Source organism: Leisingera sp. (genome assembly GCF_982940295.1).
In genome coordinates, this window is the sequence record NZ_CEYXRG010000008.1 from 1 (window position 1) to 165,803 (window position 165,803).

The 165,803-nt window shown below is 63.4% G+C and carries 163 protein-coding genes, 3 tRNA genes and 1 riboswitch; of the genes, 53 read left to right on the plus strand and 113 right to left on the minus strand.

Features of this window, described 5'->3' with window-relative positions:
- Positions 1 to 276: 276 nt before the first annotated feature.
- Positions 277 to 1,038, plus strand: coding sequence for an MlaA family lipoprotein (locus tag AC4HIX_RS09270; RefSeq protein ID WP_475049500.1), 762 nt, complete (start codon positions 277 to 279; stop codon positions 1,036 to 1,038).
- Positions 1,039 to 1,040: 2 nt separating this feature from the next.
- Positions 1,041 to 1,628, plus strand: a complete 588-nt coding sequence (locus AC4HIX_RS09275) for an MlaC/ttg2D family ABC transporter substrate-binding protein (RefSeq protein ID WP_490398781.1) — start codon at positions 1,041 to 1,043, stop codon at positions 1,626 to 1,628.
- Between the two features lie 261 nt (positions 1,629 to 1,889).
- Here the strand turns inward: AC4HIX_RS09275 and AC4HIX_RS09280 are convergent, their stop codons facing one another.
- A complete protein-coding gene (locus tag AC4HIX_RS09280) occupies positions 1,890 to 4,103 on the minus strand; it encodes a transglycosylase domain-containing protein (RefSeq protein WP_490398782.1) in 2,214 nt (737 codons plus the stop codon).
- Positions 4,104 to 4,371: 268 nt separating this feature from the next.
- Between AC4HIX_RS09280 and AC4HIX_RS09285 the strand changes: the two genes are divergently transcribed.
- The gene (locus AC4HIX_RS09285) at positions 4,372 to 4,710 is read left to right on the plus strand and encodes a P-II family nitrogen regulator (RefSeq protein WP_475049495.1); all 339 of its coding nucleotides are present in this window, start codon (positions 4,372 to 4,374) and stop codon (positions 4,708 to 4,710) included.
- 26 nt (positions 4,711 to 4,736) lie between these two features.
- Positions 4,737 to 6,071 (plus strand): ammonium transporter, encoded by a 1,335-nt coding sequence (locus AC4HIX_RS09290; protein ID WP_475049492.1) that lies wholly within the window; start codon positions 4,737 to 4,739, stop codon positions 6,069 to 6,071.
- A 396-nt stretch (positions 6,072 to 6,467) separates the two neighbouring features.
- Here AC4HIX_RS09290 and AC4HIX_RS09295 read toward each other — a convergent pair whose 3' ends face one another.
- The gene (locus AC4HIX_RS09295) at positions 6,468 to 7,652 is read right to left on the minus strand and encodes an amino acid aminotransferase (protein ID WP_490398783.1); all 1,185 of its coding nucleotides are present in this window, start codon (positions 7,650 to 7,652) and stop codon (positions 6,468 to 6,470) included.
- Positions 7,652 to 8,506: a 3-mercaptopyruvate sulfurtransferase gene (gene sseA, locus AC4HIX_RS09300; RefSeq protein ID WP_490398784.1), complete on the minus strand. Its 855-nt coding sequence runs from the start codon at positions 8,504 to 8,506 to the stop codon at positions 7,652 to 7,654. The genes AC4HIX_RS09295 and sseA overlap by 1 nt, the downstream gene beginning before the upstream one ends.
- Before the next feature lie 283 nt (positions 8,507 to 8,789).
- On the opposite strand from sseA, the gene AC4HIX_RS09305 reads away from it, so the two are divergent.
- Entirely contained in the window at positions 8,790 to 9,881 is a 1,092-nt protein-coding gene (locus AC4HIX_RS09305) for a leucine-rich repeat domain-containing protein (RefSeq protein ID WP_490398785.1), read from the plus strand.
- Between the two features lie 73 nt (positions 9,882 to 9,954).
- On the opposite strand, the gene AC4HIX_RS09310 is transcribed toward AC4HIX_RS09305, so the two are convergent.
- The 4 genes from AC4HIX_RS09310 to AC4HIX_RS09325 all read right to left on the minus strand — a co-directional run bounded on the left by AC4HIX_RS09310 (position 9,955) and on the right by AC4HIX_RS09325 (position 12,672).
- Positions 9,955 to 10,437, minus strand: coding sequence for a hypothetical protein (locus tag AC4HIX_RS09310; RefSeq protein WP_490398786.1), 483 nt, complete (start codon positions 10,435 to 10,437; stop codon positions 9,955 to 9,957).
- A gap of 213 nt (positions 10,438 to 10,650) precedes the next feature.
- The gene (gene smpB / locus AC4HIX_RS09315; protein ID WP_475049480.1) at positions 10,651 to 11,133 is read right to left on the minus strand and encodes an SsrA-binding protein SmpB; all 483 of its coding nucleotides are present in this window, start codon (positions 11,131 to 11,133) and stop codon (positions 10,651 to 10,653) included.
- Between the two features lie 45 nt (positions 11,134 to 11,178).
- Positions 11,179 to 12,033, minus strand: a complete 855-nt coding sequence (locus AC4HIX_RS09320; RefSeq protein WP_490398787.1) for a DMT family transporter — start codon at positions 12,031 to 12,033, stop codon at positions 11,179 to 11,181.
- Between the two features lie 78 nt (positions 12,034 to 12,111).
- Positions 12,112 to 12,672, minus strand: coding sequence for a helix-turn-helix domain-containing protein (locus AC4HIX_RS09325; RefSeq protein WP_490398788.1), 561 nt, complete (start codon positions 12,670 to 12,672; stop codon positions 12,112 to 12,114).
- A gap of 105 nt (positions 12,673 to 12,777) precedes the next feature.
- On the opposite strand from AC4HIX_RS09325, the gene AC4HIX_RS09330 reads away from it, so the two are divergent.
- Together AC4HIX_RS09330 and ilvD are read left to right on the plus strand one after the other, a co-directional pair.
- A complete protein-coding gene (locus AC4HIX_RS09330; RefSeq protein WP_490398789.1) occupies positions 12,778 to 13,956 on the plus strand; it encodes a benzoate/H(+) symporter BenE family transporter in 1,179 nt (392 codons plus the stop codon).
- A gap of 134 nt (positions 13,957 to 14,090) precedes the next feature.
- Positions 14,091 to 15,935: a dihydroxy-acid dehydratase gene (ilvD, locus tag AC4HIX_RS09335; protein ID WP_490398790.1), complete on the plus strand. Its 1,845-nt coding sequence runs from the start codon at positions 14,091 to 14,093 to the stop codon at positions 15,933 to 15,935.
- 452 nt (positions 15,936 to 16,387) lie between these two features.
- Here the strand turns inward: ilvD and AC4HIX_RS09340 are convergent, their stop codons facing one another.
- Entirely contained in the window at positions 16,388 to 17,206 is an 819-nt protein-coding gene (locus AC4HIX_RS09340; protein ID WP_490398791.1) for a sulfotransferase family protein, read from the minus strand.
- Positions 17,207 to 17,345: 139 nt separating this feature from the next.
- Between AC4HIX_RS09340 and AC4HIX_RS09345 the strand changes: the two genes are divergently transcribed.
- Together AC4HIX_RS09345 and AC4HIX_RS09350 are read left to right on the plus strand one after the other, a co-directional pair.
- Positions 17,346 to 18,923 carry a DUF5928 domain-containing protein gene (locus tag AC4HIX_RS09345; protein WP_490398792.1) on the plus strand — a complete coding sequence of 526 codons (1,578 nt, stop codon included), beginning with the start codon at positions 17,346 to 17,348 and terminating at the stop codon, positions 18,921 to 18,923.
- A gap of 142 nt (positions 18,924 to 19,065) precedes the next feature.
- The gene (locus AC4HIX_RS09350; protein ID WP_490398793.1) at positions 19,066 to 20,469 is read left to right on the plus strand and encodes an MATE family efflux transporter; all 1,404 of its coding nucleotides are present in this window, start codon (positions 19,066 to 19,068) and stop codon (positions 20,467 to 20,469) included.
- A gap of 5 nt (positions 20,470 to 20,474) precedes the next feature.
- On the opposite strand, the gene AC4HIX_RS09355 is transcribed toward AC4HIX_RS09350, so the two are convergent.
- Positions 20,475 to 21,407 (minus strand): LysR family transcriptional regulator, encoded by a 933-nt coding sequence (locus AC4HIX_RS09355; protein ID WP_490398794.1) that lies wholly within the window; start codon positions 21,405 to 21,407, stop codon positions 20,475 to 20,477.
- A 119-nt stretch (positions 21,408 to 21,526) separates the two neighbouring features.
- On the opposite strand from AC4HIX_RS09355, the gene AC4HIX_RS09360 reads away from it, so the two are divergent.
- A complete protein-coding gene (locus AC4HIX_RS09360; RefSeq protein ID WP_490398795.1) occupies positions 21,527 to 23,185 on the plus strand; it encodes a BCCT family transporter in 1,659 nt (552 codons plus the stop codon).
- A gap of 112 nt (positions 23,186 to 23,297) precedes the next feature.
- Complete coding sequence (locus tag AC4HIX_RS09365; protein WP_490398796.1) at positions 23,298 to 24,950, plus strand: ABC transporter substrate-binding protein; 1,653 nt, start codon at positions 23,298 to 23,300, stop codon at positions 24,948 to 24,950.
- Between the two features lie 58 nt (positions 24,951 to 25,008).
- On the opposite strand, the gene AC4HIX_RS09370 is transcribed toward AC4HIX_RS09365, so the two are convergent.
- Both AC4HIX_RS09370 and AC4HIX_RS09375 read right to left on the minus strand, forming a co-directional pair.
- Positions 25,009 to 26,094, minus strand: a complete 1,086-nt coding sequence (locus AC4HIX_RS09370; RefSeq protein ID WP_490398797.1) for an FAD-binding oxidoreductase — start codon at positions 26,092 to 26,094, stop codon at positions 25,009 to 25,011.
- A 4-nt stretch (positions 26,095 to 26,098) separates the two neighbouring features.
- Positions 26,099 to 27,334 carry an aromatic ring-hydroxylating oxygenase subunit alpha gene (locus tag AC4HIX_RS09375; RefSeq protein WP_490398798.1) on the minus strand — a complete coding sequence of 412 codons (1,236 nt, stop codon included), beginning with the start codon at positions 27,332 to 27,334 and terminating at the stop codon, positions 26,099 to 26,101.
- A gap of 106 nt (positions 27,335 to 27,440) precedes the next feature.
- Positions 27,441 to 27,641, minus strand: a riboswitch (cobalamin riboswitch).
- Between the two features lie 319 nt (positions 27,642 to 27,960).
- Here AC4HIX_RS09375 and AC4HIX_RS09380 point away from each other — a divergent pair.
- Complete coding sequence (locus tag AC4HIX_RS09380; protein WP_490398799.1) at positions 27,961 to 29,067, plus strand: alcohol dehydrogenase family protein; 1,107 nt, start codon at positions 27,961 to 27,963, stop codon at positions 29,065 to 29,067.
- A 54-nt stretch (positions 29,068 to 29,121) separates the two neighbouring features.
- Here AC4HIX_RS09380 and AC4HIX_RS09385 read toward each other — a convergent pair whose 3' ends face one another.
- The 12 genes from AC4HIX_RS09385 to AC4HIX_RS09440 all read right to left on the minus strand — a co-directional run bounded on the left by AC4HIX_RS09385 (position 29,122) and on the right by AC4HIX_RS09440 (position 41,178).
- On the minus strand, positions 29,122 to 29,766 hold the full coding sequence (locus tag AC4HIX_RS09385) for a DUF1523 family protein (protein ID WP_490398800.1): 645 nt from the start codon (positions 29,764 to 29,766) through the stop codon (positions 29,122 to 29,124).
- Between the two features lie 11 nt (positions 29,767 to 29,777).
- Positions 29,778 to 30,044: a hypothetical protein gene (locus tag AC4HIX_RS09390; RefSeq protein WP_490398801.1), complete on the minus strand. Its 267-nt coding sequence runs from the start codon at positions 30,042 to 30,044 to the stop codon at positions 29,778 to 29,780.
- A 2-nt stretch (positions 30,045 to 30,046) separates the two neighbouring features.
- Positions 30,047 to 31,408, minus strand: a complete 1,362-nt coding sequence (locus AC4HIX_RS09395; RefSeq protein WP_490398802.1) for a DUF6638 family protein — start codon at positions 31,406 to 31,408, stop codon at positions 30,047 to 30,049.
- Positions 31,405 to 32,199: a hypothetical protein gene (locus tag AC4HIX_RS09400; protein ID WP_490398803.1), complete on the minus strand. Its 795-nt coding sequence runs from the start codon at positions 32,197 to 32,199 to the stop codon at positions 31,405 to 31,407. Before AC4HIX_RS09400 ends, AC4HIX_RS09395 begins: the two co-directional genes overlap by 4 nt.
- Positions 32,200 to 32,467: 268 nt before the next feature.
- Positions 32,468 to 34,405, minus strand: coding sequence for an AAA family ATPase (locus AC4HIX_RS09405; RefSeq protein ID WP_490398804.1), 1,938 nt, complete (start codon positions 34,403 to 34,405; stop codon positions 32,468 to 32,470).
- 104 nt (positions 34,406 to 34,509) lie between these two features.
- Positions 34,510 to 35,631, minus strand: a complete 1,122-nt coding sequence (locus AC4HIX_RS09410) for a hypothetical protein (RefSeq protein WP_490398805.1) — start codon at positions 35,629 to 35,631, stop codon at positions 34,510 to 34,512.
- 108 nt (positions 35,632 to 35,739) lie between these two features.
- Positions 35,740 to 36,042 (minus strand): hypothetical protein, encoded by a 303-nt coding sequence (locus tag AC4HIX_RS09415; protein WP_490398806.1) that lies wholly within the window; start codon positions 36,040 to 36,042, stop codon positions 35,740 to 35,742.
- Complete coding sequence (locus tag AC4HIX_RS09420; RefSeq protein WP_490398807.1) at positions 36,032 to 37,114, minus strand: hypothetical protein; 1,083 nt, start codon at positions 37,112 to 37,114, stop codon at positions 36,032 to 36,034. Before AC4HIX_RS09420 ends, AC4HIX_RS09415 begins: the two co-directional genes overlap by 11 nt.
- 171 nt (positions 37,115 to 37,285) lie before the next feature.
- Positions 37,286 to 37,909, minus strand: a complete 624-nt coding sequence (locus AC4HIX_RS09425) for a class I SAM-dependent methyltransferase (RefSeq protein WP_490398808.1) — start codon at positions 37,907 to 37,909, stop codon at positions 37,286 to 37,288.
- Positions 37,910 to 37,936: 27 nt separating this feature from the next.
- The gene (gene pssA, locus AC4HIX_RS09430; RefSeq protein ID WP_490398809.1) at positions 37,937 to 38,677 is read right to left on the minus strand and encodes a CDP-diacylglycerol--serine O-phosphatidyltransferase; all 741 of its coding nucleotides are present in this window, start codon (positions 38,675 to 38,677) and stop codon (positions 37,937 to 37,939) included.
- A 315-nt stretch (positions 38,678 to 38,992) separates the two neighbouring features.
- The gene (locus tag AC4HIX_RS09435; RefSeq protein WP_490398810.1) at positions 38,993 to 40,201 is read right to left on the minus strand and encodes an aminopeptidase P family protein; all 1,209 of its coding nucleotides are present in this window, start codon (positions 40,199 to 40,201) and stop codon (positions 38,993 to 38,995) included.
- A 191-nt stretch (positions 40,202 to 40,392) separates the two neighbouring features.
- Complete coding sequence (locus tag AC4HIX_RS09440) at positions 40,393 to 41,178, minus strand: alpha/beta hydrolase (protein WP_490398811.1); 786 nt, start codon at positions 41,176 to 41,178, stop codon at positions 40,393 to 40,395.
- A gap of 199 nt (positions 41,179 to 41,377) precedes the next feature.
- On the opposite strand from AC4HIX_RS09440, the gene AC4HIX_RS09445 reads away from it, so the two are divergent.
- Complete coding sequence (locus AC4HIX_RS09445) at positions 41,378 to 42,850, plus strand: NAD-dependent succinate-semialdehyde dehydrogenase (RefSeq protein WP_490398812.1); 1,473 nt, start codon at positions 41,378 to 41,380, stop codon at positions 42,848 to 42,850.
- A gap of 8 nt (positions 42,851 to 42,858) precedes the next feature.
- Here the strand turns inward: AC4HIX_RS09445 and AC4HIX_RS09450 are convergent, their stop codons facing one another.
- From AC4HIX_RS09450 to AC4HIX_RS09480, 7 genes are all read right to left on the minus strand, one after another.
- Positions 42,859 to 43,251, minus strand: a complete 393-nt coding sequence (locus AC4HIX_RS09450) for a globin domain-containing protein (protein WP_490398813.1) — start codon at positions 43,249 to 43,251, stop codon at positions 42,859 to 42,861.
- Between the two features lie 235 nt (positions 43,252 to 43,486).
- Complete coding sequence (locus tag AC4HIX_RS09455; protein WP_475049422.1) at positions 43,487 to 43,951, minus strand: Hsp20 family protein; 465 nt, start codon at positions 43,949 to 43,951, stop codon at positions 43,487 to 43,489.
- Positions 43,952 to 44,083: 132 nt separating this feature from the next.
- The gene (locus tag AC4HIX_RS09460) at positions 44,084 to 44,899 is read right to left on the minus strand and encodes a trypsin-like serine peptidase (RefSeq protein ID WP_490398814.1); all 816 of its coding nucleotides are present in this window, start codon (positions 44,897 to 44,899) and stop codon (positions 44,084 to 44,086) included.
- Positions 44,896 to 45,654, minus strand: a complete 759-nt coding sequence (locus AC4HIX_RS09465; RefSeq protein ID WP_490398873.1) for a trypsin-like serine peptidase — start codon at positions 45,652 to 45,654, stop codon at positions 44,896 to 44,898. The genes AC4HIX_RS09460 and AC4HIX_RS09465 overlap by 4 nt, the downstream gene beginning before the upstream one ends.
- Positions 45,655 to 45,806: 152 nt before the next feature.
- The gene (gene glcF, locus AC4HIX_RS09470) at positions 45,807 to 47,129 is read right to left on the minus strand and encodes a glycolate oxidase subunit GlcF (RefSeq protein WP_490398815.1); all 1,323 of its coding nucleotides are present in this window, start codon (positions 47,127 to 47,129) and stop codon (positions 45,807 to 45,809) included.
- 3 nt (positions 47,130 to 47,132) lie between these two features.
- Positions 47,133 to 48,230 carry an FAD-binding protein gene (locus AC4HIX_RS09475; RefSeq protein WP_490398874.1) on the minus strand — a complete coding sequence of 366 codons (1,098 nt, stop codon included), beginning with the start codon at positions 48,228 to 48,230 and terminating at the stop codon, positions 47,133 to 47,135.
- A gap of 50 nt (positions 48,231 to 48,280) precedes the next feature.
- On the minus strand, positions 48,281 to 49,729 hold the full coding sequence (locus AC4HIX_RS09480) for an FAD-linked oxidase C-terminal domain-containing protein (protein ID WP_490398816.1): 1,449 nt from the start codon (positions 49,727 to 49,729) through the stop codon (positions 48,281 to 48,283).
- Positions 49,730 to 49,809: 80 nt separating this feature from the next.
- Between AC4HIX_RS09480 and AC4HIX_RS09485 the strand changes: the two genes are divergently transcribed.
- Together AC4HIX_RS09485 and AC4HIX_RS09490 are read left to right on the plus strand one after the other, a co-directional pair.
- Positions 49,810 to 50,532: a DUF599 domain-containing protein gene (locus tag AC4HIX_RS09485; protein ID WP_490398817.1), complete on the plus strand. Its 723-nt coding sequence runs from the start codon at positions 49,810 to 49,812 to the stop codon at positions 50,530 to 50,532.
- Positions 50,533 to 50,567: 35 nt separating this feature from the next.
- Positions 50,568 to 50,924 (plus strand): hypothetical protein, encoded by a 357-nt coding sequence (locus tag AC4HIX_RS09490; RefSeq protein WP_490398818.1) that lies wholly within the window; start codon positions 50,568 to 50,570, stop codon positions 50,922 to 50,924.
- A gap of 52 nt (positions 50,925 to 50,976) precedes the next feature.
- Here the strand turns inward: AC4HIX_RS09490 and rlmH are convergent, their stop codons facing one another.
- The 3 genes from rlmH to AC4HIX_RS09505 all read right to left on the minus strand — a co-directional run bounded on the left by rlmH (position 50,977) and on the right by AC4HIX_RS09505 (position 53,469).
- Entirely contained in the window at positions 50,977 to 51,447 is a 471-nt protein-coding gene (gene rlmH, locus AC4HIX_RS09495) for a 23S rRNA (pseudouridine(1915)-N(3))-methyltransferase RlmH (protein WP_421055848.1), read from the minus strand.
- A gap of 106 nt (positions 51,448 to 51,553) precedes the next feature.
- The gene (rsfS, locus tag AC4HIX_RS09500) at positions 51,554 to 51,925 is read right to left on the minus strand and encodes a ribosome silencing factor (protein WP_475049409.1); all 372 of its coding nucleotides are present in this window, start codon (positions 51,923 to 51,925) and stop codon (positions 51,554 to 51,556) included.
- Positions 51,926 to 52,092: 167 nt separating this feature from the next.
- Positions 52,093 to 53,469, minus strand: coding sequence for a mechanosensitive ion channel family protein (locus AC4HIX_RS09505; protein ID WP_490398819.1), 1,377 nt, complete (start codon positions 53,467 to 53,469; stop codon positions 52,093 to 52,095).
- 168 nt (positions 53,470 to 53,637) lie between these two features.
- On the opposite strand from AC4HIX_RS09505, the gene AC4HIX_RS09510 reads away from it, so the two are divergent.
- From AC4HIX_RS09510 to AC4HIX_RS09540, 7 genes are all read left to right on the plus strand, one after another.
- Positions 53,638 to 53,736 carry an isopropylmalate isomerase gene (locus AC4HIX_RS09510; protein ID WP_226429013.1) on the plus strand — a complete coding sequence of 33 codons (99 nt, stop codon included), beginning with the start codon at positions 53,638 to 53,640 and terminating at the stop codon, positions 53,734 to 53,736.
- A 53-nt stretch (positions 53,737 to 53,789) separates the two neighbouring features.
- Complete coding sequence (gene leuC, locus AC4HIX_RS09515; protein ID WP_475049405.1) at positions 53,790 to 55,193, plus strand: 3-isopropylmalate dehydratase large subunit; 1,404 nt, start codon at positions 53,790 to 53,792, stop codon at positions 55,191 to 55,193.
- A 12-nt stretch (positions 55,194 to 55,205) separates the two neighbouring features.
- Positions 55,206 to 55,811 carry a 3-isopropylmalate dehydratase small subunit gene (leuD, locus tag AC4HIX_RS09520; RefSeq protein ID WP_490398820.1) on the plus strand — a complete coding sequence of 202 codons (606 nt, stop codon included), beginning with the start codon at positions 55,206 to 55,208 and terminating at the stop codon, positions 55,809 to 55,811.
- Positions 55,812 to 56,195: 384 nt separating this feature from the next.
- Positions 56,196 to 57,032 (plus strand): hypothetical protein, encoded by an 837-nt coding sequence (locus AC4HIX_RS09525; RefSeq protein ID WP_490398821.1) that lies wholly within the window; start codon positions 56,196 to 56,198, stop codon positions 57,030 to 57,032.
- Positions 57,029 to 58,072, plus strand: coding sequence for an endonuclease/exonuclease/phosphatase family protein (locus AC4HIX_RS09530; protein ID WP_490398822.1), 1,044 nt, complete (start codon positions 57,029 to 57,031; stop codon positions 58,070 to 58,072). The genes AC4HIX_RS09525 and AC4HIX_RS09530 overlap by 4 nt, the downstream gene beginning before the upstream one ends.
- Before the next feature lie 126 nt (positions 58,073 to 58,198).
- Positions 58,199 to 59,302: a 3-isopropylmalate dehydrogenase gene (gene leuB / locus AC4HIX_RS09535; protein WP_260029386.1), complete on the plus strand. Its 1,104-nt coding sequence runs from the start codon at positions 58,199 to 58,201 to the stop codon at positions 59,300 to 59,302.
- A gap of 174 nt (positions 59,303 to 59,476) precedes the next feature.
- Positions 59,477 to 59,553 (plus strand) — tRNA-Pro (locus tag AC4HIX_RS09540).
- Positions 59,554 to 59,643: 90 nt separating this feature from the next.
- Here the strand turns inward: AC4HIX_RS09540 and AC4HIX_RS09545 are convergent.
- The 7 genes from AC4HIX_RS09545 to AC4HIX_RS09575 all read right to left on the minus strand — a co-directional run bounded on the left by AC4HIX_RS09545 (position 59,644) and on the right by AC4HIX_RS09575 (position 67,795).
- Entirely contained in the window at positions 59,644 to 60,564 is a 921-nt protein-coding gene (locus AC4HIX_RS09545; protein WP_475049398.1) for a LysR family transcriptional regulator, read from the minus strand.
- Between the two features lie 13 nt (positions 60,565 to 60,577).
- Entirely contained in the window at positions 60,578 to 61,621 is a 1,044-nt protein-coding gene (locus AC4HIX_RS09550) for an ABC transporter ATP-binding protein (protein ID WP_490398823.1), read from the minus strand.
- Complete coding sequence (locus AC4HIX_RS09555) at positions 61,618 to 62,613, minus strand: ABC transporter ATP-binding protein (RefSeq protein WP_475049395.1); 996 nt, start codon at positions 62,611 to 62,613, stop codon at positions 61,618 to 61,620. Before AC4HIX_RS09555 ends, AC4HIX_RS09550 begins: the two co-directional genes overlap by 4 nt.
- 4 nt (positions 62,614 to 62,617) lie before the next feature.
- Positions 62,618 to 63,568: an ABC transporter permease gene (locus AC4HIX_RS09560; protein ID WP_475049394.1), complete on the minus strand. Its 951-nt coding sequence runs from the start codon at positions 63,566 to 63,568 to the stop codon at positions 62,618 to 62,620.
- A complete protein-coding gene (locus AC4HIX_RS09565; protein ID WP_490398824.1) occupies positions 63,565 to 64,545 on the minus strand; it encodes an ABC transporter permease in 981 nt (326 codons plus the stop codon). Before AC4HIX_RS09565 ends, AC4HIX_RS09560 begins: the two co-directional genes overlap by 4 nt.
- 146 nt (positions 64,546 to 64,691) lie before the next feature.
- The gene (locus AC4HIX_RS09570; RefSeq protein WP_475049390.1) at positions 64,692 to 66,254 is read right to left on the minus strand and encodes an ABC transporter substrate-binding protein; all 1,563 of its coding nucleotides are present in this window, start codon (positions 66,252 to 66,254) and stop codon (positions 64,692 to 64,694) included.
- 275 nt (positions 66,255 to 66,529) lie between these two features.
- Positions 66,530 to 67,795 carry a 2-methylserine hydroxymethyltransferase gene (locus tag AC4HIX_RS09575; RefSeq protein ID WP_490398825.1) on the minus strand — a complete coding sequence of 422 codons (1,266 nt, stop codon included), beginning with the start codon at positions 67,793 to 67,795 and terminating at the stop codon, positions 66,530 to 66,532.
- 112 nt (positions 67,796 to 67,907) lie between these two features.
- On the opposite strand from AC4HIX_RS09575, the gene AC4HIX_RS09580 reads away from it, so the two are divergent.
- The gene (locus tag AC4HIX_RS09580) at positions 67,908 to 68,801 is read left to right on the plus strand and encodes a LysR substrate-binding domain-containing protein (RefSeq protein WP_490398826.1); all 894 of its coding nucleotides are present in this window, start codon (positions 67,908 to 67,910) and stop codon (positions 68,799 to 68,801) included.
- Between the two features lie 33 nt (positions 68,802 to 68,834).
- On the opposite strand, the gene AC4HIX_RS09585 is transcribed toward AC4HIX_RS09580, so the two are convergent.
- The gene (locus tag AC4HIX_RS09585) at positions 68,835 to 70,028 is read right to left on the minus strand and encodes an MFS transporter (RefSeq protein ID WP_490398827.1); all 1,194 of its coding nucleotides are present in this window, start codon (positions 70,026 to 70,028) and stop codon (positions 68,835 to 68,837) included.
- Positions 70,029 to 70,116: 88 nt separating this feature from the next.
- Between AC4HIX_RS09585 and AC4HIX_RS09590 the strand changes: the two genes are divergently transcribed.
- A complete protein-coding gene (locus tag AC4HIX_RS09590; RefSeq protein ID WP_490398828.1) occupies positions 70,117 to 71,454 on the plus strand; it encodes an aminotransferase-like domain-containing protein in 1,338 nt (445 codons plus the stop codon).
- A gap of 232 nt (positions 71,455 to 71,686) precedes the next feature.
- Positions 71,687 to 73,255 carry an SGNH/GDSL hydrolase family protein gene (locus tag AC4HIX_RS09595; RefSeq protein WP_490398829.1) on the plus strand — a complete coding sequence of 523 codons (1,569 nt, stop codon included), beginning with the start codon at positions 71,687 to 71,689 and terminating at the stop codon, positions 73,253 to 73,255.
- Between the two features lie 117 nt (positions 73,256 to 73,372).
- Here AC4HIX_RS09595 and AC4HIX_RS09600 read toward each other — a convergent pair whose 3' ends face one another.
- The 5 genes from AC4HIX_RS09600 to AC4HIX_RS09620 form a co-directional block, all read right to left on the minus strand.
- Positions 73,373 to 73,597, minus strand: a complete 225-nt coding sequence (locus AC4HIX_RS09600) for a hypothetical protein (RefSeq protein ID WP_490398830.1) — start codon at positions 73,595 to 73,597, stop codon at positions 73,373 to 73,375.
- Between the two features lie 96 nt (positions 73,598 to 73,693).
- A tRNA-Arg gene (locus tag AC4HIX_RS09605) sits at positions 73,694 to 73,770 on the minus strand.
- A gap of 99 nt (positions 73,771 to 73,869) precedes the next feature.
- Positions 73,870 to 75,255, minus strand: coding sequence for a sensor histidine kinase (locus tag AC4HIX_RS09610; RefSeq protein WP_475049379.1), 1,386 nt, complete (start codon positions 75,253 to 75,255; stop codon positions 73,870 to 73,872).
- 15 nt (positions 75,256 to 75,270) lie between these two features.
- Positions 75,271 to 76,689 (minus strand): dihydrolipoyl dehydrogenase family protein, encoded by a 1,419-nt coding sequence (locus AC4HIX_RS09615; RefSeq protein WP_490398831.1) that lies wholly within the window; start codon positions 76,687 to 76,689, stop codon positions 75,271 to 75,273.
- Positions 76,690 to 76,691: 2 nt separating this feature from the next.
- Positions 76,692 to 77,465 (minus strand): TVP38/TMEM64 family protein, encoded by a 774-nt coding sequence (locus AC4HIX_RS09620; protein WP_490398832.1) that lies wholly within the window; start codon positions 77,463 to 77,465, stop codon positions 76,692 to 76,694.
- 323 nt (positions 77,466 to 77,788) lie between these two features.
- Between AC4HIX_RS09620 and rpmH the strand changes: the two genes are divergently transcribed.
- From rpmH to yidD, 3 genes are all read left to right on the plus strand, one after another.
- A complete protein-coding gene (gene rpmH, locus AC4HIX_RS09625) occupies positions 77,789 to 77,923 on the plus strand; it encodes a 50S ribosomal protein L34 (protein ID WP_008554144.1) in 135 nt (44 codons plus the stop codon).
- 23 nt (positions 77,924 to 77,946) lie between these two features.
- Complete coding sequence (gene rnpA, locus AC4HIX_RS09630; RefSeq protein WP_490398833.1) at positions 77,947 to 78,372, plus strand: ribonuclease P protein component; 426 nt, start codon at positions 77,947 to 77,949, stop codon at positions 78,370 to 78,372.
- 105 nt (positions 78,373 to 78,477) lie between these two features.
- The gene (gene yidD / locus AC4HIX_RS09635; RefSeq protein ID WP_490398834.1) at positions 78,478 to 78,708 is read left to right on the plus strand and encodes a membrane protein insertion efficiency factor YidD; all 231 of its coding nucleotides are present in this window, start codon (positions 78,478 to 78,480) and stop codon (positions 78,706 to 78,708) included.
- Between the two features lie 2 nt (positions 78,709 to 78,710).
- On the opposite strand, the gene AC4HIX_RS09640 is transcribed toward yidD, so the two are convergent.
- Positions 78,711 to 79,247 (minus strand): hypothetical protein, encoded by a 537-nt coding sequence (locus AC4HIX_RS09640; protein WP_490398835.1) that lies wholly within the window; start codon positions 79,245 to 79,247, stop codon positions 78,711 to 78,713.
- 120 nt (positions 79,248 to 79,367) lie between these two features.
- On the opposite strand from AC4HIX_RS09640, the gene ttcA reads away from it, so the two are divergent.
- From ttcA to AC4HIX_RS09675, 7 genes are all read left to right on the plus strand, one after another.
- Positions 79,368 to 80,255, plus strand: coding sequence for a tRNA 2-thiocytidine(32) synthetase TtcA (ttcA, locus tag AC4HIX_RS09645; protein WP_490398836.1), 888 nt, complete (start codon positions 79,368 to 79,370; stop codon positions 80,253 to 80,255).
- 66 nt (positions 80,256 to 80,321) lie between these two features.
- On the plus strand, positions 80,322 to 81,866 hold the full coding sequence (locus AC4HIX_RS09650) for a putative bifunctional diguanylate cyclase/phosphodiesterase (RefSeq protein WP_490398837.1): 1,545 nt from the start codon (positions 80,322 to 80,324) through the stop codon (positions 81,864 to 81,866).
- 134 nt (positions 81,867 to 82,000) lie between these two features.
- A complete protein-coding gene (gene yidC / locus AC4HIX_RS09655) occupies positions 82,001 to 83,806 on the plus strand; it encodes a membrane protein insertase YidC (protein WP_490398838.1) in 1,806 nt (601 codons plus the stop codon).
- Complete coding sequence (locus AC4HIX_RS09660) at positions 83,803 to 84,555, plus strand: MOSC domain-containing protein (protein ID WP_490398839.1); 753 nt, start codon at positions 83,803 to 83,805, stop codon at positions 84,553 to 84,555. The genes yidC and AC4HIX_RS09660 overlap by 4 nt, the downstream gene beginning before the upstream one ends.
- A complete protein-coding gene (yihA, locus tag AC4HIX_RS09665; protein ID WP_039151083.1) occupies positions 84,555 to 85,202 on the plus strand; it encodes a ribosome biogenesis GTP-binding protein YihA/YsxC in 648 nt (215 codons plus the stop codon). Before AC4HIX_RS09660 ends, yihA begins: the two co-directional genes overlap by 1 nt.
- A gap of 5 nt (positions 85,203 to 85,207) precedes the next feature.
- On the plus strand, positions 85,208 to 85,573 hold the full coding sequence (locus AC4HIX_RS09670; protein ID WP_490398840.1) for a DUF2946 family protein: 366 nt from the start codon (positions 85,208 to 85,210) through the stop codon (positions 85,571 to 85,573).
- 71 nt (positions 85,574 to 85,644) lie between these two features.
- Entirely contained in the window at positions 85,645 to 87,042 is a 1,398-nt protein-coding gene (locus tag AC4HIX_RS09675) for a PepSY-associated TM helix domain-containing protein (protein ID WP_490398841.1), read from the plus strand.
- Positions 87,043 to 87,152: 110 nt separating this feature from the next.
- Here AC4HIX_RS09675 and AC4HIX_RS09680 read toward each other — a convergent pair whose 3' ends face one another.
- Positions 87,153 to 87,881: an SDR family NAD(P)-dependent oxidoreductase gene (locus AC4HIX_RS09680; RefSeq protein ID WP_027235503.1), complete on the minus strand. Its 729-nt coding sequence runs from the start codon at positions 87,879 to 87,881 to the stop codon at positions 87,153 to 87,155.
- 134 nt (positions 87,882 to 88,015) lie between these two features.
- Here AC4HIX_RS09680 and argB point away from each other — a divergent pair, with 134 nt between their 5' ends.
- From argB to AC4HIX_RS09705, 5 genes are all read left to right on the plus strand, one after another.
- Positions 88,016 to 88,876, plus strand: a complete 861-nt coding sequence (gene argB / locus AC4HIX_RS09685) for an acetylglutamate kinase (protein WP_475049355.1) — start codon at positions 88,016 to 88,018, stop codon at positions 88,874 to 88,876.
- 162 nt (positions 88,877 to 89,038) lie between these two features.
- On the plus strand, positions 89,039 to 89,833 hold the full coding sequence (locus AC4HIX_RS09690; RefSeq protein WP_490398875.1) for a sterol desaturase family protein: 795 nt from the start codon (positions 89,039 to 89,041) through the stop codon (positions 89,831 to 89,833).
- A gap of 107 nt (positions 89,834 to 89,940) precedes the next feature.
- Positions 89,941 to 90,642: a ferredoxin gene (locus tag AC4HIX_RS09695; protein ID WP_490398842.1), complete on the plus strand. Its 702-nt coding sequence runs from the start codon at positions 89,941 to 89,943 to the stop codon at positions 90,640 to 90,642.
- The gene (locus AC4HIX_RS09700) at positions 90,639 to 91,136 is read left to right on the plus strand and encodes a SixA phosphatase family protein (protein ID WP_475049351.1); all 498 of its coding nucleotides are present in this window, start codon (positions 90,639 to 90,641) and stop codon (positions 91,134 to 91,136) included. Before AC4HIX_RS09695 ends, AC4HIX_RS09700 begins: the two co-directional genes overlap by 4 nt.
- 108 nt (positions 91,137 to 91,244) lie before the next feature.
- Positions 91,245 to 91,697, plus strand: a complete 453-nt coding sequence (locus AC4HIX_RS09705; protein WP_490398843.1) for a DUF411 domain-containing protein — start codon at positions 91,245 to 91,247, stop codon at positions 91,695 to 91,697.
- A gap of 88 nt (positions 91,698 to 91,785) precedes the next feature.
- Here AC4HIX_RS09705 and AC4HIX_RS09710 read toward each other — a convergent pair whose 3' ends face one another.
- From AC4HIX_RS09710 to crcB, 8 genes are all read right to left on the minus strand, one after another.
- Complete coding sequence (locus AC4HIX_RS09710; RefSeq protein ID WP_475049347.1) at positions 91,786 to 92,577, minus strand: amino acid ABC transporter ATP-binding protein; 792 nt, start codon at positions 92,575 to 92,577, stop codon at positions 91,786 to 91,788.
- A 12-nt stretch (positions 92,578 to 92,589) separates the two neighbouring features.
- Positions 92,590 to 93,888 carry an amino acid ABC transporter permease gene (locus tag AC4HIX_RS09715; RefSeq protein ID WP_490398844.1) on the minus strand — a complete coding sequence of 433 codons (1,299 nt, stop codon included), beginning with the start codon at positions 93,886 to 93,888 and terminating at the stop codon, positions 92,590 to 92,592.
- A 3-nt stretch (positions 93,889 to 93,891) separates the two neighbouring features.
- Entirely contained in the window at positions 93,892 to 95,124 is a 1,233-nt protein-coding gene (locus AC4HIX_RS09720) for an amino acid ABC transporter permease (protein WP_475049344.1), read from the minus strand.
- 127 nt (positions 95,125 to 95,251) lie between these two features.
- Complete coding sequence (locus AC4HIX_RS09725; protein WP_475049341.1) at positions 95,252 to 96,268, minus strand: amino acid ABC transporter substrate-binding protein; 1,017 nt, start codon at positions 96,266 to 96,268, stop codon at positions 95,252 to 95,254.
- 231 nt (positions 96,269 to 96,499) lie between these two features.
- Entirely contained in the window at positions 96,500 to 97,204 is a 705-nt protein-coding gene (locus AC4HIX_RS09730) for an ATP12 family chaperone protein (RefSeq protein WP_490398845.1), read from the minus strand.
- Between the two features lie 3 nt (positions 97,205 to 97,207).
- Entirely contained in the window at positions 97,208 to 97,876 is a 669-nt protein-coding gene (locus AC4HIX_RS09735; protein ID WP_490398846.1) for an HAD-IA family hydrolase, read from the minus strand.
- Complete coding sequence (locus AC4HIX_RS09740; RefSeq protein ID WP_490398847.1) at positions 97,873 to 98,919, minus strand: RluA family pseudouridine synthase; 1,047 nt, start codon at positions 98,917 to 98,919, stop codon at positions 97,873 to 97,875. Before AC4HIX_RS09740 ends, AC4HIX_RS09735 begins: the two co-directional genes overlap by 4 nt.
- Positions 98,916 to 99,296 carry a fluoride efflux transporter CrcB gene (gene crcB, locus AC4HIX_RS09745; RefSeq protein ID WP_475049334.1) on the minus strand — a complete coding sequence of 127 codons (381 nt, stop codon included), beginning with the start codon at positions 99,294 to 99,296 and terminating at the stop codon, positions 98,916 to 98,918. The genes AC4HIX_RS09740 and crcB overlap by 4 nt, the downstream gene beginning before the upstream one ends.
- Positions 99,297 to 99,415: 119 nt before the next feature.
- On the opposite strand from crcB, the gene AC4HIX_RS09750 reads away from it, so the two are divergent.
- Positions 99,416 to 100,456 (plus strand): serine hydrolase domain-containing protein, encoded by a 1,041-nt coding sequence (locus AC4HIX_RS09750; RefSeq protein ID WP_490398848.1) that lies wholly within the window; start codon positions 99,416 to 99,418, stop codon positions 100,454 to 100,456.
- Positions 100,457 to 100,525: 69 nt separating this feature from the next.
- Here AC4HIX_RS09750 and AC4HIX_RS09755 read toward each other — a convergent pair whose 3' ends face one another.
- The 27 genes from AC4HIX_RS09755 to AC4HIX_RS09885 form a co-directional block, all read right to left on the minus strand.
- Positions 100,526 to 101,848 carry a replication-associated recombination protein A gene (locus AC4HIX_RS09755; protein ID WP_490398849.1) on the minus strand — a complete coding sequence of 441 codons (1,323 nt, stop codon included), beginning with the start codon at positions 101,846 to 101,848 and terminating at the stop codon, positions 100,526 to 100,528.
- Entirely contained in the window at positions 101,848 to 103,239 is a 1,392-nt protein-coding gene (locus AC4HIX_RS09760) for a trypsin-like peptidase domain-containing protein (protein WP_490398850.1), read from the minus strand. Before AC4HIX_RS09760 ends, AC4HIX_RS09755 begins: the two co-directional genes overlap by 1 nt.
- Before the next feature lie 274 nt (positions 103,240 to 103,513).
- A complete protein-coding gene (locus AC4HIX_RS09765) occupies positions 103,514 to 104,593 on the minus strand; it encodes a 3-deoxy-7-phosphoheptulonate synthase (protein WP_490398851.1) in 1,080 nt (359 codons plus the stop codon).
- Between the two features lie 280 nt (positions 104,594 to 104,873).
- A complete protein-coding gene (locus AC4HIX_RS09770; protein ID WP_490398852.1) occupies positions 104,874 to 107,282 on the minus strand; it encodes a CHASE3 domain-containing protein in 2,409 nt (802 codons plus the stop codon).
- Between the two features lie 173 nt (positions 107,283 to 107,455).
- Positions 107,456 to 107,884 carry a 50S ribosomal protein L17 gene (rplQ, locus tag AC4HIX_RS09775; RefSeq protein WP_065268162.1) on the minus strand — a complete coding sequence of 143 codons (429 nt, stop codon included), beginning with the start codon at positions 107,882 to 107,884 and terminating at the stop codon, positions 107,456 to 107,458.
- A gap of 136 nt (positions 107,885 to 108,020) precedes the next feature.
- Positions 108,021 to 109,037, minus strand: coding sequence for a DNA-directed RNA polymerase subunit alpha (locus AC4HIX_RS09780; protein ID WP_475049322.1), 1,017 nt, complete (start codon positions 109,035 to 109,037; stop codon positions 108,021 to 108,023).
- Between the two features lie 113 nt (positions 109,038 to 109,150).
- Positions 109,151 to 109,540 carry a 30S ribosomal protein S11 gene (gene rpsK / locus AC4HIX_RS09785; protein ID WP_027235523.1) on the minus strand — a complete coding sequence of 130 codons (390 nt, stop codon included), beginning with the start codon at positions 109,538 to 109,540 and terminating at the stop codon, positions 109,151 to 109,153.
- A 14-nt stretch (positions 109,541 to 109,554) separates the two neighbouring features.
- Positions 109,555 to 109,923, minus strand: coding sequence for a 30S ribosomal protein S13 (gene rpsM, locus AC4HIX_RS09790; protein WP_008557298.1), 369 nt, complete (start codon positions 109,921 to 109,923; stop codon positions 109,555 to 109,557).
- Between the two features lie 293 nt (positions 109,924 to 110,216).
- Positions 110,217 to 110,864: an adenylate kinase gene (locus AC4HIX_RS09795; RefSeq protein ID WP_421056217.1), complete on the minus strand. Its 648-nt coding sequence runs from the start codon at positions 110,862 to 110,864 to the stop codon at positions 110,217 to 110,219.
- Positions 110,861 to 112,225 carry a preprotein translocase subunit SecY gene (gene secY, locus AC4HIX_RS09800; protein WP_475049318.1) on the minus strand — a complete coding sequence of 455 codons (1,365 nt, stop codon included), beginning with the start codon at positions 112,223 to 112,225 and terminating at the stop codon, positions 110,861 to 110,863. The genes AC4HIX_RS09795 and secY overlap by 4 nt, the downstream gene beginning before the upstream one ends.
- 110 nt (positions 112,226 to 112,335) lie before the next feature.
- Positions 112,336 to 112,806 carry a 50S ribosomal protein L15 gene (gene rplO, locus AC4HIX_RS09805; protein ID WP_475049316.1) on the minus strand — a complete coding sequence of 157 codons (471 nt, stop codon included), beginning with the start codon at positions 112,804 to 112,806 and terminating at the stop codon, positions 112,336 to 112,338.
- Positions 112,807 to 113,383: 577 nt separating this feature from the next.
- The gene (locus AC4HIX_RS09810) at positions 113,384 to 113,599 is read right to left on the minus strand and encodes a DUF1127 domain-containing protein (RefSeq protein ID WP_475049311.1); all 216 of its coding nucleotides are present in this window, start codon (positions 113,597 to 113,599) and stop codon (positions 113,384 to 113,386) included.
- 261 nt (positions 113,600 to 113,860) lie between these two features.
- Positions 113,861 to 114,073 (minus strand): DUF1127 domain-containing protein, encoded by a 213-nt coding sequence (locus AC4HIX_RS09815; protein WP_475049310.1) that lies wholly within the window; start codon positions 114,071 to 114,073, stop codon positions 113,861 to 113,863.
- Positions 114,074 to 114,339: 266 nt separating this feature from the next.
- The gene (locus AC4HIX_RS09820; protein ID WP_490398853.1) at positions 114,340 to 115,266 is read right to left on the minus strand and encodes a hypothetical protein; all 927 of its coding nucleotides are present in this window, start codon (positions 115,264 to 115,266) and stop codon (positions 114,340 to 114,342) included.
- Between the two features lie 178 nt (positions 115,267 to 115,444).
- Entirely contained in the window at positions 115,445 to 115,633 is a 189-nt protein-coding gene (gene rpmD, locus AC4HIX_RS09825) for a 50S ribosomal protein L30 (RefSeq protein ID WP_019298002.1), read from the minus strand.
- Positions 115,634 to 115,646: 13 nt separating this feature from the next.
- Positions 115,647 to 116,216, minus strand: a complete 570-nt coding sequence (gene rpsE / locus AC4HIX_RS09830) for a 30S ribosomal protein S5 (protein ID WP_027235532.1) — start codon at positions 116,214 to 116,216, stop codon at positions 115,647 to 115,649.
- A gap of 115 nt (positions 116,217 to 116,331) precedes the next feature.
- Entirely contained in the window at positions 116,332 to 116,691 is a 360-nt protein-coding gene (gene rplR / locus AC4HIX_RS09835; protein ID WP_027235533.1) for a 50S ribosomal protein L18, read from the minus strand.
- Positions 116,692 to 116,702: 11 nt separating this feature from the next.
- The gene (gene rplF, locus AC4HIX_RS09840; protein ID WP_475049305.1) at positions 116,703 to 117,236 is read right to left on the minus strand and encodes a 50S ribosomal protein L6; all 534 of its coding nucleotides are present in this window, start codon (positions 117,234 to 117,236) and stop codon (positions 116,703 to 116,705) included.
- A gap of 12 nt (positions 117,237 to 117,248) precedes the next feature.
- Complete coding sequence (gene rpsH, locus AC4HIX_RS09845) at positions 117,249 to 117,641, minus strand: 30S ribosomal protein S8 (RefSeq protein WP_008554600.1); 393 nt, start codon at positions 117,639 to 117,641, stop codon at positions 117,249 to 117,251.
- A gap of 13 nt (positions 117,642 to 117,654) precedes the next feature.
- Positions 117,655 to 117,960 carry a 30S ribosomal protein S14 gene (gene rpsN / locus AC4HIX_RS09850; protein WP_027235536.1) on the minus strand — a complete coding sequence of 102 codons (306 nt, stop codon included), beginning with the start codon at positions 117,958 to 117,960 and terminating at the stop codon, positions 117,655 to 117,657.
- Between the two features lie 19 nt (positions 117,961 to 117,979).
- A complete protein-coding gene (gene rplE, locus AC4HIX_RS09855) occupies positions 117,980 to 118,543 on the minus strand; it encodes a 50S ribosomal protein L5 (protein ID WP_036797266.1) in 564 nt (187 codons plus the stop codon).
- Positions 118,543 to 118,848, minus strand: coding sequence for a 50S ribosomal protein L24 (rplX, locus tag AC4HIX_RS09860; protein ID WP_027235538.1), 306 nt, complete (start codon positions 118,846 to 118,848; stop codon positions 118,543 to 118,545). Before rplX ends, rplE begins: the two co-directional genes overlap by 1 nt.
- Before the next feature lie 2 nt (positions 118,849 to 118,850).
- The gene (gene rplN / locus AC4HIX_RS09865; RefSeq protein WP_005621870.1) at positions 118,851 to 119,219 is read right to left on the minus strand and encodes a 50S ribosomal protein L14; all 369 of its coding nucleotides are present in this window, start codon (positions 119,217 to 119,219) and stop codon (positions 118,851 to 118,853) included.
- Between the two features lie 99 nt (positions 119,220 to 119,318).
- Entirely contained in the window at positions 119,319 to 119,549 is a 231-nt protein-coding gene (gene rpsQ, locus AC4HIX_RS09870; RefSeq protein WP_475049303.1) for a 30S ribosomal protein S17, read from the minus strand.
- A gap of 11 nt (positions 119,550 to 119,560) precedes the next feature.
- Positions 119,561 to 119,761 (minus strand): 50S ribosomal protein L29, encoded by a 201-nt coding sequence (gene rpmC / locus AC4HIX_RS09875; RefSeq protein WP_008554543.1) that lies wholly within the window; start codon positions 119,759 to 119,761, stop codon positions 119,561 to 119,563.
- Between the two features lie 217 nt (positions 119,762 to 119,978).
- Entirely contained in the window at positions 119,979 to 120,773 is a 795-nt protein-coding gene (locus AC4HIX_RS09880; protein ID WP_490398854.1) for an FkbM family methyltransferase, read from the minus strand.
- A 58-nt stretch (positions 120,774 to 120,831) separates the two neighbouring features.
- Positions 120,832 to 121,452, minus strand: coding sequence for a 2OG-Fe(II) oxygenase family protein (locus AC4HIX_RS09885; protein ID WP_490398855.1), 621 nt, complete (start codon positions 121,450 to 121,452; stop codon positions 120,832 to 120,834).
- A gap of 211 nt (positions 121,453 to 121,663) precedes the next feature.
- On the opposite strand from AC4HIX_RS09885, the gene AC4HIX_RS09890 reads away from it, so the two are divergent.
- On the plus strand, positions 121,664 to 123,829 hold the full coding sequence (locus AC4HIX_RS09890) for a methyl-accepting chemotaxis protein (protein WP_490398856.1): 2,166 nt from the start codon (positions 121,664 to 121,666) through the stop codon (positions 123,827 to 123,829).
- 255 nt (positions 123,830 to 124,084) lie between these two features.
- Here the strand turns inward: AC4HIX_RS09890 and AC4HIX_RS09895 are convergent, their stop codons facing one another.
- The 11 genes from AC4HIX_RS09895 to rpsJ all read right to left on the minus strand — a co-directional run bounded on the left by AC4HIX_RS09895 (position 124,085) and on the right by rpsJ (position 131,123).
- Complete coding sequence (locus tag AC4HIX_RS09895; protein WP_490398857.1) at positions 124,085 to 124,417, minus strand: hypothetical protein; 333 nt, start codon at positions 124,415 to 124,417, stop codon at positions 124,085 to 124,087.
- Between the two features lie 283 nt (positions 124,418 to 124,700).
- Positions 124,701 to 125,114, minus strand: coding sequence for a 50S ribosomal protein L16 (gene rplP / locus AC4HIX_RS09900; RefSeq protein ID WP_039125980.1), 414 nt, complete (start codon positions 125,112 to 125,114; stop codon positions 124,701 to 124,703).
- A 12-nt stretch (positions 125,115 to 125,126) separates the two neighbouring features.
- Positions 125,127 to 125,837: a 30S ribosomal protein S3 gene (gene rpsC / locus AC4HIX_RS09905; RefSeq protein ID WP_058285585.1), complete on the minus strand. Its 711-nt coding sequence runs from the start codon at positions 125,835 to 125,837 to the stop codon at positions 125,127 to 125,129.
- Complete coding sequence (rplV, locus tag AC4HIX_RS09910) at positions 125,837 to 126,217, minus strand: 50S ribosomal protein L22 (protein WP_008557868.1); 381 nt, start codon at positions 126,215 to 126,217, stop codon at positions 125,837 to 125,839. The genes rpsC and rplV overlap by 1 nt, the downstream gene beginning before the upstream one ends.
- Positions 126,218 to 126,220: 3 nt before the next feature.
- Positions 126,221 to 126,499: a 30S ribosomal protein S19 gene (gene rpsS / locus AC4HIX_RS09915; protein ID WP_008554066.1), complete on the minus strand. Its 279-nt coding sequence runs from the start codon at positions 126,497 to 126,499 to the stop codon at positions 126,221 to 126,223.
- Positions 126,500 to 126,502: 3 nt separating this feature from the next.
- Positions 126,503 to 127,345, minus strand: a complete 843-nt coding sequence (rplB, locus tag AC4HIX_RS09920; protein WP_024088538.1) for a 50S ribosomal protein L2 — start codon at positions 127,343 to 127,345, stop codon at positions 126,503 to 126,505.
- Between the two features lie 240 nt (positions 127,346 to 127,585).
- A complete protein-coding gene (locus AC4HIX_RS09925; protein ID WP_490398858.1) occupies positions 127,586 to 127,987 on the minus strand; it encodes a hypothetical protein in 402 nt (133 codons plus the stop codon).
- A 1,191-nt stretch (positions 127,988 to 129,178) separates the two neighbouring features.
- Complete coding sequence (locus AC4HIX_RS09930; protein WP_420676236.1) at positions 129,179 to 129,475, minus strand: 50S ribosomal protein L23; 297 nt, start codon at positions 129,473 to 129,475, stop codon at positions 129,179 to 129,181.
- On the minus strand, positions 129,472 to 130,089 hold the full coding sequence (gene rplD, locus AC4HIX_RS09935) for a 50S ribosomal protein L4 (protein ID WP_475049289.1): 618 nt from the start codon (positions 130,087 to 130,089) through the stop codon (positions 129,472 to 129,474). The genes AC4HIX_RS09930 and rplD overlap by 4 nt, the downstream gene beginning before the upstream one ends.
- Positions 130,086 to 130,790, minus strand: coding sequence for a 50S ribosomal protein L3 (gene rplC / locus AC4HIX_RS09940; RefSeq protein WP_475049287.1), 705 nt, complete (start codon positions 130,788 to 130,790; stop codon positions 130,086 to 130,088). The genes rplD and rplC overlap by 4 nt, the downstream gene beginning before the upstream one ends.
- 18 nt (positions 130,791 to 130,808) lie before the next feature.
- Positions 130,809 to 131,123, minus strand: coding sequence for a 30S ribosomal protein S10 (gene rpsJ / locus AC4HIX_RS09945; protein WP_019298501.1), 315 nt, complete (start codon positions 131,121 to 131,123; stop codon positions 130,809 to 130,811).
- Between the two features lie 190 nt (positions 131,124 to 131,313).
- On the opposite strand from rpsJ, the gene AC4HIX_RS09950 reads away from it, so the two are divergent.
- Positions 131,314 to 131,550, plus strand: coding sequence for a hypothetical protein (locus AC4HIX_RS09950; RefSeq protein WP_490398859.1), 237 nt, complete (start codon positions 131,314 to 131,316; stop codon positions 131,548 to 131,550).
- On the opposite strand, the gene tuf (AC4HIX_RS09955) is transcribed toward AC4HIX_RS09950, so the two are convergent.
- From tuf (AC4HIX_RS09955) to rpsL, 4 genes are all read right to left on the minus strand, one after another.
- Entirely contained in the window at positions 131,551 to 132,726 is a 1,176-nt protein-coding gene (tuf, locus tag AC4HIX_RS09955; protein ID WP_475049259.1) for an elongation factor Tu, read from the minus strand.
- A 63-nt stretch (positions 132,727 to 132,789) separates the two neighbouring features.
- A complete protein-coding gene (fusA, locus tag AC4HIX_RS09960; RefSeq protein WP_490398860.1) occupies positions 132,790 to 134,907 on the minus strand; it encodes an elongation factor G in 2,118 nt (705 codons plus the stop codon).
- Between the two features lie 18 nt (positions 134,908 to 134,925).
- Positions 134,926 to 135,396, minus strand: a complete 471-nt coding sequence (gene rpsG / locus AC4HIX_RS09965) for a 30S ribosomal protein S7 (protein ID WP_421056997.1) — start codon at positions 135,394 to 135,396, stop codon at positions 134,926 to 134,928.
- A gap of 15 nt (positions 135,397 to 135,411) precedes the next feature.
- A complete protein-coding gene (gene rpsL, locus AC4HIX_RS09970) occupies positions 135,412 to 135,783 on the minus strand; it encodes a 30S ribosomal protein S12 (RefSeq protein ID WP_005621086.1) in 372 nt (123 codons plus the stop codon).
- A 365-nt stretch (positions 135,784 to 136,148) separates the two neighbouring features.
- Here rpsL and AC4HIX_RS09975 point away from each other — a divergent pair, with 365 nt between their 5' ends.
- Entirely contained in the window at positions 136,149 to 136,955 is an 807-nt protein-coding gene (locus tag AC4HIX_RS09975; protein ID WP_490398861.1) for a putative rhamnosyl transferase, read from the plus strand.
- A gap of 5 nt (positions 136,956 to 136,960) precedes the next feature.
- Here AC4HIX_RS09975 and AC4HIX_RS09980 read toward each other — a convergent pair whose 3' ends face one another.
- The 10 genes from AC4HIX_RS09980 to secE all read right to left on the minus strand — a co-directional run bounded on the left by AC4HIX_RS09980 (position 136,961) and on the right by secE (position 151,345).
- On the minus strand, positions 136,961 to 137,836 hold the full coding sequence (locus AC4HIX_RS09980; RefSeq protein WP_490398862.1) for a DMT family transporter: 876 nt from the start codon (positions 137,834 to 137,836) through the stop codon (positions 136,961 to 136,963).
- A gap of 141 nt (positions 137,837 to 137,977) precedes the next feature.
- The gene (gene rpoC, locus AC4HIX_RS09985; RefSeq protein ID WP_490398863.1) at positions 137,978 to 142,222 is read right to left on the minus strand and encodes a DNA-directed RNA polymerase subunit beta'; all 4,245 of its coding nucleotides are present in this window, start codon (positions 142,220 to 142,222) and stop codon (positions 137,978 to 137,980) included.
- A 53-nt stretch (positions 142,223 to 142,275) separates the two neighbouring features.
- The gene (gene rpoB / locus AC4HIX_RS09990; RefSeq protein ID WP_475049273.1) at positions 142,276 to 146,412 is read right to left on the minus strand and encodes a DNA-directed RNA polymerase subunit beta; all 4,137 of its coding nucleotides are present in this window, start codon (positions 146,410 to 146,412) and stop codon (positions 142,276 to 142,278) included.
- 249 nt (positions 146,413 to 146,661) lie between these two features.
- On the minus strand, positions 146,662 to 147,036 hold the full coding sequence (rplL, locus tag AC4HIX_RS09995) for a 50S ribosomal protein L7/L12 (RefSeq protein ID WP_027236232.1): 375 nt from the start codon (positions 147,034 to 147,036) through the stop codon (positions 146,662 to 146,664).
- Between the two features lie 81 nt (positions 147,037 to 147,117).
- A complete protein-coding gene (gene rplJ, locus AC4HIX_RS10000) occupies positions 147,118 to 147,636 on the minus strand; it encodes a 50S ribosomal protein L10 (RefSeq protein ID WP_039165542.1) in 519 nt (172 codons plus the stop codon).
- A gap of 368 nt (positions 147,637 to 148,004) precedes the next feature.
- A complete protein-coding gene (rplA, locus tag AC4HIX_RS10005) occupies positions 148,005 to 148,703 on the minus strand; it encodes a 50S ribosomal protein L1 (RefSeq protein WP_475049270.1) in 699 nt (232 codons plus the stop codon).
- A gap of 1 nt (position 148,704) precedes the next feature.
- A complete protein-coding gene (gene rplK / locus AC4HIX_RS10010; RefSeq protein ID WP_019298608.1) occupies positions 148,705 to 149,130 on the minus strand; it encodes a 50S ribosomal protein L11 in 426 nt (141 codons plus the stop codon).
- Positions 149,131 to 149,366: 236 nt separating this feature from the next.
- On the minus strand, positions 149,367 to 150,185 hold the full coding sequence (locus tag AC4HIX_RS10015; RefSeq protein WP_490398864.1) for a DUF2189 domain-containing protein: 819 nt from the start codon (positions 150,183 to 150,185) through the stop codon (positions 149,367 to 149,369).
- A gap of 213 nt (positions 150,186 to 150,398) precedes the next feature.
- The gene (nusG, locus tag AC4HIX_RS10020) at positions 150,399 to 150,932 is read right to left on the minus strand and encodes a transcription termination/antitermination protein NusG (protein ID WP_475049266.1); all 534 of its coding nucleotides are present in this window, start codon (positions 150,930 to 150,932) and stop codon (positions 150,399 to 150,401) included.
- 215 nt (positions 150,933 to 151,147) lie between these two features.
- Complete coding sequence (gene secE, locus AC4HIX_RS10025; protein ID WP_008554326.1) at positions 151,148 to 151,345, minus strand: preprotein translocase subunit SecE; 198 nt, start codon at positions 151,343 to 151,345, stop codon at positions 151,148 to 151,150.
- A 204-nt stretch (positions 151,346 to 151,549) separates the two neighbouring features.
- Between secE and AC4HIX_RS10030 the strand changes: the two genes are divergently transcribed.
- Complete coding sequence (locus AC4HIX_RS10030; protein WP_490398865.1) at positions 151,550 to 153,694, plus strand: O-linked N-acetylglucosamine transferase, SPINDLY family protein; 2,145 nt, start codon at positions 151,550 to 151,552, stop codon at positions 153,692 to 153,694.
- 57 nt (positions 153,695 to 153,751) lie between these two features.
- On the opposite strand, the gene AC4HIX_RS10035 is transcribed toward AC4HIX_RS10030, so the two are convergent.
- Positions 153,752 to 153,827: transfer RNA gene (locus AC4HIX_RS10035), tRNA-Trp, on the minus strand.
- A 176-nt stretch (positions 153,828 to 154,003) separates the two neighbouring features.
- Between AC4HIX_RS10035 and AC4HIX_RS10040 the strand changes: the two genes are divergently transcribed.
- A complete protein-coding gene (locus AC4HIX_RS10040; RefSeq protein ID WP_490398866.1) occupies positions 154,004 to 154,714 on the plus strand; it encodes a lysophospholipid acyltransferase family protein in 711 nt (236 codons plus the stop codon).
- 136 nt (positions 154,715 to 154,850) lie between these two features.
- Here the strand turns inward: AC4HIX_RS10040 and tuf (AC4HIX_RS10045) are convergent, their stop codons facing one another.
- From tuf (AC4HIX_RS10045) to AC4HIX_RS10055, 3 genes are all read right to left on the minus strand, one after another.
- Positions 154,851 to 156,026, minus strand: a complete 1,176-nt coding sequence (gene tuf / locus AC4HIX_RS10045) for an elongation factor Tu (RefSeq protein WP_475049259.1) — start codon at positions 156,024 to 156,026, stop codon at positions 154,851 to 154,853.
- A gap of 123 nt (positions 156,027 to 156,149) precedes the next feature.
- On the minus strand, positions 156,150 to 156,749 hold the full coding sequence (locus tag AC4HIX_RS10050; RefSeq protein WP_475049257.1) for a hypothetical protein: 600 nt from the start codon (positions 156,747 to 156,749) through the stop codon (positions 156,150 to 156,152).
- 127 nt (positions 156,750 to 156,876) lie between these two features.
- Entirely contained in the window at positions 156,877 to 159,225 is a 2,349-nt protein-coding gene (locus AC4HIX_RS10055; RefSeq protein WP_490398867.1) for a DNA topoisomerase IV subunit A, read from the minus strand.
- Between the two features lie 270 nt (positions 159,226 to 159,495).
- Here AC4HIX_RS10055 and AC4HIX_RS10060 point away from each other — a divergent pair, with 270 nt between their 5' ends.
- From AC4HIX_RS10060 to AC4HIX_RS10085, 6 genes are all read left to right on the plus strand, one after another.
- Entirely contained in the window at positions 159,496 to 160,119 is a 624-nt protein-coding gene (locus AC4HIX_RS10060; RefSeq protein WP_490398876.1) for an SH3 domain-containing protein, read from the plus strand.
- A 36-nt stretch (positions 160,120 to 160,155) separates the two neighbouring features.
- Positions 160,156 to 160,986, plus strand: coding sequence for an SDR family NAD(P)-dependent oxidoreductase (locus tag AC4HIX_RS10065; protein WP_490398868.1), 831 nt, complete (start codon positions 160,156 to 160,158; stop codon positions 160,984 to 160,986).
- A 73-nt stretch (positions 160,987 to 161,059) separates the two neighbouring features.
- Positions 161,060 to 161,263, plus strand: coding sequence for a twin transmembrane helix small protein (locus tag AC4HIX_RS10070; RefSeq protein WP_421056242.1), 204 nt, complete (start codon positions 161,060 to 161,062; stop codon positions 161,261 to 161,263).
- A gap of 6 nt (positions 161,264 to 161,269) precedes the next feature.
- Positions 161,270 to 161,842 carry a cob(I)yrinic acid a,c-diamide adenosyltransferase gene (locus tag AC4HIX_RS10075; RefSeq protein WP_490398869.1) on the plus strand — a complete coding sequence of 191 codons (573 nt, stop codon included), beginning with the start codon at positions 161,270 to 161,272 and terminating at the stop codon, positions 161,840 to 161,842.
- 285 nt (positions 161,843 to 162,127) lie between these two features.
- Positions 162,128 to 162,886, plus strand: a complete 759-nt coding sequence (locus AC4HIX_RS10080; RefSeq protein ID WP_490398870.1) for an electron transfer flavoprotein subunit beta/FixA family protein — start codon at positions 162,128 to 162,130, stop codon at positions 162,884 to 162,886.
- A complete protein-coding gene (locus tag AC4HIX_RS10085) occupies positions 162,886 to 163,815 on the plus strand; it encodes an electron transfer flavoprotein subunit alpha/FixB family protein (protein ID WP_490398871.1) in 930 nt (309 codons plus the stop codon). The genes AC4HIX_RS10080 and AC4HIX_RS10085 overlap by 1 nt, the downstream gene beginning before the upstream one ends.
- A gap of 72 nt (positions 163,816 to 163,887) precedes the next feature.
- On the opposite strand, the gene AC4HIX_RS10090 is transcribed toward AC4HIX_RS10085, so the two are convergent.
- Complete coding sequence (locus AC4HIX_RS10090) at positions 163,888 to 164,712, minus strand: DUF6473 family protein (RefSeq protein ID WP_490398872.1); 825 nt, start codon at positions 164,710 to 164,712, stop codon at positions 163,888 to 163,890.
- Positions 164,713 to 164,865: 153 nt separating this feature from the next.
- Between AC4HIX_RS10090 and AC4HIX_RS10095 the strand changes: the two genes are divergently transcribed.
- A complete protein-coding gene (locus tag AC4HIX_RS10095) occupies positions 164,866 to 165,741 on the plus strand; it encodes a 3-hydroxybutyryl-CoA dehydrogenase (RefSeq protein ID WP_475049244.1) in 876 nt (291 codons plus the stop codon).
- Positions 165,742 to 165,803 lie beyond the last annotated feature (62 nt).

Genomic DNA, 165,803 nt, shown 5'->3' on the forward strand with positions numbered 1-165,803 from the left:
AGAAGCTGAAGATCCCGGTAAACCAGTAAAGGCCACGGCTCTGCCGCCGCACGGCACGCAGTTCCTCATAGCCATTTTTATAAACACTTTTATTCATGGGCAGACTGCACTAGTGGTTCCTTGGCTTCGGGTCAGGGCTGGGTTGCATCATGGTCTGGGTTGTATCAGTTGTGACACAAGCAGGTAAAAAAATGCAATCAGACTGGAAAACGGCGGGAGAATCCTTATTTGCCCTCCGACGCGCCGGCGCCAGTATCAATTTGGACACTTAACCGAATGCCCTATATGTTGCGACCGCATAAATTTCTGTTTGCGCTGATTTTCGCCGCCTTCGCTGCTGGCTGTGCCACCCAGGATCCTGTCGCGCGGGCCTCCGGCGAGGTGTTCGACCCCTACGAGAAAACCAACCGCACGGTTCACGCCTTTAACCGCGGGGTCGACCGGCTGGCGTTCCGGCCTGCTTCCAAGGGTTATGTGGCAATTGTTCCCCCGCCGATGGTGACCAGCTTCTCCCACTTTGCCGAGAACCTGTCGATGCCGGGGCAAATGATCAACGCGCTGCTGCAGGGCGATCTGAAGATGGCCGGCAACGCGTTTTCGCGCTTCGTGATCAACTCCACAGTGGGCTTTGCGGGCCTGGCTGACCCCGCCAGCGAGTTCAACGTGCCGCCAGTCGATACCGACTTCGGCGAGACGCTGCACGTTTGGGGCGTTGGCGAAGGCGCCTACGTCGAGCTGCCGTTTTTTGGCCCCTCCACCTCCCGCGATGCCGCCGGGATTGCGGTGGATTTCTTCACCAACCCGCTGGGATATGTCGAGCAGAATACTGCCGACAACATCAGCATCTATGCGGAAATCGTGCGCCGCATGGGCGATCGTGGCAACTATTCCGACACGATCGATTCGATTCTCTACGAGAGCGCCGACAGCTATGCGCAATCGCGCCTGATCTATCTGCAGAACCGCCGGTTCGAGCTGGGCGATGGCGAAGAGATCAAGGAAATCGACCCGTTCGAACTGGACACCGAAGGATTCTGACGATGGACCGCCGCAAATTTCTGATGGGTGCCGGCGCCGTGCTGGCCACCGCGCCGCAAGCCCTGTGGGCGCTGAACGAAGCCAGCGCCAGCACGCTGATCAACAGCCTGGTCACCGACATCAACCGTGTGATCGCCTCCGGCAAGGGCGAGAGCGCGATGTACCGCGACTTCGAGCGGATCTTCCAGCGCTACAGCGACACCTCCTATATCGCCGCCTATGCGCTGGGTTCGGACGGGCGCCGGGCGTCCTCCGCACAGAAGCAGGCGTTCTCCCAGGCCTTCCAGGGCTATATCTCGCGCAAGTATGGCAAGCGCTTCCGTGAGTTCATCGGCGGCAAGCTGGAGGTGACTGGCGTCAAGAAGGTGAAAAAGTGGTATGAGGTGAGCACCATAGCCTACCTCAAGGGCCAGTCCCCCTTCGAGGTGACATTCCTTGTGTCGGATCGCTCCGGCCGGGATCTGTTCTTCAACATGTTCATTGAAGGCGTCAATCTCCTCCTGACCGAACGCACCGAGATCGGCGCGATCCTGGACAGCAAGCGGGGCGACATTGACGCGCTGATTGCAGAGCTGAAGCGGCTGAGCTGAAGCACCCCGTCACTGGATTAGAAATAGGCTCCCCGCGGGGAGCCTTTTTTGTTCTGCTGACGGTATTGGCCCGCATGCAGCGGGGCACTCCCGCCCGTCGCTGCAGCATCAGTGATGCCTTGCTCCCGTTGGGTCTGGCGCCCTGCCCCGCGGGCAGGGCGCACGCCGCACCCTCTGGGTGCGGCGCCGGGCCCAACTGCCGAAGGGCTCCGCAAGGCGGCCTGAGACAGGCGGGAGAGCTCCCGCCAGCCCCGACGCCGGTCAGTTGCCCAGGATATCGCGCAGGATGTTGTCGACCGCGCGGCCCAGCTCCTGGCCAAGGTTCGGTCCCTGACGGCGGCGGCGCTCGCGGCGCGGTTCCTGCGGCGGCGGCGCTATCGGCGCTGGTTCCAGCATCGGCAGCGGCTTGGGCTCCAGCCCTTCATGCACCCGCACCATGGTTTCCTTCCAGATCTCGGCCGGCAGGCCGCCGCCAGTCACACCGGACAGCGGCGTGTTGTCGTCATAGCCCATCCAGACGCCCGCCACATAATCGGCAGTGAAGCCGATGAACCAGGCATCCTTGGCCGCCGAAGTGGTGCCGGACTTGCCCGCCGCCTGCCAGCCCGGGATCTGCGCCCGCTGGCCCGTGCCGCCGGCAATCACCTTCTCCATCATCCAGACCAGCTGCTGCGCCGCCTCAGTGCGGATCACCCGTTCGCCGATACCGCCGCTGGCGCCCATCAGCGCGTTGCTGTCCTCGACCAGCTTCAGCTCGGTCACCCCGTAAGGCGTCACTGAGGAGCCGCCGTTGAGGATGCCAGCGTAGGCCCCGGTCATTTCCAGCAGGCTGCTTTCGGAGGCGCCCAAGGCCAGCGCGGGCCCTGCCGCCAGGTCGCTGTCGATGCCGAAATCCCGGGCCACCCGGCTAACCTTGTCGCGGCCCACCGCCTCGGAGATCTTCACCGCCGGCACGTTGAGCGAATCCCGCAGCGCCCGCGCCAGTGTCACCTCGCCATAAAACTTGCGTGTATAGTTGTCCGGGCACCACTGGCCCGACCCCGGAATGTTCAGGCAGTATTTCGCGTCCAGCACCCGGTCATAGGGCGAATAGCCAAGCTCCAGCGCGGTGGCGTAGACAAACGGCTTGAAAGCCGAGCCAGTCTGCCGCTTGGCCTGTGTGGCGCGGTTGAACACGCCCGACACCTTCGTCTTGCGGCCGCCGACCATGGCGCGCACGGCTCCGTCGGCGCTCATCACTACAATCGCCGCCTGCGCCTTGGAGCCTTCACGGACCTTGTTCTCGAACACGTATTTCAGCGCTTCTTCAGCCGCCGTCTGCAGGCGCTGATCCAAGGTCGAGCGGATTACGACATCCTCGGTGGTCTGATCGCCCAGGAAGTCCGGGATGGTATCCATAACCCAGTCGGCAAAATAACCGCCAGCCCGCGCCGCGGCGGCCTCGCTCAGCACGGCAGGGTTATCCTGGTTGCGCTTCATCTCCGCGGTGGTGAGATAACCCTGTTCCTGCATCAGCCGCAGCACGGTCGCGGCGCGGTCCTGCGAACGCTTCAGGCTGTTGGTCGGCGCCAGAGTTGACGGCGCAGTCAGCAGACCGGCCAGCATTGCGCCTTCTGCCGGAGACAGCTGGTTGGCGGATTTGCCGAAATACCGCTGCGCAGCCGCCTCGGCGCCATAGGCGCCTCCGCCCATATAGGCGCGGTTCATGTAGATCGAGAGGATCTCGTCTTTGGTGTATTTGGTCTCCATCGCCAGGGCAAATACCGCCTCGGTCGCCTTGCGCCACAGCGAGCTCTTACGGCAGTCAGCCTCATAGGCGCTTTCGCTCTTCCACTCAGAGGGGTCATAGACGCGCCCCAGGCACAAGAGCTTGGCGGTCTGCTGGGTGATGGTAGAGCCGCCATGGCCCGACAACGGCCCGCGGCCCTCGCTGAGGTTGATGCGCACGGCGCTGGCGATGCCGCGCGGCGAGATGCCGAAATGGCGGTAGAACCGCTTGTCCTCAGTCGCGACGATCGCATTCTTCAGATGCGGCGAGACGGTATCCGCCGTCACCACGCCGCCGAACTGGTCGCCACGCCAGGCAAAGACCTCGCCCTCGCGGTCCAGCAAAGTGACCGAACCGCGCGCGCGTCCGTCGAGGTAGGCAGAGACTTCCGGCAGCCTGGCATACTGGAAAGCCACCGCCAGGCCGATCAGCCCGCAGACCACCATGCCAATACGCCAGGTGAATCCCCAGACCAGCCGGAACGCCCAGGCAAAGGGCGCCAGCAAAAGGCCGATAAGGCCGCGCTTCTTAGGCGCGGGCCTGGCGCGCGTCTTCTTGCGGAACAACAGACCGAAGAGCCCGGCCTTCTTTGCCTTGCGCGCGGGCTTCCTGCGCACGGGCTTTTTCGCGGCAGAGGCCCTGCCCTTGCCGCCTGCGGAATAGCGTTTTTCTGCCACCAGAGGCTTGCGCCCGGATCCTTGAGCCATCGTCATTTCCTGCCCGGTTTGCCCGTTTGCCGCGACAATACTCTGCCTGCCGCGGTTTGTAGAGGGGCAGAATCCGGACCTTTCCCCTTTTGCCAGATGGCCGGTTTTTAAGCGAACCGGGCAAAAGGCGCAAAATTATTGTGCGCTCGCAGAAAGACGCGCGGAAACTTGCTGGCCGTTTCTTTGCACGACTCGGGCGGCCCGTTTTGCTGCAAGTGCGAAATGCATCGGCATGGGGCCGGCGTAATCAAATGCAGGGGATGCTGAGATGAAACTGATCATAGCTGCCATCAAGCCCTTCAAGCTGGACGAGGTCCGCGAAGCGCTGACCTCGCTGGGTGTCAGCGGGCTGATGGTCACCGAAATCAAGGGCTTCGGCGCGCAGGCCGGGCACACGGAAATCTACCGGGGCGCCGAGTACGAAGTGAACTTCGTGCCGAAGCTGAAGCTGGAACTGGTGGTGCCCGCCGATCAGGCCGAGGCCGCCGTCAGCGCCATCTCTGAGACCGCCCGCACCGGCAAGATCGGTGACGGCAAGATTTTTGTTCTGGATGTGGAACAGGCCGTGCGGGTGCGCACCGGCGAAACCAATCTCGAGGCGCTCTGAGCGCGCCCGGCATGGAGGAAAGACATATGAAGCAACTGAAACTCCCCTTGGCCGCGCTGGCGCTGACGGCGCTGCCGGGCCTGGCCCTTGCCCAGGACGGCCCGGCCCCGGGCGTGAACCCGGCAACCGACACCGTGTTCATCCTGAACTCGCTCCTGTTCCTGATCGGCGGCTGCCTGGTGTTCTGGATGGCGGCGGGCTTTGCCATGCTGGAGGCGGGGCTGGTGCGCTCCAAGAACGTCACTATGCAGCTGACCAAGAACATGGCCCTGTTCTCGCTGGCGGCGGTGTTCTACTGGCTGATTGGCTATAACCTGATGTATCCGCTGGGCAATTGGGCGGTTGACGGTGTCTTGTCCGGTGTCTTTGGCCCCGGCGTTCTGGAAGCCGTGGGGATCACCGCAGAAGGCGCGGATGATTACTCCTATGCCTCCACCGGCTCTGACTTTTTCTTTCAGCTGATGTTCTGCGCCGCCACCGCTTCGATCGTGTCGGGCACCCTGGCCGAACGCATCAAGCTGTGGCCCTTCCTGATCTTCACCATCGTGCTGACCTCGGTGATCTACCCGTTCCAGGCCAGCTGGAAGTGGGGCGGCGGCTTCCTGGAAGAGATGGGCTTCCTGGACTTCGCAGGCTCGACCGTTGTGCACTCCGTTGGCGGCTGGGCCGCACTGACCGGCGCGCTGATCCTGGGCCCGCGCATCGGCAAGTACAAGGACGGCAAGACCATCCCGATGCCCGGCTCCAACCTGGCGCTGGCGACGCTTGGCTGCTTCATCCTGTGGATGGGCTGGTTCGGCTTCAACGGCGGCTCGCAGCTGGCGATGGGCTCCATCGGCGACGTGGCTGATATCTCGCGTATCTTCGCCAACACCAACGCTGCTGCCGCAGGCGGCGCCGTGGCGGCGCTGGTGCTGACCCAGCTTTTGTTCCGCAAGCCTGACCTGACCATGATCCTGAACGGCGCGCTGGCGGGCCTGGTGGCAATCACCGCCGAGCCGCTGACCCCGGGCCTGGGCCTGGCCACCCTGATCGGTGCCATCGGCGGCGTGATCGTGGTCTTTGCGGTGCCGTTCCTGGACAAGCTGCAGATCGACGACGTGGTCGGCGCCATTCCGGTGCACCTGATCTGCGGCATCTGGGGCACCGTGGCCGTGGTTCTGTCGAACCCCGAAGCCAACCTGCTGACCCAGCTGACCGGCATCGCCGTGGTGGGTGTCTTCACCGTCGCAGCCTCTGCCGTTGTCTGGATCATCCTGCGTGCCACCATGGGCATCCGGGTCGAGGAAGAGGACGAGGTCAACGGGCTCGACATGGCGGAGCTGGGCATGGAGGCCTACCCGGAGTTCTCGCCGAGCTGACTTTACAGCCCTTGAAAGAAAAGCGCGGCGCCTGCTTCAGGCGCCGCGTTTCGATTTGGGCGGGGCACTCCCGCCAGGCGCGGGATCATCACAGGTGATCCCCCCTGTTGGGCCAAGCGCCGCTGCCTCGGCGCAGCCGGAGGGACCCGGATTCGTTCCTCCTCTGCACCGCGCCAGCGGTGCCACGCCCAAGCCTGCAAGGGTCTTGGCGCAGCCAAGGCACGCTTACAGGCGCGGGAGCCCCGCCCTTGCCAAGCCCGTTACCAGAATCGAAACGGGCAACAGATTTTTGAAAACTTTTGACAAGACCTTTCACAACAAGTCTTGCGCGGCCTCGAGCCAATAGAAAAACGCGCCCGTTTCGCGGGCGCGTTTTCACCTTAACACAAATAACGCTCAGACGCCTGCGTCGACGATCGCCTTGGCCAGAACCGGCACGGTCTGCGCGTTGAGGCCCGCGATGTTCAGGCGGCTGTCGCCCACCATGTAGATGCCGTTGTCGACCCGCATCTTCTCGACCAGCTCCGGCGTGGTGCCCAGGAGAGAGAACATGCCGCGGTGCTGGGCGATGAAGCTGAACCGGTCAGAGCCGGTCAGCCGCTGCAGTTCATCCGCGAGGCTCTGACGCAGGCCCAGCATACCGAGGCGCACCTCTTCCAGCTCTGCCGCCCAATCGGCACGCAGGGCATCGTCGTTCAGGATCATTGTCACCAGCCGCGCGCCATGATCCGGCGGGAAGGAGTAGTTCTGCCGGTTCAGGAACGCCAGGGTGCCTTGGTTCAGCGCCTGCGCAGAGGCATCGTTGGAAACCGCCATCAGCAGGCCGGTGCGCTCGCGGTAGATTCCGAAGTTCTTGGAGCAGCTGGCCGCGATCAGCGTCTCGGGGCAGCTGGAGGCGACCAGGCGCACGCCCAGCGCATCCTCTTCCAGACCATCGCCAAAGCCCTGATAGGCGATGTCGATCATCGGGATCAGGCCGCGTTCGTTCAGCAGCGCGATGACCTCTTTCCACTGCACCTCGTTGAGGTTGGCGCCGGTCGGGTTGTGGCAGCAGCCGTGCAGCAGCACCACGTCGCCCTTCTCAGCGCCCTTCAGGTCTTCCATCATCCCGTCGAAGTTCACACCACGGGTGTCGCGGTCGAAGTAGCGGTAGACGACGGTTTCGATGCCGACGTAGTTCAGGATCGACACGTGGTTCGGCCAGGTCGGATCCGACACGAAAACGCGGGCCTTGGGGTTGGCCATCTGGATCAGCTCAAACGCCTGCCGCACCGCGCCGGTGCCGCCGGGGGTGGCTGCGGCAGCGATGTTTTCGCGGGCAACGGCATCGCCGAGGATCAGCTTGATCATCGCGTCTGAGTAGGCCGGATCGCCCGCCAGGCCGACATAGGCCTTGGTGGTCTGCTCTTCCCACAGCTTGTGCTCCGCCGCCTTGATCGCGCGCATCACCGGGGTGACGCCCTCCGCGTTCTTGTAGACGCCGACACCAAGGTCGATCTTATCCGCGCGCGGGTCGTCGCGGTACATTTGCATCAGCGCCAGGATCTTGTCGGCGGGCTGGGGTTTCAGGGTCTCGAACATCAGTTCTCTCCGGTAGCAACGGGAAGGGTCGGGAAGGCACCCCATTCCACCCAGGACCCGTCATAAAGCGCGTGATCGGTTTTGCCGGTCCGCTCCAGGGCGAGGCTGAGGATGGCGGCGGTGACGCCCGATCCGCAGGAAGTAATCGCAGGTTTGCTCAGATCGACGCCAGCAGCTTCAAAGGCGGCACGCAGCCCTTCGGCATCCTTCATGGTGCCGTCGTCATTCAGCACCTGGCCGAAGGGGACGTTTTTGGAGCCCGGTATATGGCCCGCACGAAGTCCCTCGCGCGGCTCCGGCGCGTCGCCGCGGAAGCGCTCGGCAGAGCGGGCGTCGATGATTTCATGGTCTCCCAGCTTGGCGGCGGCAGAGACCTGAGTCACATCGCGCACCATGTGGTTCTGCACCCGCACGGTCATATGGCGGTCGCGGATCACCGGCGGCAGATCCTCGACCGGATGGCCTTCAGCCTGCCACTTGGGGAAACCGCCGTCGAGAACCGCAACATTGGTCTGGCCCATCAGCCGGAACAGCCACCAGACACGGGCGGCGGAAAACAGGCCGGCGCCGTCATAGATCACCACCTGGTGACCGTCGCCGACGCCCATGGCGCGCAGCTTGGACATGAATTTCTCGACCGGCGGCACCATATGCGGCAGGTCGGACCGGTTGTCGGAAATATCGTCGATATCGAAGAACCGCGCGCCAGGAATGTGGGCGGCCTCATACTCCGCCTTGGCGTCCCGGCCCTGCTGCGGCAGATACCAGGAGGCGTCCAGCACCCGCAGATCCGGGTCCTTAAGATGGGCGGCCAGCCAGTCCGTGGAAACCAGCGTCTTCGGATCGTCCTGCATCAAAGCGTCTCCCTGTCTGCACTTAGCGCCATGGGTACATCCGGCAGCACAGCGGCGCAAGCTATCCCGGCCGTCTGCCTGCGGTTACAAATTTCTTGCGGCGTTTTAACGTGCCGGTAATAACCGCAGACACAATTTGAGCTTATTATTGCAGAGGTCTATTGCCATGCCCGTTTTTCGACGCATCATTCCAGTCCTCCTCGTTTTTCTTTGTCTGGCCAGCCCCCAGGCGCTGCGTGCAAGCTGCGTGGAGATCGGGAAAACTTGCATTAATGACAATGACTTGAAGGCGCAGATCCGGATCGGTCGCCACACTCCGGACTTGCAGGGACTGGAACGGTTCAGCCATCTGAAAGAACTGACACTGATGGCTGACCTGCGCTTTGACGCGCCAGTCGACCTCTCGCCGCTGGCGGCGTTGCCGGGGCTGGAACGGCTGGCGCTGGTCGGCATCACCGCACCCGACATAACCCCCCTCACCCGCCTGCCGGAACTGAAGCGGCTGAGCCTTGATTCTGTCCGCGCGCCGGACTTCACTCCGCTGGCCGGCGTGACCGCGCTTGAGCATCTTTCGGTCTGGGGCATCAAGGACGTCACCGACCTGTCCTTTGTGCGCGGCCTGACCCGGCTGCAGAGCCTGAATATCGCCGATTCCGGCGTTACCGACCTGAGCCCGCTCGAGGGCCTTAAGGAACTGGAGGTCTTTCTGGCCTTCAACACGCAGGTTTCCGATCTGAGCCCGCTGGCCGCCGCAAATCTGCGGGTGGCCTGGATTTCCAACTGCCCGGTGGAAAGCGTTGCCGCGCTGGCCGCCTCGGACCGGCTGGAGATGCTGCGGGCGGATGGCACCCGGCTGCTAAGCCTTGAGGGGCTGCAGAACAAGCTGGCGCTGCAAACCCTGATCCTGTCGGACACGCAGGTGGCGGAGCTGGCCCCGATTGCGGATGCGGCAAACCTGAATGAACTGGCGCTGGATGGCACAAATGTCAGTGATATTTCTCCGCTGGCCGGGCTGAACGCGTTGCGCAAGCTGACCCTGAAAGGCACCGCGGTTAGCAGCCTGAAACCGCTCGCAGGCAAGAACCTGCGGGAACTCTCGGTGACCAACACTGCCGTTGCGGACCTGGAGGGGGTTCAGGGGATGGGAGAGCTTTGGGAGCTCAGCATTTCGGGGACCGGCATTCGCGACCTGACGCCGCTGAGCGGATTGAAGAAGCTCTCCATCCTGCGGGTGATCGGCGTGCCCGCCGCGGCGCTGCAACCGCTTCTGGAGATCGACAGCCTGCGGATCGTCTTTGCCGGCCCCGCCTTGAAGTCCCACAAGCGCCTGCTGGGCCGGGAGAAGATCACGGAATACATCACCAGCGTGCAATAAGGCTGGCGGCTCTTGCCTGCCGGCACCGCGCCGGTATCAGCGCCAAACGGGCGCGCCTGCCTTCCCAGGGGTTTCAAGCCACCACCCGCAATCGCGGCGCTTCCGGCCGGGCTGCTGCGTGGCCCGCGGAAAACCGGTGCGCAAAGGCAAGGCCGGCCCGGATCACATGCGGATCCATCTGCCCGCCGGTGACGTCGGCGACGGCTTCACGCGCGCCCGGCGTCTGGTCCCGGCGCATGTGATGCAGCATCCGCAGCAGCGCGGCCTCTTCCGGCGTCACGGTCCCGCGCAGTTCCAGGTCAAAAGGATCCATGAAGGCAAACTGCCCGTCCCGGCAGTCCAGCACCGCCCGCAGCAGTTTCATCAGCGCCTGCGCCGCGGGCAGCCCGACGGCCTCGCCCCAGCGTTCCGCCGCCACCATATAGGCCCGCTGCCAGGCCTGGCTGTCCGGCGTCTCATAGCTCATCAGAAAGTGCCGCAGCACCGGCAGCAGCCCGGTCTCGAATTCGTCAAATCCATGCGCCGCCAGCCCGGCCTCATGCGAAACTCTACTCATTGGCTTGTCCCTTACGATGGTCCCGACAGCAGGCGCGCTGTCCTCTTCGTCCGGGCTGGATCCTTAGGCGGATTTGCTGGGAACCACATATCTGACTTATTTTGTCGGATATTGCAACAGCAGACGGCTGCAGAACAGCGCCTTGCGGCGCCGGCCTGCGGCGCGAGTATTTTCAGAAAGATGAAAGGGAGCGGCGCGCTCTCGCCAAGGGCCTTAGCGGGCGTCCTTCAGCAGCCGCTGCTTCTGGCGGCCCCAGTCGCGCTTGGCCTGGGTTTCGCGCTTGTCATGCAGCTTCTTGCCCTTGGCGATGCCCAGTTTGATCTTGGCACGGCCCTTGTGGTTGAAATAGATCACCAGCGGCACCAGGGTCATCCCCTTGCGCTGGGTCAGGTTCCAAAGGTCGGCCAGTTCCTTGCGCGAGACCAGCAGCTTGCGGCGGCGGCGCTCTTCATGCTTGAACACCTTTGCCTGCTCGTAGGGCGGGATATAGGAGTTCACCAGCCACAGCTCGCCGTTTTCCACTGCGGCGTAGGAATCGGCAATATTGGTGCCGTTGCCGCGCAGCGCCTTGACCTCGGACCCTTCCAGCACGATGCCGCATTCGATATCGCTTTCGATCGCGTAATCGAAGCGTGCCCGCCGGTTCTCGGCGATCACCTTGTAATTCGGGTCTGATGTCTGCTTTTTCTTGGCCATGGGCGGCAGATGTAAGGCCGCGCGGCGGCGGGCGCAAGATGGCGCTCACACCTTGCCGCTGCGCAGCAGCGTGAAAACACCACTGCCGACGATGACGGCGCTGCCGATCAGGGTCAGCGCATCGGGGCGTTCGCCAAAGACCAGCACCCCCAGCACCATGGCAAATACCAAGCGGGTATAGCGGAACGGCGCAATGACAGAGATCTCGCCCGCCCGCATGGCGCCAGACAAGGCGTTATAGGCAATCACCCCGATCACCGTGGCTGCCGCGATATCCAACCAGTTGCGCGGGGCCGGCCAGACAGCGCCGCCGGTCCAGCCCAGCGCAAGTGCACCAGCCACCACCAGCATCGCAAAGCCCAGGAACCCCAGCTGGTTGTTGCTCATGTCCTTGGGTGCCGCGCGGGTGGCCAGATCACGGCCCGCAAAGCCCAGCGTGCCAGCCACCGCAAACAGCGAGGCAGGCTCAAAGCCGCTGAGGCCCGGCCGCAGGATCAGCAGCACCCCGGCAAAGCCCAGCCCAATGGCCAGCCAGCGCCGCCAGCCGACGGTCTCTCCAAAGAATACCACCGCGCCCGCGGCAACCACCAAGGGCGTCGCTTGCAGAATGGCCGAGGCCGAAGACAGCGGTGTCAGCGCAATCGCCAAGGTATAACACAAGCGCCCCGCGACTTCAGACAGGGACCGCAACAGCATCGGGCGCGTGCCAAAACCCGGGTGCCAGGGGGTGTGACCTTGCGCACGCGCTAGGCCTGCAAAAACCGCCATGCCGCCGAGACCGAACAGGATCAGGATCTGCCCCACCGGGAGGCTGGCGGCGGCGGATTTGATGAACATGTCCTCCAGCGCAAAGGCCGCCATGGCCAGCACCATCAGAAGGCTTCCGCGCAGCGTGTCCATCCCTGGCTCCAGTACCTGCAACATCAATCACTTGCGCAATTGGTAGGCAGCCCGGGGAAAATACACAAGTGAAGCACCTTAATCCCGCTGCGTCAGAGCCGCCTGCCGGTAGTGATGCATGTTGAGAAAGGCTGCGCCGGTTTCCAGGCTGCGGTAGCCGTGCGGCTGATCGGCAGCAAAGCGCAGGCCCTGGCCTGCTTCCAGCGGCACCCATTCCCCGTCTTTCAGCACCTCCATGGAGCCATGCAGCACAAAGACCTCCTCCGTCACCCCGGTGTCATGCGGCTGCGACTGGTGGCTTTGGCCCGGCTTCAGCGTCACCTGAAAGGTCTCGGCGCCCAGAAGCGGGTCAAAGGGAAACACGATCTTGACCCCGATGCTGCCGGGGAACTGCACGGTCTCATAAACCCCGGCGGCCTCCCCCACCGGCCGGGTTGCTTCGCCGATCAGGGCGGTCAGCGGCAGGTGGAATCCCTTGGCGATCTTCCACAGCGTCGCAATCGTCGGGCTTGATTCGCCGCGCTCGATCTGCCCCAGCATCGCCTTGCTGACCCCGGTGGCCTCTGCCGCCTTTGACAGGCTAAGTCCCGCCGCTGCCCGGATTTCCCGCAGGTTCAAGGTGATGCCGTCGTCGCTCATTGTCTCCGCCCGTCAAAAAAGCCTTGTGCGCTATAACGCACGGGATGTAATGTGCGCTATAACGCACAAAACCCCTACCCGATCCGGCGCCAGAGGAAAACCCGCATGCTCAAGGATGTGAAGCTGTCGCATATTGTCTCCGGCGCGGTCGCGGTGCTGGTCGGCTATACCGGCTCGGTCGCGATCATCTTCCAGGCGATCGAGGCGGTGGGCGCGACACAGTCCCAGGCCAACAGTTGGATGCTGGTGCTGGGTCTCGGCATGGGGCTCACCAGCCTGATCCTGTCGCTGATCTACCGGAAGCCGGTCCTGACCGCCTGGTCGACGCCGGGCGCGGCGCTGCTGGCGGTCAGCCTCAATGGCGTGCCGCTGGCAGAGGCGGTGGGCGCCTTTCTCCTTTGCGCGGTCCTGCTGACCCTCACCGGCGTCACCGGCTGGTTCGCCGCCCTCTCCCGCCTGATCCCGGACAGCCTGGCCAGCGCGATGCTGGCGGGCATCCTGTTCCAGTTCGGGCTTTCCGCCTTCACCTCGCTGCAGACCGACACCGCGCTGGTCGCCGTTATGGGCCTCACCTTCCTCGCGGGCCGCAAGCTGTTTCCACGCTATACTATCCCCGCGGTGCTGGCAGCGGGCGTGGCCTGGTGCGCAGGCACCGGTGCCTTTGGCAGCCTGGAGGCGCTGGACCTGACCCTGGCGCGGCCGGAGTTCGTCATCCCCGCCTTCTCGCTGCCGGTGCTGATCGGCATCGGCCTGCCGCTGTATGTCGTCACCATGTCCTCGCAGAACATGCCGGGCGTGGTGGCGCTGAGGGCCTGCGGCTATGAACCGCCGGTGTCCGCCAGCCTCACCGTCACTGGCCTGGCGTCGCTGCTGCTCGCCCCCTTCGGCGGCTTTGCCTTCAACCTCGCCGCCATCACCGCCGCCATTTGCGCGGGCCCGGAGGCGGATGAGAACCCGGACACCCGCTATCTGGCGGGCGTGATGACGGGCCTTGTCTACATCCTGGTGGGGCTTGGCGGCGCCACCGTGATCAGCCTGTTCCTGATCGCACCCAAGGCGCTGGTCGCCACCGTGGCGGGCCTGGCGCTGCTGGCGACCATCGGCAACAGCCTGTCTGCCGCGCTGGCGGAACCGCAGGGGCGCGAGGCGGCGCTGATTACCTTCATGACCACGGTCTCCGGCATCAGTTTCCTGGGAATCGGCGCGCCTTTCTGGGCGCTGGTATTGGGGCTGACGGTGAATCACTGGCTGAAGCCCCCCGACCCCGCCCCGCTGCGCGCCTGAAGACACACCGCCAGAGACATTACGCCACTGAAATCCGGCGCAATCTGCGCCAATATTACCGAAGAGAGCCCCGCCCGGTTGCCTTTATTGCGCAAATCGTGTCCCTGAGGGCAAAGACTAAGGGAACCAGCCTGATGCCAAAGTACCGATCCAGAACCTCCACCCATGGCCGCAACATGGCGGGCGCGCGCGGATTGTGGCGCGCCACCGGCATGAAGGACGATGATTTCGGCAAACCGATCATCGCCATCGTCAACTCCTTCACCCAGTTCGTGCCCGGCCACGTGCACCTCAAGGACCTGGGCCAGATGGTCGCTCGCGAGGTCGAGGCGGCCGGCGGCGTCGCCAAGGAGTTCAACACCATCGCGGTGGATGACGGCATCGCCATGGGCCATGACGGCATGCTCTACTCGCTGCCCTCGCGCGAGGTGATTGCCGACAGCGTCGAATACATGGTCAATGCGCACTGTGCGGACGCCATGGTCTGCATCTCCAACTGCGACAAGATCACGCCCGGCATGCTGATGGCGGCCATGCGCCTCAACATCCCGGCGATCTTCGTCTCCGGCGGCCCGATGGAAGCGGGCAAGATCGACATCGCCGATCTCGACATGAAGAAGATCGACTTGGTGGACGCCATGGTCGCGGCGGCAGATGACAAGTTCACCGACGAGCAGGTGAAGCACATCGAGGAAAACGCCTGCCCGACCTGCGGGTCGTGCTCCGGCATGTTCACCGCCAACTCGATGAACTGCCTGGCCGAGGCCCTTGGCCTGGCGCTGCCGGGCAACGGCTCGACGCTGGCCACCCACGCCGACCGCAAAGAACTGTTCCTGGAGGCCGGCCGCAAGATCGTCGAGATCACCAAGCGCCATTACCAGGACGAGGAAAAGGGCCTGCTGCCGCGCGAAATCGCCACGTTCGAGGCGTTTGAAAACGCGATGAGCCTTGATATCGCCATGGGCGGCTCCACCAACACCGTGCTGCACCTGCTGGCAATCGCCAATGAGGGCGAGGTGGACTTCACCATGTCCGACATGGACCGCCTCAGCCGCCGGGTGCCCTGCCTCTGCAAGGTGGCCCCCAACATCCACAACGTCCACATGGAGGACGTGCACCGCGCCGGCGGCATCTTCTCGATCCTGGGCGAGCTGAGCCGCGCAGGGCTCCTGCACGAGGACTGCCACACCGTGCATACCGCATCCATGGGCGAGGCGATTGCCAAGTGGGACATCAAGGTTGCCAACAACCCGGAGGCCGAACAGCTGTTCAAGGCCGCCCCCGGCGGCGTCCGCACCACCCAGGCGTTCTCCCAAGCCAACCGCTACAAGGAACTGGACACCGACCGCGAGCGCGGCGTGATCCGCGCCAAGGAGCACGCCTTCAGCCAGGACGGCGGGCTGGCGGTGCTGTTCGGCAATATCGCGCGGGACGGCTGCATCGTGAAAACCGCAGGCGTCGATGAGCACATCCTGAAGTTCACCGGCTCGGCCTATGTCTGCGAAAGCCAGGACCAGGCGGTGAACGACATCCTGACCGGCAAGGTCAAGGAAGGCGACGTGGTTGTGATCCGCTACGAGGGCCCGCGCGGCGGTCCGGGCATGCAGGAGATGCTGTATCCCACCTCTTACCTGAAGTCGAAGGGCCTCGGCAAAGCCTGCGCGCTCCTGACCGACGGCCGCTTCTCCGGCGGCACCTCCGGCCTGTCGATCGGCCATGTCTCGCCCGAGGCAGCCGAAGGCGGCACCATCGGCCTGGTGCGCCAAGGCGACAAGATCGAGATCGACATCCCCAACCGCACCATCCACCTCGCGGTCTCCGACGAGGAACTGGCGGTGCGGCGCGAGGAGCAGGACGCCAAGGGCTGGAAACCGGCCGAGCCGCGCAAGCGCAAGGTCTCCAAGGCGCTGAAGGCCTATGCGCTGCTGGCCACCTCCGCCGCCAAAGGCGCTGTGCGCGCGCTGCCTGACGAGGATTGAGGCCATTCAATATCGAAGCAAAGCAAAACCCGCCGCCTCAAAACGGCGGGTTTTCTTCTGCTCTCCGCGCCGGGGGCCGGGTCAAGGGCCGCGCAAGGCGCGGTGGCGCAGCCGCTTGCCCTTGAGGCGGTTTCAGGCGCAAAACAATGGGCCAGGCGCGTTCAGGGCAGACCTGCCCCTGAACCGCCTCTCAGCAAATTTCTTTCATCCGCAAAGCTCTCCCGCCGCCGCTATGGCCCGCTGGCTGCCGCCAGCACGCCAAGCCGCGTTGGGCCACGCGCCGTGCTGGCGCACGGCGCGCCTCCGGCGGGAGTATTTGGGCAAAGGTGAAGCCATATGGCCGATTGCACCACCCGCCCGCGCCGCGTCAGCGGCGCCGGGCCCAAGGCTTTGAGCTGCATCTTTGATGCAGCGGCAAAGGCGCGGGAGCTCCCGCTTGCGGCCCTGTCTGCCTACTCCCCCAGTTTGGCGTGCACCTCGTCCAGGTCGATCTCGCCCACCGGCATCTTGTTGGCCGGGTTCTCGAAATCGTATTTGAACAGCTCGAAATCGCGCTTGTAGATCTCGTAGACCAGATGCATCGACAGGTCGTCGAAGTAATCCTCCACCGGATGCGCGCGCTTGGGGCCGTGGCCTTCGCTCTCGTTGAAGCGCGGGATTGCGGCCAGGTCCACCGGATGCGGCGTCTCGATCGCGTCCAGCACCTGCTGCATGCCCTCGTTGAAGGCCTCGGTCCAGAAGATCTGGTTGTAACGCCCGCCGTTCAGGATGAAGGTCGAAACATGCCCCGACATTGCCGACCAGTGGATGTCCGGGTCCATCGGGCGGCGCCAGCGGATGGTGTCGCGGGCGAACAGCAGGAACCGGCGGAAGCTGGCGATCTGGTCGAACTCCTGCTTGCCGTCCTCGCCGCCGACTTCGATCCCGTACTCATAGGCCAGCTTGGGCACCAGGTTGCCGCGGTAGCGGCGGCCGTTGCGCTGGATGCCGCAGATCTTGTCGAAGAAGGAGCTGAGGATGCGGGTATAGGGGTTCCTCACACATGTGAAGGCATAGGACCGCTGCCCCTGCACATTGCGGGTGATCGGACCCTGGCTGTGCTCCTGTGCCCATTTGTGCAGCCCCTCCTTGGCGTCGTGAATGTCGCCGTCGAAGAATGTGCCGTGATCGGAGTAGTAGAGGATCTGCCCGATCGTCGAGCAGGCGCATTTCGGCACCACCCGGTAGACCACACTTTCACTTTCCGTCATCCAGGTGCCGGGGAACCCCATCCGCTGCCCTCATCTTGTTCACGCCATTCCCAGCTTCATCGCATATGTTTACCGAAACGGAAACTATCTGGTTTATTCGTGCCTTCAGCCCGCCTATCAAGGGAAACAATCAGGCAAGTCGAGGCGCTCCGTCCACCCTATGGCGAAAATCGCATATATCCTGCTCTGCCATAAAGACCCCGAGGCGATCATCCAGCAGGCTGAGCGGCTGACTGCGGCTGGCGATTACATGTCCATCCACTTCGACGGGCGGGCGGCGCCGGAAGACTACCGGATGATCCGGACGGCGCTGGCGGACAACCCGAATGTGGCCTTCGCGGGAAAGCGGATCAAATGCGGCTGGGGGGAGTGGTCGCTGGTGCAGGCCACCCTGCACGCGCTGAACAGCGCGGTGGAGGAGTTTCCGCGCGCAACCCATTTCTACATGCTGTCCGGCGACTGCATGGCGGTGAAGACGGCGGAATACGCCCACCGGTTCCTGGACGCGCACGACAAGGACTTTATCGAAAGCTTCGACTTCTTTGAAAGCGACTGGATCAAGACCGGAATGAAGGAAGGCCGACTGATCTACCGGCACTTCTTCAACGAGCGCAAGCACAAGCAGCTGTTCTACTGGAGCCACGAGCTGCAGAAACGGCTGGGGCTGCAGCGCGAAATACCTTCAGACATTCAGGTGCAGATCGGCAGCCAGTGGTGGTGCCTGCGGCGGCGCACGGTGGAGTGGATCCTGGACTTCATCCGCAAACGCCGCGATGTGATGCGATTCTTCCGCTCCACCTGGATCCCGGATGAGACCTTCTTTCAGACCCTGGTGCGCCACCTGATTCCCGAACAGGAGATCGAAAGCCGCACCCTCACCTTCCTGATGTTCACCGACTACGGCATGCCGGTGAGCTTCCACAATGATCACTATGATCTGCTGCTCAGTCAGGATTTCCTGTTTGCCCGCAAGATCAGCCCTGAGGCCAAGGAGCTGAAATCCCGCCTGGGGCGGCTCTATGCGGCGCAGGGCGTGGATTTCCAGATCTCCAACGAGGGGCGAAGCCTGTACCGGTTCCTGGCCCAGCGCGGCCGCATCGGGCGCCGCTTTGCGCCGCGGTTCTGGGAAACCGAAAGCACCCTGGGGCGCGAGCGCGAGCTGCTGATTGTGGTGTGCAAGAAATGGCATGTGGCCAAGCGGCTGCTGGAGCAGATCCGCCAGGTGACCAACATCCCCGCCATTGAGTACCTGTTCAACGAGGAAAACACCCCGCTGCCGGACCTGGGCGGCATCCAGACGGCCCTGATGAAGCGCACCCGCCACCGCCGGGCGCTGATGCGGATGCTGTTCGAATACTACGAGACCGATCAGCTGATCATCTGCCTGGACCCCGGCGCCATCGACCTGATGAATGACTTCCATTCCGACCGCTCCTCGACCCGCTTCCTGCACATCGAATGCGAGTTCAGCGATGATTACCTGGTCGGCCACGCCCACCGGGTCGGCCTCGCGGGCGAGCGCACGCCGCAGCTCGCCCTGGACCGGCTGCTGCCGACAATCCGGAACGATATCCTGCACGAGGGCGACCGCATCCGCGATGCCGGGTTCAACCAGCTGTTCCACGTGCGCGAGAGTGCAAGCGCCGAGGAAAACGCGGGCCAGCTCAGCGGCTTCCTGTCTCTGTCAGGCGACAAGGCGATGGAGCTTGCCGCAACCCGCCACCTGTTTGCTGATTGAGCTGGCTGCCAGACACGCCGCGGCGCAGGTTGACAACCCGGTACCGGTGGCTTCGTCATATGCAGATGCGCGGAACTGTCCGGGACAGCCTGGCGTTTGCCCGTCACGGGCGCAGGTGCTCGAACGCTGAAAGGGGCAATGGATGGCAGACCAGGCGGAACCCAAGGCGGTCTTCCTCACCGGCAGCCTGATGCGGCATGTGACGCGCATGTCGCTGACAGCCAGTATCGGGCTGATGGCGATGTTCGCGGTCGATTTTGTCGACATGGCCTTTATCGCCATGCTGGGCAATGACGCGCTGGCCGCCGCCGTTGGCTATGCAGGCACCCTGCTGTTCTTCACCAACTCGATCAATATCGGCCTGTCGATTGCCGCAGGCTCGCTGGTGGCGCGGGAGCTGGGCGCGGGCCGGCCGGACCAAGCCCGCCATTACGCCACCAGCGTCGCCGCCATCGGCGTCCTGACCGGGCTGCTGATGCCCGTTCTTGTGCTCGCCTATCTGGAGCAGATCCTGACGCTGCTAGGCGCGGAGGGCGAGGTGCTGCGGCTGGCGATGCGCTATGTCTGGATCATCCTGCCGACGATGTGGGTGATGGCGCTGGCGATGACCGGCATGGCCGTGCTGCGCGCCCATGGCGATGCCCGCCGCTCGATGGTGGCGACGCTCTACGGCGGCGGCCTGAACGCGGTGCTGGATCCGCTGCTGATCTTTGGCCTGGGACTGGGGCTGGACGGGGCGGCCATTGCCTCGGTGCTGGCCCGGGCCTGTATGCTGGTGGCCGCTTTCTGGCCTGCGATCCGGGTGCACCAGGGCTTTATGCGGCCAGCGCCGGCGCAGGTTGCAGGCGATCTGCGGGCGATCCGGGCGATTGCTTTGCCGGCGGTTCTGACCAACGTCGCCACCCCGGTCGGCAACGCCATTGTTTTGCGCGAGATTGCCCAGTTCGGCACCGAAGCGGTGGCCGGCATGGCGGTGATCGGCCGCCTGATGCCGGTGGCCTTCTCGGTGATCTTCGCACTGTCGGGCGCCATCGGCCCGATCATCGGGCAGAACTTCGGCGCCGGGCAGTTCGCCCGCGTCCGCCAGGCCTTTATGGCTGGCATCACTTTCACCGCGGTCTACGTGCTGCTGATGGCGGCAGTGCTGTTTGCTCTAAGAGTGCCCATCGCGGACTTGTTCTCCGCCACCGGTGAGACCCGCGCGCTGATCTACCTGTTTTGCGGGCCGCTGGCGCTGGCCTACTTTTTCAATGGCGTAATCTTTGTCGAGAACGCCAGCTTCAACAACCTGGGCCGCCCCGTCTATTCCACCTGGATCAACTGGGGCCGCCACACCCTGGGCACCTGGCCGCTGGCGGTGCTGGGCGGCCACCTGGCCGGCGCGCCGGGGGTGCTGCTGGGCCAGGCCGCTGGCGGGATGATCTTTGCCGCACTCGGCGCGCTCTTGGTGCACCGGGTGCTGCAGGACCTCACCCGGCCCGCTCCGGTCGATGCTTTTGCGCCGCAGAACCGGCTGCACGCCCTGCTGGGCCGCCGCGGCTGGTAGAGCCTTTACCGCCTGACCTGCCCCGCCAAGTGCTCGGCGATCCAGTCGAACACCAAACTCGGCCCTTGCAGGCGGCTGGAGTAGTCGCGCGACATCACATAGCCCGCATCACTCACCACCACATCGGGCACCGCCTGCACCAGCGCGCCGCTCTGCAGCAGCCGGTCGATCAGCCCCAGCCAGCCCAGCGCAATGCCGTCGCCGGACACCGCCGACTGCACCACCATGTCGTAGTTGTTGAAGCTGATGTAGTGCTTCGACCGCTCCCCGGCGATGCCCAGCCGGTCGAACCACCCCTGCCAGGTCTGCCACTCGGCCGAGGCCGGTTTCGACAGGCTGAGCAACTGGCAGTCCAGCAGGCCGGCGGCCGAGGGCACCGGGCCATGCTTCTCCAGATAAGCCGGGCTGCACACTGCGCCGACCCGCTCCTGCAGCAGCATCACATCGCCGTCCCCCATACTGCTGCGCGGGCCGACGTGGATCTTGATATCGCAATCCTCGCCATAGTCGTCCGGCGGCACCTGGCTGGCCAGGATCTGGATCTCGATCTCATCACCCAGCTCCGCCCGCAGATGCGACAGCCGCGGCAAGAGCCAGAAGCTGGAAAACGCAAAATCCGCTGAAACCCGCACCCTGGGCCGCGACTTGCGTTCCAGCAGAGATGACACGGAATTGCCCATTTGCGTCATCGCCGGGCGCACAACATTGAGCAGCCGCACCCCCTCGTTGGTCAGCGACACCCCGCGGTGCCCGCGGCGGAACAGGGCAATGCCCAATTCGGTCTCAAGCCCCTTGATTTTCTGCGAAACCGCCGACTGCGTCAGCCCCAGCGCCTCTGCCGCGCCGGTGAAATTGCCATGCCGCGCCACCAGGTCGAAGGTGTGCAGCGCGACCAGGTTGTAGCTCAGCTTCCTATTAATGCTGCTAATGTCATCCATAAATAATTGCCTACTGCAAAAGGCAGAATTTTTGTAACAGAAAATGCCCTGCGTAAGTTCTGCTAAGGCCGCAGCCCCGGCGGCATCAACCGGCAGAGCAAGGGAAACAGGGATACTCTATGTCAATCAAACCTCCTTTGACGGATCTGCCGATCGGCACATCCGACCGCGGCTTTTACCGGGGCTTCAGCCAGATCGTCACCATCTCCTCCAAGCTGATGATCGGCGGGCTGGTGGTCTGGGCCATCGCTTTCCCGGAACAGTCGGGCGCGGTGCTGAATTCGATCAACGGCTTCATCCTCGCCTCCTTCGGGGCCTGGTACATCTGGACCGTGGCGCTGTTCGTGCTGTGCTGCGCAGCACTTGCAATCTGGCCCACCGCCGGACGCCTCAAGCTGGGGCAGCACGGCGACCAGCCCGAATTCTCCAACTTCTCCTGGTTCTCGATGATGTTCGGCGCAGGCATCGGGGTCGGCATGCTGACCTGGGCGGTGGCAGAGCCGATCTATCACTGGAACAACAACCCGGAAGTCATCCAGGGCCTCACCAACGGCGGCACCGCGGACAATATCCGCATGGCCTACAAGTGGTCCTTCCTGCACTGGGGACTTGGCGCCTGGGCCTGTTATGCCATTGCCGGGCTGGCGCTTGGCTTCTTCAGCTACCGCCGCGGCCTGCCGCTGACCATGCGCTCCTCGCTGACACCGCTGTTCGGCGCGCGGCTCTCCGGCTCCATCGGCCATACCGTCGATATCGTCGCCGTGGTCGCCACCATCCTCGGCGTCGCACAAACGCTGGGGTTCGGGGTTGAACAGTTTGTCTCCGGCCTCACCCGCATCGGTATCGGCGGGCTGACCAACGAGGGCGGCACCGCCAACACCACCGGCGTCATCGTGGCGATTCTGGTGATCATGCTGGCCTCCACTGCCTCGGCGTTGTCGGGTGTGGGCAAGGGCATCAAGTGGCTCTCCAACATCAACATGGTGCTCAGCATTGCGCTTTTGAGTTTCTTCCTGCTGTTCGGCTCCACCTTCTTTGGCCTGCAGGCGCTGCTGGTCGGCCTGTGGGACTACCTGGTCGCCATGCCCGACATGCTGTTCCGGGTTTGGACCGGCGACGGCAACCCGGACAGCGTCGCCTCCAAGCTCGAAGGCTGGCAGGGCGGCTGGTCGGTGTTCTATTGGGCCTGGTGGATTGCCTTCGCGCCCTTCGTCGGCCTGTTCCTCGCCCGCATCTCCAAGGGCCGCACCATCCGCGAGTTCGTGCTGGGCGCGATGATCGTGCCGTCGCTGATGTGCTTTGTCTGGTTCACCTGGGCCGGCGGCACCGCCATCGACCTGGAGCTGCACGGCGGCGCAGGCGGCCGGATCAGCTCAGCCCCCGATGGCGACAAGATCTTTGCCATGGTGCAGTACATGCTGTCGCCCTGGCTGGGCTGGGCGATGTCGGTGATGATCGTGATCCTGCTGATGACCTACCTGGTGACCACGGCGGACAGCGCGGTGCTGATCGTCAACACCATCAATGCCGCCGGCGACGAAGGCCCCAAGGCCCGCCCGCACATCGTCTTCTGGGGCGTGGCGCTGGGTGCAGTGGTGACGGCGCTGTTGCTGGTCGGCGGCCTCAAGGCGATCCAGACCGCGATGGTGATCGGCGCCCTGCCGTTTTCACTGGTGATGGTGCTGCAATGCGCCGCTCTGGTGAAGGCGATTTACAACGACGGCCGCCGCGAGCAGGCAGGCCTGGCCACCACCGTCACCCAGGAACCGGCGGAATAAGGATCTCCCCGGGCGGATGGCTGCGGACGGGCAGCGCAGCCATTCGCCACTTTACAAGCTCCGCCGCTCCTTCATGCTAGGGGCGGACGCCTTCAACCAAAGGACCATAAAAATGACCAAATACTACAACAGGGACTCTCTCCACCCCGCGGTGCGGATGCATGCGGAGGAAGTTGCACAACACAAGCTGGACCGGCGCGAGTTCCTGAGCCGCGCAACCGCGCTGGGGGTGACCGCCTCTGCCGCCTACGGCATGATCGGCCTCAGCCAGCCGGTGCAAGCGGCGGCCAATGCCCAGGAAGGCGGCACCATCCGCATCCAGCAGGTTGTGCGCGCGCTGCTCGACCCGCCACTGTTCAACTGGCCGCAGCTGGGCAACCTGGTGCGCGGCTACATGGAATACCTGGTGCAGTACAACGCCGACGGCACCTTTGAACCCCGCCTGCTGGAAAGCTGGGAGGTCAACGAGGACGCCACCGAATACCTGCTGCACATCCGCCCCGGGGTGCACTGGAACGACGGCCGCGGCACCCTGACGGCCAAGGACGTGGCCTACAACTTTGCCCGCTGGTGCGACGGCAAATGGGAAGGCAACTCGATGGCCGCCCGCATGGGATCGCTGCAGAACGAGGCCGGCGACGGCCCCGCCGAGGGCGCGCTGGAGGTGGTGGACGAGCTGACCCTCAAGGTGAAGCTCACCCGCCCCGATATCACCATCATCCCGGCGGTGACCGAATACCCCGCCGCCATCGTGCCGGACGGCTGGTCCGGCGATCCGGGCGCCGACCCGATCGGCACCGGCCCCTACAGGCTGGTCGAATACGAGGTCGGTGTTAAGGCGGTGCTGGAAAAGGACCCGGATCACCAGTGGTGGGGCGAAGGCGCCCATCTCGACCGGATCGAGTTCATTGACTTCGGCACCGACGGCGCCACCCACCTGTCGGCAGCGGAATCCGAAGAAATCGACATGACCTACGAAACCGTGGGCGAATACGTCGACATCTTCACCTCCATCGGCTGGAACGTCAGCGAGTCGGTCTCGGCCAACACCCTGGTCCTGCGCACCAACCGCGACGCCGAGGTGGACGGGATGCAACCTTATGCCGACGCCCGCGTCCGCCGCGCCCTGGCACTGGCCTGCGACAACGCGGTGCTGCTGGAACTCGGCTATGACGGCCGCGGCACCCTGGCGGAAAACCACCATGTCTGCCCGATCCACCCGGAATACGCCGACATCGGCGCGCCGGTGCGCGATGCAGAGGCCGCGCGCCAGCTGATGGAAGAGGCCGGGATGCTCGACTTCGAGCATGAACTGATTTCCATCGACGACGACTGGCGCCGCAACACCACGGATGCGCTGGCGGCGCAGATGCGGGACGCGGGGCTGAAGGTCAAACGCACCGTGCTGCCCGGCAACACCTTCTGGAACGACTGGGACAAGTACCCGTTCAGCTCCACCGACTGGGGCCACCGCCCGCTGGGCGTGCAGGTGCTGACGCTGGCCTACAAGACCGGCGTCGCCTGGAATGAAACCGGGCTGGCCAGCGCTGAGTTCGATTCCATGCTGGAAACCGCCTCAGCCATTGCCGACGCCGACACCCGCCGCGGGCACATGGAAGGCATCGAAAAATTCATGCGCGAGGATGGCACCATCATCCAGCCCTACTGGCGTTCGCTTTACCGCCACGCCCGCCCGGGTGTGATCGGCGCCGAAAGCCACCCGATCAACGAAATCCACGTGCACAAGCTGGCGCTGGAAGCCTGATCAGGGGCTGAAAGAAGAAAAGGGCGCGCGCCACACCGGCACGCGCCCTTCTTTATGGTCAAATCTCGACCTCAACCCGGCCAATCGGGTTGGAGCAGCAGGCCAGGATGTACCCCGCCTCCACGTCTTCCTCCGAGATGCCGCCGTTGTGGACCATATGCACCTCGCCCGCGGTCTTCTTGACCTTGCAGGTGCCGCAGATGCCGAAGGTGCAGCCCGACGGGATGTTGAGGCCCGACGCCTTGGCCACAGCCAGCACCGTATCGGTCTCGGTGCAGTTTGCAGTGACGCCCGACGCGGCAAAGGTGATCTCGGCGGCGGCGGTTTCCTCGGGAACCACATCGTCCAGCTCCGGCGCATCGGCCTCGGTCTCCACCGGCGCGCCAAAGCTTTCTTGGTTGTAGTTCTCCATGTCAAAGCCCAAGCCGTTCAGCATGTCGCGCACGGCTTGCATGAACGGATCCGGCCCGCAGCAGTAGACCTCGCGCTCCAGGTAGTCGCCGGCGATGATCCCCAGCATGATCTGGTTCAGCTGGCCGCGGTAGCCGGTCCAGACCTGATAGGGATCGTCCTCTTCCACCACGAAATGCAGCTTGATGCCGGGCACCCGCGCCGCCATGCCTTCCAGCTGGCGCCGCGCGATGATCTCGCTGGGCCGCTTGGCGCAGTTGATGAAGCAGACGTCGGGCGATTGGCCGCGGTCGAACAGGTACTGTGTCATCGACAGGCTGGGCGTGATGCCGGAGCCTGCGGAGATGAACAGGAACTTGCCGTTCGGCCGTTTCGGCAGAGTGAACACCCCCGCAGGGCCAGAGGCCTTGAGGAACATGCCCGGACGCAGGTTGTCCAGCATCCAGCGGGTGCCGATGCTGTCGGCCTGCGCCTTGACTGTGACCGAAATCGACAGCGGCCGCGACGGCGAGGAGCTGATGGTGTAGGTTCGCCAGACGGTTTCGCCCGGCACCGGCAGCTCCAGCGTCAGGAACTGGCCCGGCTGGTATTTGAACCACGCGCCGGACGGCGCGCGGAAGCTGAAGGTGGCGGTGTTCGGCGCCTCCGGTACCACAGAGACGCATTCCAGCATCTCGTCGTCCTTCCACGCCAGGGTCTCGTCCAGCGTCTCGAAGTTTGCCTGCAGTCCCATGCCGTTACTCCGCCGCGATCAGGTGGCGGCCGGTCAGCGCGCGGGTCAGGTGCTCGGCATACCAGTTGGAGAACTGGATGACGCCGCTTTCCTGCACTTCCGAGTACGGGCCGGGCTCATAAGCGGGCGAGTTGATGCCCTGCTGATTGTCCTCCACCACGATACGGTCTTCGTCATTGGTCGCGACCCAGACCTCGGTCAGCCGCTTCAGGTCATAGTCCTGGCCCTCGACCGCATCCTTGTGCACCAGCCATTTGGTGGTGACTTCGGTCTCGGTCGGGCTGATCGGGGTCACCCGGAACACGATGGAATGATCCGGCAGGAAGTGGTTCCAGGTGGTCGGATAGTGGAATTTCAACAGCGTGCCCGCATCGGCAAAGGGCACCCGGCCCAGTTTCTTGGCCACAGCCGCCTTGCCGTCCATGGTATAGCTCTCGGCGCCCTCGTTCAGCGGCATCCGCGCCACGCGGTACTGGCCGCGCGCGTCGATCTGGAACTGCGACGGCACGCCCGCCGCCTCGATCCGGTCGAAATGCTTCTGCAGGTGCGGCGGGTTCTCGCCGCCTTCAATACCGGTCACCGACGGATCCTCCGGGAAGGTCCGGCACAGCGACGGGTGGTTGCCGCCGCAGTGATAGCACTCGCGGTTGTTCTCCCAGACCAGCTTCCAGTTGCCCTTCTCGATGATCGAGCTTTCATAGGCGACCTTGGCATTGGCCAGGTCATGCGGCTCCAGATAGGGACGCGCCACCTCAGCAAAAGCATCGAAATCCGGCGCTTCATCCGCCAGGCAGATGTAAATCAAACCCGCCAGATCGCGGCAGTGCACCGGCTTCAGCCCGTGCTTGGAGGCATCGAAATCCGGCCCCATGTCGCGCGCCCACAACAGCGAGCCGTCCAGCTCATAGGTCCACTGGTGGTAGGGGCAGACCAGTTTGGGCGAATTGCCTTTCTTCGCCTTGCAGACGACCGAGCCGCGGTGGCGGCAGGCATTGTGGAAGGCGCGCACCTGGCCATCGGTGCCGCGCACGATGATGACGTTGTAGGCGCCGACCTGATGGGTCACGAAATTGCCCGCCTTCGGGATCTCGCAGGCGGGAATGGCAAACAGCCACTCGCGATAGAAGATCTGCCGCATGTCCAGATCCAGAACGCCCGGATCGGTATAGAACGCCTGTTCCAGGGAATAGTTTTTCTGACGGGCCACCAGTTTGGCCAGAATCTCGCTGTCCTGAAGCATCTGCTTCTCTCCTTTGCCGCATCCCCGCGGCAGGTTGGCTTGGCTGCGGGCATGGAGAGAGAGATTGCAGGCCACGCGCCCGCAACCGCCCCGCCGCCGCCCGCGGTTGACGTTTTTTGGCAAGGCTGGTTTCCGGACTGTCCCGGGGCCATTCGGCGGCGGGGCCTGGCACCTTCCCGAAGCCATTGGCTTCAGTGGTTTTTTGCCATGCCTTGCCCGGGGTCACCGTTGCGGGGGCAGTGCCGGAGTTTCACCAGCTTCCCAATTCTCTGCCCCGAAAGGCGGCACCTTGCTGAGGCGGAAATTGCCCTAATCCCGGCCCGCAAGCGGAGACAAATCCGACCCGCCGAAACCGGAAAAAGACATGCATGTTTGGGGGGGCCGGCGGGACAGGGATGTCCAGAATCTCAAACCGGCATCCGCCAGCCTGTTTGCGGCAAGGCGCTGATCTTTGGTGTATTTCCCCTCGACCCAGACACAAGGACCGATTCGCGGGGCGGTGGCCAGCAGGCAGGCCGGGCTGCGCCGCCGGATTCCGCCCTTGCCGCCGCCCCCGCCCTGCGGGCAATAATTGCGCCAAATTCCAAGACCTTTCACCAACCCCGCGTGATCAGAAAAGGCCGCCCATGCCCGGACCCAAAACAGACAGCAGCGTTAAAACCATGATGGCCGTCGTGACCACCGGAAACGGCGGCTATGACAAGCTTGAATACAAAGCCGTGCCGATCCCGGAGCCCGCAGAGGGGGAGCTTTTGCTGCGGGTCCTCGCAGCCGGGGTAAACAACACCGAAATCAACACCCGGCTCGGGTGGTATTCCTCCAGCGTGACAACGGACACCGCCGCGGCCGCCGGCCATCAGGAGACCCATGCCGAGCAAAAGGCCGACGGCGGCTGGAACAAGGCAACCCCCTTCCCCCTGATCCAGGGCACCGATTGCTGCGGCGAGGTTGTCGCCGCCGGCCCAGGCGCCAGCCAGACCCTGACCGGCAAGCGGGTTCTGGTGCGGCCCTGCATGCGCCCCAATGGCTACGGTGTGATGGACAACGTCTGGATGGCCTCGGACTTCGACGGCGCCTTTGCCCAGTACGTCAAAGTCCCCGCCTCCGAGGTGTTCCCCGTGGACTGCGCCTGGTCGGACGAAGAGCTGGCAACGATCCCATGCGCCTACGGCACGTCCGAGAACATGCTGCACCGCGCAGACGTCCGCGCAGGCGAACTGGTGCTTGTGACCGGTGCCTCCGGCGGTGTCGGCTCCGCCACAGTGCAGCTGGCCAAACGCCGCGGCGCCCGGGTGGCGGCAATCACCAGCCAGGGCAAGATGGATCAGCTGCGGGAGCTAGGTGCGGATATCGTTCTGGACCGCGGCAGCAATCTGCTGGCGGAGCTGGGCGGGGAAAGCGTGGACGTGGTCGTCGACAACGTCGCGGGGGCCGGCTTCCCGCAGATGATCAAGCTGCTGAAACGCGGCGGCCGCCTTGTGTCCAGCGGCGCCATCGCCGGGCCGGTTGTCGATCTGGACATGCGGGACATGTATTTGAAGGACGTCACCCTGATCGGCTGCACCGCCTGGGACGAGCCGGTGTTTCCGAACCTGATCTCATACATCGAGCGCGGCGAGATCCGGCCGCTGCTCGCCAAGGTCTTCCCGCTCAAGGACATCGCCAGGGCACAGCAGGAGTTCCTGGAGAAAACCCATTTCGGCAACTTCGTTCTGGTGCCGCCGCAGGCCTGACGGCCGACAGGCCTTCAAGACCAATGAAAAGGCCGCCTGGGGGGCGGCCTCTCCTCACTTCGATTTCCAGCTGTCCAGCCAGCGGCGGAACCGGCCCTGCCGCTCTGAAATCGCATCGCCCGCGGCATAAAGACTGTCCTCGGCGCTTTCGAGCATCGGGTCGATCCGCGCCCGCCGAAACCGGCGCCAGCGCACATAGATGGCCCACATGACCGCGGCCAGCAGCACCAGGAAGATGATGCTGAACCAATTGGTTGGCTTGTCCTCCGGCCCCGCCACCGGCTTGATCGACACCGCGTTGGGGAAGATCGACAGGAACTCGTTGCGCCAGCCGTAATGCATCACCGCCACCCACTCCGGGTTGGCCCTGGTCGAGATACTGTCATTGGCGTCAGTGTACAGGTTGGCGGTGTCGAACTTGAAATAGGGCGGCCAGCTCCAGCCGGTGTCTTCGTTGCGATAGACGATGGCCCGGCCGCTGGGGCGCACCCCTTGGATAAACTGCACATCCCGGTTGATCAGCTGCGCCGACTGGTCGTCGGGTTTGGACCAGAAGATGCGGGTCCAGTCGTTCAGCTCCTGCCGCTCCTCGTACGTGTTGACGATGCGCACCACGTCGTACTGCGGCAGCGTGTAATGCAGGAAGGCGCCGAACAGCACCCAGAAGGTGATCAGAAAGGCCCATTTGATGAAACGCACGGGGCAGCTCCTCACATGAAGTTAATGACATAGACCAGAAGCGCGATGGCTCCCAGTGGAACGATATAGACCAGGAGGATCAGCTTGCGCCGGAACGAGCGGTCATACTGCCTCAGCCCCCGCTGGATGAAGGCCGCGCGGTCGCCGGTCAACCCCTTGTCTTTCCAGCGCCGTTTCAGCTTCGCCCGCCGCACCTCCCGCGAATAGAGCGACACCGCGCCATAGACCACGGTCAGCCCCACCAAAAGGATCAGGACCAGGCGGATAAAGCCGAACATCTCTATCGCCCCCTCACCCGGTTCACCGCACCCCAGGGGCCTACCCGCTCCACCACGTTCTCGCTCCGGCTGCGCGGCAGCTTCGGCATCCGCCCCTCCATATCCGGCTCATGCCCGAACAGCGCCTCCCGCGCGCCGGCCTTGTCCACCGCATACTCCCGCGCCAGGAATTCCGCCGCATAGGCCTTTTTCGTTTCCGGCCAGCCGCGGTACTGGCGGTAGAATTCCTCCTTGTGGCAGATGAACAGCTGCCGGAAGTCATGCGGGCACAGCTCCGCCAGCAGCATGTTGACCAGATCGCGGTCCGGCGTATCCGACGCCCGCAGGGAATAGAAATAGGCCGGATGGCCCGAGGAAATCCGCGGCCATTTACCGCCCCCCTCGGCCCAGCGCACCAGCGCCGCCAGCCCCTCGAACTCCGCCGGCAGCTCATCCGCATGGCGCGCCGCCATCCGCCTCAGATCAGACCGCGACAAGCCCGACAGGTCCCGCCCCTTCTCCGTCAGCACCGACACGGCAAGGAACCCCATCTTCTGCCGCAGGATCGCCGCGCCATCGACGCCGCGCGCCCGGATCACCGGCTCCGCCAGGCCGTTCAGCTCCAGGAACCGGGCAATCGCATTGCGCTCGCTTAAGCTATACACATGGCGCAGCGGCACCCCCTCGGGCTTCGCCCCGCTGGCAATCACCGCCGGGTGCTCCACCCCCTGAAACACATACAGCCCGCCGAAATGCGCGGTCCAGAAGTTCGACTGCTCAAAGACCTCATGCTCCAGATGCACCGGATTGCGGGTCACATCGCCGGTCCTCTCAGCCGTCGCAATCATCTCCCCGATCAGCGCATCGTCAAACCAGGCATCCTCGCCGGTTTTGAACCGCTCCACCAGCTCCGCCAGGCGGTCCGCATGGCGCAACGTGCCCTTGGTGGTATCCGCTTCGATCCGCACCTGGCGGATGTCGAACAGCTTCGCGGGCGAGGACACCTCAAACACCGAATTCACCAGCTCGCCGGCAACGGCATCGGTCGCCGTCAGCGCAAACAGCTGGCGTTCATTGACGTCGATGAACCGGCGCAGGATGTCCCGGCTGGTGGAGAATTTCACGTGAAGCAGCGGGCAGCGCTTCTGCTCGGTCGACAGCAGAATGAACTGCCGGTTCACCCCCGCATGGTTCAGATAGTGATCATCCCCCAGTTCATCTCCGATTTCGGGCGAAAAGCCCGAGATATCGACGTGGAAATCCGTCAGAGCCGTGGTCTTGCCGGTGAGATGCTTCAGCGCGCGGTTATAGCGCTCCACCAGCGCGGGCGAGGCCACATGGAAGAGATTGCCGAACATCAGGCCATGCTGGATGAGGCGTTTCATTTCTTGCCCTCCTCCGCTTTGGTAAGAACTGTAACGATCTCTCTTAACAACATCGCAGAGTGTTCCAGTTTCATATCGCTCTGACGCATTTTCCCGGCAAGCGAAAGGCTACCTTTATTCTTTGCCATACCTTCCATGTACCAAAGAGCCTCTAAGACTTGGACCCTCTCGCCGCCAAACCCTCTATTGATACTCTCTTCTATATCTAGCCGACCTTCGTTTTGCCTGTTCACGGCCTTGCTCAGGCACTTATTCAGAGCTTGGTAAAACTCAACGACTCCCAGACTGTTTCCTCGAGGGGAAATCCGTCCTTCAACATGGGAATAGGGTTGTCCAGCAGGGTGCGCTAAATAGCTTACAGTCTTGTCATCTAATGATTGAAGGCGGCGTTTTATACCTATCAAAACAGCTTCTTGGTTCACGTCTTCTTGTTGGCTATGCGCAAGTTTTAGCTGAGAATTTTGAGCAGCAGCCATCTTAGCGTACTCATTCCTCGCTTGCTTGAGTTCCTTTCTTTGCATGAAAGTTGCTGCAATCACCCAGACTAAAACAGGGATACCTGCCAATCCGGCCAAGGTATCGCCCATTTCATTTGGAGGTGATCCCCAAAATAGATCCAGAGCGGTTGGCCCGGAAAAACTCCAAATCTGAAACGTTGGTCTGGCAGCAAGAATGAAGATGGCAGCAAACCACACTATTGTTAAAGCTAAAGCAACTACCACTGGCCCTGATGGCCGCACATCTAGCCAAGCTACTGTCTTCGATAGATTTTTTTGGACGAACGATCTCACAGCCCTCTCCCGATAGAGCAGTGGTCGAAATCACTCCGGCGGCCAAATTTTGGGCCTGTAGGAGTACCTAGTTCCCTACAATCTTCCCAACAACGAAGCCCGTTCCCCAGATCAGCGGGCAATAGCGGTAAAACCTCCCCGCCCGAGACGCTTGCGGCTTGGGCAGCGCCCGTCCGCCCCGTCAAACCGCAGGTTTGCCTCCGGCAAAACGGGCGGGCACTTCGCTTCCGCCCGCGGACAGGCTCTGCCCTTCTGTTGCGCGAAACAGTCACCCCTTCCCCTCCAGATACCGCCGCTTGGCCTCTTCCTGCCGCCCGAAATCGCGCACCATGGCCTCAATCGCCGCCTCATCCGACTTGTCGGCATAGCGGAACTCGCTGTCGGCGTAGCGGTTGATCTCCTGCACCACCATGTCGACCGTGATGGGCACCCGCAGCTCGGCAATCATCGCGGATTTGGTCTCGTAATCCTTGAACAGGAACAGCTCCGGGTTCTCCATCCATTCATCCGGCAGCTCGAAATCCATCGCCCGGACCTTAACCGCATCGGTGATGTTCTTGATGGCGCGGCCGGTAAACCGCTCATCCGCCTGCTGGATCGCCTTCAGGTACGTGCCAAGCTTGGCCAGGTCATCCAGTTCGCCGATCTGGTCGTGCACCCGGCCAAAAACCTCCATCAGCCCCGGCTCCTGCGGGCGGTTGTGCGCCTCAAACGAGCGCGCGACGGCCTTCTTGATCTCCTGCGCGCCATAAAGATCGTGCTCGCCCAGCGGGATCGCATGGTTCTTGCCCATCAAGAGCGTCAGGATGTCGATGTAATCCTCCCGCGTCTGCGGCCCGTCCACCAGGAACCGCGCGCCGGCCCGCTGGCGCAACGCGTCGTCCACATTCTCCGGGTAGTTGGAGAACATGCCAAAGGTGCAGTTGCCGCGCACCACGGTATTGGCGCCGGCAAAGGCCTCCATGAACACGGCTGTCACCTCCTGCTGGCCCGCGCTGGACTGCCGGTCGCCGCGTTTCCCTGCGATCTGGTCGATGTCGTCGATGGTGCCAAAGCCGATCACGCCCGGATCAATCACATTCTGGATGAACGACTTGGCGTTCTGCCCCGACTTGCCCTGATAGCTGTCAATATTATCGATGCCGAAATTTTGATAGCGGAAGGCATAGCCCGCGTTCTGGCAATAGTCGTGGATCAGCCCGGCCATCATCTGGATCAGCGTCGTCTTGCCGGTCCCCGGCTTACCGTCCCCCATGAAGGTAAATATAAAGCCGCCCATCTCGGCAAAGGGGTTCAGGCGGCGGTCGAAATCATAAGCCATCAGCATCTTGGCCAGCCGCATCGCCTGGTACTTGGCGATATGGTTGCCGACCACCTCATGCGGCTTCTTGAACGCCATCGTCAGGGTGGTGGATTTTGCCTTGGCCGCCGGCTCAAAGCCGCTGATGGTCAGATCATCCGCCTCCACGCGCCAGGCGGCGGCGGTGAAGGCCTCCAGCCGCGACGCGTTTTGCGCCCGCAAGGCCGCCTTCTCCATCAGCTGTTCAGCGTAAGCCGCCGCAGCCGCAATCAGATGCGCATCATCCGGCGCATGCAGCGCCAGCTTCTGGTCCAGCTCCCACAGCGCCCCGTGCAGCGCCAGCGGCGCGTTATCCGTCAGCAGCTCCTCCGCCTCGCCCACCTCGGCCTGCGTCTCGGACCCGTGCGGCGCCAGCAGATAGGCGGTGGCATTGGCAAACACATGCGCCGCAATCAGCGCCTCCGCCGCCAGCAGTTCGGTAAACTCGCCCTTGCGCGCCGCATCCAGCGATCCAGCCAGGTTGGCCCGCTTCAGATCACCAAGGCCGGAGACATCCGCATAAGCTTCCGCCATCGCCAGCGAGACCGCCAGCGCCCGGCGCAACGCGTGCTGCAAGGTCGCCTGCAACGGAGAGGTCAGCGGATCCTCCCCATCCGCCGCCTCGATGCGGGCAATCAGATGCACCCCTTCGGGGCGCGCGGTGGAGCGTGTCACCAGCCCCGGCGTGGTCGAGCGGAAGCGGCGGTTGCGGGCAATCCCGGGCGAGCGCTCCGGCGCCTGTGCGGCGGCCTGTGGCTTGGCAATGCGCGGGGTGTGGTCGAACCCCTCCAGCATCGCCGCCGCAGCAGCGTAATGCTTGCGGATATCCTCTTCCCGCAGCTCCATCTGATTGCCTGAAATGCTCATCTCACCCTCTCAATCCGCACCTTGCGGGCAAAAAATCCACCCGCACTTCTTCTGGCTCAAAATATCCCCGCCGGAGGCTCCCGCGCTCTCGGAAGGTACGCCGCTCAATAGCGCAGAACCTGCCCCGCCTCGCTCACCACAAACTTCTGCACGTCCGCAAACCCCGGCGGATCCAGCTCTGCCAGCACCTGGAACGGGCGCTGCGGCAGGATGATAGCGCGCCGGGTCCGGGTCGCCCCGGTATCCGCCCCGCGCCCGCCAAAGGGGTCGAGCGCAAAGATCTCCCGCTGCACGGTGCCGAACCAGCCCGCGCGCTCCTCGCGCACCTCCTCGCTTTCCAGCTCCTCCAGCGTCCAGGCTAAGGCCCAGTCCTGGCCCTCGGGCGCTTCGGCCTCCTCCAGCACCCGGTGCAGCGGCCCGGACTGCTCGGTATAGGCGGAGGAATACATCGGCCCCACGTGGTAGCGGCGCAGATGCTTGGGGTGGAGGTCGTCGAAATCCTCGTCGAAGCCCTTGGCAATGGTCACCAGCTTCAGCCCGGCCAAGGCCTGCGCCATCAGATGCGCCTGAACCTCGGGCCAGCGGCGTTCATCCTTGGGCAGCGCCACCTTGCCGCTGTCCTCCAGCTCCATCAGGTAGATCACCGGCAGGTTCACCTGGCTGTCGTAGGCCGCCCAATGCAGCAGAAACCGCCGCCGCCGCTCACCGATGTTTTCCAGCCATTCGCATTCCGGGTCGTTCTGGGTCCAGAACAGCTGCCCCTTCAGCAGCTCCTGATAATACAGCCGCTGCGACAGGGCGAATTGCAGTTTCGAGGGCACCGTACGGTCGGAGATGATGGTGCGCACCATATCGTCCTTCAGCTGCGTCTCGCTCGCCATATTGGCCAGATGCCGCTCCGCCTGCTGGGCGTCATTCGCCATGGTCATCAGCTCGGCGGCGACCGGAAAACCGCTGTCGCGCTTGTCCATCGCCAGGCTGCCGAAAAACCTGCCTGTGTCGCGCCCCGCCATCAGGTATTTCATCGACAGCGCACGGAAGGTGAAGTTCAGCCGCATCAGATAGGCGGTCAGCACCTTCACGTCAGATTTCGACAGCCGCCCCTCCGCCTGCATCGCCGCCGCCACCCGCGTGAGATGCCGGATGATGGTCTCAAACTTCTTGAAATACCGGCGCGAGGCAAAGGTATCGCTGAGGCCTGCGTGGCCGTGGGAGGGATCGGTCATACCAAACCTCCGGGGTGCGCAGCAGCCCGGATCGCGCCCGACCCGCCCCCCAGGGCGGGCGCGAACGCCCACCCTCGGGCCGGGCGCGATCCTCTGTTCCAAACCAATTCAGCTCTGGCTGTTTCCATCGAACATTTCTTTCTTGCACCAAGTGACCAGCCCCATCGCAAGAGCCGTAAAGAAGATGGCAAAAAAGCCGACCATACTGAAGCGGTGCAGCCAATACTGCCAAGCCGCAACAGCTTGCCAATTCTGCTGAGGATCACGGAAAAGCAGCTCATACCCTTCTGCTGTCTCCCGGTGATCCAGCACCACGCCTCCAACAAGGTAACCTGCCAGAACGAATGCGCCCAGTATGGCCCAGACACGCAGAAAGCCCCACGGGCCGCCTTCGCGGTCGTTACCCACCATACAGGTTCTTGTCGTGCTTCTCGACAATCGCGGCGAACCGGCGGGCAAAGCGTTCATCCGCCTTGGCCTTCTTCTCCAGCACGTCGCGGGCGAACACCATGTTGCCCTCATGCGCTTCCAGCATGTCGGCCATTTTCTGATTGGTCGCGGTGCCGATCGCCGCCATTGCGGTCTGGGCTTCCTTGTCTGTCTGCACGCCGATCTCGTTGATCCGGTGCGCCACATCCTGCTGCTGCGCGGTCTTCAGCGACTTGGTCAGCGCATCATACAGCACCACCCGCTGCTGGGTGTCCGTCTGCAGCTTGTTGATCAGCACCATCTGCGTCGCCGCCTGGTTCTGCAGGCTGTCGACCCAGGTCTTGCCCTTCTCGATATAGCGCTCCAGCGTCTGGGACTTGGCAAGCTTCACCTGCTCCTCCTGCACCAGCGCATTGTACTTGGTGTTCAGCTCCGCCAGCTCAGTTTCCAGCTTGGTGCGCGCGGCGGCGTCCTGCTCGACCGAAATCTTGTTCTCCAGCTCGATGATCTGCGGGTCCAGCCCGACAATCTCAGCCCGCACCGCCTCAAGCTCCTGCACGGTGAACTCACGGTCGTCCAGCGTGGCGGTCAGGTTCACCTGCACTTTTTCCCGCTGCTCTTCCAGCGTGGCCAGCTGGCCCTCCAGCAGCTTCACGATCACGTCGGACTTGGCGATCAGGTCCTGCAGCTTGTCGTCGATATTGGCGGTGCGCATCCGCTCCTGGCGCATCGAGTCCGATTTGCCCTTGGAGAAGAAGCCGACAAAACTCTCCCAGCCGGTCTTGGAGCGCATCTCGTCAAAATCCTTGGAGAACGCCGCCGTCACATCGTCCAGCCCCATGATCAGCTCGGCGATATTGGCATTCATCACCTCGGTGTGCGCGTGGACATCCTCCAGGGTGGCGTTTTCGATGTCGATGCTGGCATCCTCGCCCGCCTCGATCTTGCTGCGCGCGGTCTCGATGCGCGAGGTCAGCGCCTCGATCCTGGCCTGAGAGTCCCGGACCTTCTCCTGGCTCTCCTCCACCATCCTGTCAAATTGGGAAACACTCATAGTATCCGTTCCTCCCGCTCAAATAACTGATCTGGATATGGGGATGTAAAATGAATTTACATCCCCTCGGACGGCGCAATTCCACCCGTTTCCAGGTCACTGTTGCAGAGAGGCCGCACAAAGAAAACCCCCGGGGAAACCCGGGGGCTGTTTCGCGCAAAAAGGGCAGCGTCACATGGTCTGCTGCTTGCCCAGCACCAGAAAGGTCATCATTCCGAAGGGCGGGATATTCTCCTGCTGCTCGACGCTCAGCCCGTCCTCCTGCAGCACCGTTTCCAGCGCGAAATCGGAGTGCCAGCCAATCACGTTGGCAAGGGGCGCCGAGAGCTTCTCCAGCGAGGCACGGACGCCCTTGCCGCTCTTGAAGTGGTTGGTGATCACCACCTTGCCGCCGGGTTTCAGAACCCGCGCGATCTCGCGCATCACCTGCTCAGGATCGGGCACGACGGACAGCACATGCATGGCTGCAACGGTGTCAAAGGAATTATCCGGGAAATCCAGCTGCCGCGCATCCATCTGCCGCAGCGCCTCGACTTGGGTCAGCCCCATCTCCCGCACCTTGGCTTGCGCCTTCTTCAGCATGTCATGGCTGAAATCAATGCCGGTCACCTGCAGATGCGGTGCATAATGCTGAAGCGACAGCCCGGTGCCGACGCCAACCTCCAGCACTTTGCCCTGGCGGGAATTGATAAACCGGGTTGCGCGGCGGCGGCCCGAGCGCGTCACCGCTCCGAAGGTCCTGTCATATACCGGCGCCCAGCGCGCGTAAGATTCCTCTACTGCCTTGATATCCAATTCGTCCCTCCCCTTGGACGTCTTGGGCTAGCCCTTCGGCTTGGAAACCAGCCCCCAAATAACCATAGCAACGTAGCCAACGCATAGCACAACCAGCACCGTCCATGCATAGGTCAACAGTGCCGCAGCCATGAAGGCAAAGCCCACCAGCAGGTATTTAACATGCTCGCGGGAGATTTTCATCGCCTTGGGCGACCAGGTCTGGATGTGGCTGATCATCAGCAGGCCGACCACCACCATATGCAGGCAGATCAGCAGCTCCGGCAGCACCATCGCTCCGTCAAAGGCGAAGGAGACAAACATCGGCAGCATCGCCAAAAACGCCCCGGCAGGCGACGGGATGCCTTCGAAGTACCCGCTGCGCCCCTTCGGCTCCTCCTCCGACTTGCTGCCGACATTGAACCGCGCCAGCCGCACCACGCAGCAGACCGAGAACACCAGCACCGAGATCCAGCCCACGCCGCGCACATCCTGCAAGGCCCAGAGATAGATCACCATCGGCGTCGCCACCCCGAAGTTCAGGAAATCGGCCAGCGAATCCAGCTCCGCGCCCATCTTGCTCTCGCTGTGCAAAGCCCGCGCCAGTCGCCCGTCAAGACCGTCCAGCACCGCAGCCAGCAGGATCAGCATCACCGCCAGCGTGTAATTGCCGTAAACCGCAGCGCGGATCGCCGACAGGCCCGCACAGATGGCGCCGATGGTCATCATGTTCGGCATCAGCTGGATCAGCGCGAATTCGGATTTCTTCTTTTCCGGGGCGTCATACATGGCGGTGGCACTTTCTTCCTCGCGGGGCGCTGGAGAGGCCGCGGCGCAGAGGCAAACCTTGGGGTAAACTTGGGGGCTATTGTAACCGTTGCGCCCGTATGCCCCAAGAGCCGCCGCGGCGCAATATTTGCGGCACCGGCAGCCGCCCCAGTGCAAAGGGGATGCCAAGGGGGTGCACAGGGGGTGTACGCAAGGTGTACAGGCGGTGCCGCCTGAAATGAGAGGGCACCGTGCATCGCACGGTGCCACGCCCAACTGCGAAGGCCTCCCTCCGGGAGGCCATGAGCAGGCGGGAGCGCCCGCCTGCTCCGCGGCTCATCCGACCACGTTGAACTCCGGGCCGTAGGGGTACTTGGTGATGTTCTCGTTGCCATCCTCGTGGATCACCAGGATGTCGTGCTCGCGGTAGCCGCCCGCGCCGGGATTGCCCTCGGCAATGGTCAGCATCGGCTCCATCGAGATCACCATGCCCGGCTCCAGCACTGTGTCGATATCTTCGCGCAGCTCCAGCCCGGCCTCGCGGCCATAGTAGTGCGACAGCACCCCGAACGAATGGCCATAGCCGAAGGTGCGGTACTGCAGCAGGTCGCGCTCCTCAAAGAAGGCGTTGATCTTGTGGGTGATTTCCGCACAGCTCGCTCCCGGCTGCAGCAGCGAGATGCCGTATTCATGGGCGGCGACGTTGGCCTCCCAGATCTTCAGGCTCTCGGTATCCACTTCCTTCACGAACATGGTCCGCTCCAGCGCGGTGTAATAGCCGGAGATCATCGGGAAAGTGTTCAGCGACAGGATATCGCCGCGCTGCAGGGTGCGCCCCGTCACGGGGTTATGGGCGCCATCCGTGTTGATGCCGGACTGGAACCAGACCCAGGTGTCGCGGTATTCGGCGTCGGGGAAGCGCTTGGCAATCTCCAGCTCCATCGCATCCCGCCCGGCCATCGCAACGTCGATCTCGCGCACGCCTTCCTTGACCGCATCGCGGATCGCAAAGCCGCCCACGTCGGCAACGGCTGCACCGGCCCGGATCATTTCGATCTCGGCCGCCGACTTGCCCATCCGCTGGCGCATGGTCGGCTCATAAAGATCAACCAGCTTGGACGGGTTCAGGAAGGCCTCCAGCTTGCCCTTCTGCAGCAGGGTCAGGTGGTCGCTTTCATAGCCGACAACCGCGCCCTCGCCGCTTACAGACTTGATTGCACGCCAGAAATTGTCGCGCTGCCAGTCGGTATAGGTGATGTTGTCGCAGAACGAGCGGCGCCAGGGCTGGCCTGCGTCGATGCCGGCCGAGATGGTCACGGCCTCGGTCGCGGTCACCACCAGCCCGTAGGGGCGGCCAAAGGCGCAATAGGTGAAGCCCGAGTAGTAAGAGATGTTGTGCATTGAGGTGAAGACGGCGGCGCTCACCCCGGTCTCCGCCATGATCTTGCGCAGGCCCGCAATCCGCGCCTCATACTCGGAGACAGCAAATTGCAGCGGCGCCTTCTCACCATTGTGAAATCGGTACATTTCAGGACGTGCAGTCATATCAGACCCTTCCTTCTTACAAGAAAGGTCCCGGCGTTCAGGACAGTTTGGAATGTGAGGGCACCATGTATCCCATGCGGCGACGCCATCGCCTGGCCCTTGCGCGGAAGATGCGGGGGAAAGGGGATTCTGGCAAGAAGAATTTACACCCCAGGCCCGTAGGGTGGGCGATTCCGCCCACCGCTCCGCGATCAGTTCACGATCAGCGCCACCATGTCACTTTCGGGATCCCCCAGCGGGTCGATCACGTTGAAATGATGTTTGCCAAAGGCGATCACATGATCCGCCTCCCAGGCCTCCACCAGCCAGATCGCCTGATCCAGAAAGGCCGGGCGCTCCTCGCCGCCGACCCAGACCGTGACCTCAGCCGGGTAGCGGTCCGTCATGTCCACCGGGCTTTCTGCAATGGCCGCAGCCGAGTCCATTTGAAACTTCTGGTTCATCGACGTCCGCAGAAGCGGCCGCAGATCCGCCAGCGGCGAGATCGGGATCACCGTCTTGATCCGCTCCCCCACCTCTTCCGGCAGCAGGGCCTTGTCCAGCATCCGCGCCACCAGATGACCGCCCGCCGAATGGCCGGCCAGCGCGATCGGGCCCTCGACCTCTGCCGCGATCCGGGTCACCGCCGCGGTGATCTGCCGGGTGATATCGGCGATCCGCACGTCCGGGCACAGGTCGTAGGACGGCATCGCCACCGCCCAGCCATGTGCAATTGCACCGCGCGCCAGATGCGACCAGGAGCTTTTGTCGAACGCCAGCCAATAGCCGCCATGGACAAAGACAAACACGCCCTTCGGCGCGCCTTCCGGAAGGAACAGGTCGAACCGGTGCCGGCCGCCTTCGCCATAGGGGATGTCCAGGCGGGCGCGCTCATGCAGGCTGTTGCGGAAATCCTCGGCCGAGGCCGCCCAGCGCGGCGGGTATGCCTCTGCGTTCTCGATATAGGCCCCGTTGGCATAGGCATCATCCAATTCCATGCCTGATCTCCCCTTTAAATTATTCTTTGCGGCTACCTGACAGTCTCGCACAGGACATGTCAAATTGCCCGGCTGAAAATCCCGCCTCCCGCAATCCCTGCCGAAAAATTTGATCAAATTCTGGACTCATCAATCCTTCTGGACATATCAAGGCACAGCTGATTTGCATTTCAGCGACAGAACACCCGGGAGGCACGCAATGCTTGACGCAACCACTGACCTGAAATCCCTGCTCAAAGACCCCAGCCTGCTGGAGACCCGCGCCTATATCGGCGGCAAGTTTGCCGACGGCGACGGCACCTTTGACGTGACCAACCCCGCCCGCGGCGACGTGATCGCCCAAGTGGCCGATGTCAGCCGTGCCCAGGTGGCCGGAGCCATTGCCCAGGCTGAAGCCGCGCAAAAAGACTGGGCCAAGTGGACCGGCAAGGAGCGCGCCAACGTGCTGCGCAAGTGGTTCGACCTGATGATGGAGAACCAGGAGGATCTGGCGGTGATCCTGACCGCCGAAATGGGCAAGCCGCTCAGCGAGTCGCGCGGCGAGATCGCCTATGGCGCCTCCTTCATCGAGTTCTTTGCCGAAGAGGCCAAGCGGGTCTACGGCGAGACCATCCCCGGCCACCAGCGCGACAAGCGCATCACCGTGATCAAGCAGCCGATTGGCGTCGCCGCCTCGATCACGCCGTGGAACTTCCCCAATGCGATGATCACCCGCAAGGCCGGCCCGGCGCTGGCGGCGGGCTGCTCCTTCGTTGCACGCCCCGCGGCGGAGACGCCGCTGTCGGCCATCGTGCTGGCGGTTCTGGCAGAACGCGCCGGGATCCCCGCGGGCGTGTTCAACGTGGTCCCGTCATCGCGATCTTCGGATGTGGGCAAAGAGTTCTGCGAAAACCCCGCGGTGCGCAAGCTGACCTTTACCGGCTCCACCGAAGTGGGCCGCATCCTGCTGAAGCAGGCCTCCGAGCAGGTGATGAAATGCTCGATGGAACTGGGCGGCAACGCGCCCTTCATCGTGTTCGACGACGCCGATCTGGATGCCGCCGTCGAAGGTGCCATCATGTGCAAGTTCCGCAACAACGGCCAGACCTGCGTCTGCGCCAACCGGATCTATGTGCAGGCCGGCGTCTACGATGCCTTTGCGGAGAAGCTGAAAGCCGCGGTCGAGAAGATGAACGTGGGTGATGGCCTCAAGGAAGACACCCACTTCGGCCCGCTGATCAACAAGGACGCTCTCGACAAGGTGCAGGAGCATATTTCCGACGCCACCTCCAAGGGCGGCGAAGTGATCCTGGGCGGCAACCCGTCGGAGCTGGGCGGCAGCTTCTTCCAGCCGACCATCGTCAAGGGCGCGACCCAGGACATGGCCTTTGCCACCGACGAGACCTTTGGCCCCCTCGCCCCGCTGTTCAAGTTCGAGGACGAGGATGAGGTGATCGCAATGGCCAATGACACCATCTTTGGCCTGGCGTCCTATTTCTACGCCAAGGATCTGAGCCGCGTGTACAAGGTGGCCGAGGCGCTGGAATACGGGATCGTCGGGGTGAACACCGGCATTATCTCCACTGAGGTCGCCCCGTTCGGCGGCGTCAAGCAGTCCGGCCTGGGCCGCGAAGGCAGCCACCACGGTATCGAAGATTACCTGGAGATGAAGTACATCTGCATGTCGGTCTGATCAGACCTCTATACCATCGCCCGGACCAGCCGGGCGATGGCCTGCCCCCAAGCTTGTTCCATCTCTATGTCGAACTCGCTGCCCAGAACCTGCCGAAGGGCCTTGAGCAGGGACTCCACTGTCTTCTCAACTTCATAACTTCCCAGACCATAGGCGGAGTGGGATACTTTCAACCCTTCGCACAGTTCGCAGAGATCACGATCGTCAGTAAGCCCGCCTACCGCCGCGGCAAGCATAATCGAAAACATCTCTTTCTGCTTCGGCGCCTCGCCGGTGAAGAAGGGTTTTACGTGGGGAAGCTCTGCAAGCAAGTGCCTGTAGAAATGTTCGGCTAGAACAGCTTTTTGCGAGTAGATACGGCCAAAGCTTCCGGTGACGATTTCTATTTGCCGCGGCTCCACCCACCTACCCTGAACTTGAAAGTTTCAAGATTAAATCACCAAAAAATTACATCTCAATGATTGAATTTGATACGGCCATTTACGGCATCATGCGGCCCAAAAACGACATGCGCACCTTGAGGCCCGGGGCGGCCTGCACCCCGACCCGGAACCGGACCCCCTAGCCAAACCCTTCAAAGAGCGCAAAAAAGCCCCCCGCAATGCGGGGGGCTGGAACACTCGATAATCCGCGGGATCAGTTGACCGTTTTGGCCTCGATCTCGGGACGGCTCGAGCGGGAGGAGGAGATTTCGATCCGGCGCGGTTTCAGCGCCTCCGGCACCTCGCGGTGCAGATCGATATGCAGCATGCCGTTTTCCAGGCTGGCGCCGGTCACGCGGACATGGTCGGCCAGGGTAAAGCGGCGTTCAAAGGCGCGGGTCGCGATGCCGCGGTGCAGGAAGGTACGTTCCTCGCTGTCTTCGGCCTTCTTGGCGGCGACAACCAGGGCATTTTCCTTCACTTCGACGCTCAGGTCTTCCTCGGCAAAACCGGCGACGGCAATCGAGATGCGATAGCTGTCGGCGTCGGTCTTTTCGATGTTGTAGGGCGGGTAGCTGGACTGGGCGGCATCGGCGCTCAGGGCGCGGTCCATCAGGTTGGCGATCTGGTCAAAGCCGATGGTTGCACGGTGCAGCGGTGTGAAATCAAAAGTACGCATTTTCCATCCTCATTCATGAGCGATTTCTGGGTGCCTTCCCCGCGGGGACAGGCTGGAATTTTCCGGGCCCCAATCAGCGGCTGCCCGGATGATCCAGAGATAGGAAGGGAAAATACGGCTTCAAGGGGGCTGTCAGCCGCCCGGGCGCACAAATTTCGCACCGCCTGCGGAGCTGCCGCCGCCGACCCGGATCCGCTTGATCCGCCGGTCCGGCGCCGCCGCCGGATTGCGGCGCAGCTGGGCCTTCAGCTCCGCCACCCTCTGCGGCAGTTTCATGCCAAAGGCCACCTGCTTGCCCCGGTAGTTGCCACCGCCGGAGACCAGCGCCAAAATGCGCCCGCGCCCGCCCACCTGCGAGAACACCGGCGCCCCGGAAGAGCCGAAGGTGACGTTGCAGTCGATCATCAGCACGTCCTGATGCTCTCCCATCAGGTTGCACTGGCGCTGCCGGGACAGCGCCTCGGCACGGCCCTGGCCATAAGACGTGACCGAGATATCACTGCCGTACTCACGGCCCGAGTGCAGGGCAAAAGCATCCGCCTGACCGCTGAGGACCGGCTCTGCCAGCCGGATCAGCGCCACGTCGTGACGGATGTTTTCAAGGCTCAGCGGGGTACGCGGGTCAAATCCCGGATGCGCGGCGATCTGCAGCGCCCGGCGCTCGGCAATTGCCACCCCGTCGCGCAGGCCGGCGCGGAAGGTGATCTGCTCCGCCGGGCGCAGGGTCTTGTCCCGGCCATAGAGGCAATGCGCCGCGGTCAGCACCAGATCCGGTGCGATCAATGTGCCGGTGCAGAACCCCTGGCCGTTCAGCTCCAGCCGCCCCACGGCCTCCCATCCCAGCAGGTCATCGCGATCAGTCAGGCGCCGCAGGCCGGTATTCTGCGCCGTTGCGCTGCCAGCGTACGCCAGCATGGCAACAGCTGCTATCAGAGCGCGCCAGATCATTGCCTGATGAACTTGGCGCCAGAAGAGCTGCGCCCCTCGCCAACCCGCACACGCCCGACACCAGGCGGCAAACGGCCGCCTGTCGCCACGCCGGTCAGTTGCGCCTGCAACAGCGTCAGCTCTTCGGCCAGCGCAGAACCGAGCGAGACCCGCTCGCCGCTGACTTCGGCCTTGGCGGAAATGACCGAGACGATCCGCGGGGTGCCGCCTTCAAAGGAGAACACCGGCGCCCCGGAAGAGCCGAAATCCACGTCGCAGGACATCACCAGCACCCCTTGCTGGCGCGCCATCACCGCGCAGACTTCCTGCAAGGACGGTGCCTCGGAGCGGTCATGGGCATAAGAGACCACACCGATTTTCGCGCCCTTGCGCGGGCGCTCTTCGGTTTCAAACGGCGTTACCGTGGTGTTGCGGATCGGACGCTGCAATTGCAGCAGGGCAATGTCGTTGCGCACCCGGTCCGTCGACAGCTCACCGTCATAGACATAGGAGGGATGCTGCACCGCCCGGCGCACGCTGCGGTAGGCCGAGGCGCGCCCGTTGCGCCAGCCGGCCAGGAATTCGATGGTGGCAGGATCAATCGGCGCCTTGGTGCGGCTGTCATAGAGGCAATGCGCGGCGGTCAGCACCAGATCAGGGGCAATCAGTGCACCGGTGCAGAACCCCTCGCCATTCACGTCGAGCCGGCCGACGGCCTCCCACTTGCGGCCTGCATCCAGCGTATCCATCCGCTGCAACCGGCTGTCCTGCGCCATTGCCGCGGCCGGCAGCAACAGCGCTGCAACCGCAAGAATCCACTGCCTCACCTGCGTCTCCTCTTATCCACCGGCTGGGAGATTACCTGTCTGTTCAGGCAAAATTACGGCAAGCCTGCGGTGAATGCAGCCCGATTCTTTTGGCGGCGGCCTCAGCGTAAAATCGGCACCTCCGGCGCGCGTTTGCCCGGCGTAGTCAGCGCAGGCGGCTGCGGGCCGCCGGTGGCCCAGTCCAAGAGCTCCACGGTGTGCACGATGGGCACCTCCGTGCTGGAGCCGATCTGCATCATGCAGCCGATATTGCCGGCGGCAATCAGGTCTGGGCTCTTTGCCTCCAGCGTTTTCACTTTGCGCGCCTTCAGCTCGGCAGAGATTTCCGGCTGCATCAGGTTGTAGGTGCCGGCAGAGCCGCAGCAGAGGTGGCTGTCGGCGGGCTCCACCACTTTGAAGCCTGCGCGTTTCAGCAATGTCTTCGGATGCGTCTTGATCTGCTGGCCGTGCTGCAGCGAGCAAGCGGCGTGATAGGCCACGGTCAGCCCCTTGTCCGCGCCCTCGGGCAGCTCCAGCTGCATCAGAAGTTCGGAGATATCCATCGAGATGGCCGAGACCCGCGCCGCGTCTTCCGCCAGGAGATCATTGCGGAACATGTGACCATAATCCTTGACCGTGGTGCCGCAGCCGGAGGTGTTGATGACAATGGCGTCCAGCCCTTGTTCGTCCATCTCCGCCGCCCAGGCGCGGATATTCCTGGCCGCGGTGGCGTGGCTCTCGTCCTCGCGCCCCATGTGGTGGGTCAGCGCGCCGCAGCAGCCCGCGCCCTCGGCTACCACCACCTCGCAGCCCAGCCGGGTCAGCAGGCGGATGGTGGCGTCGTTGATATCGGTGTTCAGCGCCTTCTGCGCGCAGCCGGTCATCAGCGCCACGCGCTTCTTGCGCGGAACCTCGGGCGCAAAGCTCTGCGGATCGTCATTGCGGCTGACCGGCGGAATGGTTTTCGGCGCCATATCCAGCATCGCGCGCAGCCGGGGATCCGGCAGCAGCCCCTTGAAGGGTTTCGCCAGCTTGGCCCCCAGCAGCGCCAGCCGGAACCGGCCCGGATACGGCAGGATCCGTGCCAGAAGCCAGCGCAGCGCTTTATCGCTCCACGGGCGGTCGTAGTGCTTTTCGATGTAGGCGCGTGCATGATCCACCAGGTGCATGTAGTGCACGCCCGAGGGGCAGGTGGTCATGCAGGCCAGGCAGCTGAGGCAGCGGTCGATATGCTTGACGGTCTTTGCGTCCGGCACCCGCTCGTTCTCCAGCATGTCCTTGATCAGATAGATCCGGCCGCGCGGGCTGTCCAGCTCGTCGCCCAGCACCTGATAGGTGGGGCAGGTGGCGGTGCAGAAACCGCAATGCACGCAGGTCCGCAGGATTTCATTAGCGCGCTTGGTGCCGGGGTCCTGCAGTTGTTCTTCAGTGAAAGTGGTCTGCATGTCTTACCCCATCAGGCCCGGGTTGAGGATGCCGCGCGGATCAAACTGGCGCCGCAGCCCTTCGGAAATGGCCGCCAGCGGTGCGGGCTGCGGCTGGAACACGCCCAGCCGGGCGCGGGTGTCCTGCGAGGCACGAACGAGCGTGGCATGGCCCGGCACGCTGATCCGGTTTCGCAGCTCTGTCCCCGCGGGGACAAGCGCCCAGATCAGCCCGCCGCCCCAGTCGAACTGCAGCGCCTCCGCCTCCAGCCGCGGGGCCAGATCGACGGCATCTGACGGTTTCACCGATATCCGCCAGACGTCTCCGTCCCGCCCGTGAAAGGCAGACACATCGCGGATCCCCTGCCACAGGCCTTGGGCATCCTCTTGCACTTCGGTTGAACCGCAGGCCGACAGCAGCTCCGCCAGCCTGCCGCTGCGGTAGGCGGCGGAGTCCTGGAACCCCTCCACCCGGATATGTGCCTGTTTGCTCTGCGCATCATAGGCCGCGCCAGTAACATCATAGGGGGAGCCCAAAGCCGCCGACATCGCCCGCACCGCAGCGGGCAGATCCACGCCGGCCACGGTCACCGTGGCACTGGCCTCGGCCCGCGGCAGCACCTTGAGAGACACTTCCGTCAGCACCCCCAGAGTGCCATGGGCGCCGCAAATCAGCTTCACCAGGTCATATCCCGTCACGTTCTTCATCACCCGGCCGCCATTCTTGACCGCCTGGCCGCTGCCATCCACGAACCGCACCCCCAGCAGGTGATCGCGCGCCGCCCCCGTCTGGATGCGCCGGGGGCCGGAAAGACCCGCGGCTATCACGCCGCCGATGGTCGGCTCGCCTTCCGTACCCAGCAGCCCGCGGTGGTCCATCGGCTCGAACGCCAGCTGCTGGTTCTCCGTGGCCAATAGCGCCTCCACTTCGGCAACCGGCGTGCCCGCCTTGACCACCAGCGTCAGGGCGCCGGGCTCATAGAGTTCCACTCCCGACAATCCGCGGGTGCTCAGGACCTCGCCCTCAACTGCAAGCCCGCGGGTGCTGCCGCCCTGAATACATAATGGCCCGCATGCGCCTGCAATGGCTTCGGCCAGTTCCGCCTCGCTCCCTGGTGTCATCATTTTCATCTTTCCGGTAATACTCTGGGGGTTTGGGGGCAAAGCCCCCATTACTCGGCAGCCAGCGCCACGGCCCGGCGGCCTTCGGTCACCGAGAGCGGAAACACCTTGGCCGGATTGAGCAGCCATTTGGGGTCAAACACGTCCTTGACCTTAAGCTGCGCCTCCAGATCCGTCTCGCTGTACTGATGCAGCATCAGATCGCGCTTCTCGATCCCCACGCCATGCTCGCCGGTCAGGCAGCCGCCTGCCTCGACACACAGCTTCAGGATCTCGGCGCCGAAGGCCTCGCAGGTCTCCAGGTCGCCCGGTTTGTTGGCGTCGAACAGGATTAGCGGGTGCATATTGCCGTCACCCGCGTGAAAGACGTTGGCCACGTCCAGACCGAATTCCTTGCTCATCTCGCCGATCCGGCGCAGCACGAAGGGCAGCGAGGACACCGGGATGGTGCCGTCCAGGCACATGTAATCGTTGATCTGCCCCATGGCGCCAAAGGCCGATTTGCGGCCCAGCCAGATGCGGGCGGCCTCATCCGCGTCGCCGGCCTCGCGCAGTTCCACCGGGTTGTGGGAACGGGCAATCTCCACGATCAGTCCAAGCTGGTGGTCGATTTCCGCCGGGCTGCCCTCAACCTCGATGATCAGAAGCGCCTCGCACATCGGGTAGCCTGCCTTGGCAAAGGCCTCGCAAGCCTCGATGCAGGGGCGGTCCATGAATTCGATGGCCACCGGCAGCACGCCTGCCTTGATGATGTCCGACACACAGGCGCCGGCCACCTCGTTGCTGTCATAGCCGATCAGAACCGGCCGGGCGCCCTCCGGCTTGCGCAGGATGCGCAGGGTGGCTTCGGTCACCACACCCAGCTGGCCCTCGCTGCCGCAGATCACGCCCAGCAGATCCAGCCCGCCCGGATCCAGATGGGCACCGCCGATCTCCACCACGGTGCCATCCATCATCACCATGGTCACGCCAAGCAGGTTGTTGGTGGTGACGCCGTATTTCAGGCAATGCGCCCCGCCGGAGTTCATCGCGATATTGCCAGCAATCGCACAGGCCAGCTGCGAAGACGGGTCGGGCGCGTAAAAGAACTCTTCCTCCTCCACCGCGCCGGAAACGCTCAGGTTGGTGCGGCCGGTCTGTACCCGGATGATGCGGTTTTCGTAATCGGTCTCCAGCACCTCGTTCATGCGGGCCACACCCAGGATTACGCAATCCGCGGTCGGCAGCGCCCCGCCCGCAAGCGAGGTGCCCGCCCCGCGCGGCACCACCGGCACGCCTTCCTCGTGGCAGATGCGCAGAATGTCTGAGACCTCCTGCGTGGTCCGCGGCAGCACTGCCATCAAGGGCGGGCACTTGTAAGCGGTCAGCGCATCGCACTCATAGGCGCGGGTCTCCATCTCGTCCTGGATAACCGCATCGGACGGCAGCACGGCCAGCAGCCGTTCGGCAAGCCGCGCCTTGCGGGCCAGAATGGCGGGGTTCGGGGATGGCATCTCCATGGGGTTCTCCTCTTTGGTAAAATAATATTACCAATTTATCGCATCTGGCAAGGGGCGGATTGCCGCGCTAGGGTCGGGCCATGATCTGGACCACCCGCCTTGCGCAGTTTTCCCTGTTCGACCTTGCCGCCCTGACCCTGCTGATAGCCAGCTGGCTGTGGATCGGCTGGCGCATCGAGAACCCGCCAAAAGGTCGGCCGTCGGTGTCCTGGCTGATGGCCGATTTCCGGCGCGACTGGATGAAGCGGATGGTGGAGCGCGATCCGCGGATCTTTGACGCCCAGCTGGCGGGCAACCTGCGCCAGGCGACGGCGTTCTTTGCCTCCGCCGCGATGATTGCCATTGGCGGCGGGCTGGCGCTGATCGGCAATACAGAGCAGCTGGCAGGCGTTGCCGAGGACCTCATCCAGGACAGCGCCCCGGCCTTTGTCTGGGAGATCAAGATCCTGGTGGTGCTGCTGTTTCTGTCGAACGCGTTTCTGAAATTCGTCTGGTCCCACCGGCTGTTCGGCTATTGCGCGGTGGTGATGGCGGCTGTGCCGAATGACCGGGAGGACCCGCTGGCCTATCCGCGCGCCGCGCAGGCCGCCGAGATCAGCATCACAGCCGCACGCAGCTTTAACCGTGGCATGCGGGCAACCTATTTCGCCCTCGCCGCAGTGGCCTGGCTGGCGGGTGCGCTGCCGCTGGCCGGTGCAGCGGTGATCACCTTCGCCGTCCTCTACCGGCGCGAGTTCGTCTCGCACTCGCGCACTATCCTGATGCGCATCCCGCCGGAAAGCGACGGGGACACGGTTTCGTGACTGCACGCCTCTGCCAGCAAAGATATGGTCCTGGCATGAGACACCTGCTTCTGCCGCTTATTCTTTCTGCCGTCGGCCCGCCTGCTTTTGCGGATGAACCGGTGATCGAGAACGCCGCCGCCCGCCACTCCGGCGGCGGCTCGACCTTCAGCGTCACCCTCTCCCACCCTGACACCGGATGGGAGCACTACGCCGACGGCTGGCGGGTGCTGGACATGGAAGGCAATGAGCTGGGCTTGCGCGTGCTGGCGCATCCGCATGAGCTGGAACAGCCCTTTACACGGTCCTTAAGCGGCGTGCAGGTGCCCGACAGCATAAAGCAGGTGCGGATTCAGGCCCGCTGCCTGACGGATGGCTGGGGCGAAGAAACATACGTCCTCACCCTGCCCTGACTTTCATCTTTCCAAAAATACTCGCGCCGCAGGCATGCGCCGCAAGGCGCATTCACACCCGGTGATACGGGCTGCCCGCCAAAATGGTTGCAGCACGGTAGATCTGCTCGGCCAGCATCACCCGCACCAGCATGTGCGGCCAGACCATCTTGCCGAAAGAAATCGAGAAATCGGCCTCAGCCCGCAGGCTGGGATCAATCCCGTCCGCGCCGCCGATGATCAGCGCAAGATCCTGGCGGCCGCTGTCGCGCCAGCCGGCCAGCTTGTCCGCGAAATCCGGGGAGGAGATCACCTTGCCGCGCTCGTCCAGGGTGCAGATCACCGCGCCCTTGGGCAGCGCCTTGCGCAAGAGTGCGGCCTCAGCCGCCATGCCTGCGTTCTTCTTGTCCTCGATCTCCACCACCCGCGCAGGCCCCAGGCCCAGCGCGCGGCCGGTCCGGTCGAACCGGGTGAGGTAGTCGTCGATGAGGGATTTTTCCGGGCCAGCCCGCAAGCGGCCGGCCGCACAGATATGCAGACGCATGACAGTCCTGAAAAACCCGGCCTGAAAATACCCGGCCTGAAAATACCGGGCCTGAAGCAATCCGGCCCGCACCCAGGCGCGGGCCTGCATCAAATCAGCCGTTGGCTCAGCTCTCGGCGGCGGAGTCTGCCGCGGTGGCTGCGGGCATCCACATCTTCTCGAGCTGGTAGAACTCGCGCACTTCCGGGCGGAAGATATGGACAATCACATCACCGGTGTCGATCAGAACCCAGTCGCCTGTATCCTTGCCTTCGACCTTGCAGCTGATCCGGAACTCCTGTTTGAGCCGGTCCATCAGTTTTTCCGACATTGCCGCGACCTGGCGGGTGGAGCGGCCGGAGGCCATCACCATGTAATCGCCAATCGACGTTTTGCCGCGCAGGTCGATCTGCACAACATCTTCGGCCTTGTCATCGCTGAGTGAGGAGAGAATCCGCTCCAGCAGCTGTTCGCTGGTGGGCTGGGACTGGGCGGCCATCACGGCTGCCCCATTAACAGCGGCATCTGCCGCTTGAGGTACGGGTGACAGGACATGGTCCTCCTTACAACGCGCCGTCAAGCCCCGGCGCCGGGCCTGTTAATAATGTAGCAACCAGTGGGTAAACTTTCAATGAAAGCCCCTCTCCACGATGCAAGCCATGTGCTTTATCCGTCATCTTCGCCGGGTGCAACCCTGACCGGCAGCGGGTCGTTCAGCATCCGCACCTCGCGCTGCGGGAAGGGGATGGAAATGCCCTGGGCCTGGAACGCATCCCACAGCGCCAGAAACACATTGCCGCGGATATTGGTCAGCCCGCCGGTGGGGTCGTCGATCCAGAACCGCAGCACGTAATCAACGCTGCTGTCGCCGAAACCGGTGATGTGGCAGACCGGTTTCTTGCTGCCGTACTGCAGGACACGGCTGACGCCGGAGGCTGCCTCAATCGCGATCTTGCGGACCTTGTGGGGATCATCGTCATAGGCTGTACCGAAGTTCAGATCCAGGCGGACGAACTTGTCCGAATGCGACCAGTTCACAACCTGGGTGGTGATCAGGTCCTCGTTCGGGATCAGGTATTCGCGCCCGTCGCGGGTGACGACGGAGACATAGCGCGCGCCCAGCGCGTTGATCCAGCCGAAGGTATTGCCCAAAGAGATCACGTCGCCCGGCTTGATCGACTTGTCGAGCAGGATGATCAGACCGGACACAAGGTTCGACACCACCTTCTGCAAGCCAAAGCCGAGGCCCACACCGATGGCGCCCGACAGCACCGCCAGGCCGGTCAGGTCGATACCGATGGCCCTCAGCCCGATAAAGAAGGCACCGCCGAACAGCAGGATCTGCGCCAGCTTGGCTGCCAGCACCTGCATTGACGGGGAAATCTCGGAGTTGGCACGGATCCGGTTTGCGGCAACCTGAGAAATCACCCGCGCCAGCGTGAGCATCACTCCGAGGATGACAGCCGCCTGAACCACCAGAAACAGCGAGATTCTGAGGTCGCCGAAATCAATCGCGATGCTGTCCAGCAGCGCTGTGGCCTCCTGTGTGATCCCCAGGATACGCAGGGTGATCCAGGTCCAGGCGCCGTATTTCACCAGGTTTCGCAGCAGCGGGTTGCCGACCAGGCGGGTGGCGAAGGAGACGATCAGCCAGGCCAGCGACAGGTTGGCGATCACCGCCAGCAGGCGCGAGCGGCTGGGCCAGGTGGCCTCTTGCATGATCAGGACAACCGTCCAGATCAGCACCACGAACAGAACCCCACGGATCCGCTTGTGCACCACCAGCCCCAAACGCATCCGCCAGCGCGGCCAGCCCTCGCGCCCGCGCAGCCAATTGTGAAATGCCTGGGCCACCGGCCGGGCAATCAGGGTCGCCAGCACAAAGAGCGCTGCCGCGATCCCCACCTGATACGCGTTCCAGGGCCTCAGTAGCAGCTCAATGCCGCCGGCGGCGAATTCCCACAGCTGCTGGCCGAGCTCAATCGCTTCCGCGGCGCTTTCCGCCAGTGCGTCCTTGGGTTGGGTCTGCTCCTCCGGCTCCATCACGCCCCCTTTTTTAGGCAGTCTGCCGTCCGGACGGGATTTGATCAAGAACAGACGCTGGACGGTACGCTGGGGCGAGGAACCGCCAAGCGTCGGGATCCGGACCTGGAAGCCGCGCAGCAGAGAACGAATCTTGATTGCCGGCCCGTGCGGATGTATCTGACAGCCATGACCCTCGTATTGGCCCAAAAGATCGAACTGCAAGACCGCGCCCGCCTGCGCGAGCGGTTCTTTGGCGCCGCCCGCACGGTCCTGGCGCGCCTATAAGGTGCTTGCCCAGCCCAAAGCCAGCATACCCAATACATCACGGGAGAGGACCCATGTCCCCCAAGACACTCTATGACAAGATCTGGGATGCGCATGTTGCGCATGAAGCAGAGGACGGCACCTGCCTGCTCTATATCGACCGCCACCTGGTCCACGAAGTGACCAGCCCGCAGGCGTTTGAAGGCCTGCGCATGGCCGGCCGCAAGGTGCACGCGCCCGAAAAGACCATCGCTGTGCCGGACCACAACGTGCCGACCACGCTGGACCGTGCCAAAGGCATCGAGAACGAGGAAAGCCGCATCCAGGTCGAGGCGCTCGACAAGAACGCCAAGGAATTCGGGGTGCATTACTACCCGGTGGATGACGTCCGCCAGGGCATCGTGCACATCGTCGGCCCGGAACAGGGCTGGACCCTGCCCGGCATGACCGTGGTCTGCGGCGACAGCCACACCGCCACCCACGGCGCCTTTGGCGCGCTGGCGCATGGCATCGGCACCTCTGAGGTGGAGCACGTGCTGGCCACCCAGACGCTGATCCAGAAGAAATCCAAGAACATGAAGGTGGAGATCACCGGCAAGCTGAAGCCGGGTGTGACCGCCAAGGATATCACTCTGGCCGTGATCGGCGAGACCGGCACCGCCGGCGGCACCGGCTATGTCATCGAATACTGCGGCGAAGCGATCCGCGACCTGTCGATGGAAGGCCGGATGACCGTCTGCAACATGGCGATCGAAGGCGGCGCCCGCGCCGGCTTGATCGCGCCGGACGAGACCACCTTTGAATACGTCAAAGGCCGCCCGCACGCGCCGAAAGGCGCCCAGTGGGAAGCCGCGCTGAACTGGTGGAAGACCCTGTACACCGACGAAGGCGCGCATTTCGACAAGGTGATCACCCTGAAAGGTGAGGACATCCAGCCGGTCGTGACCTGGGGCACCTCGCCCGAGGACGTGCTGCCGATCACCGGCGTTGTGCCGAACCCCGAGGACTTCACTGGCGGCAAGGTCGAGGCGGCACGCCGCTCGATCGAGTACATGGGGCTGACCCCCGGCCAGAAGCTGACCGACATCGAGATCGACACCGTGTTCATCGGCTCCTGCACCAACGGCCGTATCGAAGACCTGCGCGCCGTGGCAGAGGTCGTTAAGGGCAAGAAGATCAAGGACGGCATGCGCGCCATGATCGTTCCCGGCTCCGGCCTGGTGCGGGCGCAGGCCGAGGAAGAAGGCCTGGCCGAGATCTTTGAGTCCGCCGGTTTCGAATGGCGCCTTGCGGGCTGCTCCATGTGCCTGGCGATGAACCCCGACCAGCTGGCCCCGGGCGAGCGTTGCGCCGCAACCTCCAACCGGAACTTCGAAGGCCGCCAGGGCTACAAGGGCCGCACCCACCTGGTGTCGCCCGCCATGGCTGCCGCCGCTGCCCTGACCGGCAAGCTGACCGACGTGCGCGAGCTGATGTAAGGAGCCAGAAGCATGGAAAAGTTCACTAAGATCCAAGGCGTTGCCGCACCGATGCCGCTGGTCAACATCGACACCGACATGATCATCCCGAAGGTGTTCCTGAAGTCCATTCAGCGCACCGGTTTCGGCAAGAACCTGTTCGACGAGATGCGCTACAACCGCGACGGCACCGAGATCGAGGATTTCGTGCTGAACAAGCCGCAGTACCGCAACGCCGAGATCCTGGTGGCGGGTGACAACTTCGGCTGCGGCTCCTCGCGCGAGCACGCGCCCTGGGCGATTGCCGATTTCGGCATCAAGTGCATCGTGTCGACCTCGTTCGCGGACATCTTCTACAACAACAGCTTCAAGAACGGCATCCTGCCGATCGTGCTGCCGCAGGAGCAGGTTGATATCCTGATGGCGGACGCGGAGAAGGGCGAAAACGCCCGCATGACCGTCGATCTGGAAGCACAGGAGATCACCACCTCGGACGGCGAAGTCATCAAGTTCGACGTTGATCCCTTCAAGAAGCACTGCCTGCTGAACGGACTGGACGATATCGGCCTGACCCTGGAAAAAGCCGACTCGATCAAGACCTTCGAGACCAAGGCCGCGCAGGAGCGCCCCTGGGTCTGATCCCGGCTGAATCAGCCGAAGCTTTCCAGAGCCGCCCGCCCGGGCGGCTCTTTCTTTTGCGGCTTCAAGAGAATCGCACTGTGCCTATTCAGTGTTTCAGCAGCGCATTATCGGGCGCGGCTGCGTTGTGCGCGCTCTCCCCGCCACCACAGCATCTGGTAGAACGCCCTAAAAACGTGTCTTTTTCGCCCCCACGATGATGCAATACCGCACCACTCTCGCAGTCAATGTGCCCCTTTCCCTGCTGCCGGGCCTTGAGCGGAATACCGCCTGCCGGCAACAGTAAATCAAAAATGAGGCAGAGCACCCCGGGCTGTCCCGGGGGGCTTCAATTCCGGAACCAGGGACAAAAACACCCGGTCCGGTTTGAAGGGATACGGAGACGTGTTAGCACGAATAACAGGCGCGGCTTTCCGCGGCTTACTGGTGGCTATGCTGTTCGCAATGCCGACGCTGATCCTGCCAGCAGCCTCTACCGATTCGCCGGAGGTCGTCCTGTTCATTGCCCTTCTGGGCTCTGCCCTGGCTTTCACCGAGTATTACACCCATTTCCCCAGCTTCATCGAGTTCCGCAATGCACCGCCAATCAACCGGATGCGTTTTGGCGCCTGCGCCGCCTCGCTCGGCGCGCTAAGCCTGCTGGCGGCCCATCCGCTGGCCCCGACCGGGCTGACAGCGCTGGTGCAGCGGCTGGGCTCCTGGCTGGGCGGACAGCTGGATTTTGCCTACTCTCCTGTGCAGCTGACGGTGCTGATGATGCCGCCGCAGGTGCCGGAGGCAACGGTGCTGATGGTGCGCGATGCCGCCGGGCTGGCCGGCACGGTCGCAGTCCTGGCAATCGCCGTTTTTGCGCTGGTGATCCGGGTGGGCCATTGGCCGGTCGGCAGCGGCGCATTCAACGTCTGGATCAACCTGCCCCTGTTCGATCCGACAGCCGGCGGCGATGTGGTGCAGCGGCTGCAGCGGGACGGGCGGATCAATATCGTCGGCGGCGTGCTGCTGCCCTTTGCCCTTCCTGCCGTGGTCAAGATGATGTCGGGCCTGGTGGATCCGGGAATGCTGGCGGCACCGCATATGCTGATCTGGGTGATCAGCGCGTGGGCGCTGGTGCCGGCCTCGATGATCATGCGCGGCATGGCGATGCTGCGCATTTCCGGCCTGATTGCACAAAAACGCCGCGCCGCCTGCAGCAACGCAGATGAGGCGATGCAGACCGCATGACGCGGCTGGCGGCGGGTCTTCTTCTGATCCTTGCCGCCGGGACGGGCTGGGCAGAAACGCTCCGCATCGCTACTTTCAACACTGAGCTGTCGCGCGACGGGCCGGGATTGCTGCTGCGCGATATAGAGCGCGGTAAAGACCCTCAGGTTGCCGCCGTTGCGGCCGTCATAACCGCCGCGCAACCGGATGTTCTGGCGCTGCAGGGAATTGATTGGGATTACGAAGGCCGGGCGCTCGCGGCCTTGGCCGGACAGCTTGCGGACCAGGGCCTGAGCTACCCGCACCGCGTCCACTTGCAGCCCAACGCAGGACTGCCGCCCCCTGCCCCGCTGGATCTGGATGGCGATGGCAGGACCGGCGGGCCGCGCGACAACCAGGGCTATGGCCGGTTCCGCGGCCAGGGCGGGATTGCGCTGCTGTCGCGGCTGCCGGTCGGCCGCGAAGGGGTCCGCGATTTCTCAGCCCTGCTGTGGCGCGACTTGCCCGGAGCGCTGCTACCGCAGCACCCGGACGGACGGCCCTTCCCCTCAGCTGAGGCGCAAGCGGTGCAGCGGCTGTCTTCCGCAGCGCATTGGCTGGTGCCTGTGGAGCTGCCGGATGGCGGCTGGCTTAATGTGATGACCTTTCATGCCACCCCGCCAGTCTTTGATGGGCCGGAAGACCGCAACGGGCGGCGCAACCACGACGAAATCCGCCTGTGGCAGCTGCTGCTGGACGGTCAGCTTGGGCCGGTGCCCGAAGCCCCCTTTGTCATTGCCGGCGACGCAAATCTCGACCCTGAGCAAGGCGAGGGCCGCAAACAGGCTATCCGCAGCCTTCTGGCAGACCCGCGCCTGCAGGATCCGCAGCCGCAAAGCGCCAAGGGCGGCACCGCCACGGTGGAGTGGCAGGGCGCCGGACAGATGCGGGTCGATTATGTGCTGCCCTCGGCCGGGCTGACTGTCACCGGCAGCGGCGTTGCCTGGCCGGACAGCCCGGAGGATGCGTCAGCCATCGCCAGCCGCCACCGCCTGGTGTGGGTGGATTTGTTGCTGGACTGACCCGGCCGGCCTTCCCTTCATTGCGCGGGCAAATCCTCATCAGACCCCTTTATTTCCAAGGGCCGTTATTGACCCTGCCCGGCTGTCCCGCTACGCCCATGCCAGCTGTTTTTTTGGAGGATCCCCATGCCCAACCCATCGATTCTGATTCTGCCCGGCGACGGGATCGGCCCCGAAGTCATGACCGAGGTGCGCAAGATCATCACCTGGTTCGGCGACAAGCGCGGCCTGCAGTTCGATGTGAGCGAGGATCTGGTCGGCGGCGCGGCCTATGACAAGCACGGCAAGCCGCTGGCGGATGAGACCATGGCCAAGGCGCAGGACGTCGACGCGGTGCTGCTCGGCGCTGTTGGCGGCCCGGCCTATGACGACCTGGACTTCTCCGTGAAGCCCGAGCGCGGCCTGCTGCGCCTGCGCAAGGAGATGGACCTTTATTCCAACCTGCGCCCGGCACAGTGCTTTGATGCGCTGGCGGATTTCTCCTCGCTGAAGAAAGACATCGTCGCCGGTCTCGACATCATGATCGTGCGCGAGCTGACCTCCGGCGTCTACTTCGGCGAGCCGCGCGGCATCTTCGAAGAGGGCAACGAGCGCGTTGGCATCAACACCCAGCGCTATACTGAGTCCGAGATCGAACGCGCCGCCCGTTCCGCGTTCGAGCTGGCAATGCGCCGCAACAAGAAGGTCTGCTCGATGGAGAAGGCCAACGTGATGGAATCCGGCATCCTGTGGCGCGAGGTGGTGACCCGCGTGGCGGCCGATTACCCGGAGGTCGAGCTGTCCCACATGTACGCCGACAACGGCGCCATGCAGCTGGTGCGTGCGCCCAAGCAGTTCGACGTCATCCTGACCGACAACCTGTTCGGCGACATCCTGTCCGACTGTGCGGCGATGCTGACCGGCAGCTTGGGCATGCTGCCCTCCGCATCGCTCGGCGCGCCGATGGAAAACGGCCGCCCCAAGGCGCTCTATGAGCCCGTGCACGGCTCTGCACCGGACATCGCGGGCCAGGGCAAGGCCAACCCGATCGCCTGCATCCTGAGCTTTGCCATGGCGCTGCGCTACAGCTTCGATCAGGGCGCCGAAGCCGACCGGCTGGAAGCCGCAGTCGAGAAGGTGCTGGCCGACGGCGTGCGCACTGCCGACCTGCTGGCCAGCGAAGGCGTGGAGCCGGTTTCCACCAGTCAGATGGGCGACGCTGTTGTCGCCGCGCTGGACGCAAGCCTCTGATTTCAAAGATATTCTCCGGAATTCTCAAAGCCCCGCCCGGTTGTCCGCGCGGGGCTTTTTCATGGCCGCCGGCACCTCGCCGCAAGCCGCTAAAAAGAATTCTCAAAAACCGCATCTTTCTGTGGAATCGCCCTTGTCAAACCCCGCGCCCTGGGCTATTTCGCCCCCCACGGTCGGAGTGTAGCTCAGCCTGGTAGAGCACTGTCTTCGGGAGGCAGGGGTCGGAGGTTCGAATCCTCTCACTCCGACCAATAAAACAAGGCGCCCTAGGGCGTCTTTTTTATTGGCCGGGACCGTACTTTTTGGGCAGACGTCGAACCGGCATGGCGAAGCAGCGACGCTCAGGCGGCCTTCGTCGCAGTGCGTTTCAGCTGCTTCCAGAGCACATCCAGCGTCTGCTTGGTGCTGCGGGGATCGCGGTAGAGGCGGATTTCCAGATCGGTGGCGAGACGCTCATCCACCACCGCGAACCGTCCCTGCTTGATCTCCTCCCGGCACAGGCTCAGCGGCAGCCAGCCCATGCCGAACCCCTCCTGGATCATCGCCTTGACGCTGTTGGCCAGCGCGTTCTGGTTGACGACAAAGACCTTCTGCGTGGGCAAAAGCTGCGTCAGGGCGAACTCCTGCACCGACCGCAGGGCGGACACCGCGCCATAGGACAGCAGCGGCACCGCGTCCTTGCTGCCCGCCGCAAAACCGAACTCCGGCGCCCCGTCCGGGGTGCTGCGGGAGACCGGCACATAGCGGTCCGTCGACAGTGTCAGGTATTCGAAATTGGCGACCTCCAGCGGGCCGAGGAAATCCATCGACGGATGCCAGTAGGTCAGGATCACGTCGCAATAGCCCTGCTGCAGCGCGCTGACGAATTGGTCAGCGGCCCAGGAGGTGGAGTTGAGGTCGGTATCCACCCCGCCTTCGCTCGCCAAGGGCGCAATCAGGGTCTTGTAGTGCGTCATATAAAGCGACTGCGAGGCGGCAAAGCGGATCACGTTCTCGCCCGCCGCGTCGATGGTCTGGCAGCGCTCGATGGTTTCCTCGTAGGTGCGCAGCATGATGCGGGACTGGGACAGGAACACCTCCCCCGCCGGCGTCAGGGTCAGCGGCAGTGTCTCGCGGTTGATCAGCCGCACCCCGATCTCATTCTCCAGCGCCCGGATACGGCGGGAGAAAGCGGGCTGGCTGACATTACGCTCTTCGGCCGCGCGCGAGAAATTCTTGCACGCGACCAATGCCTCAAAATCCTTGAGCCAGATAATGTCCAACTAGCGTCCCGTCCTAGCCGGCGGCCACCGCATCCAGCCTGTCTTCCTCGACAGCGTGGCAGGCAACAAGGCTGCCATCGGGCTGGTGAATGGCTTTGGGCTTTTCACTCTTGCATCGTGCATCCGCAAAGGCGCAGCGGCTTTGGAACGGGCAGCCTGTCGGCAGGTTGATCGGCGTCGGGATCTCGCCCTTGAGGCGGATATGGTTCGGCCGGTCGTCCTTCAGCTGCGGCACCGCGGACAGCAAGGCCCGAGTATAAGGGTGTTTCGGGTTGGAGAACAATGTCGCGGTGTTCGCAACTTCGCAGACCGACCCGAGGTAAAGAACCGCGACGCGGGTGCCGAAATGCTCCACAACACTCAGATCGTGCGTGATGAACAGATAGGTGAGACCGCGGCTTTCCTTGGCCTCCAGCATCAGGTTCAGCACCTGCGCCTGGATCGACACATCCAGCGCGCTGATCGGCTCGTCCGCGATGATGAATTCCGGATCCACCGTCAGGGCGCGGGCAATGGCGATCCGCTGGCGCTGGCCGCCGGAGAACTCATGCGGGTAGCGCTTGGCCCAGCTGGGGTCGACACCCACCGACAGCATCACCTCGGTCACCTTGTCCCGCACCTCCGCCGCCGAGGCACCGGGGTTGTGGTGGCGCACGGGTTCTTCCAGCGCCTGCCGGATGGTCATGCGCGGGTTGAGCGAGGCATAGGGGTTCTGGAAGATCATCTGGATCTTCTTGCGCAAGGGCTGCATGCCGCCGCGCGACAGATCGTCGATACGCTGCCCGTCATAGTGAATCTCCCCCGCAGTGGGGGTCAGCAGGCCCGCAACCAGGCGCGCGACGGTGGACTTGCCACAGCCCGACTCGCCCACAACGCACAGCGCTTCGCCGCGGCCCACCTCCAGCGAGATGTTGTTCACCGCGTGGACCGAGCGGGTTTCCCGCACGATCTTGCCCTTCCTGAACTTGAGGGTCTCCAAGAACCCATGGTCGAGATCGAACCGCTTTTCCAGGTTCTTGATCTCCAGCAGCGGGCGGTCAGTGTTTACGTCCTTCATGCCCGTGCCTCCTGACGGTCTTCATCGCTGTGCAGGCGCTGTACTTCGTGGCAGGCCACCGCAACCTCGCCGTATTGCACGACTTCCGGAACCCGGCTGCGGCACAGGTCGGTGGCATATTTGCAGCGCGGATTGAAGGCGCAGCCCTGGGGGATGCTGGCCAGTCCCGGCATGTTGCCGGGGATCTGCTTCAACCGCTGGCCTGGCACCGTCTGCTGCGGCAGCGCGTTGATCAGACCTTGGGTATAGGGGTGCTGCGGATCATTGATGATTTCCCGGGTGCGCCCGGCTTCGATGATGCGGCCTGCATACATCACCAGCGTGCGCTCGGTCATCTGGCTGACCACGCCCAGGTCGTGGGTGATCAGGATCAGCCCCACCTGATTGGACTGGCACAGCTCCAGCATCAGCTCCATGATGTCGGCCTGAATGGTCACGTCCAGCGCCGTCGTGGGTTCATCCGCGATGATCAGCTGCGGGTCCAAGAGCAGTGCAATCGCAATGATGATCCGCTGCCGCATACCACCCGACAGCTCGTGCGGGTACTGCTCCAGGCGTTCCTCCGGCGACGGGATATAGACCTCGCGCAGCTTGACGATGGCGATCTGGCGCGCTTCCTCGCGGCTCAGCTTGCGGTGCGCCATCAGGGTTTCGATCATCTGCTGGCCGATAGTCAGCACCGGATTCAGCGTCACCATCGGATCCTGGAAGATCATCGCCATCCGGTTGCCGCGCAGGTTGCGCAGGCGCTTGTCGTTCATTTGAACGACATCCTCGCCGTCAAACAGGATCTGGCCGCTGTCGATGTAGCCAGGGCGGCTCAGCAGGTTCATCAGCGAGAAGCCGGTGATCGACTTGCCGGCGCCGCTTTCGCCGACGATGCCCAGACGCTCGCCCTTGGCCAGGTCAAAGGAAATGCCGTCAAGGGCGGTAACCGTCTGGTCGCGCATGGCGAATTTCACGGTGAGGTCGCGAACGGAAAGAAGGCTCATCGCGTTACCCCTTGTAGAGTTTCGGGTTCAGGACGTCGCGCATCCAGTCGCCCAGCAGGTTGATGACAAGGACCAGCACCACCAGCACCACGCCCGGAATGGCGGTGATCCACCAGCTGCCGGAGAAGATGTAGTCGAAGCCGGAAGAGATCAGCGAGCCCAGCGACGGCTGGCTCGGCGGCATGCCCAGCCCCAGGAAGCTGAGCGAGGCCTCCGAGATGATCGCGTTGGCGACCTGCACGGTGGAGATCACGAAAATCGGCGACAGCGAGTTCGGCAGGATGTGCCGCACCATGATCCGCATCGGGCCAAAGCCCAGCACCCGGGCGCTGTCGACATATTCCTTCTTCTTCTCGGCCAGCACGGTGGCGCGCACGGTGCGGGCGTATTGCGGCCATTCCGCCACCCCGATCACCGCAATCAGAAATACAACGGCATACCGGTTGAAGGTGTCAGAGCCGAACATCGCCTGCGTAACCGCCAGGAAAATGATCGCCACCATCAGGGTCGAGAACGACAGCTGGATATCGGCCAGCCGCATCAGCAGGCTGTCCAGGCGGCCGCCGACATAGCCCGCAAGCAGGCCGATGGAAATGCCCAGGAACGCCTGCAGCGCCACGGCACAGATGCCGATCAGCAGCGACAGGCGGGTGCCGTACAGGATGGTGGACCACAGGTCGCGGCCCTGGTCGTCGGTGCCCAGCATGAACTCCGGCAGCGCGCCGTCGATCCAGACCGGCGGGTATTCCGAGTTCATGATATCAATGGACCCCGGATCGTAGGGATCATAGGGCGCGATCACCGGCGCCAGGAAAGACGCAGCCGCAATCAGCAGGAAGACGATCATGCTGACCACCGCCACCGGATTGCGGCGGAAGCTGTAGCCCATGTTGGAGTTCCAGGCCTTGGACCAGCGCGAAGGTTCGGATTTCGGATTCAGCGTTTCGGTGCTCATGCGCCCATCCTCGCAACGTTCACGGTCGGGTTCACCAGGCCATAGATCAGGTCGACGATGGTGTTGGTGACCACAAAGATGAAGCCGACGACAATCAGGTACGCCACGATCAGCGGGGTATCGACGCGGTTCACCGCCTCAAGGAACATGAAGCCCATGCCCGGCCACTGGAACACCGTCTCGGTCAGGATGGTGTAGGCCACCATGGTGCCGATCTGCACGCCGCCCACGGTGATCACCGGCAGAAGCGTGTTCTTCAGCGCGTGGACAAAGTAGATGCGCCACGGGTTGATGCCCTTTGCCTTGGCGTATTTCACGTACTCCGACTGCAGCACTTCCATCATCTCGGCCCGGATCAGGCGGACAAACAGCGGCAGCATGATCGACGCCAGCGCAAAGGAGGGCAGAATGATGTGCATCCAGCCGTCGGCGGTGGCAAAGTTGGTCTCCCAGTAGCCCCAGACATGCACGGTGTCGCCGCGCCCGTAGGAGGGGAACCAGCCGTATTCCACCGAGAACACAAAGATCATCAGGATGGCGGTCAGGAACACCGGGATCGAGATTCCGACAATCGACAGGCCCATGATGATGCGGCTCAGGATACTGTCGGGCTTGATCGCGGTATAGACGCCCAGCGGCACCGAGAAGCCGACGATGATCAGCGTCGCGCCGAACACCAGTTCCAGCGTCGCGGGCAGTTTCTTCAGGATCACGTCCAGTGCCGGCTCCTTGAAGAAATAGGAGGTGCCCAGGTCGCCCTGCAGGGCATTGCCCGCAAACCGCAGGTACTGGGTCACGAAGCTGTCGTTCAGCCCCAGCTCATCGCGCAGCTGCTGGCGCACTTCTTCCGAGACCGACTGGCCGACCAGCTCGCGCAGCGGGTCGCCCAGGTTGCCCTGGATGGCAAAAGCAATCAGCGAGATGACGAACATCACCGCAATCGCCTGAATCACTCGCTTTGCGAGATAGGCAAACATCTTCCTGACCTTTGTAGAGTTCGGTTACAGCACAGGACGCAGGTCCCAAGGGTTCCGCAGCGCCTGCAATCGCGGCCTTGGCAGCCGCTTGTTATGGGGGTGTCCCGGGCCGGCCGGGGGAGACCGGCCCGGGTCTGTTCAGTGGCTTAGCTGCCGGTCTCGACAACCAGGTCACCGAAGTAGGGGAAGTTCAGCGCGTTCACGATCTCTGCCGCGTTCATGCCGGACTTGGCGCCCCATGCCAGGTTCTGCCAGTGCAGCGGAATGAACGCCGCTTCTTCGTACAGGATGCCTTCCAGCTTCTGCAGCAGCTCCGCGCGCTTGTCCGGATCGGTTTCCGCGTTGGCCTGGTTCATCAGCTTGTCGGCTTCTTCGTTGCAGTAGTTGCCGGAGTTGTACTGGCCGTTGCCGGTTGCTTCATCCGGGCAGGCGGTCAGGAACTGATGGAAGTTGGCGGAGTCTTCGGTGTCCGCGTGCCAGCCGATCATCATCATGTCCGCTGCGCGCTCGTCGAACGCCGGCCAGTACTGCGCCTTGGGCATGGTCTGCAGGTCAACCTTGATGTTGATCTTGGACAGCATCGAAGCCACCGCCTGGGCGATCTTGTCGTCGTTCACATAGCGGTTGTTGGGCGCCATCATGGTGATCGAGAAACCATCGGCATAGCCTGCTTCAGCCATCAGCGCCTTGGCTTTTTCCACGTCGAAACGCGGTGCCAGCGCCTCGTCATAGCCGAGGTAGCCTGCCGGGCTGGCCTGTGCGCCAACGGTGCCGAAGCCGCGCATGATGCGGTCAACGATGCCTGCGTTGTTGACCGCATAGTCGATCGCCTGACGGACGCGCGCGTCCTTGAACGCTTCGACGCGGTTCTGGTTCATCTGGAAGGTGATGATCCGGGTGCCGGGCATGGTGATCAGGTCAACGCCCTCAGCCTCTTCCACGCGCTTCAGATCGGTCGGCGGAACCGGCGCGATGAAGTCCACGTCGCCGGACAGCAGCGCCGCGACGCGGGTCGGGTCTTCCTTGATCGGGGTCAGCACGATCTTGTCGACGTTGCCGCCGCTTTCGCTGTCCCAGTAATCGGCATAGCGGTCGAACACGACGCGCACGCCCTGCTCACGTTCGGAGACAATGAAGGGGCCGGTGCCGGAGACATTGCGGGAGGCAAAGCTGTCGCCGTGCTTGACCACTTCGGCCTTGTCCTTGCCGTCAGCAGTGGTGCCGGAATAGAAGGCGCTGTCCATCGGGAAGATGTAGGTCGCGGTGTGCAGGACCAGCGGATAGGGCTCCGAGGTCTTGAGGTCGAAGGTCATGTCATCCACGACTTCGACATCGGTGAAGGGTGCGAAGATGCCCTTGAAATCGTCACTCTGCTTGAGCCGGTCGAAGGTCCAGTCAACGTCCTTGGCGGTCAGCGGGTTGCCGCTGTGGAAGGTCACGCCGCTGCGCAGTTTGAAACGCATGGTGGTGCCGTCGATCTGCTCCCAGCTTTCGGCCAGGCGCGGCTCGAACTGCAGGTCCTGGGTCCAGCGCACCAGCGGATCAAAGACCATGTGCGACAGCTGCAGCGTGCCGCCGGACAGCTGCTCGTGCGGGTCCAGCGAGACCGGGTCAGCGTCATAGGCAACGCGCACGGTGGTTTCGGCATAGGCAACCGGTGCCATCGCCACCACCGCAGCAGCTGCCAGGCTTCTGACAAATTTCGTCATTAGGCATACTCCCCTGTGATTATGGCGCAAACGCTAACCTGCGGCGCGGGCGCTGTGAAATGCCGATATCGCATAGGGTATGCAGGAGTCACATCAGGGCTATGCGCTCAGGGAATAGCCGCACCTTTGCAACGGCTTACCTGCGGCGCGCCAGCCGGCGGACAACGCAGCTTCCGCGGCGCGCCCCCGTTGGCACAAGTCTTTGACGCGGGCAAAACCGCCGCAGGCCGGGGTACGGCAGGCCATCACCAGACCTGCCGTTCTGAGCATCAAGGTTAGCCGCAGCCTGCCGGGAACGCGGCGCAAAGCGCGGCCGCCTTGGTCTTGCAGCGCCCCACGGCGGCCTGTGCATCCCCGGCCGCTTCCGCGTCCACCAGGTCCGCGATCATGTGCCCCAGCGCCTCGAACTCGGCTTCCTTCATGCCGCGCGTGGTGGCAGCCCCGGAGCCCAGCCGCAGGCCGACCCATTCCGGCGGCCGCGGGCTGTCGTTCGGGATGGCGTTCTTATTGGCGGTGATGCCGGCCTGTTCCAGAACCGCTTCCGCCCGCTTGCCGGTGATCCCCTTGGGGCTGAGGTCCACCAGCACCAGATGGGTATCGGTCCCGCCAGAGACGATCCGCAGCCCGCGCGTTTGCAGCACCGCCGCCAGCGTGGCTGCGTTCGCCTTCAACTGCCGTGCGTAGGCTTTGAACTCATCCGTCAGTGCCTCGCCCAGGCACACCGCCTTGGCCGCCAGTACCTGGCTGTGGATCGAGCCCTGGACGCCCGGAAACACCGCAGATTGCAGCTTGTGGAACCAATCCTGGTTGTTGGTCAGGATCAGCCCGCCGCGCGGGCCGCGCAGGGTCTTGGTCGTGGTGCAGGTCACGATGTCTGCATGGGGAAAGGGCGACGGGTGCCCGCCCGCGGCCACCAGCCCCGCGATATGCGCCATATCGACGTGTAGCCAGGCACCGGCCTTCTTGGCGATTGCCCCCATGCGCTCGAAATCAATCACCCGCGGATAGGCCGAACCGCCGGCGATGATCAGCCGCGGGCGGAGCTGTTCGGCCTGTTTCTCAAGCGCGTCATAGTCGATGACCTCGCTCTCCGCATCGACGCCATAGTGATGCGGCTCGAACCAGCGTCCCGACAGGTTCGCCTTCAGCCCGTGGCTCAGATGGCCGCCGGCCGCCAGGTCCAGCGACAGCACCTTGTCACCGGGTTTGAGCAGCAGGAAGAACACCGCCAGGTTGGCCTGGCTGCCGGAATGCGGCTGCACATTGGCGTAACCGCAGCCGAACAGCCGTTTGGCGCGCTCGATGGCGGCCTCTTCCACCACATCGACAAAACGCCCGCCGCCGTGAAAGCGGTTGCCGGGGTAGCCTTCCAGCGTCTTGTTTGTCATTTCGTGGCCCAACGCGTCCAGCACTGCCCGGCTGACGATGTTCTCCGACGCGATCAGCTCGATCTGGTCCTGCTGGCGCTCTTTCTCACCAGCCAGCGCTTCGGCCACCAGCGGGTCCGCCGCGGTGACGGTTCGGGTGAAATGCTGCAGCATCGTGGCTCCTCCGCATCTGCTGTTCAACTGGCTTCACAATGCGGGGCCGGCCCTGTTCACAGCAAATCAGTATTGCTATTATTTTCGCGTAGAAAAACTAAGGCTCAAACGCATGGCCATTGCCCCACTCCGCCCCAAGGGCCCGCATCTGAACGCGCTGCGCGCGTTTGAGGCCGCCGCCCGGCTGGGCAGCTTCACCGCCGCCGCTGAGGAATTGTCGGTGACACCGGGCGCAGTCACCCAGCACATCAAGTCTTTGGAGGAATGGGCCGGGGCGCCGCTGTTCCGCCGTCATGCCCGCGGCGTGGCGCTGACACCGCTGGCGGAGGAGCTGGCGCCCGGCTTCACGCGGGCGTTCGACCAGCTCGGGCTGGCGGTGCAGGCGCTGCGGACCAAAGCAGCGCCGGGCAAGGTCAAGGTTGCCGCCCTCCCCTCCATCGCCCAGCTCTGGCTGCCGCCGCGGCTGCGGCAGCTGCGCAAGTCAGCGCCTGAAATCTCGGTTTCTGTGGTGGCGATGGAAGCCCCGCCGAACCTGGCGCGCGAACCTTTTGATCTGACCCTGTTCTACAGCTCAGCCCCGTTGGGCGATGACGAAATCGAAGTCTGCAATGACCGGATCTTTCCGGTCTGCGCGCCGGAGATTGCCGCACGGCTCACGTCGCTTTCGGACTTGAACCATGAGACACTTCTGCATGACGGCGCCTGGGCCAACGACTGGGATATGTGGCTGAACGCCCAGCCCGGCGGCGGCTCAATCAGCCGGACCGGTGTTGTGCATTCCCTGTTCTCGGTCGCCCTCGAAGAAGCCCGCCACGGCGGCGGCGTTCTGATCGCCCACGAGGCGCTGGTGCAGCCGCTGCTTGCCAGTGGCGAACTGGCGCGCCCGTTCCCTGCAACCCTTGAACTGGAGGCTAGGATCGCCGCCCGGTTCACACCGGCGTTCACCCGCTCGCCAGCGTATGAACCGCTGCGCGAGGTCCTGTTCGAAGGCTCCGGCGGCTCCTGAATGCCTCTTTCTGCGATTCCGGCCTGTTCCCGTTCAGGAACCAGTGAAAATACGGCTCAATCGGAAAACGCCCAAGCTGCCGTGGCGCGGTCCGGACCGCCGCCTCCAGACGCCAGCGATCATCACCGCTGCCGCCACCAGCGCAGCGGCGAAGATAGCCAGCGCAGGCAAAAGCCCCAGCATGTCCGCCAAGGCTCCGCTGGCGATGACCGGCAGCGAGAACCCGCAATAGGCGTAGACGAAAAGGCCCGCCGTGGCGCGGGCGCGGTCCTCCGGCGCGCGCGCCGGCACCTCTGCCAGGGACGCCAGATAGGTGAAGCCATAGCTTGCCGCGCTGGTGATGCAGGTTCCGGCGAGCACAAGGATAAGCGCCTGAAGCCACACACCCGCCAGCAGCACCAGGAACCCAAGCGGCACCAGGACGAATCCGGCGCCAAGCGCCTGGCTGTTGGTCATGCGCCGGGCAATGGGCTGGCACAGGAAGCCCGCGAAGATCGCCAGGAAGATCACCAGCCCGGTCCAGCCTCCCAGCCCATGCGCCGCCAGTTGCAGCGGCACGACTGCAATGGTCATGCCGGTCGCAGACCACGCCAGCGCCATCGCGGCCCCATAGACCCAGGTGCCGGACGGAAACACCGGCAAGCGCAGCACAGTGACCGCTTGCTTCCGGTCCGCTTGCGGCAGCGCGAAAATCAGCGCGGCCAGGACCGGCGCGGCGGCCAGCAGGAGAACATAGCTGACCGGGGCTAGCACCGCCCCTTGAACCGCCAGGCTGACACCGGTGGCAAGCGCGCCGCCGCCAAAGCCCAGTGACGTGGCCGAGGTTACTATCAGAGCCGCAGTCCGGGCCCGGTCTGTGCCAAGGATCTCTGTCATCCAGGCGGTCCCGGCGGTCGTCGCCAGGGCGGTCCCTGCGCCCAGCAGGAATCGTGCCGCAATCAGGCTGCTCCAGCCCGGGGCCACGACCAGCAGCGCGGTGGCCGTAAATCCGAAAAGCAGCGCCAGCGCCACGGGACCACGGCGCCCGATCCGGTCCGACAGCCCGCCGAGCAGCAGCAAGGCCGGCATCAGCCCTGCAACGTAAGCCGCGAACGCAACCGTCACCGCCGTCGCTCCGAACGCACTGCCGGCCGCGTAGACCTCATACAGCGGGGCCTGAAGATTGACGGCAAAGGTCACCGTGAACAGGCACAGGGCCAGTAAGGGCGCGGAGAGGACACGGGGCATGGAACAAACCTCAAGGTTGACTTGAGACCGGGATGCCACGAGGCTCAACCCATGACAATTTTTCTATTGTACTAATGACAGCGATCCGATGAGCAAATCCAGATACACGCAGCTTGCCGACCTGCTTTCCAAAGCTATCCGGGAAGGCAAACTGGCGCCCGGTTCCAGGCTGCCGACGCACCGGGCCTTTGCCGAGGCATCCGGTGTCGCCCTGGCCACCGCGACGCGCGTCTACAAGGAGCTTGAGCACAGGGGGCTGGTCACCGGCGAGGCGGGACGCGGGACATTTGTGCGGGACCCCGGCCTGCCAATGACGCTTGGCGTTCACCAGACCGCGGCCGAAGGCGTCACAGACCTCGTGTTCAACATGCCGGGGGAGGCTGCCGACGCCGCCATGCTGCGCACCGGGCTGCGGCGTCTGGCAGCGGCGGGTGATCTGGAAGCGATGCTGCGCTACCAGCCCCACGGCGGACGGATGCATGAGCGGCGTATCATTGCCGGACATCTCTCCCCGCTTCACGGCCCAATCAGCCCGGAACAGCTGCTGGTCACGTCAGGCAGCCAGCACGGCCTGGCCGCCGTCTGCCTGGGGCTGTTCGGGCACGGCGATGCCATTGCCGCCGATGCCCTCACCTACCCCGGTTTCAAATCCGCCGCAGCCCTTCGCAGCCTTGAGCTGGTGCCGGTCGGCGCGCCGCAGGGTGTCATGGACCCGGAGGACCTGGACCGGCAATGCGGCCTGCGCAAAATCCGCGCAGTCTATCTGATGCCGACGGTCCAAAGCCCGCTTGGGGCGGTCATGGATGAGCCAACCCGCCACCGCCTGCTCGCCGTTGCCCAGCGCCATGATCTCCTCATCATCGAAGATGCCGCCTATGCGTTTCTGGAGCCTGACCCGCCACCAAGCTTTCTGGCGCTTGCACCGGACAGGACCGTGTACATCGGCGGGTTTTCCAAGAACCTCGCGACGGGGCTGCGGCTGGGGTATGTGATCGCGCCGCCTGCGCATACCGCACCGCTGCTGGAGGTGATACGCGCCACGACCTGGAACGCCCCGGCGCTGATTTCCGCACTGGTGACCGGCTGGATCGAAGATGGCACGCTGAAGCAGTCCGAAGAAAGCCGCAGGCGCGACGGGGCAGAGCGCCAAGCCATTTGCCGGCGCGTCTTCGCAGACCTGCCCCTTGTCTCGCACCGCAACGCGGGCTTTGCCTGGCTGCCGCTTGAAAAGGGCGTGCGCGCCCAGCCCATCGTGACGCGGCTGAAGGAGCAGGAAATCTCCGTCTCCGGCGCCGAACCGTTTGCAACCGCCGCAGCGGCTCCCCAGGCCCTGCGGCTGGCCTTCGGCGGTGTGTCCAAGTCTGACCTGGAAGCCATCCTGCAGACAGTACAGGAGGCGGTGCGCCCCCAAGCCCCGGCTGGCTGACGGCCGCCGCCTGCCATCTTGGCCAAGGTGCTTTACGTTAAGCACGCGCCGGTCCTGCGGACCTCTCCAATCCGAAAACCTTGCTTTGAATGGCCCGCAATGGCAGCATAAAAAACGGAACGCGCGTGGACAGCGAAACCGGATTCGCACGTCACAGGGACGGCCGCGCCTCTTCCTTGTTTCAGGTTAACGATAGCGGGCGCAGCCCCGGCGGCGCCGGGAGTGCATGGTTATGACCCCGTTTTCACGTGTCTACTACTTCGGCGACAGTCTGACTGACGAAGGCAATGCAGTGGACCTTCTGGCCTCGGTGATCGAGCCGGTCATCCTGGCCGGTCTGATCCTTGATTTTGGCGGTTTCCCGTCGCCGGAGGAGCTGGACGCCCTGCGCGCCCAGGCCAAGATCGAGGCCAGGCAGACTGTGATCGGCAGCTATGACGAAATCGGCCCCGAGGGCGCCGTGACCAATGCGCTGACCCATGCCAGCTATGCCGCCGCTCTGGGCGGGTTTGAGGCTGTGAATTACGCCTTCGCAACGGCCACGGCATTGGGTGACGGTTTCCTTGCAGACATGATAGACCTCGAAGCCCAGATATCGGATTTCGCGGAAGATGCCTCCGGTGGCGTGCCGGCGGATTCGGCTGCGTTCCTGCTGATCGGGGGAAATGATTTCATCAGCCTGCTGGGCACGGTCCAGGATCAGCAGATCACCACCCCGGCCGAATTCCTGGCCTTGGCGACGCCGGTGATGGAAGGCCTGATCGCACAGATAACCGCCGCGGCAAACACCCTCAGCGCCACGGGAGTCGGGACAGTGTTCCTGGCAACCCAGCCGCGGGCAGGTTTTTACCCGGAATTCGACACGCTCTCCCCTCTGTACACCGGCTTTGCCGATCTCCTCATCGACACATACAACGGCATGATTGCCGCCAGTATTTCCGATCTGCGCGATGCAGGGACCGACGCCCGGGCGGTTGACTTCTTTGCGGTCTCGGAGGCCCTTACCGAGGACCCGGCAGGCTTCGGGATTCTTGCGGAGCGGACGGATTTCCTGATCGACGGCAGCGCCTTTGACAGCGATCAGGTTCTGGCGTGGGACGGGATCCACCCGGCTGAGACCGCGCATCAGCTCTGGGGCGCCTACAGCGAATTTGTCATGGGCGGCGGCAGGACCGCGCTGCTGGACGGCGGCGCAACAGACAAGGGGTGGGGAGCTAAGGCTAACGCAATCTTTGCGCTCGGCGGTGACGACACCATCAAGGCCGGCGGCGGCAGCGATGCCGTGATCGGCGGCACCGGAAACGATGTCATCCAGGGCAACAGGGGCAGCGACGTTCTTCTTGGCGGCAGCGGCGACGACACCGTGAAAGGCAACCGCGACGACGACATCATCAGCGGCGGAGACGGCAATGACGAGCTGCGCGGCGGTGCGGGCGATGATGTGATCGCGGACGGCAGGGGCACCGATCTGGTCTTTGGCGGCAGGGGCGACGACACCTTCATTTTCACCGAAGCCGCACTGGCCGGCGGCGGCCCTTCGGCCGGCACTTTCCGGGGCGGATCGGGGTCGGACACGCTCTACCTTGTGCTGGAGGAAGCAAACTATGCGGCCTTCGCGTCCGGTGATACGGACGGTGTCCTGGCCAGCCTCGGCATCGCCGTTTTCGGTGTCGAGTTTATCCGCGCCATTGACGGCCGCGGCAGCATTGCTGCGGAGCTTGGCGGTTTTGACTGGTTCGCGGCGGCCGATAGCTGGGGAGCGGTCTCAGCCCCGCTGCCGGATGACGCGCTGCTGGTTTGACTGCGCATCCGGGGCGGGCTGTCAAGCGGGCGGCGCGGCGTTCGGGCTGTTCCGCTTACCCGAAACAACGGCCAGGCGGTCAAACGTTCAATCGCTGCCCGGATTGCTGTTCAGCGCCTAGATCAGACGCGACAGTTCTTTGTCTTCGGCGAACTGCGCCTTAGGAATGTCGGCAAACTGGTTTTGCCCGCCGCTGCGCTTGAGGTACACCACCAGTTCCTGCGCCACCTGAAACGCGACGGCCGATCCGTGATCCCGGCGAAGGATTTCCAGAGCCAGGTCAAAGCCCGACGAGGTAAAAACCGGAGTCTCAATGCGGTAGAGCTCACCCTGCTTTGCCACTGGCCGAACGGAGGCGCGAGCGGAAATGCTGGACAGACGAAAAAAGAAAGGGTCTGCTTCAAATGGCAGAACATTTTCATCGGGCAGGTGAGGAAGTGGCGGACCGAGGAGGATTCGAACCCCCGACCCCTTGATTCGTAGTCAAGTACTCTATCCAGCTGAGCTATCGGTCCACTGCGGCGGGGTTTAATCCTAGCACCGGGGAGTCGCAACCCCCAAAACAAAAATAGTTTCATCCGCCTGTCATATTTCCGCCCGCCCCCGGCAGCACGTCAGATCGTGCCGTCGCCCTTGGGCAGGCAGATCTCAAAGACCGTGCCATCGGGGCCGGTTTCCTTGAGCACCACAGTGCCGCCGTGGCCGCGGGTCAGCTCGCCGGCGATGGCCAGCCCCAGCCCGGTGCCGCCCTTGCGGGTGCCGCCCTGGAACGGCGTGAACAGGTTGTCCTGCGCCTTTTTCGGCAGGCCGGGGCCGGTATCCGCGACCGTGATGTACCAGGCACCTTCGGTCTCGCGGGCGGCCACCGATATCGTGCCCGCCTGCCCGGTTGCGGCAATCGCCTGCCGGGCGTTGCGCACCAGGTTCATGATGATGCGGAACAGCTGCTCCGGATCCGCGCGCAGCATCATCGGGGCGGGCACGGTGTTGATGATCTCGACCTTGGCGCTGTCGGCCGCCAACAGCTCGCTTTCGGCGATGTCCCCCACGATTTCATGCAGGCAAACGACCGCAAAGGTGGGCGACGGCTCCTCCGCGCGGCCAAAGGCCAGCGTGCCCTCGCACAGCGACACTGCGCGGGTGATCGAATTCACCAGCTTCGGCGCCAGGCGGCGCACCAGCGGGTCTTCGCTGCGCTCGATCCGGTCGGTGAACAGCTGCGCCGAGGTCAGGATATTGCGCAGATCATGGCTCACCTTGGCCACCGCGCCGCCCAGCTGCGCCAGCCGCTCCCGCTGCTTCAGCGCGTGGGTCAGCTCGGTCTGCAGCTGCATCAGCGCCTCCTCCGCCTCGCGCAGCTCCACCACGCCGGAGCTGGGATGGATGATGCCGCGCACATCTTCAGGCGCTGCCGCATAGCGCTGCATATAGCCCACCACACTCTTGATCGGCTTCACCAGCACGATCCGCACCGCAACAAACAGCAGCAGCGCGGTAAAAATGGAGATCACCGCCGACAGAATCAGGATCCGCACCCCGTAATCCAGCATCGCCTGGCGCAAGGGCGCGGTTTCCATGGTGACCTCGATCAGCAGGCCCGCGTCGCGCACCGGCGCGCCGATCACCCGGATAATCTCATTCTCCGGCCGGGCCAGCCGCAGCACCGCGTCCTTGATCAGCGTCAGCGCGCCCGCCATGCGCAGGTCATAAGTGCCGGTGATCTGCTGCGGGATCGGCGAAGCCAGCATCAGCTGGCGGATCTCGTCCCGGCGCAGCACCACGTTGTAGACGCCGGCGTTCTCCAAGAGTTCCGCTTCCAGTTCGGTCTCCAGCATGTCGTCTGCCAACAGCGCAAGCGAGGCGATCTGCGCCCGCTCCAGCCGGTCCGACAGGTAATCCAGGCGGAACCGGGCGATCGACGGGACAAAGATCAGCACCTCGGCCAGCATCACGAAGACCGTGGTCAGGACCAGAAATCTGCCCGAAAGCGTGTTGAGCATCCCGCCGCCCTTACCTCATGGAATCCAGCGCTGAACCAGGCGCACCGCGCGTTTCACCAAATTGCTTTCAAAAAGCCGCGGTGAAAAATACGCACCCGCCGCCCGTTTATTGATCTCGCCAAAGGAGGGATAAGGCGCGACCATTGCTGCAATTTGGCTCATTTTCAGGCGGTTGGCCAGTGCCAGGGACCACAGGCTGATCAGCTCCCCGGCCTGATGACCGGCGATGGTGGCACCAACCGGGCGCCCGCCGAAGACCATCACCTTGATAAAGCCCTTGGTCTTGCGTTCGGCGATGGCGCGGTCGTTGTGCTCATAGTCGAAACGCACCACCTCCAGCTTCACACCATAGCGGTCGCGCGCCTGGGTTTCGGTCAGCCCGACCTGTGCCAGTTCCGGGTCGGTATAGGTGGCCCAAGGGATATGGCTGGTCTTCACTTTCGACGGCAGCCCGAACAGCGCCGAGCGGATGATGACGCTGGCGTGGTAGCCCGCCACATGGGTGAACTGCATTCCGCCGGCCACGTCGCCGATGGCATAGACCTTTTTGTTGGTGGTCAGCAGGCTCTCGTCCACCTTGATGCCGTTGCCCCGGGTCTCGATCCCGGCGGCCTCCAGGTTCAGCCGCTCGGTGTTGGCCTTGCGCCCCACCGCCATCAGCAGATGTGTGCCCTTGAAGCGGCTGCCGTCCCTGGTCTCGACCTCGATCGCACCCGCCTGGCCGCCGATGCGGGAGACCATGGCGCCTTCGGCAATCTCCACCCCCTCGGCGCGCAAGCTGTCCAGCACCAGCGCGGCAGCTTCCGGGTCATCCTTGCCCAGCGCCTTGAACCCTTCGATCACCGTGACCTTGCAGCCCAGCCGCACATGCGCCTGCGCCATTTCCATGCCGATCGGCCCGCCGCCGATGATCAGCAGATGCTCCGGCTTTTCGCGCAGATCGAACAGCGTCTCATTGGTCTCATAAGGCACCTTGTCCAGCCCGGGAATGGGCGGCACCAGAGGCGAGGACCCTGTGGCGATCACGATCCGCCGCGCCGTGATGCGATACGGCCCGGCCTCCACCTCCGAGGGAGAGACGAAATGGCCGAATTCGCGGATCACCCGCACACCCAGGCCCTCGAACCGCTCCTGGCTGTCCACCGGCGCGATGGTTCCGATGACCTGATGCACATGATCCTTGGCAGCGGCATAGTCCGGCTGCGGGCGCTGATCCGCCACGCCGAAATCCGCGGTATGCGCCTGGCCATAGGCGGCCTTGGCGCTGGCCAGCAGCGCCTTGGAGGGGACACAGCCATAGTTCAGGCAGTCGCCGCCCATCTTGTGGCCTTCCAGCAGCACCACATCGGCGCCCATCTGGCTGGCGCCTGCCGCCACCGACAAGCCCCCCGAGCCAGCGCCGATCACCAGCAGATCGCATTCGATACGGGTCATGTTCAGCTATCCTTGTTTCTGCGGCCGCGCAGGTTGCCGCGGACGGCTTTGACCAGGATCGGCATCGCCGCCAGCACGCACAGCCCCAGGATCGGCCCGATCACATGCGGCTCCCACAGCAGGCTCAGGTCCGGGTCTTCGCCGCGGTCAAAGACGGAACCGACCCCGACCCCGATCCAGGTAAAGACGATGGCGCCGGGGATGATGCCCACCGCGGTGGTCCACAGGAAGTTGCCAAACTTCACACCCACCAGCGCGGGCAGCAGGTTGGCGACAAAAAACGGCACCGCCGGCACCAGCCGCAACAGCAGCAGAACCTCAATCTCGTTCTCCCGCAGCGCCTGTTTCAGCATCTGCACCCGGCCCTCAGCCGCTTCCATCTTGGCGGTCAGCCAGGTCCCCAGCCCCCAGCGCGCCGCCAGAAAGATGCCCGCCGCGCCGATGGTCGCCGCGATCACGTTGAACGCGGTCCCGGTGGCCAGCCCGAACAGGAACCCGCCGGTGACCGAGGCCACCGCCGCACCGGGCAGCGAAAACACCACCATCAGAATGTAGATGCCAATGAACAGTGCGGCGAGCCCCAGGTAGTTCTGATCCCGGAACGCCATCAGCGCCTCGCGGTTGTCGCGCAGCGTGTCGAACGTCAGGTAATCCCTCAGCGTCACCGCCCCGATCAGGGCCACAGCCACCACCGCGATCAGCGGCAGATGGCGGGCCAGGCCGGGCTTGGAACCAGCTTGCGGGTCGGAATTCGGGGTCTCGGTCATATCGCTCATCGGTCCGTGTTTGCTGCAGGGTTTGTTGCTACGTGTTAAATGGCCCCGGTGCGAGGGTAAGCAGCCCCGCTTCACAGGTGCTTGAACACGCCCCCCCGATTCCGTGAGCTTTGTGGCAGAATCACCGGCCCCATGTTACAGCCGCGCTGTCCGGACCGGCCGTTCCGGGGCAGTTTTTGGCAGAAATGTTGCATATTGCCCGGAAAAGGCGGCCTGCGGGGTTTGACTTGGCCGTCATTCCCTCCTAAAGACCGGGCTTCGAGATAGACCCCGGGCGGGCGATTCCGCGCCGTACCCGTAGACATAATGTGGAGACCGGAGCGATGAAACGCACCTATCAGCCTTCGAACCTGGTTCGCAAACGCCGCCACGGCTTCCGTGCGCGCATGGCCACCAAAGCAGGCCGCAAGATCCTGAACGCACGCCGCGCCCGCGGCCGCAAAGAACTGAGCGCATAAGCTCAGTTCACGTTCTGACGGACATGACACCGCCGGAGGCCCCCAAGGACGGCAACGCTGCCCGCGGGGACACGCCTCCGGCGGTGTCCGTTTGCGCATCGGATGCGCCCAAGCTTGAGGTCATGGCCAAGCGCCGTGATTTCCTCGCTTGCGCCCGCCCCCCTGCCCGCAAGCAGGGCACCAAGGGCATGATGGTGCAGGGCCGCAACCGCCAGGATGACGGCGGCATCCGCATGGGCTTCACCTGCTCCAAGAAAGTCGGCAACGCGGTGGCCCGCAACCGCGCCAAGCGCCGCCTGCGCGAGGCCGCGCGGATGATTCTGCCCGCGCACGGCCGCCCCGGCTGGGATTACGTGCTGATCGGCCGCGCGAATGAGACCGCCCAGCGCCCGTTCGAGGAGCTGAAGCAGGATCTGATCTACGCACTGAAGAAGATCCACGGCCAGTAACGCACGCAGGCCCCTCGCCTTGCTGAGCCATTCTTGTCCGGCCGGCAGGCCGGACAGCGCCCTGCCCTTGTTGCCTAACAGCCGCCCTGCCCCTATCTATCCGCAATGACCCCGCTGGCCCATCTCTTCGCCCTGCCCGTGCGTGCCTACCGGCTGCTGTTCAGCCCCTGGGTCGGCTTCAACTGCCGCTACCAGCCCACCTGCTCGGCCTACGCCTTGGAATCGCTGGAAAAACACGGCGCCATCAAGGGCGCCTGGCTCACCATCCGCCGCATCGGCCGCTGCCACCCGTTCGGCGGCGACGGCTATGACCCGGTGCCGGACAGGAAAGACTAAGCTCACTTCTTCCGGTTCAGCCCGCGCGCGATGGTGTCGATGATCATCCACATCAGGATGATGAACGGCAGGAAGGCCATCATCGGATCGCCGGCCGCCTTCCCGGCCTTGGCCGCCTTCAGTAGGGTGCCGACACCCTTGGGCGGCTGGCTGATATAGCTCTCCAGCTCGCGCGAAGCCTTGACCAGAATGCCGTAATCCTTGTCCGGCTTCTTCTGCATCAGCTTCAGCGCACCGGCGAGCCGCCCCAGCACGTTGTTCAGCTCATTCACCACGCTGTCGAGCCAGGTCACGCCGTCCTGCACGTCCAAGGGCAGCTCGCCAAAGAACGGCGCGTTCTGAAGCTTGGTGACCTGCGACTGTTTCTTCATGAAGGCAGTGACCTTCTGCGCCGCGGCCTTTCCCTTGGCGGGCGTCATTGCCCCCTTCTCGAACTGTTTGACCACACCGCGCAGCTCTTTCTCCAGCCCTTTCAGGCCGGTCTCCGCCTCGCCCACGGCCTTGCGGACAATCCGTGCCTCCTTGCTGTCTTCGCTCATCAAATGCCCTCACTGATCAAATCGCTTTACCGCTCCAGCTTAGCGCGCCTTGCCGCCGCCCCCTAGCGCTGCACACCTTTTTTCCTTGGCAAAAGCGCCCGCCTCGGCTAGGGCGCGCGCATGCTTGATGATGATCTGGACGAAATCCATCCGCTGTTTGCCGGCGCGCCTGCGACCACTGAGTTCAAGAAGCTCAGGAAGCGCATCGTGCGCTATGCGCGTGAAGCCATCGACCAATACGGCATGGTGGAGCGCCGCGAAGACGGCAGCACGCCGAAATGGCTGGTCTGCCTGTCGGGCGGCAAGGACAGCTATACCCTGCTGGCGGTTCTGTATGAGCTGAAATGGCGCGGCCTCTTGCCGGTGGATCTCTTGGCCTGCAACCTGGATCAGGGCCAGCCCGGCTTCCCGGCCACGGTGCTTCCGGAATTCCTGGAAAAGATGGGCGTGCCGCACCGGATCGAATATCAGGACACCTACAGCATCGTGGTCGACAAGGTGCCGCAGGGGCGCACATATTGTGCGCTGTGTTCGCGCCTGCGCCGCGGCAACCTCTACCGCATCGCGCGTGAGGAAGGCTGCTCAGCAGTGGTGCTGGGCCACCACCGCGACGACATCCTGGAAACCTTCTTCATGAACCTGTTCCACGGCGGCCGCCTTGCGACAATGCCGCCCAAGCTGGTGAACGAGGAGGGCGACCTGTTCGTGTTCCGCCCGCTGGCCCATGTGGCAGAGGCTGATTGCGAGAAATTCGCCCGCTCCATGAACTACCCGATCATCCCCTGCGATCTCTGCGGCAGCCAGGACGGGCTGCAGCGCCAGCAGGTGAAACAGATTCTCGATCAATGGGAATCAAACTCGCCAGGACGGCGCCAGGTGATGTTCCGGGCGCTGATGAATGCGCGCCCCTCGCACCTTCTGGACCCGAAATTGTTCGATTTCGCCGGCCTGGAGCTGAAGAATTCCGGTGCTGAGCCGGAAAATCCGGGAATTCCCAAGCTGCGTTAACTCCCGGGTTAGAACAGCACCTTAGTCTCAGGCCGGAACGACTGGCTGCAGACGAAGGGTCTGAGAATGACAAATACGGGTTCAGGTCTCCTGGCACGGCTCCGGCAAACCCTTGCCCCCGCACTTTTCGGGCCGCCCGTGCTCGCTTTCCTGCCCGCGCTGACGCTGGCCACCTACTGGCTCGGCGGCGAGGCGGCGCTGCTGTCGGTGGCGCTTGGCCTGCCGGTGCTGATCGCAGCAACCGGCGGTTTCAGCAAGCTGGGCGGCCGCGGCCTCCCCCGCGACAGCATCACCGGCATGCTGCTGCGCGATGGATTCGAAGCCGAGACTGACCGGATTTACGGAGAATGCGCCGAATCCGATTTGCGCTCAGCCGTCTTCATCGTGGAACTGGACGACTATAAAGAACTTGCCGACCGGCACGGCCAGGAAGCCGGCGACCGGATCATGCAGCACTGCGGCGCGCAGATCGCCTCGGCCCTGCGCCAGAACGACACCGTCGCCCGGATCGGCGACAGCCGGTTTGCCGTCTGCCTGGCGCCGACCCTGCAGCTGGACCTGGAACTGTGCATACAGCTGGCGGGCCGGATGCAATCCGCCACGGAAGAGCCGGTGCCGCTGGACGGCACCACGGTCTACATGACCTCCTCCATCGGCTTCTGCCAGCGCAACCGTGCCCCCGGCACGACCAGCACCGAATGGACCGGTGCCGCCATCGCCGCCCTGGCGGAGGCGCAAAGCAACGGCCCCGGCGGCGTCCGCGCGTTTTCGGCGGATATGTCGGGCCGCGGCAAGTCCCGCACCAGCCTGCGCGACGAAGCCGCGGCGGCGCTGGAATCCGGCCAGATCCAGGCATGGTTCCAGCCGCAGATCTGCACCGACACCGGCCGGGTTTCGGGGTTTGAGGCGCTGGCGCGCTGGTCGCACCCGGTACAGGGGCTGATTCCGCCGTCCACCTTCCTGCCCGCGCTGGAGGAGGCCGGGCTGATGGACCGGCTCAGCCAGGTGATGCTCTACAACGCTCTGGTGGCGGTCAAGGCCTGGGACGCGGCCGGTGTGGATGTGCCCTGCGTCGGCGTCAACTTCGCCACCCAGGAGCTGCGCAACCCCGGGCTGGCCGGCCGCATCAAATGGGAGCTGGAGCGGTTTGAACTGCCCGCCGACCGCCTGTGCGTCGAGATCCTGGAAACCGTGATGACCGATCAGCCCGATGACGTGGTCACCCGCAACATCCTCGCCCTCAGCGAACTGGGCTGCCACATCGACCTCGATGACTTCGGCACCGGCCATGCCTCCATCGCCGCAGTGCGCCGGTTCAACATCTCCCGCATCAAGATCGACCGGTCCTTTGTGATGAAGGCGGATCAGGACCCGGAACAGCAGAAGCTGATCTCGGCCATCCTCACCATGGCAGAACGGCTGGATCTGGAAACCCTGGCGGAGGGGGTGGAAACCGCGGGCGAGCACGCGCTGCTGGCGCAGCTGGGCTGCGGCCATGTGCAGGGCTTTGGTATCGGCCGCCCGATGCCGTTCGACCAGACCCTGGACTGGATCACCGCCCACGAGGCCAAATTGCAGGATACCCCCGTGATCGGCCGTCAGACCCCCTGACCCGCTGCATTCCCCGCAGTTTATGCCGCGCCGGGACGCTCTGCCGCCCCGGCGCGGCCTGATTCTGCTTGACCTTTGGGGTCCACCTCTGTTGAACCCCTCCTGTCCTTCCCAATTCGAGGTGGCAGTCCCCAATGGACGATCAGAACAAAAATCTAATTCTCGCAACCGTACTCAGCTTTCTGGTGATCCTCGGGTGGTACACGTTCTTCCCGCCCCCGGAGCCGGAGCAGGCGCCGGAAACCGCGATCAGCGAAACCGCCCCCGCAGGCGATACCGCACTGGCGCCCAGCGCCGCGGCTGAAGCCGTGGACGGCAGCGCCCCGGAACAGGCCGAAGCCCCCCAGGCCGCGCGCCTGGCCATCGACACGCCGCGGGTGACCGGCAGCATCTCGCTGCAGGGCGGCCGGATCGACGATCTGTCGCTGAAGGACTACCGCGAGACGCTGGACGAGAATTCCCCGATCGTCAAACTGCTGAAGCCCGTCGGCGAGCAGCAGGCCTATTACGCGCTCTATGGCTGGGCCCCGGGCGCTGGCCTGTCGCTGGATGAGGTGCCGGGTGCGAACACCGTCTGGAGCGCCGAGGCAGATGCCACCCTGACCCCGGACAGCCCCGTCACCCTGACCTGGGACAACGGCAAGGGCCTGACCTTCAGCCGCACCATCTCGGTCGACGAGGATTACATGTTCTCGGTCACCCAGTCGGTTGCCAACGCCTCCGGCGGCACCGTCTCCCTGGCGCCCTACGGCACCCTGGCCCGCCACGGCCAGCCCGCCGACCTCAAGAACTTCTTCATCCTCCACGAGGGCCTGGTCGGCATGTCCGACGGCGAGCTGGCGGAGATCGACTATGACGACATGGCCGATTTCGAGCCCGACGCCCGCGACGGCTCCAAATCCGAAATCCGCCAGGTCGCAGAGAACGGCTGGATCGGCTTTACCGACCACTACTGGATGTCGACCCTGATCCCCGAGCCGGGCCAGCCCTTCCGCTCGATCGCCAAGTTCGACGAGCGCCGCGACATCTACCAGACCGACATCGTGCTGCCGACCCTGACCGTGGCCGACGGCCAGTCGTCTGAGGTCACCACCCAGCTGTTTGCCGGCGCCAAGGAATGGGACGCCATCCGCGGCTACGAAAAGGCGGGCATTCAGGGCTTCCTCGACAGCATCGACTGGGGCTGGTTCTTCTTCCTGACCAAACCGATGTTTGCGGTGCTGCACTGGCTGAACGTGATGATCGGCAACATGGGCTGGGCGATCATCGGCCTCACCGTGATCATCAAGATTCTGGTCTTCCCGCTGGCCTTCAAATCCTACGCCTCGATGGCGAAGATGAAGGAACTGCAGCCGGAAATGGAGAAGCTCAAGGAGCGCGCCGGCGACGACCGCCAGAAGATGCAGAAGGAGATGATGGAGCTCTACAAGCGGGAGAAGGTGAACCCCGCCGCGGGCTGCCTGCCGATCCTGATCCAGATCCCGATCTTCTTCTCGCTCTACAAGGTGATCTTCGTCACGCTGGAACTGCGCCACGCGCCTTTCTTCGGCCCCTTCCAGGACCTCAGCGCGCCGGATCCGACCTCGATCATGAACCTGTTCGGCCTGCTGCCCTTTGCGGCCCCGGCCCCGGAAAGCATCCTGGCGCTGATCTTCATCGGCATCCTGCCGATCCTGCTGGGTGTCTCGATGTGGCTGCAGCAAAAGCTGAACCCGGCGCCCACCGACCCGACCCAGCAGATGATCTTTGCCTGGATGCCCTGGGTGTTCATGTTCATGCTCGGCGGCTTCGCCTCCGGCCTGGTGGTCTACTGGATCGCCAACAACACGATCACCTTCACCCAGCAGTATCTGATCATGCGCAGCCACGGCTATAAGCCGGACGTGTTCGGCAACATCAAATCAAGCTTCAAGAAGAAGCCGAAGGCTGAGAACGAATGACCTTCGAGGTCACAGATATCTGGCGCCACCCGCTCAAATCCCACGGGCGGGAGGCACTGGAGAACGTTACCGTGAGCGCCGGGCAGACCATGCCCGGCGACCGCGTTTGGGCGGTTGCGCATGAGGCGTCCAAGGCAGATGGCTCCGAATGGGTGCCGTGCCAGAACTTCACCCGCGGCGCCAAGGCGCCGGGCCTGATGGCCATCAACGCCCGGCTGGACGATGCAACCGGCCAGCTGACGCTGAGCCACCCGGACCGCCCCGATCTGACGTTCGATCCGGAGAACCCTGACGACCTGCCACGCTTCCTGGACTGGGAAAAACCGCTGCTGCCCGCGAACCGGGCCGGCTCCTCCCATATCGTCCGGGTGCCGGGCCGCGGCCTGACCGACAGCGATTTCCCTTCGATCACCCTGTGCAACCGGGCCTCCCACCGCGCGGTGGAGCAGGCCATCGGCCACGAGCTGTCGCCGCTGCGCTGGCGCGGCAACATCTGGTTCGATCTGGGTGAGGCCTGGGCCGAAAACGAATGGCTGGGCCGCGAGGTGCAGATCGGAGAGGCTGTCTTTGCCGTCCGCGAGCGCGTGGTGCGCTGCCTGGCGACCACCGCCAACCCCGAAACCGGCGAACGCGACGCCGATACGCTCAAGACCCTCAAGGACAATTGGGGCCACCAGGATTTCTCGGTCTACGCCGAGGTGGTGCACGGCGGAGAAATCCGCCTGGGCGACGCGGTAAAGGTGCTGTGATGCAGATGCAATTTTCCCTGGCCGAGGCGCCAGACGACATTTCCGCCGAAAAGGGCCGCAAGCTGTTTGCGGGCGAGACCGAATTCCTGAAAGGCGTGGTCGCGATGAACGGTCTACCGGATGCCGACCGGGTGGAGGTCTGCTTTGCCGGCCGCTCCAACGTCGGCAAGTCGAGCCTGATCAACGCGCTGACCGGCACCAAGGGCATCGCCCGTGCCTCCAACACGCCGGGCCGCACGCAGGAGATCAACTTCTTCACCCAAGGCCCCGACCTCTATCTGGTCGACCTGCCCGGCTATGGCTATGCCAACGCGCCGCTCAAGGTGGTGGAGCAATGGCAGAAGCTGTTGAAACGCTATCTGTCCGGCCGCCAGAACCTGCGCCGCGCCTTTGTGCTGATCGACAGCCGCCACGGCGTGAAGGCAGTGGATGACGAGATCATGAAGCTCCTGGACAGCTCCGCCGTCACCTTCCAATGCGTGATGACCAAGGCCGACAAGGTCAAGGAGAAGGACCGCGCCAAAGTGCTGGAGCAGGTCAAGGGCGCGCTGGCGAAACACCCTGCTGCCTATCCGGAGATCGTGCTGACCTCCTCCGAGAAAGGCGACGGCATCGCCACCCTGCGCTCCATCATCGCTGGGCTGTAACCGACGTGCTCAGCCGCCTGCCCTCCCTGCTGGTTGTGATAGCCCTGGCCGTGGCCGGGCTGATTCCGACCGGCTGGATGCCGGGCACGGCGCAGGACGGCAAGGTGCTGCTGGTGATCTGTACCGGCCATGGCCTGGTGGAAACCTGGGTCGACCTGGATGACGGCGCGCCCCATGCGCCCGCCGATCAGATGGAGGACCGCAGCTGTCCGTTTGCGGCCCTTGGCGCGGTGGCGCTGCTGCCGGACAGCCTGATCGGCCTGAACCTGGACACACCTCTCCGCGACCGCTGGTCGCGCGAGGCCTTCACCCATCACACCGCCGGCTTCCACTGGCGCTATGACGCCCGCGGCCCGCCCGCACTCTCCTGATTTTCTGAACACACCTGACATTTACGCCGGCGCCCCGCGCGCCCGGCCCCGTTCCGATATGGAGAGACCCAATGGCGACCAGCCAACCGCATTCCGCGGGCCAATCGCGCCCGCTTTCTGAGAAATTCTACTTCGCCGCCTGGCGCTGGCACTTCTATGCCGGCCTGTTTGTGATCCCCTTCCTGATCATGCTTGCAGTGACCGGGCTGATGATGATGTTCATCACCCAGGTGGACGGCCGCGACGGCGAGAAGATCACCGTCACCCAAGGCGCTGCCGAGCTGAGCATCCCTGCGCAGGAGGCCGCCGTGCTGGCAGCCCAGCCCGGCACCATCGCCGAATGGATCGGCCCCAAGGCCCCTGATCTGGCCGCCGTGTTCCGCGTGAAAACTGATGAGGGCCAGCGCTTGGTAGCGCTGGACCAGTACAGCGGCGAGGTGATCGAGGTCTGGGACCGCCGCGCGGGCTGGTACGATCTGGCCGACAATATCCACTCCACCCTGCTGATCGGCGACACCGGCGACCGGCTGATCGAGATCGCCGCCGGCCTGGGCCTCGTTCTGGTGCTGACCGGTCTCTACCTGTGGTGGCCGCGCGGCAATGCCGCCAGCGCTTTTGTCCCGAACCTCCGCGCCAAGGGCCGCGCCCTGTGGAAGAGCCTCCACGCGGTCACTGGCTTCTGGATGTCGGCGCTGCTGGTCATCTTCCTGATCTCGGGCCTGTCGTGGACCGGCATCTGGGGCGGCCGGATGATGCAGGCCTGGAGCACCTTCCCGGCAGCGAAATGGGACAACGTGCCCCTGTCCGACGACATTCACGCCAGCATGAACCACGGGTCCACCAACGATGTGCCCTGGGCGCTGGAGCAGACCCCGATGCCCGCCTCCGGCTCTGACGCAGGGATCACCGGCGTGGCCGAAGGCGCCCCCGTGGATGCCGCCAGCCTGATCGCTTTGGGCCGGAGCCTGGGGATGGAGGGCCGCTTCCGCCTCGCCTACCCCGGCGGTGAGACGGGTGTGTGGACTATCAACCGCGACAGCATGAGCGGCGACGGCGACAGCCCCTTCATCGACCGCACGGTGCATGTGGACCAGTACAGCGGCAAGATCCTCGCCGACGTGAAGTATGATGACTATTCCTGGGCGGGTAAGGCGATGGCGGTCAGCGTGCCCTTCCACATGGGACTGATGGGCACCTGGAGCTTTGTCCTGAACGTGGTGTTCTGCCTGGCCGTGATCTTTGTCTGCGTCTCCGGCCTGGTGATGTGGGTCAAGCGCCGCCCCGCTGGCGCCGCCCGCCTGGCCGCCCCGCCGGAACCGGCAGAGATGCCGTTTTGGAAGGGTGCTGCGCTAATTGCCGTGCTGGTGTCGCTGGCCTTCCCGCTGACCGGCCTGGCGCTCTTGGCGGTGCTGGCCTTTGACGTGCTGCTGCTGGGCAACCTGCCGGTTCTGAAACGGGCGGTGAGCTGAAGCAAAACGGAGGGCAGCGCCCGTCCCGGCGGGGTGGGAAGCGAAGCGCCCGCCCCGTGGGGGGCGGGACGGGCGCTGCCCGGCCTCACGGCCGGGCGGTAGGTTTACAACTACACGTGCTGCGCGCCGTTCACCTCGATCTCCGCGCCGGAGATGTAGGAGCTGCCCTCCGAACACAGGAAATAGATCGCCGCCGCCACCTCTTCCGGCTGGCCCAGCCGCTGCATCGGCAGCTTGGCGACGATCTTTTCAGTGCCGGGCGACAGGATCGAGGTTTCCACCTCCCCCGGCGCAATCGCGTTCACCCGCACCCCCATCGGCCCGAAGTCATGCGCCATCTCCCGCGTCAGCGCCGCCAGCGCCGCCTTCGACGTGGCATAGGCAGCGCCTGCAAAGGGATGCACCCGGCTGCCCGCGATCGAAGTCACGTTGACCACGGAGCCCTGCGCCGCCGCCAGTTCCTCCTTGAGGCCCCGGGCCAGTACCACCGAGGCAAAGAAGTTCACGTGGAACACCTTGCCCCAGTCCATCAGGTCGGTGTTCAGGGTATTGAGCCGCTCCCCGTCCGGGCCCTTGGGCGAAATCCCCGCATTGTTGACCAAGGCGTCCAGCCGCCCGTCCAGCAGCTCCTGGATCTGGCCCACCGCGTTGATCGTGTCCGACGGGTCCGACAGGTCCAGCTGCACGTGGTTCTCCTGGCCGCCGCCCCAGGGGCATTCCTGCGGGAACGGCTGGCGCGAGCAGGTGATCACCCGCCAGCCCTCGGCATTGAAGCGGCGCACGGTGGCGTGGCCGATGCCGCGGCTGGCGCCGGTCAGCAGCAAAGTCTTCTGGCGCATGGCGCACTCCTTGTGTGAGAATCTGGCCTGAGCCTAGCACCCGCACAGCCATCCGCAACGGGGTGCGCCAAACGCAACCCTTGGCAGCGGCGGCGGAACCCCTTAACACATCTCTGCCAAGGGATGATGCAGCAATGAAGAAACAAGATATGAACCGCGATTGGATTGCCACCGCCGAAACCCTCTCCAGCGCGCTGCCGTATTTCCAGCGCTTTGCCGGGGCGATTGTCGTCATCAAGCTGGGCGGCCACGCCATGGGCAGCGACGAGGCGATGGACACCTTCGCCCGCGACATCGTGCTGATGCGGCAGGTGGGTGTTAACCCGGTGATCGTGCATGGCGGCGGGCCGATGATCAACGCGATGCTGGAAAAGCTGCAGATCAAATCCGATTTCGTGAACGGCAAGCGGGTCACCGATGCCGCCACCATGGAAGTGGTGGAGATGGTGCTGTCGGGCGTCGTCAACAAGCGCATCGTGCAGGCGATCAACCGCCAAGGTGGCCGCGCCGTCGGGCTGTCGGGCAAGGATGCGAACCTGATCACCTGTGATCAGGCCGACCCGGACCTGGGCTTTGTCGGCGCGCCGGCCGAGATGGACCCCAAGGTGCTCTATGGCCTGTTTGAAAAGAACATGATCCCGGTGATCGCCCCGATCGGCGGCGGCCGCAATGGCGAGACCTTCAACATCAACGGCGACACCGCCGCCGGCGCCATCGCCAAGGCGCTGACTGCTGACCGGCTGCTGCTGCTGACCGATGTGGCGGGCGTAAAGAACGCCGAGGGCGACGTGGTGACTGAGCTGAAGGCTGCGGACGTCGAAGACATGACCGCCAGCGGCGTGATCGCGGGCGGAATGATCCCCAAGACAGAAACCGCGCTGGATGCGGTGCGCAACGGCGTGCGCGCCTGCACCATCGTCGACGGGCGGGTGCAGAACGCGGTGCTGCTGGAGCTTTACACCGACCACGGCGCGGGCTCGATGATCCGCGCCTGACGCGGCTGCCGCAAGGGGACTGAGGGGCGCTGCCCCTCTTGGCCCCCTGGGCCAATTCACCCCGGGATATTTTCGGCCAGATGAACAGGGGATCCCTGGTTCAGGCGGTGGGCTGCGGTGTTCGGAGTTGCTTTTTGCGGCTGCATGCGCATCGCTGAAGGCATGGAGCATGAAGTCCTGATCCGCCTTGCGGCCTTCCTGGGGCTGTTTGCGCTGTTTGCAGCGGCAGAGGCCTGGGCGCCGCGGCGCGCCCGGTGCCTGCCGCGGCAGCGGCGCTGGCCCGCCAACCTGACCATATCCGTTCTGAACGTCCTGACGCTGCGGGCCCTGGCGCTTGGGATGCCGCTGCTGGCGGCCGGGGCAGCGCTGGATGCGGCAGAGCACGGCTGGGGGCTGCTGAATGCGGTCCGCTGGCCCGGCTGGCTGGAGGTGCTGCTGGCGGTGCTGGTGCTGGATTTTGCGATCTGGCTGCAGCATCTGATCACCCACAAGGTGCCGCTTTTGTGGCGGCTGCACCGGGTGCATCACGCCGACCGCGACATGGATGTGACCACCGCAGTGCGGTTTCACCCGGTGGAGATTGCCCTGTCGATGCTGCTGAAGATCGGGCTGGTCTATCTGCTGGGGCCCTCGGCCCTGGCGGTGGTGCTGTTTGAGATCCTGCTGAACGGCACCGCGCTCTTCAATCATGCCAACCTGCGGCTGCCGCCCAAGGCAGACCGGCTGCTGCGGCTGCTGCTGGTGACGCCGGACATGCACCGGGTGCATCACTCAATCCATCGCCACGAGCATGACAGCAACTACGGCTTTGCCCTGTCGGTCTGGGACCGGATCTTTGGCACCTATACGGCGCAGCCCGGCCAGGGGCATGATGGCATGACCGTAGGACTGCAATGGCAGGACGGGCGGCCCGCGCGGCTGGGCTGGAGCCTCTTGCTGCCGTTCCGCCGCCGCTGAAACACAGGCAGGAAGACGCCGGCAGGCGGTTACGGGACGATTTTGCACTCTGGAAGGGCGCTGCACGCTGCTAGGCTCGCCTCATGCCACCGGACCGGATGCCGCAGATGACCCTGACCGACTTGCCAGATGCTCCCGCCCGGGGCGGGCCTGATTACGCGCAGATAGACGCGGCAGCCGCGCACTCCGGCCTCATGGTTCAGGGCGCGCTGCATCCGCGGCGCCGGCCCGTCGAGGCGCTGGAGGGCGGCACCCTGGTGCTGCTCGGCACGGCCCCGGCGTTCTGGCCGCGCTTCACTGCCAGCCAGGAGTACAGAGACGGCGCCCCGGACCCGGTGGACCGCTGGTCGCAGCGGGTGATCGGCGCGTTGGCAGACGCCCTGGGCGGCTGCGCGTATTACCCTTTTGGCGGGCCGCCCTACACGCCTTTCATCAACTGGGCGCTGGCTTCGGGGCGGTTTTTCACATCGCCGTCACAGATGATGGTGCATGATCGGGCGGGCATGCTGATCTCCTTGCGGGGGGCCCTTCACTTTGAACAGGAATTTGACATCCCCCCTCCGCCTTTGGCAGAGTCACCCTGCCACAGCTGCCGCTCCCGTCCCTGCCTGGCCGCATGCCCGGCCGCCGCACTGGCGGACGGGGGACCCTACGATCTGGCGGCCTGCCATGACTATCTCGATACCAGCGCAGGCGCCGGCTGCATGACCGGCGGCTGCCTTGCCCGCCGGGCCTGCCCGCTGAGCCGCACCGCCGGCCGGGACCCCGCCCAAACCGCACATCACATGAGGCATTTTCATCCGCAATGACCTGCACTTTGATCCTGACCCGCCACGCCAAATCCGCCTGGGACACCAATGTGCCCAGCGACCATGCCCGCCCGCTGAACAAGCGGGGCCGCCGCTCGGCCCCGGCCATTGCCGACTGGCTGCGCGGTAACGGCTACGTCCCGGATCAGGTGATCGCTTCCTCTGCGCAGCGCAACCGAGAGACGTATGAGCTGATGGAGCTGGGAGTGCCTGCGGCCTTTACCGAGCGCCTGTACCACGCCAATTCGGAGATCCTGTTCAAGGTGCTCAGTCAGGCCGAGCATCCCCGCGTGATGCTGATTGGCCATAACCCCGGCATTGCCGCCTTTGCCCATTCCATCGTGGCCACCCCGCCGGACCATGCCCGATTTGACGATTACCCGACCGGCGCGACGCTGGTGGCGGAGTTCGATATCGGCAGCTGGAAGGACCTGAGCTGGAGCACCGGCAAACCGATAGATTTCGCCGTCCCGCGGGAGCTTCTGGGCGACTAGCGGCTGCGGCACGCTGGCGCATCCCGCGCGGGAGTCCCCTGGCACAGCTGCGCAGGCAGGCCTATATTTCCGGCCGGAGACACGCCTTGCGAGGACTGGAGAAGACCCATGCACCGCCGTACCCTGCTGCTGGCCGCAGCCGCCCTGCCCTTCGCCGCCCTTCCGGGCTTTGCTGCGCCGGCGGAGACCGTGCGCATCATGAAGTCGCCAACCTGCGGCTGCTGCACTGCCTGGGCCGACGGCCTGGCCGCCGCCGGTTTTCAGACTGAGGTGCGCAATGTGGCAGATGAGGAGCTGTGGGCCATAAAGGAACGGCTGGGGATCACCAGCGACTTATCCTCCTGCCACACCGCAATGGCCGGCGGCTACGTGATCGAAGGCCATGTTCCGGCGGGTGATATCAAGCGTCTGCTGGCAGAGCAGCCCGTCGCCATCGGGCTGACCGTTCCGGGGATGCCGATCGGCTCGCCCGGGATGGAGATGGGGGATGAGCGCGAGGCGTTCGATACCCTGCTGATCCTGGCGGACGGCACCACCGAAGTCTTCGCAAGCCATTCCTGAACAAAAAAAGGCCGGGCATTGCGCCCGGCCTTTTTTGTCTTCCCAAGCCCCGCAGGGCGGGCGATTCCGCCCACCGCGGGTACGGCTGTCAGTGACCCAGGATCTGGCTGAGGAACAGCTTGGTGCGGTCGCTCTTCGGGTTGTTGAAGAACTCTTCCGGCTCGTTCTGTTCCACGATCTGGCCCGCATCCATGAAGATCACCCGGTTCGCCACCTGACGGGCAAAGCCCATCTCGTGGGTCACGCAGAGCATGGTCATGCCTTCTTCCGCGAGCTCGATCATGGTGTCCAGGACCTCCTTGATCATCTCCGGGTCGAGCGCCGATGTCGGTTCATCGAACAGCATGATGCGCGGCATCATGCAAAGCGAGCGCGCGATGGCCACACGCTGCTGCTGGCCGCCCGACAACTGGCCGGGATACTTGTGGGCCTGATCCGGGATCTTGACCTTCTCCAGGAAATGCATCGCCCGGTCGATTGCCTCTTTCTTGGGGGTCTTGCGGACCCAGATCGGCGCCAGGGTGCAGTTCTCCAGGATCGTCAGATGCGGGAACAGGTTGAAGTGCTGGAACACCATGCCAACCTCGGAACGGATCTTGTCGATGTTCTTGAGGTCATTGGACAGCTCGGTGCCATCCACCACGATCTTGCCCTGCTGGTGCTCTTCCAGCGCGTTCAGGCAACGGATCAGGGTGGACTTGCCGGAGCCCGACGGGCCCGCGATGACGATCCGCTCGCCCTGGTTGACGGTCAGATTGATGTCGCGCAGCACGTGGAACGAACCGTACCACTTGTTCATGCCGGAGATTTCGATGGCGACCTCGTCGCTCACCTGCATTTTGGAGCGGTCGATTGCGCGGTCGGACATAAGTTCAGACATGTGTTGAACTCCTTAACGGTGATCGGTGGCGAGACGGCGCTCGAGCCACTGTGAATATTGAGAAATGCCGTAGCAGACGACGAAGAACAGAAGCGCGGCAAAGCCCAGAAGCTCCCAGTACACCCCGTTCCACTCGGTGGAGGCGAGGATCGGACCGCGGATCATGCCGACCAGGTCGAACATCGAGATGACCGAGACCAGGGTGGTGTCCTTGAAGAGGCCCACGGCCACGTTCACGATGCCCGGGATCGAGATCTTCAGCGCCTGCGGCAGGATGATCAGCCGCATCGCCTGGGGGTAATCCAGGCCAAGGCTGTCAGCCGCCTCATACTGTCCCTTCGGAAGCGCAGCGAGACCGCCGCGGATCACCTCGGCAATATAGGCCGCGGAGAACATGGTGATCATGATCACCACGCGCAGGAACAGGTCGACCGTGCTTTCCGGCGGGAAGAAGTAGGCCAGCATCACCGATGCCACGAACAGCAGGGTGATCAGCGGCACGCCGCGCACGAACTCGATGAAGATGACGCACATCCACTTGATCAGCGGCATGTCCGACTGGCGGCCCAGCGCCAGCGCGATGCCCAGCGGCAGCGACAGCGACACACAGGTCACGCCCAGCATCAGGTTCAGCATGAAGCCGCCCAGGTCGCGCGAAGGCACCGGCGACAGCCAGGCGTTCTCCGACGCGCCTTCCGGGATCAGCATTCCGCCTATGATCCAGACCGCAAACGCCGCTGCGATGGCCCCGAAGAAGCCGATTGCAAAGCTGCTCTTGCCGAACTTCTGGAACACGGCCGCGGCCGCGGCAAAGCCCAGCAGCGCCACCACCGGCACCATCAGCGTGCCGCCCCAGATCAGCCAGAATGCCAGGAACGGGTAGACAGCGGTAAAGATCAGCAGCTTGCGCGGCAGATCGAAGAACAGCACCGGCGCCGCCGCGACCAGCAGCAGAACCAGGGCGAGGTTGGGACGCCAATAGGCGTCAGTGGGATACTTGAAGCCGTACAGCAGCTGGTTCCAGCGCTCGGTCAGCACCGAGAAACAGGCCCCGGCCTTGCCTTGCAGCACTTCACGGCATTCGGCCAGCGAGTTTGTGGTCCAAACCCCGTTCAGAATCCACGGCAGGGTGTTTTGCAGCACCATGTAGATCACTGCCAGCGCCACGATGGTAAGCGCCGAGTTCGCAGCATTGGAGAACAGGTTCTCGCGCAGCCATTTCACCACGCCGGTTTCCGACGTCGGCGGCGGGGCCGGCGGGATCTGGGTTTCGCGGACAAAGGCGACGGTTTGTGCGTGTGTATCGCTCATGTCTCAGCGCTCCTTCAGCTTCACAGATGCGTTGTAGACGTTCATCACCATCGAGATCACCAGCGAAGCCGTCAGGTAGAACAGCATCAGGAGCAGCACGCACTCAATGGCGCGGCCGGTCTGGTTCAGGGTGATCCCGCCAAGGGTTGCGGTGATATCCGCATAGCCCACGGCGATGGCGAGCGAGGAGTTCTTGGTGATGTTGAGGAACTGCGAGATCAGCGGCGGGATGATGACCCGCAGCGCCTGCGGCAGAACCACCAGGTTCATCACCCGGCGCGGGCGCAGGCCCAGCGCGGCCGCGGCCTCGGTCTGGCCCTTGGACACCGCCTGGATGCCGGCCCGGACGTTTTCCGCGATGAAGGCGCCGGTGTAGATCGACAGCGCGAACCACAGCGCGATCAGCGGGCCGCCAATCTTGATGCCGCCGCTGAAGTTGAAGCCCTTCAGCTCAGGGTATTCCCAGGTCAGCCCCATGATCAGTGTCAGCGCCAGGAACGGCACCAGCCAGGCTGCGAGGATCGGCAGCAGGGTTTTGGGGCGGACACCGGTGGCTTCCTGCTTGTGGTTGGCCCGGACATTGATCTGATGCGCCACCACCCAGGACAGGCCAAAACCGGCCAGGATCAGCAGCCAGTTCATCGCGGTGCTGGCAAAGATCCCGTTCTGGAACCAGGGCAGCGGCGTGTAGATCCCGCGGTTGGTGAAGGCGAAGGCATCGAACAGCATGCTTGCGGCCGGATCGTCGCCCCGGAAAGCCCGCGGCCCCGGCAGCACTGCCGTCATGATGGTGAAGATGATGATGATCCAGATCAGCACCGGGATATTCCGGAAAATCTCCACGTAGACCGCCATCAGCTTGGAGACGAGCCAGTTGTTGGAGAGCCTCAGAACCCCTGCGATCACCCCGAAGACGGTTGCAGTGATACAGGCCAGGAAGGCGACGAGCAGCGTGTTCAGCAACCCGACCAGCGCGGCGCGCGCGTGGCTGGACTGGCTGTCGTATTCAACCAGGGTCTGGTTGATGTCGTATCCGGCCGAGTCGCCAAGGAAGGTGTAGGAAATATTGAGCCCGGCAGCCCGCAGGTTCTGGATCAGGTTGTTGCCCAGATACCAGATACACAGGGCCAGAACGATCGCCGCAATCACCTGGAAGGTCAGTGACCGGTAGCGCGTATCGTTAATGAGCATAGACAGCCGAAAACCTTCGTTCGGCGGGTCAGTAAGCGTTGACATGTATTGTGATCCCCTGGCTCCGGTTTTTTGTCCTGGCGGCGTTTATCGCCGCTCCGCATTGGACCGGAGCTTTTTTTCAGATAGGAAAAGGGCGCAGGAAATTCCTGCGCCCCTCCCGGTGGTATGTTTAGCGGAACGGCGGAGCGTACAGCAGGCCGCCTTCGGTCCACTGTGCGTTCAGGCCGCGGGCCAGGCCGACCGGAGTGTCTTCGCCGATGGTCTTGGCAAAGATCTCACCGTAGTTGCCGTTGGCTGCGACGGCTTTTTGCGCCCAGGTGGCATCCAGGCCCAGCATCTCGCCCAGGGTGCCTTCGCTGCCCAGCAGGCGGTTGATTTCCGGATTGTCGGTGCCGGCTGCCATTTCGCTGATGTTGGCCGAGGTGATGCCCAGCTCTTCAGCTGCGATCAGCGACATCAGGGTCCAGCGGACGACGTCGCCCCACTCGTGGTCGCCGTGGCGGACCAGCGGGCCCAGCGGCTCCTTGGAGATGATTTCCGGCAGGATCACGTGGCCCGACGGATCGTCGAAGGTGGCGCGGGTTGCGGCCAGGCCGGAGGCGTCGGTGGTGTAGACGTCACAGGCGCCCGCCAGGTACTGCTGCTGCGCTTCGGCGTTGGTTTCGATCGGAACCGGCTCATACGAGATGTTGTTGGAGCGGAAGAAGTCCGCCAGGTTCAGCTCGGTGGTGGTGCCGGTCTGGATGCAGACGGTGGCGCCGTCCAGTTCCTTGGCCGAGGACACGCCCAGATCTTTCGGGACCATGAAGCCCTGGCCGTCGTAGTAGTTCACGCCCACGAATTCGAACTTCAGGTCGACGTCGCGCGAGAAGGTCCAGGTGGTGTTGCGTGCCAGCATGTCGATCTCGCCGGAGGCCAGCGCGGTGAAGCGGGTCTTGCCGGTGGTCGGCACGAATTCAACAGCGGTCGAGTCGCCCAGCACGGCTGCAGCCACAGCACGGCAGACGGCAACGTCAAAACCTTCCCATTCGCCATTCGCATTCGGGGCCGCAAATCCGACCAGGCCGGTGGTGACGCCGCAGTTCAGCTTGCCGCGGGCCTTCACGTCATCCAGCGTGCCGGCAGCAGCTGCGCCAGCCGCCAGACCAGCAACGGTCAGAGCGCCCAAAAATACGGTTTTTTTCATTTTTACCTCTTCCTGATAGTCCGCCTGTACGGCGGTTCTTATTACCCGGCGATCCCCCGCCGGAAATGAGACCGAAGAAGGGTTTACCCCTTTTTCGCGCCCAAGTGTGGGCGCATTCATCAACAAACGTCAAGTGCGGGATCAGGAATTTCGATGGGCGCGATGCGCACAAATGCCCCGGGAGTAAAAAATTTTACTCCTCGCGGGGCGAAATGGTAATTTTCTGTTCTCTCAGGAAAAATCAAAGAACCGTTTGGCGTGCAGAAATTCCTGCCGTTTGACTTCGGCGGCCGCCGCGGCCTCCTCGTCCTCGCCCCACTGCTCTTCCTGCCAGCGCTCGTCCAGCCGCGACAGCAGCCAGATCTCATCGGCGCTGCGCCAGCCGTGCGCGGCGGCAAATCCCAGGATCAAAGAGCCGGAAATCCCTACCAAATCGTGGAATGCAGCCAGCTGGAACGGGTTCATGGCAAGAACCTTCTCCGCCAGCGCTGCCAGCGCCGCAGCGTCCTGCGGCTGGTGCAGCACGCCGGTGCGCGGCTGCAGCCGCACCCCCAGCGCCTCTGCCGCCCAGTCCAGCGCCGGGTCCCATTCCTGCGCTTGACGCGACGTCAACTCAACCGGAGTGTCAGCGCGGTAGCACAGCAGATCGGAATCGCCGTATTCGGCCAGCATGGCGGCAACTTCGCTGTGCTGATGTGTCACCTTGTCAATCGCGGCGTTCGCCGAGCGGGTGCAGGGCATGGCAGACGGGTCAACTGATTCGGTCTGCGCGTCCCACTCGGCGGCGATGGCCTCGGCCATCGCCCGCGTGGGCACCGCCAGCGGTGCCTTGGCCGGTGTCTTGACCCGGCGGCCGTCCAGCTCCACCGCGAACCCGTCACCGGTCTCTGCAACCGAAACCTCTTTCCAGAACCGTTTCTGTGCCCAGCCGCTCATCTCTTAGCCTTTCCAGATCTCTGCCAGCAGCGGGCGCAGCTCCGCGAAGTCGCGGATCAGGTAATCGGCGCCCAATGTCTCTGCCGGATGGTATCCCCAGGGCACTGCGATGGTGGTTACCCCCGCTGCGCGCCCCATCTCAATGTCGAACCGCGTGTCGCCGATCATCACGGTGCTTGTCCGGTCCACCCCGGTTTCCGCCATCGCTGTCAGCACCATCGAGGGGTGCGGCTTGGACGGGTGGTGATCGGCCACCTGCCGGGTCACGAAACAGTCAAGCCCGTGCGCCGCGATCAGCGCCTCCACCCCGCGCTGGGATTTGCCGGTGGCCACGCCCAGCAGATACTCAGGCACCGCGTGCAGTTCCATCAGCGCCTCGCGGGCACCGGGGTAAAGCGGCGAATGCGCTGCGCCCGCAGCCTGGCGGGAGGCCATGTAAGAGGACTTGTAGCCCTCCACCAGCACGTCAACGGTAGCGGCGTCCTGCTCCGGCGCCAGCTCCTGCATTGCCAGCGGCAGCGACAGCCCGACGATCGACAGAATCGCCTCGCGCTGCGGCACCTCCAGGCCGGCGCCCTGAAACGCCTCAGCCATCGCGCCGGTGATCGCTCCCTGGCTGTCCGCCAGGGTGCCATCGACGTCAAACAGGATCAGCCGCAGCGGTGAGCTCACTTCAGATCCTCGAACGGGTCGTCGGCTGCCAGGTCCTCGGTCCAGCCGAAGGTGTCCCAGCTTTCCTTCATATGCTCCGGCAGCGGCGCCACCACTGAGATCTGCTTATGCGTGACCGGATGCTCAAACACCATCCGGCGCGCGTGCAGGTGCAGCTTCTTGGAGATCACCCCGCCGATCTGCGCGCCCCAGCCGTCGCCCAGGTTCTCCTGGCCCGAGCCGCCGTATTTGCCGTCGCCCGCAATCGGATGGCCCATGCCCGACATATGCGCGCGCAGCTGGTGGGTGCGGCCGGTGATCGGCTCCATCGCCACCCATGCGGCGCGGCTGGCCACGCGGTAGAGCGTGGCATAGAGCGTATGCGCCCGCTTGGCGCCCGGCGTGTCGTCGATGTCGCGCGGATGCACGTTGATCATCTTCTCGCCTTCGCCGGACTTGCCGTGGCCCGGCGCCTTCACCAGCCCGTTCTTGATCTCGCCCAGGTACGGCGTCGGCACGCCGGCCACCAAGGCCCAGTAAATCTTGCGGGTGTTCTTGTGGCGGAAGGCGGCGGTCAGCGCCTGCGCCGCCTTGCGGTTGCGCGCCAGCACCAGCACGCCGGAGGTGTCCTTGTCGATCCGGTGCACCAGCTTGGGCTTTTCCTCCAGCCCGAACTTCAGCGCCTCGGCCAAGCCGTCCACGTGCTTGGTGGTGCCGGAGCCGCCTTGTACTGCCAGCCCGGCTGGCTTGTTCAGCACGATCACATCATCGTCTCGGTAGATGACGCAAGACTGGATCATCCTGGCATCCGCGTCCGAAACCCGCATCTGGCGCGGCTCGGCCGGTTTCAGGTCGCTGTCCGCCAGCGGCGGCACCCGCACCACCTGCCCCGCCTCGACGCGGGTATTGGCCTTCACGCGGCCGCCATCCAGCCGCAGTTCGCCCTTGCGGCACATCTTCTCAATGCGGCCCTGGTTCACATGCGGAAACAGCCGCCGCAGCCAGCGGTCAATACGCTGGCCGCCGTCGTCTTCGCTGACGGTAATCATCTGAACGCCGCTCATGCGAACACTCCTCTTGCAGCCATCAGGCCCAGAAACAGACCGCCGACCGACAGGCCCACGGACAAACATACGTACAGCGCCGCCTGCCCGAAGGCGCCGCGCTCGATCAGGTTGGCGGTCTCCAGCGAGAACGCCGAGAAGGTGGTGAACCCGCCCATCAGCCCGGTCATCACCAGGGGGCTTGCCCACGTCAGGTCCCGCAAGGCCGCCGCCACCACGAACATCCCCATCAGGAAGGAGCCGAGAATGTTCACCGTCAGGATCGCCACCGGAAAGTCATGGTGCCCCAGGACCCGGATGATGCCCAGCCCGGCCAGATAGCGGCACACCGCCCCGATTGCGCCGCCAAGGGCCACCATGGAAACCGAAGAAATCATCCCCGTCCTGTCGCGCGGGTGCGCCGGGATGTCAAGTTTTCCCCGTATTGCAGCGCTTGCAGGGCTCCGCCCCCTGCCCCACTTGGAACATCAAAGGGATTTTCGGAAAGGATTTTATAATGCTCCTGCTGCGCCCGCTGGCCCTGGCTGCTGCCATGGCTGCCACCGCCGCCTCCGGCGGAGACATCGAAGACTCGCTGCAATCCGCCTTTGACGCGGGCAAACTGCCCGGCCTGCACGGCGTCCTGGTGCAGCGGCAGGGCGAAACCCTGGCAGAGATCTATTTCACTGGCCGGGATGAGCGCTGGGGCACCCCCCTGGGCAACCGCCAGTTCGGCCCGGAGGAACTGCACGACCTGCGTTCGGTCAGCAAGAGCATTGTCAGCCTGCTCTACGGCATCGCGCTGGCGCAAGGGCTGGTGCCGCCGCCCGAGGCCCCGTTGCTGGCCCAGTTCCCGGAACATGCCGGTCTCGCCAGCCCGGAACGCGATGCGATCACGGTTGAGGATGCGCTGACCATGCAGCTGGGGCTCGCGTGGGACGAAAGCCTGCCCTACAGCGACCCCAGGAACTCCGAGATTGCGATGGAGCGTTCCGGCGACCGGATCCGCTATGTGCTGTCGCGCCCGGTTGCAGCCGCGCCCGGCACCCAATGGGTCTATTCCGGCGGCGCCACCGCGCTGCTGGGCGAGCTGATCACCCGCGGCAGCGGCATGGCGCTGGATGAATTTGCAGCCGAATACCTGTTCGCCCCGCTGGGCATTGCCCGGGCGGACTGGGCAAACGGGCTGGACGGCAAACCCGCCGCCGCCTCCGGCCTGCGGCTGACGGCCCCGGGCCTGGCCCGGATCGGCGGGATGATCGCTGACGGCGGCCGCTACGGGGACAGGCAAATCGTGCCCGCTGCCTGGCTGGAGCAAAGCTTCACCCCGCAAGCCGATACCGGTGATCTGCGCTATGGCTACCAGTGGTGGCTGGCCCCGGAAGGCAGCCCGCCGGTCTGGGCTTCGGGTTTTGGCAACGGCGGCCAGCGGCTGACCATCGGGCGGCAAACAGGCACCGTGGTGGTGATCCAGGCGGGCAATTACAACCAGCCCGACGCCTGGCAGGTGCCGGTCGCGGTGCTTACCGAACACGTCCTGCCGAATCTGAGGCGCTAGCCGCCAGCCCCTTCATCTTTCTCCAAATACTCCCGCCGGAGGCAGCGGCTTTCCGGCGGAAAACCCGCTTCACTTGTTCCGCTTCATCCTGAGGTTCGCGAAGTAGTCCGTGCGCCGCTTCAGCTCGCGCTCGAACCCGCGCTCCACCGGCTGGTACAGCACCGGCCGCTTCACCCCGTCCGGGAAGTAGTTCTGGCCGGAGAAGCCGTCCTCCGCGTCATGATCATAGGCATAGCCGTCTCCGTAACCCTGCTCCGCCATCAGCTTGGTCGGCGCGTTCAGGATATGCTTGGGCGGCGGTGCGCTGCCGGTCTGTTTGGCCAGCCGCCGCGCCGCCTTGATGCCCACGTAAACTGCATTGGATTTCGGTGCCAGCGCCAGATAGACCGCGGCATTGGCGAGCGCCAGTTCGCCTTCGGGGCTGCCAAGGCGCTCATAAGTCTGCCAAGCATTGAGGCAGACGGTATTGGCCTGCGGGTCAGCCATGCCGATGTCCTCGGTCGACATCATTGTCAGCCGCCGGGCCAGAAACCGCGGGTCCTCGCCGCCCTCCAGCATCCGCGCCAGCCAGTAAAGCGCTGCATCCGGGTCGGAGCCGCGAATGGATTTGTGCAGAGCGGAGATCAGGTTGTAATGCTCGTCGCCGGACTTGTCGAACTTGGCCGCGCGGCGCATCAGCCGGGCCGACAGCGCCTCGCGCCCCAGCGGGGCGTCCACTTTCCAGGCAGCAACCTGCTCGATAAGATTGAGAAGCGCCCGCCCGTCGCCATCGGCCATCTCATGCAGCGCATCGCGGGCATCGCCATTCAGCGGCAGGGCGCGGCCCAGCTCCTTCTCGGCGCGCTGGGTCAGGCGTTCGAGATCGGCAAGCGACAGCCGCTCCAGCACCAGCACCTGGCTGCGGCTGAGCACAGCGGCATTGAGCTCAAACGAGGGGTTTTCCGTTGTCGCCCCGACCAGGAGGATGGTGCCATCCTCCATATGCGGCAGGAAGCCGTCCTGCTGGGCCTTGTTGAAGCGGTGGATCTCATCCACGAACAGCAGCGTGCCCTGCCCGTTCTGGCGGCGGATCCTGGCGGCCTCAAACACCTTGCGCAGCTCCGGCACCCCGGTGAAGATCGCCGAGATCTGCACGAAATGCAGGTCGGTTTCCTTGGCCAGCAGCCGCGCGATGGTGGTCTTGCCCACCCCCGGCGGCCCCCAGAAGATCAGCGACGACAAGGAGCCAGAGGCCAGCATCACGCCCAACGGCGCCTCCGGCCCCAGCACTTGGGCCTGGCCGATCACATCGCCCAGCGACTGCGGCCGCAGCCGGTCGGCCAGCGGCCGGTTGGGCGCGGGCTGCTGCGCTTCGCTGTCCGCGGACGCGGGGCTGCCGAACAGATCCGCCATCAGAGCCGGAACCTCAGCGCCATGTGGCGGCCGCGCCGGTTCAGATCCAGCTGGATCCAGCGGGTGCTGCCCGCGAGAATTGCATAAACGTCATCGGTGCTGGTCACTTCCTGGCCATTCACGGCCAGCAGCTGGTCGCCCGCCTGCACGCCGCCGCGCCCGGCATAAGGCCCGGGATCGGTGACCACCACGCCCTCCGCCGACAAGGGCAGGCCAAGGCGGCTGATCACCTGCGGATTGATGCGCGCCACGGTCAGCCCGGGCAGCGCGGTTTTCTCATCCAGCTGCACCGGATTGGCGGGGGGCTGGTCGGGGGCCGTGATCATCGGCACCTCGATCTCCTGCCGCTCATTGCCGCGCAGGCGGGTGATGACAGACATATCCCCAAGCCCCGCCACCGACATGCGGAACACCATCTCGGACGGTGAATTCACCACCTCACCGTCCACATGGGTGATCACGTCGCCCACCTTGAACCCCGCCTTGGCAAAGGGGCTTTCCCGGTGCAGGTCGGAGACCACCATGCCCTCCGGCACATCCATCCCCAGGGAGGCCGCCAGATCCGCATCCACCGGCTGCCCCGCCATGCCGGCCCAGGGGCGCTGGAACTCCTCCGCGCCGTCCCTGGCCTGATTGACGAATTCCGCCACCAGGTTGGCGGGAATGGCAAAGCCGATGCCGTTGGAGCCGCCGGAACGCGACAGGATGCGGGTGTTGATGCCAATGAGATCGCCATTGACGTCAATCAGCGCGCCGCCGGAGTTGCCCGGGTTGATCGGCGCGTCGGTCTGGATGTAGTAGCCAAAGCCGTCGCCCGCCCCCATGCCGGTGCGCGCGAGCCCTGAGATGATGCCGCTGCTGACGGTCTGCCCCACCCCGAACGGGTTGCCGATCGCCAGCGCCAGCTCGCCCACCTGCACCTGGTCGCTGTCGCGCAGTTCCAGATACGGCAGGTCTTCGGCCTCTTCCAGCTGCAGGATCGCCAGGTCGCTGGCCTTGTCGCCCAGGATCACCCGCGCATTGTATTCGCGCCGGTCCGCGGTCACCACGCGGATTTCGGTGGCACTGCCGACAACGTGGAAGTTCGACACCACGATGCCGTCCGCCGACAGGATCACACCCGACCCCAGCGAGTTCTCTACCCGCGGCTGCGGCTCGGCAAAGCCGCGGAAGAAATCATCGAAGAACGGGTCGTTCATGAACGGCGAGCGGCGGCGCTGCTGCACCTGGCGCACCACCTTGGCGTAGATGTTCACCACCGCCGGCGCCGCTTCCTTGACCAGCGGCGCAAACCCCAGCGCAATCTCCGCCTGGCTCTGCGGCACCCGGGTTTCGGCGGCGGCAGGCAGGGCAAGAACGATGGCAAGGGCGGTCAGCGCGGGACGGATCATGGGGGCTCCAGCAGATGTTGCCCGAAGGATATGCGGAGTGCGCGCGCGGATTGCAAGACGGGAGAGGCCCCAGGCCGGTGCGGGAGCGCAGGGGCGCTGCCCCGCAGGCTTGATGTAAGAGGGGCGCTGCCCCTCTTGGCCTGACGGCCAATTCACCCCGGGATATTTAGGGCCAGATGAAGCAGGCGGCCAAAAAGGCTCCGGCCTTTCATCTTTCCCCAAATACTCCCCGCCGGAGGCACGCGCCGCAAGGCGCGTTTCCTTGCGGCAGGCCTCAGGCCTCGGCCAGCTCTCCTTGCGCGGCAACGGCGCGGCGCTTGGCCACGGCTGCGGCCAGATGCTCCAGCTCTGCCACGGTGTCCTCCCAGCCGAGGCAGCCGTCGGTGACCGACTGGCCGTAGGTCAGCTCCCCCTTGCCCAGATCCTGGCGGCCCGCCACCAGGTGGCTTTCCACCATCACGCCGGTGATGCGGCCGTCGCCCGCGGCAATCTGGCCCGCTACATCGCGCAGCACGGCAGGCTGGCGCATCGGGTCTTTGCCGCTGTTGGCGTGGCTGGCGTCGATCATCACATGGCCGCGGATGCCGTCCTTCTCCGCCAGTTTGCAGGCCGCATCGACAGAGGCCGCGTCAAAGTTGGTGCCGCCGCCGCCGCGCAGGATCAGGTGGCCGTCCGGGTTGCCGCTGGTGGCAGCAATCGCCGCGCGGCCCGATTTGGCCAGCGCCATGAAATGATGCGGATGCGCGGCCGAGCGCACCGCGTCCACCGCAATCTGCACATTGCCGCGGGTGCCGTTCTTGAACCCCACCGGGCAGCTGAGGCCCGACGCCATCTCGCGGTGGATCTGGCTTTCGGTGGTGCGGGCGCCGATGGCGGCCCAGGCCACCAGATCAGAGATGTACTGCGGCACCGCTGTATCCAGGAACTCAGTCCCGACCGGCAGGCCAAGCGCGTTGATGTCCAGGCACAGGCGGCGGGCCAGCCCCAGGCCCTCGTTAATACGGAAGGAACCGTCGAGGCCGGGATCGTTGATCAGCCCTTTCCAGCCCGAGATGGTGCGGGGTTTCTCGAAGTAGACCCGCATCACGATTTCCAGCTCTCCGGCCAGCCGGCCGCGCAGGGGGGCCAGGCGGCGGGCGTAGTCCATCGCTGCCTTGGGGTCGTGAACGGAACAGGGGCCGACAACAGCAATCACACGGTCATCGCGGCCGTGCAGCACATCCTGGATCGCGGTGCGGCTGGCCAGCACGGTCTCGGTGGCTGCTGACGTTGAGGGCAGCTGTGCGGCGAGGTCCTCGGGCGAGATCAGTTCCTGCATTCCGGTGATGCGGAGGTTTTCGGTCTGGGGTGTCATGTTTCAGCTTCCTTGGCGGGGGCCCTGGGCGCTGCGGCGGATGCAAAAAAACCGCCTGCGGGCTGCGGGCGGTTGGTGGTATCCTGGTGCGTTCCGATGTCCTAACTCAGAATGCGCTGACCCCTCCGTCCGCCATGTGGCGCGGATAAAAGAAATACCAGAATGCGGCATAGGTACGGGTCATGGGCCGGACGCTAGCGGAGATTCGCCCCCCTGTCACCCCTGGAAATGGCAAATGGCCCTCCGCGCGGGAGGGCCAGTGCATGGCAGCGCAGGCGGATCAGAAGTCCTGCCAGAGATCGCGGGCAGCGTTGCCCTCCCCCGCCGGGACCGCGGCCGGGGCCGGGCTGGCCTCGATGTCCCAGTCGTCCCCGCCGTGGGCGGTTGGCGCCGGCGATGCCAGAGCCGCAGGAGCCGCAGGCGCGGCAGTGCTGCCGTCCACCTGGAAGCGCGCCACCAGTTCGGCGAGCTTCATGGCGTCGGTATTCAGCATGTGGCCTGCCGCGGTCGCCTCTTCGACCATGGCCGCGTTCTGCTGAGTCACCTGATCGAGCTGGGTGACGCCGGTGTTGATCTCATGCAGGCCGGTGGACTGCTCCTCCGCTCCTTCGGCGATCTCCGACACCAGGCTGGAGATATGGCTGACCTGGCCCACGATGGACTGCAGCGCCTGGCCGGCGCGGCCGACCAGATCGACACCTTCCGCCACCTGTCGCGAACTGTCGCCGATCAGGGTCTTGATCTCCATCGCCGCATCCGAGGACCGCTGGGCCAGGGCGCGCACTTCGGACGCGACCACCGCAAAGCCGCGGCCTGCCTCGCCCGCGCGGGCAGCCTCGACACCGGCGTTCAGCGCCAGCAGGTTGGTCTGGAAGGCGATGTCGTCGATCACCGAAATGATTTGCGAGATCTTGTTGGAGCTGTCCTCGATGCCGCTCATCGCGGTCACCGCGTCCTGCACCACCTCGCCGCTGCTTTCGGCCTCCTGGCGGGCCTCCCGCACGGTGGTCTCCACGTTGCGCGCGCCTTCGGCTGCCGAGCGCACACTGGCGGTCAGCTCGTCGATGGCGGCGGCCGTTTCCTCCAGGGTTGCCGCCTGGCTTTCGGTGCGGTGCGACAGGTCGTCGGAGGCCTGGCTGATCTCAGCCGCGCCGTTACGGATGCTGGCCGAAGCGCCGATCACCTCCTGCACGGTGGCGGTGAGGTTGTCGATGGAGCCGTTGAAGTCCGCCCGAAGCTGCTCGTATTCTTCCGGGAACGCCTCCTCGATACGGATGGTCAGGTCGCCGTGCGACAGGCGCGACAGGCGCTCGCTCAGCTCCTGCACCACGCCCGCCAGTTCAGCGTCCTTGCTTTCCGCCTTCTGCTTCTCCGCTTCTTGCATCCGCACCAGCTCGTCGCGGAACTTCTCCAGCGCACGGGCCATGTCGCCAACTTCGTCGCCGCGGTGCTGGCCGTGGATCTCCACCGCGTTGTTGCCCTCGGCCAGGCCGCGCATCGACACCACGATACGGCGGATGCCGGAGGCAATGCCGGAGCTGGTGACCAGCGCCATAACCGCGCCAATCAGAATAGCCGCGCCGATTGCGGCGGGGATCATCATCCGGGTCTGGTCTGCGATGTCTTCGCTGGCGGCGCGGCGGGCGGCCATGGTCTCGGCGCCGCGGGCCTGCAGCGAGGCCAGGCTTTCGCGGAACCGGTCGAAGTACGCCTTGCCCTGCCCCTCGGCGACCCGGTCGGCCATGTCGTCCATGGTGGCCGCGCTGCCGATCACCCGGCGCAGCTGCAGCATCGGCACCACCACGTCATTGCGCCAGTTGCCGATGATCTCTGCCACCGTGTTCAGCCGGTTGGTCTGCATCAGCTTGTCCGTGAAGGCCACGCGCAGATCGGCCATGATCTCGTTGAAGCGCTCGTTGCCTTCCATATAAGGGTCCAGAAACGCCCGGTCGCCTGCCAGAAGGAAGCCGCGCACACCGGTTTCCATGTCAACGGCGGCAGCCAGCAGGTCCTTGGCGGTGCTGATCACCTCATGGGCCTTCTCTACTTCCTCCAGGGAGGCGCTCAGATAGTCCGGATCGGCAATCCCCGCATTGACCAGCGAGGAGAAAATGTTGCGGCGGTTGGCCAGCTCCACTTCCTCGTCCGCGATGATCTTGCCGACTTCGGCGCGGAACTCATCAAACAGGATCCGGCCCTTGGATTCCTTCACCGCGTCCGCCATGTCGTTCATGCTCATGGCGTCGCCGATTTCCCGGCGCAGTTCGATGGCGCCAGCGGCCACGTTCTCCTGCCAGCCGGTCAGGATCTGCTCCGCCTCCTGCAGGTCCGCCATCATTTGGGGATCATCCGCCGCCAGAGATTTCAGCTCCGTCAGCGCCCGGGCCAGGTCGGTCTGGCCAGCCTCATAGGGTTCCAGAAACTCCTCCCGTCCGGCCAGCAGGTAGCCGCGCAGCCCGGCTTCCATATCCAGGGCGGCAACGGCCAGCGACTGCGCCTCGCTCAGGATCTTGCCGGTGTGGTCCACCGCCTTGGAGGTCTTTTCCATGCGGCCCAGGTCCACAACAGCCAAGACGCCGACGCCAAGCACCAGCAGCAGGGGAAACAGGGCCACCGAAACAATTTTCGCTTTGATACTGAGATTTGCCAGTGAGAACCGCCTGGCCGCGGAGGTCTTATTCTTTTTCATCACATCCGATCCGGTTCTAAAGAGATGCGGCAGTGAAATCAGAATAAAATTACCATACTCTTTCAATTAGAATGTGAATTCTAAACATCCAGAGATTGTCGTCGCGTAACGAAAAACCCCCGCTCCGGGCGGAGCGGGGGCCAGATAGCCGAACCCTAAAGGGTCAGCGCGTCTTATTCGTCTGCTTCAGCAGCTGCTTCTTCTGCTTCCAGGCGGGCCTTGTCGGCAGCACCCTTGGCGGAAACGTCGCGGTCGACGAACTCGATGATGGCCATCGGAGCCATGTCGCCATAGCGGAAGCCGGCCTTCAGGACACGGACATAGCCGCCCTGACGGTCCTTGTAGCGCGGGCCCAGAACCTCGAACAGCTTCGCGACGTCCTTGTCCTCTTTCAGCTTGGCTGCGGCCTGACGGCGGGCGTGCAGGTCGCCGCGTTTCGCCAGGGTGATCAGTTTTTCAACGATCGGGCGCAGTTCTTTTGCCTTGGGCAGGGTGGTCTTGATCTGCTCGTGCTCGATCAGCGAGCCGGCCATGTTGGAGAACAGGGCCTTGCGGTGCTCATGAGTACGGTTCAGGCGGCGGTAACCACGTGCGTGACGCATTTTTCAGTTCCTTATCTTGCGTTTTGCTTTGTCAGGCGGCTGATGCGTGTCAGCTGCTCTCCTTGGGGCAGGTGCCCATGTCGTCCCCGGCAGGCCCGGGCATTGAAGAGGAGGGCCGGAGCCCTCCTCGAAAACCTTAGAAGCTGTCTTCGAACTTCTTGGCCAGATCTTCGATGTTGTCCGGCGGCCAGTCCTCGACATCCATGCCAAGGTGCAGGCCCATGCCCGACAGCACTTCTTTGATCTCGTTCAGCGACTTGCGGCCGAAGTTCGGGGTGCGCAGCATCTCCGCTTCGGTCTTCTGGATCAGGTCGCCGATATAGACGATGTTGTCGTTCTTCAGGCAGTTTGCCGAACGCACCGACAGTTCCAGCTCGTCCACTTTCTTGAGCAGAAGCGGGTTGAACTCGAGACCGTCGTCCTCGTCCTGGCGGCCGGCCGATTCCGGCTCGTCGAAGTTGACGAAGATCGACAGCTGGTCCTGCAGGATGCGGGCGGCAAAGGCCACGGCGTCATCGGGGGTGATGGAGCCGTCGGTTTCCACCTTCATGGTCAGCTTGTCATAGTCCAGAACCTGGCCCTCACGGGTCGGCTGAACGTCATAGGAGACCTTCTTGACCGGCGAATAGATCGCGTCGATCGGGATCAGGCCGATCGGTGCGTCTTCCGGCTTGTTCTTCTCTGCCGAGACGTAGCCCTTGCCGGTGTTCACGGTCAGTTCCATGAACAGGTCGGCGCCATCGTCCAGGTGGCAGATCACGTGATCGCGGTTCAGAACCTCGATGCCGGCGGTCTCAGCAATGTCGCCTGCGGTGACGACTGCCGGGCCCTTGGCATTGATCGACAGGCGCTTGGGGCCTTCGACTTCCATGCGCAGGGAAACCTGCTTGAGGTTCAGGATGATGTCGGTGACGTCTTCACGCACACCGGCGACGCTGGAAAACTCGTGCAGGACGTTGTCGATCTGCACGCTGGTGATGGCGGCGCCTTGCAGCGAACTCATCAGCACGCGGCGCAGCGCGTTGCCCAGGGTCAGGCCGAAACCGCGTTCCAGCGGCTCTGCAACAACGGTTGCCTGGCGTGCAGGATCGTTGCCCGGCTTCACTTCCAGCTGTGCCGGCTTGATCAGCTCTGCCCAGTTTTTGTGGATCATGCGTTCCCTCCATTCCTGTCCCTGCCCCATGTCCGGAAGGCCAAGGACGCCCGAGGTTTAAATGACGCACTGGGGCCCTGCGAATCAAGCGGGGCCCCAGCAGAATTTTGCGATTAGACGCGGCGGCGCTTCGGCGGGCGGCAGCCGTTGTGCGCGATCGGGGTCACATCACGGATCGAGGTGATGTTGAAACCGACGGCGGCCAGTGCGCGCAGTGCCGATTCACGGCCCGAACCGGGGCCCTGAACTTCGACTTCCAGAGTCTTAACACCGTGTTCCTGTGCCTTCTTGCCTGCATCTTCTGCAGCCATCTGAGCGGCATAGGGGGTCGATTTCCGCGAGCCTTTGAAGCCCATGGTGCCGGCGGACGACCAGGAGATCGCGTTGCCCTGCACGTCGGAGATCAGGATCTTGGTGTTGTTGAACGAAGAGTTCACGTGAGCAACGCCGGAGGCGATGTTCTTGCGCTCTTTACGCTTAATGCGGGATTTATCGCGTGCCATTGATCAAGCCTCCCTTACTTCTTCTTGCCGGCGATCGGCTTCGCCGGGCCCTTGCGGGTGCGGGCGTTGGTATGGGTACGCTGACCGCGGACCGGCAGGTTGCGGCGGTGGCGCAGGCCACGGTAGCAGCCGAGGTCCATCAGGCGCTTGATGTTCATCTGAACTTCACGGCGCAGGTCGCCTTCGACGGTGTAGTTGGCGTCGATGTGCTCGCGCACGGCCAGGACTTCAGCGTCGGAGAGTTCGTTCACACGGCGGGTCGGGTCGATGCCCACGGCGTCGCAGATCGCTTTCGCCGAGGTGTTGCCGATACCGGTGATATAGGTGAGGGCGATGGGAACCCGCTTTGCAGTCGGGATGTTAACGCCGGCAATACGTGCCACGTGTCACTTTCCTTTTCGTTGCGGTTCCGTAGTTCCGGAACCTTTTTTCACAACACTTGACCGTGGCAGTGTGGCCAGAGGGTCCAGCATTTCGAGGTGGTAAGGCAGACAGACGAATCCGCCCGCCGGGAATCATTCCCAGAAGGGATGGGGTTGCCTATGTGGAATTGCCGCGGGGGTCAACCCCGTGTTCCGCGAAAACGCCCCCCCTGGCCCCCGGCCCTTCGGCCTTTAAAAAAGAAAATGCCCCGTGCCATCGGGGCACGGGGCATTTCAATCCGGTAGACGGCGGCTCACTCGCCCATGATCCACGCCATGTTCTGGCGCACTTCGTCGATCGAGGCGAGGCCGTCGATGCGCTGCAGGTTGCCCTTGGCGTAGTAGTAGCCGATCAGCGGCGAGGTCTTCTTGTAGTATTCCATCAGGCGGGTCTTGAGGCTGTCCTCATTGTCATCCGCCCGGCGCTTGACCTCGGTGGAGCCGCAGTTGGCGCATTTGCCGTCCGCGGGCCAGGGCTTGGTCTGGTCGTGATAAACCTCGCCGCAGCCGCCGCAGGTGGAGCGGCCGGTGATGCGGGCGACCAGCGCCTCGTCATCGACCTGCATCTCGATCACCGCGTCGAGCTTGAGATCCATCTCCTCCAGCAGCTTGGCCAGCGCATCGGCCTGGGCCAGGGTGCGCGGGAAGCCGTCGAAGATAAAGCCGCCCTCGGCGCCGCCCTGCAGCTTCTCGCGGATCAGGCCGATCACGATCTGGTCGGTGACCAGCTTGCCTTCGGCCATGATGGCGGCAACCTTCTTGCCCATTTCGGTGCCCGAGGTCTGGGCCTCGCGCAGCATGTCACCAGTGCTGAGCTGCACCATGCCGCGGCTTTCCACAAGGTAGCGCGCCTGCGTACCTTTGCCCGCCCCCGGCGGGCCAAGGAGAATAATGTTGGTCATCGGCGAGAGGGTCCCCGTTTTGTCCGTTTCTTGTTGCGCCCGCGCAGCTGGCTCTTCTCGATAAGGCCCTCATACTGATGCGCGAGGAGGTGGCTTTGCACCTGCTGGATTGTGTCCATGGTGACGGATACCACAATCAGAACGGACGTGCCGCCAAAATAAACCGGGATGGCGAATTGGCCGCGGAGGACCTCCGGCAGAAGGCAGACCAGCGCCAGATAGGCCGAGCCCAGAACCAGCACGCGGTTGACCACATACTCGATGTATTCAGCGGTCTTCTTGCCGGGGCGGATGCCGGGGACAAAGCCGTTCTGGTTCTTCAGGTTGTTCGCCACGTCCTCCGGTTTGAAGGAGACGTTGAAGGTGTAGAAGTAGGCGAAGAACACGATCATCACGACGAAGAACAGCAGGTACAGCGGCTGGCCGGGGCCGAAGTTGGCCAGCAGCCAGGACATCACCGGACCGGTCGCCGCACCCGAGGAGAACGCCGAAATGGTGGTCGGCAGCAGCAGCAGCGAGGAGGCGAAGATCGCCGGGATCACGCCCGCCGGGTTCACCTTGACCGGCAGATGCGAGGAACCGCCGTCATAGACCTTCATGCCGACCTGGCGGCGCGGGTACTGGATGTGGATCTTGCGCAGCGCGCGTTCCATGAACACCACGAACATGATCACCGCGACGACCATCAGGATCACGCCGATGATCACGGCCGGGCTGATCGCGCCGGAACGGCCGGAGGCGAAGAACTGGGCAATCGCAGCCGGAACCTCGGCAATAATGCCGACGAAGATGATGAGCGAAATGCCGTTGCCGATGCCGCGCTGGGTGATCTGCTCGCCCAGCCACATCAGGAACATGGTGCCGCCCACCAGGGTGATCATGCAGGCCATGCGGAAATACATGCCCGGATCGGTCGCCAGGTCGCCCTGCTCCAGCGACACGGCCAGGCCATAAGCCTGCGCGGTCGCCAGCGCCACGGTGCCGTAGCGGGTGTACTGGTTGATCTTCTTGCGGCCCTGCTCGCCCTCTTTCTTGAGCTGCTCAAGCGAGGGCACCATCGAGGTCAGAAGCTGAACGATAATGGAGGCGGAGATATAGGGCATGATGCCAAGGGCAAAAATCCCCATCCGGCCAAGCGCGCCGCCGGTGAACATCGACACCATGCCGCCGATGCCCTGGCCTGCCTGCTCCATGAACTGGCGCAGGGCGGCTGCGTCGATTCCCGGAACCGGAATAAAGGTGCCCAGGCGGTAGACAATCAAAAGGCCGATGGTGAACAGGATGCGGTTGCGCAGATCCGTGGCCTTGCCAAGGGCAGCCCAGCTGGTGTTCGCCGCCATTTGTTCTGCTGCTGATACCATGAAAAGGTCTCTTCTTTAGCGAAACGCCGCCCGGAACCGTTTTCCGGCTCGGGCGGCGTTCTAGGAAAACTTAGGACTATGTAAGCGGCATTGGCGCCGCTCACAAGCCGTTACTCTGCGGCGGCTGCAGTTGCCACAGTCAGAGCGCCGCCAGCTTTTTCAACGGCCTCAACAGCGGCCTTCGACGCGCCGGTGACCGAGATGGTGGCTTTGGCAGTCAGTTCGCCTTTGGCCAGGACGCGGATGCCGTCCAGCTTGCGGCGCACCAGGCCGGATGCAACCAGCGAATCCTCGTCGATGGAGGCTGCGTCCAGCTTGCCTGCGTCGATGAACTTCTGGATCAGGCCCAGGTTCACAACGGCGTATGCCTTGCGGTTCGGCTTATTGAAGCCGCGCTTGGGCAGACGCTGGTACAGCGGCATCTGGCCGCCTTCGTAGCCATTGATCGAGACGCCCGAACGGGATTTCTGGCCTTTGATACCACGGCCGCCCATTTTACCTTTGCCGGAACCCGGGCCACGGGCCACACGGGTGCGTTTCTTGGCGGCGCCGGGATTGTCGCGCAGTTCGTGAAGTTTCATGTCGCTTCTCCTTGCCGGATGCGGGCCCCGAAGCGTGATGGCCCGACCGCGGCGTTTCTTGATTGGTGATTCCGTGGCGCAGAACGCCACCGGGTGCCTATAGACCTGATGGGGGACGGGATCAAGCCCCGCGGGATAGGCATATCCAATTGCGCACGGGAACACCCGCCAAGGCCCCTGCCCTGCCGGTTGCGTGTCCTGCCGTCTGTCGCTGTTTCCGTTCCGCTGCTGGCCGTCCGTTAATAGGTTGGCGGCGCCGCCGGGGTGGAGATGGGATGGGGTTGCCCCCATGCGAAAACGCGATTTGCGCGCTCCGGGTGCCACGCCGGAGCCCAGTTCCAGGTGCCGGGGGTGTCAGGCCCGGCGGGTGATCATGACCGGCGATGATCCTGCCAGACCCGGGTTTAATTCCGGTGCGCGGTGCGTACGGCGGGTGCGCAACGGCCAGCACACACCGGCCTTGCGGCCGGGCGGGGGGCGCTGAGCCTGAAAAACAAAAACGCCCCCGCCGGGTTGGCAGGGGCGCTTTGGGGCCGGGCTTTGGAGAGGGAGGAGGATCCGCAGCCGGCCAGGGAGATCACTTGCCGTAGACGTGCTCGCGGGCGGCGCCGGGGATGGCGCAGCGGCTGAGGCCGATGTCCGCCAGATCACGGCTGGACAGCGCGCGCAGCTCACGCACGGTGCGCTGGTACTCGCGGCGCAGCTTCCAGTTCTGGATCAGGCCAGCGGCGATGCCGCGCAGACGGGCGGGAATGCCTGCAGAGGCAGGCGCGGTGAGAGTTGAATAAGCCATTGTTCTTGTTCCTTCGCTGCGGTGCCGGAACGTGTTCCCGGCGCGTAGCTTTATCTGTTCGTCTGAGGTGAACGGGAAATAGGGATGGCCCGGAACCGGCGCAACGGCTGCTTTGGTCTGGCGGCTATGCAGCGCCCGCATAGCACAATCGCGTGAGGGAATTTGAAGACCCGGCAAAAGAAAACGCCCCCGCCCGCGAGGGCAGGAGCGCTTTGGCCCGGGCTTGAAGGAGGAGGAGGAGGAGAGAAGCCCGGACGAGAATTACTTGCCGTATACGTGCTGCTGCACGATGTCGGCGATATCGCTGCGGCGCACGCCGATATCTGCCAGCTCGTGATCGCTCAGGCCGTCCAGCTCGTTGTAGGTGCGCTGGTATTCGCGGTGCAGCGCCCAGGCTTCCAGTACGCCGTCGACAGTGCGGCGGATGCGGGCGGTCAGGCTGAGCGACGGGGCGGCGGTGATAACATGTGCCATCTTGATGTTCCTTGTCTCTTGGGCCGGGCCTATTCCCGGCGGTCCGTTGTTTGGTCTTTTCTGTGACAGGCCCGAGATAGGCGCACCGCCCGATTCCAACAACTGACGCAACCGGCAAGCCGATATGCACGCGCTGCAAGGGATCGTTGGGGCCGGATAGCCGCCCTGCCCCGGCGCAAACCTTGGTCATTGAATGGGAGTATCCGCAGCCTGTTCCGGCCTGGGATGCAGGCCTGGCACCGGTCACGCGAGAGGTATTGAGGGCGTCACCCGCCGGACGCGGGACGCAGGACGGCCTTCAGCAGCGACAACGCCCCCCAAAGCAGGAAGACCGGCAGCACGAGCATCCGGAGCGTAAAGATGCCGATTATTGTCAGGGATGCGCGAAGAATCGTATCGGCTTCCTCCACGAAGACCTGGGCGGCCTCCAGATACCGGCCGCTCTGCTCAAAAACACCGCTTACGCTGTCGCCGGCTTCGCTGATCCGGCTGCTCAGCCAGCCAAACACCCCTGCATCCCCCTCATCTGCCGGAGACACCGCCGCCGCCTCATCCGCCTCCGCGCCGATGAGGAAATTCGCCTTATGCGCGACGGCATCAAGCTCTGCCATGGCAGTGCTCATCTGCGCTGCAGTGGCTTGCTCCCCGACCCGCACAGCCAGCACAAACACTGCAGGGATGGCAAAGCCCACCGCGATGCCAAGCGTGATCCCCTTATCGCAAAGCGGTTTCACTCTTCGGGCGAACGCCGGACTGCGGCCGAGGGCGATCCGGCCCAGCAGCGCGGCGCCGAGAACGACGAGGCCAACCGACACCACCGGCGCCAGACCAACGGCGGCAAGCGCGGCGCCGGCCGCAACGAGGAACACGGCATCGGCCACGCGCTCCACCGTGTCATCAACGGGTTCCAGCACCTTCAGCGGCTGCAGGCTGGCCTGGCCGACAACCGATGCGCCCACCTCGATCTCCTGCGCCGTGGACAGCGCCGCGTTGATCGCCCGGAGCGAAACATAAACTGTCACCGCTGAGGCCGCGATGGTCTCCGCTGTCTGCTCTGAGACAGTGGCAAGCGGGTTCCAATCGCTGCGCCCGGACAGGCCAAGGACACCGGTGAGCAGAAACAGCAAGCCCGCCATCAAGGCAAAAACGGTGCGGGCGGGTGTCCTCGGGGCATCGCGGGTCGGGTCGGTCATTGCGGGTTCGCTGCCTTTGCCAGAACGCATCTGCAAAGGCATACCATGCAAAGGCCGCGGCACAACACGTCCGCGTCGCCTCAGTCCGGACAATCGGGACCTGAAGCGGCGCCCGCGAAACGAAAAACGCCCCCGGCAGAACCGGGGGCGTTTTCCAAAGTCTGATACCGAAAAGGGCTTAGCCGCGCTCTTCGATGATCTGAACCAGGTGCGGGATCGAGTTGACCATGCCGCGCACGGAGGGGGTGTCCTCCAGCTCGCGGGTCTTGTGCATCTTGTTCAGGCCCAGGCCAACCAGGGTTGCGCGCTGTTTGGCGGGGCGGCGGATCGGCGAGCCGATCTGCTTGACGACGATGGTTTTTGCCATGTCTCTCTACTCCTTACGCTTCAGCTTCGGCAGCTGCCGGTGCGTCGTCCCGCTTGGGCAGGATGTCAGCAACCTTTTTGCCGCGGCGCTGAGCCACCGAACGCGGGCTCTGCTCTTTCTGCAGGCCGTTCAGGGTGGCGCGGATCATGTTGTAGGGGTTCTGCGAGCCGATCGACTTGGAGACCACGTCCTTGATGCCCAGCATCTCGAACACGGCACGCATCGGACCACCTGCGATGATACCGGTACCTTCAGGCGCGGTGCGCATCACAACTTTTCCTGCGCCGTGACGGCCGGCCATGTCGTGGTGCAGGGTGCGGCCCTCTTTCAGCGGCACGCGGATCATCTGGCGCTTCGCTTGCTCAGTCGCCTTGCGGATCGCCTCAGGCACTTCTTTCGCCTTGCCCTTGCCAAAGCCCACGCGGCCTTTCTGGTCGCCAACGACAACCAGGGCTGCGAAGCCAAAGCGCTTGCCGCCTTTTACGGTTTTCGACACGCGGTTGATCGCGACCAGACGATCTGCGAACTCCGGAGTTTCTTCACGGTCGCGGCGGGGGCCGCGGCGGTTTTCACGTTCTGCCATCAGGCATTCCTTTCATAGGGCGCCAGGCGCCTTTTGTTCTCAATCCTTGGTGAACCCGGCACGGGTCCGGGTTCCCGGATCATCGGGGCGGCCCCGAGAGGCCGCCCGCATGAGATTAGATCTTCAGGCCGCCTTCACGCGCAGCGTCGGCCAGAGCCTTCACCTTGCCGTGGAACAGGAAGCCGCCGCGGTCGAAGTAGGCTTCGGTCACGCCAGCCGCTTTTGCGCGCTCGGCGATCGCTGCACCAACCTTGGCCGCTGCTTCGACGTTGTTCTTGCCGACAACGCCCAGATCTTTTTCCAGGGTCGAAGCGGACGCCACGGTCACACCGCGCAGGTCGTCGATCAGCTGAACAGAGATGTTCTTGTTCGAACGGTGCACGGACAGACGCGGACGGCCTGCGTTCACTTTGCGAAGCTTGTTCCGGACGCGCAGCCGGCGCTTCAGAAACAGGGTACGTTTGCTGTTTGCCATTTTGCTGGTCCTTACTTCTTCTTGCCTTCCTTGCGGAAGATGAACTCGCCCTTGTAGCGGATGCCTTTGCCCTTGTAGGGCTCCGGACGGCGCCAGTCGCGGATTTTCGCCGCCACTTCGCCCACCTGCTGCTGGTCGATACCTTCCACAACGATTTCGGTCTGCTTCGGCGCGGTAATGGTGATACCTTCCGGAGCAACGAAGTCGACATCGTGGCTGTAGCCCAGGTTCAGCTTCAGGGTGTTGCCCTGCATCTGAGCCCGGTAACCCACACCCTGGATCTCCAGTTCTTTCTTGAAGCCCTGGGTCACGCCGGTCACGAGGTTGGCCACCTGAGTGCGGGACATGCCCCACTGCTGACGGGCACGCTTGGACTTGCCGCGCGGCTCGATGGTGACAACATTGTCGTTGACCGACAGGGTGACGTCGTCAGTCGCGGTGAAGGTGCGGGCGCCTTTCGGGCCTTTCACTTCGATGGTCTGGCCGGACACAGAGGCGGATACGCCGCTGGGCAGTTCGACCGGTTTCTTACCAATACGGGACATTGCGAGGCCTCCTTAGAAGACGGTGCAAAGCACTTCGCCGCCAACGTTGGCTGCGCGTGCGTTTGCGTCCGACATCACACCCTTGGGGGTGGAGACAATCGACACGCCCAGGCCCTGACGGACCGACGGGATGTCATTGACGCCCATGTAAACGCGGCGGCCGGGCTTGGAGACCCGCTTGAGCTCGCGAATGACAGGTTCGCCGTCGAAATATTTCAGGCTGATTTCGATGGCCGGGTGGCCATTTTCACCAGTGGTTTTCTCATAACCGCGGATGTAGCCCTCGTCCGCCAGCACGTCCAGCACCCATGCCCGCAGCTTGGAAGCCGGGGTCATGACGGTGGATTTGCCGCGCATCTGAGAGTTACGGATACGGGTGAGCATATCGCCGATAGGATCGTTCATACCACTCTCTCCCTTACCAGCTCGATTTCACCAGGCCGGGGATCTGGCCAGCAGACCCCAGCTCGCGCAGCGCGATACGGCTGATCTTCAGCTTACGGTAGTAAGCGTGCGGACGGCCGGTCAGCTGGCAGCGGTTGTGCAAACGGCTCGGAGCCGAGTTGCGCGGCAGTTTCGCCAGTTTCAGACGCGCCTTGAAGCGCTCTTCCATCGGGCGGGATTCGTCGTTTGCGATTTCTTTCAGCTCGGCACGCTTTGCGGCGTATTTTGCCACCAGGCGCTCGCGCTTCTTCTCGCGTTCGATCATGCTTTTCTTAGCCATGGTCTCTTCCTTCCCGCGCTTAGCTGTTGAAGGGCATGTTGAAAGCTTTCAACAGCGCCTTTGCTTCCGCGTCGGTTTTCGCGGTGGTGGCGATCACGATGTCCATGCCCCAGGGCTCATCGATCTTGTCGAAATCGATTTCCGGGAACACGATGTGCTCTTTCAGGCCCATGGCATAGTTGCCGCGGCCGTCAAACGAGGTGCCCGAAACGCCGCGGAAGTCGCGGATACGGGGCATCGCGATGGTGATCAGACGATCCAGGAATTCGTACATCCGGTCGCCGCGAAGGGTCACCTTGGCGCCCATCGGCATGCCTTCGCGAACGCGGAAGCCGGCGATGGAGTTCTTGGCCACGGTGGTCAGAGCTTTCTGGCCCGCGATGAGGGTCAGGTCGGCCTGAGCGGATTTGGCTTTCTTGCTGTCTTTGACAGCAGCGCGGCCACAGCCGATGTTCAGAACGATTTTCTCCAGCTTGGGGAGCATCATGTCGTTCTTGTAGCCGAATTCCTCTTTCAGAGCGCCACGGATGGTCTCTTTGTAGAGGGTCTTCAGGCGCGGGGTGTAGGTTGCAGCGTCAAGCATCAGACAGTCTCCCCGGTGGTCTTGGCGAAGCGCACCTTCTTGCCGTCTTCCTCGCGGAAGCCGACGCGGGTTGCTTTGCCGTTGCTGTCCAGCAGTGCCAGGTTCGACAGGTCGATCGGCAGTGCCTTGGGCAGACGGCCGCCCTGGCTGTTCTGGGTCTGGCGGGTGTGGCGGATCGCCATGTTCACGCCTTCGACAACGGCTTTGCCGGCTTTCGGGTCAACGGAGGCGATGGTGCCTTCCTTGCCCTTGTCCTTGCCGGCCAGCACGACGACCTTGTCGCCTTTGCGGAGTTTAGCAGCCATGATTACAGCACCTCCGGAGCAAGCGAGATGATCTTCATGAAGTTCTTCGCGCGCAGTTCACGAACAACCGGGCCAAAGATACGGGTACCGACCGGCTCGTTGTTGTTGTTCAGGATAACGGCTGCGTTCCGGTCAAAACGGATCGCGGTGCCGTCTTCGCGGCGGACTTCTTTGGCGGTGCGCACGACAACGGCCTTACGGACGTCGCCTTTTTTCACGCGGCCGCGCGGGATGGCTTCCTTGACCGAGACGACGATGATGTCGCCAACGGATGCGTATTTACGCTTGGAGCCACCCAGAACCTTGATGCACTGAACTCGGCGTGCGCCGGAGTTGTCAGCTACATCCAGATTTGTTTGCATCTGGATCATGTGGTTTCTCCCGACCTATGGGGCAGCGATGCGTGCTGGTATCCCCCAGGGTTTCGACTGACTGTTAAGTCTAGCCGCCAGGAGTCTCGGATGAGACTCTTAGGCTTCCAGAACTTCCCAGCGTTTCGTTTTCGATTTCGGCGCGCATTCGATGATGCGGACAGTGTCGCCGACCTTGAAAGCGTTCTTTTCGTCGTGAGCCCGGTATTTCTTGGACTTACGGACGGTTTTCTTCAGAACCGGGTGCGTGAAGCGGCGTTCAACCGAGACGGTGACGGTCTGGGCGTTTGCGTCGCTGGTCACAACGCCTTGCAGGATACGTTTGGGCATTGTGTCGCTCCTTATTCGGCTGCTGCTGCAGCTTTTTCGTTCAGGATGGTCTTCACTTTGGCAGCGTTGCGGCGGGCCGCTTTGATGCCGGCAGTGTTTTCCAGCTGACCGGTTGCCTGCTGAAAGCGCAGGTTGAAGCTCTCTTTTTTCAGGGATGCGAGCATATCGCGGAGTTCATCCACGGTCTTCTCGCGCAGATCATTGGCGTTCATCGCCTTTGTTCCTTGTCCAAAGCACCAGAAGGCCCCTGACGGGTCACCTTGCAACCTGGTGGGTTATGTCAAACCGCGCCGCAAAGCGCGGAAAAAAGAATCACTTGGCCCGGATCCGAGACGGATTGGGGACAAGCGATGGGTCCCTATAAAGGAGACAGGGTGCGGGGGCAAGCGAAAGATTGGCCGCCCCGCCGGCGGCTGCGGCCCCGGCCCTTCAGCCGGTTTTCAGCGGGCTGCCGGCCGGCACGAACCAGTCATCATAGCCGGACGCCCCGGCGGCCACGTTCCTGTAGCCGTTCTGCTCCAGCAGCGCCCGGATCGCGGCCCTCTGCTCAGTGTAATTATGCTCCACCGTGATGGCGTTGAACCGGTACTTGCTGAAATCGAACGCCTGCAGAATGTCCAGTTCGCTGCCCTCGGTATCAACCGACATGAAATCAATCTCCCGCGGGGCGCCGTGGCGGTCGAGCATATCCAGCAGCGAGACGGTCTTGACCGGATAGCTTATGGCCTTGCGGCGGCTTCGGGAGTGCAGGTCGGCTTCGCTGAAGTCTGAAATCGTCGACAGCTCCGCCGCGCCGGTTTCCTTGAACTCCAGCTCGGCCCCGGTTTCCTTCCAGACGCAGTCGAACTCGACCTCGCAGGACCGGTTCCGGCGCAGATCCTCGTGCCAGCACTTCGCGGGCTCAGCCACGATACCGGTCCAGCCGAACTCCTTTTCCAGCGTGTACGTGTTGCTGATGGATTTGCCGTTGGTGGCCCCGAACTCGACGAAATACCCGCCCCGCTTGAACCCGTTGGCAACCAGAGCGAAGACATCCTGGCTGGCCTGAGACTCCCAGCCGGCGCTTGTGCCGTTGAGATTGGCCAGCAGGAAATCCCGGAAAGCTTCGCCCTCAGCAGCCTTGCGGCGGCTTTCCTCCAGCGCGTTCTGCAACGCCTTGTACTTGGACGCACTGCTTACGTGGAGGCCGATTGCATGAAGCGCGCGTCGGATCTTGGGATGCATTTGGGGTTCCAGTCGGTTGGTGTCAGACAATCGCCTTGCCAGGAGCGGCGAACGGGGTTCACTCCCACTTGTAATTGAAGCTGACCGAGATCCGCTCGTCCTCGGCCATGTTCATCGGCACTTCGTGGCGCAGCCAGCTTTCCCACAGCAGCACATCGCCCACGTCCGGCTTCATGTAGATGAAGGGCTGCAATTCGCGCCGCGCGTCCTTGGTGCGGGTGGGCGCCGCCATCATCCGGGCAGAGCGCGGATCCTCCAGTTTGAGCGCGCTGGCACCGTCCGGCATCGACACATAGGTGGTGCCGGATATCACCGAATGCGGGTGCAAGTGGCTGGAGTGGGTGCCGCCCTCAGGCAAGATGTTGATCCACAGATCCTCCAGCTTCAGTTCGCGCCCGTCCAGGTCAAACTCCAGATCCTTGGCAAAGGCAGCGACATGCTGATCCAGCGACTTCACCAGGTCGGCAAAGATCGGAAACCGCCAGGGCAGATCCGTCAGCGAGGCATAGGAGGTATAACCGGGATAGCCGTTCTCCTCGCACCAGTCCTGTCCGGCATCGTCATCGCCAGCGATGACAAGGCAGGAGTTTTCCAGTTCCTGCGCATCAACCTTGGGTCCGAATTCGGACAGCTGCGCGCGGTAGAGACGGGTCACAAAGAGCGATTCAATCTGGGCCATGTCCGCGTCATACCGCAGACCGCTGGCAAGCGCGAGACCCTGCCGCGGGTCAGGATCCGGTTGCGCAGCACCCCCTTGGCGCAGCCCGGGACCGCGAATTTGTTCGAATAATGAAAATTGGAACGCCGAATATCACGCTGATTTAACGATTGGCCGTCATCGTGGATTAAAAAAATCCAGAATGATGTCTCAGTGAAATGGTCCAGGTCACATGAAACCAAGATTTACCGTCAGTACTGCTATCCTCTCGATCATCGTTTTGGCCGGCGGCTTAATGGCCGCCCTGGTCAGCCTCCTGCTCTATTCGCACGGCGTGCGCGACGACATGCAACAGCGCGTCGCCGGAATTGAAGAGATCTACCTGAGCCTCGATGAAATCGAGCTCGAGTTCCTCATGGCCCGCCGCGCCGAGAAGGATTTCCTGCTGCGCCGCGACGAAAAATACACCGTCCGCCACGCGGAAACGATGGACCGGATCAAGGCGACCTATGCATCGCTGACCCGGCAAATGCCGGAGGTCGCGGAACTGTCAGCATCGGTAAAGCAACTGAACCAGATCGGCGCGTCGATCGAGGCCTACGACGCCAGCTTCATCGCGCTGGCGGGCAGCAACAAACGGCTGGGGCTGGACGAAAACAGCGGTCTGGAAGGGCAGCTGCGCAAGGCCGTCAAGAATGCCGAAAGCACGCTCAAGGAACTGGATCAGCCGGTCATGCAGGTGAAGATGCTGATGATGCGGCGGCACGAGAAGGACTTTATCATGCGGCAGGCGCCAAAGTATCTGGACCGCCTGAACGCCCGGGTGGAAGAGTTCCGCGCCTTCCCGGCCAGCTTCTACGACAGCGCGGCCCAGCAGAAAGAGATCCTGGGGCTGATGGATGTCTATCAGAAGTCCTTTGCGGCCTATGTGGAGGAATCGCTGAAGGAAAAACAGCTGCGCAAAGAGGTCTCCGGCCACTACGCCAACGCCGAGCCGCTGCTGGCTGCCGTCCACACGGACGTGCGCAGCCTGCTTGACCAGGTGCGCACCCGGGGCAAGACCGTCAGCGCCGAGGCTCAGACGAATGCACTGCGGGCCGGCATTGGCGGCTCCATCCTCTTTGTGGCAGTGGCCCTGCTGCTGGCGCGCAGCATCGCCCGGCCGCTCAAACAGACCGACACCGTTCTGAAGAAGATGATGCAGAACGACTTCAGCCCGGAAATCCCAAAAACGAGCATCCGTGAAATCGCTGCAATTGCCAATGCAGCCGGTGAGTTCCGCAAGGCGGAGGCCGCAAAACAGCAGCTGAACGGGGAGATTTCCGAAGTCATCGCAGCCTGCGGCGAGGGGGACTTCTCGCGCCGCATCGCAACCAGTGGCGGCGGCCGCGACAGCGGCCTGGGCCAGGGCGTGAACACCATCGGCGAAGTGGCCGAGAAGGGCCTGGGCGATGTGCTGCGGGTGCTGGACGCCATCGCCGAGGGCGACCTGACCCAGCGGATGCCTGCGGGCCAGAAGGGCGTTTTCAAGGACATCGCCGGGGCGATCGACAACCTGGCCGGCAGTCTGGAAACCGTGGTCCGGCAGCTGGCAGGCAGCGGCGATATGCTGAACAACACCTCGCAGGAGATTTCCTCCGCCGTCGCCGACGCGTCGCAACGCGGCGAATCCTCCGCCGCAGCGCTGGAGGAGACCTCCGCCGCGCTGCAGATCGTCCGCGACACGGTCCACGATACCGCCAGCAGCGCGCAGGACGCCCGCCAGTTCGTCAACGACGCCCAAACCAAGGCGGAAGCCACCCGGGAGGTTGCCGACAAGACCGTCTCCGCCATGCAGCGCATCAAGGAATCCTCGGACGCGATCTCCAAGATCACCGGTCTGATCGACGACGTGGCCTTCCAGACCAACCTGCTGGCGCTCAACGCCGGGGTGGAGGCCGCCCGTGCGGGCGAAGCCGGGCGCGGGTTTGCGGTTGTCGCCTCTGAGGTGCGGGCGCTGGCGCAGCGGTCTTCGGACGCGGCCAAGGAGATCAGCACGCTGATCAGCAGCAGCCAGAGCGAAGTCACCGGCGGGGTGGAACTGGTGGATGAGGCCGGCGAGGCGCTGGTTGCCATCCTTCAGACCGTTACCCAGGCTGCGGAGAAGGTGAACGAGATCGCCGAGAACACGACCGAGCAGGCCAACGGCATCTCCGAGGTGAATGTGGCGCTGGAGGCGCTGGACAAGGATTCCCAGCGCAGCGCCGCCATGCTTGAGGAAACCGCGGCGGCCGGCCAGATGCTGCGCGACGAGGCGGCGAGCCTGGCGCGCGCCATTGCCGGCTTCCGCCTTGAGCCTGCCGCGCCCGCAGCGCCAGCCGCGGAACCTGGCCAGGCGGACGCCGCACAGGCGGCGTGAACGCTGCCCCTGCACCGGCCGCAACGGGCCGGTGCAGCAATGCCGCCCTCCCCCTCTCCGGCACGCCAACTGAAAAAGCCCCTGCAAGGAAACTTGCAGGGGCTTTATCCTATCGGGGATTTTGGCCTGTCGGGGATGGCGCCGGGCCCGCCTTCAGGGCGCGGCCAGTACCGGAGCCTTTGAGCCTGCCCCCGGGTGCCGCGCCTGGCGGACTGCTGCGCAGGCCAGGCAGGCAGGCTCTCGTGCCGGGCTTTCTTAGTAGCCGTCTACCACGGTAATTGCGCAGTCCCGGTGCGCATTCGGCATCCCGACGTGATGCGGGTTCTGAACCAGATACCAGACCGGTGCACGCCCGGGCGCCTGGGTGCGTGAATAGGTGCAGCCGTTCGGCGAAGTCCAATGCGCGGAATGGCCGCTGCGCGACACGGTTTCCTGCGGCAGGAAGCTTTGCACCATCTCCCGCTGCGCTACCGGGTTGCGGTAGTTGGTTGCGGGGCCGAACATATTGGAAAGATCGTTAGGGTCTGTCTCTACCGCTGCGCAAGCGGACAGAGAAACAAGCAGGGCGGCAGGAACCATCATTCGCATCGCTGAGCACTCCATTCATTACTAAACAAACACGCTGTCCTGGCGGGTTTCCGACCCGCGGCCCTCCTCCAAGGAGCAGGCACCGGACAGCACAACCTCTGGGCTCAGGATTGAAGCAATTGGTGAACAGGTCCTTAAGAAATCAAAACCTCGTAAAATGCGACCTACTTCTCCCGGCGGCACGGCCGCGGCTTGCCGCCGGTGCAGAGGCCGGCATTCAGCAAACGGAAAAGCCCCCGCCGGTCTCCCGGCGGGGGCTTGCATTTCGCGGAAGCAGCAGGGCTTACCAGTCTTCGCGGACCACGACGCGGGTCTTGACCGGCAGCTTCATCGCTGCCAGGCGCAGGGCCTCGCGGGCGATCTCATCGCTGACGCCGTCGATCTCGAACATCACGCGGCCAGGCTTAACCTTGGCTGCCCAGTAGTCCACGGAGCCTTTACCTTTACCCATACGGACTTCGGTCGGCTTCGAGGTCACCGGAGTGTCCGGGAAGATACGGATCCAGACACGGCCCTGACGCTTCATGTGGCGGGTCATGGCACGGCGGGCAGCCTCGATCTGGCGTGCAGTCACACGCTCAGGGGTGGTTGCCTTCAGGCCATAGGTGCCGAAGTTCAGGTCCGAGCCGCCTTTTGCCAGGCCGTGGATCCGGCCCTTGTGCATCTTGCGGAATTTAGTGCGCTTTGGCTGAAGCATCTCAAATCCTCCTTAGCGACGGCCGCCACCAGCACCACGGGGTGCAGGGCCGTCCTGGATTTCTTGTGCTTTACGGTCACGCGCCGAAGGATCGTGCTCCATGATCTCGCCTTTGAAGATCCAGACCTTGATCCCGATGATCCCGTAGGGGGTCATCGCTTCGGAGTGTGCGTAATCGATGTCGGCACGCAGGGTGTGCAGCGGCACGCGGCCTTCACGGTACCATTCGGTACGCGCGATTTCCGCACCGCCCAGACGGCCAGCGACGTTCACCCGGATACCCAGGGCGCCCATGCGCATGGCGTTCTGCACGGCCCGCTTCATTGCGCGGCGGAAGGACACACGGCGCTCCAGCTGCTGAGCGATCGACTCGCCGACCAGCTGAGCGTCCAGTTCCGGCTTGCGCACTTCAACGATGTTGAGGTGCAGCTCGGAGTCGGTCATCTTGGCCAGCTTCTTGCGCAGGACTTCGATGTCCGCGCCTTTCTTGCCGATGATGACGCCCGGACGTGCGGTGTGGATGGTGACGCGGCATTTCTTGTGCGGGCGCTCGATGATCACGCGCGCAACGCCTGCCTGCTTGCACTCTTCCTTGATGAACTCGCGGATTTTGATGTCCTCGAGCAGCAGATCACCATAGTCTTTGGTGTCGGCGTACCAGCGGCTGTCCCAGGTGCGGTTCACCTGAAGGCGCATGCCGATCGGATTGACTTTCTGACCCATTAGGCTTGCTCCTCAACTTGACGCACCTTGATGGTGATCTCCGCGAACGGCTTCAGGATTTTGCCGAACCGGCCACGGGCACGCGGACGGCCGCGCTTCATGGTCAGGTTCTTGCCAACCCATGCCTCGGCGACGATCAGCTCATCGACATCCAGGTTGTGGTTGTTTTCAGCATTCGCGATGGCGGACTGAAGGCATTTCTTCACGTCCTGCGCAATCCGCTTGTTGGAGAAAGTCAGGTCGGTCAGCGCCTTCTCGACTTTCTTGCCGCGGATCATCTGAGCCACCAGGTTCAGTTTCTGCGGGGAGGTACGGAGCATGCGCAGTTTTGCCATTGCTTCGTTGTCTGCCACGCGGCGGGGGTTCTTTTCCTTGCCCATGACTTACTTCCGCTTCGCTTTTTTGTCTGCGGCGTGGCCATAATAGGTGCGGGTCGGCGAGTATTCACCGAACTTCTGACCGATCATGTCTTCCGAGACGTTGACGGGGATATGCTTCTGGCCGTTGTACACACCAAAGGTCAGGCCGACGAACTGCGGCAGGATGGTGGAACGGCGCGACCAGATCTTGATCACTTCATTGCGGCCCGATTCACGCGCTGCTTCGGCCTTCTTCAGGACGTAAGCATCAACGAAGGGGCCCTTCCATACGGAACGTGCCATGGATTAGCGGCCTTTCTTCTTGGCGTGGCGCGAGCGGACGATAAGCTTCTGCGACGCCTTGTTTTTGTTGCGGGTCCGTTTGCCCTTGGTCGGTTTGCCCCAGGGGGTCACCGGGTGGCGGCCACCGGAGGTCCGGCCTTCACCACCGCCGTGGGGGTGGTCGATCGGGTTCATCACGACACCACGCACGGAGGGACGCTTGCCCTTGTGACGCATACGGCCGGCTTTACCGAAGTTCTGGTTCGAGTTGTCCGGGTTCGACACGGCACCGACGGTGGCCATGCATTCCTGACGGACCAGGCGCAGTTCGCCCGAGGACAGGCGGATCTGAGCGTAACCGCCGTCACGGCCAACGAACTGAGCGTAGGTACCGGCTGCACGGGCGATCTGGCCGCCTTTGCCGGGCTTCATTTCGATGTTGTGAACGATGGTACCGATCGGCATGCCCGAGAACGGCATTGCGTTGCCCGGCTTGATGTCGGCCTTCGCGGAGGCGATGACCTTGTCGCCGACTGCCAGACGCTGCGGCGCCAGGATGTAGGCTTGCTCGCCGTCTTCGTATTTGATCAGCGCGATGAATGCGGTCCGGTTCGGGTCGTATTCGATCCGCTCAACGGTGGCCGCTACATCAAATTTGTTCCGTTTGAAGTCAACGATCCGGTAGAGGCGCTTTGCGCCGCCGCCACGGCGGCGTGCAGTGATCCGTCCGGTGTTGTTCCGGCCGCCCGATTTGGTCAGGCCCTCAGTGAGGGATTTGACCGGACGCCCTTTCCAAAGCTCCGAACGGTCGATCAGAACCAGCCCACGCTGGCCCGGCGTCGTCGGTTTATACGACTTGAGTGCCATGCTTTCTGTCTTCCGTTTAGCGTGCAGGCCCTTAGGTTCTTGTCTTTGGACCCGCTATGTTTAAGGCCCCCGTAGGTGCCTGAGTTATAGGGCCCCGAAGGTCCCCAGGTTCGAACATCCTGACAAACGTAACGACCCCGGAACGAATCCGGGGTCTGCAGGATTGGTGCGAGGTAACAGAGATGAAGGGGGGTGTCTAGGGTGTGCTTATGCTATTCGCTGATAGAATGCTGTTTGCATCTAGTGTTCAAGGAATGAGGTGACTAAACGCTTGGAAATCAGATCCAACTTGCCCCAATCACCGGTCAGAAAAAATCTGTCTCCCTTCCAGCGGAACACATCAACATTGCCCATATCTTGCTCAAACTGGGCATCAATGAAGGGTTTGTTCGAAACATCCAGTGCGTAAATCGATTCAATCTCGCTAAAAGTTAACTTACCCCGTCTATAGCAGTACTGCTCTCCAGCATCAGTAGGGGCGTACTTGTGGTGTTGCTCTGTCATGACAAACTCCATCAAGAATGTGATGCCGTCTTCCGAGCGCTGAATATCCAGAACAAAACTGTCTTCGAGATAGACTTCCTTCAATCCCGGCAAGGTTTCATAAGATTGCCAATCACTGTGTTTCGCTTCCGCGTTCATCCTTGGCTCTCCCGAGATCATTCTCAATTTCCCTATGGTTCTCTGGCGACTTGCGAGACATAGGCCGTCCGGTTGCGGGAGCAATTCCTTGACCAGTGGCATCCCGAACCTCTGCATGCGGATGTTTGCTTCCCGGCGCTCTAGCGCTCCCAGACTTAATCGTCATACGCGTGATGTCGTTGCTATCTGAAAATTTAACAGGCCCGTCTTCTGTTTGACTCCGGCTCCCCCCTAGGACTCGGCCCAATCTGCCAACTCGCTAGCTTTGGGCAGTTGTCCATCGGAGAAGAAATCCGATAACGCTGCACCACCCGCGAGACCAGTTCCTGCGTTCGGCCCAAGTGGTGGCGAACCATTACTCGACTGAATGCCCTCATCACCTGAAGGTGGACCTTCATTATCACCTATTCCCGGGGGTGGCGCCCCAACTCCACCTTCCTCAACCGTCCCAACACCAGGAGATACTCCTTCCAAAACCCCCGATTCCTCGGTGGCCACCCCTAACCCTATCGCCCCAATCAGAGCCGCGACACCCCACTTTGCGAATTCGACAGCAGGTGGAACAGCCAAAGTCCAAGCGTTTCCGCCATTGTCAAATTTGTTGATCGGGTCAGTACCCGAGTAGGCATGCCTATTCGTTCCACCCCCAGCCTCCGTCGGGTCCAACCAATCCGGCTGAATAAACATGGCGGAAGCCTGGCCTGCAAAAACCGCAAGGAATAGGGAAAACAGAAGTACCTGGAAATTTCTGAGCTTCAAGTCGCTCCAACATCCAAAAGCTGAGAGCAGTCAGTCCCGCCATCCGCTTCAAGGCCAATTGTTTTGACGCGTCAGCGCCGTCCCGCGGGGTGGCGCTCTCAACGTGGCGTTTGGCAGTTTATCCCGGCCAAATCCGTACGACTTCACCGACACGCAGAACACAAGCCAAAGCGCCGCCCCATGGGGGCGGGACGGCGCTGGCGCGGAGGCCTGCGGCCTCGATTCCGCGCCTGGGTGCAAGATCGCAGCTCTGCGCATTGAAGGCTGTTGCGTGAGGTGCGCACGCACGGCTTCGCGGATCTTAACCGGCAGCGGCTATACCTTGAGGCAAAGCTGCCTTCAGGACCCCGCCACGCCCCGCAAGCCCCCTGCCCCAACGCAAAAGGCCCCCGCTTGCGCGAGGGCCTCTCAATCTTGTCAAAGACACAAATCTCAGAGTCCGGTGGACACGTCGATGGTGTTGCCTTCTTCCAGGGTCACATAGGCTTTTTTCACGTCCTTGCGGCGGCCCATCTGGCCGCGGAAACGCTTCACCTTACCCTTGGTGACGGTGGTGTTGACCGCTTTCACCTTGACGCCAAAGAGAGCTTCGACAGCTTCCTTGATCATCGGCTTGTTGGAGTCGATTGCCACTTCGAAGACCACTGCGCCGTTCTCGGACGCCATGGTGGATTTCTCGGTGATGATCGGCTTGCGGATCACGTCGTAGTGTTCTGCTTTCGCGCTCATTTCAGGCGAGCCTCCAGTGCTTCGACACCTGCTTTGGTGATCACCAGGGTGTCACGCTTCAGGATGTCATAGACGTTGGCACCGATGGTCGGCAGGATGTCCAGACCTTCGATGTTGCGCGACGCTTGCAGGAAGCCTTCGTTGACCGAAGCGCCGTCGATGACCAGAGCGCGTTTCCAGCCCAGGTTCTTCACCTGCTTGGCCAGAGCGGCGGTCTTGCCCTCAGCTGCTGCGTCCTCGATGATGACCAGCTCGCCCGCTTTCGCTTTGGCGGACAGCGCGTGGCGCAGGCCCAGCTTGCGGAACTTCTTGGTCAGCTCGTGGCCGTGCGACCGGACAACGGGACCCTTGTAGATACCACCCTTGCGGAAGATCGGCGCGTTGCGGTCACCGTGGCGTGCGCCGCCGGTGCCCTTCTGGCGGTAGATCTTCTTGGTCGAGTAGGAGGTCTCCGAGCGGGTCTTCACCTTGTGGGTGCCCTGCTGCGCATTGTTGCGCTGCCAGCGGACCACGCGGTGCAGGATGTCCGCACGCGGCTCCAGGCCGAACAGGTCTTCGGACAGCTCGATGTCGCCAGCCTTGCCGCCGTCGAGTTTGATCACGTCAAGTTTCATGCTTCACCACCTTCCGCGGAAGCTTCCGCAGTTTTCAGAGCGGCCGGGAACGGCAGACCCTCGGGAGCTTTCTTCTTCACGGCATCCTTGACGGTCACCCAGCCGGATTTCGGGCCCGGAACGGCGCCCTTGATGAAGACCAGGCCGCGCTCGGCGTCGGTTTTCACCACTTCCAGGTTCTGGGTGGTCACGCGGGCTGCGCCCATGTGGCCGGCCATCTTCTTGCCTTTGAAGACCTTGCCCGGGTCCTGACACTGACCGGTCGAACCGTGCGAACGGTGCGAAATCGACACACCGTGCGAGGCGCGCAGGCCGCCGAAGTTGTGCCGCTTCATGGCACCGGCGAAACCCTTACCGATCGAGGTGCCGGTCACGTCCACTTTCTGGCCAGCCAGGAAGTGTTCGGCCGAGATTTCGGCGCCGACTTCGATCAGGCCGTCCGCGGGAACGCGGAATTCGACCAGCTTGCGCTTGGGCTCAACTTTGGCTGCTGCGAAGACACCGCGCATGGCTTGCGAAGTACGCTTTGCCTTGGCCGCGCCTGCGCCCAGCTGAACGGCGGTGTAGCCGTCTTTTTCCTCGGTGCGCTGCGCAACGACCTGCAGGCCGTCCAGCGACAGAACGGTCACAGGGATCTGCTTGCCGTCTTCCATGAACAGCCGGGTCATGCCGACTTTCTTTGCGATAATACCGGAACGCATAATCTATACCCTCCGATCTTACGACTGCAGCTTGATTTCGACGTCAACGCCGGCGGCCAGGTCGAGCTTCATCAGCGCGTCCACGGTCTGCGGGGTCGGGTCGACGATGTCGAGAAGACGCTTGTGAGTGCGGATCTCGAACTGATCGCGGGATTTCTTGTCAACGTGGGGGCCACGCAGAACAGTGAATTTCTCGATCTTGTTCGGCATCGGGATCGGGCCGCGCACTTGCGCGCCGGTCCGCTTGGCAGTGTTGACGATCTCCTGGGTGCTGGCATCCAGCACGCGGTAGTCAAATGCCTTCAGCCGGATACGGATGTTTTGGCTTTGCATCGTATAGCCTTATTCTAGGCGTTGGGGTTGAGAGGAGGGCCTGCGCTCACCGCAATCCCTCATCGAACCCAAAAGGCGGGAATCATCCCGCCTCCATTCGCATCAGCGAACTCGCGCCCTATACGCCCTGCGGGCCCCTGTGGCAAGGGGTTTCGCCGCGAAACAGTTGCGTTTGCGGAGGACGGCGGGTTTGGGGTTTGTTTGGGAGTGCGAAGAGTTCGCTAAGGACGGGCGATCCGCCGATGCACTGGATTTGGCTCAGTTGGAAATTTTCCAAGTGCCCAACGCCAGTACGCCGTTTTTCGAACCCAAAGGCGGTCATGAAAGGCCGGTTTTTCATGACCGGAAACCGCGCCGGTTTCCGGCGGCGGCACAGCAAAAAGGCCGCCCGGAGGCGGCCTTTCCGTCGATCAATCAGGAGACCTGATTACTCGATGATTTTGGACACAACGCCGGCGCCGACGGTGCGGCCGCCTTCGCGGATGGCGAAGCGCAGGCCGTCTTCCATCGCGATCGGGGCGATCAGCTCAACCGCGAACTTCAGGTTGTCGCCCGGCATCACCATCTCGGTGCCTTCCGGCAGGGTCACGGTGCCGGTCACGTCGGTGGTGCGGAAGTAGAACTGCGGACGGTAGTTCGCGAAGAACGGGGTGTGGCGGCCGCCTTCTTCCTTGGTCAGGATGTAGGCTTCGGCTTCGAACTTGGTGTGCGGGGTCACGGAACCCGGCTTGCACAGCACCTGGCCGCGCTCAACGGATTCACGGTCCACACCGCGCAGCAGGGCGCCGATGTTGTCGCCGGCTTCACCGCGGTCCAGCAGCTTGCGGAACATTTCCACACCGGTGCAGGTGGTTTTCGAAGTGTCTTTGATGCCGACGATTTCGATTTCGTCGCCAACATTGATCACACCGCGCTCCACACGGCCGGTCACAACGGTGCCGCGGCCGGAAATCGAGAACACGTCTTCGATCGGCATCAGGAACGGCTGGTCAACCGCGCGCTCGGGGGTCGGGATGTATTCGTCCACGGCCGCCATCAGCTCTTTGATCTTGTTTTCGCCGATTTCCGGGTCGCGGCCTTCCATCGCCGCCAGCGCGGAGCCTGCGATGATCGGAATATCGTCGCCCGGGAACTCGTAGGAGGACAGCAGCTCGCGGATTTCCATTTCCACCAGCTCCAGCAGCTCTTCGTCGTCGACCTGGTCCACTTTGTTCATGAACACGACCAGGGCAGGCACGCCAACCTGACGCGCCAGCAGGATGTGCTCGCGGGTCTGCGGCATCGGGCCGTCAGCAGCGTTCACCACCAGGATCGCGCCGTCCATCTGAGCGGCACCGGTGATCATGTTCTTGACGTAGTCGGCGTGGCCGGGGCAGTCGACGTGGGCGTAGTGGCGCGCGTCGGTTTCATATTCCACGTGGGCGGTGGAGATGGTGATGCCGCGGGCTTTTTCTTCCGGCGCGCCGTCGATCTGGTCGTAGGCTTTGAAGTCGCCGAAGTACTTGGTGATCGCTGCGGTCAGCGTGGTTTTGCCGTGGTCAACGTGGCCGACGGTGCCGATGTTGACGTGCGGTTTATTACGTTCAAACTTTTCCTTAGCCATGATGGCCTCCTTTTGTTTCGAGAGGGGCCCGCGCGGATTGCAAACCCCTCAATTTCTTGACGCTTACGCGTATTTCGCCTGGATCTCTTCCGAGATGTTCTGCGGCACCGGATCGTAGTGATCGAACTGCATGGTGAACTGGGCGCGGCCCGAGCTCATCGAACGCAGGGTGTTGATGTAGCCGAACATGTTGGCCAGCGGCACGAAGGCGTCGATGGCGATGGCGTTGCCGCGGTTCTCCTGGCCGGACACCTGGCCGCGGCGGGAAGTCAGGTCGCCGATGATGCCGCCGGTGTATTCTTCCGGGGTGATCACCTCAACCTTCATCACCGGCTCGAGCAGTTTCGCGCCAGCTTTGCGCATGCCTTCACGCATGCCCATGCGGGCGGCGATTTCAAAGGCCAGAACCGAGGAGTCCACGTCGTGGAACTTACCGTCGATCAGGGCAACCTTGAAGTCGATCACCGGGAAGCCTGCCAGCGGACCGGAGTCCATGACCGACTGGATGCCTTTTTCGACACCCGGGATGTATTCCTTCGGAACCGCACCGCCGACGATACGGGATTCGAAGGAGTAGCCTTCGCCCGGCTCTGTCGGGGAGATGATCAGTTTCACCTCGGCGAACTGGCCCGAACCACCCGACTGTTTCTTGTGGGTGTAGGAATGCTCGACCTCTTTGGAGATGGTCTCGCGGTAGGCCACCTGCGGCGCACCGATGTTCGCCTCGACCTTGAACTCGCGCTTGAGGCGGTCCACCAGGATGTCCAGGTGAAGTTCGCCCATGCCCTTCATGATGGTCTGACCGGACTCGAGGTCGGTCTCCACGCGGAAGGACGGGTCTTCGGCGGCCAGACGGGCCAGACCCTGGGACATCTTCTCCTGGTCGGCCTTGGTTTTCGGCTCGACCGCGATCTCGATCACCGGATCGGGGAAGGTCATGGTTTCCAGAACGACCGGGTCGTTGACGGCGCAGAGGGTGTCACCGGTGGTGGTGTCCTTCAGGCCTGCCAGCGCGATGATGTCGCCTGCGAACGCTTCCGTGATTTCCTCACGGTTGTTCGAGTGCATCATCATCATCCGGCCAACGCGCTCTTTCTTGCCTTTGGTCGAGTTCAGCAGGGTGTCGCCCTTGTTCATCACGCCGGAGTAGATCCGGGTGAAGGTCAGGGAGCCGACGAACGGGTCGTTCATGATCTTGAACGCCAGGCCGGCAAAGGCCATGTCATCGTCCGCGCGGCGGGCAATGTTACGCTCTTCGTTCTCGTCGCCCGGCTTGAAGCCCATGTAATCGACAACGTCCAGCGGGCTGGGCAGGTAGTCGATCACGGCGTTGAGCAGCGGCTGAACACCTTTGTTCTTGAACGCGGAACCGCCCAGAACCGGCACGAAGTGCAGCGCCAGGGTGCCCTTGCGCAGCAGTTTGCGCAGGGTCGGCACGTCGGGCTCTTCGCCTTCCAGGTAGGCTTCCATGGCGTCGTCGTCTTCTTCGACGGCGGCCTCGATCATCTTGCCGCGCCACTCTTCGGCCATGTCCTTGAGCTCGTCGCGGATCTCAGCGTGGACCCAGGACGCGCCCAGGTCTTCACCCTGCCACAGCCACTCTTTCATGGTGACCAGGTCGATCAGGCCTTCCAGCTCGTTCTCGGCGCCGATCGGGATACCAACCGGAACCGCGCGGGCGCCGGTGCGGTCTTCGATCATGCGCACGCAGTTGAAGAAGTCTGCGCCGATCTTGTCCATCTTGTTGACGAACACCATGCGCGGAACCTTGTAGCGGTCAGCCTGACGCCACACGGTTTCGGTCTGGGGCTCAACACCGGCGTTTGCGTCGAGAACGCAGACGGCACCGTCGAGAACCGCCAGCGAACGCTCGACTTCGATGGTGAAGTCAACGTGGCCGGGGGTGTCGATGATGTTCAGGCGGTGCTTCGGGGTGTCAGCGGTCTTGCCGTCCTCGGTGCGCTCCCAGAAGGTGGTGGTCGCAGCCGAAGTGATGGTGATGCCGCGTTCCTGCTCCTGCTCCATCCAGTCCATGGTGGCTGCACCGTCGTGCACCTCACCGATGTTGTGGGATTTGCCGGTGTAATACAGGATGCGCTCGGAGCAGGTGGTTTTACCTGCGTCGATGTGCGCCATGATACCGAAGTTACGGTACAGTTCGAGGGGATATTCGCGTGCCATAGGTCTAGGTCCTCTAGCTTACCAGCGATAGTGGCTGAAGGCTTTGTTCGCCTCGGCCATCTTGTGGGTGTCTTCGCGCTTCTTGACCGCGGTGCCACGGGACTGGACGGCGTCCAGCAGCTCGCCTGCGAGGCGCTCTTCCATGGTGTTTTCGTTGCGGTTGCGTGCGGCGGTGATCAGCCAGCGGATCGCCAGCGCTTCGCGGCGCTCGGGACGGACTTCGACCGGAACCTGGTAGGTTGCACCGCCAACACGGCGGGAGCGGACCTCAACGGACGGCTTCACGTTGTCCAGCGCTTCGTGGAAGACTTCCACCGGGGCGCGCTTGATCTTGGTTTCAACGCGGTCCAGCGCGTTGTACACGATACGCTCTGCGACCGACTTCTTGCCGTCGATCATCAGGTTGTTCATGAATTTGGTCAGAACGCGGTCGCCGAACTTGGCGTCGGGCAGGACTTCGCGCTTCTCTGCGGCGTGACGACGGGACATCTCGCTCTCTCCTTCTTACTTAGGACGCTTCGCGCCGTACTTCGAGCGGCGCTGCTTACGGTCTTTAACGCCCTGGGTATCCAGAACACCGCGCAGGATGTGGTAACGGACACCCGGAAGGTCTTTTACACGGCCGCCACGGATCAGAACCACAGAGTGCTCCTGAAGGTTGTGGCTTTCACCGGGGATGTAGGAGATCACTTCGAAACCGTTGGTCAGGCGGACCTTCGCAACTTTCCGCATAGCGGAGTTCGGCTTCTTCGGGGTGGTGGTGTACACGCGGGTGCAGACGCCGCGCTTTTGCGGGCACTGTTCCAGGTGCATGGACTTCGAGCGTTTAACTTTCGGCTGCCGCGGCTTGCGGATCAGCTGCTGGATCGTTGGCATTCCGGTTTATTCCCCGTTTTGCAACACTGTCATGCACGCCGGCGCGTGCGGGTGATTTCGCTGCACTCATGCGTCCACAAGCGCAAAAACCGCAATCGCTCCCATTCCGAGGTGAGACGACGCGGTGAGTTTACAGAGGGCCCGGGTGGTAAAAGTGCCCAGGCCTTGAGCCACTGCAATTTTGAATTCGGCTTACGAAGAATACACTCCGGGTGCCGGATAGCCGCGCGTATATGGGGAGTCGCGCTGGTTGTCAACAGCGGGCGGGCGCGGGGCCCCTGCCCGGCCCCGTGCCGGCGCTTGCCAGACATTGGCGCGCCCGGCATAGTCGGCGCAACCGCCTTTGTCACGAAACGGATTTCAGAATGCAAGTCATCGGATTGTGCCGGTTTTCCTATCCGGCGCTTGGCGGGTTCCAGGTCGAGCATGAGACGATCAAAGAGCGCATCGCCTACCTTTTTGCCGAAGCGAGGATGGAGGAGCGGTTCCGGCTGTTCGAGACCATCTCCCTGCCCTGCCTGAAAGAGCAGACCGATCAGGATTTCGACCTGATCCTTGTGACCGGCGACAGCCTGCCCCGGGTGCATCTGGACCGGCTGCGCGACCTGACCGCCGGAATGCCTCAGGTGCAGATCCGGGCCGAGCCGCCGCGCCGCCACCGGGAGGTTATGAAGGAGATCATCAACCAGTCCCGCCGGGATCACGATCAGCCCTGCCTGCAGTTCCGCCATGATGATGACGACGCCGTGTCGGTCGATTTTGTGGAGCGGCTGCGCGCGGTCACCGAGGACTGCCGGCCGCTGATGCGGAAGAACAGGACCGTGGCCATTGATTTCAACCGGGGCTTCATCGCGCAGGCGGGACCGGAGGGGATCGCGGCGGCGGAAGGGGTTCACCCCTATTTCGTGGCCGCCATGGGCATGCATGTGCGCCGCGGCTGCGAGCAGACGATCATGAATTTCGGCCACCACAAGATCAACCGCTTCATGCCGACGGTGACGCTGACTGACTACCCGATGTTCGTGCGCACTCATAACCAGTTCAACGATTCCAGGGCCGAGGGCGGATGGCAGCCTGACCTGACGCCGCTGACACCGGAAAGGGAAGGCGAGTTCGAAGCCCGGTTTGCGATCCGGTCCGCTCATGTGAAGGAAGTGTTCGGCAGGGGCTGAGAAATTCAGACCCGCAGCTTTCGGGCCTGCCTGCGTTCCCGGTAGAAGGTGAACATCCCTGCACCGGCGACGATTGCCGCCCCGGCAATCGTCAGCAGGTCCGGCCACTCGCCGAACACCAGCCAGCCCAGGATCAGCGCCCAGATCAAGCCGCTGTAGCGCAAGGGCGCGATCACGGCGATCTCTCCCACCCGCATGGTCATGACCGAACACAGGTAGCCCGCGAAAATGAACAGCGCCGCGCCGGTCAGGATCAGATAGCCGCTGCTGTCCATCGGCTGCCAGTCCACTGCGGCGGAGGTGGCTATCCCGAACGCCGTCACGGCGAGGGAAGACATCAGGGTCACGGTCATCGACGGCACCTCTGGCGGCATCCGGCGGGTGACCAGGTCGCGGGCGGTGATGCAGGCCACTGCCGCCAGCGCATAAAGCGCGCCGTCGCTGAAGCCATCCGGCCCCGGCCGCACGATCAAAAGCATTCCCGCAAAGCCTGCGGCAATCGCCGCCATCCGGCGCCATCCCACGGGTTCGCGCAGGAACAGCGCCGCACTGAGCGTCACCGCCAGCGGCAGCACCTGAAGCACCGCGGTGACGTTGGCGATCGGCATCAGCAACAGCGCGGTCAGGAACAGATAGGTGGCCGCCACCTCCGCGGCACAGCGCAATGCGATCATACCCCAAGCCCGGCCCGGCAGCCGCAGGCGGAGGCCGCCCAGCCGCAAGGCCAGGAGGTAGATCAGGAAACTGGCGGCAATGCCGCGGACAGTCAGGATCTGTGGCAGCGGCAGCGCCCCGCCGATCAGCTTTACCAGCGCGTCGTTGAAGGTATAGGCCGCCATCGCCGCCGTCATCAGCAGCGCCCCGGTCTGGTTCGGGGTCATCGCTGCCCCGCTATGGTCAATTGCAGCCTGGCATTCATCCCTGCGCCCTCCCTGTCCGGCAACAGATAGCCGCAGCCGCAGAAATGAAAAAGCCCCCGCACCGGAGATGCGGGGGCTTTTCTGTTTGCTTGCTGCCGCAGCTTAGTCGCGGCTTTCCGGGGTTTCGACCAGGATATCCGCGTCGTCGCCGCCCATCACGTCCTCGTCCATCACCGGTGCGGCCAGGGCTGCAGCGGCTTCGGCTTCCTCGCGGCGGGCTTCCAGCACCACGTTGTCGCGGCCCTGGGCAATCTGGCGCACCCGCTGGGTCGCGCCGCCGGTGCCGGCCGGGATCAGGCGGCCCACGATGACGTTCTCCTTGAGGCCGACCAGCTTGTCCTTCTTGCCCTGCACCGAAGCCTCGGTGAGGACCCGGGTGGTCTCCTGGAAGGAGGCCGCCGAGATGAAGGAGCGGGTCTGCAGCGATGCCTTGGTGATACCCAGCAGGATCGGTTCGCCTTGAGCAGGACGCTTGCCGCGGGCAAGGGCCTTTTCGTTGGCGGCGTCGAATTCCTGCTTGTCCACGTGCTCGCCTTTCAGCAGCGTCGTGTCGCCGGAGTCGGAGATCTCCCACTTCTGCAGCATCTGGCGGACGATCACCTCGATGTGCTTGTCGTTGATCTTCACACCCTGCAGACGGTAGACGTCCTGGACCTCGTCGATCATGTAGTTCGCCAGTGCCTCGACACCCATGATGGACAGGATGTCATGCGGCGCCGGGTTGCCGTCCATGATGTAGTCGCCCTTCTGGACAAAATCACCTTCCTGAACCGGAATGTGCTTGCCCTTGGGCACCATGTATTCGACGGCTTCCATCGACTCGTCCGACGGCTCGATCGCGATACGGCGCTTGTTCTTGTAGTCGCGGCCGAAGCGCACGTAACCATCGATTTCGGCGATGATCGCGTGATCCTTCGGACGGCGGGCTTCGAACAGTTCCGCAACGCGCGGCAGACCACCGGTAATGTCCTTGGTCTTGGCGCCTTCACGCGGGATACGCGCGACAACGTCACCTGCCATGATCTGCTGGCCGTCTTCGACCGACAGAATGGCGTCCACGGACATCGGGTAGGTCAGCGGGTTGCCGTTGTCGTTGCGCACCGGTTCGCCGTTGCCATCGACCAGGATGATTTCCGGCTTCAGGTCGGAGCCCTTCGGAGCCGCACGCCAGTCGATCACGATCTTCTGGGTCATGCCGGTGGCTTCGTCGGTCTCGTCGCGGACGGCCAGGCCCGAGATCAGGTCCACGTATTTCGCGGTACCCGGCTTCTCGGCGATGATCGGCAGGGTGTAGGGGTCCCATTCGAACAGCTTGTCGCCGCGGTTGACCTGCTGGCCTTCCTTGACGAACAGCTTGGAGCCGTAGCCCAGCTTGTGGCTGGCGCGCTCTTCGCCGTGCTCGTCCTGGATGATCAGCTTCATGTTGCGGCCGACAACCAGGGTCTCGCCGTTGGCGTTCTCCAGGGTCTGCGGCATCTCGAACACGATCTTGCCTTCCTGGGACGCTTCCAGGAACGACTGCTGGCCGCCCTGGGCAACGCCGCCGATGTGGAAGGTCCGCATGGTCAGCTGGGTGCCGGGTTCACCGATCGACTGTGCCGCGATGATCCCGACAGCTTCGCCGGTGTTCACCTGAGTACCGCGGGCCAGGTCACGGCCGTAGCACATGGCGCAGACGCCCTCTTCCGACTCACAGGTCAGCGGCGAGCGGATACGGGTCGACTGAACGCCGGCCTCTTCCACTGCATCTGCCATGCGTTCGTCGATCAGCTGGCCAGCCGCGATGATGATCTCATCGGTGCCGGGGCGCTTGATGTCATCCGCAGCCACACGGCCCAGGATGCGTTCGCCCAGCGAGGCCACCACTTCACCGTCGTTGATCGCCGCTTCCGCAGTGATCGCGCGCTCGGTGCCGCAGTCATGCTCACGCACGATGCAGTCCTGAGCCACGTCGACCAGACGGCGGGTCAGGTAACCCGAGTTCGCCGTCTTAAGCGCGGTGTCGGACAGACCCTTACGGGCACCGTGGGTCGAGTTGAAGTACTCGAGAACGGTCAGGCCTTCTTTAAAGTTCGAGATGATCGGGGTCTCGATGATGTCGCCGTTCGGCTTGGCCATCAGGCCGCGCATACCGCCCAGCTGCTTCATCTGGGTGACCGAGCCACGCGCACCGGAGTGGGCCATCATGTAGACCGAGTTCGGCTCCATCACGGCGCCGTTTTCATCCCGGCGGTCAGCGGAGATGGTGCCCATCATCGCTTCGGTGACCTTGTCGTTACACTTCGACCAGGCATCGACAACCTTGTTGTACTTTTCACCCTGAGTGATTAGGCCGTCCATGTACTGCTGTTCGAAGTCTTTCACCTGCTCGCGGGTGTCGTCGACGATGGTCCACTTGGTGTCCGGGATCACCATGTCGTCCTTGCCGAAGGAGATGCCGGCCTTGAACGCTTCGCGGAAGCCCATGGTCATGATCTGGTCACAGAAGATGACCGACTCCTTCTGGCCGCAATAGCGGTAGACGGTGTCGATGACCTGCTGCACCTCTTTCTTGCGCAGCAGGCGGTTGACCAGTTCAAACGGTGCCTTGGCGTTTTTCGGCAGCAGCGCGCCCAGACGGACACGGCCCGGGGTGGTCTCGAAACGCTGGAGAACCTCGTTGCCTTCTTCGTCGATCTGGGTGATCCGCGCGGTGATCTTGGAGTGCAGATGCACCTCGCCGGCGTCCAGCGCGTGCTGAACTTCGTCGATGGTGCCAAACACCTTGCCTTCACCCGGCATGCCTTCGCGCTCCAGGGTCAGGTAGTAGAGACCCAGAATCATATCCTGCGAGGGAACGATGATCGGTGCGCCGTTGGCGGGCGACAGAACGTTGTTGGTGGACATCATCAGGACGCGCGCTTCCAGCTGGGCCTCAAGGCTCAGCGGGACGTGCACAGCCATCTGGTCGCCGTCGAAGTCCGCGTTGAACGCCGAGCAGACCAGCGGGTGCAGCTGGATTGCTTTGCCTTCGATCAGCGTGGGTTCAAACGCCTGGATGCCGAGACGGTGCAGCGTCGGTGCGCGGTTCAGCATCACCGGGTGCTCGCGGATCACCTCGTCCAGGATATCCCAAACCTCGGGACGCTCTTTCTCGACCAGCTTCTTCGCCTGCTTCACGGTGCTGGAAAGACCTTTGGCCTCCAGACGCGAGTAGATGAAGGGCTTGAACAGCTCCAGCGCCATCTTCTTGGGCAGGCCGCACTGGTGCAGCTTGAGTTCCGGACCGGTCACAATCACCGAACGGCCGGAGAAGTCGACGCGCTTACCCAGAAGGTTCTGACGGAAGCGGCCCTGCTTGCCTTTCAGCATGTCGGACAGCGACTTCAGCGGGCGCTTGTTGGCGCCGGTGATGACGCGGCCGCGGCGGCCGTTGTCAAACAGCGCGTCCACGGATTCCTGCAGCATCCGCTTTTCGTTGCGGACGATGATGTCCGGCGCACGCAGCTCGATCAGGCGCTTCAGGCGGTTGTTCCGGTTGATCACGCGGCGGTACAGGTCGTTCAGGTCGGAAGTCGCAAAGCGGCCGCCGTCCAGCGGAACCAGCGGGCGCAGTTCCGGCGGGATGACCGGGATCACGGTCATGATCATCCATTCCGGACGGTTGCCCGATTCCAGGAAGGATTCCACGACTTTCAGACGCTTGATGATCTTCTTGGGCTTCAGTTCGCCGGTCGCTTCGGCCAGCTCGGCGCGCAGCGTTTCGGCTTCCGATTCCAGGTCGATCTGGGCCAGCATGTCACGGATCGCTTCAGCGCCGATGTTGGCGGTGAAGGCGTCCATGCCATAGGCATCCTGGGCGTCCATGTACTCTTCTTCGGTCATCATCTGACCATAGGTCAGGTCGGTCAGGCCCGGCTCGATGACAACATAGTTTTCAAAGTACAGAACCCGCTCCAGGTCGCGAAGGGTCATGTCCAGCATCAGGCCGATGCGGGACGGCAGCGACTTCAGGAACCAGATGTGCGCAACCGGTGCGGCCAGCTCAATGTGGCCCATGCGCTCGCGGCGCACTTTCTGCAGGGTGACCTCGACGCCGCATTTTTCACAGACGACGCCGCGGTACTTCATCCGCTTATATTTGCCGCACAGGCATTCGTAGTCTTTGATCGGGCCAAAGATCCGGGCGCAGAACAGGCCGTCGCGCTCCGGCTTGAAGGTCCGGTAGTTGATGGTCTCGGGCTTTTTGATTTCGCCATAGGACCAAGACAGGATCCGTTCCGGGCTGGCCAGCGAGACTTTGATTTCATCAAAGACCTTCGGCGGGGTCAGCGGGTTGAACGGGTTGTTGGTGATTTCCTGGTTCATTTTGATACCTCAAATCTTGCGGAAGGGGGGAGCGGGAGAAGGGCGCGGGGCCCTTACTCCTCAACCTCCGCATCCAGGAGTTCCATATTCAGGCCGAGGCCGCGGACTTCTTTAACCAGAACGTTGAACGATTCCGGAACGCCCGCTTCAAAGTTGTCCTCGCCCTTGACGATCGACTCGTAGACCTTGGTCCGGCCGGCGACGTCATCCGACTTGACGGTGAGCATCTCCTGCAGGGTGTAGGCGGCGCCATAGGCTTCCAGAGCCCAGACTTCCATCTCACCAAAGCGCTGACCGCCGAACTGCGCCTTACCGCCCAGCGGCTGCTGGGTGACCAGCGAGTACGGGCCGGTGGAACGCGCGTGGATCTTGTCGTCCACCAGGTGGTGCAGCTTCAGCAGGTACTTGATGCCAACGGTGACCGGACGCGCGAACTGCTCGCCGGTGCGGCCGTCGAACAGGATCGACTGGCCGGACTGGTCAAAGCCCGCACGCACCAGGGCGTTGTTGACGTCATCTTCCTTGGCGCCATCGAAGACCGGGGTTGCGATCGGCACACCGCGGGTCACATTGCCTGCGGCCTCGATCAGCTGCTCCTCGGACATGCCGGCGATGCCTTCGTCGTAGACATCATCGCCATAGGCGCCGTGCATCGCTTCACGCACCGGGGTCAGGTCGCCGGAACGGCGGTATTCCTGCAGAGCCTCGTCCACCTTGATGCCGAGGCCGCGTGCGGCCCAGCCCATGTGGGTTTCAAGAATCTGACCGACGTTCATACGCGACGGCACGCCCAGCGGGTTGAGGCAGAAGTCGACCGGGGTACCGTCGGCGAGGAACGGCATGTCCTCCATCGGCACCACTTTCGAGATCACACCTTTGTTGCCGTGACGGCCGGCCATCTTGTCGCCCGGCTGCAGCTTGCGCTTCACCGCGATGAAGACCTTGACCATCTTCATCACGCCCGGCGGCAGGTCGTCGCCGCGGCGGACCTTCTCGACCTTGTCCTCGAAACGGGCATCCAGGGCGCGCTTCTGCGCCTCGTACTGCTCGTTCAGGGCCTCGACCACCTGTGCGTCCTGCTCGTCCTCCAGCGCCAGCATCCACCACTGGCCGCGGGACAGCGAGTCCAGCAGGTCCTCGGTGATTTCGGTGCCGGCACGCACGCCTTTGGGGCCTTTGACAGCCACTTTGCCCAGCAGCATGCCGCGCAGGCGGGCGTAGATGTTGCGGTCCAGGATCGCCAGCTCGTCGTCCCGGTCACGGGCCAGACGCTCGACTTCCTCACGCTCGATCTGCAGCGCACGCTCGTCTTTCTCGACACCGTGGCGGTTGAAGACGCGCACTTCGACGACAGTACCGTAGTCGCCCGGCTTCACGCGCAGCGAGGTGTCGCGCACGTCAGATGCTTTTTCACCAAAGATGGCGCGCAGCAGCTTCTCTTCCGGGGTCATCGGGCTTTCGCCCTTCGGAGTGATCTTGCCGACCAGAATATCGCCCGGCTCCACATCGGCGCCGATGTAGACGATGCCCGCCTCGTCGAGGTTGCGCAGGGCTTCCTCGCCGACGTTGGGGATGTCGCGGGTGATTTCTTCCGGCCCGAGCTTGGTGTCACGGGCGGCGACTTCGAATTCCTCGATGTGGACCGAGGTGAAGACGTCGTCACGCGCGATGCGCTCGGAGATCAGGATGGAGTCTTCGTAGTTGTAGCCGTTCCACGGCATAAACGCGACGACCACGTTCTTGCCCAGAGCCAGTTCGCCCATGTCGGTCGACGGACCGTCGGCGATGACTTCGCCCTTGGTCACGGTGTCGCCCACCTTCACCAGCGGACGCTGGTTGATACAGGTGTTCTGGTTCGAACGCTGGAACTTGCGCATGCGGTAGATGTCCACACCCGCGTCGCCCAGTTCCAGGTCTTCGGTGGCCCGGATCACGATACGCTGCGCATCGACCTGGTCGATGATGCCCGCACGCTTGGCCTGGATGGCCGCGCCGGAGTCGATCGCGACCTTTTCCTCGATGCCGGTGCCGACCAGCGGCGCCTCTGCGCGCAGCAGCGGAACCGCCTGACGCTGCATGTTCGAGCCCATCAGAGCGCGGTTGGCGTCGTCGTTTTCCAGGAACGGGATCAGCGAGGCCGCAACCGAGACCAGCTGTTTCGGCGACACGTCGATCAGGTCGACGCTTTCATTCGGCGCCAGGGTGTAGTCACCCGACTGGCGGGTGGACACCAGGTCGTTGATGAACTTGCCGTTCTCGTCCAGGGTCGCGTTCGCCTGCGCCACGGTGTGGCGCATTTCCTCGGTGGCGGACATGTAGTGAACCTCGTCGGTCACCTGTCCTTCTTTCACCACGCGGTAGGGCGTCTCAATGAAGCCGTACTTGTTGACGCGCGCAAAGGTCGCCAGCGAGTTGATCAGACCGATGTTCGGGCCTTCCGGGGTCTCAATCGGGCACATCCGGCCATAGTGGGTCGGGTGCACGTCGCGGACCTCAAAGCCGGCACGCTCGCGGGTCAGGCCGCCCGGGCCAAGCGCCGACAGGCGGCGTTTGTGGGTGACTTCCGACAGCGGGTTGGTCTGGTCCATGAACTGCGACAGCTGCGAGGAGCCGAAGAATTCGCGCACGGCAGCTGCGGCCGGTTTCGCGTTGATCAGATCCTGCGGCATCACCGTGTCGATCTCGACGGAGGACATCCGTTCCTTGATCGCACGTTCCATGCGCAGCAGGCCGACGCGGTACTGGTTTTCCATCAGCTCGCCGACGGAGCGCACGCGGCGGTTGCCCAGGTGGTCGATGTCGTCGACATCGCCGCGGCCGTCACGCAGGTCGACTAGCGCCTTGATACAGGCGACGATGTCTTCCTTGCGCAGGGTGCGCTGGGTGTCTTCAGCGTCGAGCGCCAGGCGCATGTTCATCTTCACGCGGCCGACAGCGGACAGGTCGTAGCGCTCAGAATCGAAGAACAGAGTGTCGAACAGCGCGGACGCGGCCTCGACGGTGGGCGGCTCGCCCGGGCGCATCACACGGTAGATGTCCATGAGCGCGCTTTCGCGGGTCCGGTTCTTGTCCTGCGCCATGGTGTTGCGCATGTAGGGGCCGACGTTGACGTTGTCGATGTCCAGCACCGGGATGTCGGTGATACCGGCATCCAGCAGCTCTTTCAGGGAGCCGCCGATCAGTTCGCCGTCCTTGTCGTATTCCAGGGTCAGTTCATCACCGGCTTCGACATAGATCGCGCCGTTGTCTTCGTTGATGATGTCCTTGGCGACGAACTTGCCGACGATGTGCTCGAAGGGAACCAGCAGCTCGGTGATGGTGCCTTCCTCGATCATCTTCTTGACGGCGCGCGGGGTGACTTTCTTGCCCGCCTCGCAGATGATCTCGCCGGTGCCGGCGTCCACCAGGTCATAAGTCGGGCGGGTGCCGCGCACGCGCTCGGGGAAGAAGGGGGTGACCCAGCCGCGGGACTTCTCAAGCTTGAAGTTGACGGTGTTGTAGTAGGCATCCATGATGCCTTCCTGGTCCAGGCCCAGGGCATACAGCAGGGTGGTCACCGGCAGCTTGCGGCGGCGGTCGATACGGGCAAAGACGATGTCCTTGGCGTCGAACTCGAAGTCCAGCCAGGAGCCGCGGTACGGGATGATGCGGCAGGCGAACAGCAGCTTGCCCGAGGAATGAGTCTTGCCCTTGTCGTGGTCGAAGAACACGCCCGGCGAGCGGTGCATCTGGGACACGATCACACGCTCGGTGCCGTTCACGATGAAGGTGCCGTTCGGGGTCATCAGGGGCATGTCGCCCATGAAGACGTCCTGCTCCTTGATGTCCTTGACGGACTTCGCACCGGTGTCCTCATCGACATCAAAGACGATCAGGCGCAGGGTGACCTTCAGCGGCGCCGAATAGGTCATGTCGCGCTGCATGCACTCTTCGACGTCGTACTTCGGCTTCTCGAAGGAATACTTCACGAACTCCAGAACGGAGGTTTCGTTGAAGTCCTTGATCGGGAAAACCGACTGGAACACACCTTTGATGCCTTCGCCGTCAAGCGGCTCGCTCGCATCGCCGGAGCGCAGGAACAGATCATAGGAAGATTTCTGCACCTCGATGAGGTTCGGCATTTCCAGCACTTCGCGGATTTTGCCGTAGTATTTACGTAGACGTTTCTGGCCAAGGAACGATTGAGCCATGTCAGATGTCACCTTTCCGAGTTCTCACCGGTCAAGGTTGCCGCCGGGCCCCGGCACCTTGCCCATACGAGACAGCGCGTTCGGATCAATTCATGGCCACCGTCCCGAAGGCGGCCTCCCGATCCCTTGAACCTCGCCTGAAAAAGCGCCTCTTGCGTGAGGCCCTTTTTAAGACAGGTTCGGCTGGGCCCGGAGAACTCCGGACCCAGCCAAATTTCCGATGCATCGGAGATGCACCAGAGGCAGGACTTAGGCCAGCTCGACTTCGGCGCCAGCTGCTTCCAGCTTGGCTTTGATGTCTTCTGCTTCGGCTTTGTCGATGCCTTCTTTGATTTTGCCGCCTGCTTCAACCAGCTCTTTGGCTTCTTTCAGGCCCAGGCCGGTGATGCCGCGAACTTCTTTGATCACGTTGATCTTGGAAGCGCCGGCGTTCTTCAGAACGACGTCGAATTCGGTCTTTTCTTCTTCAGCTGCACCGCCGGCGTCGCCGCCAGCTGCCATGACAACTGCGCCGCCAGCTGCGGGCTCGATGCCGTATTCGTCTTTCAGGATGGTTTTCAGTTCTTGTGCTTCCAGCAGGGTCAGACCCACGATGCTTTCTGCGAGTGCTTTCAGATCAGCCATTGTATCAGCTCTTTCCGTTTACAGTATGTGTGTTCCAACGTGCGGGCTTGTGCCCCACGCCAGCCGTTCAGTGCCAACCGCTTACGCAGCTTCCGCCTTCTCTTCGATGGTCGAAAGGATGCTTGCGATATTGCTTGCAGGTGCGCCAATCGCGCCGGCGATGTTCGAAGCAGGTGCGCCAATGCAGCTTGCGATCTGAGCGATGAGCTCGTCGCGGGACGGCATTTTCGACACGGTTTCGACACCGGCACGGTCCAGAGCGTTCTCACCCATTGCACCGCCAAGGATCTCAAACTTTTTGTTTTCCTTGGCAAAATCCTCAGCCACTTTTGCAGCGGACACGGGATCTTCGGAGTAGGTCAGAACGGTCATCCCTGTCAGCAGGTCGGCCATGCTTTCACACGGCTTTCCCTCGAGGGCGATTTTGGCGAGCCTGTTCTTGGCAACACGCACGGAGCTGTTCGCGTCACGGGCACGTGCGCGCAGATCCTGCATCTCAGCAACTGTCAGACCGGCGTAGTGAGCAACCACCACGACGCCAGAGCTTTCGAAGATCTGGCCGAGTTCCTCGACCACTTTCTCTTTCTGGGCTCTATCCACAGTTCTCTCCAAGTTAGGGATGCTTACGCATCCCGGCTCATATTTGCCGAACCAGATGGCCCGGCGTTCAGGTCCGTTTTACGGGATGAGCCAAATCCGCCCGAGGGATTGAAAACCCCCGATCTTCTTGGTCTGTACCCGTCTCAGGAGGGAAATTAAGGTCCGATCGGAGACCACCCACCATCTTGGACGAAATGAAATAAAGCGCACGACGAATCGCACGCTTTATCTCAAGGCCGTAGTTATTCCCATTTGAAGGGATTTCCAAGAGCGAAATTGGAAAATACACCTGCGCGCTGGGTTCCGCCAGGACAGAAAAAGGGCGGCCCTTGCGGTGCCGCCCCTTCTGACATCAGCTGTGCGCCCGATTACTCGGTGACAGCGTTGTCCACGTCAACCGTGATGCCCGGACCCATGGTCGAGGACAGGTTGATCTTTTTCATGTAAGCACCCTTGGCGCCGGTCGGCTTGGCTTTGGCCACGGCCGACACGAAGGCGCGGATGTTTTCGACCAGCTTGGCTTCGTCGAAGGACGCTTTGCCGACGCCTGCGTGCACAACGCCGCCTTTTTCCGCCTTGAACTGCACTTCGCCACCCTTGGCTGCTTCCACGGCCGCTTTCACGTCCATGGTCACGGTGCCGACTTTCGGGTTCGGCATCAGGTTGCGCGGGCCGAGGATCTTACCCAGGCGGCCGACGACGGGCATCATGTCCGGGGTCGCGATGCAGCGGTCAAAGTCAATGTTGCCGGCCTGGATGGATTCCATCAGGTCTTCGGCGCCGACGATGTCTGCACCGGCTTCCTTGGCTTCGTCTGCTTTCGGGCCGCGGGCGAAGACTGCAACGCGCATGTCTTTGCCGGTGCCGTTCGGCAGGCCGACCACGCCGCGGACCATCTGGTCTGCGTGGCGGGTGTCGACGCCCAGGTTCATGGCGATTTCGACGGTCTCGTCGAACTTCGAGGTTGCGTTGGCTTTCACCAGGGCAACTGCTTCTTCCACGGACAGGTTTTCTTTGCCAGCGAAAGCTTCGCGCGCGGCGCGGGTACGTTTACCGAGCTTTGCCATCTTACTTCACCTCGATGCCCATGGAGCGGGCGGAGCCCAGGATGATCTGCATTGCCGCGTCGATGTCGTTGGCGTTCAGATCTTTCATCTTGGCTTCGGCGATCTCTTTCACCTGGGCCACAGTCACGGTGCCGACGGTTTCACGCGACGGGTTGTTCGCGCCGGATTTCACCTTGGCCGCCTTCTTCAGGTAGTAAGACGCGGGCGGCGTCTTGATGTCCATGGTGAAGGACTTGTCCTGATAGTAGGTGATCACGGTCGGGCACGGCGCGCCGGGCTCCATGTCTGCGGTCTTGGCGTTGAACGCCTTGCAGAATTCCATGATGTTGATGCCGCGCTGACCCAGGGCCGGGCCGACGGGCGGAGAGGGGTTTGCCTGACCTGCAGGAACCTGCAGCTTCATCGAACCAACAAGCTTCTTAGCCATTTGGTTTTCCTTTCAACACAGACGGGACGCGTCCCATCCAATTCAAGTTGCGTGGTCGGATTTCAGGGTCGCGACCCGTCCATCTCCCACGAGAGAATCTCGCCCGAAGACGATAGAGGCGGCATGTACAGGGGAATGCCGGGGTTGGCAAGTGGCCCAGCCGTTCAATCGGCAGCGGCTGGGCCGCGCCGGAAGCGGATAATGCGCGCCGCGGGACAAGGGAAGGGCCAGGCGGGTTACGCCTCCACTGGCGGCACGGCCCGCCGGTAGAGATGCCATGTGGTGTGGCCAAGGACAGGCAGGGTGACGATCAAACCCAGAAACGCCGGAACCAGCGACACCAGCATGGTGAGCGAAATGATCGCCGCCCAGGCGAGCATGACCATGGGGCTTTCCGTAACGACGCGAATGGACGTCAGCATGGCAGAAACGAAATTGGTCTCCCGGTCGAGCAGCATGGGCATGGCGACGACGGTCACCGCGAACAGGACTGCCGACAGAAATGCGCCGACACAGGTGCCGATTGCCAGGAAGGTCCAGCCCTGCGGCGTGAAGAATACGATGTTCAAGAACCCGTCAAAATCCGAGAAGGATGCATTCTTGAGGGTTATCGCCAGCCATAGCCGGACCTGGTAGATCCACACCCAGAAAATAAACAGTGTGACAAAGGCCATCCAGCCCATTTCGCGCTTACGCTGGCTGGCCATGACAGTGAGGATCTCGGACCAGGTGAAACTTTCTCCCTTCTGCATCCGGCGGGACATTTCATATAGCCCGGCAGCAGCAAAAGGCGCGACCAGCGGAAAACCTACAGCGGCAGGAATGATCATCCAGATCGCGCCGAGCCAGACCAGGCACCAGACGAACAGGATGCCGAAAACCGCATAGAACAGGCCAAAGAAGCCGCTCAGGAAAGGGCGCGCCAGAAAGTCGGAGAACCCTGCCTTTAGAGACGCGGTGATATCACCCGCCGTCACCTTATTGACCGCGGGCACGGCCTGATGCTGCGGTGTCAGGTTGTCCGGCGGTGTGGAACCTGCGGTTTTGGATGCCAAGACACACTCCTCCCAAAGCATGGCACCGCGCAGGCCCTTTTGCGATTAGACCCAGCGGTGAGACAGACATCCCTCCTCCCGATACAAGTTTGCATCAGGTGAGGCATACGGGCAAGGGGGAGTATGGCCGCTCCGTTCAGAATGGCGATCACAAACAAGAAACGCCGCGGTGCATCGTGCAACGCGGCGCTATGAATTTCATTTCAGGACCGGTCAGCCTTGCTTGGTGACCTGGGTAAAGTCCAGTTCCACCGGGGTTTCGCGGCCGAAGATCGACACGGTGACCTTGAGCTTCTGGTTGTCGTCGTCGACTTCTTCGACCATGCCGTCGAAATCCTCGAACGGTCCGTCGTTGACCTTGACCTTCTCGCCCACCTCGAAGTTGATCAGGGTGCGCGGCGCCTCGACGCCTTCTTCTACGCGGCCCAGGATGCCCTGCACCTCCGCGTCGCGCATCGGCATCGGGCGGCCCTGCGGGCCCAGGAAGCCAGTCACGCGGTTGATCGAGGAGATCAGGTGATAGCCGCGGTCGGACATTTCCATGTGGACCAGAACGTAACCGGGCATGAAGCGGCGCTCGGTCGAGACCTTCTTGCCGCGGCGGATCTCGATCACCTCTTCGGTCGGGACCAGCACCTCGTCAATTTCGTCCTCGAGCCCCTGCTCGGCGACCGCGGTGCGGATCTGCTCTGCGATTTTCTTTTCGAAGTTCGAAAGAACGCTGACCGAGTACCACCGTTTCGCCATGAACCGTTGTCCTTGTTCTGCAGGGCGGGCCGGTGCCGCGCCGCTGCGTAATCATTCCGTTGCAGCTCTTAAGCTGCGCTCTCCAACAAAAAGCGGCGTGCAAACCGAATCGCTGCACGCCCGCCTCAATGTTCCTGCTCAGGTACCGCCCATCGCCGCCAGAATCAAGTGCTGCGCAGCAACCGCGGCCCCGGAGCCGTCATACCGCTGCAGGCTCAGCCGAACATCCCCAGAAGGCCCTGCAGGCCATAGCGGATCAGCAGATCGACCAGCGCAAAGAACAGCGCCGTCAGAGCCGCCATGATAAACACCATGACCGTGGTCAGCAGCACCTCGCGCCGGGTCGGCCAAACGACCTTGGACACTTCGGCACGAACCTGCTGGATAAACTGAACTGGGTTGATAGTCGCCATGGTGGGGGAGTCTCTCTGCTAGCAGTGCAGGCGATGTAACCGGTGCGGCAGCTGAATTCAAGCCCTGCGCCCGCAACAGCCGGTGTTCCCGGCCGCGGTCAATCCAATTTTAATCCACTTCCCGCAAAACTGAATCCAGCAGCCCCGGCGCAGGACGCGCGCCGTGTTGGCGCACCCCCGTGTGTTTCAGTGAGACAGGATGCCATGACACCCGCACAAACCCTTTCCCAGGCCGAGCAGCTCGAACGCGACGCCAAGTTCGAAGATGCCGTGCTTGCCTACTCCGGAATTCTGGCGCGCAACCCCAAGAACGCACGCGCTCTGCAGGCCCTGGACTCGCTGCGCGGCCGCCTGCGGGAGCAGCGTGAGCCCTCCGATGACACAAAGGCGGAGCTGGAGGAGGCACTTGCCGCCGGACGCCCCTTTGAAGCGGCGGACAGTTGCGGCGCCTTGCTCAAGACCTTCCGGGAGTCGCATTTCCTGTGGGATTTCCTGGGCCGCTGCCACCTGGCTGCCGGCCATCTGGACAACGCGGCCACCTGCCTGAACAAGGCATGCGGGATCAACCCCAAGGAAGCCGGAACCTATGCCGCCATGGGCCGCGTTCACATGGCGCGCGGACAGGCGGACAATGCCGTGGCGCTCTACCGCAAGGCACTGGCGCTGGATGCCGATTGCCTGCTTGCGCTGCGCAGCCTGGCCGAGGCGCTGCCGCTTGAGGGCCGCAGCACAGAGGCCGCGTCGGCCCTGCGCCGGGCGGTTGCGATGGCCCCAGATGATGCGCTGCTGCATTTCAGCCTGGCGGGCCTGCTGCACAATCTCGGCGCGGTGGCAGAGGCTAAGGACCACTACAAGCGCGCTGTCAGCTTGCGGCCGGGTCTGACCGAGGCGCAGTACCAGCTGGGCCTGCTTCTCAAGGCCGAAGGTCGCCATGCCGATGCACTCCCCTGTTTCGACAAGATCCTCCAGATCTCCCCATCCGATGACCGGGCCCGCACCCAGCGCCTGCACGTGCTGGCAGAGCTCAACGATTGGCGCTGGATACAGGAGTACGACCAATACCGCCGCCTGCTGGGCCTGCGCGGCAGCGGCTGCGATCCCAGCGCGCTGATGCTGATGGAGGACAACCCGGACCTGCTCAGGGTGCGCGCGCAAGCCTACGCGAGCGAGCATTTCCCCGAAGTGGAACCGCAAACCGCCCCGCCCGCCCAACAGCGCCCGGAGCGGCTTAGGATCGGCTATTTCTTCTCCGCCTGCGACGCCTCGGCGGTACTGAGCCAATACAATGCATTGTTTGCCGCTCACGACCGCAACCGGTTTGAAGTCTTTGCCTATGCCACGGGTCCGGGTTTTAGCGAAGAAGCCGCCTCAGCGTTCCCTGCGTCCTGTTTGCGGATGCTGAACGGGACCTCAAGCGACGGCGCGGCCGCGGCAGCCAAGGCCGATGAACTGGACATTGCGGTGGACCTGTCAGGCTATTCCAACGGCAACCGGACCGGCCTGTTCAACACCCGGCTGGCGCCCCTGCACATTGCCTGGCCCGGATACCCTGGAACCATGGGAACCGCTGCCTTCGACTACCTGATCAGCGACGGCACCACCTGCCCGCCCGGCAGCGAGCGGTATCACAACGAACACCTGCTGCGCCTGCCGTGCAGTTGCCTGGCGATGCCGCCCGCCAGCACTGTCAACGCCCCGGTCCGGGCCGACTGCGGACTGCCGGACGAGGGTTTTGTCTTTTGCAGCTTTGCCGCGGCCAGCCAGATCACTCCGCAGGAGTTCGATATCTGGATGCGCTTGCTGGATGGCGCCCCTGACAGCGTGCTTTGGCTTCTGGATCATGGCGCACACGCCGTCTCGAACCTGCGCCGCGCCGCGGCCGCCCGCGGCATCGACCCGGACCGGCTGATCTTTGCTCCGCCTGCGGACCGCGCGGAGCATCTTGCCCGGCTGCCCCTTGCCGGCGTGTTCCTTGACACGTTTACGGTCAATGCCGGCACCGCTGCCCGGGACGCACTGGCCGCGGGAGTGCCAATGATCACCCTGCCCGGTCAGCAGCTTGCCGCCCGCACGGGAGCAAGCCTGCTGCAAGCGGCCGGACTGCCTGAATTGATCGCTGACAGCGCGGAAGTATATGAGGCAAAGGCCGCCGCACTTGCCGCAGATCCGGAGGCGTGCGCCGTGCTGAAGCGTAAGCTGCGCCAGCAGCACCAGGACGCTCCGCTGTTCTCAGCCGCGCAGCTCAGCCGACAGATCGAGAGCGCCTATGACGCGGCCTATGACCGGTTTTTGCAAGGTTTGCCTGCTGGTCACCTGACCATCTCCGGCAAGGAGACGCCGCAGGGCTGATACAGAACCGCCGTCCACCCAGTGTGGGCGGCCATGATCTACGGACTTTTTGGAGACTGGCAGGGGCAGCAGGGTTCGAACCCGCGACCTACGGTTTTGGAGACCGTCGCTCTACCAACTGAGCTATACCCCTGTAGTGCGGCATGTCCTACGGCAGCCGCGCGGCGGTGGCAAGAGGGAAAACCGATTTTCTGCGCGCCGCGCGGCGGTTTGCGGGCCGCGGGCTTTGCCCGCCCCCGCCCATGCGGTAAGAGGGGCCGGAAAGCGGGCCGCGCGCCCGGCCAATCCCTTGGAAATGAGCCTGAAACCGTGAGCCTGAGAAAGAAATTCGCCGACAGCCCCCGGGTGAACCGCGCTATCGAGGGGGTGTTTGCCGCCTATGTGCGATTCGCCTTCCGCACCTCCCGCTGGAGCCGCAGCGGTTTTGAGGAGATGGACGATTGCGTGCGGCGCGGCGAGCCGGTGATCTTTGTGCTCTGGCACCAGCGGCTGATCATGGCTCCCTATCTTTTCGACACCTCGCTGGGACGAATCTGCGCGCTGACCTCGGCGGCCCGCGCCGGGCGTCTGGCGGGTCAGATCCTGGTGCGGCTGGGGTTTGAGACCATTCCAATGTCGAGCCACAAACGCCATGTGGCGCTGTCGCGCGAAGTGCTGCGGCGCACCCGGGAAGGCTGTTCCATCGGCATCGCCGCCGACGGCCCGCGCGGCCCTGCCCGCGTGTCCTCCACCGTGCCGGTGGTCTGGGCGCGGATGACCGGCTGCCGGGTGTTCACCGTGGCCTTTGCAGAGCGAAAAGTGATCAAGCTGCCAACCTGGGACCAGCAGATGCTGCCGCTGCCGTTTTCCCGCGGGGTGCTGATGTGCCGGGAATGGACGGATGAGGTGCCGAAGAAGCCAAGCGACGCTGAGGTGGAGGTCTTACGGCAGAGCCTGGAAGCCTCGCTAGATGCTGTCACGGATGCAGCGGACGCGGCTGCCGGGCGCAGCAGCGAAAATCCGAAGACGCCTCAGACCTGATCCGCCATTTTTAGACCCGAAAGGCGGCCACGAAAAACCGGTTTTTCATGACCGGAAACCGCGCCGGTTTCCGGCGGCGGCACAGCAAAAAGGCCGCCCGGAGGCGGCCTTTCCGTCGATCAATCAGGAGACCTGATTACTCGATGATTTTGGACACAACGCCGGCGCCGACGGTGCGGCCGCCTTCGCGGATGGCGAAGCGCAGGCCGTCTTCCATCGCGATCGGGGCGATCAGCTCAACCGCGAACTTCAGGTTGTCGCCCGGCATCACCATCTCGGTGCCTTCCGGCAGGGTCACGGTGCCGGTCACGTCGGTGGTGCGGAAGTAGAACTGCGGACGGTAGTTCGCGAAGAACGGGGTGTGGCGGCCGCCTTCTTCCTTGGTCAGGATGTAGGCTTCGGCTTCGAACTTGGTGTGCGGGGTCACGGAACCCGGCTTGCACAGCACCTGGCCGCGCTCAACGGATTCACGGTCCACACCGCGCAGCAGGGCGCCGATGTTGTCGCCGGCTTCACCGCGGTCCAGCAGCTTGCGGAACATTTCCACACCGGTGCAGGTGGTTTTCGAAGTGTCTTTGATGCCGACGATTTCGATTTCGTCGCCAACATTGATCACACCGCGCTCCACACGGCCGGTCACAACGGTGCCGCGGCCGGAAATCGAGAACACGTCTTCGATCGGCATCAGGAACGGCTGGTCAACCGCGCGCTCGGGGGTCGGGATGTATTCGTCCACGGCCGCCATCAGCTCTTTGATCTTGTTTTCGCCGATTTCCGGGTCGCGGCCTTCCATCGCCGCCAGCGCGGAGCCTGCGATGATCGGAATATCGTCGCCCGGGAACTCGTAGGAGGACAGCAGCTCGCGGATTTCCATTTCCACCAGCTCCAGCAGCTCTTCGTCGTCGACCTGGTCCACTTTGTTCATGAACACGACCAGGGCAGGCACGCCAACCTGACGCGCCAGCAGGATGTGCTCGCGGGTCTGCGGCATCGGGCCGTCAGCAGCGTTCACCACCAGGATCGCGCCGTCCATCTGAGCGGCACCGGTGATCATGTTCTTGACGTAGTCGGCGTGGCCGGGGCAGTCGACGTGGGCGTAGTGGCGCGCGTCGGTTTCATATTCCACGTGGGCGGTGGAGATGGTGATGCCGCGGGCTTTTTCTTCCGGCGCGCCGTCGATCTGGTCGTAGGCTTTGAAGTCGCCGAAGTACTTGGTGATCGCTGCGGTCAGCGTGGTTTTGCCGTGGTCAACGTGGCCGACGGTGCCGATGTTGACGTGCGGTTTATTACGTTCAAACTTTTCCTTAGCCATGCCTTGGACGCCTTTTGAAATGAGGGGTCAGCGTTGACCCGGTTTCCTCTGCGCGGGCGGATTATTTGGTTTGCGCGGAAAAATCAACCCGTTCCTGCTTGACAGAAGCGGAAATCGCCAGGCTCAGCCGGCCGGCGCCGGCTCCGCAGCATCCGGTGCAGCCGTACCTTCAGCGGCCGTGCCAGGACGGGGCGCGAACCACCCCTGCTCCTTGTGGTTTTCTGCCATCCACTCCTCGACCTTGTCGGCGATATTGACGGCCAGCCCCTGGATCTGCTGCTCTTTGGTGCGCGCATGGCCGGACCCCAGCAGCGCGCTTTCGCCGGTGGTGCTTTCGAAGATCTCCATCTGGTGCTTTTTGGCGAGGAATTTCTTGTTTGCCACGTCGTAGACAAACACGTTCACCACCACAGCACTCTTTGGCGAAAACAGCACCGGCACGCCGGGCGGCGCCAGCATGAAGCCCTCGAGCGTCACGGCAACGTCGTATTGCTGGGCGCCCGCATAGCGGCGCAGCCGCGTGTTCAGCGCATTCTCGATCGGGGCGGTCCATTCACTGTGGTCGGCATCGCGCGACAGCGGCCATTGCAGCGCCTTTTCCGTATAGACATGCGTCACGCGGGCCTGGAAGGCACCCAGATCCTCGGGCGCTTCGTCGAGGCGGGTTTCGCCACAGGCTGCGAGCAGCACCAGCGCGGAAAACAGGGCGAGAATGCGGGTCATGGGAGTCCCCCGTAAGAATTCGGTCCTGCCCTGATAGCCCTGCCGGGCGCAGGGGGTAAAGACCCGCAAACAGCAACCCCCGCGCGGGTGGCGCGGGGGGCACAGGCAATTCGCAAAAACATGCCGCTTATTTGAACTTGTAGCTCCGCGGGAAACCGTGAGGCGGGCGCTTGCCCACGCTGGCGCGCTTGCCCAGCCATTCGGTGAGGTCGGCTGCGTGTCGGGTCTTTCCGCCTCCCATCTCCCACTTGAGGCCGTCGTCCCAGTTGAACGTGGTGATGTCGCTGAGGCCGCCGTCCAGTTCCAGCGAGCCCTGCTTGCCGCGGGCCATGTTGTATTTCTGCAGGCGCACGCCCTTGCCGCGGGTCAGCTCGGGCATTTCCTCGACCGAGAAAACCAGGAACTTGCCGTTTTCCGAGACCACGGCGACGTGATCGCCCTCCACCGGGATACAGATCTTGGCGCGCTCGTCGTCCTTGACGTTCAGCACCTGCTTGCCGCTGCGGGTCTGGGCGACGATGTCCTTTTCGGCGCAAATGAAACCGTTGCCCGCGTCGGAGGCGACCAGCAGCTTACCCTCCGGGTTGTGGATCATCAGGTCGACAATTTCCACCTCATTGGGCAGGTCAACCATCAGGCGGACAGGTTCACCCATGCCGCGGCCGCCGGGCAGGTTCGCCGCCGACAGGGTATAGAAACGGCCGTTGGAGCCGAACACCAGCAGCCGGTCGGTGGTTTCCGCGTGGAAGATGAAGCGCGGCCCATCGCCATCCTTGAACTTCAGCTCGCGGTTCAGGTCGATATGGCCGGTCATTGCCCGGATCCACCCCATCTGCGAACAGACCACGGTGATCGGTTCCTTGTCGATCATGGCCTCCAGCGGCACCTCTTCGACCTCGCCCGCCTCGGCAAAGCGGGTGCGGCGGGCGCCGCCTGCATAGTCCTTACCGAACTGCTTCTTGGTTTCTTTCAGCTGCTCGGAAATGCGGGACCATTGCAGGTCTTCGGAGGCCAATAGTTCGACCAGCCCGGCGCGTTCCTCGCGCAGTGCGTCGCGTTCACGGACCAATTCGATCTCTTCCAGCTTGCGCAAAGACCGCAGGCGCATGTTGAGTATCGCCTCGGCCTGCACCTCTGTCAGCTCGCCCGCGCCTTGCGCCGGGGTGATGTAGTCTGCCTCGGTGAAGGCGCGCGGGTGGTCCTTGCTCCAGTCCTCGCGGATCAGGGCGGCCTTGGGGTCCTCGTCATAACGGATGATGTCGATCACCCGATCGAGGTTCAGGAAGGCGATGATAAAGCCCTCCAAGACCTCCAGCCGGTGGTCGATCTTTTCCATCCGGTGGCGGGAGCGGCGCTGCAGCACGTCGCGGCGGTGGTCGAGGAAGGCGCGCAGCACCTCCTTCATCGAGCAGACCTTGGGGGTTACGCCGTCGATCAGCACGTTCATGTTGAGGCTGAATCGGATTTCCAGGTCCGAGTTGCGGAACATCATGTTCATCAGAACCTCGGGGTCCACGTTCTTGGACTTGGGTTCGAGGATGATGCGGATGTCGTCCGCCGATTCGTCGCGCACATCTGCGAGGATCGGCACCTTCTTGGTCTGGATCAGTTCGGCGATCTTCTCGATCAGCTTGGACTTCTGAACCTGATAGGGGATCTCGGTGACGACGATCTGCCACTGGCCGCGGCCCAGGTCCTCGACCTCATGCTTGCAGCGCAGGCGGAAGGAGCCGCGGCCAGTGCTGTAGGCCTTGGCGATGTTTTCCTTGGGCTCGACGATAATACCGCCGGTGGGGAAATCGGGCCCCGGCACATAGTTCAGCAGGGTGTCGTCGCGAGCATCCGGGGTCTTGATCAGATGCAGGCAGGCGTCGATCAGCTCAGCAATGTTGTGGGGCGGGATGTTGGTGGCCATGCCCACCGCAATGCCGGCCGCACCGTTTGCCAGGATGTTCGGGAAGGTGGCGGGCAGCACCGCCGGTTCGGTCAGGCGGCCGTCGTAGTTGTCGCGGAAATCGACCGAATCCTCGTTCAGCCCTTCCAGCATCGCCTCGGCCACGAAGGTCATCCGCGCTTCGGTGTAGCGGGAGGCCGCAGGGTTGTCGCCGTCGATGTTGCCGAAGTTGCCCTGGCCGTCGACCAGCGGGTAGCGGACGTTGAAGTCCTGCGCCAGGCGCGCCATCGCGTCATAGATCGCGGCATCGCCGTGGGGGTGGAAGTCGCCCATGGTATCGCCGGAAATCTTGGCCGACTTCAGGAAGCCGCCGCTGGAGCTGAGCCGCAGGCGGTTCATCGCGTAAAGGATCCGCCTGTGCACAGGTTTCAGGCCGTCGCGGGCATCGGGCAGCGCCCGGTGCATAATCGTGCTGAGCGCATAGGTCAGATAGCGCTCGCCAATGGCGCGGCGCAGCGGTTCCAGGATTTCGCCTTGTTCGGGGGCGGAGGGCATGTCGGGATCTTCTACCAGGTCGGTCATGAAATCGTGATACTGCCGGCGCCGGAATTGGTAAAGCGGGCGTGCGCGAATTTCGCACAGCTTCGCCCGCTGCCAGCCAGGCGCGGGGAGAAGACAGAAGAGTCTCCCCTGTTTCCTGTCCGTCAACTTGCCCTAGATAAAATGGAACCAGGCAGCCGCGCCGCGCGTTACTTTCCAAACTCTTGCAACCAGGGCAGCGGCCTTTTGCGGGTCATTGGATTTGCCTGTCTATTTTTGGTCTGGGGGGACCGGGTTATGTCGCGATTTGTTATGTTGTCCTTCGCTTTTCTGGGATGGGGATTTTATGAGCTGAGCGGAGGGGCGGACTTTGAACCGCCGCAACGGCCCGAGCCCGTGGCTGACGCTAAACCCGATGCCCGTAAATCCGAACCTGTCAGAATTACCGCCGCGTCTCTGACGGCTCAGCCTGTTCTGACGCGCCGGACACAGGCAGAAACGCCGGTGCGGCCCAAGGCTGATCCGGCGCTGCGTCAGCGCGTGGCGGCCGCTCAGCTTGCCAGTGCGTCCAGTGTTCTGACCTCCACCCAAGCTGCATTCTCGGTCGGCTCCGGAGGCGGCACTTTGCAGCTCGCATCCCTGGATGGCGGCCTAGCCTCGATCACTGCGACGCCCGCCTCCACGTCAGCGGCGGCCTCCGCCGCCGCGGCAGAGCCTGCTCCGGAACCGGTTATCGACCGCCGCAGTATCCGCGCGTCGCGGGTGAACATGCGGCAGGGGCCAGGCACTAACTATCCGGTGATCACCCGGCTTCTGGCAGGTGACGAAGTCATCGTGATAGAGGATTCCGGCACTGGCTGGCTGCACCTGCGCGCGCCAGAGAAGGGCCGCGTCGGCTGGATTGCCGCTTCCCTGGTGAGCAAGAAACGCCCATAACTGGCCCCGGGCAAACCGGGTCAAGAGGCGTTCCACATGAAAAAAACCATCCTGATTACCGGCTGTTCCTCAGGAATCGGCCTGGATGCGGCGCGGGGAATGCGGGAGCGGGGATGGCGGGTGTTTGCCTCCTGCCGCCAGCGGCGTGATTGCGAACGGATGCGCGCTGAAGGATTTGAAAGCCCGCGCATTGATTACACCGACCCGGCCAGCATCGAATCCGGCCTGGAAGAGGTGCTGGAGGCCACCGGCGGCACCCTGGACGCGCTGTTCAACAACGGAGCGCATGGGCTGCCTGGCGCGGTCGAGGACCTGCCCACCGAAGCGCTGCGCACGATTTTCGAGGCCAATTTCTTCGGCTGGCACGAGCTGACCCGGCAAGTGATCCCGGTGATGCGCAAGCAGGGGCACGGACGGATAGTGCAGAATTCCTCGATCCTGGGGTTTGTATCCTTTCCGTGGCGCGGAGCCTATGTAGCCACGAAATACGCGCTGGAAGGTCTGACTGACACGCTGCGGGTCGAACTGAAGGGGTCGGGCATCCACATGGTGCTGATCGAGCCGGGGCCGGTGACGTCGAAGATCCGGGAGAAGTCGATTCCCTATTTTGAGCGTTTTATCGACTGGAAGGCCTCGCCGCTGCGCGAGCTTTACGAGACGCGCCTGTTGAAGCGGCTATATGAGAACAGCGGCCCGGACCGGTTTGAGCTGCCGGCCTCCGCCGTGACCGCGAAACTGGCACACGCCTGCGAATCCCGCCGCCCGCGCGCCCGCTACTATGTCACCACCCCAACCCATATCGCCGGGGTCCTGCGCCGCATCCTCAGCACAAGGGCAATTGACCGCATCCTGGTGCGGCTCGGATAGCGGATTCGCGGTCGCCTTCGTCTTGCACGCGGGGTAGATGGGTCCAACAGAATTGATACGCTTGGGGGACAGAATGAGCGATCCGCTGTATTATCTGGCACTGGCAGCCGTGGCGGCTGTGGTTGTGGCACTGGTCATCGGCATTGGCGGCTTTGGCAAGGGCGGCGAGTTTAACCGCCGGAACGCAAACAAGATGATGCGCCTGCGCATCCTGTTTCAATTCATTGCAGTGGTGCTCTTGCTGTCCTACGTCTACCTGCGCAGCCAGGGAGGATAATTGACGATGGTCGTTCTGAACAAAATCTACACCCGCACCGGCGACAAGGGCGAAACCGCCCTGGGCAACGGCGAGCGCGTGGCCAAACACTCGGCCCGCGTGAATGCATATGGCACTTCGGATGAGCTGAACTCCTTTGTCGGTGTTGCCCGGCTGGAAGCCGAAGGCGAGATGGACGCGGCACTGGCGCGCATTCAGAACGATTTGTTCGATCTGGGAGCCGATCTGTGCCGGCCGGAAATGGAGAAGGACGCCGAGGCCGAATATCCGCCGCTGCGGGTGGCGGTGGCGCAAGTCGAGCGGCTGGAGGCCGAAATCGACACCATGAACAAGGATCTGGAGGCGCTGCGCAGCTTCATCCTGCCGGGCGGGTCCAAGCTGGCGGCGCATTTGCATGTCTGCCGCACCGTCGCCCGCCGCGCTGAGCGGCTGGCCACGGACCTGAGTACGACCGAGGACGTGAACCCGGCAGCGGTGAAATACCTGAACCGCCTGTCCGACTGGTTCTTTGTGGCCGCCCGCACCGCCAATAACGGTGGCAAGGACGACGTTTTGTGGGTGCCCGGCGCCAACCGCTGAGCCCCCTGCCCCGCTCTGATTCGCCGTTTAGCGCCGGATTTTTGCGAATCCGGCGCTAAACGCGTCATCCGCGGCAACGGCACCTTGCCGTCGCGGCAGGCGGATTTCCCACCGGAAACATTCTTGCAAAAATGATGTTCCAAATGAGCAAACGCGACGTCGGCGTGCGCTAACGTGACGATTTTGCCCTGTTGCAGGCGCACACCAGCCGGTATCAACGCTGCGAGAGCATAGAGGGGGAGTCGCCCTGAGGCGGCTTGCCGTTTGTTAAGGAGAGAACGCAAAATGAAGGTACTTGTGCCTGTCAAACGCGTGATTGACTACAACGTGAAAGTCCGCGTCAAAGCGGACGGCAGCGGTGTCGATCTCGCCAACGTCAAAATGTCGATGAACCCCTTCGACGAAATCGCTGTTGAAGAAGCCATCCGCCTGAAGGAAGCCGGGAAGGCGGACGAGGTCGTTGCGGTTTCGATCGGCGTGAAGCAGGCCCAGGAAACGCTGCGCACCGCGCTGGCCATGGGCGCAGACCGCGCCATCCTGGTGGTTGCAGCCGACGACGTGCACACCGACATCGAGCCGCTTGCGGTTGCCAAGATCCTGGCCAAAGTGGTCGAGGAAGAGCAGCCCGGCATCGTGCTCTGCGGCAAGCAGGCGATTGACAACGACATGAACGCAACCGGCCAGATGCTGTCGGCGCTGCTGGGCTGGTCCCAGGGCACCTTCGCCTCTGAACTGGACATCGAAGGCGAGTCCGCAAAGGTTACCCGCGAAGTCGACGGCGGCCTGCAAACCATTTCCGTGAAGATGCCCGCCATCATCACCGTGGACCTGCGCCTGAACGAGCCGCGCTATGCGTCGCTGCCGAACATCATGAAGGCGAAGAAAAAGCCGCTGGACGAGAAAACCGCCGCCGACTACGGCGTCGACGTCTCCCCGCGCCTGGAAATCGTCAAAACCGAAGAGCCGCCGGCACGCGCCGCAGGCATCGTGGTCGGTTCGGTTGACGAGCTGGTTGAGAAACTCAAAGAAGCGGGGGCTGTGTAATGGCTGTTCTTCTCCTTGCTGAAGTGACCGACGGCGCGCTGGCGCTGGACGCAACCGCCAAAGCCGTGGCTGCAGCCTCCAAGCTGGGCGACGTGACCGTTCTGGCCGCCGGCGCCTCCGCTGCTGCGGCTGGCGAAGAAGCTGCCAAGATAGCTGGTGTAGCCAAGGTGCTGGTCGCCGAGGACGCATCGCTGGGCCACCGCCTGGCGGAGCCGACCGCGGCGCTGATCGCTGGCCTGGCCTCCGACTATGAGCACATTGTTGCTCCGGCCACCACTGACGCCAAGAACGTTCTGCCGCGCGTTGCTGCGCTGCTGGACGTGATGGTGATCTCGGACGTTTCCGGCGTTGTCGACGGCAACACCTTCGAGCGCCCGATCTATGCCGGCAACGCGATCCAGACCGTAAAGTCCAGCGACGCCAAGAAAGTCGTCTCCTTCCGCACCGCGTCCTTCGACGCGGCCGGCGAAGGCGGCTCGGCTTCGGTTGAGACCATCTCTGCCGCCGACAACCCGGGCCTGTCCGAGTGGGTCGAAGACAAGGTTGCCGCAAGCGACCGTCCCGAGCTGACCTCTGCCGGCATCGTTGTCTCCGGCGGCCGCGGTGTTGGCTCCGAGGAAGACTTCAAACTGATCGAGACCCTGGCCGACAAGCTGGGCGCCGCTGTTGGCGCATCCCGCGCCGCCGTCGACTCGGGCTATGCCCCGAACGACTGGCAGGTTGGCCAGACCGGCAAGGTTGTTGCCCCGGACCTGTATGTCGCCATCGGCATCTCCGGCGCGATCCAGCACCTGGCCGGCATGAAGGACTCCAAGGTCATCGTGGCGATCAACAAAGACGAAGAAGCACCGATCTTCCAGGTTGCTGACTTCGGCCTGGTTGCCGATCTGTTCGAAGCCGTCCCGGCCCTGACCGAAAAGCTGGGCTAAGCCCGGCTGGACAGCTGACTAAACAGGAAGGCCCGCCAACCGGCGGGCCTTTTTCCGTTCCGGGGACTGGTGTTATTCGTCCTGCAGCATTGGCTGCAGATAGGCGGCAAGCGCCTCGGCAATGCGCAGATGCTCGTTGGGGCCTATCATGTGACGCGCTGCCGGCAGCTCCATCTGGCCGAACACCATACCGGCGATATCCCTGGCAGCGGCTGCCGATTGCGCCCGGAACTCCACGATTCCCTGCACCTTGGGGCGCAGAGCATCGGCCATCGAACGGTCCACAAGCACGGGCTCTTCCGGGAAACCGGCATCCGCATCCAGATGATAGCGCAGCCACAGCAACAGCACCTGGCCATCCAGCGCCTTGATCAGGCCGCTCATCCGCTCCACCCAGCTGCGCTGCAGTTGTTCACGCACCTGTTCGAACCGCTGTCCAGAGATATCCCGGAGCGTGCAAAGAAGGTGCTTGTTGAAATGGAATTCGGTAAAATCCACTTCCGGATAAAGCGTCTTGAGCGCCGGCTGCGCTTGCAGGAAGCGGTCATTGCGGCGCGGATGCACCCGGTAATACGGGTTCGAGATGTTCTGCGCCCCCAGCATCTGCAACACCGTGACCCGCGCGTCCCTGGCAAGTCCGATCAGGGTGTCATCCTGCACGAAACTGTCCAGCCCGGCGTTTACACTGCCCAGATTGACGCAATTCACACCAAGCCGCCCCTGCAAGGAGTCGACAAAGGGAAATTCAACGAATCGCCCGTAAACTTCGGTTCCACCGAGGAAAGCAACATAAGGCTCGTCCAAGGACCGGTGCGGCCCCCGCACCAGCAGCCGGGATTTCCCATATCTGCATGGTTCCCCCGAAAGCGCCCCCGCGCTTTTGAGTTCATAGCTCATTTCACCACCAATTTTTCACCCGAGACTCACTCTGAGGGCGAACCATTGCAATTTCCCTAAAGCGAGAATTTGCCTCAAATCCACGCAAGCTGCTCTTGTGCCTGCCCTTCCCGGGCCAGTAAGGTTGCGGCAGATATTTCAGGAGCCTGAGGCATGGAAATTCAGAAGGTTGGTGTGATCGGCGCCGGGCAGATGGGCAATGGCATTGCCCATGTTATGGCGCTGGCAGGGTATGATGTCGTTCTGAATGACGTCAGCCAGCAGGCGCTCGACAGCGCGCTGAGCCTGATCCAAAGGAACATGGCCCGCCAGGCCAGCAAGGGGAAGATCGCCGAGAACGACGTGAAGGCGGCGCTGGCGCGGATCGTGCCGTCTTTAACGCTGGCTGAAGTCGGGGCAACCGATCTGGTGATCGAGGCTGCCACCGAGCGGGAAACCGTCAAGCAGGCAATTTTCGAGGATCTGCAGCCGCATCTGAAGCCGCACACGATCCTGACCTCCAACACCTCGTCCATCTCGATCACACGTTTGGCCAGCCGCACCGACCGCCCCGAGCGTTTCATGGGGTTCCACTTCATGAACCCGGTGCCGGTGATGCAGCTGGTGGAGCTGATCCGCGGGATCGCCACCGACGAGCCGACGTTCAACGCCTGCCAGGAAGTGGTGGCCCGGCTGGGCAAGACCTCGGCCAGCGCCGAGGATTTCCCGGCTTTCATCGTCAACCGCATCCTGATGCCAATGATCAACGAAGCGGTCTACACGCTGTATGAGGGCGTGGGGTCGGTGAAGTCGATCGACGAATCGATGAAGCTGGGTGCCAACCACCCGATGGGTCCGCTTGAGCTGGCGGACTTCATCGGCCTGGATACCTGCCTGGCGATCATGAATGTTCTGCATGACGGGCTGGCAGATACCAAGTACCGCCCCTGCCCGCTGCTGACCAAATACGTCGAGGCAGGCTGGCTGGGCCGCAAGACCCAGCGCGGGTTTTATGATTACCGCGGCGAAACACCGGTGCCGACGCGCTGACATTGAACGGCAGGGGGGGGGGGGGGGGGGGGGGGGGGGGGGGGGGGGGGGGGGGGGGGGGG

Bases quoted from the DNA above. Each gene is read 5' to 3' on its own strand.
- AC4HIX_RS09270 (WP_475049500.1), top strand. From the start codon at position 277: ATGCCCTATATGTTGCGACCGCATAAATTTCTGTTTGCGCTGATTTTC.
- AC4HIX_RS09275 (WP_490398781.1), top strand. From the start codon at position 1,041: ATGGACCGCCGCAAATTTCTGATGGGTGCCGGCGCCGTGCTGGCCACC.
- AC4HIX_RS09280 (WP_490398782.1), bottom strand. From the start codon at position 4,103: ATGGCTCAAGGATCCGGGCGCAAGCCTCTGGTGGCAGAAAAACGCTAT.
- AC4HIX_RS09285 (WP_475049495.1), top strand. From the start codon at position 4,372: ATGAAACTGATCATAGCTGCCATCAAGCCCTTCAAGCTGGACGAGGTC.
- AC4HIX_RS09290 (WP_475049492.1), top strand. From the start codon at position 4,737: ATGAAGCAACTGAAACTCCCCTTGGCCGCGCTGGCGCTGACGGCGCTG.
- AC4HIX_RS09295 (WP_490398783.1), bottom strand. From the start codon at position 7,652: ATGTTCGAGACCCTGAAACCCCAGCCCGCCGACAAGATCCTGGCGCTG.
- sseA (WP_490398784.1), bottom strand. From the start codon at position 8,506: ATGCAGGACGATCCGAAGACGCTGGTTTCCACGGACTGGCTGGCCGCC.
- AC4HIX_RS09310 (WP_490398786.1), bottom strand. From the start codon at position 10,437: ATGAGTAGAGTTTCGCATGAGGCCGGGCTGGCGGCGCATGGATTTGAC.
- smpB (WP_475049480.1), bottom strand. From the start codon at position 11,133: ATGGCCAAGAAAAAGCAGACATCAGACCCGAATTACAAGGTGATCGCC.
- AC4HIX_RS09320 (WP_490398787.1), bottom strand. From the start codon at position 12,033: ATGGACACGCTGCGCGGAAGCCTTCTGATGGTGCTGGCCATGGCGGCC.
- AC4HIX_RS09325 (WP_490398788.1), bottom strand. From the start codon at position 12,672: ATGAGCGACGACGGCATCACCTTGAACCTGCGGGAAATCCGGGCAGCG.
- AC4HIX_RS09330 (WP_490398789.1), top strand. From the start codon at position 12,778: ATGCTCAAGGATGTGAAGCTGTCGCATATTGTCTCCGGCGCGGTCGCG.
- ilvD (WP_490398790.1), top strand. From the start codon at position 14,091: ATGCCAAAGTACCGATCCAGAACCTCCACCCATGGCCGCAACATGGCG.
- AC4HIX_RS09340 (WP_490398791.1), bottom strand. From the start codon at position 17,206: ATGGGGTTCCCCGGCACCTGGATGACGGAAAGTGAAAGTGTGGTCTAC.
- AC4HIX_RS09345 (WP_490398792.1), top strand. From the start codon at position 17,346: ATGGCGAAAATCGCATATATCCTGCTCTGCCATAAAGACCCCGAGGCG.
- AC4HIX_RS09350 (WP_490398793.1), top strand. From the start codon at position 19,066: ATGGCAGACCAGGCGGAACCCAAGGCGGTCTTCCTCACCGGCAGCCTG.
- AC4HIX_RS09355 (WP_490398794.1), bottom strand. From the start codon at position 21,407: ATGGATGACATTAGCAGCATTAATAGGAAGCTGAGCTACAACCTGGTC.
- AC4HIX_RS09360 (WP_490398795.1), top strand. From the start codon at position 21,527: ATGTCAATCAAACCTCCTTTGACGGATCTGCCGATCGGCACATCCGAC.
- AC4HIX_RS09365 (WP_490398796.1), top strand. From the start codon at position 23,298: ATGACCAAATACTACAACAGGGACTCTCTCCACCCCGCGGTGCGGATG.
- AC4HIX_RS09370 (WP_490398797.1), bottom strand. From the start codon at position 26,094: ATGGGACTGCAGGCAAACTTCGAGACGCTGGACGAGACCCTGGCGTGG.
- AC4HIX_RS09375 (WP_490398798.1), bottom strand. From the start codon at position 27,334: ATGCTTCAGGACAGCGAGATTCTGGCCAAACTGGTGGCCCGTCAGAAA.
- AC4HIX_RS09380 (WP_490398799.1), top strand. From the start codon at position 27,961: ATGCCCGGACCCAAAACAGACAGCAGCGTTAAAACCATGATGGCCGTC.
- AC4HIX_RS09390 (WP_490398801.1), bottom strand. From the start codon at position 30,044: ATGTTCGGCTTTATCCGCCTGGTCCTGATCCTTTTGGTGGGGCTGACC.
- AC4HIX_RS09395 (WP_490398802.1), bottom strand. From the start codon at position 31,408: ATGAAACGCCTCATCCAGCATGGCCTGATGTTCGGCAATCTCTTCCAT.
- AC4HIX_RS09405 (WP_490398804.1), bottom strand. From the start codon at position 34,405: ATGAGCATTTCAGGCAATCAGATGGAGCTGCGGGAAGAGGATATCCGC.
- AC4HIX_RS09410 (WP_490398805.1), bottom strand. From the start codon at position 35,631: ATGACCGATCCCTCCCACGGCCACGCAGGCCTCAGCGATACCTTTGCC.
- AC4HIX_RS09415 (WP_490398806.1), bottom strand. From the start codon at position 36,042: ATGGTGGGTAACGACCGCGAAGGCGGCCCGTGGGGCTTTCTGCGTGTC.
- AC4HIX_RS09420 (WP_490398807.1), bottom strand. From the start codon at position 37,114: ATGAGTGTTTCCCAATTTGACAGGATGGTGGAGGAGAGCCAGGAGAAG.
- pssA (WP_490398809.1), bottom strand. From the start codon at position 38,677: ATGTATGACGCCCCGGAAAAGAAGAAATCCGAATTCGCGCTGATCCAG.
- AC4HIX_RS09435 (WP_490398810.1), bottom strand. From the start codon at position 40,201: ATGACTGCACGTCCTGAAATGTACCGATTTCACAATGGTGAGAAGGCG.
- AC4HIX_RS09440 (WP_490398811.1), bottom strand. From the start codon at position 41,178: ATGGAATTGGATGATGCCTATGCCAACGGGGCCTATATCGAGAACGCA.
- AC4HIX_RS09445 (WP_490398812.1), top strand. From the start codon at position 41,378: ATGCTTGACGCAACCACTGACCTGAAATCCCTGCTCAAAGACCCCAGC.
- AC4HIX_RS09455 (WP_475049422.1), bottom strand. From the start codon at position 43,951: ATGCGTACTTTTGATTTCACACCGCTGCACCGTGCAACCATCGGCTTT.
- AC4HIX_RS09460 (WP_490398814.1), bottom strand. From the start codon at position 44,899: ATGATCTGGCGCGCTCTGATAGCAGCTGTTGCCATGCTGGCGTACGCT.
- AC4HIX_RS09465 (WP_490398873.1), bottom strand. From the start codon at position 45,654: ATGGCGCAGGACAGCCGGTTGCAGCGGATGGATACGCTGGATGCAGGC.
- glcF (WP_490398815.1), bottom strand. From the start codon at position 47,129: ATGCAGACCACTTTCACTGAAGAACAACTGCAGGACCCCGGCACCAAG.
- AC4HIX_RS09475 (WP_490398874.1), bottom strand. From the start codon at position 48,230: ATGACACCAGGGAGCGAGGCGGAACTGGCCGAAGCCATTGCAGGCGCA.
- AC4HIX_RS09480 (WP_490398816.1), bottom strand. From the start codon at position 49,729: ATGGAGATGCCATCCCCGAACCCCGCCATTCTGGCCCGCAAGGCGCGG.
- AC4HIX_RS09485 (WP_490398817.1), top strand. From the start codon at position 49,810: ATGATCTGGACCACCCGCCTTGCGCAGTTTTCCCTGTTCGACCTTGCC.
- AC4HIX_RS09490 (WP_490398818.1), top strand. From the start codon at position 50,568: ATGAGACACCTGCTTCTGCCGCTTATTCTTTCTGCCGTCGGCCCGCCT.
- rlmH (WP_421055848.1), bottom strand. From the start codon at position 51,447: ATGCGTCTGCATATCTGTGCGGCCGGCCGCTTGCGGGCTGGCCCGGAA.
- rsfS (WP_475049409.1), bottom strand. From the start codon at position 51,925: ATGGCCGCCCAGTCCCAGCCCACCAGCGAACAGCTGCTGGAGCGGATT.
- AC4HIX_RS09505 (WP_490398819.1), bottom strand. From the start codon at position 53,469: ATGGAGCCGGAGGAGCAGACCCAACCCAAGGACGCACTGGCGGAAAGC.
- AC4HIX_RS09510 (WP_226429013.1), top strand. From the start codon at position 53,638: ATGACCCTCGTATTGGCCCAAAAGATCGAACTGCAAGACCGCGCCCGC.
- leuC (WP_475049405.1), top strand. From the start codon at position 53,790: ATGTCCCCCAAGACACTCTATGACAAGATCTGGGATGCGCATGTTGCG.
- leuD (WP_490398820.1), top strand. From the start codon at position 55,206: ATGGAAAAGTTCACTAAGATCCAAGGCGTTGCCGCACCGATGCCGCTG.
- AC4HIX_RS09530 (WP_490398822.1), top strand. From the start codon at position 57,029: ATGACGCGGCTGGCGGCGGGTCTTCTTCTGATCCTTGCCGCCGGGACG.
- leuB (WP_260029386.1), top strand. From the start codon at position 58,199: ATGCCCAACCCATCGATTCTGATTCTGCCCGGCGACGGGATCGGCCCC.
- AC4HIX_RS09550 (WP_490398823.1), bottom strand. From the start codon at position 61,621: ATGAAGGACGTAAACACTGACCGCCCGCTGCTGGAGATCAAGAACCTG.
- AC4HIX_RS09555 (WP_475049395.1), bottom strand. From the start codon at position 62,613: ATGAGCCTTCTTTCCGTTCGCGACCTCACCGTGAAATTCGCCATGCGC.
- AC4HIX_RS09560 (WP_475049394.1), bottom strand. From the start codon at position 63,568: ATGAGCACCGAAACGCTGAATCCGAAATCCGAACCTTCGCGCTGGTCC.
- AC4HIX_RS09565 (WP_490398824.1), bottom strand. From the start codon at position 64,545: ATGTTTGCCTATCTCGCAAAGCGAGTGATTCAGGCGATTGCGGTGATG.
- AC4HIX_RS09570 (WP_475049390.1), bottom strand. From the start codon at position 66,254: ATGACGAAATTTGTCAGAAGCCTGGCAGCTGCTGCGGTGGTGGCGATG.
- AC4HIX_RS09575 (WP_490398825.1), bottom strand. From the start codon at position 67,795: ATGCTGCAGCATTTCACCCGAACCGTCACCGCGGCGGACCCGCTGGTG.
- AC4HIX_RS09580 (WP_490398826.1), top strand. From the start codon at position 67,908: ATGGCCATTGCCCCACTCCGCCCCAAGGGCCCGCATCTGAACGCGCTG.
- AC4HIX_RS09585 (WP_490398827.1), bottom strand. From the start codon at position 70,028: ATGCCCCGTGTCCTCTCCGCGCCCTTACTGGCCCTGTGCCTGTTCACG.
- AC4HIX_RS09590 (WP_490398828.1), top strand. From the start codon at position 70,117: ATGAGCAAATCCAGATACACGCAGCTTGCCGACCTGCTTTCCAAAGCT.
- AC4HIX_RS09595 (WP_490398829.1), top strand. From the start codon at position 71,687: ATGACCCCGTTTTCACGTGTCTACTACTTCGGCGACAGTCTGACTGAC.
- AC4HIX_RS09610 (WP_475049379.1), bottom strand. From the start codon at position 75,255: ATGCTCAACACGCTTTCGGGCAGATTTCTGGTCCTGACCACGGTCTTC.
- AC4HIX_RS09615 (WP_490398831.1), bottom strand. From the start codon at position 76,689: ATGACCCGTATCGAATGCGATCTGCTGGTGATCGGCGCTGGCTCGGGG.
- AC4HIX_RS09620 (WP_490398832.1), bottom strand. From the start codon at position 77,465: ATGAGCGATATGACCGAGACCCCGAATTCCGACCCGCAAGCTGGTTCC.
- rpmH (WP_008554144.1), top strand. From the start codon at position 77,789: ATGAAACGCACCTATCAGCCTTCGAACCTGGTTCGCAAACGCCGCCAC.
- rnpA (WP_490398833.1), top strand. From the start codon at position 77,947: ATGACACCGCCGGAGGCCCCCAAGGACGGCAACGCTGCCCGCGGGGAC.
- yidD (WP_490398834.1), top strand. From the start codon at position 78,478: ATGACCCCGCTGGCCCATCTCTTCGCCCTGCCCGTGCGTGCCTACCGG.
- AC4HIX_RS09640 (WP_490398835.1), bottom strand. From the start codon at position 79,247: ATGAGCGAAGACAGCAAGGAGGCACGGATTGTCCGCAAGGCCGTGGGC.
- ttcA (WP_490398836.1), top strand. From the start codon at position 79,368: ATGCTTGATGATGATCTGGACGAAATCCATCCGCTGTTTGCCGGCGCG.
- AC4HIX_RS09650 (WP_490398837.1), top strand. From the start codon at position 80,322: ATGACAAATACGGGTTCAGGTCTCCTGGCACGGCTCCGGCAAACCCTT.
- yidC (WP_490398838.1), top strand. From the start codon at position 82,001: ATGGACGATCAGAACAAAAATCTAATTCTCGCAACCGTACTCAGCTTT.
- AC4HIX_RS09660 (WP_490398839.1), top strand. From the start codon at position 83,803: ATGACCTTCGAGGTCACAGATATCTGGCGCCACCCGCTCAAATCCCAC.
- yihA (WP_039151083.1), top strand. From the start codon at position 84,555: ATGCAGATGCAATTTTCCCTGGCCGAGGCGCCAGACGACATTTCCGCC.
- AC4HIX_RS09675 (WP_490398841.1), top strand. From the start codon at position 85,645: ATGGCGACCAGCCAACCGCATTCCGCGGGCCAATCGCGCCCGCTTTCT.
- AC4HIX_RS09680 (WP_027235503.1), bottom strand. From the start codon at position 87,881: ATGCGCCAGAAGACTTTGCTGCTGACCGGCGCCAGCCGCGGCATCGGC.
- argB (WP_475049355.1), top strand. From the start codon at position 88,016: ATGAAGAAACAAGATATGAACCGCGATTGGATTGCCACCGCCGAAACC.
- AC4HIX_RS09690 (WP_490398875.1), top strand. From the start codon at position 89,039: ATGGAGCATGAAGTCCTGATCCGCCTTGCGGCCTTCCTGGGGCTGTTT.
- AC4HIX_RS09695 (WP_490398842.1), top strand. From the start codon at position 89,941: ATGACCCTGACCGACTTGCCAGATGCTCCCGCCCGGGGCGGGCCTGAT.
- AC4HIX_RS09700 (WP_475049351.1), top strand. From the start codon at position 90,639: ATGACCTGCACTTTGATCCTGACCCGCCACGCCAAATCCGCCTGGGAC.
- AC4HIX_RS09705 (WP_490398843.1), top strand. From the start codon at position 91,245: ATGCACCGCCGTACCCTGCTGCTGGCCGCAGCCGCCCTGCCCTTCGCC.
- AC4HIX_RS09710 (WP_475049347.1), bottom strand. From the start codon at position 92,577: ATGTCTGAACTTATGTCCGACCGCGCAATCGACCGCTCCAAAATGCAG.
- AC4HIX_RS09715 (WP_490398844.1), bottom strand. From the start codon at position 93,888: ATGAGCGATACACACGCACAAACCGTCGCCTTTGTCCGCGAAACCCAG.
- AC4HIX_RS09720 (WP_475049344.1), bottom strand. From the start codon at position 95,124: ATGTCAACGCTTACTGACCCGCCGAACGAAGGTTTTCGGCTGTCTATG.
- AC4HIX_RS09725 (WP_475049341.1), bottom strand. From the start codon at position 96,268: ATGAAAAAAACCGTATTTTTGGGCGCTCTGACCGTTGCTGGTCTGGCG.
- AC4HIX_RS09730 (WP_490398845.1), bottom strand. From the start codon at position 97,204: ATGAGCGGCTGGGCACAGAAACGGTTCTGGAAAGAGGTTTCGGTTGCA.
- AC4HIX_RS09740 (WP_490398847.1), bottom strand. From the start codon at position 98,919: ATGAGCGGCGTTCAGATGATTACCGTCAGCGAAGACGACGGCGGCCAG.
- crcB (WP_475049334.1), bottom strand. From the start codon at position 99,296: ATGATTTCTTCGGTTTCCATGGTGGCCCTTGGCGGCGCAATCGGGGCG.
- AC4HIX_RS09750 (WP_490398848.1), top strand. From the start codon at position 99,416: ATGCTCCTGCTGCGCCCGCTGGCCCTGGCTGCTGCCATGGCTGCCACC.
- AC4HIX_RS09755 (WP_490398849.1), bottom strand. From the start codon at position 101,848: ATGGCGGATCTGTTCGGCAGCCCCGCGTCCGCGGACAGCGAAGCGCAG.
- AC4HIX_RS09760 (WP_490398850.1), bottom strand. From the start codon at position 103,239: ATGATCCGTCCCGCGCTGACCGCCCTTGCCATCGTTCTTGCCCTGCCT.
- AC4HIX_RS09765 (WP_490398851.1), bottom strand. From the start codon at position 104,593: ATGACACCCCAGACCGAAAACCTCCGCATCACCGGAATGCAGGAACTG.
- AC4HIX_RS09770 (WP_490398852.1), bottom strand. From the start codon at position 107,282: ATGAAAAAGAATAAGACCTCCGCGGCCAGGCGGTTCTCACTGGCAAAT.
- rplQ (WP_065268162.1), bottom strand. From the start codon at position 107,884: ATGCGTCACGCACGTGGTTACCGCCGCCTGAACCGTACTCATGAGCAC.
- AC4HIX_RS09780 (WP_475049322.1), bottom strand. From the start codon at position 109,037: ATGATCCACAAAAACTGGGCAGAGCTGATCAAGCCGGCACAGCTGGAA.
- rpsK (WP_027235523.1), bottom strand. From the start codon at position 109,540: ATGGCACGCGATAAATCCCGCATTAAGCGTAAAGAGCGCAAGAACATC.
- AC4HIX_RS09795 (WP_421056217.1), bottom strand. From the start codon at position 110,864: ATGACCAACATTATTCTCCTTGGCCCGCCGGGGGCGGGCAAAGGTACG.
- secY (WP_475049318.1), bottom strand. From the start codon at position 112,225: ATGGTATCAGCAGCAGAACAAATGGCGGCGAACACCAGCTGGGCTGCC.
- rplO (WP_475049316.1), bottom strand. From the start codon at position 112,806: ATGAAACTTCACGAACTGCGCGACAATCCCGGCGCCGCCAAGAAACGC.
- AC4HIX_RS09810 (WP_475049311.1), bottom strand. From the start codon at position 113,599: ATGGCTTATTCAACTCTCACCGCGCCTGCCTCTGCAGGCATTCCCGCC.
- AC4HIX_RS09815 (WP_475049310.1), bottom strand. From the start codon at position 114,073: ATGGCACATGTTATCACCGCCGCCCCGTCGCTCAGCCTGACCGCCCGC.
- AC4HIX_RS09820 (WP_490398853.1), bottom strand. From the start codon at position 115,266: ATGACCGACCCGACCCGCGATGCCCCGAGGACACCCGCCCGCACCGTT.
- rpmD (WP_019298002.1), bottom strand. From the start codon at position 115,633: ATGGCAAAAACCATCGTCGTCAAGCAGATCGGCTCGCCGATCCGCCGC.
- rpsE (WP_027235532.1), bottom strand. From the start codon at position 116,216: ATGGCAGAACGTGAAAACCGCCGCGGCCCCCGCCGCGACCGTGAAGAA.
- rplR (WP_027235533.1), bottom strand. From the start codon at position 116,691: ATGGCAAACAGCAAACGTACCCTGTTTCTGAAGCGCCGGCTGCGCGTC.
- rplF (WP_475049305.1), bottom strand. From the start codon at position 117,236: ATGTCCCGTATTGGTAAGAAACCGGTCGAACTGCCCAGCGGCGTATCC.
- rpsH (WP_008554600.1), bottom strand. From the start codon at position 117,641: ATGAACGATCCTATCGGCGATATGCTCACCCGTATCCGTAACTCTCAG.
- rpsN (WP_027235536.1), bottom strand. From the start codon at position 117,960: ATGGCTAAGAAAAGCATGATCGAACGCGAGAAGAAGCGCGAGCGCCTG.
- rplE (WP_036797266.1), bottom strand. From the start codon at position 118,543: ATGCTTGACGCTGCAACCTACACCCCGCGCCTGAAGACCCTCTACAAA.
- rplX (WP_027235538.1), bottom strand. From the start codon at position 118,848: ATGGCTGCTAAACTCCGCAAAGGCGACAAGGTCGTCGTGCTGGCCGGC.
- rplN (WP_005621870.1), bottom strand. From the start codon at position 119,219: ATGATCCAGATGCAAACAAATCTGGATGTAGCTGACAACTCCGGCGCA.
- rpsQ (WP_475049303.1), bottom strand. From the start codon at position 119,549: ATGCCCAAACGTATCCTGCAAGGCGTTGTGACCAGCGACGCAAACGCC.
- rpmC (WP_008554543.1), bottom strand. From the start codon at position 119,761: ATGAACGCCAATGATCTGCGCGAGAAGACCGTGGATGAACTCCGCGAT.
- AC4HIX_RS09880 (WP_490398854.1), bottom strand. From the start codon at position 120,773: ATGCATCCCAAGATCCGACGCGCGCTTCATGCAATCGGCCTCCACGTA.
- AC4HIX_RS09885 (WP_490398855.1), bottom strand. From the start codon at position 121,452: ATGGCCCAGATTGAATCGCTCTTTGTGACCCGTCTCTACCGCGCGCAG.
- AC4HIX_RS09890 (WP_490398856.1), top strand. From the start codon at position 121,664: ATGAAACCAAGATTTACCGTCAGTACTGCTATCCTCTCGATCATCGTT.
- AC4HIX_RS09895 (WP_490398857.1), bottom strand. From the start codon at position 124,417: ATGCGAATGATGGTTCCTGCCGCCCTGCTTGTTTCTCTGTCCGCTTGC.
- rplP (WP_039125980.1), bottom strand. From the start codon at position 125,114: ATGCTTCAGCCAAAGCGCACTAAATTCCGCAAGATGCACAAGGGCCGG.
- rpsC (WP_058285585.1), bottom strand. From the start codon at position 125,837: ATGGGTCAGAAAGTCAATCCGATCGGCATGCGCCTTCAGGTGAACCGC.
- rplV (WP_008557868.1), bottom strand. From the start codon at position 126,217: ATGGGCAAGGAAAAGAACCCCCGCCGCGTGGCAGACAACGAAGCAATG.
- rpsS (WP_008554066.1), bottom strand. From the start codon at position 126,499: ATGGCACGTTCCGTATGGAAGGGCCCCTTCGTTGATGCTTACGTCCTG.
- rplB (WP_024088538.1), bottom strand. From the start codon at position 127,345: ATGGCACTCAAGTCGTATAAACCGACGACGCCGGGCCAGCGTGGGCTG.
- AC4HIX_RS09925 (WP_490398858.1), bottom strand. From the start codon at position 127,987: ATGAACGCGGAAGCGAAACACAGTGATTGGCAATCTTATGAAACCTTG.
- AC4HIX_RS09930 (WP_420676236.1), bottom strand. From the start codon at position 129,475: ATGAGCGCGAAAGCAGAACACTACGACGTGATCCGCAAGCCGATCATC.
- rplD (WP_475049289.1), bottom strand. From the start codon at position 130,089: ATGAAACTTGACGTGATCAAACTCGACGGCGGCAAGGCTGGCGACATC.
- rplC (WP_475049287.1), bottom strand. From the start codon at position 130,790: ATGCGTTCCGGTATTATCGCAAAGAAAGTCGGCATGACCCGGCTGTTC.
- rpsJ (WP_019298501.1), bottom strand. From the start codon at position 131,123: ATGCAAAGCCAAAACATCCGTATCCGGCTGAAGGCATTTGACTACCGC.
- tuf (WP_475049259.1), bottom strand. From the start codon at position 132,726: ATGGCTAAGGAAAAGTTTGAACGTAATAAACCGCACGTCAACATCGGC.
- fusA (WP_490398860.1), bottom strand. From the start codon at position 134,907: ATGGCACGCGAATATCCCCTCGAACTGTACCGTAACTTCGGTATCATG.
- rpsG (WP_421056997.1), bottom strand. From the start codon at position 135,396: ATGTCCCGTCGTCACGCCGCAGAGAAGCGCGAAGTCCTGCCCGACGCC.
- rpsL (WP_005621086.1), bottom strand. From the start codon at position 135,783: ATGCCAACGATCCAGCAGCTGATCCGCAAGCCGCGGCAGCCGAAAGTT.
- AC4HIX_RS09975 (WP_490398861.1), top strand. From the start codon at position 136,149: ATGCAAGTCATCGGATTGTGCCGGTTTTCCTATCCGGCGCTTGGCGGG.
- AC4HIX_RS09980 (WP_490398862.1), bottom strand. From the start codon at position 137,836: ATGACCCCGAACCAGACCGGGGCGCTGCTGATGACGGCGGCGATGGCG.
- rpoC (WP_490398863.1), bottom strand. From the start codon at position 142,222: ATGAACCAGGAAATCACCAACAACCCGTTCAACCCGCTGACCCCGCCG.
- rpoB (WP_475049273.1), bottom strand. From the start codon at position 146,412: ATGGCTCAATCGTTCCTTGGCCAGAAACGTCTACGTAAATACTACGGC.
- rplL (WP_027236232.1), bottom strand. From the start codon at position 147,036: ATGGCTGATCTGAAAGCACTCGCAGAAAGCATCGTGGGTCTGACCCTG.
- rplA (WP_475049270.1), bottom strand. From the start codon at position 148,703: ATGGCAAAGCTCGGTAAACGTACCCGCGCCGCGCGCGAAGCTTTCGCT.
- rplK (WP_019298608.1), bottom strand. From the start codon at position 149,130: ATGGCTAAGAAGCTTGTTGGTTCGATGAAGCTGCAGGTTCCTGCAGGT.
- nusG (WP_475049266.1), bottom strand. From the start codon at position 150,932: ATGGCGAAACGGTGGTACTCGGTCAGCGTTCTTTCGAACTTCGAAAAG.
- secE (WP_008554326.1), bottom strand. From the start codon at position 151,345: ATGGCGACTATCAACCCAGTTCAGTTTATCCAGCAGGTTCGTGCCGAA.
- AC4HIX_RS10030 (WP_490398865.1), top strand. From the start codon at position 151,550: ATGACACCCGCACAAACCCTTTCCCAGGCCGAGCAGCTCGAACGCGAC.
- tuf (WP_475049259.1), bottom strand. From the start codon at position 156,026: ATGGCTAAGGAAAAGTTTGAACGTAATAAACCGCACGTCAACATCGGC.
- AC4HIX_RS10050 (WP_475049257.1), bottom strand. From the start codon at position 156,749: ATGACCCGCATTCTCGCCCTGTTTTCCGCGCTGGTGCTGCTCGCAGCC.
- AC4HIX_RS10055 (WP_490398867.1), bottom strand. From the start codon at position 159,225: ATGACCGACCTGGTAGAAGATCCCGACATGCCCTCCGCCCCCGAACAA.
- AC4HIX_RS10060 (WP_490398876.1), top strand. From the start codon at position 159,496: ATGTTGTCCTTCGCTTTTCTGGGATGGGGATTTTATGAGCTGAGCGGA.
- AC4HIX_RS10065 (WP_490398868.1), top strand. From the start codon at position 160,156: ATGAAAAAAACCATCCTGATTACCGGCTGTTCCTCAGGAATCGGCCTG.
- AC4HIX_RS10070 (WP_421056242.1), top strand. From the start codon at position 161,060: ATGAGCGATCCGCTGTATTATCTGGCACTGGCAGCCGTGGCGGCTGTG.
- AC4HIX_RS10075 (WP_490398869.1), top strand. From the start codon at position 161,270: ATGGTCGTTCTGAACAAAATCTACACCCGCACCGGCGACAAGGGCGAA.
- AC4HIX_RS10080 (WP_490398870.1), top strand. From the start codon at position 162,128: ATGAAGGTACTTGTGCCTGTCAAACGCGTGATTGACTACAACGTGAAA.
- AC4HIX_RS10085 (WP_490398871.1), top strand. From the start codon at position 162,886: ATGGCTGTTCTTCTCCTTGCTGAAGTGACCGACGGCGCGCTGGCGCTG.
- AC4HIX_RS10090 (WP_490398872.1), bottom strand. From the start codon at position 164,712: ATGAGCTATGAACTCAAAAGCGCGGGGGCGCTTTCGGGGGAACCATGC.
- AC4HIX_RS10095 (WP_475049244.1), top strand. From the start codon at position 164,866: ATGGAAATTCAGAAGGTTGGTGTGATCGGCGCCGGGCAGATGGGCAAT.